This window comes from Georgenia thermotolerans, assembly GCF_009193185.1.
In the GTDB taxonomy this organism is placed as follows: Bacteria; Actinomycetota; Actinomycetes; order Actinomycetales; family Actinomycetaceae; genus Georgenia; species Georgenia thermotolerans.
In genome coordinates, this window is record NZ_VUKF01000003.1 from 1 (window position 1) to 169674 (window position 169674).

Below are 169674 nucleotides of genomic sequence, written 5' to 3' on the forward strand. Positions count from 1 at the left end.
CCGATCTCGGGATCCGGCCCACCCGGACCCGGCCCGCCGGAGCCAGGCCCACCGGGGCCGGGGCCGCCGTCGCCGCGCGGGCCGGGCACGGCCCCGCCCGCCACCGCCGTGCCGAGACGCACGAGGAGCCGGCCGACCGGGCCAGGCACGCGCCGGCCCGCCGCCGCGCCCAGCCGGCCCACGGGGCGGGTGATCGTGGCGAGCTCGTCCACCCGCAGCAGCCGCAGCAGCGCCACGTACACCGCGAGCATCACCACCCCGACGACGACCGTGCGCCAGAGCGCCCCGGCCACGCCCAGGTCCGCCGAGCTCGTGCCCAGCAGGTGCAGCAGCCCCCAGCCGAGCAGCGTCGCCGGGAGCACGGCCAGGAGGAGGCGCAGGTGCGTGCGCAGCACGTGGGCGCCGTCGAGGCTGGGCAGGTGGCGGCGCAGCCCGAGGTAGGTCAGGGCCGCCCCGACGATGTTGGACAGCGACATCGCCGCCCCGATGCCGACCACCGTCCACTGCGCCGGCAGCAGCATCGACGCGGCGGCGCCCACGGTGACGATGGCGACGATGGGCAGCTGCAGCCAGAACAGCAGGCGCGCGTCCTCGAAGGCGTAGTAGACGCGCTGCACGACCGTGAAGACGCCCACCGCCACGAGCCCGGCCAGCATCGCGACGAGCACCCGGGCCACCGACTGGGCCTCGGTGTAGGAGACCGTGCCGGTGATGACCCGCACGATCGGCAGCGCGAGGACCATGAGCCCGCCGGTGGCGAAGACGGTGAACACCCCGACCGTGCGCAGCCCGACGGACAGGTCCGCGCGCACCGCGCCCAGCTCGCGACCGGCCGCGTTGCCCGCCATGCGGGTGAACAGGGCGGTGACGAGGGAGACGACGACGAGGGAGGTGGGCAGCGAGTAGACGAGGTAGGCGGTGTCGTAGGCGGCGTTGCCGGCGACGGCGAGGGACCCGCCGCCCAGGTCGGAGGCCCGCGCCGCCGCCCGGGAGATCATCACGGTGCTGATCTGCCCCGCCGCCAGCGCGGCGAAGACCCACATGGCCATGCGGCTGGCCCGCCCCAGGCCCGACCCGCGCAGCGCGAAGTCGGGCCGGAAGCGGAAGCCCGCCCGCCGCAGCGGCAGCAGGAGCACCACGGCCTGGGAGGCCACGCCCAGCGTCGCCGTGCCGGCGAGCAGGAACACCCGCCCGGCGTCCCAGATGCTCGCGTCGGTCGGGTCGGTGACCGAGACCCCGCCGTAGACCAGGAGGTACAGCCCCAGCCCGACGATCGCGACGACGTTGTTGAGCACCGGCGCCCACATGTACGGCCCGAAGATGCCGCGGGCGTTGAGCACCTGGCCCAGCACCGTGTACATCCCGTAGAAGAACACCTGCGGGATGCACCAGTAGCCGAAGGCGACCGCCACGTCGTACCACTGCGGCGCCAGGGTGTTGGCGAAGATGCTCACCAGCACCGGCGCGCCGGCCGTGAGCAGGGCCGTCAGCCCGCCGAGCCCGACCACGGCCAGGGTGATGAGCCGGTTGACGTAGGCCTGCCCGCCGTCGTCGTGCTCGCGGATGGCCCGCACGATCTGCGGGACGAGGACGGCGTTGAGCACGCCGCCCGCGATGAGCATGTAGATGATGTTCGGCAGCTTGTTGGCCACGAAGAACGCGTTGGCCGCGCCGTAGTTGATGCCGATCGCCGCGCCGATGAGCAGCGGGCTGCGCACCACGCCGAGCAGGCGGGAGACCAGGGTGCCGGCGAACATCACCGCCGAGGAGCCGGCGACGCCGCGCGAGCGGGGCTGGGACACGTTCACACCCCCGGGTCGGGCACCGGGGTGCCGGGGTCCATGCGGGGGCCGCGGCGCACCGTGCGCACCAGCCCCGCGATCAGCAGGACGACGAGCAGGCCGGCGACCACGGCCGTGCCCACGTTCTCCCAGTCCGCGCGCACCCGCACGGCCAGCTCGGCGAGCTCGCCCACGGGGTGGCCCGCGGGGGTGGTCAGCTCGATCCGCACCGGCAGGTCGCCGCTGCCGACGGCGCGCACCGGCACCTGGGCGGTGGCCTGGGAGTGCGCCGGGACGGTCAGCGGGACGCCCTCGCGGGCCTGCAGCCGCGGGTCGTTGGGATTGAGCTCGACCCGCACGGTGACGTCGACGTCGAGGTCGTTGCGCACGTGCACGGGGACGTTCGCCGAGGAGTTGATGAGGTTGAGGGTGGAGGACGGCAGGGCGGTCACCGCGGTGCTCAGCCCGGCGACGTCGCGCCGCACTTGGCGGATCAGCCCCTCGCGGCCCGCCGGGTCCGCCCGCCAGGCCGCGGAGAGGACCGGGGCGAGGGCGTCGTCGACCGGGAGGAGGAACGCCGCCGGGTCAGTGGTGGCCGTGGCGAAGGCGGCCGCCTCGTTCCGGGCGGCCCGCATGCGGGCCAGGTCCGCGGCGTCGAGCTCGGCGGTGGAGACCTGCTCCTGGGGCAGCGGGCTGCGTCGCAGCGTCGAGGCGTCCAGGGCCAGGAGCTGGTCGAGGGTGGTCGGGCGCACCCACGGGGCGCTGGTGAGCGCGCCCAGCGTCTGCCCGAGGGCCGCGGCGTCGCCGGTGAAGTCCCGGCCCAGCGCCAGCACGAGGGCGCGCGGGTCGCTCGGGCGCTCGCGCGCCACGACCGCGGTCTCGGCGAGCAGGAGCTGGCGGACGGTGAGGTCGTCGAGCGGGGCGGGGGCGGCCGAGCCGGCGGTGCGCGGCAGCAGCCGGCCGGACAGGACGGCCGAGGCCCGCTCGTCCACGAGCACGGCGGGCAGGTCGCTGCCGTCGTCCAGCGGGATGTCGGTGCGCGCCGACGGGGTGTACGTGAGCTCCCCGGCCGGGGTCATGGCGCCGGCGGGCAGGACGACGGCGGTGGCGCCGGTGGCGGCGGCGAGCTCCGCCGTCCGCTCGTCCGGGACCCCGGCGGGCCAGGTGACGTCCGTGCGGGCCGTGACCCCGGCGTCGCGGACGGCGGCCGTGGAGCGGGCGAGCGCCTGGTCGAGGAGGTCCTGGCGGCCGGTGTGGGCGAGGGCGGCGACGTCGGCGTCGGCCCAGGGCAGGGCCGTGACCTCGTGGTCCGGGGTGTCCGCGGCCGCGGCGACCGCCGCGCGCAGGTCGCTGACCGCCTGGTCCGCCGGCTCCGCCTGCTCGGTCTCGGCGGCGGCCTCGGCCCCCTCCGCGCCCGGTGGGGTCTCGGCGGCGCCGATCCGCGGGGACGGGCCGGTCAGGAGCATGGGGTCGACGAAGGTCGTCACGCCGGGCCGGTCGAGCGCCTTGAGCAGGGGGCCGACGCGGGGCTCGGCGGCGGCGGCCAGGGAGCCCTCGCCCTCGGCGCGGGTGCGCTCGGCGGCGGTGGCCGTGACCGGGGCGAGGACGCCCACCGGGGTGGGCTGCACCTCCACGTTCGGGTACCAGAGCATGAAGGACCGGTCGGTGGCCTCGACGGGGTCGCCGGCGACGTCGTCGACCGCCACCTCGATGCCGCGCGGGCCCCAGGAGGTGTCGGTCAGCGGCAGGTCGGCGGCGGGGACCTCGAAGCTGAACGTGGTGCTCGCGCCGGCCGGCAGCCGCTCGGGCAGGTCCTCGCGGGCCACGACGACCGTGGAGAACACCGAGTCCGGCTCCAGCCAGCGCTGCAGGGTGGTGCGCGAGATGGGGGTGGAGCGCTGCATGCGCAGGCGCAGCGTCGGTGCGGTGAGGTCCTCGGTGGTCCCGTTGGTCACCGTCCCGCTGACCGTGAGGGTCTGGTCGGGGCGCAGGACCGCGGGGGCGATGTCGGTGATGTCGACGGCGAGCGCGCTGGGGCTCGCCGTGCGGGCGCCCGGGGCGGGGCCGTCCACCGCCGCCGCGTGGGAGGTCGCCGGGGGCGCCGCCGCGGCGTGCGCCGTGGCGGCCGGGCCGGCGAAGGCGGCCAGCGCCGCCGCCAGCGTGGCCACCGGGCGTGCCCACGCCCGTGCCCACCTCATGCGCGACCGGCCAGCACGTCCCGCGCGGTGGCGACCACGCGACGCTCGTTCGGGTAGGCCAGGCGCGAGGCCACCTCGTCCAGACCCACCCAGGCCACGTCCTCGGCCTCGTGGTCCGGGTCGTTCTCCGTGGTCAGCTCCCCGCCCGTCGCCTCGAGCAGGAAGTGGTGCACCACCTTGTGCACCCGCCGGTCGGTGCCGGCGAACCAGTAGTCGATGGTGGCCAGGTGGCGCAGGATGCGCCCGTTGATGCCCGTCTCCTCCGCGATCTCGCGGACCGCGGCCTCCTCGGGCGTCTCCTGCCCCTCGAGGTGGCCCTTGGGCAGGCACCACTCCAGCCGGCCGGCCCGGTTGCGCCGTGCGATGACGGCGGTCATGGCGCGACCGTCGACGACGTCGACCACCAGACCCCCCGCGGAGGTCTCGTCCACCACCGGCAGGGCGCTGCCGCGGGCATTCGCCGGCCGCACCCGGGGTGGCCGCGGCACCCGGGGGCGCGGCACAGGGAATACGGCAGGCATGTGGCCACTGTAATGATCCGCGCACGACACCGGCGTGTGGGCTGCGCCGGAGCGGCGTGGCACGCTTGGTCGGTGCCCAGCCCCGACCGCTCCGCGACCACCGACACCCTCGCCGACCTCCAGCGCCGGGCCCAGGCCTCCCTGGCCAGCCTGCCCCCCGAGGTGACCGAGCTGGGGCACGTCTTCGCCGAGGCGGGGCACGAGCTGGCGCTGGTCGGCGGGCCCGTGCGGGACGCCTTCCTCGGTGAGGTTTCCCACGACCTCGACTTCACCACCTCGGCCCGTCCGGACGAGACCGAGCGGCTGCTGCGCCGGTGGGCCGACGCCCACTGGGACATCGGCAAGGAGTACGGGACCATCGGCGCCCGCAAGGGGGACGTCGTCGTCGAGGTGACCACCTACCGGACCGAGGCGTACGAGGTGGGCTCGCGCAAGCCAGCCGTCAGCTACGGCGACACCCTCGAGGGGGACCTCACCCGCCGCGACTTCACCGTCAACGCCATGGCCGTGCGGCTGCCCTCGCTCGAGCTGGTCGACCCCACCGGCGGCCTGCGCGACCTCGCCGACCACCTGCTGCGCACCCCGGTCACGGCCACCCAGTCCTTCGACGACGACCCGCTGCGCATCATGCGTGCCGCGCGGTTCACGGCCCAGCTCGGCTTCGACGTCGACCCCGACGTCATGCGTGCGATGTCCGAGATGGCCCGGCGGCTGGAGATCGTCTCCGCCGAGCGGGTCCGCGCCGAGCTGGAGCGGCTGCTGCTCTCCAAGGCGCCGCGCCGCGGGCTCGAGCTCATGGTCTACACCGGCGTGGCCGACGTCGTCCTGCCCGAGCTGGCGCAGCTGCAGCAGACGGTCGACGAGCACAAGCGGCACAAGGACGTCTACGAGCACACCCTCACGGTCCTCGACCAGGCCATCGCCATGGAGACCGGCACGGACGGCCCGGTGCCGGGCCCGGACCTCGTGCTCCGGCTCGCGGCGGTCATGCACGACGTCGGCAAGCCCGCCACCCGCCGGTTCGAGCCGGGCGGCGGGGTGAGCTTCCACCACCACGAGCTCGTCGGCGCCAAGCTCACCGCCAAGCGGCTCAAGGCGCTGCGGTTCGACAAGCAGACGATCAAGGACGTCAGCCGCCTGGTCGAGCTGCACCTGCGCTTCCACGGCTACGGCGACGGCGTGTGGACCGACTCGGCGGTGCGCCGCTACGTCACCGACGCCGGCCCGCTGCTCGAGCGGCTGCACCGCCTCACCCGCGCCGACTGCACCACCCGCAACCAGCGCAAGGCGATGCGCCTGGCCGCCGCCTACGACGATCTCGAGGAGCGGATCGTCCGGCTCAAGGAGCACGAGCAGCTCAAGGCCATCCGGCCCGACCTCGACGGCCGCCAGATCATGACCATCCTCGGCATCCCCGCCGGGCCGGTGGTGGGCGAGGCCTACCGGTTCCTCCTCGACCTGCGCATGGAGCGCGGGCCGCTGGGCGAGGACGCCGCCCGTGAGGCGCTGCTGGCCTGGTGGGCGGCCCGGGACTGACGGAGCCCGGCGCGCGTCAGCGCTGAGCGCGACGATCCGCGAGCAGCGCCCGCAGGAGGAGGTCGGGGTCGCCCAGCGGCCCGGACTTCAGCAGCACCCACCGCGGCAGCGCCTCGCTCGCGTGCACCCAGGCGACCCCCGGGGCGACGGCCTGCTCGATCGACACCCGCGCGATCCCGAGGCGGGCGACCACCGCGCCGGACGTCTCCCCGCCGGCGACGACGAGCCGCCGCACGCCCGCGCCGACCAGCCCCTCGGCGACCGCGGCCAGGGTGGACTCCACCAGCTGCGCGGCCACTTCGACGCCCAGCGCCGCCTGCTCGCGCCGCACCACCTCCGGCGGCGCCGTCGCGGCGATCCCGACCGGACCGGTGGGCAGGTGCGTCCGGGCGAACGCCAGGGCCTCGCCGGCCACGTCCCGCCCCGCGGCGACCATGGTGGGCACGAAGCGGAAGACCGGGCGGACGGCCTCGAACCGTCGCAGCTGCTCCTGGGTCTGCACCGAGCAGCTGCCGGCCACCACCGCACCGGCCAGGTCCTCGTCGGGCGCGGCGGCCGGAGGTCCGGCGCCGGCCCGCCCGAGCAGCGCACCGGCGAGACCGGCGGCCCCGCTGACGAGCCGGTGGCCTCGAGCCGCCGCGCCGAGGGTGTCGAGATCGGCGTCGCACAGCACGTCGGCGACGGCATACCCGACGCCGTGCCCGGCCAGCTCGTCGAGCGCCGCCGCGGTCGCGGCCGCCCCCTCCACCACCACCTCCCACGGGACCAGTCCCACCCGCCGGTGCGTGGCGGCCGCGAGGAGGCGGGCGAGGCGGGGGTCGTCCTTGGGGGTGAGCGGGTGCCGGCCCTCCGGCGCCTCGGAGACGAGCCGATCGCCCACGAAGAGGTGCCCCTGGTAGACGGTCCGGCCGTAGCTCGGCACGGCGGGGCACACCAGCACCGGGTGCCGGCCGTCGGCGCCGGCGAGGTCGGACAGGGCGTCGAGCACCGGCCCGATGTTCGCCGGGTTCTCGAAGGTGGCGGCGTACTTGAGGTACAGCTGCACGGCGCCGCGGTCGAGCAGCCAGGTCGCGGCGCCGAGGGACTGCCCGACGGCGTCCTCCCGCGGCGCCGTGCGGGTCTTGAGGGCGACGACGACGACGTCCGCCGCCGGCCGCGCGTCCGGCGGCGGGGGGCCGAACCGGAGCTCGACCTGGTGGCCGCGCTCGCGCAGGACGCTGCCGACGTCGAGGGCGCCGGTGTAGTCGTCGGCCACCACGCCCAGCCGGGGCGGCGCGGCGCTCGTCCCGCCGCTCATGCGGCGGTCACTGGGACGGCGTGCCCGCCGCCGGGCCGTTCGGGCTGGGGGCGGTGCCGCCCGCGGCCGGGGCGCTGGAGCCGCCCGCCGGTGCGCTGGAGCCGCCCGCCGGGGCGGCGGCGCGCTCGGGCTGCCGGCCGAGCTTCTCCACAGCGGCGGTGATCGGGCCGCGGTCGATGAAGGCATTGAGGTCGGGGTTGGCCCCCTGGCTCAGCGTGCCCATCTCTTCCATCCGCTTGACCGTGTACTCCAGGCGGTTCTGCTCGAGCCCCTCGTTGACGGGGAAGGCCTGCACCTGCTTCATGTAGACGTCGTAGGCCGCCGCGATGGTCTTCTCGTCGAACTGCGTGGCCTTGGCGATGATCGGGACGACCTTGTCCTTGTCGTTGTACATCTCCCGGTGCGCCCGGGTGATCGCCTCGGTGAAGCCCTGGGCCGCCTTGGGGTTGTTCTTGAGCCAGTCCCCGGAGACGAAGTAGACGCCGTAGAAGTAGTTGGGCTCGACGTCGTAGAGGTTGACGATGCTGTGCAAGGACGCGTCCTTCTCCTGGGCCTGGATCGCCTGCTCCGGGTGCAGGATGGCGGACTTGATCTGCCCCTGGATGAGGGCCGACGTGTAGGCGTTGGCGTTGACGGACACGTACTGCACGTCCTTGGGGGTCATGCCGGCGCTCTCGAGCACCATGCGGGTCATCACCTCACGGAACGCACCGACCTCCTGGATGCCCAGCGGCTGGCCGCGGAGGTCCGCCGGGGACTTGATCTCCGCAGGGGTCACCATCTCGACCTCGAGGCGGTCGGTGTACCCGCCGATGACCTTGATGTTCCCGCCGCCCGCGAAGGCGTTGATGACCGGCTCGATGCTCGCCCCGCCCACCTCGAACTGCTTGCCGACGACGCCGGTGGCCACCGACGACCCGGACTTGAGGTTGGAGACCTTGACGCTCAGGCCGGCGTCCTTGAAGTAGCCGAGCTGGTCGGCGACGACGATGTCGGCGTTCGCGAAGCTCGTCACGCTGGTGGGCAGGGCGATCCTCACCGTGGTCGTCCCTCCGCCTCCGTTCCCGCCCCCGCCCCCGCCGGCGGAGTTCTGCCCGCCCCCGCACGCGGCGAGGGCGGCGGTCAGGCCGATCGCGGCGACGACGGCGCCGGCCCGCCTCTTCATGCGCTGGCTGAGGGAGGTCATGGCGACGACCTTTCTGAAGGGGCTCCGCGCCGGCCGACCCGGCGCGGAGGGTTTCGGGTCAGCGCTCGGGGCGCCAGGGCGCCATCCGCTTCTCGACGGCGACGAGGATGGCCGTGAGGACGACGCCGATGAGGGCCAGGATGACGATCGGGACGAACGTGCGCGCCGTCTGGAAGGTGTTCGAGTTGGTGACGATCAGGTTGCCCAGGCCGGAGATCGCGGTGAAGAACTCCGCGACGATCACACCGACGAGACCACGGCCGATCGCGAGGCGGATACCGGTGAAGATGTACGGCAGCGCCCCGGGCAGCAGCAGGTCCCGCCAGACCCGGCTCTCGCTGGAGCAGAAGGACCTGGTGACCTCGAGCAGCTCGGGGTCGACCTCCTCCACGCCGCGGGTCGTGTTGATGACCACGGGGAAGAACACGAAGAACGTGACGACGAAGATCTTCGCCGAGCTGCCGAACCCGAACCACAGGACGATGACCGGGATCAGCGCCACGGCGGGCAGGGCGTACAGCGCGTTGATCGGGATGTCGAGGACCTGCTTGACCACCTCGCTGCGGCCGGCGAGCAGCCCCACGGCGATGCCGATCACGGTGCCGATGACCAGCCCGATGAGCAGCACGCTGCCCGTCTGCACCAGCGCCGTCCCGAGGGTGCCGTCCTCGATCATGTCGAAGAAGGCCCGGACGATCGCCGTCGGGTAGGTGAAGAGGACCGGGTTGACGCTGCGGCCGTAGATCTCCCACACGACGAGGATCACGACCAGGGCCGTGTAGCGGATGAAGCGCTTCTGCCCCTTGGTCTTGGTCCCCAGGGTCAGCCGACGCCTGGCCTTGATCTCCTGCTCGGGCGGGACGCGCGTGAGCGGGTCGTGTGCGGCGCGGGGCTGGGATGCGGCGGTCATGAGGCATGTCCCATCTGAAGGGTGTCCCACAGCTCGGCGCGCAGCGGGAGGTAGGCCGGGTCGCTGCGCACGCTGGCCAGGTCCCGCGGGCGCGGGATGGGGGACCGGACGTCGAGGAGCACGTGGGCCGGCGGACCGCCGAGGACGACGATGCGGTCGGACATGATGATCGCCTCGTCCAGGTCGTGCGTGACGAGGAGGGCCGTGCGCGTCTCGCGCTCGATGATGCCGAGGACCTCCTTCTGCATCACCTCGCGGGTGATGGCGTCGACGGCGCTGAGCGGCTCGTCGAGGAGGAGCAGCTCCGGCTCGAGGCACAGCGCGCGGGCGATGCCCACGCGCTGCTTCATGCCGCCGGAGAGCTGGTAGGGGTACTTCTTGCGGGCCGCGGAGAGGTTCATGACCTCGAGGAGCTCGTCGACCCGGTCGTGCCGGTCGGTGCGTCCCTGCACGGCGAGCCCGTAGCGGATGTTGTCCTCGACGGTCTTCCAGGGGAACAGGCCGAAGTGCTGGAACACCATGGCTACCCGCGGCTCGGGCGTGCGCAACGGCGTGCCGTGGAGCTGCATGCCGCCGATCTCGGCCTGCGGGAGCAGACCGCCGATCGAGCGGAGCAGGGTGGTCTTGCCGCACCCCGAGGTGCCGACGATGCTGACGAACTCGTCGTCGTCGACGACCAGGGAGAGCCCGTCGATGATGGTGTTCTGCCGGAACTGGACTCGGACGTTGTCGACTTCCAGGCTGCGGGTCAAGGGTCACGCTCCCGGTGCTCTCGGCGGCAACGACGCCGTCCGCCATAGGAACCGTTTTCTGTATCCGTTTACAGAACGGTACTCACGGGTCATGCTGTGTCAAGAGGTTCGTCGACACCCGAAGGGGAGGGTCGCATGGGCTGCGGCGCGCGGGCTCGCGGGACGGCGGGCCGGTGATCGTCCACCTGGCCGGCACCAGGTCGGGCGCCGTCGCGGACCGGCTGGTGACGCTGCGGGAGGAGGGGGGCGTCACCGCCCTCGGCCGTGTCCTCACCCTCGTCGTGCTCGCCACCGGCGACGGCGAGGCGGAGACCGCCGTCGCCGCGGCCAACGCGGCCTCTCGTGAGCATCCGTGCCGGATCGTCGTGGTCGTCCCGTCGCCGGGGGAGGCGACCGGGCTGGCGGCGGAGGTGCGCGTCGGGGCGGACGCCGGCGCCAGCGAGGTCGTCATCCTGCGCCCGGGCGGCGACGCCGGCACCGCGACCGACAGTCTCGTCGTCCCCCTCCTCCTGCCAGACGTCCCGGTGGTGGTGTGGTGGCCCGGGGAGCCACCGGCCGCGCCCGCCGCCGACCCGGTCGGGGCGATGGCGCAGCGCCGCATCACCGACGCGCTCGCCTGTCCGGACCCGCCGGCCACCGTCCGGCGGCTGCGCGCGGGGTACGCCCCGGGCGACACAGACCTGTCGTGGGCGCGGAGCACGCCGTGGCGGGCCCGGCTGGCCGCGGCGCTCGACGAGCCACCGCACGATCCGGTGCTGGCGGCGACGGTGGTCGGCCCACGGTGGCGCACCCCGGTGGAGCTGCTCGCGGGCTGGCTCGCCGACCGGCTCGACTGTCCGGTGCGTCTGGTGCCGGCATCCTCGGGGGTCATCACGCAGGTGCGGCTGGAGCGCCCCGGCGGCGCGGTGACCCTCGCGCGTGAGCCGGACGCCCAGGAGGCGCGCCTGTCCCTGCCCGGCATGCCCGACCGGTTCGTCAGCCTCCCCGTCCGCACCCTCGAGGACTGCCTCCGGGAGGAGCTCCGCGGGCTGGCGCCCGACGAGACCTACGGGCAGGCCCTGACCCGCGGGCTCGCCCTGCTGCGTGACGGGCGGGCGGCGTGACGGGCGGGCGGCGTGACGGGCGGGCGGGGTCACGGGCGCCGTGGCGTGCGGGCGCCGTGCCGGCGGTGGCGGCGACCGCGCCCGCCTCCACTCTGCGACAGGTGTCTTGACACCGTCACCCCGCCCGTCTACGTTCTAGAAAACGGTTACAGAGAAGGGTTACACATGAGCGCCACCATCCGGGACGTCGCCGCGGCGGCGGGAGTGTCGGTCGCGACCGTCTCCCGCGTCACGACCGCCTCCGGCTACCCGGTGGGGGCCGAGACGCGAGCCCGGGTGCTGGCCGCGATCGAGGAGCTCAACTACCGGCCCAACGCGCTCGCCAGCGGTCTGAACCAGAAGAACAGCCGCCTGGTCGGGGTCGTCGCCCCCGACCTGGCCAACGCCTACTACCCGGAGGTCACCCGCGGGATCGAGGACGTCGCCAACGAGCACGGCTACCAGGTGCTCTTCTGCAGCACCGACCGGGACCGCGGCAAGGCGGCCGCCTACATCGACGCGCTGCTCCAGAAGCGCGTCGCCGGGCTGGCGGTCGTCGGCGGCGGCCCCGAGGTGAACCTGCAGCCGCGGGACGTCGCCGGGTACGGCGCATCGGTGGTCTACATCGGGCGGCCCTCGGAGAAGTTCTCGACCGTGCGCGCCGAGAACGGCCGGGCCGCCGCCGCCATGACGCAGCACCTGCTCGACCTGGGCCACACCGACATCGCGTTCGTCTCCGGGGCGGACAGCTCCGCCGCCACCGTCGAGCGGCTGCGCGGCTACCGGCGGGCGCTCAAGGACAACGGCCTGGCCGCTCGCCCCGAGCGCGTTCTGGCCGGGGACTACACCGAGGCGGGGGGATACGCCGCCGCCCGGGCGCTGATGGAGCGTGAGGACCGGCCGACGGCGCTCTTCGCCGCCAACGACCGGATGGCGATCGGGGCCATGGCGGCGATGGCGGACCTGGGCCTGCGGGTGCCGGAGGACGTCGCCGTCGTCGGCTTCGACGACGTGCCGATGGCCAGCTACGTCCGGCCGGCCCTCACGAGCGTGTCCATCTCCGCCCGCCAGCTCGGCGTCGAGGCGATGCGCCTCCTGCTCGCGGGCCCGGACGCCCGCCCGCGGCACGTGCGCGTCAAGACCCGGCTGGTGGTCCGGGCCAGCTGCGGCGCCCACGCCCCGCAGCGCGCCACCACCGCATCCCACCCCTGAGGAGAGGTCCCACCACGGCGCCACCGACGACACATCCCCACCGTCACCGACACAGACCCGTCGCGCCTCACCCGCACCGCCGCTGGCGGCACGGCCCAGCCGGCGCACCATCGACCGCTTGTCAGTCAACGAGGACAGTTCACAGGGAGAAAGTCATGGCCATCAAGGACTACGTCAAGAACGACGCCACCCGCGAGCGGAAGCACAACATCCTCGGCATGTCCTTCGCCGAGGTGCAGGAGCGGCTCCAGGAGCCGGGGCAGGACACCATCCTCGTGCCCATGGGCAGCACCGAGAAGCACGGCGCCCACATCCCGCTCGGGACGGACAGCTACGTCACGATGGAGGTCGTCGAGCGCGCCGCGCAGGCCATGGACGTGCTCTTCACCCCCCTCGAGCCGTTCGGCTACTCGCCCCACCACATGGGCCGCAACGAGGAGGGGGCCGGCACGGTCACCCTGCGCGCGGAGACGTACCGCCGCGTGCTGCACGACGTCGCCCGGAGCCTGATCTACCACGGCTTCACACGGATCATCTTCGTGAGCCACCACGGGTCGAACACCAAGCCGATCGACGAGGTGATGCGCGAGCTGCGGTACAAGACCGGCGCCTACATCTCCTTCTACAAGACGCCCACCGAGCGCGAGGCCACCGTGGTCGCGGACCTCTTCGAGAATCCGCCCGAGGAGACGCCGGGGTGGCACTCCAGCGAGCTCGAGACCGCCACCCTCATGGCCACCGGGGACGGCCTCGTGAACATGGACCGGGCCGTGGAGGACCGGGCGCACGCCCCGGCCTACATGGGTGCCGCGTTCTCCAAGATCGACGGTACGGCGACCGTGAAGTTCCAGAACTCGGAGAACATCTGGGTCCCCATGGACCACCACGAGTACTCCGACACCGCGGTCATCGGCAACCCGTTCCGGGCGACGAAGGAGAAAGGGCTCGCGATGCTCGACCGGATGGCCGAGCACCTCTCCGCCTACGTCGGCGAGGTGCGCAACTTCGACGTCAAGGTCCACTCCAGCGACTACCCCGAGCGCGCCTGGTGATGAGCGACCTCGCCACCGCTCAGCTGCAGGGCGTCGACCAGGCCGTGCTGCGCCTCCTGCGCGAGGAGCTCGTGACCGTCTCGCGACGGGGGTACGAGCGCGGCCTGGTGGCGGGGGTGAGCGGCAACAACAGCGTGCGGATCCCCGGCACGGACCTGGTGCTGATCAAGACCACCGGGCAGTGCCAGGGCGACATGGACACCGCCGACACGGTGGTCATGACCCTGGACGGCGAGGTGCTCGAGCCGGGCAGGAAGCCCTCGAAGGAGTGGCGGTGGCACACCGCCATCTACCGGGTGCGGCCCGACGTCGGTGCCGTGGTGCACCAGCACCCGCCCTACGCGGTCGCCTTCGCCGTCGCCAACCAGGTCCCGAAGATCGTCCACACGGCCGCCCGCGGTCACGTCCGCCGGGTGGAGATGGTCGAGCTCCTGCCGGCTGGCTCGCCCGAGCTGGCCGAGGTGATCACCCGGATGTTCTCCGACGCCGAGCTGCGGGTGGCGCTCATGCGCGAGCACGGCACCATCGCCGTCGGCCCGGACCTGCGCACCGCGTACTTCCGCACCGAGTACCTCGAGGACAACGCCAAGGTGGCGATCCTCGCCGCGCAGATCGCCGCGATGCCACTCGACGAGCACGTCCACCTCGCGGTGGACCGGGCCCCGCTGGCCGAGGACGGCGGATGACCGTGGAGCCGACGGTCGCCGTCCTCGCCACCCTCGACACCAAGGCCGAGGAGGCACGCTTCCTCGCCCGGCGGATCGCCGAGGAGGGCGGCCGGGCCCGCGTGATCGACATCGGCCTGGGAGAGGCGGCCGACGACGTCGCCGAGGTCACCGCGCCGGCCGTGGCCGCCACGGTCGGGCACGACGTCGCCGCCCTCCGCCGCGGCCTGCGCGACGTGGCCATGGCGGCCATGGGCGAGGGAGCCGGCATCCACCTGCGGCGCTGGTACGACGAGGGCCGGCTCGACGGCGTGATCGCGGTGGGCGGGAACCAGGGCACCGCGATCGCGGCCATCGCGATGCGGGCCCTGCCCTTCGGCCCGGCCAAGCTCATCGTCTCGACGGTGGCCTCGGGCAACGTGCGCAGCTACGTCAGGGACCACGACATCGCCATGCAGTTCTCGGTGGCCGACCTCCTGGGTGGGCCCAACCTCGTCACGACCTCCGTCCTGGACCGGTGCGCCGCGGGCATCGTCGCGATGGCCCGGGCCGCGCGCCGCCAGCCGCGGGCGGCACCCGCCCCGGCGGTGGCGGTCACGGCCTTCGGCAACACCGAGAAGGCGGTGGTCCGGGCGATCGAGGAGATCCGGGCGAGCGGGCTGGAGACCGTCCCGTTCCACGCCTCGGGGGCGTGCGGGTCGGCGATGGAGCGCCTGGTGGAGGAGGGGCGCATCCAGGCCGTCCTCGACCTCACGGTCCATGAGGTGCTCGGCGAGCTGCACCCGGACGACATCTACGCCCCGGTCCGTCCCGGGCGGCTGACCGCCGCCGGGCGGATGGGCATCCCGCAGGTCGTCGCCCCGGGCGGGCTGGAGTACCTCTGCTTCGGGGGCGTCGGGACCATCCCGGAGCGCTACCGGGGCCGGCCCACCCACATCCACAACCCGTACAACACCAACGTGCGGACGACGGCCGGGGAGCTCGAGGCCGTCGCCGCGCTCATCGCCGAGCGTCTCAACGCCGCCACCGGCCCGGCGGCCGTCCTCGTCCCGCTGCGCGGGTGGTCCCAGGTGGGCAGCCCGGGCGGGATCCTGCACGACCCGGTCGCGAACGAGGCCCTGGTCGCCACGCTGCGGGCCCGGCTCCGGCCGGACATCCCGCTGCGGTGCCTGGACCTGGCGATCAACGACGAGGAGTTCGCCGTCACGGCGGCGCGCACCCTGCTCGGCATGCTGGCCGGCGCGCCCGCGCTGGCCCACCGAACCGCGGGAGAAACCAGGGGGCAACGATGACCACGACGTCCACGAACACCGCCGCGCAGGGCGCGGCCGAGATCCCCGAGCGCATGCGCGCCGCCGTCCTCTTCGGGCCCCGCGACATCCGCGTGGTCGACAAGGAGGTGCCGGTCCCCGGACCGGACGAGGTGCTCGTCAAGGTCGCCATGTGCGGCATGTGTGGGACCGACCTGAAGATCTACGACGGCCACTTCCCCCAGACCCCGCCGTACGGCCAGTACACCCCGGGCCACGAGTGGACCGGCACCGTCGTCGCCTGCGGGGAGACGGTCGACGAGCTGGCCCCGGGGGACCGGGTGTGCATCGAGGCGCACCACGGCTGCGGCCGCTGCGACAACTGCCTCGTGGGCCTGTACACCGCCTGCCTCAACTACGGCGACTGGAAGAAGGGCCACCGCGCCAGCGGCATGACTGCAGACGGCGGCTTCGCCGAGTACGCGGTCCACAACGTCGCGTCGCTGTACAAGATGCCGGAGAACGTCTCGTTCAAGGACGCCGTGCTCATCACCACCGCCGGCACCGGCCTGTACGGCCTCGACGCGACCGGCGGGTACATCGCGGGCGACAACGTCGTGATCTTCGGTCCCGGCCCGGTCGGGCTCATGACGGTCCAGGCCTGCAAGCAGCTCGGCGCCCGGCGCGTCATCCTCGTGGGCACCCGCGCCAGCCGGCTGGAGATGGGGCGCCGGCTCGGCGCCGACCACGTCGTCAACGCCCGCGAGGCGGACGTCGTCGCCACCGTCCACGAGCTGACCGGCCGGGGCGCCGACCTCGTGATCGAGACGTCGGGCTCGACGAGCACGCCGCAGCAGTGCGTCGACGTCGTGCGGCGCGGCGGGAGGATCCTCTTCGTCGCGTTCTACCCCGAACCCGTCACGTTCGACCTCTCCGCCGTCGTGCGCAACGACGTGACGATGTACACCACCCGCGGCGAGGGCGGGAACAACGTCAAGCGGGCGGTCGCCCTGGCCGAGATGGGCCGGCTGCGGGGGGAGGAACTCGTCACCCACGAGTTCCCGCTCGAGGAGATCCAGGAGGCGCTGCGCGTCATGCGCGAGCGCGAGGGGGACCCCCTCAAGGTCGTCATCGCCTTCTAGGGCAGCTCCGTGCCCGGCACCGGCACGGGCCGGTCGTGCACCCGGCCGGTGCCGGCCCGGTAGGCCGCCGCCACCGCGACGTACACGAACGTCAGGACGGCGAACACCGCCGGGGACCAGCCGGTGTCCGGCAGCACCGCCGCGGCCAGCGCGGCGGCGCCCACGAAGGCGGCGTTGTAGAGGACGTCGTAGAGGGCGAAGGCGCGGCCGCGGTAGGCGTCGTCGGTGTCGCGCTGGACGATGGTGTCGACGGCGATCTTCGCGCCCTGCACCCCCAGGCCCATGAGCACCGCGGCGGCCATGATGGCCGCCCGCTGCGCGGAGAGGGCCAGCAGCGCCTGGCTCACCCCGGCGATCCCCAAGCACACCACGATCCAGGCCGAGGGCCGCATCCGCTCGTGCGCGATCGGCGTGAGCACGATGGCCAGCCCGTTGCCGGCGAAGGAGACGCCGGTCAGCAGCGCGAACGTCGCCAGCCCGGCCTGGGCGTCCGCCGGGTCCGAGAGGAGGTTGCGCGACATGAGCAGCAGCGCGATGAAGTTCACGCCGTAGAGGAACCGGTGGACCGCCATGACGCCGAGCGCCATGCCCGGGGTGCGGCGGGCGACGAGGTAGCGGGCGCCGTCGACCATGTCCCCGGCCGTGGCCCGCACGTCGCGCCACAGCCGGCCCGGGCCCGAGCGGTGCGCCGGCCCGAGCTGATCCCGCCCGAGGCGCAGCGCCAGCAGGGAGGCGGCGCCGAAGAGCAGCGCCGCGGTGGCGAGCACCACGCCGTCCTTGACCGGCCCGGCGGGGGCCAGGAGGTTGATGACGAACCCCAGCGCCCCGCCGACGACCGCCGAGACCGCGCCCAGGGTCGGGGTGAGGGTGTTGGCCATGAGCAGCAGGTCCGCGGGCACCACCCGGGGCAGGCCGGCCGAGAGCGCGGACAGCAGGAACCGGTTGACGCCGAGCGTGACCAGGGCGAGCACGTAGACCGGCAGGCCGACCCCCACGGTCGCCATGAGCGCCGCGAGCACGAGCCCGAGCACCACCCGCAGCGCGTTGCCGAGGAAGAGCACCTGCCGGCGGCGCCACCGGTCCAGCAGCGGCCCGGCGAAGGGGCCCACCACGGTGAAGGGCAGCAGCAGCACGGCGAACGCGGCGGCGACGCTGGCCGCCGTCGCCATGTTCTGGGGGTTGAAGAAGAACAAGGTGGCCAGACCCACCTGGAACATCCCGTCCCCGCACTGGGAGACCAGGCGGACCGTGAACAGCTTGCGGAAGTCGCGATGGACGGCGACCGTGCGCAGGTCGGACAGGACGCTCATCGGCGCGCGGCGGGGATCGGCACCGCTGCAGGCTATCCGACGGTGTGCCGCCCGCCGCCGCCGCGGCCCAGCGGCTCTTCGGGCGCACTCCGGGCACGCGTCATGCGCCCGTGGCGCGCGCCGCGGGCCACGCGCCCGCGCGTCTTGTGCCAGGGGGCGGCTGGGACCGACGGCCTGGCCACGCGTCACGCTCGGGGGCCACCATGGATAGATGGAGGCATCAAACTTTGATGGCGCCGTCGGTGGGGTCCGCGTCGCCACGGACTCCCTCGACCCCGCCCAGAGGGACGCCGCCGACGTCGCCCGCGAGCTGGGAGTCGACCCGGCGGTCGGGCTGAGCTCGACCGAGGCCGCCCGCCGGCTGGCCGCCGACGGACCCAACGAGCTGCGCGCGCGGCCCCCCGTGCCGCTGTGGCGCAAGGTCCTCGCCCAGTTCCAGGACCCGCTCGTGTACCTGCTGCTCGTGGCGGTGGCGATCTCGCTGGTCGCCTGGGCGGCGGAGGGCGCGACCGGGCCGCCGGTCGACGCGATCGTCATCGCGGCCGTCATCCTCCTCAACGCGCTCCTCGGCCTCGTCCAGGAGGCCAAGGCGGAGAACGCCGTCGCCGCCCTGCAGACGATGACCGCGGCGACCTCCACGGTCCTGCGCGACGGCGAGCTGCGCACCGTGCCCGCCGCCGAGCTGGTGCGCGGGGACGTCCTCGTCCTCGGCGAGGGCGACGCCGTCGGCGCCGACGCCCGCCTCCTCGGTGCCACCGCGCTGCGCGTGTCGGAGGCGTCCCTGACCGGGGAGAGCGAGGCGGTGACCAAGGACCCGGCCACCCTGCCCGGCCCGGCGCCGCTGGGCGACCGCCTCGACATGGTCTACAAGGGCACCGCCGTCGTCCAGGGCGTAGGCCGGGCGGTGGTGACCCGCACCGGCATGGGCACCGAGGTCGGGGCCATCGCCGAGATGCTCGACGCCACCGCCGAGGCGCCCTCGCCGCTGCAGCGGGAGATCGCCGGGGTGAGCAAGCTCCTCGGGGTCACCGTGATCGTCATCGCCGTGGTCGTCATGGTGGTCACGGCCGTGGTCAACCAGGTCTCCACGCTGAGCGAGTTCGTCACCGTGCTGCTGCTCGGCGTCTCCCTCGCCGTCGCCGCCGTGCCCGAGGGGCTGCCGGCCATCCTCTCGGTGGTGCTGGCCATCGGCGTGCAGCAGATGGCCCGGCACAACGCCGTCGTCAAGAAGCTGCACGCGGTGGAGACGCTCGGCTCGGCGTCCGTCGTCGCCTCGGACAAGACGGGCACGCTGACCAAGAACGAGATGACGATCCAGCGGATCGCCACCGCCTCCGGGCAGCTCGAGCTGACCGGGGTGGGCTACCGGCCCGAGGGCGCGGCGCTGCAGGACGGGCGCGAGCCCACCGACCCCGCCCTGGTCCACGAGGCCGGCCTGGTCATCGGCGGCGGGGCGCTGGCCAACGACGCCCAGCTCGCCCTCCGCGACGGCGAGTGGCAGATCCAGGGCGACCCGACCGAGGCGGCCTTCCTCGTCGCCGCCCACAAGCTCGAGGGCACGGTCGAGCGGGTCGAGCGTTTCGAGCGGCGCGGCGAGGTGCCCTTCACCTCCGAGCGCAAGATGATGTCCGCCCTCGTCGACCCGCCCGGCGAGGGGGACTGGGCGCTGGTCACCAAGGGCGCACCGGACGTGCTGCTGCGCCGCTGCACCGGGCTGCAGGTGGGCGAGGCGGTCGTCCCGCTCGACGACGCCCGCCGCGCCGCCGCGCTGGCCGACGTCGAGGCCCTCTCCGCGCAGGCGTTCCGCACCCTCGGGGTCGCCTACCGGCCCCTGCCCGCCGAGCCGCGGGGCGAGCTGGAGCGGGCCGAGCGCGACCTGGTCTACGTCGGGGTGGTGGGCATCATCGACCCGCCGCGCCCGGAGGCCGCCGCCGCCGTCGCCGAGGCCCGCCGCGCCGGCGTGCGGGTCATGATGATCACCGGCGACCACCCCACCACCGCGGCCCGCATCGCCGCGGACCTCGGCATCGTCGAGCCCGGGGCCCGCGCCGTCACCGGCCCCGAGCTGGACGCCCTCGACGAGGCCGGGCTGCGCGACGTCGTCAGCACCACGTCGGTCTACGCGCGGGTCGCGCCGCAGAACAAGCTCGAGATCGTCGACGCGCTGCAGGCCGGCGACCAGGTGGTCGCCATGACCGGCGACGGCGTCAACGACGCCCCGGCGCTGAAGTCCGCCGACATCGGGGTCGCCATGGGGATCACCGGGACGGAGGTGACCAAGGAGGCCGCCAAGATGATCCTCGGCGACGACAACTTCGCCACCATCGTCGCCGCCGTCCGGCAGGGCCGCGTCATCTTCGACAACATCAAGAAGTTCCTGCGCTACCTCCTGTCCTCGAACATGGGCGAGGTCTTCACCGTCTTCCTCGGCGTCGTCCTCGCCGGGGTCATCGGCCTGAGCGGGGCGTCCGAGGAGGCGGTGGTCGTGCCGCTGCTGGCCACCCAGATCCTGTGGATCAACCTCGTCACGGACTCCGGCCCCGCCCTCGCCATGGGCGTGGACCCCGAGGTCGACGACGTCATGGCGCGCCCGCCACGGCGACTGAGCGACCGGATCATCGACCGGCGGATGTGGCGGGGCATCCTCTCGATCGGGCTGGTCATGGGCGTGGTCACGCTGCTGACGATGGACATCTTCCTGCCCGGTGGCCTGGTCGCCGGCAGCGACTCCCTGGAGGTGGCTCGCACCGCCGGGTTCACGACGCTGGTCCTCGCCCAGCTGTTCAACACCTTCAACTCCCGCTCGGAGACGACGAGCGCCTTCCGCCACCTGTTCGCGAACCGGTGGCTGTGGGCGGCGGTGCTCCTCGCGGCCGCGCTGCAGGTGGCCATCGTCGAGGTGCCGTTCCTCCAGACGGCGTTCGGCACCGCGTCGCTGGACCTCGCCCACTGGGCGGTGGCCCTGGCCATGGCCTCGGTGGTGCTGTGGTTCGACGAGGCGCGCAAGCTCCTCTACCGGCTCAGGCACCGGGGACGCGGCGCCTGACCTCCCGGCACGCGGAGGGACCCGGACCGGCCGCAGGTTGGGGGGCGCTCACGGCCGGCCCGGGCGTTCACGGGGCGTGCGGCTACGAGCGGGTCTCGCCGCACCTCATGCACGCGGACAGCGTCAGGCTGCTGAACCCGATGCGCTCGTCGTGCCAGCGGTGGCCGAGCACGTAGCAGCGCGTGTTGTGCTGCCGGTCGATCAGCGGCACCGCGGTCGGGGACGTGCCGGTCTCCACCGCCTGCTCGGTCGCGCTCACGGCGCGCCTGCTCGGCGCCTGGTGGTGCGGGCGACGATGAGCCCGCCGGTCATGAGCGCCGTCTCCAGCGCTCGCCGAATGACGATGTGCATGGGTGATCTCCTGACATGGGTGCGGGCGCGCGGTGCGCGCAAGGGCCGTGCCGGCGCATGTGCCGGCGGTGCCCCACCTCAGTCAGGAGCGACAGCGACGTCGAGGACGACGTCCTGAGCAAGCCTGTGGAAGGTGTCCGCGTTGCGCGGGGCCGTGAGCGCGCGCCACGAGGACACATGAAGAATCGAGCCGGGGTCTTGCCCGGCGCCGCCGATGCCGCCGGCGGAACCTGCCCCCGCGGCGCCGCCTGGTGGCGCAGGGCCGTTCGGGGCCGAGGACGACGCCGGCCCCTCGGCCACCGGAGCGGGGGCGAACCAGGGATCGAAGCCGTCTGCCACCGGGGCCTCGGAGGTGCTTCCGAGGAGCGGCTCGGTCGCGTTGCGGTACGTCTCCGGCTCGCCCGGAACCGGACGTGCCGGTGCTTGAGCGAGCGCCGTGCCGGACGGGGCAGCCCCCCGGGGTGGCGACGCTCCGGCCGGCGCCGGTATCGCAGCGCGGTCGTCGTCGGGTGCGGTGTGCTCGTCAGCCCCCAGGACGGGGCCCAGAGGGGGCCCGACGATCGGGTCCACGGCGTCGAGCACCGGCGAGACAACATCGACGACGGGTCGGGCAACGTCCACCACCGGTTCGATCAGGTCCACGACGGGTCGGATCGTGCGAACAACCGGCGCGACGGCGTCGGCGACGGGCGGGGCCACCCCGACGACCGGCTCGAGCGCGCCGATCACCGGTTGGACGGTGCCGACGACCGGCTCGACGGCGTCGAGGACTGGTGCAACGGTCCCGACGGCCGGCCGCCCTGCATCGATCGCCGTCTCGACCACCGGCCGCAGCGCGGGCGCCAGCGGGGACGTGACTGGCTCGACAACCCTCCGGGCAACCGGGTCGAGCACGGGACGCGCAACGGGGGTGACCACCTCGTCCATCAGCGGCGGCACGAGGGCCTCGGGCGCCGGGGCCGCCACCGTCTCCGAAGCGGGAGCGAGCACCTTCTCGACGGCTGGGGCGACCACCGTCTCCGAAGCGGGAGCGAGCACCTTCTCCACCGCCGGGGCGGCCGCTGTCTCGGTGACCGGCCGCACGACGCCCTGGGCGACGGGCGTAGCGGCGGGTGCGACGACGTCGTCGACCACAGTGGCCGCGCGCGAGAGGGGATCGGCCACGGCAGCTGCTGACTCGCCGGTGCTCGTCGCGACCCGGTCCACCACCCGCGTCACCGGTGCGGCGGCACGGCCGAGGGGCTGGCCCGGCCGCTCGCCGTCGTCGGCCGGCGCCGCGGAGGCGAGCGCCGCCCCCGCGAGGCTCATCGCGACGCCGCCCGTGAGGGCGAGCAGCGCGCGCACGACCCAGCGGCCGAGGCGGTTCCTCCCGCGCTCGTCCTGCTGATCGTGCGGAGCCGTCATCGAACCCTCCCTGTGAGGCGCCTCACACGGTACGGAGATATGTTCCCCTCGCAACCGATACAGCCGTCCGTTCCGCAGGAGCGAACAGCTCGCGCCGAAGCCCCGGCGGCGGTGCCGTCGCCGTCCCTACGCTGCTCGCATGCCGACCACGGTCATCACCGGAGGCACCCGCGGGATCGGGCTTGCCACCGCCGCCGCCCTCGCGGCGAGCGGCCACGACCTCGTGCTGGCCTTCCACCGGGACGAGGACGCCGCCTCGCGGGCCGCCGACCTCCTCCGCCGGGCGGGGCGGGGCTGCCTCACGGTGCGGGCCGACGTCACGGTCGACGACGACGTCACGCACCTGTTCGCGGCCGCCCGTGAGGAGTTCGGACACATCACGGGACTGGTGAACAACGCCGGGACGACGGCGCACGTCGGCGACCTCGCCGACACGCCCCCCGACGTCGTGCGCCGCGTCATCGAGGTCAACCTCGTCGGCGCGGTGCTGTGCGCACGGGCCGCCGCTCGGGAGATGTCACGCCGGCGGGGTGGAGCGGGCGGGGCCATCGTCAACGTCTCGTCCGCCGCGGCGACGCTGGGCAGCCCGCACGAGTACGTCCACTACGCGGCCGCGAAGGCGGGCGTCGACGCGCTCACGGTGGGGCTCGCCAAGGAGCTCGCCGGCGAGGGCGTCCGGGTGAACGCCGTCGCGCCCGGCACCGTCCGCACCGGCATCCACGCCGCGGCCGGGGACCCCGGTCGGCCCGACCGGGTGGCCGCCCGCATCCCGCTGGGGCGGGCGGGGGAGCCGGAGGAGGTGAGCGGCGCCGTCCGGTGGTTGCTGAGCGAGGAGGCCAGCTACGTCAGCGGGGCCGTGCTGCGGGTCGCCGGCGCCCTCTGACCGCCGGCACGCCGAGGCCCCGCCACTCGCGCGGCGGGGCCTCGGACGGCGGTGGGATGGGCGTCAGCGCTCGATCTCACCGGCGATGAACGCCTCCACCGACTGGCGGGCGACGTCGTCGTTGCGCTGCTCCGGCGGGGACTTCATGAAGTAGCTCGACGGGGAGAGCAGGGGGCCGCCGATGCCGCGGTCGAGGGCGATCTTCGCCGCCCGGATGGCGTCGATGATGATGCCCGCGGAGTTCGGGGAGTCCCACACCTCGAGCTTGTACTCGAGGTTGAGGGGCGCCTCGCCGAAGGCGCGGCCCTCGAGGCGCACGTAGGCCCACTTGCGGTCGTCGAGCCACTGGACGTAGTCCGAGGGGCCGATGTGGACGTTCTTCTCGCCCAGATCGTGCTTGACGTTGGAGGTCACGGCCTGGGTCTTGGAGATCTTCTTGGACTCGAGCCGGTCGCGCTCGAGCATGTTCTTGAAGTCCATGTTGCCGCCGACGTTGAGCTGGTACGTCCGGTCGAGGACGACGCCGCGGTCCTCGAAGAGCTTGGCCAGCACGCGGTGCGTGATGGTGGCCCCGACCTGGGACTTGATGTCGTCGCCGACGATCGGCACGCCGGCGGCGGTGAACTTGTCCGCCCACTCCTTGGTGCCGGCGATGAAGACGGGCAGCGCGTTGACGAACGCCACGCCGGCCTCGATGGCGCACTGGGCGTAGAACTTCGCGGCGTCCTCGGAGCCCACGGGCAGGTAGCACACGAGCACGTCCGTGCGGGTCTCGCGCAGCGTCGCGACGACGTCGACCGGCTCGGCCGTGGACTCCTCGATGGTCTCGCGGTAGTACTTCCCGAGCCCGTCGAGGGTGTGCCCGCGCTGGACCTCCACGCCCAGGGGCGGGACGTCGCAGATCTTGATGGTGTTGTTCTCGCTGGCGACGATCGCCTCGGACAGGTCGCGGCCGACCTTCTTGCCGTCGACGTCGAACGCCGCCACGAACTCGATGTCGCGCACGTGATAGTTGCCGAACTGGACGTGCATCAGGCCCGGGACGGTGCCGTCGGGGTCGGCGTCGGCGTAGAAGTGCACGCCCTGCACCAACGACGACGCACAGTTGCCGACGCCGACGATCGCGACGCGGATGGCGCTCATGGTTGCTCCTTGCTCAGTGGGTTCTCATTGCTGGTGGCGGGTGCGCCGTCGGCGTCCGCGGACGGGGGCCTGCGTGTGCCCCGCGGGGGAGAGGCGCCGGGAGGTCCGGGCGGCCCCGTCGACGTCGGCGACGGCGCCGCCGGCGCGATGTCGTCGTAGTCGAGCGCGCCGCGGGTGCCCCGCTCGGTGTCGATGACCCGCTCGAGCCAGGCCACCTCCCGCTCGACCTGCTCGAGGCCGTGGCGGGCGAGCTCGGCCGTGTAGGAGTCCATCCGCCGGGAGGTCCGGGCGAAGGACTGGCGCAGGTTCTCCATCCGGTCGACCATGCGGGCCCGCCGCCCCTCGAGGATGCGCAGCCGCGTGGTGGCGTCCGTGCTCCCGAAGAGCGTGAACCGGACGTCGAAGGAGGCGTCGTCGTCCCAGGCCGCCGGCTCGGCGACGGCGAGGGAGTCCTCCAGGTGGGCCCGGCCCGCCTCCGTGATGCGGTAGACGATGCGTGCTCGCCGTCCCGACAGGGGCGCCGAGGAGGCGCCGGGGTCCTCGGTGACGATGAGGCCGCGCTCGGTGAGGGAGCGCAACGCCGGGTAGAGCGAGCCGTACGACAGCGTGCGGAACGCGCCGAGCGTGGCGTTGAGGTGCTTGCGCAGCTCGTAGCCGTGCGTCGGGGCGTCGCGCAGGCGGCCGAGGATGGCGAGCTCGAGCACCTGGGTGCGTGCGCCCATTCGCCGTCCTTCCTGCCGCTGCTGCCGGGGGTTGTGCCGTGCGCCGCGGGTCACACCGCGACTAGCGCAGCAATATATCGCACCGATATATCGGACACGCGATGCGACGTGGATGTCCGTCCTGGGAGCGTGCGAGAGTCGCCGCAACGGTGCGCGGGAAGGGCGGCGGCGGGGTCCGCCCGGACCCGTGGGGGCCGGCCTTCGACCGGCCGCGCGGCGCCGCCCGGTGTGACGGACGACATGGGCAGGGTCGGGGAGGCTGCCGCATACTGAAGGACGATCTGCCCGCGCACGGCCGATTCCCGGCGCCTGTCGGCGCCGCTCATCGGACGAGCCGGGCGCACCCGTCCTCCAGTCGCGCCCCTCGGTGTGGCATGGCGAAAGGCAGGCCCGCGTGGCACGAACCCCGAACTGGTCCCCGACCGGGCGGTCGGCGGACGGCCGGCGCGGCGGCGCCCCGAGCGGCGCCTCCGCCCGCGGATCCGCATCCGCTCGGGGCTCACGCCCCGGGGCGGCTTCCGCAGGCGGCGCGGCCCGGACGGCGTCGAGCCGCGGCACCGCCGCGGCGTCCCGCGCAGGCGGCGGTGGCAGCCGTGGCGCCGGTGGAGGCCGCGGCTCGGGCGGTGGCCGCGGGTCCGGCGGTGGCCGCGGGTCCGGCGGTGGCCGCGGGTCGGGCCGTGGCCCCGCGCCGCGGCGCAAGGGCTTCTTCGACTACCCCCGGTCGGGCAAGGGCCCGATCCAGCGCTGGCTGCCGAGCTGGCGGGTGGTGCTCGGCACCATCCTCGCCGGCATCGCCGCGGTGCTCGGCGTCTTCGTCGTCGCCTACGCCACCACCGAGGTGCCCGAGCCCGACGACTTCGCCCTTGCCCAGTCCACGACCGTCTACTACGCCGACGGCGAGACCCCGATGGGCTCCTTCTCGCAGGTCGACCGGCAGACGGTGCCGATGAACACGCTGCCCGAGTACGTCGGGCACGCCGTCATCTCCTCGGAGGACCGGAACTTCTACGAGAACAACGGCGTGGACCCCAAGGGCCTGACCCGGGCGCTGTGGAACAACGTGCGCGGGCTGCCCACCCAGGGCGGGTCCACCCTGACCCAGCAGTACGTCGAGCGGTACTACATGGGCACCACGACCAGCTACCTGGGGAAGTTCAAGGAGACGATCCTCGCGCTGAAGATCGACCAGTCCCAGTCCAAGGACGCGATCCTCGAGAACTACCTCAACACCATCTACTTCGGCCGCGGCGCCTACGGCATCGAGAAGGCCGCCCAGGCCTACTTCGGCAAGCCGGCCGCCGAGCTGACGCTCTCGGAGTCGGCCCTGCTCGCCGGCATCATCCCGGCGCCGAGCGCCTGGGACCCGGCGGTCAGCCCCGACCGGGCCGAGCAGCGGTGGAACCGCGTGCTCGACCTCATGGTCCGCGACGGCTGGATCAGCCAGGCCGACCGCGACGGCGCGCAGTACCCCCAGACCGTCCCGCCGAAGACGGAGAACACCTACGGCGGGCCGAAGGGCTACCTCCTGAAGATGGTGCGTGACGAGCTGGTCAAGAAGGCCAAAATGACCGAGGACGAGATCGACACCCGGGGCCTCAAGATCGTCACGACGATCGACCAGCGCAACCAGGACGCGGCGGTGCAGGCGGTGGACAACCTGCCCGACGACCGCCCGGAGAACAACCGCGTCTCGCTCGTCTCGATCGACCCGTCCAGCGGCGGCATCGTCGCCCTCTACGGCGGCGCCGACTTCGTCGCCCAGCCCCTCAACCTCGCCACCCAGGCGCGGGCCCAGGCCGGGTCCACCTTCAAGCCGTTCACGCTCGTCGCGGCGCTGGAGCAGGGCAAGAGCCTGTACGACACGTACCCGGCCCCCGCGAAGCTCAGCATCGGGAACTGGGACGTCAGGAACTTCGACGGGAAGAACCACGGGCAGGTGAACCTGGTCGAGGCGACGGCGGGGTCCATCAACACCGTCTACGCCAAGCTCAACGAGGACGTCGGACCGAAGAACACCATCGACGCCGCCATCCGCGCCGGCCTGCCGCAGGACACCCCCGGACTCGCCAACGAGGTGGGCAACGTCCTCGGCTCGGCCTCGCCGCGGGCGATCGACATGGCCACCGTGTTCGCCACCTACGCGGCCCAGGGCGTGCGCCACGACCCGTTCATCGTCGCCGAGGCGCGCGACAGCTCCGGCAACGTCGTCTACACGGGCGAGGGCCAGGGCCGGCGGGAGTTCGACTCCCAGGTCATGGCCGACGCCACCTACGCCATGCAGGCCGTCATCAACGACGGCGGCGCACCGGCCGCGGCGATCGGGCGCCCGGCCGCCGGCAAGACCGGCACGTCGACGGCCCTGAAGTCGGCGAACTTCGGCGGCTACGTGCCGCAGCTGGCGACGTTCGTCAACATGTTCCAGACCGGCGACGACGGCAGCGAGCAGTCCCTCACCGGGTTCGGCGGCGTCCGGTCCGAGTGGATGAGCGGCAGCCGCTTCCCCGCCCAGATCTGGCACGACTACATGTCGGTGGCCACTCAGGGCCTGCCCGTGGAGAACTTCCCCCAGCCCAGCGCCAAGCCGCGGCCTAAGTACACGCCGCCGCCGGAGCCCACGGCCGAGCCCACCACGGAGGAGCCCACCGAGGAGCCGACCACGGAGGAGCCCACCGAGGAGCCGACCACGGAGGCGCCCAGCGAGGAGCCGAGCCCGAAGCCGACCAAGACGGGGAAGCCCAGCCCGAGCCCCACGCAAACCGAACCGCCCGCCGACCAAGGCGGCGGCCAGGGTGGTGGGGGCACCGACAGCGGCGGTGGCTCGGGGACCGGTGGCGGGGGCCAAGGTGCGCAACCCCAAGGTGGCGTCAACCTTCTCCCGCAGAACTGAGTGAGACGCATTGGACGACGGCGGCACGCACGTGCCGCCGTCGTTCTGCTTCTCGGCCGTCCACAGGCGCTGTGACGCACGTCGCGGGCCGGAAAGGCGGCTGGCTACGGTAAGGTGGTCCGCTGGTCCCTTCTCGTACGCACCCGTGTGCGGGCCGGGGCCGCGAACGCATCACCCTCCTGTCACGGAAAGACCGTGACCGCCTGAGTCCAAAGGAGGTGGGTACCAAGCATGCGTCCTTACGAACTGATGATCATCCTCGACCCGGAGATCGATGAGCGCACGGTTGCCCCGTCGCTCGACAAGCTGCTCGCGGTCGTCAAGACCGGCGGCGGCACCGTCGAGAAGGTCGACATCTGGGGCAAGCGTCGTCTTGCCTACGACATCAAGAAGCGTTCCGAGGGCATCTACGCCGTCGTCGACATGACGACGACGCCGGAGCTGGCCCAGGAGCTCGACCGTCAGCTCGGTCTGAACGAGGCCGTCCTGCGCACCAAGCTCATCCGCCCGGACGCTCACTGAGCATCCGCGTAGCAACCACCTGACCCCAGGGAGCACAGCATGGCAGGAGAGACCGTCATCACCGTCGTCGGCAACCTGACGGCGGACCCCGAGCTGCGATTCACCCCGTCCGGGGCGGCCGTGGCCAGCTTCACCGTGGCGTCCACGCCGCGCACCTTCGACCGCCAGTCCAACGAGTGGAAGGACGGGGAGACCCTGTTCCTGCGCTGCTCGGTCTGGCGCGAGGCCGCGGAGAACGTCGCCGAGTCGCTGACCAAGGGCACCCGCGTGATCGTCCAGGGCCGCCTGGTCCAGCGCTCTTTCGAGACCCGCGAGGGCGAGAAGCGCACGGTCGTGGAGATGCAGGTCGACGAGGTCGGTCCCTCGCTGCGCTACGCCACGGCCAAGGTCACCCGCGCCTCGCGCGGCGGTGGCGGCGGCTTCGGCGGCGGTCAGGGTGGCTACGGCGGCGGTCAGCAGGGTGGCTACGCGGCCGCCGGCGCGCAGCAGGGCGGCGGGTACAACAACGCCCCCGGCGGCGGCCAGGCCGACGACCCCTGGGCCACCGGCGGCTCGAGCGCGTTCAACGACGAGCCCCCCTTCTAAGTCAGACCTTTTCGCGTGCGCCCCACGGCGCCGCACGGATCATCGAGGAGCACCACCATGGCGAAGCCTGTTCTTCGCAAGCCTAAGAAGAAGGCCAACCCGCTCAAGGCGGGGAAGATCGACAACATCGACTACAAGGACACCACGCTGCTTCGGAAGTTCATCTCCGACCGCGGCAAGATCCGCGCCCGCCGCGTGACCGGCGTGTCCGTCCAGGAGCAGCGCCTCATCGCGAAGGCCGTGAAGAACGCCCGCGAGATGGCTCTGCTGCCGTACACGAGCTCGGCTCGCTGAGACTAGGAGTCCACTCATGGTAAAGCTGATCCTGACCCACGAGGTCACCGGTCTCGGCGCCGCTGGCGACGTGGTCGAGGTCAAGGACGGGTACGCCCGCAACTACCTCGTTCCCCGTGGCCTGGCCACGCGCTGGACCAAGGGCGGCCAGAAGCAGGTCGACCAGATCCAGGCCGCGCGCCGCTCGCGGGCGATCGCCACGATCGAGGAGGCTCGCGACGTCCGCGACCGCCTGCAGGCCAACCCGGTCACCGTCGCCGTGCGCGCCGGTGAGAACGGCCGCCTGTTCGGCGCCGTGACCACCACGGACATCGCCGAGGCCGTCCAGGCCGCCGGCGGCCCGAAGCTCGACCGCCGCAAGATCGAGGTCCCCAGGCCGATCAAGGCGCTCGGCACGCACAAGGTCCACGTGCGCCTGCACGAGGACGTCCAGGCGACCCTCGACGTCACCGTCGTTCCCGCCAAGTGACCTTCTGAGTCGCAGCTGCGACGGCCCGGCCCCGGTGGGGCCGGGCCGTTCGTGCTTCCTGGCGCTCGTACGGGCTGCGATCTGGCGTGTCGCGGCCGGGCGCGCGTACGGTCCCCGGCCATGGGCAAGGTGCAGCACTTCGAGATCCCGGCGGACGACGTCGACCGCGCCCGCGCGTTCTACGCCGACGTCTTCGGCTGGTCCATCCAGGGACTCGAGGGCTACGGCGACGTCGCCCTCATCGAGCCCGCCGGGGACCAGGGCGAGGCGGGCGTGATCGGCGGGGACCTGTACCGGCGCGAGCGGCCCGAGCCGCCGACCGTCGTCGTCACCGTCGAGAACCTCGAGCGGGCGCTTGACGACGTCGAGCGCGCCGGCGGGCGCCGCGTCGGCGCGATCCGGCCCATGCCGGGGATGGGCCGGGCGGCCTACTTCGAGGACACCGAGGGCAACCGGCTGGGGCTGTGGGAGAACGAGGCCCCGGGCACCTAGCGCCCCGCGGAGGCTCAGGCCGGCTGCTCGACCCCCTCGAAGGCCGCCCGCAGCGCCGCGACGTCGAACTTGCCCTGAGTGGCGAGCATCGCCTGGGTGACCCGCTGGACCTTGACCGGGTCCTTGTCGGTGAACATCTCGTACCACTCCGTCGGCACGACCTGCCAGGACAGCCCGTAGCGGTCCTTGAGCCAGCCGCACGGGCCGGGCTGACCGCCCTCGACCAGCGCGTCCCAGTAGTGGTCGATCTCGGCCTGGTCCTTGCAGCGGATCTCGAACGAGACGGCCTCGGTGAACGGGAACAGCGGGCCGCCGTTGATGCCGACGAACTCCTGGCCGTGCAGCTCGAACGCGACCGTCATGACGCTGCCCTCCGGGCCGGGGGAGTCCGGGCCGTAGTGGGTGATCTCCGTGATCCGGCCGTCGCCGAAGACGGAGACGTAGAAGTTGGCGGCCTCCTCGGCCTGGGTGTCGAACCAGAGGTTCGGGACGATCTTCTGCATCGGTGGACCTTCCTCGTGTCGGGAGCGTCGGCTCCGGCTCGGTGCGCCGGAGGCTCCACCCCTGCGTCGAACGAGGCTCCGCCGGTTCGACACCGCGAACGGGGGAAGGCCCGAACGCATGCCAGCGGCCCCGGAGCCGGGGCTCCGGGGCCGCTGGGGCGGTGCGAGGTGTGGGGCGGACGCCCGCGGGGACGGGTCTTACACGCCCGCGGGGACGGGCCGGCTGGAGGCGGCGACCTCGGCGGCCTCGACCTTCTTGGCGTGGCGCAGGCCCAGGACGCCCAGGACCGCGAGGGCGGCGGCGCCGACGAAGGCGGCGACGGCGGCGTAGCTGGCGATCGTGCCCATCATGCCGAACGCGTAGGCCTCGAGGAGCAGGCCGCGGAGGGTGTTGCCCATGAACAGGGTCTGGCGCAGCTGGCCGAGGGCGGCGACGTCGTCGGGGTTGGCGCCCGGGTCCTTCGAGGCCGCCATGAACTCGCCGCTGACCTCCTCGTAGGTCCGGCCGTCGCTGGAGGCGTTCATGTGGGCGAGGATGTAGTGGTCGGCGAAGGCCTTGGCCTGGTCGCCGGTGGTCATCGGCTGGCCGGCGAAGGGCTCCAGGGCCGCCCGGTCGGCGTCCGACAGGGACGCGAGGGCGTCACCCTCGGGCATCGTGATCTCCTGGATCGCGAGCTGGTCCTTGACGTTCTGGGCGACGAAGCTGCTCGCCCAGGTCAGCAGGCCGCCGCCGATGAGCAGGACGGCCGCCAGGATGAGGCCCGTCCAGGAGATCAGCCGGTCGAGAGTCTTGCGCATGATTCCGCCTTCGTAGACGTTGCCTGGCGGCGAGGGCCGCTGGGCCAGGTTCTCGGCGAGTGCCTCGCCTACGAGAACTATGTCGGATTCGTCCGTCGGCAATGGGGGACCTTCGTCCGGCCCGCGAGCCGCGTGTCCCACGTCACATGTAGGACGTTGGTGCTGGTCAGCGCCGTGCGCCGAGGACCATCCAGGCCGTGCCCCGGGCGCGCAGCCCGGTGGTCACGGCGCGGGCGAGCATGAACGCACCGCCGAACGCCGCCCACAGCCAGGCCAGGCCAGCGGCGCCGTCGGGGGCGAACGCCCCGACCGCCCAGGCCAGCGGCAGGTAGACGACGAGCGTGGCCACCCCCGCCCACGCCAGGTAGCGCCCGTCGCCGGCGCCGATGAGCACCCCGTCGAGCATGTACACCCAGCCGGCGATCGGCAGGCACGCCCCGGCGACCGCGAGCCCGACGGCGGCGGCGAGGCGGACGCCGTCGTCGCTCGTGAACAGCGGCGCCAGCCACCACCCGGCCGCGGCGAAGACGACGCCGATCACGGCCCCCGCGCCGGTGCCCCAGCGCAGGCACCGGCCCATGATCGAGCGGACCTGGGTGACGTCGCCGGCGCCCAGGCCACGCCCGACGAGGGCCTGGGCGGCGATGGCGAGGGCGTCGAGGGCGAACGCCGCCAGGCCCCACATGGCGTTGACGACCTGGTGGGCGGCCAGGGTGACGGCGCCGAGGGAGGTGGCCACCGCGATGGTGGCGAGGATGGCCAGGCGCAGGGTCAGCGTGCGGACGAACAACGGAGCCCCGGCCAGCGCGGAGGACCAGATGCCCGCCGGGTGGGGGCGCAGGCTCACGCCGATGCCGCGTGCGCCGCGCAGCACCACGAGCACCAGGGCCAGGCCCATGCCGGTCTGGGCGACGGCGGTGCCCAGACCGGAGCCGGCCACGCCCAGGCCCAGGCCGTAGATGAACAGGGCGTTGAGGCCGACGTTGCTGATCGCGCCGGCGGTGGCGACGACGAACGGGGTGCGGGTGTCCAGCAGGCCGCGCAGGGTGCCAGTGGCGGCCAGGACGAGCAGCATCCCGGGTAGCCCGGGGGCGGAGGCGCGCAGGTAGGCGACGGCGTGCGGGGCCACCGAGGCGGGGGCGCCCATGGCGTCGACGATCCAGGGCGCGGCGGCGAAGGTGGCGGCGGCGGTGACGAGCCCGAGGACCAGGCCGAGCCACATGCCGTCGATGCCCGCGGCCACCCCGCCGGCGCGGTCGCCGGCGCCCACGCGGCGGGCGGTCGCGGCGGTGGTGGCGTAGGCCAGGAAGATGAAGACGCCGACGGCGGTGGTCAGCAGGGTGGAGCTGAGCGAGAGGCCGGCGAGCTCGGCGGTGCCGAGGTGGCCGACCATCACGGAGTCGACGAGGACGAAGAGCGGCTCGGCGACCAGGGCGCCCAGCGCCGGGATGGCGAGGGCGAGGATCTGCCGGTCCAGGGCCCGGCCGGTGAGCTCGGTCTCGGGGTGGTGTCGAGGGTTGGTGCGCGCCCCGGGAGTGTCGTCCACCGATGTGTCCACTTTCTTTCGTCCACAGTCTGTGCAGGGTGTGGAGAGCGGAAATCGGCCCCGGCGGGCGGCTTCGCGCCCAACCTCCACAGAGTTATCCACGGACTGTGCACAACCCTGGGGATGACGTCCACACGCGGTCCACAGGATAGGTCGCCTCTATGCACAGGGGCGGTTGGCCCGGGGGGCGGGGCGGGCCGTACCGTCACTCCGGCGCCCGTGTGGGCGGCCCCCGGGCGGTGTGGGTGGCGGCAGGTACATCTGATGTACCGAGGCCGCCGTCGCCCGGTGTGAGTTGGAGGAGGTCGTTTGTCTCTCGTCGACGAGCAGGTTGTGGATGGTCGCGAGGCGTTCGACCGGACCCCGCCGCAGGACGTGGCGGCGGAGCAGAGCGTGCTCGGCGGCATGCTGCTGTCCAAGGACGCCATCGCCGACGTCGTCGAGGAGCTGCGCGGCAACGACTTCTACCGACCCGCGCACGAGATGATCTACGAGGCGGTCCTCGACCTTTACGGCCGCGGCGAGCCCGCCGACGCCGTCACCGTCGCCGCCGAGCTGACCAAGCGCGGGGAGATCGCCCGGGTGGGCGGCGCGCCGTACCTGCACACCCTCATCTCCTCGGTGCCCACCGCCGCCAACGCCGGCTACTACGCCCGGATCGTGCGCGAGCGGGCCGTGCTGCGCCGCCTGGTCGAGGCGGGCACCCGCATCGTCCAGCTCGGCTACTCCACCGACGGCGGGGACGTCGACGACCTGGTCAACAGCGCCCAGGCCGAGGTCTACGCGGTCACCGAGCGGCGCACCAGCGAGGACTACGTGCCGCTGCGCGACACGATCAACCTCACGATGGAGGAGATCGAGCACGCCTCCGACCGCGGCGAGGGCATGACGGGGGTGCCCACCGGGTTCACCGACCTCGATACGCTCACCAACGGCCTGCACGGCGGGCAGATGATCATCATCGCGGCTCGTCCGGCCATCGGGAAGGCGCTCGCCCTCGACACCCCGCTGCCCACCCCCACCGGGTGGATCACCATGGGCGAGGTCCAGGTGGGGGACCAGCTCATCGCCGCCGACGGCACCCCGACAAAGGTCGTGGCGGCCACCGAGGTCATGGTCGACAGGCCCTGCTACGAGCTGACGTTCGACGACGGCACGACGATCGTCGCGGACGCCCAGCACCAGTGGGTAACCGAGACTCGGGCGTCGCGGAAGTCCGCGCAGGCAGCGGCAGCGCAGTACAACCGGACAAAAAACCAGCGGACGTTCGCCGAGATCCGCACTACCGAGGAAATCGCCGCGACACTCCGGTGCGCGACGGCGGACCGACGGCTCAACCACTGCGTGACCAACACCAAGCCCATCGAGCTGCCCGAGGCCGATCTCCTTATCGACCCATACGTGCTGGGCGTGTGGCTCGGCGACGGTGAGAGCGCGGGTGCGCGATTCACCTCGGACGACCCTGAGGTTGCGGCGTTCGTCGAAGCGGCCGGTTACGTCGTGCGGCCGGGCGCCTCGCGCACGTACTCGGTCACCCTGCCCCGGCCGTCGGGCGACAAGGAGGCTCACGTGTTTACTGCCCTCGTCCGGACCGGGGCAGCGCAAAGCCAGCAGAGCGGCACCATCGTCCGGCCCGCGCCCGAAGCGCGGGGGCCAGTCATGAGCGTTGTCGGGCGGCGATGCACCGACTGCGGTGCTCCGGCAATCGGCCGTCACCTCTGCCCGGCATGTTGGCAGGACCACGGCAGCGTCAGGGCGCTTCTGCGCAAGCTCGGCGTCCTCAAGAACAAGCACATCCCCGCCTCGTACCTCCGTGCCAGCGTGCGGCAGCGACGGGCCCTCCTGGCGGGACTACTCGACACCGACGGCACGGTGAATCCCACCGGCTCGGTGCAGTTCGCGGTCACCAGCAAGCGCCTCGCCGACGACTTCCGGGAGCTTGTCCACAGCCTTGGCTACCGCACGGGCTGGTCTGAAAAGGCGGTGCGCGGACGCACTCCCGAGACATCGACTGCCTACACCATCACCTTCACGACGGCGGATGAGGTCTTCGCCCTCCCGCGCAAGCAGCGGGCCCAGCGTGAGCGCCGCGTCAACCACCCGACGCCGCGGCGGACGGCGCGCTTCATCACCGCGGTGCGCAAGGTCGAGAGCGTGCCGGTGCGATGCGTGCAGATCGACCACCCGAGCCACCTGTATCTGGCGTCGAGGGCGATGATCCCGACCCACAACTCCACCCTCGCGCTCGATATCTGCCGTTCGGCCTCGATCAAGAACGGGATGACGTCGGTGATCTTCTCCCTGGAGATGGGGCGCACCGAGCTCACGATGCGTTTGCTCTCCGCCGAGGCGCAGGTGCCGCTGCAGAACATGCGTAAGGGCACCATGCGCGAGGAGGACTGGACTCGCATGGCCACCGCCATGAGCCGGGTCTCCGAGGCGCCTCTGTTCATCGACGACAGCCCCAACATGTCGCTGATGGAGATCCGCGCGAAGTGCCGGCGGCTGAAGCAAAAGCACGACCTCAAGCTCGTGGTGGTCGACTACCTCCAGCTCATGAGCTCGGGCAAGCGCGTCGAATCCCGTCAGCAGGAGGTCTCCGAGTTCTCCCGTGCGCTCAAGCTCCTGGCCAAGGAGATTGAGGTGCCGGTGATCGCCGTCGCCCAGCTGAACCGTGGTCCCGAGCAGCGCGGTGACAAGAAGCCGATGATGAGCGACCTTCGCGAGTCCGGCTCTTTGGAACAGGATGCGGACGTCGTCATGCTGTTACACCGCGAGGACGCCTACGAGAAGGAATCCCCCCGAGCGGGCGAGGCGGACATCATCGTGGCCAAGCACCGTAACGGCCCCACCGACACAGTCACCGTTGCATTCCAGGGGCACTACTCGCGATTCGTCGACATGGCGCACTAACACACACAACAAATTGCCAACGATGCTCTGAAACGGCACAAGCGCGTGGTGAAACTGCACACCCGAATGACAACGTGCGGCGAAGAACTCCACCGCCATCCTCGAGACGAGCACGTCGGTGAGCGCCCGCAACTCTGCTCGGAGCTTTGGATGCTCGAGGTGCCGACAGAGGTGGGGGTATGCCGCGCGCCGAGACCAGTCTGTCCGGAGCACTTGGCACACTGCGATGGCGTCGCCACGTCACAAAGGGAGCCACCGCACCGTTGACTGCCCACACGACCGATGTCCGCGAAACTGCGGACGGCGCCCGCCGGGCCCAAGGCCTGCTGTGGGTGGTCCTCACGGTGGCGTGGGTCTGTCTCGTGGTCGCACAGACATGGGTGATGCAGGATCTGAGCCGGGCCGCGCAGGCCTGCCTCCCACTCACCGCGGAGCCTGCGACGGGGGGCGCCGCGATCCGAGCCGCCGTGATCGTTCCGGTGACCATCGGCCTCGCCGGTGCGGCTGGCGCGATGGTGGCCCATGGCGATCCGGTCTGGTTTCATGCGCGGGCGACGTCGTGGCTGCTCATTGCCGTGGGCGTCGTGGCGGCCGTGGTTGCGCTCGGGGTCGTGCTCACCGGCGTGCTCTGGGGTGTGCGGACAGATCTTCTCGTGGTTGATGAGGTCGTCTACATTCCTGGGTCGCCCGGTTCTGGCGAGAAGGCTGCTATGGCGTTTCTCGCCGCCGCGGCGCTGGTACCGTCCGTTGCCGCACTGCTCGCCGTCACGAATATTCGTCGGCACCGGACCTCCCGCTGGACGGTCGGCTGTGTTCGAGGGGCGGCCGCTGCGCTGGCTGGCTACATCGTCACCGCGTTCCCGATCGCCCTCGCCGCCGCCAGCCGCTGCGGGGCGCTCTGACACCACCGGGCGGGTGCAGGTGGAGCGCACGAGCTAGAAGCAGCCCGGTGCGCCCTCAGCTACGACTCGGTGGGCAATGTGCCCGCGGACGGTCCTCGGCCGGGAGGATCCCACCGTGTAGGTGACCTCGCTGGCCTCCGCGCGTCCCTCGTCACCGGCCACTTGGAGCCCGAGCACGACGGTGGCCTCTTCACCCACCGGCAAGTCGGTGGTCGGCGCCGAGGGCGGTGTGTAACCGTGAGTGACGCCGGGTGTCGGACCGTCGCCGAGAACGGCGTACCAGCCCGCGACCTGAAGGTCGTGACCACCCACGAGGCTGACGCCGACGATCGTCACCGGGTGGCCGGCGACGTTCTTGAACCGGTCGAGGGAGATGGTCGCGATCCCACCGGCGTCGGCCGGCACGCACACCTCGGCCGGGCCCCCGGGGGAGCGCAGGCCGTCGCCCACCTCGGTGCAGCCGGCCACCAGGACAGCGGCCGCAGCGAGGCCGACGTACTGGACGGCAATGGCCACGGGGCTACCTCACCACCCGTCAGCTCTGCGCGGACCGAGAACGGTGCCGCGCGTTCTACTCGGAAGCGCCAGCGCCCACCGGGATCCCGCCGGCCTTGCTGCCCGAGCTGAGCACCGCCCGGTTGAACAGGCCCTGGTCGGCCACGATGGTCTGCCCGGTCACCAGCGTGTTGCGCCGCGACGCGAGGAAGGCGTACAGCCAGCCGTACTCCTCCGGCGTGGGCAGGTGCTGCAGCGGCATAAGCTGCCGGAACTGGCTGAGGAAGTCCTCCTTGGGGATGTCCGACTGCTTGGACGTCTCCAGCCCGAGCGCGGCCGGCCCCTGCAGCTGGCTGTTGGCGATGCCCGACGGCGCGACGCCGTTGACCCGCACGCGCGGGGCGAACTCGAACGCCAGCTGGTTGACCACGCTGCGCACCGCGCCCTTGCTCGCCGAGTAGAACAGCCCACCGCCGTCGGCGGCGTAGGCGGCGGTGGAGGACGTGAGGACGATGGCGCCGTCGTTCTCCTCGAGCAGGTCGACGAAGACCTTCGCCGAGAGGACGTAGCCCTTGACGTTGACGTGGAAGACCTCGTCGAAGAGTGCCGCGATGCGGTCGAGGGGGGTTTCCCGCAGCGGGATGTTGCCGTCGAAGATGCCCTGGCACCCGATCAGCGCGTTGAGCCGGCCGAAGCGCTCGACGACGGCGTCCCGGGTCGCCTCGAGGTCGGCGACCCGACGGACGTCGCCCTGCAGGACGAGCACGTCGTCGCCGAACTCGGCCCGGAGCTGGTCGACCTTGTCCTGGGCGATCTCGAGGATCGCGACCTGCGCGCCCTCCGCCAGGCACTGGCGGCCGACGCCGAGGCCGAGGCCCGATCCGCCGCCGGTGACGAGGACGACGTGGTCGTCGAGTAGCTGCATGCTTCTCCCTAGAGATGAGTGGGTGGTGAGGTGTGTCAGGCGGTGACGTCGGCGCCGCGTCCGGCGAGGGTCAGCGCCTCGTCCCAGGTGCCGCCGCGCTGAAGGAGCTTGCGGTAGGGGCGCAGGGACCGCTCCCGCCCGCACGAGAGCACGCAGTGGAAGGCGTCGCCGGCCCCGTAGAGCACGAGGTACTCGTCGGTGCCCAGCGCCCCCTCGGCGACGACGGCCTCGTCGCCGCGCCGGCGGCGCCCGTAGGAGTGCAGCCGGCGTCCGTACTGGTCGGTCCAGTAGTAGGGCACGCCTGTGTGCTCGGCGGCCTCGCCGCGAACGATGTTGTCGCCCACGAGCCGGCCCTGCTGGACGGCGTTGGTCCAGTGGTCCACGTGCACCCGCTCGCGCAGCAGCGGGTGGTCGAAGTGGGCGACGTCGCCCGCGGCCCACACGCCGGGGACGTTCGTGCGCCCCGCGGCGTCGCACACCACCCCGGCGTCGAGCTCGACGCCGGAGCCGACGAGCCACTCGTCGTTGGGCTGGACCCCGACGCCGGCGACGACGTACGGGGTACGGCGCGTGGCGCCGTCGGCCGTCTGGACGTCGAAGGCTCCCGGGGACCCCGACACCGAGACCACCTCGACGCCCATCCGCATCCGCACCCTGTGGGCCAGGTGCAGGTCGCGGAGGTCGGCGGCGACCTCGGGGCCGACGACGTCGCCCAGCGGTAGCGGCGTCGCGCCGAAGACCGTCACGGCCACCCCCAGCTCGCGCAGGCTGGCGGCGATCTCGAGGCCGATGAAGCTCGCACCCACCAGCGTCACCTCGCCGTACCGGGCGGCGGCGGCGCGCAGGGACCGCAGATCCTCGGCGGTCCGCAGCACGGGTAGGGCTCGCCCCTCGGCGGTGACCAGCGGCTTGGGACGGCTCCCGGTGGCGACGACGACGGCGTCCCACGGCAGGGCCTCGCCGTCGGAGGTGATGACGTAGCGCCGGTCGATGTCCAGGCCGACGGCCGCGTGACCGAGCCGCAGGTCCAGCCGTTGCGCGGCGTAGTGCTCCGTCGGGCGCAGCCAGGCGAGCTCGAGCTCGTCCTCCGTCGAGAGCAGCTCCTTCGACAGCGGCGGTCGGTCGTAGGGCGGGAGCCGCTCGTCGGAGAGCAGGGTGATGGACCCGTCGAACCCGCCGGCACGCAGGGCGTCGGCGGCGCTCAGGCCCGCCACCGAGGCCCCGGCGATGACGACGTGGCGCACCGTCATCGCGTCTCCTCGGGCCGGGACAGCGAGATCGCCTGGGCCGGGCAGTTGAAGACCGCCTCCTCCAGGTCCTCGAGGTCCTCGCCGTCGGCGACGGCGAGGCGCAGCACGGCGACCGGGCTGCCCTTGGGCAGGTCGAAGACGTCGGGCAGGATCCCCACGCAGATGCCGTAGGCGCGGCACCTGGACGTGTCGAGATGGACGGCCACCTGCTCGGCGTGCTTGAGGTCGCTCACAGGAACACCGCCAGGTTCGGGGTCGCGAGGCTCGTCTCGGTCGTCAGCACGCGCCGCGAGAGCAGCCGGGGGCCGGCGGCGGTGAGCCGGATGGTGTCCTCCCGCCGCGCCGGGATGAGGTCGAAGTACGGGTCGATCCCGCGCTGGCGGTAGAGCAGCAGGGCGCTGGAGACGGCGACGACGTCGGGGGCCTCCATGCCGCGGATCTCGACGCTGCCGACCACCCGCAGGGTGCGCGAGGGCGGCACCTCGGAGTAGGCGAGGCCGGTGTTGAGGCGGTCGATGCGGGTGCGGATGTGCGCCTTGGTGTCCTTGACGCGGATGCCGCGCTGGGTGAACTCGTGGCTGCGGGGCTCGGTGGCCTGCCGGACGGGGATCTCGTAGACGAGCTCGTCGTCGAGCAGCTCGTACCACTCCTCCTCACGCCCGTCGTCGAGCAGCCGCGCCTCCTGGGCGAGGAACTGGGTGACCAGGGCACGCAGCTCCGCGTCGGACGCGGCGGCGGTGGTCGTGGTGGTCTCGGTGGTGGTCATGTCCGTCAGTTCCCCTCGGTCGGCGAGGTCGGTGCAGCCGCGCCGCGCATGACCTCGAGCCAGTGGCGGTAGAAGGCGAGCTGGACGTGCTCCCCGTAGCCGGTGTTGCGGCGCAGCCCCGGGCCGGTCCAGGTCGGGTCGGGCGACTGGTCGACCTCGCTGTTGCGGCCCTGCTGGAAGTTGAACTGCATACCCGCCTTGCGCAGCCAGGGGCTGGCGGCGGCGCGCGGGATGCCCTCCCACGCGACGGTGTCGTCCTGTTCGAAGATGCCCGCCGAGCCGAAGACGAACTCGCCGGTGACGTAGTGCTCCTCGACCTCCTCCTCGGTCATGAAGTCCCACACGAACTGCCAGCTCCACAGCTCTATCTCGCCCGGGCCGACCGGCTGCCACTGGCGGAAGCTCGTGACCACGGACATGGGCCCGCCGGGGACGGCGGGGGTGTTGAACCGGATGAAGCTCAGGTTGGGGAAGATCGTGCCGACGGTGGGCGGCTCGTGGTTGACCACGTGCAGCTGCGCCTCGTCGAGGCCCGAGAGGTCGAAGTGCTGGGTGATCTCGGGCGGGTAGCCCCAGAGCACGTAGCCCGGGTGGATCGCCTTGGTCCAGGCGTGGCCGGTGAAGTTGTGGCCGTTGCCGAACTCGTAGCGGCGGCCGATCTCGCAGGAGGCCTGCAGGCCCTGGGAGACGTGGATCTCCTCGGTGCCCCAGTGCAGCACGTCGAGGTGGTAGACGTCGCCGGAGAAGTTCTCCGCCGCCGTCTTCCAGTCGGCCTTGACCTTGTAGCGGTCCGGCGGCCCGGCCACGCGCATGCCCTTCGGGTGCAGGCCGGCGATGAGGTCGAGCATCCAGCCGGCGCCGCCGAGGTACTCGTCGAGGGTGGGCACGTCGGGGTTGAGCGAGGCGAAGACGAACCCCTGACGGGTGTCGACCCGCGGGGCGCGCATCAGGCTCCAGTCGTCGGGGTCCAGCCGCACGCCGTAGGCGTCCTGGAGGTGCGGGGTGCCGACGAGCTGGCCCTGGTTGTTGTAGGTCCAGCCGTGGTACGGGCACTTGAAGAACCGCGAGTTGCCGCTGTCGGTCTGGCACACCTGGGTGCCGCGGTGGCGGCAGTAGTTGGACAGGACGTTGATGCCGCCCTTGCCGTCGCGGGTGACGATGACCGGGTCGACGCCGATGCGCCGTTGGACGAAGTCGCCGGGGTTGGGGATCTCGCTCTCGTGAGCGACGAACACCCAGTTGTTCGTGAAGATCCGGTCGATCTCGGCGCGGAAGACGGCCTCGTCGTTGAAGATCTCCACGGGCACGAGGTCGTCGGCCAAGCCGGTCTCGACCCGGTCGAGGATCGCGTCGAGGCCCGCGTCGGACGTCGTCGGACGGAAGGGTTCTGTCTGGGTCATGTCCCGCTGTCTCCTTCGACTGGGTGGGAACGGTGGAGCTGGGTGAGGGGTGAGGCAGTGACGTGCGCGGAGGCCGGGAATCAGGTGGTGCACCGGTGCCCGCCCGGGGCCTGCCTGTGAGCGTAAGAGCCGCGCGACATCGCAAAACAGCAATGAATCTGGATAGAGAGCATTGACGCCATCAATCCGCGCCTGCCGAGGGGGGCGGTCGGGTCAGGGCGCCACGACGTCGGCCGACCGCTCGAGGCGGAACGGCTTGTTGAGCTCGGCCTCGATGAACGCGGCCTGGCCGGGCAGGTGCTCGCGCAGATTCATCGCAAATTCCTCGAGCCCGTCGGCGGTGATGGACATCTCCGTGACGAGGATGCCGTGGGAGACGTCCTGGACGAGCTTGGTCCGGCCGAAGCGGGCGGCCGAGACCGCCGCGAGCGAGTCCTCCACCGGGCGGTCGCGTGCCAGCTCGTCGGCGAGGACGACGGCGTCCTCCAGGGCCATCGCGGCACCCTGGGTGAGGTTCGGCGCCGAGGCGTGGGCGGCGTCGCCGAGGACGATCACCCGCCCGACGTGCCACGGCGCCGGCAGGTGCACCTCGCTCAGCGGGCTGTAGACGATGCCCTCGAGCGGGAGGTCCTCGCGCAGCTCGGCGACCAGCCCGCCGTAGCCGGCGAGGCGGCGGCGCAGGAGCTCCCGGAAGTCGGCGGGCTCGTAGCGGGCGTCCTCCGGCTCGGCGGTGACGTGCAGGAGGTACATCTCCTCCCGCGACAACGGGATCACCCCGGTGTTCGACCGGTCGCCGTGAAAGAGCATCGTGTGGGTGACCTCCGCCGGCCGGGGCAGAGTCACCCGCCACACGGCGAACCCGGTGTACTCGGGCTCGTACGCGTCGCCGAAGAGGCGGCGGCGCAGCGGCGAGCGGATGCCGTCGAAGCCGACGACGACGTCGAACCGTGCGGCCCGGCCGTCCGTGAACGTGACGGAGACGCCGTCGCCGTCGTCCACGAGCTCGGCCACGCTGACGCCGTGGACGATCCGGGCGCCGGCGCGACGCGCGGCGCCGAGGAGGATCCGGTGGAGGTCGGCCCGCGCCAGGGCGTTGTTGGGTGGCACCCGGTCGGTGCCGAGCGAGCACGGCGTGACGACGATCGGTCGGCCCTGCCAGTCGAGGTGCTCGTTGCGGTCGTACGGGTAGCCCACCGCCAGGCACTCCTCGAGCACGCCGAGCACGTCGAGGGCCCGCAGGGAGTTGCCTGGCTGGTTGATGCCCACGCCGACGACACGGCTGTCCGGCCGGACCTCGACCACCTCCACGTCGACACCGTGCCGGCCCAGGGCCGCCGCCGCGCCGAGGCCACCGATGCCGGCACCGACCACCAGAGCATTTCGAACGGGCATCATTGCCACCTCCACATCAGGGAATGCCCGGAAGATATGGCGGGACCGCATGGCCGCGGAAACCGATGGTGGTGATACCGGGCATCACCGGGATCGATGTGGGCAAACAAGTACCAGCAACGGCAGTGAATCTCCAGAGGAGTCAGGTGTGTCGCAGAAGCTCGCCAACGTCGACCTCAACGTGCTCGTCGCGCTCGACGCGCTGCTCGCCGAGCGCAGCGTCACGCGTGCCGCCGAGCGGCTGATGATCGGCCAGTCCGCCATGAGCTCGACGCTGGCCCGCCTGCGCCGGATCTTCGACGACCCCCTGCTGGTGCGCCAGGGCCGCGCCCTGCAGCCCACGCCGCTCGCCGAGTCCCTGGCCGCGCCGGTCCGCGAGGCGCTCGCGATCGTGGAGTCGGTCCTCACGGTGCGCACGGACTTCGACCCCACCACCGACCACCGGACGTTCACCATCAGCGCGAGCGACTACATCGCTCTCGTCCTGCTCCGGCCCCTCCTGGAACGGCTCAACGAGACCGCGCCCAACGTGCGGGTGAACATCGTGCCGATCAACCCCGACGGGTTCACCGACGCCCTGCGCCGCAACGAGACCGACCTGTTGATCCTGCCGCGCGAGCTGCTCGGGGCGAACGTGGGCTACCCGCACACCACGCTCTTCTCCGACCGGTACCTCGTCGCCGTCGACCGGGACCACCCCGAGGTCGCGGACGAGATCACCGTCGAGCAGTTCAGCGCGCTGCCGTACCTCGCCTACCGTGCCGGCACCCTGATCGGCCTGCCCGAGACCCAGCTCGACCAGCAGCAGATCCCGCGCAACCTCGAGGTCACCGCCCAGTCCTTCGTCGTGGCGCCCTTCCTGCTCCGCGGCACCGGCCTGATCATGCTCATCCACGAGCACCTGGGCCGCCTGCTCGCCGAGCAGGCCAACCTCCGGCTGCTGGAGCCGCCGATGCCGCTGGTGCCCCTGCAGGAGACGATGATCTGGACCTCGCGCCACACCGCCGACGTCGCCCACCAGTGGCTCCGCGCACGCCTGCTGGAGCTGGCCGGCGAGATCGCCGGGGGAGCGACCTATTGACGAAGTCGATGTTCCGCATCGCAGATATCGGTTTCCCCGATCCGGTCGGGCGCCTCTAGCGTGCGCGGGCAGGAGGGTGCCGGTCGACGTCGACCGCGACGCCCCGCTACCCGCAGAGAGGCGTCGCCGTGTTCGAGATCTTCCCCGACAGGTACGTGTGGAACCTGTCCGCCAACATCGCCCTGAGCAGCGGCGGCGAGATCGCGGAGATCCTCGAGGCGTGCCGCCCGCTCCTCGACGCCGCCGCGCGCGGGGACGCCCCCGGCACCGAGGACTTCTTCGCGTCCTGGTGCGCCGTCGCCGACCGGCAGGTGGAGCTCGCCGACGAGTACGAGGCCGCCGGCCGGCCCCTCAGCGCCGGCACCCGCCTGCGCCGGGCCGCCATCTACTACCAGGTGGCCGAGCGCATGCAGGCGCGTGACTTCGCCCCCCGCCGGCGGGCGTACACCGACGTGCTGGACGCCTTCGAGCGGTCCGTGCGCCTGGGCGGGGAGAACTGCGAGCTCGTCGAGGTGCCGTACGCGGGCACCACGCTCCCGGCGCTGTTCGTCCGCGCCGAGGGCGCCGACGGCCCCGCGCCGGTCATGGTGCACTTCAACGGCCTGGACAGCACCAAGGAGATGATCTACTGGTCCGGCATCGGCCAGGAGCTCGCCCGCCGCGGCGTCTCCACGCTCATGGTCGACCACCCCGGCACCGGCGGGGCGCTGCGCCTGCGTGGCCTGACCGCCTTCCCCGAGAGCGAGCGCTGGGGCGCGGCGTGCGTCGACTACCTCCAGGGACGCGACGACGTCGACCCCGAGCGGATCGGTGTCATGGGCTGGTCGCTCGGCGGCTACTACGCCCCGCGCGCGGCGGCGTTCGAGAAGCGGTTCGCCCTGTGCGTGGCGTGGGGGGCGAACTACAACTGGGGCGAGCTGCAGCGCCGCCGGCGCGAGCGTGAGGGCGAGAACCCCGTCCCGCACTACTGGGAGCACGTCCAGTGGGTCTGGGGCAAGCGCTCCCTCGAGGAGTTTCTGGAGTTCGCGCCGGCCGTCAGCCTGGTCGGCGTCGTCGAGAAGATCACCGTGCCCTTCCTCGTCACGCACGGGGAGAACGACCGCCAGATCCCGCTCGAGTACGCCCACGCCCAGTACGACAACGCCGTCAACAGCCCCAAGCGGGAGCTGAAGATCTTCACGCGCCGGGAGGGCGGCGTCGAGCACGTCAGCGCCGACAACCAGCCCGTCGCCACGAACTTCATCGCCGACTGGGTCTCCGAGACCCTCTGACCTCATCGGTGCGGTCTCCGGGGCTTCATGCCCCGCCGCCCTCCGGTCCCACCGGCCGGGTCGCCACCCCCCCGCGACCCGGCCGGTTGGCACTCGCACGACCCCGGGACGACGACGTCCTGGCGGACCCCCTGACAAGGAGCACTCATGTCGACCACGTCACGACCGACCACGGCCGGCCGGGCCGCCCTCCTCGGTCTCGCCGCGCTCGTCCTCGCCGCCTGCGGCTCTTCCGGCGCCGGCGACGAGACGACGACGCCCGCGGGCGCCGAAGCCACAGCCACGGAAGCGGCCGAGGTCATCCCGATCAAGGTCGGCACCCTGCCCATCGTCGCGACCTCGGCCCTGTGGTACGGCGTCGACAAGGGCATCTTCACGGAGCACGGACTCGACGTCACGGTCGACACCGGGGTCGGCAGCGAGACGATGGTCGCCGCCACCCTCGCCCACGAGGTCGACTTCGTGACCCTGAACTCCGTCTCCCTCATGGTCGCCCTCGACGCCGGCGTGCCGCTGCAGGTCGCCTCCGGCTTCAGCCAGGCGTGGGAGGACGGGGACGAGGACATCTCCGCCGTCCTCACCAGGCCCGACTCCGGCATCACGGACGCGGCCGGTCTCGCCGGGCACACCGTCGCGGTCAACACGCTGAACTCGGCGGGCACCCTCACCATCAGCGAGGCCGTCCGCGCGGCCGGCGGCGACCCGGAGAAGATCCAGTTCGTCGAGATCCGCTACCCCGACATGATCCGCGCCCTCGAGGCCGGCGACGTCGACGCGATCTGGGAGGTCGAGCCGTTCATCACGATCGCCCAGGGCAACGGCGCGCAGATCGCCTCCTGGAACTTCGCCGAGTCGGCGCCGGGCCTGTCCACCCAGGTCATGGTCACCGCCGCCAACCAGGATGCAGAGGTCGTCGAACGCTTCACCGCGGCCCTGTCCGACGCGCTCAAGGCCGCCGAGGCCGACCAGGACGGGCTGCGCCAGGTCCTCGTCGACAAGCTCGAGATGGACCCGGCCCTCGCCGAGCGGGTGCGGATGGACCGGTTCTCGACGGAGATCAACATGGACGCGCTGAAGACCCTCGCCGGCCTCGCGCAGGACGAGGGCCTGGTGTCCAAACCGGTCGACCTGGCGGCGTTCGACAAGGGGTGAGGCGGCGCGCCGTCCATGCCGCACGCCCGCCGCATTGACCGGATCGATCCGCCCCATCCGCCATTGGCTCTTTCCCGGCCGGCGGCGGCGGACCCACAGTTGACACGACCGCTCGAGGACGAGCGGACCTGACTCGTTGCCTGGAGGCACATCCATGGAAAAGCTGCTCTCCCACCTCGCCTACCTCGAGATCGAGAGCCCCGACGTCGAGGCGTCGGCGTCCTTCTACGCCGACAACTTCGGGATGAGGATCGTCGACCGCGTCGACGGCGCCGTCTACCTGCGCTGCTGGGGCGACCACTACCGCTACAGCCTCGTGGTCACCCACGGCCCCCAGCCCCGCCTGAGCCGCATGACCTGGCGGACCGAGAGCCCCGAGGCGCTGGCGGAGGCCGCCCGCCGCGTCGAGGCCGCGGGCGTGAGCGGGCAGTGGGCCGACGCCGGCCACGCGCACGGCCGCGCCTACGACTTCGTCGGCCCCTACGGCCACCCCATGCGGCTGCTGTGGGAGATCGAGCGGTTCGAGGCCGAGCCCGAGCAGGCGTCGATCTTCCCCGACCGTCCCGAGAAGCGCAGCAGCCACGCCGGCGCCCCGCGCTTTCTCGACCACGTGACCGTCGCCAGCACCGACGTCGACGGCTTCGCGGCCTGGTACCGCGACGTGCTCGGCTTCCGGCTCATGGCCCGCACCCAGCTCGACGACACCAACGTCAGCGTCTTCTCCGTGCTTACCACCAACGAGAAGTCCCACGACCTCGGCGTCGTCCTCGACCACTCCACCATGCCCGGCCGCGTCAACCACATCGCGTTCTGGGTGGACACCCACGAGGAGCTGCTCATCAGCGCCGACGTCCTCATGGAGAACGGCACCCCGATGGAGTACGGCCCGGGCGTGCACGGCATCGGGGAGCAGCAGTACCTCTACTTCCGTGAGCCGAGCGGTCTGCGGGTGGAGCTCAACTCCGGCGGCTATCGCAACTACGTCCCGGACTGGGAGCCCAACACCTGGACCCCGGGCAAGGGCGGCATGAACTTCTACCGCAACGCGCCCACCGCGATGTCGATCTACGAGTCCTTCCCGCCGGCGGACGGCCTGACCGCCACCGAGGACGGCGTGCACCCCGACATGGTCGAGGCGCTGACCAACTCCTGAGGGCCGCCTCGCGACGTCCGGCCCCCGCACGCCAGCGGCGTGCGGGGGCCGGGGTCTGGACACCGGCGAACGGGCTCTGCGGCGTGCGGGGGCCTGGGCACCGGCGCCCTATCCTGCGGACAGCACCCGCCGGCAAGGAAAGACGGATGGACCTGCACCGGATCGACCTCAACCTCCTGGTCGCCCTCGACGCCCTGCTCGACGAGCGCAGCGTCACCCGGGCGGCGGACCGGCTGTGCGTGGGCCAGTCGGCCATGAGCGCCACGCTCGCCCGCCTGCGCAGAGTCTTCGGCGACGAGATCCTCGTGCGCCGCGGCCGCAGCCTCGCGCCGACGCCCCTGGCCGAGTCCCTCGTCGTCCCGCTGCGCGACATCATGGCCCGCACCGAGGCCCTGCTCGCCGCCCGGGAGGAGTTCGACCCGGCGACCGCCCGGCGCACCTTCACCGTCACCGCGAACGACTACGTCTCCACGCTGTTCCTGCGCCCGCTGCTCGTGCGCCTCGCCCGGGAGGCCCCGCACGTCGCCTTCGAGGTCAACGCCACCCGGGACGACTACGCCGAGCAGTTCCGCCGGCACCAGACCGACCTCCTCATCATGCCCAAGGAGGTCTTCCCCGAGCACGCGGCCTACCCGCACGAGGTGCTCTTCACCGACCGCTACGTCTGTGCGGTCGACGCCGAGCACCCGGACGTCGGCGAGGAGCTGCCGCTCGCGCAGTTCAGCACCCTGCCCTACCTCGCCGTCAACATCGGCGCCCTGCCCTCCTCGGCCGAGCTGCGGCTGGAGGCCCGCGGCATCCTCCGCGACACCCACCTGACCATCCAGGCCCCGCTGGTCGCCCCGTTCCTCCTGCGCGGCACCCGGATGGTCATGCACATCCAGGAGCGGCTCGGGGAGATGATCCGCGACGAGGCCGGCATCCGCCTCGTGGAGCCGCCGGTGGAGCTCGGCCCCATCACCATGGTGATGATCTGGGGCCGGCACGTCGACGACGACCCCGGGCACCGCTGGCTGCGCCGACGCGCCGCCGAGGTCGCCCGCGACGTCATCCCGACTCATCGATCCAATTGATATCTGGCATCGCCAAGTATTGTTTGAATAGATCGATTCCCTGCTCCTAGAGTCGGCGCATCGGGAATGCACAGACGCATCTCCCCGGCCCTCGACGACGTCCCACCGCCCGTGACGTCGTCCTCACGCCCTCTCTGGGGAGCTTCATGACCACGATCCTTGACGAGCCCGCGCCGGCGACCGAGATCCGCACCGACGGCTGGACCATCGGTACCGACGTCGGCGGCACGTTCACCGACCTGTGGCTGCGTGGCCCGGACGGGCAGTCCATCGTCTGCAAGTCGCCCACCACCGGCGACGTGGTCACCGGCGTCATCGACGCCGTCCACCTCGCCGCCCGCACCATCGGCCTGGCCGCCGAGGAGCTGTGCCGCCAGGTCACCCGATTCGGCCACGGCACCACCGTCGGGCTCAACGCCCTCCTCACCGGCCGCACCGCCAAGGTCGGCCTGGTGACCACCCTCGGCTTCGGCGACGTGCTCGAGATCGGCCGGCTGCGCCGCGGCACCGCCGGCCTGCAGGGCCTGGACCTGGGCAACTACTTCCTGCGCGGGCGCACCGGCCCGCTCGTGTCGCGCGAGCTCGTCGTCGAGGTCACCGAGCGGGTCAACCCCGCGGGCGAGATCGTCACCCCGCTCGACCTCGTCTCTGCCCGTGCTGCCCTGACCGCCCTCGCCGACGAGGGCGTCGAGGCCGTGGCGATCTGCCTGCTGTGGGCCACCGAGAACCCCGCCCACGAGCAGGCCCTCGCCGAGCTGGCAGCGGAGATCCTCCCCGGCGCGTACGTCAGCGCCTCTCACGACGTCGCCCCCGCGGTCGGCGAGTACGCCCGCGCCTCGACCACGGTGGCCAACGCCGCCCTCGGCCCCATCGCCGGCGGCTATCTCGGCCGCCTCGAGGCCGAGCTGCGCGCGCTGGGGATGACCGCCCCCATCATGATGACCACCAGCGCCGGCGGCGTGGTCCCCGCCGCCACGCTCACCGCCACCCCGGTGCGCGGGCTGCTGAGCGGCCCGGCCTCCTGCGTGGTGGCCGGCCAGGCCCTCGGCGTCCGCCTGCGGCAGCGCAACGTCCTGACCCTCGACGTCGGCGGCACCAGCTTCGACGTCGGCGTCGTCGTCGACGGCGCACCGCTGCTGCGCGAGGAGGTCACCTTCGGCGGCGCCGACATGCGCGTGCCCAGCGTCGACATCGCCAGCATCGGCGCCGGCGGCGGCTCCATCGCCGCCGTGCGTGAGGGCGTCCTCACGGTCGGCCCGCGCAGCGCCGGTGCCACCCCCGGGCCCGTCTGCTACGGCAAGGGCGGCACCGAGCCGACCACCACCGACGCCGACCTCGTCCTCGGCGTGCTCGACCCCGACCGGTTCGGCAGCGGCGGCATCCGCCTCGACGTCGACGCCGCCCGCGCGGCCCTGGCCGAGCAGGTCGGCGCCCCGCTCGGCCTGACGGCCGTCGAGGCCGCCCGGGCCGTGCGCGAGGTGTTCGACGCTGCCATGGCCGACCTGCTGCGCGCGGTCACCATCGAGCGCGGTCACGACCCGCGGGAGTTCACCCTCGTCGCCGGCGGCGGGTCCGGGCCCTCCCACGCCTGGAAGCTGTGCCGCGAGCTGGGGCTGACCGGCTTCGTCGTCCCCGCCACCGCCACCGCTCAGTCCGCCTTCGGGGCCGGCACCTCCGACCTGCGCACCACGGCCTCCCGCACCAGCTACCTGCGCCTCTCGCCCGGCCACCAGCCCGAGGAGCACCACGCCGGCGCGCTCGCCGCCGCCCTGGCCGACACCGGCCGGCGCGCCCTCGACGCCATCCCCGACCCCGCCCACGCCGCGGTCACCCACACCGCCGCCGTGCGCTACCGCGGCCAGACCCACCACCTCGACGTCGCCGTCGGGCCCACCCCGGACGTCGCCGCCGTGACCGACCTGCTCGCCCGCTTCGAGGCCGAGTACGACAAGCTCTTCGGAGCGGGCGCCGGGTTCCGGGAGGCCGGCTTCGAGATCCTCTCCGTGCGCGCCGTCGCGGCCCTGCGCTCGGCCACCGTGACCGCGTCGTCCTCCGGTCAGCCCTTCGAGGTCCGGGACGTCCGGCCCGTCGTCTTCGACGACGCCCACGCACCGGCCGAGACAGTCGTCTACGGCTGCGACTGGCCGGCGCCGGACCAGCACCTCGCCGGCCCCGCCCTCATCCAGCTCCCCGGGTGCGTCGTCGTCGTCCCGCCCGGCGGCACCGCCACCACCGACGACGCCGGCACCATCCACGTGAAGGTAGGACAGGCATGAGCACCATCGACGTCCCGACGCAGGCGCCCACCACCGACCCGGTCGTCGCGCAGGTCGTCCGCAGCCGCCTGGTGGCCATCACCGACCAGATGCGCCTGGCGCTGCAGTCCGTCAGCGGCAGCCCCACGGTCACCGAGGCGAGCGACTTCTTCACCGGCCTTTACCTGCCGGACGGGTCCTTCGCCACCATGGGCCACCAGGTCACCTTCGAGGCCCCGCCGGTCGGCGCCCTCATCCGGCACCTGCTCGCTGGCGGCCGCAGGCTGCGCGACGGCGACCGGATCGTCGGGAACGACCCCTTCGTCGGCGCACTGCACCAGAACGACCTGCAGATGTGCGCCCCGCTGTTCGTCGACGGCGAGCTCGTGGCCTGGGCCGGCGTGATGGCCCACGAGACCGACATCGGCGGGATGGACTTCGCGTCCTGGTCCCCCAAGGCCAAGGAGATCTGGCAGGAGGGCCTGCGCATCCCCGCCGTCACCCTGGTCTCCGAGGGCGAGCTGCGCGAGGACGTCCTCGAGATGATCCTGTCCGCCTCCCGGCTGCCCGCCCAGCTCGGCCTCGACATCCGGGCCTTCATCGCCACCCTCAACGTCGCCGCCGAGCGGCTCGTGGAGCTGTGCCACCGGTACGGCACCGACGTGGTCCAGGGCGCCATGGCCGCCATGGTCGACGACGCCGAGACCCGGCTGCGCCGCCGGCTGCTGGAGATGCCCGACGGCGTGGTGCACACCCGCGACTTCCTCGAGCACGACGGCCACACCGACGCGCTCTATGCCGTCGACCTCGTGCTGACGAAGCAGGGGGACCGGCTCACCCTGGACTTCTCAGGCTCCTCGGGGCAGGCTCCCGGCTTCGTCAACTGCTCGCGGGCGGGCCTGGCCGGGGGCGTGGCCGGCGCGCTGATCCCCACGCTCGGCTTCGAGATCCCGTGGAACGACGGGCTGCTGCGCCCGGTGGAGATCGTCGCCCCCGACGGGCTCGTGTGCACCGCGGTCCCGCCGGCGCCGGTGGGCAGCGCCACGGTGGAGACCGTCTGGGTGGTCAGCAACGTCGTCTCCGGTGCGCTCAACCGGCTCCTCGCCGCCACGCCCGCCTACGCCCACCGCGCCCAGGCCGTCAGCAGCGGGACCATGGCCACCTTCAACCTCTCCGGCCGCAACCAGTTCGGCGAGGTGTTCGGGCTGCACCTCATGGACCCCCTCGCGGGCGGCTTCGGCGCCTTCGCCAGCCGCGACGGCCAGGACGCCGCCGGGCCCATCAACGCCCCGTGCCCCTCCATCGCCGACGTCGAGGTCAACGAGCTGGGCACCCCGCTCGTGTACCTCTACCGCCGCCTCGCCCAGGACACCGGCGGCGCGGGCCGGCACCGCGGCGGCATGGGCGCCGAGGTGGCCCTGACCATCTCCGTCCCCGAGGCCGAGGCCCTGGTGATGACGCACGGCGCCGAGGTCCCCAACTCCGCCGGGCTCTCCGGCGGCCTGCCCGGCGGGCTCATCCACCAGTCCTTCGCCCGCGCCATCATGCGCGACGCCACCGAGTCGGCCCGGACGGCCGCGCTGCTGCGCGGGCGCACCGACACCGACCCCCGCTTCACCAACCTCGGTCCCAAGCCCGGCGCCTTCCCCATCACCGGGCAGGACGTCTTCGCCGTGACCTGGCAGGGCGGCGGCGGGATCGGCGACCCGCTCGACCGCGACCCGGCCGCCGTCCTCGCCGACGTGCGCCGCGGCGTCGTCAGCACCCAGGCCGCCCGGGAGACCTACGGCGTCGCCCTCACCCCGTCGGGCAGCGCCCGGGCGACGGGCTGGGACGCGGCGGAGACCGCGCGGCTGCGGCGGCAGGCCCGCGCGCAGCGGCTCGGCGTCGCCACCGACCGGGTGCCGGAGACCTGCCGCAGCCTCGACCCGGCGCTGCCACCCGCGGGCCTGCGCGCGGGGGAGCGGTGGCTGCCGCTGTCGGACCGGCTGCGCGCCATCCGCGGCACCGACGGGACGTGGCGGGTGGGGACCGTCGACGGCGCGCTGCTGGTCACCGGCTCGACCCGGTGGCGCCGAGGCGCCCACCGTGTCGCCCTCGCCCTGCCCGAGCGGGCCGGCGCCACCCTCCACGAGGACCTCGCCGTCACCGGCTGGGCCTGCCCGGTCACCGGTCACCTCCTCGCCGTCGACGTCCACCCGGCCGGCACCGACCCGATCGACGACCTGGACCTGTCCCTGGACGACCGCGCCGCCCGGCTCACGCTCCCCGCCTGATCACTCAACGAAGAGAGGCACCCTCATGGCCAGCACGACCACCGCCGACATCAAGCCCCGCAAGGTCATCGTCACCATCGCCCCCACCGGCGGCATGGCGTCGAAGCAGCAGAACCCCCACCTGCCCACGCAGCCCGAGGAGATCGCCGACGACGTCGCCGCCTGCGTCGAGGCCGGCGCCTCCGTCGCGGCCATCCACGCCCGCCGGCCCGAGGACGACCTGGCCACCTGCAGCGCCGACGTCTACGCCGCGATCAACGAGGCCGTGCGCGCGCGCACCGACGTCGTCATCAACATCTCCACCGGCGGCGGCGTCTCGGGGGACATGATCAAGGAGAACTCCGAGGGCCAGCTGCGGATCGACTTCACCGAGCGGCTGCGCGGCCTCGAGGCCCCCCACGTGGAGATGGCCACCTTCGACGCCGAGTCCTTCGTCATCACCGCCGGCGGGCGCGAGATCGTCAACCTCACCACCCCGGCCCAGTGCGACGAGCTCGCGGCCCGGATGACCGAGCTGGGCATCAAGCCGGAGTGGGAGGTCATGAGCGTGGCTCACATCCTCCAGGACCCCACCCGCCTCATCAACGCCGGGTTCGACACCCAGCCGTACTGGGTCAACGTCGTCCTCGGCCTGGACCGGTCCTTCCAGGGGGCGCTGCCCTACACCCCGCGGATCCTCCAGCAGATGGTCGACGAGCTGCCGGCAGGCGCGGAGCTGTGCGTCTCCGCCGTCGCGGCCAACCAGCTGCCCGCCATCACCCACGCCGTCCTGCTCGGCGGCCACGTGCGCGTCGGCCTGGAGGACAACCTCTACTACCGGCGCGGCCAGCTGGCCACCAACGTCCAGCTCGTCGAGAGGGCGGTGCGCATCATCCGCGAGCTCGGCCACGAGGTCGCCACGCCCGAGGAGGCCCGGCAGATCCTCGGGCTCAAGAGCCTCGCGCCCGCGGCCTCCGCCAACTGACCCCTGGCCTCCGCCCACTGACCCACCGGCCTTCGCCCACCGACCCCTCTCTCCAGCGCGCCGGGCTTCGGCCCGGCACCTCCGCACCGCTGCGGACGAAAGGACTCCCATGCGCCTGTCCCCCGCCGCCCTCGCCGGCGCCGCCGCCCTCCTGCTCGCCGCCTGCGCGTCGTCGGGCACGAACGCCCCGGCCGCGACGTCCCCGGCCGAGACGGCCTCCGGCGTGGCCGGGCAGCTTGCGACGGTCACCGTCGGCGTCATCCCCATCGTCGACACCGCGCCCATCCGGCTGGGCATCGAGGAGGGCATCTTCGCCGAGCACGGCCTCGAGCTGGAGCTGACCGACTCCGGCCAGGGCGGCGCGGCGACCATCCCCGGCGTGGTCAGCGGCCAGTTCCAGTTCGGCTTCTCCAACACCCCGGCACTCATCAGCGCCCACTCCCAGGGGCTCGACCTGCCGATCGTCGCCCCCGGCGCGGCATCGACCGGGGTGGCGGGGGAGGACACGGCCGCCATCGTCGTGCCCGCGGACAGCGACATCACCGACCCGGCCGCCCTCGCCGGCCGGACCGTCGCCGTCAACACGATGAAGAGCGTCGGCGACAGCACCGTGCGCGAGACGGTGGCCAAGGCCGGCGGGGATCCCGACGCGGTGAAGTTCGTCGAGATCGCCTTCCCCGACATGCTCGCCGCGCTGGCGGAGGGCCAGGTGGACGCCGCGTGGGTCGTCGAGCCCTTCTCGACCCTCGCGCAGGGCCAGGGCAACAACGTCCTCGCCTCCAACTACGTCGAGACCAGCCCCACCCTGCTCATCGCCGCCTACTTCACCTCGGCCACGCTCATGAAGTCCGACCCCGACCTCGTCGAGCGGTTCTCCGCCGCGATGAGCGAGGCGCAGGCCTTCGCGCAGGAGCACCCGGACAGGGTCCGCGCCGTCCTCGGCAGCTACATGAAGATCGACCCGGCCGTCGCCGACAAGCTCGTGCTGCCGCGCTTCCCGGACACCGTCGACCGCAAGGACGTCGAGTTCCTCGTCGACTTCGCCCAGCGCCAGGGCATCACCGAGGACACGGTCGACCCCGCCGCCCTGCTGCCCTGACCGCCGCCCGCCCGCGACCCCGTCGCCGTCGGCGCACCCTGATCGGAGAGCCCACATGTCCGCACCCGCGACCACCGGGGCCGCCGTCGCCCCCACCGCCCTGGATGCCCTCTTCGCGCCCTCCGGCGTCATGGTCGTCGGCGCCTCCGCGACGCCGGGCAAGCTCGGCGCCGTCATGGCCGAGTCCCTCGCCGGGTACGACTCGCCGCTGCACCTGGTGAACAGCCGGGGCGAGGGCATGCACCCCAGCGTCGGCGAGGCGCTGGCGGCCGGCGGCGGCGTCGACCTCGCCGTGCTGTGCGTGCCGGCCCCCGCCACGGCGCGGGCGCTGCGCGAGTGCGCCGAGGGCGGCGTGCGTGCCGCGCTCGTCTGTGCTGGCGGGTTCGCCGAGGCCGGCGGGGCGGGGAAGGAGCACCAGCGGGCGGTGGAGCAGGTGGTCCGCGAGACCGGCGTCCGGCTGCTCGGCCCGAACACCTCGGGCTTCTTCGTCCCGGGCCGACGGCTCCTGGCCAGCTTCGTACCGGGGGTCGCCCAGCTCGCCGCCGGGCCGGTGGCCGTCGTCGCGGCCAGCGGCGGCGTCAACCACGCGCTGGCCTTCCGGCTCCAACAGGCCGGCGTCGGCCTCAGCCTCGGCGTGGGGCTGGGCGCCGCGGTCGACGTCGGCGCCGCGGACGTGCTCGAGCACCTCATCACCGACGAGCAGACCCGCGTCGTCGCGCTCCACCTCGAGACAGTCCAGGACGGGCCCGCGCTGCTGTCGGCGGTCCGGCGGCTCTCGGCCGTCAAGCCGGTCGTCGCCCTGGTCGTGGGCCGCAGCGACGTCGCGGAGTTCGCCCGGTCGCACACCGGGGCGCTGGCCACCTCCTGGCGGACCACCCGGGCGGTGCTGCGGCAGGCCGGCGCGGTGCTCGTCGACGACGAGGACGGCCTGGTCGACGCCGTGGCGGGGCTGGCCGGGCGGCGCCTGGCGCCGTCACCCGCGCCCGGCGTCGCCGTCATCACCGGCCAGGCCGGTCCCGGCCTCCTGGTGGCGGACGCCCTGCAGAGCGCCGGCGTCACGCTGCCGCGTCTCACCCTGGCCACCCAGGCCGACATCGCCGAGGTGCTGCCGCCGCTGACCTTCCAGGCCAACCCCGTCGACACCGGCCGCCCCGGGCCCGGCTTCGACCGGGTGGTGGCCGCCGTGGCGCACGACCCCGCGGTGGACGCCGTGGCGATCTACGCGCTGACCGAGCCGGTGGTAGACCTGCCCGCCGCCGTGGCGGCATCGGGCGCAGCCGACAAGGTGCCGGTGCTGCTCGGCGTGGACGGCCCGCCCGCCGACGTCGCCGCAAAGCGCGCCGCCGCAGATGAGGCCGGGATCCCGCTGATCTCCGGGCCGACGGCGCTGGCCCGCGGCGTGGCCGCCCTGGTCGAGGACGCCACGGCACGCCACGCGCGCGCCCAGGAGGCGACCCCGGCGCGGCCGTGGCCCGGCCTGACGGGGCCGTGGGACGAGGTGCGTGGCAAGGAGCTGCTCGAGGCGCTGGGGGTGCCCACCCCGCCACGGCGCCGGTGCCGCGATCGCGCCGAGGCGGTGGAAGCCCTCGACGCGCTCGGCGGGCCGGTGGCCGTCAAGCTGGTCGACGCGGCCGTGCTGCACAAGACCGAGGTCGGCGGCGTCCACCTAGGTGTCCGGAACACCGAGGAGATGGAGCGGGCACTCGACGCGCTCGAGGCGGCCGGTGCGCGCGAGGTCCTGGTCGAGGCCATGGCGGCCCCCGGGGTCGACCTCATCGTGGGGGCACGCCGCGACCCGGTGTTCGGCCCCGTGCTGCTGCTGGGCCTGGGCGGCACGGCGGCCGAGGTCCTCGCCGACGTCGCCATCCGCACCGTCCCGCTGAGCGACCGCGCGGCCGCGGGCATGGTCGACGACCTGCAGGCCCGGCGGCTGCTGTTCGGGCACCGAGGAGGCCCGACGGTCGACCCGGAAGAGCTCGCGAGGGTGCTCACCGCCGTCGGCAACGTGCTGCTGGTCAACCCGGACGTCGCCGAGATCGAGGTCAACCCCCTGCGGCTCACCGCCGACGGGCTGGTGGCCCTCGACGCCGTCGTCATCACCCAGGAGCAGCCCTGACCCCGTTCGCGGGCATGCATGCAGGAGGTCCCGACCCTGGCGCCGCAGAACCTGGCCTTCTAGCATCGAGCAGGTGAGGGCACCACCTGCCCGACGACCCGACCGGCTGTCATGAACAAGGCCCTGCTGGTCGCCGTCGACGACGACCCAGACCTGCTGCGCGACGTCGAGCGGGAGCTGGGCAACCGGTACGCGCGTGACTACGAGGTGCGCTGCCTGGGTTCGCCGGCCGAGGCGCTCGCCATCCTGGAGGCGCTCGCGGCCGCCGGTGAGGACGTCGCGCTCGTGCTCGCCCCCGAGACGCTGGCGGGCCAGCCCGGCACCCGGCTGCTGGCGGAGGTGCGCCGCCTGTTCCCCCAGGCCCAGCGGGTGCTGCTCATCGGGTGGGGCCGGCTCGGCCACCGGGTCACCGGCGAGCTGATCCTCGAGGCGATCAGCACCGGCCAGATGGACCACTACGTCGTGCGACCGGCGCTGCCGCCGGACGAGCAGTTCCACCAGGCCATCTCCAGCTTCCTGCTCAGCTGGGCCGAGGCGCGCCACCGGGTCCCGTACACGACGGACGTCATCGGCGAGACCTGGTCGGGCCGCGCCTACGAGCTGCGCGCGGTGCTGGAACGCTGCGCGATGCCCCACCGGTTCTTCCTGGCCAGCTCCCCGGAGGGGCGCGCCGTCCTGGGCAGCGTGGGCGCGCGGACCCGGCTGCCGGTCCTGGTGATGCCCGACGGGCGGGTGCTCGAGGACCCCAGCGACGTGGACATCGCGCGGACCTCCGGCACCGTCGTCGGCCCCGAGGGCGACGAGTACGACCTCGTGATCGTCGGCTGCGGACCGGCCGGCCTCTCCGCCGGCGTCTACGGCGCCTCGGAGGGGCTGCGCACGCTGATCATCGACTCGGGCAGCATCGGCGGGCAGGCCACCTTCAGCTCCTCCATCCGCAACTACCTCGGCTTCCCCCGGGGCGTCAGCGGCGCGGAGCTGGCCCGCCGGGCCTACGAGCAGGCGTGGGTCTTCGGGGCGCGCTTCGCCTTCATGCACTCGGTCACCTCGCTGCGCCACGACGACGGCACCACCGTCCTGGACCTCGACACCGGCGGGGTGGCGGTCGGACGCGCCGTCGTGCTCGCCACGGGCGCCAGCTACCGCCGCCTGGGCGTCGCACCCCTCGAGGCGCTCCAGGGCGCCGGCGTCTTCTACGGCGCCGCCGCCACGGAGGCGCCGCTGGTGGCGGGGGAGGACGTCTACGTCGTCGGGGGCGCGAACTCCGCGGGGCAGGCCGCCCTGCACCTGGCCCGCTACGCCCGGCGCGTCACCCTCGTCGTGCGCGCCGCCACGCTCGCCGCCGGCATGTCGCACTACCTGGTCCGGCAGGTCGAGGCGGCACCGAACATCGTGGTCCGCACCGGGACCGAGGTGGTCGACGGCGGCGGCGACGGCTGGCTGGAGCACCTCGTGCTGCGCGACCGCGCGGACGGCGCGGAGGAGCGCGTCGCCGCCCACGACCTCTTCCTCATGATCGGGGCCCGCCCGCACACCGCCTGGCTGCCCGACGTGGTCGAGCGCGACCCGCTCGGCTTCGTCATGACCGGGCCGGACGTGAGCGCCGAGGCGAGCCGCACGCTCGGGCGCCCGCCGCTGGCGCTGGAGACCAGCGTCCCCGGGGTCCTGGCCGCCGGGGACGTGCGGCACGGGTCGGCGAAACGCGTCGCCTCCGCCGTCGGCGAGGGCTCCATCGCGATCCGGCTGATCCACCGGCTGCTCGCAGCCGCCCCCTGAGGAGGGCGGCGCGGCCGCGGCGGCGCGAGAACCCGCCCCGCGCACTCAGCCCGTGTGCCGCCCGGTGAGCTTGTCGCGCAGCCGGTCGACCAGCCCGACGCCGGGGCCCAGGGTCTTGTGGAACAGCTCGGAGTGCGGCGCGCTCGGGTGCGGGCGGGTGGGGGCCAGCTTCTTGGCGGTCTCGACCTTCTCGCCGAGCTCGACGAGCTTCTCCCGGGGGATGTTCGCGCGCAGCTTGGGGAACTGCTCGGTCTCCTCGTCGCCGGCGTGGTGGCGCAGCTGCGCCTCGAGCTCGCGCACCAGCTCCATGAACCGCGAGTCCGAGGCGGACACGTCCTCCATCCGCTTCATGACCTGGACGATCTCGTCGTGCTCCTTCTTGTCGTGCTCGACCTCCTCCTTGCCGTTGGGCAGGTGCTCCTCCATGACGGGGTAGACGTACATCTCCTCGGCGACGGCGTGGCGCATCACCTCCGCGATCACGGTGTCGGCCAGGTCCCGACGCTGTGTCTCGTCGGCGGTGCCCTCGATCTGCCCGAGGAGCGCGAGCATGTCCTTGTGGTCGGCGGTGAGGATGTCGACGACGTCGGTGCTCTGCGCACCGCTGGCGGTCTCGGTCACGGTCCTGCCTCCTGTGCGTCGTTGCCGTGCGGGGTCTTCCGAGGGTAGGCAACGGCACCCGGCCCGGCACGTCCTGCCACGGCAACGGCACCCGGCCCGGCACGTCCTGCCACGGCAAGCCCTATCGGGCTGGATCAGGACGGGGCACCGGCGGCGGCGCCGTCGCGCAGCCACGCCAGCACCGCCAGGACCCGCCGGTGGTCGTCGTCCGACGGCGGCAGGTCGAGCTTGTCGAAGATCGAGGAGATGTGCTTCTCCACCGCCTTGGGCGTGACCACCAGGGCCCGGGCGATCGCGGCGTTCGTCCGGCCCTCCGCCACCAGGCCGAGCACCTCGCGCTCGCGGTCGGTCAGGCGCTCGACCGGCCGGGCCCGCCGGGCGGTGAGCAGCTGGGCCACCACCGTCGGGTCGAGCACCGTGCCGCCGGCGACGAGCCGCTCGAGCGCGTCGCTCAGCTCCTCCAGCGCGGCCACCCGGTCCTTGAGCAGGTACCCCACCCCGCCGCCGGTGGCCAGCAGGTCGCCCGCGTAGGACTCCTCGACGTACTGGGACAGCACCAGGATCGCAGTGCCCGGCGCCCGGTCGCGGATCTCCAGCGCCGCGCGCAGCCCCTCGTCGGTGAACGACGGCGGCATCCGGACGTCGACGACGGCCACCTCGGGCCGCTCCCGCACCACCGCCTCGACCAGCTGGACGCCGTCGCCCACCGCGGCGACGACGGCGCAGCCCGCCTCCTCGAGCAACCGCACGAGTCCCTCGCGGAGCAGGAGGGAGTCCTCGGCCAGGGCGACGCGCACGTCCCGGACTCTACGGGACCGGCGCCGTCCCGCCGGTGAGGCGGACGCGGCGTCGGCGGCGCAGGACGGCGCTGCCGGGCCGTCACAGGCCCGGCAGCAAACATGCGCGGCGACTACGGGATGACCGCGGTCAGGGTCGTGCCATCCCCCTCGGGGCTGTCGACCTCCAGCCGGCCGTCCACCCCGGCGAGCCGGTCGGCGAGGCCCTGGAGCCCGTGGCCCTTGCCCAGGCTGGCGCCCCCGCGGCCGTCGTCGCGCACGACCACCCGCAGGGCGCCGTCGGCCTCCTCCGCCACCCACACCCCGACGCGGGAGGCGCCGCTGTGCTTGGCGGCGTTGGTCAGCGCCTCGGTGACGACGAAGTACGCGGCGGACTCGCGCGCCGGGGCCAGGCGCCGCTCGGGCTCGAGGGCGACGTCGAGCCAGACCGGGATGGGGCTGTGCCCGGCGGCGGAGGCCACGGCCGCGGCCAGGCCCCGGTCGGTGAGGACCGGCGGGGCGATGCCGCGGGAGAGGGCGCGCAGCTCGGACAGGCTCTCCTGCACGTGGGTCACCGCCTCGTCCAGCAGGCGCCGGGCGGCCGGGGAGTCGTCCTCGGCGAGGCGGCGCTGGGCGGCCTGGAGGTCCATGGAGAGGCGGACCAGCCGCTGCTGCGGGCCGTCGTGGATGTCGCGCTCGATGCGCCGCAGGGTCTCCGCCTCGGCGTCGACGACGGCGGCGCGGCTGGCGGTGAGGGTCTCCACCCGCTCGCGCAGCTGCCGCTCGCTCGTCGCCCCCAGCGTGACCCGGGCCAGCCCCCGGTGCACCACGACCAGCGCGTGGGTCACGGCCGGCGCGGAGAGGAGGAAGACGACGCCCACCGCGGTGGTGACGACGACGTCGGCGACCGGGCCGTCGAACCCGAGCAGCCAGGCCAGGCCGTAGCGGTCCGCCGAGCGCAGGAACGGCTCGTACAGGACGTAGAGCGGGCCGCCGATGCCGATCGCCCACCAGGTGATCGTGAGGATGAAGGTGGTCAGGGCCACCGGGAAGTCGAGGAGCAGGTAGAGCAGGTCGAGCCAGCGCTGGCCGTCGCGGAGCTTGGCGAGCACGCGGCGCCAGAACCGGGGCTCGGGCGGCGTGTACGGGCGCGGCCGTGGGATCGGCTGGCCGACGGCGGCGAGGCGGCGGCCCTCCAGGTCGCCCAGGCCGCCCGCGGCGCTCAGCGTCAGCGCCATGACGGGTAGGCCGAGCAGGGTGACCAGGAGTCCGGCGCTGAGGCTGATGCCCGCGACGAAGACGACGAAGCCGACGATGGCCAGCGGCAGGCCGGCGAGGAGGTAGACGGCCTCGCGGCCGGCGCGGCGGAGGAGGCCCGAGAGCCCGATGCTGGAGGGCACGGGCGGGACGGTAGCAGTGGTTGCGCTCATGTCCTCGAGCCTTCCGGGCGCCGCCGTCCGCCACCAGGGAGCCTGCACGCCAGCTGGGGGTAGGGCTGACCCCACCTCACGCGTGCTCAGGCCTCGACCGCGGCGACGCCGTCGGCCCGCTCCTTTCCGACGCCATCGACCGACGGGGGCGTGCGGCCGTCGACCGACGGGTTCCCGACGCCGTCGAGCGACTCCCCGCCGTTGCCGGCGACACCGGCGAGCAGGCTGGCGAGGTTGAGGCCGGTCAGCGCGCCGATGACGTGCTGGCCCTCGCCGAGCACCTGGCCCGCGATCTTCGTGACGGCGCCGGCGCCGTCGGTGCCGACCACCGTGAGGTTGTCGATCTGGCCAACCGGCTCGGCGGCGGCCCGGGTGATCTCCGGGAGCAGGCCGACGAGCTGCTGCATGATGACGGCGCTGCCCTGCTGGGCCAGCGCCTCCGCCTGCGCCCGGGTGGCCTCGGCGGTCGCCAGGCCCTCCGCCCGGGCGGCGGCGGCGCGGGCCTCGCCGAGCGCGGTGATGGCCCTCGCCTCGTTCGCCTGGGCGGCGAGCTCGGCCTCGGCCATCGTCGTGCGCTTGAACGCCTCCGCCTCGGTCTCGGCCTTCCGGGCGTCGCGCGCGCCCTCGGCCTCCTTCGCTGCGGCGTACGCGGCGGCGTCGGCGGGCTTGCGCACGTCGATGTCGAGCTGCTGCTCGGTGACCTTGGCCTTCTCCTCCAGCGCGGCGCGCTCCTCGGTGGCGACGATCCGCTCCTGCTCGGCCCGGGCGCGCTGACCGGCGGCCTCGGCCTCGGCGTTGGCCTTGTCGGTCTCGGCCTTGATGGTCGCCTGCTTGAGGGCGAGGTCACGCTCGCGCTCGGCGATCCGCTCCTGCGCCTGGAGCTGGGCGGTCTCCGAGGCGAGCCGCGCCTCGGCCTCCTGCACCTCGGCGATCTGCCGCGCCCGGGCGGCCTGCGCCCGGCCGAGGTTGGCCAGGTAGTCCGACCCCGGGGTGGAGATGTCCGAGAGGTTGACCAGGTCGATGTGGAAGCCCTGCTGGTGCAGGTCCGGGCGGATCGAGTCGAACACCTGCTTCTGCAGGGCCTCGCGGTCGGAGATGATCTCCTCGACCGTCATCGAGCCCAGCACCGGGCGCAGCGCGCCCTCCAGCGCCTGCTGGAGGGGCTGCTCGAGGTTGGCCTGCTGGCTGGTGAACCGCTGCGCGGCCCGGCGCACGCCGTCGGCGTCGCCGCGGACCTTGAACAGCACGGACGCCTTCACCCCGACGGAGATGAAGTTCTTGTCCACCCCTTCGACGGTCAGCGAGAGCTGACGCTGCTCGAGGGAGATACGGGTGACGGACTCGAAGAAGGGCTTGACGAAGGCCCGGCCACCGATGACGACCCGCGGTCCCTTGCCGTCGACGACATCGCTGAGCGGCAGCGCGTCCAGGCTCCCGGTGGGGCCGCCCTTGGTGTCGTTGCGGCCGACGATCACGAGCGCCTCGTTGAGGTCCACGGTCCGGATGGACCGCCGCACCATCGCGAACACGACGATGGCGGCCACGAGGACGGCCCCGATGACCGGGATGCTTCCGATGATGAGTTCCACGGCTCGATTCCTTTGCTGGATGCGCGATTCGCGCGGCTCCGAGCGCCAGTGCGTCAAACCGCACGCGCGCTGTCCGTGCAGTTTCTCAATTTCGGGTGCCATGCGGGCGCATATTCCGTCAGGCAGTCCACAAATCTGCGCCCGCCAGGGAGCTTCCGGGTGGCTCCCGGATGGACGGTGGGCGAGGGAACGGCGGTCGCGAGCGACAATCGGGGGGAACGCGCTGTCGATCCGGCCCGGCGCGGGCGTCTCACCGCCCCGTCGCCACCGAGCCTTCGAGGACCAGCCGCGCATGAGGGGGAGCGGCGCCCCGGAAGCACCGAGGGAGAAGAGACGTGGATCGTCGGCGAGTGGTCGCCGGGTCGTCGCTGGTGGCGGCGACGCTGTTCTGGGCCGGGAACTACGTGCTCGGGGCGGTCGCCGTCGGGCAGATGGATCCGCTGAGCCTGGTGGTCCTGCGCTGGGCGCTCGCCCTCGTCCCCCTCGTGGTCATCGCCCAGCTCACCGAGAAGCCAGACTGGCGGGAGGTCGTCCGGCACTGGCCCTGGCTGGTGACGCTGAGCCTCACCGGCCTGGCCGGGTACAACCTGCTGCTCTACGCCGCGCTGGAGCACACCAGCCCGTTCAACGCCTCGCTCATCAACGCCTTCGCCCCCGCGCTGATCCTGCTCGCCGCCGCGGTGTTCCTGCGCCAGCGGCTGACGCTGTGGGGCGTGGCCGGAGTGCTCGTGGCGCTCGTCGGCGTCCTCGTCGTGCTCACCGACGGAGCCCTGGCCGACCTCGCGAGCCTCGACCTGGGGGCAGGGGACCTGCTCATGCTCGGCGCGATCGGGGTGTGGACGGCCTACACCATCATCGGCCGCCGCGCCCCGGCGCTGCCCCCGATCGCCTCCACCGCCGCCCAGGCGGCGGTGACGCTCGTGGCCACGACGCCCTTCGCCGTCGCCGGCGGCCTCGACCTGCCCCGGGACGCCGGCGGGGCGTGGTCGCTCGTCTTCATCGCGCTGTTCCCCTCGGTGCTGTCCTACCTGCTGTGGAACCGGGCGCTGACCGTGTTCGAGGCCGGGCGGGCCGGCGTCTACCTCAACCTCATCACCGTCTTCACGGCCCTCGCGACGGTCCTCATGGGCCAGCCGCTTCACCTCGCCCAGGTTCTCGGCGGCGTCCTCGTCCTCGCCGGCGTGGCGCTGACCGGCCGCCGCCCGCCCGCGCCGGCGCTCGCGGACACGGTCGGCGCCGGCGGGGCCCCGCAGGCCCGCGGCGCCTGAGACCGGCCTGGGACTACGGAAGGGGGGGGCGGCCGGGCCGCACCGCCCCGGCCGGCCCTCGCCGGTTCACCGTCAGGCCTGGGCGGCCTCGCGCTCGGCGACGACCTCGCGCACCGGCGCGGTGTCGGGGCGGAGGCGCCGGACGAACGGTGCGCACAGCACGCCGACCAGGCCGAGGCAGCCGCCGACGACGAACGCGACCTCGGTGCCGGCCACCGTCGCCTGGGCCTCGCCTGCCTGGCCGGCGGCGGCCGCGGCGGCACCAATGGTCAGCGCGGCGACCAGCACCGCGGTGCCCGCGGCACCGGCCAGCTGCTGGAGGGTGTTCATGATCGCGCTGCCGTGCGGGTACAGGTGCCGCGGCAGGGAGCCCAGCGACACGGTCATCAGCGGCGTCATGACCAGGGCCATGCCAGTGCAGAAGACCAGGTGCATGGCGACGACGAGCCCGAGGGGCGTGTCCGCGCCCACGGTGCTCAGCCAGAACTGGCCGCCGGCCATGAGGATCGTGCCGGGGATGACCAGCGGCCGCGGACCCGCGACGTCGTAGATCTTGCCGGCGACGGGGGAGAGGATGCCCTGGATCAGCCCGCCGGGCAGCAGCAGCAGGCCGGTGGTCGCGATGCCGACGCCCGCGCCGGCCTGCAGGTAGATGGGCAGCACCACGACCGTGCCGAGCATCGTGGCCATGGCAATGACGACGACCGCGACGGAGATCCGGAAGTTGTGGACGGTGAACGGGCGCAGGTCGAGCAGCGCGGCGTCGGTGCGCTGCAGGCGCAGCTGGCGCCGGACGAACAGCACGAGCGCGACCACGCCGACGGCGAGCGCGGCCAGCGGCGCCAGGTGGCCCTGCAGGACGGCGCCGAGCGAGGCGAGGGCGTAGACGAGCCCGCCGAAGCCGAGCGCCGCCAGCACCACGGAGCCGGCGTCCATCCGGGCCTGGATCGTCTCGTTCGTCGTCCGGATGAGGACGAGGCCGAGCGCGAGGACGACGAGGCCGAACGGCAGCATCATCCCGAACAGCGCGCGCCAGCCGAAGTGGTCGACGACGACGCCGGAGAGCGTGGGCCCGACGGCGGGGGCCATGGAGATGACGACGGAGTTGAGGCCCATCACCATGCCGCGCTTCTCCACGGGCACCGAGGTCAGCGTGGTGGTCATGAGCAGCGGCAGGATGATCGCGGTGCCGGCGGCCTGGATCACGCGGGCGAGCAGCACGACGGCGAAGCTCGGCGCCAGCACCGCCAGCGCGGTCCCGACGACGAATAGGACGAGCGCGGCCGTGAACAGCGCGCGGCTGGTGAAACGCTGGATGAGGAAACCGGTGGTCGGGATGACCACGGCCATGGTGAGCATGAAGCCGGTGGTCAGCCACTGACCCGCGGCCGGGGTGACGGCGAAGTCCGCCATGATCGGCGGCAGCGCGACGCTCAGCGCGGTCTCGTTGAGCATCATGACGAACGCGGACACCACCAGCACGGCGAGCACCGGGCCGACCCGGCCGACCACCTTCTCCGTCTCGATGGCCGCGGGCGCCTGCGGGCTGGGTGCGGGGCGCGAGCCGGGCGTGGGCGCGCGGTGCTGACGCGGGGCGTCTGTCATGGGACCTTCTTCCTGGGCGGAGCAAACCCCGACATGATGTCACTGTGTGACAACATGGCATAAGAGGACACCGACGGTGCTCCGTGTCACACCGGGCCGCGTGCTAGGAAGGACCGCATGGAGGACGACGCCGCACCCGACCTGCGCACGAGGCGCCGGCTGGACACCCGCATGGAGATCCAGGAGGCCGCCCTCGAGCTGTTCGAGGAGCAGGGGGTGCGGGAGACGACCGTCCAGCAGATCGCGGAGCGGGCCGGGGTCTCCGCCCGGACGTTCTTCCGCTACTTCGCCACCAAGGAGCAGGCGGCCCTGCCCGGCCAGCACCGCCTGGTCCGCGCGATCGACGCCATGGAGTTTCCCGACGCCGACCCCGCCGCCGTCCTGCGCGCCGTCGAGCAGGCGGCGGAGGCCGTCATGGCCGGTGAGAACGACCCGGAGCTGGCGGAGCACCGCCGCGTGGCGCGCCTCCTCGCCCGCGAGCGGGACCTGCGCTCCCTCGCCGCCTCCCAGGAGCAGCTCCTCATCGCCCGCCTGCGCGCCCGGCTCGCCGACCGGCTCGGCGGCGACGCGGCGTCCCTGCTGCTCGTGGCCGAGATCGCCGTCGCCGTCTGGCGCGCGGCGTGGGACCGGTGGGGCGAGCTCGCCCTCGAGGGCGAGGTGCGGGACCCGGTCGAGGTCTACCGCGCATGCCGGAGCGACCTGCGGCGCATCGTCGGCTGAGCCGGCGCCGGTCGCGGTAGCCGCGAGCGACGCGACGGGGCCGCTATCTCGAGCGAGGTGGTCGGGGTCGCTACCGGCGGGACGGCTCCGGCTCGGCCGGCCCGTGCAGGAAGTCCAGCGCGTTCTTCAGCACGGCATTGTCGCCGCGGCTCGTCCATGAGCGCCAGGGCCGGCTCGGCGAGGCCTGTGAACCGCACGTCGACGCCGCCGTGGGTCTCCGCCGCCTCCGGGATCCACTGGCCGACGTGGATGCCGCCGCGGCCGGCCTGAGCGCTGGCACGCACGATCCGGTCCCGAATCCGCCGCCGGACCCTTCTTGACTTCATGCTGACACCGTGTCAACTTAGTGGACGTGACGTAAGGAGGGTCACATCACGAGGCGGTGCGCTACGGCCGAAGGACCCACGTCCGGCTCCCCGGTGCACCGTCCGCCGTCGCCGGCTCCCCGCCCCCGGGGGGAGCTGACCCCTCGTGACGGTTCGTGACCCCCGACCCTGCGTGACGCCACAGCGGGCGCCGCGCTGACGAAAGGCAGTGCCGATGACGGACACGACAACCGCCGCGAGCAAGACCGTCAACACCGTTCTCGGGCCCGTGCCCGCGGAGGACCTGGGCGTCGTCGCGGTCCATGAGGCCCTGCTCTCGGTGGTCCCGGGGGCCGAGCACGCGTACGACATCACGATCGACCGCGCGGAGATCTTCGAGGTCCTCGCCACGAAGCTGACGGACTTCCGCGCGGCCGGCGGGAAGACGATCGTCGACAGCACCGGCATGTTTCACGGCCGCGACGTGCGGCTGTACGAGGCGCTCTCGCGGGCGACCGGCGTGCACATCGTCGCCTCGACCGGCATGGGCCCGGAGGAGATGCTCGGCGGGTACTTCCTCACCCCCCAGACCAACCCCCCGACGCCGTGGCCCGCGGAGAAGTTCGCCGACCTCTTCGCCCAGGAGGTCACCGACGGCATGGTCGTCCCGCGCGTGGAGCGCCGGGGCGCCGCCGGCCTGGTCGCGACCACGGCCACCCGGGCGGGCATGACCGCCACCGACGAGAGCCTGTTCCGCGGCGCCGCCCGCGCCGCGCAGGTCACCGGGGTACCGGTGTCGATCCGGTTCGGGGCCGACGCGGTGGCCGAGCTCGACGTCGTCCTGGACGAGGGCCTGCCGGCCGACCGCGTCGTCGTCGGCGGGCTCGACCGCCGGGACGCCGTCGCCGCCGGGGCGCCGCTGGAGGTCGCGCGCCGCGGGGCGTTCGTGGCCCTGGACCACGTCGGCCTGAACGACGACGGCGACCACCTCACCGACCGGGAGCGCGCCGCCCTGGTGGTCGAGCTCGTCGAGGCCGGCTTCGGCAACCGGGTGCTGGTCTCGAGCAACGCGATCGGCGTGGCCAAGGGCCGGCCCGCCTACGACCTGCCGTTCGGTTACGCCGCGACGACCTTCGTGCCCCTGGTCACCACGCTCGGCCTGGACGAGGCGGATGCCCGGCGGATCCTCGTGGACAACCCCCGGGACCTGCTCACCCTGGCCTGAGCCTCCGGCCTATTGCTTTGTGACGTATTGGAGCTTGAACATGTCGAGAGTCAACACGGTCCTCGGGCCGATCCCGGCCGAGGAGCTGGGCGTCGTCGCCATCCACGAGCACATCGGGTACGGGATGCCCGGCTCGGAGCTGGACACGCGGTGGTGGAAGAGCCCTGAGGAGCGCTACGAGGAGACCGTCCCCAAGCTGCGGCAGTTCCACGAGTACGGCGGCGGGACCTTCGTGGACGCCACCGGCATCTGCAACGGCCGCGACGTCGACTACTACAAGTCCCTGTCGGCCAAGACCGGCGTCCACATCGTCGCCTGCACCGGCTTCGTCGGCGGCGACACCGCCCTGCCGCACTTCGCCCGGGCGTCCGTGGACTACCTGACCCGCCAGTTCGTCCACGAGATCACCGTCGGCATCGGCACCACCGGCGCCCGCGCCGGGGTCATCAAGGTCGGCGTCAGCCGCGGCGGGCGCATGACGGACCTGGACAAGCGCATCTACCGCGCCGCCGCCCGCGCCGCTCTGGCCACCGGGGTGCCCATCCTGACCCACCTGGCCATCGACGCCGAGAACGCCATCGCCATCTTCGCCGAGGAGGGGCTGGCGCTGGACCGGGTGCTCTTCGGTCACGCCGACGACGGCGTCAACGCCGAGAAGACGCGGGACACCTGGATCGCCGAGCAGGGCGGCCGGGTCGGCTTCGACACCTTCGGCTACGAGACCGAGCTCGAGGACCCGCCGTTCTGGGCCCGCCCCCGCCAGGAGCGCCTGGACCACTTCCTGCGCTTCATCGGCAAGCACCTGGACAAGGCGCTCGCCTCGGCCGACGCCAACTGCTCCCCGCTGGGCTGGCCCGGCGTCAAGGGCCACACCGTCAACTACATCTTCGAGGACCTCATCCCCGACCTGCGCCGGGCGGGCGTCGACGAGGCCACGATCACCCGGCTGTTCGTCGAGAACCCCGCCACCTTCCTGTCCATCCAGAACTGACCCGCCCTGTCCATCCAGAACTGACCCGCAACCGGCCCCGCGGGCCATCAGCCGTCCCCCGACCGCTCACCACTCCTCCACCTATGGCGCACCGACGCGCCCGATCAGAAGGCGAAGAACAATGAAGACTTCGGAACTCGCGAACCTCAGGATCGCCATCGTCGGCGCCGGGTACGGCGGCGCGGCCGCGGCCAAGGCGCTGAGCCTCCTGGGCGCCGACGTCACCGTCTACGAGCAGGCCACCGAGATCAGGGAGGTCGGCGCCGGCATCGGCCTGCGCCCCTCGTCCATGGCCGCGTTCCGCCGGTGGGGGATCTTCGAGGCCATCGCCGCCGTGAGCTCGGCGAGCGACTACTTCGAGATCCTCACCGCCACCGGTGAGCCGATCATGAAGGACACCTGGCCGGAGTCGGGGGAGGAGAAGAACACCTACCTCATCCACCGCAACGACTTCATCCAGGCGCTCGTCGGCGTCCTGCCCGAGGGCATGCTCCGCGTGGGCCACAAGCTCGAGGCCGTCACCGACCGCGGCGACGGGGCGACCCTCACCTTCGCCAACGGCACGACCGTCGAGGCCGACCTCGTCGTCGGCGCCGACGGCATCAAGTCCACGGTGCGCCGCCAGCTGTTCAGCGACCAGCAGCCGGTGTTCGCCGGCGAGCACGCCTACCGCGCCGTCGTCGACGCCGACGCCGCCCACGGCCTGGTGATGGACGACAACCTGCGCATGTACATCGGCAGGGGCACGAAGGTCTACGCCCTGCCGCTGCGGCACCGCAACCAGCTCTCCTTCGACGTCACCGTCCTCAACCCCGACGGCACGTGGACGCCGAACGTCTCCCAGGACGACATGCTGGCGACGCTCGAGGGCTTCGACGAGCGCATCGTCAAGACCGCGCAGGACCTCGACTGGAGCAAGGTCTCCATCCGCGCCGTCTACGACATCGACCCGGTCGACACCTGGCACTCGGACGCCGTCGTCCTGCTCGGCGACGCCGCCCACTCCATGTGCCACCACCAGGGCCAGGGCGCCAACTCGGCCATCCTCGACGCCGACGCCCTCGCGGAGTCGCTCCGGGAGGCCGACTCGGTCCCGGAGGCCCTGGCCCGGTACCAGGCGACCCGCAAGCCGGTGACCGACGAGCTCCAGCGCATCTCGCGCCAGGGCTGGACCGAGGACGAGCTCAACGACGTCTTCCCCGGCCAGAAGACCGCCGCGAAGTGAACAGGACGAACTGAACGCCATGACCCTGCACCCCGAGATCGCCAAGATCGTCGCCACCCTGCCGCCCCCGCCCCCGGGGCCGATCGACCCCGCGGTCCTGCGGGCCGCCGAGGAGGCCCAGGTCCCGCCGCCGGCCGAGCGCCTGCCGCTGCACGCCGTCGAGGGCCGCGCGGCGGTGACGCCCGCGGGGGAGGTGCCGGTGCGGATCTACACCCCCACCGCGGCGGAGAGCTCCGGCCTGCTCGTGTACTTCCACGGTGGCGCCTTCTTCCTGGGCAGCCTCGACACCCACGACCACGTCGCGCGGGCGCTGGCCAAGGAGACCGGGCTGAGGGTGGTCTCGGTCGGCTACCGCCGGGCGCCCGAGGCGGCGTTCCCGGCCGGTCTCGAGGACTGCTACGGCGTGGTGCGCTGGGCCGCGGAGAACGACGACACGCTGGGCTGGGACGGGACGACCCTGGCGCTCGCGGGCGACAGCTCGGGCGGCACCTTCGTCGCCGCCGTCGCCGCCATGGCCCACGACGACGGCTTCGACCGCATCACCCACCAGGTGCTGTTCTACCCGTCCCTGGACCTCGACTTCGACGTCGACCGGTACGCGTCCCTCCGGGAGAACGCCGCGGGGTACGGCCTGGAGACGGCCGGGCTGAAGCCCTTCAACGCGTTCTACCTCGACAGCGGCGCCGACCCGGCCGACCCCCGCGTCTCGCCGATCAAGCGCGAGGACCTCGCCGGGCTGCCGCCCGCCCTCATCCTCACCGCCGAGCACGACCCGCTGCGCGACGAGGGCGAGCTCTACGGCCGGAGGCTGCAGGAGGCCGGCGTCGAGGCGACGGTGCACCGGTACGCCGGCGCCAACCACGGCTTCGTGCAGAACTTCTCCTGGATCCCCGAGTACTACGAGGCCTTCGCCGAGACGGGCCGGTTCCTGCGGCGGCGCTAGGAAGGGAAAACTCATGACGCACGACGTGGCGGTGCACCCCCTGGTGTCGCCGTGGGGCCGGTTCGGCCTGTACAGCTTCTTCATCGACGCGCCCGAGCCGGCGATCGTGGACACCGGGGTCGCCTCCTCGCCGGCCGCGGGCATGGTGCCGGCGCTGGAGGACCTGGGCCGCGGCATCGAGGAGGTGCGCTGGATCCTGCTGACCCACGGGCACATCGACCACCTCGGCGGGGCGCACGCGTTGTGGGAGCTGACCGGGCGCCGTGCCCAGGTGGTGATCCACGAGGCCGACGCCGCGCTGCTGCGCGCGCGCCGGGCCCACGTGGACCTGTACCTGGACGTGCGCCAGCGGTACCTGCGCAACCCCGCCGCCGTCGAGGAGCAGACGGCGATGGCGCAGGCCGCGATCTCGGGCGAGATGGAGCCCACCATGCTGGTCAGGGGCGGGGAGCGCCTGTCGCTCGGGGGTGACGTGACCGTCTCGGTCCACCACATCCCGGGCCACACCGCCGGGTCCGTCGCGTACGTGATCGACGGGCAGGACGACGTCTTCGTCGGCGACGCCGCGCAGGTCCACGGCGCGGCCAACGGCTTCCCCGGCTACGAGGACCCGGTCGCCTACCGGGCGAGCCTGGAGTACCTGCGCGACGAGGTCCGCCCCCGGCACCTGTACCTGGGCCACCCGTACCGGACGGCGGACGGGGAGCCCTTCGGCGTCGAGCTGGACGCCGAGCAGGCGCTCCGGGCGCTGCAGGAGAGTCTGGACATCGAGGCCCGGATCGACGCCGCCGCCCGCCGCCACCTCTCCGACGGCGTGGGGGAGTCCGACTCGGTGTACGCCCCGTTCGTGGCGGTCGCCGAGGAGCTGGGCTACACCGGCGACCCGCGGCTGGAGCCGTCGCCGTTCTTCACCACCCTGCACGGGTACGCCCGGAGGTACGGCGCGACGACGCCGGAGAAGGAGCTGCACCGATGACCGAGACCATCACCGAGATCCGCACCTGGGAGTCCGGCGCGCAGAGGATCCGCATCCGCAAGGACCTGCGCGTGCCCATGCGCGACGGCGTCGAGCTCGCCGCCGACGCCTACCACGGCGTGGAGGACAAGCCCCGCCCGGCGCTGGTGGCGCTGTCCCCGTACGGCAAGGAGCTGCAGGCGCTGGCCCTGACGATGCCGCCGCAGCGGCGCCCGTCCCCGATGTGGGACGGGTGCATCGAGGCCGGCGACATCGCCCGGGTGGTCGCCGAGGACTACGTCCACGTCATCGGCGACCTGCGCGGGTCCGGCGCCTCGGGCGGCGAGCACATCGGCAACTACAACGCCGGCGGCGTGCCGCTGGGCCAGGACGCCTACGACTTCATCGAGTGGGTCGCCGCCCAGCCGTGGTGCGACGGCAACGTCGGCATGATCGGCATCTCCTACTTCGGCTCCATGCAGGTCTACGCCGCGGCCGAGCGGCCCCCGCACCTCAAGGCCATCTTCGTCTCCGGCGGCCACTACGACTTCTACGAGACCACCTACCACGGCGGGATCATGTGGTTCATGCCCCGGGCCGCCCGCGAGGGCCGCGGCGGGGACTCCGGCTGGGCGTTCACCGACCGCATCACCTCCCGCATGCTCGAGACGTACTCGGAGGAGGAGATCAAGGAGCGCGTCGCCAGGCGCCTGGCCGACCCCGACATCGCCGCCTGGCCCAACCTCGTGCACCTGCTGCACTACCCCAAGCACCACGAGGCCTGGTTCGACATCGTCATGAACGAGCTCGACGGGGAGTGGTACGAGGAGCGCAACCCGATCAACCTCGCCAAGAACATCGACATCCCGGTCTACCTGCAGATCGACCAGGGCCGCGGGTGGACCCTGGACGGGACCATCGAGCTCTTCAACGAGCTCCAGGGGCCCAAGCGCCTCGACATCGGCTCCTACCCCCCGATGCAGTCCCGGCCCTGGGTCGAGGAGCACGACAAGATGTTCCGCTGGTACGAGTACTGGCTCAAGGGCATCGACAACGGCGTCATGGACGAACCCGCCGTGAACGTCTTCGTCGAGGGCTCCCGCGAGGTGGTCACCGCCGCGCAGTGGCCGCCCAAGGACGTCGAGTACCTCCCGCTGTACCTGCGCCCGCGCCGCAAGCTCTCGCCTCAGCCCGAGCTGATGGGCACCGAGCACGCCGCGCCGGACGGCTTCTACCAGGCGCCGCTGACGGTGACGGACAAGGTCGAGATCCTGTCCTGGTCCACCGAGCCGTTCGCCGAGCCCACCGAGCTCATCGGCACCGGCGCCGCGCACCTCTTCGCCGCAATCGACCAGGACGACACCAACTTCATCCTGCGGCTGTGGGACGTGGCCCCGGGCGGGAGCCGGCAGCTGATCACCACCGGCTACCTCAAGGCCTCCCACCGCGAGCTCGACGAGCGCACCACCGAGGGCAACCCCTACCACCCGCACACCCGCTCCGTGCCGGTCGAGCCCGGGGCGATCGAGGAGTACGTGCTGCGCCTGTACCCCTTCGCGGCGACCTTCCGGGCCGGGCACCGGCTGACCGTCGAGCTGTCCAACAACGAGCCGCTGGTCGACGAGCACAACTCCCTGCTCCCGCCCGACGCCTTCCACCTGCCCGTGGGCCGGCCCGTCACGCACAAGATCTACCGCGACGCCGCCCACCCCTCCCGGCTGGTGCTGCCGTTCACCACCCGACCGGCGGCGGAGCAGGAGAAGTAGCAGAGCCGACCATACCCGGGCGCCCTCGGCGGGGGCGCCCGGGCACGGCTCCCGCGGCCGAGGCCGTGGCGGCCCAGGCGTCGATGCCCGCGAGGGTCACGCCAGCTCCTGGATGCGGACCAGGTTGCCGGCGGGGTCGCGCACGGCGCAGTCGCGGATGCCGTAGGGCTGCATGGTCGGCTCCTGGACGACCTCGACGTCGTCGGCCTGGATCTTCTCGAAGGTGGCGTCGAGGTCCGGGGTGGCCAGCAGGATCCAGCCGTAGGTGCCCTTGGCCATCATCTCGGTGATCGTGCGGCGCTCGTCGTCGGTGATGCCCGGGTCGGTGGCGGGCGGGGCCAGGAGGATGGAGGTACCGGGCTGACCGGCCGGGCCGACCGTGATCCAGCGCATCCTGCCGCTGCCGACGTCCTGGCGGACCTCGAAGCCGAGAACGTCGCGGTAGAAGGCCACGGAGGCCTCCGGGTCGTCGTGGGGCAGGAAGCTGGTGTGAATTCTGATGTCCATGGCGCGAAACGCTAGCGGCGGCGCCACGGCCGGTACTTCTCGATTCCTGATCGATCCCGACCGCCGGCGTCGGCGTCAGGTCGACCGGCGGCTCAGCTGCCGGGGGCGCCGTCCACGAGCAGGTGGCACCAGGAGTCGGCAAGGACGCTCAGCGCGGTCTCGCGGTCGACGACGCTCCAGCCCCGCTGCATCCAGCGCAGCGAGAGGTACTCCAGCTCACCGAAGGCCAGCGAGCACCGGATGTAGCGGGTGGCCGGGTCGAAGCGGCCGGCGTCGTCGAGCCCGTGCTGCATCTCCGTGATCGTCGCCGCGAACCACTGCTCCTTGGTGGCGGCGATGTCCGGCTCGACGGCGGCCGCCTGGTTGGCCGCGATGACGTACGACCGCGTGGCCGGCCACTGGTCGGCCTTGGTCTCGATGAAGCCACGGATGAGCCGCCGGTCGCCGGACCGGACGACCTCGCGCAGCGGCGGGTCGTCGGCGCTGGTGAAGATCTCGTCGAGGTCGGCGACGAGCTCCTGCATGAGCTGTGCCTTGGACGCGAAGTGCATGTAGAAGGTCGTCCGCGTCGTGCCCGCGGCCGCGGCGATGTCGTCGATCGTCGTGGCGACGTAGCCCTTCCCCTCGAAGAGCTCCAGCGCCTTCTCCAGCAGCAGGCGGCGGGTCATCTGCTTCTGGGCTTCTCGGAGGCGGATCACAGCCACACCCTACTGTCGGCGTTTCCATACGGGCAGTTCGGCCAGCGGTCAGCAAGACCTTGGGACTGACAAGGTGTCGCCGGCGACACCACGGGACCAAGGTCGTACTCGGGATACAAGATGGCATGTTACTAGACACTCCGTAAACCGACTGGTACAACTGTCCTCACTTGTGAAGCAGGGCACACAACGACGCGTGTTTTTCCACCGGTTCCACCCCCTCGGCCCGCGACCTGTCCTCCCCACCGGGCCCGTCCTTCCTGGAGTTCCTGTGCACCCCTCCTCCCCGGACCTGCTGAGTGCGCGCCGACGGCGTCGTCCGAGCTCGGTGCCGCCCGGGGGCCGGCCGTGAGCACGCCGCGCCTGCAGGTCCGTGACCTGTCGAAGACCTTCGCCGGCGTGACGGTGCTGGACCGGGCCACCATGAGCATCGCGCCGGGGGAGATCCACGCCCTGGTGGGGCAGAACGGCTCGGGGAAGTCGACTCTCATCAAGCTCATCAGCGGCGTCTATCGGGCCGACCCGGGCGGCGAGATCCTCGTCGACGGCGCCCGGGTGGGCCCGCCCGTGCATCCGGGCCGGCTGCACCAGGAGGGCCTGTCCTTCGTCCACCAGGACCTGGGCCTGGTCGCCGACCTCAGCGTCCGCGAGAACGTCCGCGTCGGCCGGCACTCGACCCGCCGGTTCACCCGCTGGATCGACAAGGCCCGCGACCGTGAGGCGGTCCGGCAGACCTTCGAGTTCCTCGGTCTGGACATCGCCCCCGAGGCCCGCGTCGCCACCCTCCCGCCGAGCGAGCGGGTCGCCGTCGCCGTCGCGCGGGCGCTGCAGGACCGCGAGGCGGGCAGCGGCGTCATCGTCTTCGACGAGTCCTCCCGGGCGATCCCGCGCGAGGCGCTGCCGGCGTTCTACGAGATGCTCCGCTTCCTCGCCGACCAGGGCACCTCGGTCCTGCTCGTCAGCCACAACCTCAAGGAGGTCCTGGCGGTCACCGACCGGGTCACCGCCCTGCGCAACGGCAGGGTCGTCGACACCGGCGTGCCCACTGCCGACCTCGACGAGGCCGCGCTGACCCGGCTCGTGCTCGGCCGCGAGGGCACGCTGGACGACCTCGTCACGACCTTCCCCGCCAAGGTGCTGCCCGGCGAGATCGCGCTCCAGGGCGTCGCCGGCGGCCGGGTGCGGGACCTCACCGCCCGGCTCCGTCGCGGGGAGGTTGTCGGGGTGACCGGAGCCGTGGACTCCGGGCTCCTCGACGTCTCCGCGCTGCTCGGCGGGGCCCGCGCGGGGGAGGGCCGCATCGTCGTCGACGGCGCCTCACTGGACCTCGTCCGGGCACGGGTGGCGGACTTCCTGCGCGCCGGCGTCGCCCTCATCCCGCAGGACCGCGCCGGCCAGGGCCTGGCCCTGGGGCTGACCGTGGAGGAGAACGTCACCGCCCCGCACCTCACCACCCGCGGGAAGGCGTGGTGGACGGGGCGACGGTGGCGCCACGCCGAGACCGACGGCGTCCTGGACACCTTCGGCGTGCAGCCCCGCAGGCGCGACGCCGTCGTCGCCACCCTCAGTGGCGGCAACCAGCAGAAGGTCCTCATGGGCAAGTGGCTGCTCGGCGGGCCGAGGCTCCTCGTCCTGGACGACCCCACCCAGGCGGTGGACGTCGGGGCCCGCGCCGCGATCCTCGAGGCGACCCGCAAGGCGGCCCAGGAGGGCACCACGATCCTGCTGTGCTCGGCCGAGGTCGAGGACCTCGCCGCCGTGTGCGACCGGGTCCTCGTCCTCGCCGACGGCGTCGTCGCCCGCGAGCTCGCCGGACCGCTCACCCCCGAGGACATCCTCACCGCCATCTTCACCCCCGTCGCAGGAGGCGCGGCATGACCACCACATCGACTTCCTCCGGCCAGGCGCGGGCCGGCGTCACCCAGCCGGGCCCGAAGACCGCGCCGGGCCCGCTCGGGCGCGCGGGCCGGGTGGTGCTCCAGCGCTACGGCCTCGTCCTCCTCTGGCTGCTCATGATCGCCCTGTTCGGCGTGCTCGTGCCCGGCCAGGTGAGCGGGCCGGACGCGCTCAAGGCGGTGCTCGGCCAGCAGACCCCGCTGGTCTTCCTCGGGCTGGCGCTCGTGTGCACGATGGCCGTCGGGGAGTTCGACCTGTCGTTCGCCTCGATCTTCGGCCTGGCCGCGACGACCGTGCCCGCGCTGGTCGTGCTCTACGGCTGGTCCTTCCCCGCCGCCGCCGCGGCCGCCGTCGTCGTCGCCGCGGTGATCGGGGCGATCAACGCCGCCCTCGTGGTCCTGGTGGGCATCAACTCGGTCATCGTCACGCTCGGCATCGGCAGCGTGGCCGGCGGCGCGGCGTACTGGATCTCCAAGGAGACCTCGGTCAGCGGCATGGACTCGGCGCTGTCGGCCATCGCGCTGGACCGCTTCCTCGGCCTGCCGCTGCTCTTCTGGTACGGCGCGATCCTCGTGGCGGCATTCGCCTACATGATGGGTGCCACCCCGCTGGGCCGGCACATCCTCTTCGTCGGATCCAACCGGGAGGTGGCGCGGCTCGCCGGCATCCCGGTCACGAAGGTCCGCATGGGCGCCTACCTGACGTCGGCCCTCATCTGCGGGGTGGGCGGCGTGATCATCGCGGCCGGGCTGGGCGGCTTCGACCCGGCGACGGCGGAGACCAACCTCATGCCCACCTTCGCCAGCGTCTTCCTCGGCACCGTCGCCGTCGTGCCCGGCCGGTTCAACCCGGTCGGGATGTTCATCGCCGTGTACTTCCTCCTGACCGGTGTCTTCGGCCTCCAGCTCCTCAGCTTCTCCGGCTGGGTCACCAACGTCTTCTACGGCATCGCCCTGGTGCTCGCCGTCACCGTCTCCTTCCTCCTCCAGCGGCGCGTGCGCGGCTGACCGCCACGCGCCGGCTCGTCCAGCAATCCCTCCAAGAGAACGGAATTGGTCCCCATGAAGAGATCCGTCAGCGTCCTGTGGGGGAGCGTGGTGGCCGCCTCGGCGCTGCTGCTCGCCAGCTGCAGCAGCGGGACGACCGAGGCGACCGGCGCCTCCGAGAGTCCGAGTTCATCGGCGAGCGCGAGCGCGGCCGCCGACCCGGCCGCCGCGACGGCGCGGGAGCAGGTCGACCAGGCCTCGAAGGCGGTCGACGAGTTCACCGCGCCCGGCCCCGAGCTGGGGGACCTGTCCAGCCTCAAGGGGAAGACGGTCTACTACGTCCCCGCGAACTACAAGATCCCCCTGTTCCACATCGTCGGCGACGCGATGACGCAGGCGCTGTCCACCGCCGGCGTCGAGGTCAAGACCTGCGACGGGCAGGCCAGCCCCTCGTCGATGGCGAGCTGCCTGACCCAGGCCATCGACGCCAAGGCTGACGCCGTGGTCTCCGGGTCCATCCCCGACGACCTCGCCTCCGTGGCCTTCCAGCAGGTGCGCGACGCCGGCATCCCGCTGCTCTACCTGCTCACCGCCCCGGCCGGTCCCGGTGAGCCGGAGAAGGTCGGCTACCTCACCCCGGACAACGTCGCCCTGCAGGCGATCAACGCCGACTGGATCATCGCCGACTCCGGCGGCCAGGCCAACGTCCTCGTCGTCAAGGTGACCGACACCCCGGCCACCACGCTGTGGATGGACCAGGGCGCCCTGGCCGAGTACGAGAAGACCTGCCCCAGCTGCAAGGTCACCGTGCTCGAGACCAACACCGGGCAGCTGCAGAAGCTCCCGAGCCTGGTCAGCTCCGCGATGGTGCGCGACCCCGACATCAACTACGTCCAGGCGGAGTTCGACGTCACCGTCCAGCCCGTCGTGCAGGGCCTGCAGTCCGCGGGCAAGACCGACGGCGTGAAGGTCGTCAGCGGCGACGGCACCCTCGCGATCCTGCAGATGCTCGCCGAGGACCGGTCCATGGCCGCCACCATCGGCGTCAACCTCGACGCCCTCGGCTGGTACGGCGCCGACCAGCTGTTCCGCATGATGTCGGGTGAGCCGAGCGTGCAGAACCTCGAGTTCCCCTTCCGCCGGCTCTTCACCGCCGAGAACGTCAAGGAGCTCGACCTCACGCCGGAGGGCGAGATGTCCGGGTCGTGGTACGGCGACGCCGACTACAAGGAGGGCTTCAAGAAGCTCTGGGGCGTGGCCTGACTCGCTCTCCTATCGACCCCGACCCCGCGGCGACCGCTGCAGCCTCTGGCTGTCGCGCTCGCCGCGGGGTCTTGTGCTTGAAGATCGGGGATCGGATCGGTCTACGGCGGCACCTGTTAATGCCGCTCGGTAGGGCAAGTGCTCGACATGCGGGAAGACGGTGATCGTGCCGTTGCCTTCCTAGACGCAATGCCAATGGGGTTACGCCGTTTCACGTTGTTCTCCAGCACGGGCGAGTGGCTGAGACACCACTCAATCCAGGAAGGCCGACCTACCTGGACGAAATCGACATCCGCGACGAATTCACGCTAGTCTCCATGCGAAAAGCGAAGATGCTTCGAATAGCGAAATGTTGGAGGCAAGGGTGACTCTACGTGTGGCCGTGATTGGCGGTGGCATCGGCGGTCTATCCGCTGCGCTGGCGCTGCAGGCCAAAGGAATCGAGGTCGATGTTTACGAGCAGGCGGCCGCTATCGGGGAGGTAGGAGCCGGCGTTCAGATCGCGCCAAACGGGCTGCGTCAGCTCCGCCGGTTGGGGCTCGGGCCCGAGATGGATCGGATCCTCACTTCCTTCTCCGCCGGGTCGGTCTATCGGCGGGAAGATGGCACGCCCGTCGCTGACGTCGTCGTCAAGGACTCGACTGGAGAGGTGTCTGTCGGGGGCGTCCACCGTGCTGACCTGATCGACGCCCTTCGTGGGAAGGTGCGGGAGGGGGGCGTCCACGTCGGGAAGCAGGCGCTGGGAGTAAGCCAGTCTGACGGCGGCGCGACCGTGGCCTTCGCCGACGGGAGTGAGGCGAGCGCTGATGTCGTCGTGGGTGCTGACGGCATCCACTCGGTGGTCCGATCCGAAGTTACGGAACCTTCTCAACCAACGTTCTCGAACATGGTGGCCTATCGCGGGACTGTTCCCGCCGACGCGCTAACTGACTGGCCGGCTGGGCTGTTCGAGGTGTGGATGGGACCCGGCCGGCACTTCCTGACCTTCCCTGTCCGAGGCGGCGCCGTCATCAACTTCGTGGGTTTTGTCCCGGCCGACGACGAGATGCGCGAATCATGGACGGCACCGGGAAGCCCAGCACAGCTGCGCGCTGAGTTCGACAGTTGGGACGCACGCCTGCTCGCACTGCTGGACAACGTGCACGTCACCAACAGGTGGGGCCTGTACGACCGTGAGCCTCTCGAGACCTGGCACCGAGGCAGGGTGTGCCTGCTCGGCGATGCAGCCCACGCCATGCTTCCCCACGTCGGACAGGGGGCAAATCAGGCGATCGAGGACGCGGTCGTCCTCGCGGAACTGCTCGCACGGGCCGCCCCTTCCGACGTGACGAAGGCGCTCGCGGAGTACGAGCGAGTGCGCCTTCCCCGGACGGCGGCCGTGCAGCGCGGCTCACGCCAGAACGGCCTTCGGTACGACTCGATGTACGAGGACCTCCACCAGCGCGACGCGGAGATGACCTCGTTCCGCGCCTTCCGCTACTGGCTCTACGACCACGACGCGCTGGATGAACTGCGGGCGCCCGCAGCCAGCGCGGTTATCAACTGACTTCACCGAGGAGAATCCATGCGTCACTCACTTATGTCCGACCGCCAGCACTCGGCTGGAAGGCCCGCGCGATGGCGGACACGGGGGGCGTCGATGCTGGCCACCGGCGCACTCCTGTCGAGCGTTGCGGCGTGTGCTTCCAGCGAGCCGACCGATGCGGCGGCTGCGACCGGCGACGAGCCCCGGTCGATCACCGTCGGCACCATGCCCCTGGCGGACCTCGCGCCGTTCTATCTCGCGCTCGAGGAGGGGATGTTCGACGACGCCGGGCTCGATGTGGAGGTCGTTTCGTCGAACGGTGGCGCCGCCCAGATCGCCTCCGTGATTTCTGGTGACATCCAGATCACCTACAGCAACTTCGTCTCGGTCCTGCAGGCCGTGCAGCGAGGTCTGCCCCTCAAGGCGATCCGGGAGAACAACCGCTCGGGGCCCCAGGGCATCTATGTCCGGAAGGACTCCGACATCTCCGCACCCGAGGATCTCGCCGGCCGGACCATCGCGATCAACAGCCTCGGGAACATTCAAGAACTGACCGCGCGAGCCGTCCTCAGCTCCTACGGGATAGCGCCCGAAGACCTCACGTTCGTCGAAATGCCGCCGCCGGACATGCGCGCAGCCCTGCTTGACGGGCACATCGACGCCGCGTGGCTTGTGGAGCCGTTCCTGACGGTCGTCGAGTCGGGTGGCGAGGGGCGCCGCCTGGTTGGCGCCTTCGAGGGGCCGACCGAGGACATTCCCGTCGCAGGATGGGTCACCACGGAGCAGTACCTGGGCTCTGACCAGGAGACGGTCGACACGTTCATCAGCGTCCTCGACGAGGCGATGGCCCGGGCGCAGGAGGACCCGAGCGTTCTCGCCGAGGTCATCCCGACATACACGGAGATCTCGCCCGAGCTTGCTGGGCGGCTCGCCGAGCCAAGCCTCACGCCGTCGAGCGATCTGGCGACCCTGGCCGATCTCAAGGACCTCATGCTCACCCATGGAGTGCTCGAGAAGGACCTCGACCTCGACAGCATGACTTATCAGCCCTGAAGCCCGTCCGGGAGATAATCCGACGGTGGTGACCGAGACGAGCGCCCCGGCGGGGGTAGGGAAGACCTCCCCCCGCCGGGCCGAAGGCATGGCCGGTCTCGCGAAGGGGCTGGCGATCCTCGAGCTTTTTGGTGCCGGAACAGAGCGGCTGACGGTCGCAGATGCCGCCCGTGGGGCTGACCTCAGCCCGGCAAGTGCGAGACGCTGTCTGCTCACCCTCGAGGCGATCGGCTACCTGCATCACGACGGGAAGTACTTCCGGCCGACGCCCCGGCTCGTGCGACTCGGGGCATCTTACTTCGAGACGTCTGAGTTCAGCGCGCTGGCCGCCCCTAGGGTGGCGGCCGCGCGAGATGCCCTCGATGAATCGGTCTCCGTTGCTGTTCGAGACGACGACGTCGTGGTGTTCGTCGCTCGGGCTGAAGTCCGGCGGATCGTCTCCGCGGGCGTGCGGCTCGGTGCCCGCCTTCCGCTGGCCGCTTCGGCGACTGGACGTGTGCTTCTCGCAGCGCTCGATGACGATGCGGTGCGCACGCTCGTCGAGGAGACGACGCTCGTGCGAACGACGGATCGCACACTCGTGAAGCCGGAACAGATCCTCAGCCGGATCGCGCAGGCTCGGACGGACGGTTACAGCATCACCGACGAGGAGCTCGAGGTCGGGATGCGCACCATGGCCGTGCCGGTCGTCGATTCGATGGGCACCACACGAGCTGCCATGAGCGTCAGCGCCTTCACCTCACGGGTAACGCTCGAGGACCTCGTCGACCGGTTCTTACCTGTCTTGCGGGCCGAGGCGACGCTCCTTGGACGCGGGCTGTAGGAGTAAGCCAGGGGCCGTCATGGACTGCAGAGCCGAGTGCGCTAACCCTCGGCGAAGACGCAGAACTCGTTGCCCTCCGGGTCCGCGAGCACGTCCCAGTCGATCTCGTCGTCGCGTCGACGGAGCACACATGCCCTCAGCGCCACGAGCTCGTCGACGTCTCCGACGACGTCCAGGTGCATGCGGTTCTTCACCGCCTTCGGTTCGGGCACGGGGTTGACCCAGATCAGCGGCCCAGCACCGGCGGGGTCGACGATCGGCACCGGCCACTCCCGTGGCCGACTCTTTCCGGTGGTGCTGTCATGGCGGACATACCCGATCGCGCGGCACCACCAGTCGGCGAGAGTCTGGTGATCGACGACGTCAAGAGCGAGGTCCTCGAAGCGCGCGGGCATGGCGGCACGATGTCACCAGGCACCCCTTTTCTCCGCCCGAAAGCCGTGCCGGGCGGTCTCAGGCAGGCCGGGCCGCCCGGACGAATGCGGCGCTGAACGGCCGCAGCTCGCCGCGGGCGATGCCCGAGGCAATCGTCGGGTCCTCCGCCATGTACTGCCGGGCGGCGTCCTCGTCGGGTGCCTCGAAGACGCAGATGCCGGTGTTGACCGGGCCGAGGGTGGGGCCGGCGAGGATGAGGCTGCCGTCCTCGAGGCGGCGCTGCAGCAGGGCTGCGTGCTCGCCCCACACCCGGCGCTCCTCGTCCGTCATGGTGGCGGCGAAGTTCTCGCGCGGGGAGTGGACGAAGTAGATCCACTCGCTCATGACCGGAGCCTAACCGCGGGCGTCGTCCGCCGAGGCGTCCTCGGCGCGGGTCGCCGGCTCTGCATCCTGCGGCTCCGTCGTCGTCGGCGCGCGGTGCCGCGTGGCGGGCATGGCGAGGACCGCCACCGCCGTCAGGACCGCCGTGACGAGGACGGCGGTGAAGACGGCCGTGGAGGCCGCGCCGATCGCCGTCGCGCCGTGGTTGCCGACCGCGGAGTAGATGTGGTTGGCCACCGCGCCGTAGACGGCGACGCCGAGCGCACTGCCGATCGAGCGGGCGAACATGTTCGTCCCGGTGACCACGCCGCGCTCGCGCCACTCCACGCTCGACTGGGCGGCCACGAGGCTCGGCGTGGCCACGAAGCCGAGCCCGAGCCCGATGACGAAGCAGGCGGTGGCCACCAGGGGCACGTTGGCGCGGTACGCGACGACCGCGGCGAGCAGCGCCGTCCCGGCGATGACGACGACGACCCCGATGAGGACCGTCGCACGGAACCCGATGCGCAGGTACACCCGCCCGGACTGCGACGCCGCCAGCGGCCAGCCGAGGGTCAGCGTGGCCAGCGCCAGCCCGGCGACGATCGGCGTCGTCTCCAGCACCCCCTGGAGGAACGTGGGGACGTAGGAGGTCAGGCCGAGCAGGATCGCGCCCACGCCGAACGCGATGAGCGCCGTGGTGAGGACCAGGCGGCGCGAGAAGACCCACCCGGGCAGCACCGGCTCGGACGCGCGGTGCTCGACGACGGCGAACGCGACAAGCAGGAGGCCGCCGAGGGCGAAGGTGCCGATGCCGGGGACCGAGGCCCAGGCCCAGCCCTGCCCGCCCTCGAGCACGCCGAGCATGAGCAGGCTCAGCCCGACGGTGAGCAGCGTGGAGCCGAGGTAGTCGATGCGGTGGCGGACCCGGTCGAGCTTCTCGTGGAAGGACCGGCCCAGCATCCACATCGCCAGCAGGCACAGCGGCACGTTGATGAAGAAGATCCCGCGCCACAGCCCCAGGGAGGAGAACGCCCCGCCCAGCGTGGGGCCGACGACGGCGGAGATCGCCCACACGCTGGCCAGGTACCCCTGGGCCTTGGCGCGCTCGACGACGGTGTAGATGTCGCCCGCGATGGTCATCGCCATCGGCTGCACGGCGCCGGCCCCGAGCCCCTGCACGAGCCGGGACACGATGAGCGCCGGCATGCTCCACGCGGCCCCGCACAGGATCGACCCGAGGAGGAACAGCCCGATCCCGACGAACATGATCGGCTTGCGCCCGACCATGTCGGCCAGCTTGGCGTAGACGGGCACCGTGACGGCCTGCGCGAGCAGATAGCTGGTGAACAGCCACGGAAAGGACGTGAACCCCCCGATGTCCGCCACGATCGAGGGCACCGCCGTGGCCACCACCGTCGAGTCGATGGCGATGAGGCCGGTGGTGAGCATGAGCGCGATGAGGATCGGGCCCCGCTCGGAGCGGAAGCCGACGTCGTCGCCGGTCGCCGTCGGTGCAGTCATGGGTCAGTCCGGTGCTGGTAGCGGGTCGCGGCCGCCGGCACGGCGGCGGCCAGAGACTCGGACATTACGCCCGCGGCGGCCCGCCCCTCCACAGGGTGACGGGTCGATCCCGGTGGCGGTGCCGCCGGTGGTCAGCCGCGGGGGAACCGCGCCCACACGTGCTTGCCCACTCCCTCGGTGAACCAGCCGACGTCCATCGCCATGCGGGTCGCGATCTGCAGGCCCAGGCCGCCCTCGCCCAGGGGTCGTCCCTCGGCCAGCTCGGGGGTGTCGTCGGGGGCATGGTCGACGACGTCGAGGAGGAACTCCGCGTCCGTGGCCATGAGGTCGACGAGCGTCGGCGGCAGGCCGTGCACCAGCGCGTTGGTGGCCAGCTCGGAGGCGACCAGGACCATCTGGTCCGCGACACCGGTGAGCCCGCCCGAGTACGGCGCCCCCGCCTCGCGGAGGCGGTCGGTCAGGCCCGCGCGCAGGCCCGCCAGCTGCTTGGGGCCGTCGAGGACCCAGCGTGCCAGCCGCTCGAACTCCTCAGGCGGGTACGTGGACGGGGAACTCAGGCTTGCGGTCATCTGACTCCTTCGGTGGATCGCCATGTTCTCCGGCGTTCCGCGGCGCCGCAACCGCACGCCCGGGCGGTGGGGAATCAAGCCCCGCACCGGTGTTGTTGTCTCTGCTGTCCGGAAAACGTCTCCGCCTGGGTGCGGGAGAGGAGGGCCGGCGTGAGGGTCGGCGTGGAAGGGCACGAGGTGCGGCAGGAGCTGGGTGCGGGGGATCGCGTCGGCGTGCGCCCGGTCGGCGACGCGGAGGAGGACGACCGCCCGCGCCCCGTCAGCACCATCGGCATTCTCGGCGCCGGCCGGGTCGGCACCGCCCTCGCCCGGCAGGCCCTGCGCGCCGGATACCGGGTGCTCGTCGCCGCCTCCGGGGAGCCGGCCGCGATCGGGCTCATCGTCGAGGTCATGGCATCCGGCGCCGTGGCGGTCCACGCCGCCGACGCCGCCCGGCAGGCCGACGTCGTCGTCCTCTCCGTCCCGCTGCGCAAGTACGCCACCCTCGACCCGGCCGCCCTCGCCGGCAAGGTCGTCGTCGACGCCATGAACTACTGGCCCGAGACCGACGGGCCCCTCCCGGACCTGGAGGCCGCGCCGTCGTCCTCGGAGATGGTCCAGGCCTTCCTGCCCGGCGCACGCGTCGTCAAGACGCTCAACCACATCGGCTACCACGAGCTCGAGACCCACGGCGCCCCCGCCGGAGCTCCCGGCCGCCGCGCCCTCGCCGTGGCCGGAGATGACGAGGGGGCCCGCGCCGTCGTCGGCGACCTCGTCGAGAAGCTTGGCTACGACGCCGTCGACGCCGGGCCGCTCGCCGCCGGCGCCGCGCTCGAGCCGGGCACGGAGATCTTCGCAGGCCGGCACGACCGGCCAGCCCTCGAGCGGCTGCTCGCGCTGGCCGCGGCGCCCGCCACCGCCTGACCCGCGGCATCCCTGACCTCGGGCGCCGGCTGACCCGGCACCCCACCACCCCTGACAGCGAGGACCCCATGACGGACTACGGGCACGACCTGCTCTTCGGGTCGTTCATCACCCCGACCAACGCCGCGCCGCAGCGGGCAGTCGAGCTGGCCCAGCTCAGCGAGCGGGCGGGCCTGGACCTGGTCACCTTCCAGGACCACCCCTACCAGCCCGCGTTCCTCGACACCTGGACCCTGCTCGGCTACGTCGCGGCGCGCACCGAGCGCATCCGCCTGGCCGGCAACGTCCTCAACCTCCCGCTGCGCCCGCCGGCCGTACTCGCCCGCGCCGCCGCGAGCCTCGACCGGCTCAGCGGCGGGCGCCTGGAGCTCGGCCTCGGGGCCGGCGGCTTCTGGGACGCCATCGCCGCGATGGGCGGGCGGCGGCTCACGCCGGGGCAGAGCGTCGACGCCCTGAGCGAGGCCATCGACGTCATCCGCGGCATCTGGGACACCAGCACCCGCGACCGCCTCGTCCTCGACGGGACGTACTACCGGGTCGACGGCGCCAAGCGCGGCCCGGCCCCCGCCCACGACATCGGCATCTGGCTCGGCGCCTACAAGCCCCGCATGCTGCGCCTGACCGGCGCCAAGGCCGACGGGTGGCTCCCCTCGCTGCCCTACCTCGCCGGCCTGCAGGACCTCGCCCGCGGCAACGCCGTCATCGACGACGCCGCCGCGGCCGCCGGGCGCGACCCGCGCGCGGTGCGCCGGCTCCTCAACGTCGGCGGGACCACCAAGGACGGCCACCGGCTGTTGGCCGGCGCGCCGGCGCAGTGGGTCGAGCCGCTGGCCGCGCTCACCCTCGAGCACGGCGTCAGCGGGTTCATCCTCATGGGCGACGACCCCGGAGTGGTCGAGGTGTTCGGCCAGGAGGTCGCGCCCGCGGTGCGCGAGCTCGTCGCCGCCGAGCGCGCCGCCGCGGCCCGCTGAGGGCGGCGTCCATGGACTACGGCCACCCGCTGCACCTCGGCGTCACCCTCGCCCCGACCACCGACGCCGCGGGCGCCGTCGCCCTCGCCCGTCGGGCCGAGGCGCTCGGGCTCGACCTCGTGACCGTCCCCGACCACCCGGACCAGCCGCAGCACGACGCCTGGACCCTCCTGAGCTGGGTGGCCGCGGCGACCGAGCGCATCCACCTCGCGCCGACCGCCCTCGACGTGCCCGCGCGGCCCGCTGCGGTGGTCGGCCGCGCGGCGGCCAGCCTCGACCTGCTCTCGGGCGGCCGTCTCGACCTCGGCCTGGGCACCGGCACGCCCGAGTCGCGGGCGGCCGCCGGCGCGCCCGAGCTGGACCCGGGGGAGTCGGTCGACGCGCTGCGCGAGGCCATCGCCGTCGTGCGCGGCATCTGGGCCGCCGGGGATCCGCCGCTGACCCTGGGCGGCGAGCACTACCAGGTGGCCGGCGCCGAGCGCGGTCCGGCACCCGCGCACCACATCCCCGTCTGGGTCGGCGGCGACGCCCACCGGCTGCTCCGCCTGGTCGGGCGCACCGCCGACGGCTGGCTCGTGCCGCCCGGCGCCGACGCGGTGCGGACCCTGCGCCGCGGCAACCGGGTCGTCGACGAGACCGCCGCGGCGGCCGGGCGCGACCCGCGCGAGATCCGCCGGCTCCTCACGATCTCCGGCGAGGGGCTCGCGGGCCCGGCCGCCCGATGGGTGGAGGAGCTGCTGCCGCTGGTCCTCGACGACGGCGCCGGCACGATCCTGCTCGCCACGGACGACCCCGCCGCCCTGGAGCTCTTCGCCGCCGAGGTCGCCCCGGCCCTGCGCGAGGCGGTCGCCGCCGAGCGCGCCGCCCGCGGCGTGCGGGTGGGCACCGTGCCCAGCGCCCTCGTGCGCGCCCGGCGCCGCCCGGGCATCGCCTACGACGACCTGCCCGCGGCGCTGCGGGAGGCGGCCGTCGAGCCGGGTGATGCCCGCTACCCCACCGTCCGCTCGGGCTACATGCGCGCCGGCGCCCCGGGCCTGGTGCTCCAGGTCCGCACTCCGCAGGAGGTCGCGGCGGCGCTGGCGTTCGCCCGCACCCAGCCCGTGCCGCTGTCGGTGCGCAGCGGCGGGCACGGCATCAGCGGCCGCTCCACCAACGACGGCGGCATCGTCATCGACCTCTCCCGCATGGACGCGATCGACGTCGTCGACGCCGGCGCCCGGCTCGTGCGCGTGGAGGCCGGCGCCCGCTGGGGCGAGGTCGCGGCGGCGCTGCGCCCGCACGGCTGGGCCATCAGCTCCGGCGACTACGGCGGCGTGGGCGTCGGCGGCCTGGCCACCGCCGGCGGCATCGGGTTCCTCGGCCGCGAGCACGGGCTGACCATCGACCACGTGCGCGCCGCCGAGGTGGTCCTCGCCGACGGGTCCCTCGTGCGGGCCAGCGCGACCGAGCACCCGGACCTGTTCTGGGCCGTGCGCGGCGCCGGCTTCGCCGTCGGCGTCGTCACCGCCGTCGAGTTCGAGGCCGACGCGGTCGGCGACGTCGGCTTCGCCCAGCTGGTCTTCGACGCGACCGACACCGCGGGGTTCCTCGCGCGGTGGGGCGCCGCCGTCGAGGCCGCCCCGCGCGACGTCACGAGCTTCCTCATCATGGGCGCTCCGCGCGGCGGCCGGCTGCTCGCCCAGACCATGACGGTGGTCGACTCCGACGACCCCGACACCATCCTCGCCCGGCTCCAGCCCTTCGCCGCCCTCGCCCCGCTGGTCGGCCAGCAGGTCCAGCTGGTGCCCTACGCCGCGGTGGTCAGCCCGCCCGAGGCGCTGCACGCGGGCCAGGGGGAGCCGGTGACCCGCTCGGGCCTGCTCGAGCACGTCACCGCGGACTTCGCCGCCGATGCCGCGCGGCTCCTGCGCAGCGGGGAGTCCTACTTCTTCCAGATCCGGGCCATGGGCGGGGCCATCGGCGACGTCGATCCCGACGCGACGGCGTTCGCGCACCGGTCGGCCAACTTCTCCGTCGTCGCGTTCGGGGCCGACCGGGACCGGCTCGATGCGATCTGGGACGGCATGCAGCGCCACTTCTCCGGGATCTATGTCAGCTTCGAGACCGACCGGCGCCCCGAGCGGGTGCTCGAGGCGTACCCGCCCCGCACGCTGGAGCGGCTGCGGGAGGTCAAGCGGCGGTACGACCCGGGCAACGTGTTCCGGGACAACCTCGCCATCGCGGCCGAGGCGGCGCCGGTACCCTGACGCATGGCCCTCATCACGCACCTGCAGGTTGTCTCCGTCCCGGTCAGCGACCAGGACCGGGCCAAGGCGTTCTACGTCGACACCCTCGGCTTCGAGCTGCGCCGGGACAACCCCATGGGGCCCGGCCAGCGCTGGGTCGAGGTCGCCCCGCCCGGGGCCGCGACCTCGCTCACGCTCGTGACCTGGTTCCCCACCATGCCGCCCGGCAGCCTCAAGGGGCTAGTGCTGGCCACCGACGACGTCGACCGCGCCGTCGCCGAGCTGCACGAGCGGGGCGTGGAGTTCCTCGACCCGCTGACCGACGCGCCCTGGGGCCGGTGGGCCACCTTCGACGACCCGGACGGCAACGGCTGGGTGCTGCAGCAGAGCCGGTAGCACTGGGGGTTGTCGAGCGGGCAGCGTCCTGCCAGCCTGCAGGTGGCCGGCAGCGCAGCCCGCCGGGCTGCTGCTGACCCGTCGACGGCGAAGGGAAGGTGGCTCATGGCCGACATCACCCTGGAGCAGGCGCAGCGTGTCGTCGAGGCGGCGCTCGCGGACGCGCGCGAGCGGGGGACGGCCATGAACGTGGCCGTGGTCGACGCCGGCACGAACCTCAAGGCGTTCGGCCGGATGGACGGCGCCTGGCTCGGCAGCATCGACATCGCCATCAGGAAGGCCCGCACCGCCCGGTTCTTCGACATGCCGACCGGCGACCTCGGCCAGCTCTCGCAGCCGGGTGGCTCGCTGTTCAACATCGAGGTCTCCAACGGCGGGCTCATCACCTTCCCGGGCGGTCTGCCGCTGGAGGTCGACGGTGAGGTGGTCGGGGCGATCGGCGTCAGCGGAAGCACCGTGGAGAACGACCACGCCGTGGCGAGCGCCGGGGTCCGAGCGCTGTAGCCGCGCTCCCCACCAGCCCCGGACAGCGCTGCATGTATCAGCCCTGACCTGAGTGGTGGTCGCCCGATGCCGGCCGAGTGTGACGAACGGCTCGGGCCTCGACCGCCCGTTCGCCGCGTCCATGCCGTAACCTGGAGAAGCCGACGCGGGGTGGAGCAGCTCGGTAGCTCGCCGGGCTCATAACCCGGAGGTCGCAGGTTCAAATCCTGCCCCCGCTACAAAGCAGTGAACGAGAGCCCCGGACCCGATGGGTCCGGGGCTCTCGTGGTCTCCGGGGCCCGCTCGTCGGTGTCGCGTTGGATGCGACGTGGCCGCTCAGGCCCGCTTCGGCAGCCGCAGCGTGAAGGTGGTGTGCCTCTCCGGGCCGAGGGTGAGCCGCCCCCGAGGCTCTGGGCGAGGTCACGGGTGACGGCGAGCCCGATGCCCGCCCCCGGGCTGCCCTTGCGCGAGACGCCGCGGGCGAAGATGTCCTGCCCGGTGCGTCGTGGCCCGGCGTCGGCGTTCCGGCGCAGAGGGCCGTCTCACCCTGAGAGTCACCGGTCTGCCGTCATCATCCGTCGTGGCACCGTCTGGGCCGGAGCACGAGACGGTGCGAGGCCCGCGCCCTCCGCACCGCGGGCCGCACGAACGACGAGGAGGTCGCCCGCGATGACAAGGACCCTGGACACCGAGAGCACGGACGCCGCGACCGTCGTCTCCGCGCTGCTCGCCGGGCTGCCGGGGCGGGTGCAGACCGCGGCGGCGGTGCTGGAGCAGTACCGGCGTGACCGGTCCGGTCAGGTCAGCGAGGGCCTGCCGCTCGCCGTCGTCGAGGCGTCGTCGGTGGAGGACGTCCAGGAGACTTGCCGGATCGCCAGCGCCCACGGCGTACCGGTGGTGACGCGCGGCGCGGGGACCGGCCTGGCCGGCGGTGGCATCGCCGGCCCCGGCGAGATCGTGCTGTCCACCCGCGCCATGGACCGGCTCCTGCGCGTGTCCCCGCAGAACCGCCTGGCGGTGGTCGAGCCGGGCATCCTCAACGCCGAGCTCAACACCCGGCTGGCGGAGCACGGCCTGTGGTGGGCGCCCGACCCGGCCAGCCGGGAGATCTCCACCGTGGGCGGCAACATCGCCACGAACGCCGGCGGCCTGCTGTGCGCGAAGTACGGGGTCACCCGGGAGTCGGTCCTCTCGCTCAAGGTCGTCCTGGCCGACGGCCGCCTGATCAAGGTCGGCCACGACACCGTCAAGGGGGTCACCGGCCTGGACCTGTGCGCGCTGATGATCGGCTGGGAGGGCACGCTCGGGGTCATCGTCGAGTGCGCGCTCCGGCTGCGCCCGATCGTGCGCGGCCCGGTCGCGACGATCGGCGCGTTCTTCCCCTCCGTCGAGCAGGCCGCGGCGGCCGCCTCCGCCGTGGTCACCGCCGGCTGGACGCCGGCCGTGATGGAGCTGATGGACCGCCGCACGCTGGAGTGCGTGGGCCGCTACACCGGCCAGGACCTCCTCGCGCGCGGCGACGCCCTGCTGGTGGTGCAGGTCGACGGCGCGGGGGCGCTCACCGAGGCCGACGCCGTGCACGACCTCGTCATGGTCGCGGGCGGGGACGCGGAGCTGACCACCGATCCCGTGGAGAGCGCCCGCTGGATGGACCTGCGCCGGCAGGCCTTCCCGGCCATCGAGAGCCTGGGGACGCTGCTCGTGGAGGACGTCGCCGTCCCGCTGGACCGGATGAGCGACATGTTCGCCCACGTGCGGGGCCTGGAGGAGCGCTACGGCGTCATCATCCCCACCGCCTGTCACGCCGGCGACGGCAACCTGCACCCCACCTTCGCCTTCCGGGGCGAGACGGTCCCGGACGAGATCTGGCAGGCGGCCGGGGAGGTGTTCCGGTACGCGCTCGAGCTCGGCGGCACCCTCTCCGGCGAGCACGGCATCGGGCTGCTCAAGCGCCGCTGGCTCGGCGACGAGCTCGGCGAGGACCAGCTCGACCTGCAGCGCCAGATCAAGGCCGTCTTCGACCCCGCCGGGCTGCTCAACCCCGGCAAGGTCTTCCCCGACGGCGACGGGCGCCGCCGGCACGCCCCTTCCTGACGGCGAGGTGCTGACGGCGGAGCCCGCCCCTGGCCTCAGGGACGGGCCAGGCCGGGCCGCACGCGCAGCGACCGGAGCAGGTGCGCCGCGGCGTAGGCGACGCAGAGCTCCAGGGCGATGAGCAGCAGCATCGACATGGCACCGGATCCTGCCTCGGGGTGGAGGTCCGCGGCCACCGGAGCCGCGTGGCGGTGCCCGCCGTGGGCGTGGCCCGGCAGCCCCGTCACGAGCGCCAGGTGGACGAGCGCCATGGCGGCCGATGCGCCGATGAGCATCCGGAGCGCGCCCGCCTGGCCCCCGCGCCAGAGCGCCACGGTGCAGGGGAGGCACATCAGCGCCATGGCCACCATCGCCGGCGCCAGGAGCCCGTCGTGCCGCATCGTGACGGCCATCCCGATGTGGGCGACGACGGCGAGCGCGCTGCCCAGCGCCACCGCCCGGCACCCCAGCCTCCAGAGGACCATGACGGCCACCCAACACGCCCCGTCGCCCGCGGGTCTTGCCGATGGGTGCGCCGTCCTTGACGGTGGGCGCACGCCGACGCGAGGTGTGCCTGCGCTCACAGACAAGCACACGGCACTGGCGGACAAGACCGCCCGCCTCGGTCTCGGTCATGGTTGGCGCTACGACCCGGCAGTGTGGCTGCGACACGTGGCGACGTGAGCCACGGCCGAGCTGGCCCGGCACGACCAGCTCGCGACAGTTGCCAGCGCCTACCGGGCCGCGGGGACCCTCCTGATCCTTCGACCCCTACCGCGCCGGAAAGAGAACCCATGACCATCCAGAGTCAGACCACCGCGACGCTGTCGTACGCCGACCTGCTCGCCTCCGTCGTCCCGGCCGAGGGCGGCCGGGAGATCACCGACCCGGCCACCGGGGAGGTCGTGGGCCGGGCGCCGGAGCACACCGCCGCCGACCTCGACGCCGCGGTCGCGGCCGCCCGCGCCGCCCAGTCCGAGTGGGCCGCGCTCGGGCACGAGCGGCGCTCGGAGTACCTCAACCGCGCCGCGGACGCCGTCGAGGCATCCGCCGAGGCCCTCGCCGAGCTGCTCTCCCGCGAGCAGGGCAAGCCGCTCAACGGCCCCAACGCCCGCTTCGAGGTCGGCGCGTGCGCGGCCTGGCTGCGCGCCACCGCCGCCTTCGAGCTCGAGCCGGAGGTCCTCGTCGACGACGACGGCGGCCGCGCCGAGCTGCACTACCGGCCCCTCGGCGTCGTCGGCGCGATCGGGCCGTGGAACTGGCCGATGATGATCAGCGTCTGGCAGCTCGCCCCGGCCCTGCGCATGGGCAACACCGTGGTGATGAAGCCCTCGGAGTACACCCCGCTGAGCGTGCTCGCGCTCGCCCACGTGCTCAACGAGGTGCTGCCCGAGGGCGTCTTGCGCGTCGTCTCCGGCGGGCGCGAGGTGGGCGAGGGGCTCGCCGCCCACCCGGGCGTGGACAAGATCATGTTCACCGGCTCCACCGCCACCGGCAAGGCGATCATCCGCTCCTCCGCGGACACCGTGAAGCGGCTGACCCTCGAGCTCGGCGGCAACGACGCCGGCATCGTCCTGCCCGACGCCGACCCGGCGGCCATCGCCCAGGACCTGTTCTGGGGGGCGTTCATCAACACCGGGCAGACCTGCGCGGCCCTCAAGCGCCTGTACGTCCACGAGGACCTCTACGACGCCGTGTGCCAGGCGCTCACCGCGGTCGCCGCCCAGATGCCGATGGGTGTGGGCCTGGAGGAGACCAACGTGCTCGGCCCGCTGCAGAACAAGGCCCAGTTCGACATCGTCGCGAACCTCGTCCAGGCCGCGAAGGACGCCGGCGCCCGCATCCTGCTCGGCGGCGACCCCGACCCCGACCAGCCCGGCTACTTCTACCCCACCACCCTGGTGGCCGACATCGACAACGACAACCCGCTGGTGGCCACCGAGCAGTTCGGCCCGGCCCTGCCGATCGTGAAGTACTCCACCGTCGAGGAGGCGATCGCGATGGCCAACGCTCTCGACGTCGGCCTCGGCGCCTCCGTCTGGGGCACCGACCTCGACCAGGCCCGCGCCGTCGCCGCCCGCATCCAGGCCGGCACCGTGTGGATCAACAAGCACGGCGCCGTCGACCCGCGCGTGCCCTTCGGCGGCGCCAAGCAGTCCGGCTACGGCCTCGAGTTCGGCGTCGAGGGCCTCAAGCACCTCGGCGCCCCCCAGGTCATCAGCTACTAGGCCCCGTCACCCGCCTGCCGGGCGTCCCGCGGGACGCCCGGCAGGCAGCGCCCACGCGCCGTCGGCGCGGCGGCGCGCGTCCGCCGTCGTGCACGGCTGCGCCACCAGCCCCACCCCCGGTTCCCCTCCCTCGAGAACCGCCAGGCCGGACCTCACGCCCGGGCCGGCCACGCCACACCCCCTCGCATAGCAATGGAGAAGTCGTTGACTGCCCTCGACTCGCCGTCCGTCGTCAACCCGCCCTCGTCCTTCGGCGTGACCCACCCGCTGGACATGCTCACCACCGAGGAGATCAGCGCCGCGCGGCAGATCCTCGTCGACGCCGGCCTGGTCACCCCCAGCACCCGCTTCCCCCGCCTGCTGCCCGTCGAGCCGCCCAAGCAGGTCGTGCTCGACCACACCCCGGGCGACGACGACTTCGACCGCAGCCTGCTCATCACGCTGCTCGACATCGACACCGCCGACGCGCGGGAGGTCACCGTCTCGGTGACCGCGGGCAAGGTGACAGCCACCCGCGAGCTCCCCAACCGGGAGCACCCCCACGGCCAGCCGCAGTACCTCTTCGAGGAGTACGAGCGGGCCGCGGAGATCGTCAAGGCGGACCCGCGCTGGCAGGCCGCGATGCGGCGCCGCGGCATCACCGACTGGACCCACACCTTCGTCTCGCCGCTGGCCCCGGGCTACTTCCCGCGCGAGGAGGAGACAGGCCGCCGGATCATCCGCTCGCTGACCTTCCACCGCCGCTTCGCCGGCGACAACCCCTGGGCGCACCCGGTCGAGGGCCTCATCGCGCACGTCGACCTCACCGCCGGCACGGTGGTCCGGCTCGAGGACGAGGGCGACGTGCCCGTCCCGATGGACGACTGGCACTACACCCCCGAGCACGTCGGCGAGCCGCGCACGACCCTCAAGCCGATCGACATCGTCCAGCCCGAGGGCCCCTCCTTCCGCGTGGACGGCAACCTCGTGGAGTGGGAGAACTGGCGCCTGCGCATCGGGTTCACCATGCAGGAGGGCCTGGTCCTGCACGAGATCAGCTTCCGCGACGGCGACGAGCACCGCCCGGTCATCTACCGCGCCTCCGTGCCCGAGATGGTCGTGCCCTACGGCGAGACCACCAACACCCGGTTCTGGATCAGCTACTTCGACGCCGGCGAGTACCACCTCGGCAAGAACGCCAACTCCCTCACGCTCGGGTGCGACTGCCTCGGCGTCATCAAGTACTTCGACGCCGTCGTCGCCGACGACCACGGCAACCCGGCCACGATCCCGCACGCGGTGTGCATGCACGAGGAGGACTACGGGATCCTCTGGAAGCACACCGAGATGGGGGAGGCCCCGCAGGTGCGCCGCTCCCGCCGCCTGGTGATCTCCTACTTCGCCACCATCGGCAACTACGACTACGGGTTCTTCTGGTACTTCTACCTCGACGGCTCGATCGAGGTCGAGGCCAAGGCCACCGGCATCGTCTTCGTCGGCGCCTCCGAACCGGGCACCTCCAGCCCGCACGCCCCCGAGATCGCCCCGGGCATCATCGCCCCGGTCCACCAGCACATCTTCTGCGCCCGGCTGGACATGGCCGTCGACGGCCTGGCGAACTCGGTGGAGGAGGAGAACGTCGTCCAGATCCCCACGGGGCCGGAGAACCCCTACGGCAACGCGTTCACCTACGCCCGCACCCCCCTGCGGCGCGAGTCCGAGGCGGTTCGGGACGCCAACAGCGAGACCGGGCGGCGCTGGTTCATCCTCAACCGCGACCGGCTCAACCACGTCGGGCAGCCCACCGCCTACGTGCTCCAGGCCGAGCCCAGTCCCCGGCTGCTCGCCCAGCCCGGCTCCTCCGCCTGGGAGCGCGCCCAGTTCGCCACGCATCACACCTGGGTCACCGCCTACGACCCGGCCGAGCGCTTCCCCGCCGGGGACTACCCCAACCAGCACGCCGGCGACGGCATCGCCGGATGGGTCAAGGCGGACCGTCCCCTGGAGCAGACCGACCTCGTCCTGTGGCACACCTTCGGGCTCACCCACATCCCCCGGCCCGAGGACTGGCCCGTCATGCCGGTGGACTACACCGGGTTCTGGCTCAAGCCCTACGGCTTCCTCGACTCCAACCCGGCACTCGACCTGCCGGACTGGAGCAAGTACGGCGGCAGGTGCTGCGGCACCGACGTCGACCTCGCCGACGGCGGCCACCCCGCCGGGCACTCCCACCCCTCCTGCGCGTGCGGCGACGGCGCCCACGCCTGTTCTTGCGGAGCGTGACCATGGCAACGGAAACCCGGCTGAGTGCGCCGCCGACGGACCGGTCCGAGGACCTGTCGCGGCGGACGCTCACCGTCCCCACCCTCGTCTTCCTCATCATCGCCGCGTCGGCCCCGTTGACGGTGCTGGCCGGCGGCGTGCCCACGAGCTACGCCGTCACCGGCCTCCTCGGGGTCCCGGCCGGCTACATCGCGCTGGGCGTCATCCTCGTCCTCTTCGCTCTGGGCTACGGCGCGATGAGCACCCGTATCCAGAACGCCGGCGCCTTCTACGCCTACGTCGCGGCCGGGCTCGGCATCCGGCAGGGCATCGGCGCCTCGCTGCTGGCCCTGGTCAGCTACAACGCCATGCAGATCGGCCTGTACGGCATCTTCGGCTTCGCGGCGGCCTCGTTCGTCTCCGCCAAGACGGGCCTCGACGTGCCGTGGTGGGCGGCGGCGCTCGTCGGCTTCGTCATCGTCGGCCTCCTCGGGATCAACAAGATCGACCTGTCGGCCAAGGTCGTCGCGGTCGTGGTGGCCCTGGAGTTCGCCGTCGTCATCGCCGTGGACGTCATCTCCTTCGCCGTCGCCCCCGAGGGTCCGAGCGTCGCCGCGTTCGAGCCGACGAACTTCTTCGCCAACGGCGTCGGCGCGATCCTGGCCTTCGGTATCGCCGCGTTCATGGGGTTCGAGTCGGGGGCGATCTACAGCGAGGAGGTCAAGGACCCGCGCCGGACGGTCTCCCGCGCCACCTTCATCGCCGTCAGCCTCATCTCCGTGTTCTACGCCTTCTCGGCCTGGGCGCTGCAGGTGGGGGTGGGCCCCTCGAACACGATCGCCGCCTCCACCGAGCTCGGCCCCGACCTCGTGTTCGTGTTCCTCACCGAGCAGGGCGACGTGCTGGTCGCCGACATCGCCAACGTGCTGTTCATCACCAGCCTGCTGGCCGCCCTCATCGCGTTCCACAACGCCGCGGCCCGCTACTTCTACTCGCTCGGCCGCTCCGGGGTGCTCCCACGCATGTTCGGGATCGTGGGCCGGCGCAACAGCGCCCCCGTGGCCGGCTCGCTGTCCCAGTCGGCGCTGGCCATCGTGCTCATCGTCGTCTTCGCCGTCGTGGGGGCCGGCTCGGAGCTCGGCCCGCTGTTCCCGGTGGTCACCATGTTCACCTGGCTGTGCAACGCCGCGGCGTTCGGACTGGTGTTCCTCATGGCCGTCACCTCGGTCGCCGTCATCGGCTTCTTCCGCAAGGACCCGCTCGGCCACTCCGCGTTCGTCCGGGTCGTCGCGCCCGCGCTCGCCGCCGTCGGGCTCGGCACGGTGTTCGTGCTCATCCTCGTCAACTTCGACGTCATGATCGGCGTCGAGGGCATCACCCCCCTCGTCGTGATCATGCCCGCGATCATCCTCGGCGCGGGCCTCGCCGGCCTGGTGTGGGGCGAGTACCTGCGCCGCAACCGGCCCGCCGTCTACGACGCGATGACGTTCGAGTGATCGCCGCGGGCGCCGCCCCACCCACGGGGGCGGCGCCCGCTGACGTCCGAGCGGGCCGACGCGGCCCGGCCCTCGCGCGTCCCTCCACCGGCAGCGGCGCATCGGTCTCATCCGCCCCGGGAAGTGCTGGCGTGGTGCCCTCCCGGGAACCCGGTGGCGATACGCGCCCGGCGAGCACCGGCGTCGTATATGATCGCTGGCACAGTCGCAGGCCTCCGAGGAAGGGGGACGCGTGACCGCCACGTTGCCCGGCCCCGTGTTCACCGCCGCCGCCGCCGCGCCCCCGGCCGCCGCCCCCGCCGGCCATGACGGCTTCGTCGGCCTGGCGGAGTGGCGGGCGCTGATCGACCGCAGCTTCGTGCCTCTGCAGATCGACGAGCTCGGCGGCGTCGACTTCCGCGGTCATCTCTCCCACAGCACGGTCGAGGACGTCACCGTCTTCGAGATCACCGCCACCCCGCACGTCGTGCGCCGCACCCCGCGGCTCATCAACCAGGTGCCGGGCCGGTACTACAAGCTCAGCCTCCAGCTCGAGGGCCCCGCCGTCCTCGAGCAGGACGGCCGGCGGGCGGACCTGTCACCGGGCGACCTCGCGATCTACGACACCCACCGGCCGTACACCCTGCACCTGCCCACCAACAGCCGCGCCATGGTGCTGATGTTCCCGCACGAGCTGGTGGAGCTGACGCCGGAGGAGGTCGGTCGCGTCACGGCGCTGTGCTTCCCGCAGGACACCGGGCTGGGCCGGGTGATCAACCCCTTCTTCGCCCAGCTCGGCCGCAACCTCGACCAGCTGCGGGGCGTGGACGGCGTCCGGCTCATCCACTCCACCCTCGACCTGCTCGTCACGCTGCTGTCCACCGAGCTCCGCCGGGTCGACGGCGACGGGCAGGACCCCAACCAGGCGCTGCTGCGGCAGGTCCGCACCTACATCCGCGCCCACCTCGACGATCCGACGCTGTCCCCGGCGAGCATCGCCAGCGCCCACTACATCTCCACCCGGCGCCTGCACGCCCTGTTCTCCGGGGAGCGGGAGACGGTCGCCGCGTGGATCCGCTCCCGGCGGCTGGAGCACATCCGCCGCGACCTCGGCGACCCCCTCCAGGCGCAGCGGTCGGTCTCGGCCATCGCCGCCCGGTGGGGCCTGACGGACGCCGCGCACGTCAGCCGGGTCTTCAAGGCCGAGTTCGGTGAGTCGCCCAGCACCTACCGCGACCGCATCCTGCACCAGGAGGCCGGCGCACCTACCCGCTGAACCCCTGGGTCATCGCCCTGTCAGGCACCGGGACGCGTTCACCGGTCGTCCCTCGCGTGCTCCCGCCGCCCACGGAACCACGCCTCGGCGACGGTGCGGTGCACGTCGCGGACCGACCTCGGAAGAGAGTCTTGCCCGTCGTTGACCGGTGCCTCCGTGGGGGAATTCGGGACGGCAGAGGCCGTCGTCCTCGGGCGGGGCGCGTGCCTGGGAACTGGCTGGATGCCGAGGTTCCTCGCGCGGATGTGATTCCCCTCACGCTACCGGGTATGCAGAGCAATCCGTCCGGCCGTCGACCTTGGGCGATGCCTGGGAGCATTTACGGGCGCGATCCGCTACAAATCTACGTGTGTCGCGAGGGTGCGTCCCCGCTCGGTAGGTTGCTTCGTACGGGCTGAAGCGGCGGCACACCATCGCGCGCCGCGACGGCCCCGACAGGACACTCGCGCTACAGAAGGACCATCACCGTGACCACCATGACCGTGCCCGCGTGGGCCGATCCGCAGCAGATCACGGACCCGGCGGACCGCTCGCACATTCTCCGTTCGCCGATCCACACCGCCACCTTCGGGCCGTCCGAGCTGCGCACCGTCATCGTCGACGACGGCTGCGGGCCGCGCCTCCACCTCGAGGCCCGGACGATCGACGGCCTGGACGTCCAGCAGGCCGCCGCGCTCCTCGAGGCGCTGGCCGCCCAGGTGTGGCAGCTGCGCCAGGCGAGCGCCGAGCAGCAGTAGGACCAAGCCCAAGGGGCCGGCGGCGGGGACGACCCGCCGACGGCCCCTTTCTCGCCCCCATCCGCCTGTGCCGGGCGATCTGGTCCGCATGCTGAGAACCGGCGCGCCGTCCACCCGCCATCTGAGAAGCCGCGTGCCGGTGTCGGCGGCGGCTGCCAGGCTCGAAGCATGACGACGAACCCCACCCGCGCCCCCCGCGTGCGCGCCTCGGAGCTCACCGGCCGCGGCTGGCTCAACACCGGCGGCAAGGACGTCACGCTGGCGGACCTGCGCGGCAAGATCGTCATCCTCGACTTCTGGACGTTCTGCTGCATCAACTGCCTCCACGTCCTCGACGAGCTGCGTGAGCTCGAGGAGCGCCACCGCGACGAGGTCGTCATCGTCGGCGTCCACTCGCCCAAGTTCGTCCACGAGGCCGACCCCGACGCCCTCGCCGCGGCGGTCCAGCGCTACGGGGTGGCCCACCCCGTCCTCGACGACCCGCAGCTGGTCACTTGGTCCGCCTACACCGCCCGCGCCTGGCCCACCCTCGTCGTCATCGACCCCGAGGGCTACGTCGTCGCCACCATGGCGGGGGAGGGGCACGCCAAGAACCTCGAGATCCTCGTCGAGGAGCTCATCGCCCAGCACGACGCCGCCGGCACGCTGCACCGCGGCGACGGCCCCTACGTCCCGCCCGAGCGGGCCGCCACCACCTTGCGCTTCCCGGCCAAGGTCGTCGAGCTGCCCGACGGCAACCTGCTCGTGGCCGACGCCGGCCACCACCGCCTCACCGAGCTCGCCGCCGACGGCGAGACGCTCGTGCGCACCATCGGCACCGGCGAGCGCGGCCGGGCCGACGGCGCCCCCGACGTCGCCCGCTTCAGCGAGCCCAACGGCCTGGCGCTGGTCCCCGAGGAGCTGCGCGCCACCCTCGGCTACGACGTCGTCGTCGCCGACACCGTCAACCACCTCCTGCGCGGGGTGCGGCTGGCCGACGGGCACGTCACCACCGTGGCGGGCACCGGCGAGCAGCACATGGTCGGCGGCCCGGACAACGGCACCGGCACCGAGCCCCTCGCCCTGCGCCTGAGCTCACCCTGGGACATCGCCTGGTCGCCCAGCGCCGCCGCCTTCGTCGTGGCCATGGCCGGCAACCACACCCTCTGGTCCTTCGACCCGGTCGAGCGCGCGCTGCGGCACCTGGCCGGCACCATGCACGAGGGCCTGGTCGACGGCGAGCTGCGCCCGGCCTGGTTCGCCCAGCCCTCCGGCCTGAGCGCCGACGACGCCGGCCTGTGGCTGGCCGACGCGGAGACCTCCGCGCTGCGCCGGGTCGACCTCGTCGGCCGGTTCGACGGCACCGTGCGCACCGCCGTGGGTCAGGGCCTGTTCGAGTTCGGCCACCGCGACGGCCCTGGCTCCGAGGCGCTGCTGCAGCACCCGCTCGGCGTCTGCGCCCTGCCCGACGGCACGGTCGCCGTCGCCGACACCTACAACGGTGCCGTGCGGGTCTACGACCCCGCGACCGGCGAGGTCTCCACCCTGGCCACCGGGCTCGCCGAGCCGTCGGGGCTCCTCGTCGTCGACGAGGGCACCCACCTGCTCGTCGTCGAGTCCGCCGCCCACCGCCTCACCCGGCTGCCCCTCGGCCAGGCGGGCCGCCGGCACGACGGCGACGCGCACCGCACCCGCCGGCCCGTCACCGAGGTCGCACCCAGCTTCACGCTACGCGTCGTGTTCACCCCCGCCTCCGGGCAGAAGCTCGACGACCGGTTCGGCCCGTCCACCCAGCTCGACGTCGCCGCCTCCCGGCCGGGCGTGCTGCTCGACGGCGCCGGCTCGGGCACCGACCTCGAACGCGTCGTCACCCTGGCCGCCGACCCCGCCGAGGACGGCACGGAGACCGTCCTGTCCGTCACCGCCAAGGCGGCCTCCTGCGACGCCGACCCGGCCGTGGAGTTCCCCGCCTGCCACCTGGCCGCGCAGGACTGGGGCATCCCGGTGCGGGTGGTCGAGGGCGGGCCGACCGAGCTGGTGCTGCCGCTGCACGGCTGAGACCGGCACTGGCACCGCCGGACGGGCCCCGCCCCGAGGGGCCCCGCCGGACCGAGCGGGCCCGGGCGCGCGGAGAGATTCCCCACAGCCTTGTCCACAATCGGTGCATAACCGACGCACGGCCGCCCGGGTGAGGTCCACACCGCTCCCACGTGCGACGGCCCGGTCGCGTCAGGACGGCCCGGTCGCGTCAGACGGCCCGGGCGGGTTCAGGCAGGACTTGACGTCTCGCGCACTACTTGACGTCTCGCGGGACGGGAGGGGTCAGGCCACGAGCACCGCGCCCAGCGGCGCGGGGAAGTTGGCGAGCAGGGCATCGACCGAGCCGGCGATGTCGAGGGTCTCGTCCGCGATGACCGCCTCGATGAGGCCGTAGGAGCCGAACCCGAGGGCGAGCCCGAGGGTGCGCTCGTCCATCCCGGGCACGTGGCCGTCCGCCGTCGCGGCCGTGACCGCCTCCTGCGCGCGCACCGCGAGGAGGTCACACACCGTCCGCATGAGGGCTGGGTCGCCGCTCGCGGTGAGGAGGTACCGGTAGGTCTGCCGGTTCTCGGCGACCCGTCCCAGCATCGCCTTGAGCCAGGCGGCGTAGCCGAGGTCCGGCGGCGACGCCGGGTCGACCCGCTCGAGGAGGTCCGTCAGGAGGGACAGGGCCAGGCCGGAGACGGTGTCGAAGTGCTTGTAGAACGTCGTCCGGTGGACGCCGGCGGCGCGGCACAGCGACGTGACGTCGATGTGTGCGGGCGACGTCGTGCGTGCCAGGGAGGCCAGCGCGCGCTGGAGCGACGAGACCGTCCGCTGGGATCGCGGGTCGCGAGGGCGGGTATGGGTCTGCACGCAACCTAATAATGGGGTTCATTTTGTGAAAGGCAATGGGTTTGCCCGATTTTGGCAGGAGCCTGCCACGTGCGTGACCCGCTCGGGGACGCCTCGGAGGCGGTTCGGGAACCCGTCGACGGCGGTGCCAAGGAGACCCAATATGTCCGAAATCTATTTTCCGACCGTGCGGGGCCGTAGTCTACGTGCTATGTCAGCCCTCCCGCCGTCGTCCGCGCGCGCCGTGCGGCCCCGGCAGCTCGTGGCCCTCATGCTCGCCTTCGTGCTGGCCGCCGGGACGGGCGGCGTGCTCGTCGCCGGTCTCGTCATGCCGGCCGTCGGCGCTGCCGGCACCGTGGCCACCGCGTCGACCGACCTGTTCGAGGACCTCCCCGGCGAGCTCGCCATCCCGCAGCCGTCCCAGCAGAGCGTCATGCTCGCCGCCGACGGCTCGCCGATCGCGACGTTCTACCTGGAGAACCGCATCGTCGTCGGGCTGGACCAGATCTCCGAGCACGTGCAGCACGCGGTGGTGGCGGTCGAGGACCGCCGCTTTTACACGCACAAGGGCATCGACCCCGAAGGGATGCTCCGCGCGGCGGCGAACAACGTCGCCGGTGGCCAGCTCGAGGGGGCGTCCACGCTCACGCAGCAGTACGTCAAGAACGTGCTCATCGAGGCCGGCCGGGTCAGCGGCGACGAGGACGCGATCAAGACCGCGACCGAGACGTCCCTGGGCCGCAAGCTGCGCGAGGCGCGCCTCGCCGTCGGGCTCGAGGAGCAGGTCAGCAAGGACGACATCCTCGAGGGCTACCTCAACATCGCCCAGTTCGGCCCGTCGGTGTGGGGAGTCGAGGCCGCCTCGCGGCACTACTTCAACACCTCGGCGGCGGACCTGGGGATCGGCCAGGCCGCGCTGCTGGCGGGCATCACCCAGTCCCCGGCTCGCTGGGACCCCGTGGCCCACCCGGACAGCGCCGAGAAGCGCCGCAACGAGGTGCTCGGCGACATGCTCCGCGAGCGGTACATCACCGAGCAGGAGTACGAGGAGGCGGTGGCCGTCCCGGTCCCGGACATGCTCGACGTGCAGAACACGCCCAACGGGTGCAACGCCGCCGGCATCGCGGCGTACTTCTGCGAGTACGTCGTGAAGGACCTGATGAACAACGAGGGCTGGGGCAAGGACCGGGCCGAGCGGTCCCAGATGCTCATGCGTGGCGGCCTGACCATCCACACCACCCTGGACCTCGCCCGGCAGCAGGCCGCCTACGACTCCGTGGTGGCCTCCGTCCCGGTCAACGACCCGTCCGGCATCAAGATGGCGATGTCCTCGGTGGAGCCCGGCACCGGCAAGATCGTCGCGATGGTGCAGAACACCAACTACGGCGAGGCCAGCGAGACCGACCCGTCCGCCATGAAGCTCAACCTCAACGTCGGCACCTCGCACGGCGGCGGGCAGGGGTTCCAGTCCGGGTCGAGCTTCAAGGTGTTCACCCTCATCGAGTGGCTCGAGACCGGGCACTCCCTGGGCGACCTCGTCAACGCGAAGAACAAGATCTTCCCCCGCGCGTCGTGGAACATCTCCTGCGCCCCGGAGTACAAGGCCGACTACAACACCGCCAGCAACCTCGAGGGCATCCCGACCTCCTCGAAGATGACGGTGCTGGACGCGACGCGCCAGTCCATCAACCTCACGTTCCTCGACATGGCCAACCAGATGGACATGTGCGACATCGTGGGCAATGCCGCGAGCATGGGCCTCAAGCAGGGCAACGGCGAGCCGCTGACGCCCAACCCCGCGGCGGTGCTGGGCACCAACACCGTCACCCCGCTGGACCAGGCGAACGCCTTCGCCACGCTCGCCGCGGGCGGCACGTACTGCACCCCGGTGGCCGTCACGAAGGTCACCGACCGGGCCGGCAACGAGGTGCCCGTGCCGCCGTCGAGCTGCACCAAGGTGCTCGAGCCCGACGTCGTCAACGGCGTGAACTACGCGCTGCAGCAGGTGGTTACCCGCGGCGGCACGGGCAAGAACGCCGTGCTGCCCGGCCGCCCGGCCGCCGGCAAGACCGGCACGGCCAACGACGAGACCCACGCCTGGTTCGTCGGCTACACGCCGCAGCTGTCCGGGGCCGTGTGGATGGGCCACTCCCAGGGCGACAAGTCGATGATGTACACGACCATCAACGGCCGGTACAACAGGTGGGTCTTCGGCGGCTCCTACCCCGCCCAGGCCTGGCAGCGGTACATGACCCGGGCCCTGGAGGGGGTGCCGGTGCAGAGCTTCGCGCAGCCGGGCTCGCGCCAGCTCTACGGCGACCGGGTGGCGCTGCCCGGCGTCGTGGGCCGCTCGGTGGACGAGGCGCGGGCCATCCTGCGCGACCGCGGCTTCGACGTCACCGTCGCCGACCCGGTGACCTCCGGCTCGCCGGCCGGCACGGTGGCCCAGACGAACCCGGGCCCGGGGGTGCGGGTGCGCCCCGGCTCGAGCGTCACGCTGGTGCCGAGCTCGGGTCCGGCCCCCGAGCCGGAGCCCTCGCCGGAGCCGCCCGCGGAGGCGAAGCCGGCGAAGGACAAGCCGGCGAAGGACAAGCCGCCCGCGGAGGCAGCGCCGGCGGCGCAACCGAACTCCGCGTAACCGCGCGCGAGTCAGCGCGCCGCATACCCTCGACCACCGACCGGCGCGGTGGGACAGTGAGCCATGGCACGGCTCAACGATGCGGCCCGGGCGCTGATCGCCTCCGGCCCGCTGGGCCACCTCGTCACGCTCGACCCGGACGGCTCTCCGCAGGTCACCGCCGTGTGGGTGGGCCTGGACGGCGACGACCTCGTCACCGCCCACCTGCCCACCGGCCTGCGCAAGCTGGCCAACATCCGCCGCGACCCGCGGGTGGTCCTCTCGTTCGAGAGCACCGTCACCAACGCCATCGGGCTGCGTGAGTACCTCGTGGTCCACGGCCGAGCGCACATCACCGAGGGCGGCGCCCCGGAGCTGCTCCACCGCCTGGCCCAGACCTACATCGGCCCGGGCGCCCAGTTCCCGCCGATGCCGGACCCGCCGCCCGGCGTCGTCGTGCACGTGGAGGTCACCCGGGTCGGCGGCGTGGGCCCCTGGTAGCGCCCGGCCTGCGGGCGGCGCACGTCCGGCCGCCCTGCGGGCGGTGCGCCGCAGGAGGATGATGCGTGACGTCGAGGGGCCGCTGGCGAAGAAGGCGAGCCGATGGACGTGCACGGAGCGGTGGTCGTGCCCCAGGCGGTGCCGAGCCCGGTGCGTCCGGCGGCGCCCGCCGGACGGCTGACCCGCTGGCTGCTCGAGCACCGCGTCGAGCCCACCGGCCCCGAGGAGGACGAGGCGCACGCCGCCCCGCACGCGTGGTGGAAGGTCGTGTGCCTGACGGGCGTCGACTACTTCTCGACGCTCGCCTACCTCCCGGCCATCGCGGTGCTCGCCGCCGGCGCGCTGTCGCCGCTGGCGACCCTGCTCATCGTCGCGCTCACCCTGCTCGGGATGCTGCCGATGTACTCCCGGGTCGCCCAGGAGAGCCCGCACGGGCAGGGCTCGATCGCGATGCTCGAGCACCTCCTGCCGTTCTGGCGCGGGAAGCTCTTCGTCCTGGTGCTCCTGGGCTTCGTGGTGACGTCGTGGATCATCACCATCACCCTCTCCGCCGCCGACGCCTCGGTCCACGCCATCGAGAACCCGGCCTTCCCCGCGATGCTGCACGGCCACGCCGTCGCCCTGACCACCGTCCTCCTGCTCGTCCTGGGCGGGGTCTTCCTCCTGGGCTTCAGCGAGGCGGTGGCCGTGGCCGTCCCGCTGGTGGTGGTCTTCCTCGCGCTCAACGCCGTCGTGGTCGTCGACGGGCTCGTCGCGCTCTTCACCTCCGGGCACCTCTGGGCCGACTGGGTGGCGGCGCTGACGGCGCACGCCGGGGCCGGCGGCCTGATCGGTCCCGCCATCGCGGCCTTCCCGCTGCTCGTGCTCGGGCTGTCCGGCTTCGAGACCGGCGTGAGCATGATGCCGCTGGTGGCGGCCGACGGCACCACCGCCGAGGAGCGCCTGCGAGGCCGGATCCGCAACACCCGCAAGCTCCTCGCCACCGCGGCTCTGATCATGTCCGTGTACCTCATCAGCAGCAGCGTCGTGACGACATTGCTCATCCCGGCCGCGGAGTTCCAGCCCGGCGGCGCCGCCAACGGCCGCGCCCTGGCCTACCTCGCCCACGAGCGGCTGGGGGCGGGCTTCGGCACCGCCTACGACACAAGCACGATCCTCATCCTGTGGTTCGCCGGGGCCTCGGCCATGGCCGGGCTCATCAACATCGTCCCGCGCTACCTGCCCTCCTACGGCATGGCCCCCGAGTGGGGCCGCGCGGTGCGCCCGGTCGTGCTCGTCTACACGACGGTCGCGATCGTCCTGACCCTGCTGTTCCGCGCCGACGTCAACGCCCAGGCGGGCGCCTACGCCACCGGCATCCTCGCCATGATGGTCTCCGGCGCGGTCGCGGTGACCATCTCCGCCGCCCGGCGGCGCCGGCGCGCGGCGGCGACCGGCTTCGCCGTCCTCACGCTCATCCTGCTCTACGCCCTGGTGGACAACATCGTCGCCAAGCCGGACGGCATCACGATCTCCGCCTTCTTCATCCTCGGCATCGTCGTCGTGTCCCTGATCTCGCGGGTCTCGCGCACCACCGAGCTGCGGGTGGACCGCATCGAGTTCGACGACGCCGCCCGCCGGTTCATCACCGAGGCGCTCGCGCAGGATCACGCCCTCAACTTCATCGCCAACAAGCGCCAGGCCGGTGACGTGGCGGAGTACCAGGCCAAGGAGCTCGAGCAGCGCGGCATCAACCCCGTCCCCGGCGTCGCCCACGTGCTGTTCCTCGAGGTCGACATCGAGGACCCGTCGACGTTCAGCAACGTGCTGGAGGTGCGCGGCCTGGAGGTGGGGGGCTTCCGGATCCTGCGGCTGGCCAGTCCGGCCGTCCCGAACGCGATCGCCGCCGTCCTGCTCGCCCTGCGCGACGCCACCGGGGTGCGGCCCCACTGCTACTTCGAGTGGTCGGAGGGCTCGCCCCTGCGTCACCTGCTGCGCTACCTCATCCTCGGCCAGGGCGACACCCCGCCGGTGGTCCGGGAGATCATCCGCGAGGTCGAGCCGGTCCGGGCCCGGCGGCCGGCCATCCACGTCGGGGGCTGACGACGGGGTTCCCCGCCGCCCGGCCCGGTACTAGCGTCTGAACCGCTTCAACGACGAAGGGACACGCGATGACCGACATCGCCGTCGCCGCGTGGGAGACCGCCGCCGCGACCCTGGAGCACCTGGCGATCGAGCTGCCCTCGTGGGCCTTCGGCAACTCCGGCACCCGCTTCCGGGTGTTCGGCACCCCCGGCACCCCGCGCACCCCGGAGGAGAAGATCGCCGACGCGGCCACCGTCCACCGCTTCACCGGGCTGGCGCCCACCGTCGCCCTGCACATCCCCTGGGACACGGTCGAGGACTTCGCGGCGCTGCGCGCCTTCGCGGAGGACCACGGGGTCCGGCTCGGGACGGTCAACTCGAACACCTTCCAGGACGAGGCGTACAAGTTCGGCTCCCTGGCGTCCTCGGACCCGGCGGTGCGCCGCCAGGCCATCGATCACCACTTCCAGTGCCTGGACATCATGGCCGTCACCGGCTCGCGGGACCTGAAGATCTGGCTGGCCGACGGCACCAACTACCCGGGCCAGGACGACATCCGCCGCCGCCAGGACACCCTCGCGGACTCCCTGGCCACCATCTACGAGCGCATCGGCCCGGACCAGCGTCTGGTCCTGGAGTACAAGCTCTTCGAGCCGGCGTTCTATCACACCGACGTGCCGGACTGGGGCACCGCCTACGTCCACGTCGCCGCCCTGGGCGAGCGTGCCGTCGTCTGCCTGGACACCGGTCACCACGCCCCGGGCACGAACATCGAGTTCATCGTCGCCCAGCTGCTGCGCCTGGGAAAGCTCGGCTCCTTCGACTTCAACTCCCGCTTCTACGCCGACGACGACCTCATCGTCGGCGCCGCCGACCCCTTCCAGCTCTTCCGCATCCTCGCGGAGGTCATCCGCGGCGGCGGCCTGGGCCCGGGCTCGCCCGTGGCCTTCATGCTCGACCAGTGCCACAACATCGAGGAGAAGATCCCCGGGCAGATCCGCTCGGTCCTCAACGTCCAGGAGATGACCGCCCGGGCGCTGCTGCTCGACCGCGACGCCCTCGAGCTCGCCCAGCGCGAGCACGACGTGCTCACCGCCAACGGCATCGTCATGGACGCCTTCGCCACCGACGTCCGGCCCGTGCTCGCCGCCTGGCGCGAGGAGCGCGGCCTGCCCGCCGACCCCATGGCGGCCTACCGTGCCAGCGGCTACCGCGAGCGGATCATCGCCGAGCGCGTCGGCGGCGCCCAGGCCGGCTGGGGCGCCTGATGGCCACCGCCGCGGCCGCGGAGCTCGTCGCCCGGTCCAACCGGCTCGGCGCCGACCCGCGCACCACCAACTACGCCGGCGGCAACACCTCCGCCAAGGGCGCCGCCACCGACCCGGTCACCGGCCGCGACGTCGAGCTGCTCTGGGTCAAGGGCTCCGGCGGGGACCTGGGCACCCTCACCGAACGCGGCCTGGCGGTGCTGCGGCTGGACCGGGTGCGGGCCCTGGTCGACGTCTACCCCGGCGTCGCGCGCGAGGACGAGATGGTCGCCGCCTTCGACTACTGCCTGCACGGCAGGGGCGGGGCCGCGCCGAGCATCGACACCGCCATGCACGCCCTGGTCGACGCCGCCCACGTGGACCACCTCCACCCCGACGCCGGCATCGCCGTCGCCACCGCCGCCGACGGCGAGGCCCTCACCCGCGAGATCTTCGGTGACCGCGTGGTCTGGGTGCCCTGGCGCCGCCCGGGCTTTCAGCTCGGCCTCGACATCGCCGCCATCCAGCGCGCCCACCCGGAGGCGATCGGCTGCGTGCTCGGCGGGCACGGCATCACCGCCTGGGGCGCCAGCAGCGACGAGTGCGAGGCGCGCTCGCTGGAGATCATCCGCACCGCCGAGGACGCCATCGCCGCGCGCACCGAGCGCCTCGCCGCCGCGGGCCGTCACCCCTTCGGCGCCGTGCGCCCCGGCTTCGAGGCCCTGCCCGAGGCGGAGCGCCGCGCCACCGCCGCCCGGCTCGCCCCGGTCATCCGCGGGCTGGCCTCCACCGACGCCCCCCAGGTGGGGCACTACACCGACACGGGCGTGGTCCTCGACTTCCTTGCCCGCGAGAAGCTCGCCCCGCTGGCCGCGCTGGGCACCTCCTGCCCGGACCACTTCCTGCGCACCAAGGTCCGCCCGCTGGTCCTCGACCTGCCCGCCACCGCCCCGCTGCCCGAGGTGGTCGAGCGGCTGCGGGCGCTGCACGCCGCCTACCGGGAGGACTACCGCGCCTACTACGCGCGCCACGCCACCGCCGACTCCCCGCCCATGCGCGGGGCCGACCCGGCGATCGTGCTCGTCCCCGGCGTGGGGATGTTCTCCTTCGGCAAGGACAAGCAGACCGCCCGGGTGGCGGGGGAGTTCTACGTCAACGCCATCAACGTCATGCGCGGTGCCGAGGCCCTGTCCCGTTACGCCCCCATCGACGAGGCGGAGAAGTTCCGCATCGAGTACTGGGCGCTGGAGGAGGCCAAGCTGCAGCGCATGCCCAAGCCGAAGGCGCTGGCCACCCGGGTCGCCCTGGTCACCGGCGCCGGCTCGGGCATCGGGCGGGCGACGGCGCAGCGCCTGGCGGCCGAGGGCGCCTGCGTCGTCGTCGCCGACCTCAACGCCGAGGGCGCCGAGGAGGTCGCGGCCGGGCTCGGCGGGCCGGACCACGCCGTCGCCGTGCGCGCCGACGTCACCAGCGAGGACGACGTCGCCGCCCTCGTCGACGCCTCCGCGCTCGCCTTCGGCGGGGTGGACCTCGTGGTCAACAACGCCGGGCTGTCCGTCTCCAAGCCGCTGCTGGAGACCACCACCCGGGACTGGGACCTGCAGCACGACGTCATGGCCCGCGGCTCCTTCCTCGTCTCCCGGGAGGCGGCGCGGGCGATGATCGCCCAGGGCCTCGGCGGCGACATCGTCTACATCGCCTCGAAGAACGCCGTCTTCGCCGGGCCCAACAACATCGCCTACTCCGCCGCCAAGGCCGACCAGGCCCACCAGGTCCGCCTGCTCGCCGCCGAGCTGGGCGAGCACGGCATCCGCGTCAACGGCATCAACCCCGACGCCGTCGTCCGCGGCTCCGGGATCTTCGCCGGCGGGTGGGGCGCCCAGCGCGCCGCCGTCTACGGCGTGGAGGAGGCCGAGCTGGGGAAGTACTACGCCGGGCGGACCCTCCTCAAGCGCGAGGTGCTGCCCGAGCACGTCGCCGCCGCGGTGGTCGCGCTCACCGCGGGGGACCTCGCGCAGACCACCGGCCTGCTCGTCCCCGTGGACTCCGGCGTGGCGGCCGCGTTCCTGCGATGAGCACCTTCGCCGCCGTCGACCTCGGCGCCTCCAGCGGCCGGGTCATCCTCGGCCGCCTCGACGACGGCGCGCTCGTCACCGAGGAGGTCGCCCGGTTCCCCAACGCCCCCGTCGCGGTGCCCGCCGGGAGGCGGACCACCCTGCACTGGGACGTGCTGCGCCTCTACGACGCCGCCCTCGCCGGCCTGCGCCGGGCCGCCCGCACGCACGGGCCCCCGGCCACCGTCGGCATCGACTCCTGGGCGGTGGACTACGGCCTGCTCGACGCCGACGACGCCCTGCTCGGCAACCCGGTCCACTACCGCGACCGGCGCACCGCCGGAACGCCCGAGCGGGTCTTCGCCCACGTCCCGGCCCCGGAGCTGTACGCGCGCACCGGGGTGCAGGTCCAGCCGTTCAACACGATCTTCCAGCTCGCCGCCGCGGCCGGCACCGCCCAGCTCGCCGCGGCCCGCCGGCTGCTGCTCGTCCCGGACCTGCTGGGCTACTGGCTCACCGGCGTCCAGGTCGCCGAGGTCACCAACGCCTCCACCACCGGGCTGCTCGACCCCACCGCCCGCGCCTGGGCCCCCGACGTCGCCGCGGCGCTGCGCGCGGCGTTCGGCGTGCCGGTGGCCGACCTGCTGCCGCCGCTGGTCGAGCCGGGTACCGTCGTCGGCCCGGTCCGGCCGGCCGGCCTGGAGGGGGCGGGCGCCGGGCTGGACGGGGCCGCGCTCGTCGCCGTCGCCTCCCACGACACCGCCTCCGCCGTCGCCGCCGTGCCGGCCGAGCGCCCCGACTTCGCCTACGTCTCCTGCGGCACCTGGTCCCTGGTGGGCCTCGAGCTCGACGCCCCGGTGCTCACCGAGGCGAGCCGGGCCGCGAACTTCACCAACGAGCTGGGCCTGGACGGCACCGTGCGCTACCTGCGCAACGTCATGGGGCTCTGGCTGCTCCAGGAGTCCGCGCGCACCTGGGCCGAGGAGCAGGGCGAAGACGTGGACCTGCCCGCCCTCGTCGCGGCCGCCGCCCGGGTGCCGGCGCTGACGTGCGTCGTCGACGTCGACGACCCGGTGTTCCTGCCGCCGGGCGACATGCCGGGCCGCATCGCCGCCGCGGCGGCCGCCGGCGGGCAGCGCCCGCCCGCCGGGCCGGCGGAGACCACCCGCTGCATCCTCGACTCCCTCGCCCTGGCCTACCGCCGCGCCGTGCGACAGGCCGCCGAGCTCGCCGACCGGGAGGTCGGGGTCGTCCACCTCGTCGGCGGCGGGGTGCGCAACACCCTGCTGTGCCAGCTCACCGCCGACGCCACCGGCCTGCCGGTGGTCGCCGGGCCCGTCGAGGGCGCCGCGCTGGGCAACCTGCTGGTCCAGGCCCGGGCCGCCGGGGCGCTGGCCGGCGGGCTGCCCGAGCTGCGCGCCGTCGTCGCCGCCTCCACCGTCACCCGCCGCTACGTCCCGGCCGGCGACGCCGCCGCCTGGGCCGCCGCCGAGCGGCGCCTGTTCGCCGTGCCCGCCTGAAGGGAGCCGCGATGCGCGCGGTGGCGGCCCCCGGTCCGCTCGATACCCTCGTGAGACGACCGCTGGAGGTGTGACGTGCGCATCGCCCTGTTCGCCACCTGCCTGAACGAGGCGCTGTTCCCGCAGGCCCCGGCCGCCACCGTCCGGCTGCTCGAGCGGCTGGGCCACGAGGTGGACTTCCCGGCCGGGCAGGCCTGCTGCGGGCAGATGCACGTCAACACCGGCTACTTCCGCCAGGCGGTGCCGGTCATCCGCAACCACGTGGCGGCCTTCGCGCCGGTGCTCGACGGCGCGTGGGACGCGATCGTCGCGCCGTCGGGCTCGTGCGTGGGCTCGGTGCGCCACCAGCAGGCCATGGTCGCCGACCGGGAGGGTGAGCGGACGCTGGCCCGGGACGCGGCGCTGGTGGCCGAGCGCACCTACGAGCTGTCCGAGCTGCTCGTCGACGTCCTGGGCGTGACCGACGTCGGCGCGTGGTTCCCGCACCGGGTCACCTACCACCCCACCTGCCACTCGCTGCGCCTGCTCAAGGTCGGCGACCGGCCGCTGCGGCTGCTGCGCGCCGTGGCGGGCATCGACCTCGCCGAGCTGCCCGAGGCGGCCTCGTGCTGCGGGTTCGGCGGCACCTTCTCCCTCAAGAACGCCGAGACCTCCACGGCGATGGTCACCGAGAAGGTCCGCAACGTCGTGGCCACCGGCGCCGAGGTCCTCGCCGCCGGGGACTACTCGTGCCTGATGAACATCGCCGGCGCCCTCTCGCGCGAGGGCACCGGCGTGCACGTGGCCCACCTCGCCGAGATCCTGGCCGCCACCCGCGAGGAGCCGTGGGCCCCCACCGTGCTGCCCGTGGACCGGCCCGGCGCCGCCCGGCCGCCGGGCCCGGCCGGCCCGCCGCAGGGCGGGCCCGGGCCGGGGGAGCGGGCCGGCACCACGGCGGCGACCGCCGCCCCCGCGCCGCAGAACCGCCCGGAGGGATCCCGATGAGCGCCACCTTCCTCGGCATGCCCGAGGTCCGGCCCCTGCCGCCCCACCACCCCGAGGACCCGCTGCGGTGGGGCCCGACCTTCCCCGAGGCCGCGCACGAGACCCTGGGCAACGCCCAGATGCGGGCCAACCTCGGCCACGCCACCCGCACCATCCGCGACAAGCGGCTGCGGGTGACCGCCGAGCTGCCCGACTGGGAGGAGCTGCGCGCGGCCGGCGCCGCCATCAAGGCCGAGGCGCTGGCCCGCCTGCCCGAGCTGCTCACCGAGCTGGAGGCCCAGGTCACCGCCCGCGGCGGGGTGGTGCACTGGGCCCGCGACGCCGCCGAGGCCAACCGCATCGTCGCCGACCTCATCGCGGCCACCGGGCAGGACGAGGTCGTCAAGGTCAAGTCCATGGCCACCCAGGAGATCGGCCTGAACGAGCACCTCGAGGCCGCCGGCATCACCGCCACCGAGACCGACCTGGCCGAGCTCATCGTCCAGCTCGCCGGCGACATGCCCTCCCACGTGCTCGTGCCCGCCATCCACCGCAACCGCGAGGAGATCCGGGAGATCTTCCTCGAGCGCATGGGCGACGCCCCCGCCGAGCTGACCGCGCAGCCGCGCGAGCTGGCCATGGCGGCCCGGGCGCACCTGCGCGCGAAGTTCCTCGCCGCCGAGGTGGCCATCTCCGGGGCCAACTTCGCCGTCGCCGAGACCGGCACCGTGGCGGTGTTCGAGTCCGAGGGCAACGGGCGCATGTGCCTGACGCTGCCGCACACCCTCATCACGGTCATGGGCATCGAGAAGGTGCTCCCGCGCTTCGCGGACCTGGAGGTCTTCACCCAGCTGCTGCCGCGCTCGTCCACCGGCGAGCGGATGAACCCCTACACGTCCATGTGGACCGGCGTCACCCCCGGCGACGGCCCCCAGGAGTTCCACCTGGTGCTGCTCGACAACGGGCGCACCAAGGCGCTCGCGGACGAGGTGGGCCGCCAGGCGCTGCGCTGCATCCGCTGCTCGGCGTGCATGAACGTCTGCCCCGTCTACGAGCACACCGGCGGGCACGCCTACGGGTCGGTCTACCCCGGCCCGATCGGCGCGATCCTCACCCCGCTGCTGCGCGGGACCGGCACCGGGCCGGGCCCGCTGGACCCGCACGACCCCACCGCCACCCTGCCCTACGCCTCCTCCCTGTGCGGGGCCTGCTTCGAGGCCTGCCCGGTCAAGATCGACATCCCCGCCGTGCTCGTGCACCTGCGCAACCGGGTGACCGAGGCCCAGCAGCGCCGCCCGTTGCCCACCGGGTGGGAGGCCGCCCTGGGCGCCGCCTCGGCGGTGATGTCCTCCGGCCGGCGCTTCGGCGCCGCGGCCGCCACCGCCCGCGCCGGCCGGGTGGTGGCCCGGGACGAGCGGATCGGGCGCCTGCCCTTCCCCGGGTCGCTGTGGACCGGCAGCCGCGACCTGCCCGCCCCGCCGCCCGAGAGCTTCCGGGCCTGGTGGGCCCGCCACCAGGGCGCGAAGGAGGCGGGGTCGTGAGCGAGGCCCGCGAGGCCGTCCTCGCCCGCATCCGCGACGCCCTGGGCCGCACCCCGGACGCGACGCCGCCGGCCGTGCCGCACGCGTACCGCACCCGCTCGGACGTCGCCCCCGGCTCCCCGGAGGCGCTGGACCTGCTCGTCGACCGCCTCGAGGACTACAAGGCCCGGGTGCACCGGTGCGCCGCCGCCGACCTGCCCGCCACCCTGGCCGCCCTGCTCGCCGACGCCGGGTCCGTCGTCGTCCCGCCCGGCCTGCCCGGGGACTGGCTCGCGGGCCTGCTCGCCGGCCCGGACGTGCACACCGACGCCCCCGGCGCCCGGCTGTCCAACGCCGACCTCGACGGCGCCGGGGCGGTCCTCACCGGCGCGCGGGTCGCGATCGCGGAGACCGGCACCATCGTGCTGGACGGCGAGCCCGACCAGGGCCGGCGCGCCATCACCCTGGTCCCGGACCGGCACGTGTGCGTCGTGACCGCCGCGCAGGTGGTGGCCACCGTGCCCGAGGCGATCGCCGTGCTCGGCGCGCACCCCACCCGCCCGCTGACCTGGATCGCCGGCCCCTCCGCGACCAGCGACATCGAGCTCCAGCGCGTCGAGGGCGTGCACGGCCCCCGGACCCTCGACGTCGTCCTGGTGCGATGACCCGGTCGCGATGACCGCGGGCAACGCGACCGTGCGGGACGTGGCGGCCCGGGCCAAGGTCTCGCTCGGCACCGTGTCCAACGTCCTCAACCGGCCCGAGGCGGTCAGCCCGGGCACGCTCCAGCGGGTCCACGAGGCCATCGACGCCCTCGGGTTCGTGCCCAACGACGCCGCCCGGCGGCTGCGGACCGGCCGGAGCCGGTCCGTCGGCCTGGTCGTGCTGGACGTGGGCAACCCCTTCTTCACCGACCTCGCGCGCGGCGCGGAGGCGGCCGTCGAGGCCGCAGGCGGGACGATCCTGCTCGGCGACAGCGACCATCGGCCGGAGCGGGAGGCGCGCTACCTCGACCTGTTCGAGGAGCAGCGCGTCCGCGGTGTGCTCGTCTCCCCGGTCGACGGCGTGAGCCATCTCGACGAGCTCAGCGCCCGGGGAACGCCCACGGTCCTGGTCGACCGGGCGGCGGACCCCGCGCGCTTCTGCTCCACCTCGGTCGACGACGTCGCGGGCGGCCGCCTGGCGGCCGGGCACCTGCTCGAGCAGGGGTACCGGCGCCTCGCCTTCGTCGGCGGCCCGCTGCGCCTGCGCCAGATGGCCGACCGCCTCCGCGGGGCCCGGGAGGCCGTCGCGGCCGCCGGCGGCGCCCTCGAGGTGGTCGAGCTGGCGGAGCCGACGGCGCCCCATGGGCGCGTCGCCGGCGCGGACCTCGCCGCGCGGCCGGTGGCGCACCGCCCGGAGGCGGTGCTCGCCGGCAACGACCTCATCGCCGCGGGCGTGCTCCAGGCGCTCATGCTCGACGGCGTGCGGGTGCCCGAGGATGTCGGCGTCGTCGGTTACGACGACACGGCCCCCGCGCAGACGGCGGTGGTGCCGCTGTCCTCCGTGCGCCGGCCGAGCGAGCTGCTGGGCCGCACGGCGGTCGAGCTGCTGCTCGAGGAGGCGGCGGGGGGCGAGCACCGGCACCGGCGCGTCGTCTTCGAGCCCGAGCTCGTCGTCCGCGGCAGCTCCGTGCGCGGCTGAGGTCCGGAGCCGTCGGGCCGCATCGGCCGGCGGTCGACGCCGCGCCCTACGGCGCGCCGGTCGCGCCCGGCCGGTCCCAGGCGGCCCCCACGGACAGGCCGGTGGTGATGAGGTGGCGCACGGCGACCACCAGCGCCGTGCTGAGCAGGCTCGACCAGCCCGGCTCGGCCGCGAGCCGCAGCAGGCCCGCGGCGAGGAGGAAGTCGAGCAGCACCCCGATCGCGGCGCGCACCCCGACGACGAGCACCGCCCCGACGCCGACGACCAGGCCCGCCGCCACCGCCGCCAGGGCGAGGGTGCTCAGGACCGTGCTCACGGCGGGGCCGGCGGGGGCGCGTTGGGGGTGGTGGCGGAGGAGGGGGCGCCGGACGGCGTGGCCGGCTCGCCCTCGAGCTGGCGCCGCTCCTCGGCGATCTCCTTGGCCAGGAAGTAGTTCAGCCCGGTGCGGATGGCGGCGATCGCGGCCAGCTGCCCGATCTCGGCGAAGCTCGGCGCCACGGCGGTGCGCAGCACGTCGCTGGCGAGCTGGAACTCCAGGCCCAGGGCGAGGAAGCGCCCGAGCAGCAGGCGCACCCGGACGAACCCGCGGGTGTCGCGCTGGGCCAGCGCCTTGACGAAGAGCACGAAGGCGATGGCCGCGCCGATCGAGATGACGGCCGCGCCCGCCGCCTCCACGAGGCGCACCAGCACGGCCACGACCCGCCCCAGCAGCTCCTCGGTCATGGATCGCCACCTCCCCCGGCCAGGGGACCGCCCGGGCCAGGGGCCCAACGTCGCGGCTGGCGGCGGGCGCCGCAACTCGGGCCGCGCGCGAGGATGGTGCCGTGACCTACGACATCGACGACGACCCGACCCGGCTCGACCTCGACACCATCTGGGCGTTCCTGTCCACCGAGGCGTACTGGAACCGCTGGCGCACCCGGGGCGACGTCGAGGAGCAGGTCCGCACGGCCTGGCGGGTGGTCGGCGCGTACGCGCCGGGCGGGGAGCAGGTGGGCTTCGCCCGGGCGGTGTCCGACGGCGTGTCCTTCGCCTTCCTCGCCGACGTCTTCGTCATGCCCGCGCACCGCGGGCACGGCCTCGGCAAGCGCCTCGTCAGGGCGATGATCGACGACGGGCCCGGGGCGGGCTTCCGGTGGACGCTGTTCACCGGCGACGCCCACGGCCTGTACGAGCAGTTCGGCTTCGCGGCGCCCGACGCCACCGCGATGGTCCGCCCGGCGAGGCCGCGCGGCTAGGTGTACCCAGCCAAGACGTTGGTCACACCGGCGGGGCGTCGCGCCGTCGAGGCCGGGGCGGCTTGCCGCCTGGCCGTCGGAGCGGCCACGGTCGCCCGCGGCCCTGCGCTCAGGCGGTGATGCCGCGCTCGCGCATCAGGGCGCGGTGCCGGACGGCGCGGGCGTGCTCGCCGCGCCGCTCGCACAGCTCGTCGTACGGGACGCCGCCGCGCAGCAGCCGCGCGAGCTGGCCCCAGCGCCGCTCATCGTCGGCCTCGGCCGCGGCGTAACCCGCGCACCAGCCCTCGCACCGGCCGATCTCGAAGTAGGCCTCGGCGATCGTGCGGGTCTCCGGGGCCAGCTCGACGAGCGTGGGGACGTCATCGTGATGCACGGTGGCTCCTGACGACCGCGGGCGTGGCCTCGCACGTCTGTTCGAACCATCGTGGCCTTTCCCGGCTCTGCCGTCAAGACCGTCGGGTACGGACGGCCGAGAAGGGCGGTGCACTCACAACCCAGGAGTTGGGAGACACGCTTTAGGCGGTCTTCAGGTCGGCAGCGAGCTGGTCGGCGGCCATGTCGGTGGCCCTCGAGACGACCCGGTTGGCGGCCTTGATGTTCGCCGCGATCTGGTCGGCCATGTTCGTCGCGTAGACGGCGATCAGCCCGGCGGTGCCGGCGTCCAGCGTCTCGCCCAGGTCCTTGAGGTCGTCGCGGGACATGCCCTTCGTGGCGTGCCCGGTCACCGCGCCGATGGCCGCGCCCCCGCGCCCCCGGCGGTGGCGAGTCCGATGCCGACGGGCGGGAACAGCGCCGCGGCCACGCCGACGGCCAGGCCCCAGCCAAGGCCCACCGCCGCCCCGTGCCGGGTGGGCTGCTCGTGCTTCTTGACGATGTGCACCTTGCCGTCGGCGTCCTTCGAGACGACGGCGGCGTCGAAGTCGTTGGAGCTCTTCACGGCCCTGTACAGCTCCTTGACCGCCTCGTAGTCGGCGACCGCCGCGTCGACGTCGTCGTACGCGGCCGCGACCACGTACAGGGTGTCCTCATCCTGCTTGGCCATGACGGCCTCCTTCCGGTCGGCTACCAGGCTCGCTCGCCCAGGCTCCGGCGCCCTCCTCCGCTGCTGACGAAGTCAGGGCCGAGGGTCCGCCGGGTCGTCGACGCGCCGGACGAGCGCCGCCGACGTCGCCATGACGACGGCGAGCACCAGGCCGAGGGCGGGGTAGCCGGCCCCGCTGATCACCGCCCCGCCCAGGACGGCGCCGACGAGATAGCCCAGCTGGGTGGCGCCGGTGCGCGCCGCCATCATCGCCGCCGGCTGGCCGGGCAGCTGGTCGAGCCCGAGGGAGGCCGACACCGGCGTCCGCGTCCCCGCCGCCAGGCCCAGGACGCAGAAGAGCGCCACGGCCACCGGCGTCGTCCGGGCGGCGCCGAGCATCAGCGGCAGGAGGACCGCCATGACGAGCGCGGCCGTGGCGATCAGGCGGCGCCGCGGCCAGCGGCGCGACAGCCGCCCGGAGCGGACCGAGGCCAGGAGGTAGGCGCCGGCGGCGCCGGCGAGCAGCCACCCCGCCACGGACTCACGCACCCCGAGGCGCTGGATGAAGAAGGCCCCGGCGAAGGTCAGCAGCGAGGTCCACGCGGCGTACCCGGCCACCTCCGAGACGATCCAGCGGCGCGCGGCGCCCGCCCGGAGCGGGGCGAGGGCGGCGCCGGCCCGCACCGAGGGGGCCGGCAGCGCCGCGGGCGCGGCCACCAGCGCGGCGACCGCCAGCGCCGCCGGCAGCGCCTCGGCCGCCCGCCAGGACCACCCCTCGGTCAGCACCCCGGCCACCGGCGTGACCAGGATCCAGGCCAGCGCGTTGGCGCCGGCGACGTAGCCCGTCGCCCACGGGCGCCGGTCGGCGCCGAACGCCGCGAGGCCGGCGAAGCCGCCGGACAGCAGCAGGGCGAAGGCGAGGCCGACGAGGACGTGGGCGGCGAGGAACGCCGCCGTGGAGCGGGCCGCGGCCACCGCGCCGCAGGCCAGCAGGGCCAGCGCGGACCCGGCGACGAGCAGCCGGCGCACCGAGAGCAGGCGCGGCCGGGCGCTGAGGAGCAGCGAGACGGCGACGGCGACCGCGGCGGTGACCGACCGGGCCTGGCCGGCGGCGCCGACGGTCGTGCCCAGCTCGGCCGCGACGGCGACCACGGTCGGGGCCAGGACCACGAGCAGCGCCTGGGAGGTCATGGTCGCCAGCACCAGCGGGAGAACCTTCGGTCCCGAGGCTGCCATGGCACGCTCCCCGTCCCCGTCAGGAGCGCCGCCCCGGCGGAGCCGCCCCCGCCGGTCGCCGCGCCACCCTCGCCCCGGCCGGGCGAGCGGTCAGGGCCGCTGGCCCAGGCCCGGCCCGGTCGTCACTGCGGAGAGGCCCCGTTCACCCGCAGCCGCTCCGGCACCCGGTCGCGCTCGTAGGTGATGTCCGTGTACCCGTGGGGCGCCGGGCGACCGTCCGGGCCCAGGTTGACGAACACCATCTTCTCGATGGTGAGGATGCTCTGCCGGGTGAACAGGTTGCGCACCTCGGCGCGCATCGTCATGGAGGTGCGGCCGAACGCCGTCGCCCGCAGACCCATCTCGACGATGTCCCCCTGCTGGGCGGAGCTGACGAAGTTGATCTCGGAGATGAACTTCGTGACCACCCGCTCGTTGCCCAGCTGGATCATCACGTAGATGGCCGCCTCCTCGTCGATCCACCGCAGGAGGCTGCCCCCGAACAGCGTCCCGTTGGCGTTGAGGTCCTCGGGCTTGATCCACTTGCGGGTGCGGAAGTTGATCTCGTCGTCGTCGGGGGTCATGCCCCCAGGTTATTGCGGCCGGTCGACCGCGGCCCGTGCCCGCCGTGGGCACCGGCGGGAGTCGCTTCTCACAGGGTCCCGGTCAGGGCCTGCAGGGCCAGGCTGGTGAGCGCGACCGCGACCCACAGTGCGCCGCCGAGCGCGAGGGGGCGCCACCCCGCCTCCCGCACCGACGCGACGGGGGTGAGCATCCCGATCGCGGTCATGGCCATGGTCGTCAGCAGCACGGTCAGCCACTTCACGGGGGCGTGCGCCGCCTCGGGCACCAGGCCGACGCTGTTGGCGGCGGCCGCGAGCAGGAAGAGCACCAGGAAGCCCGGGATCAGCTTGCGCCAGGGCAGCCCCCGCCTCCCCGCGGCGGGCGCTTCCGCGGTGCTCGTGGCCGCGGCGTCGGCCGCCGCCTGCTGTCGTGCGCGTTCCTGGGTGCGGTGCGTGCGCACCGAGAGCCAGACGGAGATGGGGATGAGCATCAGGGTGCGGGAGAGCTTGACGACGACGGCGTAGGAGGTCGCCGCGGCGCCGAAGACGGTGGCGGCGGCCACCACCGAGGAGGTGTCGTTGATCGCCGTGCCCGCCCACAGGCCGAAGGCGTCCTGGCTCATGCCCATGAGGTGCCCGAGGGCGGGAAAGAGGATCGCGGCGAGGACGTTGAAGACGAAGATCGTCGTCACGGCGAGGGAGATGGCGGTGCCGGAGGCGCCGATGACGGCGCTGGTCGTGGCGATGGCCGACGCCCCGCAGATGGCCGTGCCGACGCCGATGAGGGTGCGGGTCTCCTGGTCCACGCCGAGCCGGCGGCCGAGGAGCGCAGTGCCGCCCAGGGCGACGGCGATCGTGCCGACCATGACCGGCAGCGAGTGCGCCCCGACCGTGAGGACCTGACCGAGGGAGAGCCCGAGGCCGAGGAGGACCACGGCCGCCTGCAGCACCTTCTTCGACGTGAAGGCCAGCCCCGGCCGCAGCGTGTCCACCCGCGCGCCGAGCAGCCGGCCCAGGCCGAGGCCCAGGAGGATGCCGACGACCGGTCCGCCCATCACCGGCACCCAGGCGCCGATGGCCATCGCCGCCAGCGCGACCGCGGCGCACACCCCCACCCCCGCCCAGAACCCCCCGCGCCGGAGAGCCGGGGCGGGGGACGCCGGCGCGGTGGTGACCCGGGCGGTTTCTGGAATGCCGCTGTCTCTTATCACCCACCCAGCATCCGCCCGACGGGGCCGTCGCCACTAGTCGGCATTCGCCGATCGGGCCATAGGGTGTTCCTATGTCACGCCGCCTGCCGGATCTCGCGAGTCTCGAGCTGCTGGTCGCGGTCGCCGACGAGGGCGGCATCGGCGCGGCCGCCCGGGCGGTCGGCATCAGCCAGCCCTCGGCGACCGAGCGGCTGCGCACGCTCGAGCGTCGGCTCGGCCTGCTGCTGATCCGGCGCACCCCCGCCGGCTCCACCCTCACCGGCGAGGGCACCGCCGTCGTCGGCTGGGCACGTGGCGTGCTCCAGGCGGCACAGGAGCTGGTGGACGGTGCCGCGGTCCTGTCCGGCCAGCGGCGGCGTCATCTCGACGTCGGCGCCAGTCTGACCGTCGCCGAGCACCTCGTGCCCGGCTGGCTCGTCGCGCTGGCGGAGAGCGCCCCGGACATCTCCGTGACCCTGCAGATGGGGAACTCCACCGTCGTCGCCGACCAGGTGCGCACGGGGAAGGTGCAGCTCGGCTTCGTCGAAGGCCCGGCGGCGCCGGCCGGCGTGCGCTCGCGCACGGTCGGCGTGGACGAGCTGGTCCTGGTCGTGGCGCCCGGGCACGACTGGACCGACGGCAGGGCCGTGGGCGCCCCGCAGGTGGCGGCGACCCCGCTCGTCATGCGCGAGGCGGGCAGCGGCACCCGCGACGTGCTCGAGGAGTGGCTCGCCACGATCGGCTTGCGCGCGGTGCCGGCGGTGGAGCTGGCGTCGACGACGGCGCTGGTCCAGGCGGTCATGGCAGGCGTCGGCCCCGGTGTCGTCTCGCGCCTCGCCGTCGCCGCCGAGCTCGCCGAGGGCCGGCTCGTCGGCGTGCCGCTCGAGGTCCTTGAGGGCGGGGCCGCCCGTCCCGTCCGCCTGACCCGCAAGATCCGTGCCATCTGGCGCGGGAACGCTCCCACGGCCGCGGCGGCCGCACTCGTCGCCGTCGCGTTGACGCCGTAGACCGTCGTCCGGCACTGGGCGCCCTCGGTGGCTGGGCAGGACGACCCGGGATTCGAGCTGGTCGACGAGGGCACGCGGCTATCACCGAGCGGCTCAGCCGGCCCGACCAGCGACACCCACAGCATGGTGCTCCTTCCTCCTCACCGACCGGGACCGTCGCGTGCAGCGCACGCGAGTCCGGTCAGGCTGCGCCATGGGGTTCCCGGGCGGCGACCGCAGGAGGGGCTGGCGTGGACCCGGCCCCGGCCCCGGCCGAACGGCGTTCGGAACGCGCGTAGAGGCGCCGGCCAGGGGAGGACGTCACCCCGAAGGTCAGGACGCTGGCGGCGATCACCAACGTCGCGGCGCCGAAGAAGCGAGGGTCGGTCACGCCGGTGTCGACGGCATGGGCGACGTAGAAGATCGAGCTTGCACCCATGGGGCCGAACCAGCCGAGGAAGACGGCGTCGCGGCCGCGGAAGCCGAGAGGACGGGCGAGCACGAGCACGGCCGGGAGCCGACGCAGGAGCAGGATCAGGACCACAACGAGCGGGGCGGCCGCCCCGAACGCCGCCCACTGATCCCAGGGCAGGAACACGCCGAGAATGAAGAACAGCGGCAGACACAGGTAGCGGTTGGCGGCCTCGTTGAGCCTCTGCTGGCGCCCGCGTTCCTCGTCGCCGACCAGCGCGTTGTACGCGGTGCCGGCGACGAAGACCCCGAGGATGCCGTCGGTGCCCGCGGCTCGCCCGAGGCCCAGCACGGCCACGGCCAGGAGCACCGTGAGCACGAGGGTCGGGCCCGGCTCGGGGTCGCCGTATCGCCCGGCCACACGCGCGCCCAGGGCGGCGAGTGCGCCCATCGCGGCGCCGATGAGGAGACTGCCGGTGACCTCCCACACGAGTCGGCCGGCTTCGGCGCCCGGGGTGGTCGCGGGCAGCACGACGGCGAGGGCCACGCCCACGATGGGAAGCGCGAGACCGTCGTTGATGCCGCTCTCCGCGGTGATCGCGTGGCGGAGCCGCTGCGGCAGGCTCTCCTCGGCCGGCTTGCCCGAGACGATGGAGCCCGCGAGAACCGGGTCCGTCGGGCACAGGCACGCCCCCACGAGCGCGGCGAGGGCGAGAGGGATCCCGAGGACGAGCGCGGAGGCACCCGCGATGACCGCCGCCAGCGGCATGACGACCAGCAGGAGGATGGGCACCGGACGGACGACGCCGCGCAGCTGCCGGGCGGGAAAGCGCAGCGCCGCCTCCATCACCGAGACGGCGACGACGAGCCGGCTCCCCTCGAGGAGGGCCAGGTCCCGGGCGCGCTCGGAGAGCTCCAAGGCACCCAGGACGTGCGGCCCGACGATCACCCCGGCAGCGAGTGCGACGAGCGGCCCGGACACGGCGAGGTCGCGTATGCGGCGGCTCATCAGAGCCAGGACGAGCGCGAGCGTGCCGACCAGTCCGTACATCAGGTGGAGCTGCGTCACCAAGAGTCCCCCTGCTCGGTTCGACGGATGAGTGAGGGCCATCTTGTGACGCGAGCGCCGCGACCGCACACGGGGCGCGGGCCGCGCCGCCCGCTAATCGCGGGCTTGGCGCAGCGACGCCGGGAGCAGCCACCGGCCCAGCCGCGCCGCGGCCGCCTCGCGCCACGCCGCCGCGCTGGCAAGGACCCCGCCGCCTCGGGGTGGACGCTGGGGGGTGCTGGGCGCGTGGCGGGCCAACAACGCACCGGCCAGGGCGAAGCTGAGTGCGGCGGCCGCGTCGGTCCGCGCCGTTCGCGCCCGTGTCCGGTCCCAGGCGGCCAGCAGGAGCATCGACGCGCCGTGCACCAGGTCCGCCTCGGCGCCCAGGGCGAGCACCGCGCGCCCCGGGGTGCCGGCCGTGCCGGCGGCCTGGACCAGGTGTCGGGCGCCGAGCACCCGGGCCACCGCCGTGGTCCGCGGGTCGGGCCGGTGCCCGGTGCCCAGCGTGACGATGAGGTCGGGGGCGAAGAGCAGTCCCGCCCCGTAGCCGGCCCGGACGGCCGCGAACCAGCTCACCGTCGGCGCAGCCAGGTCATCGTGGCGAGGGCGCCGGTCCCGGCGACGGCCGCCACGGCGCCGACCGCTCGGAGGTGGTGGGAGAGGAACAGCTGCGGGTCGTGGGCGTGGGACTTGTCGTCGAAGGCGCCGTGGGCGCCGTGGTCGTGCCCGCCCTCGCCGTCGACGGGCTCCCACAGGTTGTTCGGCCGGTCCGGGCCGACCTTCTCCCCGGTCTGCTGGGCCTTGTAGCCGGTGCGGCCCAGGTAGCGGTCCAGCAGCGCGGGCGCGACCTTCTGGCCGAGGATGGTGTAGGCGGTGGTCGTGCCCACCCAGTAGTGCTTGCGCCGGGGGTGGTCGGCGGCGAAGACGACGCCGCGGGCGGCGAGCTCGGGCTGGTAGATCGGTGGCACCGGCTGGGGATGGCGGGGCAGCCGGGAGAGGACCCAGGAGAACTGTGGGGTGTTGACCGCCGGCATCTGCGCGATGGTGATGTGGACGTTGCTCTTGTCGTGGATCAGCTCGGTGCGGATCGATTCGGTGAACCCGTTGATCGCGTGCTTGGCGCCGCAGTAGGCCGACTGCAGCGGGATGCTGCGAAAGCCCAGCGCGGAGCCGACCTGGACGATCGTCCCCTGGTCGCGGGGGAGCATGCGGGACAGGGCGACGCGGGTGCCGTGGACGTAGCCGAGGTAGGTCACCTCGGTGATCCGCTTGTACTCCTCGGGCTCGATCTGGGTGAACGGGGCGAACACGGCCGTGAACGTCACGTTGATCCACACGTCGATGGGCCCGAAGGCGTCCTCGACCTGCTGGGCGGCGGCCTCCACCTGGTCGTAGTCGGCGACGTCGGTGGGGATCGCCAGCGCCCGGCCACCGGCCCGTTCGACGTCGCGGACGGCGCCGTCCAGCCCGGCCCTCCCGCGCGCCAGGAGCCCCACGTTCGCCCCGCGCGCCCCGAACTGCCACGCGGTGGCGCGTCCGATCCCCGCGCTCGCCCCGGTGATCACCACGGTCTGGCTCATCTCGCCACTCACTTCCGGACGGGTCCGCCGGCACACCGACGGACGGTGTTCACTCCAACTTTCGGAACCGGGCGTCAGCTGGGGGGCTGGACCGGTTCGGCGCCGCGCTCGATCTGCACCCCGGTGAACTCCGCGTCCACCGGCTCGGTGAAGCGCCGGCCGTTGATCTCGTCATGGCGCATGAACGTCGGCGGGTCCACGTGCACGCGCAGCGTGTACTCGCCGTCCTCGGGCAGGGTCCAGTTGCGCGCGTAGTGGTACAGCATGGGGTGCCAGACCAGCTCCTGGACGTGGGGGCCGAGCTCCTGGCCGCCGGGCGTGACGAGGGTGGCGGTGACGTGCAGGCCGGGCACGAACCGCCCGTCGGCGGCGTCGCGCACGGCGATCTCCACGTGGGCGTTCTCGCCCTCGGGGTTGCGCCAGACCAGGTCGCCGTCGTGGAAGTGGTACATGCCCTCGGCGTCCTCGATGGCGTAGCCGATCCGGTACTGCCCGGCCTCCTGCTCACCGCCGTCGTGGGCCACCTCCTGGGTCATGTACTGCAGCGCCCGCCCGTACGCCTCGCCCTGCTCGACGGCGCGCCGGAGCTGAGGCGTGGTGGCCTCCGAGCTGTCGGGGTTCATCGGGGCCGGGGTCGTCTCGTCCGCCATGGCTCTCCTCTGGGATCGGTCACGGTCACATCTGTCCACCCAGGATTTCCTGATCGGGCGCGCACCGCGCGCCGAAGGGCCTCGGCGCGCGACCGATCCGCCTCGGCGGCATGATGGGCCGCGCCGGGCGGGTGCCCGATGGCCCCGGCCCGGTCGAGGGCGCCCGTACAGGGGAAGCGCCGCACCGTCCGAAGCGGGGATGCCTGCCTCCTGGCCCGGGAACAGCGGCCTGGCGGCCTGCCCCAGAGCCCTGTGCCGAAAGGAGAGTCGTGTTCTCAGGCGTGATGGTGATGGCGATCGGCGTGGTCGCCCTGATCGGCGGGCTCTACGTCGTGCACCGGATCGCCACGGTGGCGGCCGACCCGCTCATGGTGCTGCCCTTCGACTCCGGCTGGCGCCCCGAGCAGCACGCCCTCTCCCGCTACCACGTGCGGTGGTACCTGGCGACGCTGGTCTTCCTCGCCTTCGACGTGGAGATGCTCTTCATGTACCCCTGGGCGGTCGTGGTCGCCAAGGAGGGGATGACGGCGGTCGTGGAGATGTTCCTCTTCCTCGGGGCGCTCTTCGTGGCGGTGGCCTGGGCGTGGCGGGAGGGTGCCTTCCGGTGGGTGTGAGGCAGGCGGTCACGCGCGCGGCCGCGGAGGGCGCTCACGTCCTCCTCGTCGAGGTGCCGGGATGGTGGCGGACCCGGGCCGCGGTGGAGCGCGCCGTGCTGGCCCGCGGCTGGCGGCTCGCCCTCACGCCGGCCGACGCGGATGCGCTCGTGGTCTGCGGTGCCCCCGGGGCCGGGCTGCGGGAGCGGGTCGAGTCCGTCTGGCACCAGCTGCCCGGGCCCCGCGTGCGGGTGGGCATCGTGGACGACGACGCGGCCGCCTGCCTGGACCGGGTCCACGCCGGCCTGCTCCACACCGCCGCTCACCGCGACGACGCTCGCCGACGTCCCGGCGCGTCGGACCTGCTCGCCGAGCCCGGCGACGACGGGAGCGGGCACGGGGACATGGAAGGCCATGAGGGGCACGGGGATCACGGGGACATGGAAGGCCATGAGGGGCACGGGGACATGGACATGGGCATGGACATGTCCCCGGGCGGCATCCCGCTCGCCGGCGGCGGCGAGGACCGTGACGGCCTGGAGATGGACGTGTTGACGGTCCGGCTGGGCCCGGTCCTGCCGTACTGGCCCGCCGGGCTCGTGCTGCACTGCTCGCTGCAGGGCGACGTCATCACTGAGGCGCACGGGGACGTCGTCGATGAGGCCGAGCACGTCGGCACGGAGCCCGACAGGCGCGCCCGCAGCCTCGACAACCTCGTCGCGCTCCTCGCCCTGGCCGGGTGGGACGACGCCGCGGCCCAGGCCCGCAGGGCCCGGGACGCCGCGCTGGGCGCGGAGGCGCGCGGGGAGGTGCCGCTCGATCGCCTGTCCCGCCGACTGCGCCGCTCCCGGCTCCTGCGCTGGTCGCTGCGCGGCGTCGCGCCGTTGAAAGCCGAGGCCGGCCGGCACGGCCTTCCCGCCGCCGTCGTCGGAGACACCTACGACCGGCTGCTCCGTCTTCTCGACCGGGCCACCGCCGACGACGCGCGGGGCGACGGCGAGGCCGCCGGCGACCGGGTCCGCGCGCCTGGTCCGGCCTGCTCGCCGCGCCGGCTGGCCCACCTCGTCACCGGCTTGGACCTGGCCACGGCGCGCCTGGCCATCGCCAGCCTCGACATCCACGAGCTTGCCGTCGACCGCGCGGGCCACGAGGTCTCCCATGGCTGAGGCGATGCCGACGGCCGCAGCGGCCGAAGCCACCGGGGCCGCCGCCGTCACCGTGGCCCCCGCCGGCGCGCTGGCCGCGCTGGGGATCCTCGTCGCGCTCGCGGTGCTCGCCGCGATGCTGGACGGGGCGCTGACCGCGCGCGCGGACGGCGCCTCCGGCGGCGTGGTCCGCCCGTTCACCGAGACCGCCCGGCTCATGCGCCAGCGCCGCCGCTCCACGGTCCGGCCGGACGCCCCGCTGTGGCGCATCGGCGGCGCGGGGCTCCTGGTCGCCGCCGCGTTGATGGTCGCCGTGGTCCCCCTGGGCGGGTGGGCCGTCGCCGACCTCGACGTCGGCGTCGTGTGGTTCAACGCCATGGACGTCGTCGTCTGGGCGTCGGTGTGGCTGGTCGGCTGGGGGGCGAACTCGGTGCCCGGGCTCGTGGGCGGCTACCGGTTCCTGGCACAGGCGCTGGGGTACGAGCTGCCCCTGATGTTCGCGCTCGTGGCGCCGGCGATCGCGGCGGGAAGCCTGAATCTCGGTCGGGTCGCGGCCGCCCAGGAGGGGCTCTGGTTCGCGGTGTGGATGCCCGTGGCCTTCGTGGTCTACCTCCTCGGCGTCGCCGGGTTCTCGGTCTGGGGCCCCCTGGCCCCGGCGATCGGCACCGACATCGCCGGCGGCGCCCGGGCGGAGCTGTCGGGCGTGGACCGGCTGGTCTTCGAGGCGGGCCGGTACGCCCTGCTGGCGGCCGGCGCCGCGTTCGCGGTGCCGATGTTCCTCGGCGGCGGTGCGGGCCCGGGGCTGCCCGGCTGGGCCTGGGGGCTGGTGAAGACGGTGGCCCTGCTGGCGGTGCTGGTCTGGCTGCGGCGGCGGCTGCCGGCCCTCCGCCCGGACACGTTCCTCGAGGCCGGCTGGATGGTGCTGTTGCCGGCGGTGCTCGTGCAGGACCTGGTCGTCGCCGTCGTCACCGTGTGGAGGTCGTGATCGTGGTGCTCACCATCGCCTTCTGGGGGCTCGGGGCCGTGGCGGTCCTCGCCGGCGTCGCCGTCTTCGTCGTCGACTCGATGGCCCGCGCGACGTACGCGCTCGCGCTGTCCTTCGTCGCCGTCGGCCTGCAGGTGCTCGTCCTGCAGCAGAACTACGTCGGCGTGGTCACCGTCCTGATGATGGTCATGGAGATGGCGATCATGGCCGTCTACATGGTCATGTTCATGGGGATGAACCCCGCCCTGATGCCCATGAGCATGGTGCACGGCAACAGGACCGCGGTCGTCTCGGCCGCCGCCACCTTCCTGCTCCTGGCGGCGGGCATCCTCCTGGTGGACTGGCCGTCCCGTGAAGGTGGCCCCCCGGCGGACGTCACGGTGGCCCTCGGGCAGGAGCTGATGGGCCCGAAGATGCTCGTCATGGCCGTCGTCGGGGCGGTGATGGTCGCGACCATCGTGACCGGGGTGGTCCTCGCGGCCCACCGCACGCGCTACGACAGGTTCGGCGACGACCTGCGCCGCCGGCCGGCCGACGACCCCCAGCCCGGAGGTGTCGGACGATGACGCTGGAGGTGACCCTGCTCATCGCCGCGGCGATCTTCGCCGTGGGGCTGTACGGCGCGCTCTCCCAGCAGGTCGTGGTCATGGTCATGATGGGCCTCGAGCTGATGATCAACGCCGTCATCCTCGCCGCCGCCGCGTTCTGGTGGTTCCTCGCGCCGGCGCCCACCGGGCAGGTCCTCCTCCTGGTGATCATCGCCGCGATGACCCTGGAGATGGCGGCGGGCTTCGCCATCGCCACGGCGCTGCACCGCCGGCGCCAGGCGGACATGACCGACATGGCCACGGACCTGTCGGGGTGAGCGTGCCCGCGGCCCAGGCCGCCCTGTGGCTCCTCGTGCTGCTGCCCGCCGTCGCGGGCGGCGCACTCGCGATGTCCCGCCTCGAGCGGGCGGCACCGGCCGTGGCGCTGACCACCATGGCGATCACCGCGGCGCTCGCGGTCGGCGTCGCCGTCGCCCGGCCCCGGGTGGCGGTCCCCTTCATGGCCGGCAGCACCTTCGCGGTCGGGGTCGACGCCCTGTCGGCGCTGATCGTGCCGACCGTGGCGGTGGTGAGCCTGCTCGTGCTCATCTTCTCCACCGCCGAGATCCGTACGTCCCAGGGGCGGTTCCACGGGCTCATGCTGATCTTCGCCTCCGCGGCCCTCGTGACCGCCACGGCCGAGACGCTCCCCGCCCTGCTCCTCGCGTGGGAGGTCATGGGGGCGATGTCCTACGCCCTCGTCGGCTTCTGGTGGCGTGACACCGACCGGGTCTCGGCGGGCTTCACGGCCTTCGTCACGACGCGCACCGCCGACCTCGGCCTGTACCTCGCGGCCGGGGCGGCCCTGGCCGGGGGAGCCGGCCTGGCGCTCGCGGACCTGCCGGAGGGCAACGACAGGTGGCGGGACGTCGTCGCGGCCGGGGTGCTGGTCGCGGCGCTCGGCAAGTCGGCCCAGCTGCCCTTCTCCTTCTGGCTGTCCCGGGCGATGGAGGGCCCCAGCCCGGTCAGCGCCCTGCTGCACTCGGCGGCGATGGTCGCGATGGGCGGGTACCTGCTGCTGCGGACGGCCCCGCTGCTGGACGCCACCGGATGGGCGGCGCCAGCCGCCGCCTGGGTCGGGGCGCTGACCGCGCTGCTGCTCGGGGCCGTCGCGGTGGCGCAGGAGGACCTCAAGCAGCTCCTCGCGGCCTCCACCGCGGCCCAGCTCGGCTTCGTGGTCATGGGAGCGGGCGTGGGGGCGGTGAGCGGGGGCGCGGCGCAGCTCGTCGCCCACGCGGCCACCAAGGCGCTGCTCTTCCTCGCCGCCGGCGCGTGGCTCGCCGCCCTGGGGACGAAGCGCCTCGCCGGCCTGCGCGGCGTCGCCCACCGCTGGCGCCTGGTCGGCTGGGCGGCCACCGTGGGGCTGCTGTCCCTGGCGGGCGTCGCCCCGCTGGCGCTGTGGGGCACCAAGGACGCGGTGCTGGCCGCGGCCCTGGAGGAGTCGCCGTGGCTCTACGCCGTCGGGCTGTCCGCCGCGGGGCTGTCCGCCGCCTACGCCGGCAAGGTCCTCGTGGTCCTGTGGCGGCGTGTGCCCGAGGGGCAGCGACCGGCCGTTGCCGCCCACCGCGACGAGGAGCGGCGGGGCACCCGCCGCGTCACCGCGGCCGAGCAGGCGCCCCTGCCCGTGCTCGCCCTCGGCGCCGCGTTCCTCGGCGTGCTCGTGCTGCCGCCCCTCGGGGATGCGGTGGCGGCTGCACTCGGTGAGGAGGCGCCGGGGCCGTCCCCGCTGGAGATGGCCGGGTCGGCCGTGCTCGCGCTGGTGGTCCTCGCGCTCGTCCGGTGGCGTCCGGTGCCGGAGCCAACCTGGGCCCGCCGGTGGCTGGGCCTCCAGCATGCGACGCGGGTCCTCGCGGTGCGCCCGACGCTCGTGGTCGCCGAGGCGCTGGCCCGCTTCGACGACGACGTGCTCGACCGCGCCGTCACGGCGTGCTCCGGCGCGGTGCTGCGCGCGGCGCGCCGGGCGGCGCGCTTCGACGACGGCGTGCTCGACGGTGCTGTGGAGGCCACCTCCCGCGCGTCGGTCCGCGTCGCCCAGCGGGCGGGCCGGGACGACGACCGGTGGTTCGACGGCGCCGTCGAGGGCATCGCCACCCGGGTGCGCCGGCTCGGCCGGCTCGCCCGCCGCCCCCAGACGGGCCAGCTGTACCAGTACTACCTCCAGGCCGTCGCCGTCGTCGCGATCGGCATCCTGATTCTTGCCACGGTGAGGTGAACGTGCTCAGTGTGATCGTCTTCCTGCCCCTGGCTGCCGCGCTGGCCCTCGCCGCCCTGCCTCGGCTCGGCGACGCCGCCGCACGCTGGGCCTGGGTGGCGGTCGCGGCCGCGGACCTCGTCCTCGTCGTCGTGGTGTGGTCGCGCTACGAGCCCCCACGGGTCGGAGCGCTGGCGTTCGAGGAGCGGGCCCGGTGGATACCGGGCGTGAACAGCAGCTACCACGTCGGCGTCGACGGGCTGTCGCTGCCGCTGCTGGCGATGACCGCGGTGGTCTTCCTCGCCTGTGCCGTCTACGCGCTGCGCAGCCCCGAGCGCCCGCGCACCCGCGCCGCTCTGTTCCTCTTCCTGCAGAGCGTGAGCATGGGGCTGTTCGTCGCCGCGGACCTGATCCTGTTCTTCCTGTTCTTCGACCTGTCGATCGTGGGCATGTACTTCGTCATCGCCGGGTGGGGGCACAACAACGCCGGCCGCTCGGCGCTGAAGTTCTTCCTCTACACCTTCCTGGGCTCCCTGGCCCTGCTCGTCGGCTTCATCGGTCTGTACCTCGCGGCCGACCCGCACACCTTCGACATGGTCGCCCTGACCGCGCAGACACCCCTGACCGGCTCACCGGCCGCCGGGCTGGTGCTGGCCGCGATCGTCGTCGGGCTGGCCGTGAAGACCCCGGCCTTCCCGTTCCACACCTGGCTGCCCCCGGCCCACACCGACGCTCCCGCGGTCGGTTCGGCCGTGCTGGCGGCGGTGCTGCTGAAGATGGGCACCTACGGGTTCGTCCGGATCGCGATGCCGATGCTGCCCGAGGCATGGCGGGCCTGGGCGTGGGTGATCCTCGCCGTCGGCATCGTCTCGGCGGTGTACGGGGCCCTGGTGGCCCTGGCCCAGACGAACCTCAAGCGGATGGTCGCCTACACCTCGGTGAACCACATGGGCTACATCGTCATGGCGGTCGGCGCGGCGGGAATCGTCGCGGGCGACACCGCCCAGGCGCGCGCGATCGCGGTCACCGGCGCGGTCACCCAGATGGTCAGCCACGGGCTCGTCACCGGCGCCCTGTTCCTGCTCGCCGGGGTGCTGCAGGACCGGGCGGGAACCTACGACATGGGGTCCTACGGCGGACTGGCGCGACCCGCCCCGCGCTTCGCGGCGTTCTTCGCGGTCGGCGCCTTCGCCTCCCTGGGATTGCCGGGCCTGTCGGGGTTCATCGCGGAGTTCCAGATCTTCACAGGCAGCATCGCCGCCGCGCCGGTCACCGCCGTGGCGCTGCTGGGCATCCTCATCACGGCGGCGCTGTTCCTCCGCGCCCTGCAGCAGGTCTTCACCGGCACGACCCGCGCCCGGTCCGTCGGCTTCACCGACCTGCGGCCCGCCGAGCTGTGGGCGGTGGGCCCGCTGCTGCTGCTCTCGCTGGTCATCGGGGTGCTGCCCCGCACCCTGCTCGCCGTGATCGAGCCGGCGGCCCGGGCCGTCGTCGAGCTCGTCGGACGATGACGGCGGGGAGGTGACGATGCGCCCGCTGGTGCTCCTGCCGGAGATCGTGCTGTTCGTGGGCGGGCTCGTGGTCCTGGCCGGGGGGTCCTATCTCGCCCGGGACCGCCAGTGGGTCACGCGCGTGGTCGCCGCGACCGCCCTGGTCACCGCGATCGTCCTGTCTGCGGCCGGCGTCGTCCGGCCGGCGCAGGCGGCGATGGAGGGCACCTTCACCGTCGACGTCGCCACCGCCACGGCGCGGATCGTCGCCGCGGCGGGCACGCTCGTAGTGCTGGCGCTGGCCTCGGACGAGCTCGCCGGCTCACCGCGGGAGAGCGAGACGTACGCGCTGCTGCTGTTCTCCACCACGGGCACGCTGGTCCTCGCCGGCGCCGGCGACCTGCTCGTGGTGGCGGTCGGGTTCCTGCTCGCGAGCATCCCGCTCTACGGCCTGATCGGCATGGCGGCCACCCCGCGCGGCGCCGAGGCGGCGATGAAGACCTACCTGCTCGGCGCGCTGTTCGGCATCCTGCTGCTGGTCGGCGTCACCGTGCTCTACGGGGTCACCGCGACGACGTCGTACGCCGCGCTCGCCGGCCGGCTCGCGGGCGCCCCGGTGGGGGCGGTGGCCGTGGGAGCCGGGGCGGTGCTGTGCGGGCTGATGTTCAAGGCCGGCGGCGTCCCGGCGCACTTCTGGGTGCCCGACGCGGCGCAGGGAGCGGGGGGCGCCGTGGCGGCCTTTCTCACCACGGTGCCGAAGGTCGGCGCGCTGATCGCGGCCTACCGGCTCGTCGCGACGTTGCCCGGCACCGTGAGCTGGCCGTTGGCGGTGGCCGTCCTCGCGGTCGCCAGCATGACGCTCGGCAACCTCGCCGCCTACTGGCAGACCGACCCCAGGCGCCTGCTGGGCTGGTCCACCGTCAGCCAGGTCGGGTATGTCCTGGTGCCCGTCGCCGTGGCCGGCCGCACCGACCTCGCCCTCCCGTCGCTGCTGCTCTACCTCGCCGGCTACACCGTCACCAACCTCTCGGCGTTCGCGGTGACCAGCGCCTTCCCCCAGCGGCGCGACCTGCGGTCCTACCGCGGTCTGGCCCGGGCGCGGCCGTGGCTGGCGGCGTCGCTCGTCGTGGCGCTGCTCGGGCTCGTGGGGACCCCGCCCACCGTGGTCTTCGTCGGCAAGCTCACCACCACCACCGCCGTCTGGGACGGTGGCCACCCCTGGCTCGCCGTGGTCGTCTTCGTCAACACCGTCGCGAGCCTCTTCTACTACCTGCGGTGGATCGCGCCGGTCTACAGCCGGCGGGAGCCGGTCGAGCGGACGGTCGCCGGGTCGTTCACACCGGCCGCCTGGTCGGCCGCGGCGGCCGTCGTGACCGCCACGCTCAGCCTCGCCGCCGGGATCGGGTCGGGCCTGCTCTGGACCGCCTTCGCGGCCTGACCCTGCTGACCGCATCGACGACGACGGCGCCTAACTCCTCGGGGCGGCGCGGGTGACGAGCACGGGGCAGGGGGCGTGCTGGACGCAGTGCTGGCTGACCGAGCCCAGGAGCATCCCGGCGAAGGCCCCGCGTCCGTGGCTGCCGAGCACGAGGAGGTCGGCCTGCTGGGCGGCCTGGGTCAGCACCGCCGCGGGGTGCCCCTCCACGACCTGCGGGGAGACCGGCACGTCGGGCCGCTCGCCCAGCGCCGCGACGATGGTGCCCCGCAGGCTCTCGCCGACCTGCGCCTCGAAATCGGCGTTGGAGTAGTCCACGGGCATCCCGTAGGTGCTGGGTGGTTGCCACGCCTGCACGGCCCACAGCTCTGCGCCCGTGAGCTCGGCCTGGCGGGCGGCCCACCGGAGCGCGGCCTTGCTCGACTCCGAGCCGTCCACCCCCACGACGATCAGGGGCGGGGTGCCTGCGCTCGTCATGCCTCACCTCCGTGATGCCCGTCCCAGGTTCCCTCACCGCGGCGAAGTGCGTGGGACTCTCGGCGCGGAGCCCGGGGGACTTGCGGCCATCGAGCCGTCGGGACGGTCTCCGCCTCGTCGCCGATCCCAGCGGGTGCTGAGCGCGAGGTGGGCTGGGACTCTTGCCCGATGGAGGCGGTCGAGCGCTTGCGCGAACGTTTCTGGTTCCTGCCCGCGCTGATGTGCGTGGTGGCGGCGGTGGTGGCCGAGGTGCTGGTCGCCGTCGACCAGCGGGGGTTCCTGCCGCTGCCCTCATGGGCGGGAAGCTTCGTCTACCGGGTGGGGGAGAGCGGCAGCCGGGACATCCTCGCCGCCATCGCGACGTCCTCGTTGGCCGTGGCGGGCACCACGTTCTCCATCACCGTCGCGGTCCTGGCTCTGACCTCGTCGACCTATGGCCCCCGGCTGGTGCGCAACTTCATGGCGGACCGGGCCAACCAGGCCGTGCTGGGAGCGTTCGTCGCGACGTTCCTCTACAGCCTGCTGGTGCTCCGGTCGGTGCGTACTCTGGGCGACCCACGCAGCTCGAACGCCGAGGTGTTCGTCCCGCACCTGGCCGTGAACTTCGCGGTGGTGCTCGCCCTGGTCAACGTCGCGCTGCTGGTCTTCTTCATCCACCACATCGCCGACTCGATCCAGGTGACCACGATCGCCCGGCGGGTCAGGGAGGACCTGCGGGCGGCGGTGGACCGGCTCTATCCGGAGGAGCTGGGGAGCGGCGCGGCCGACGTTCCGGTCGATGACGAGGAGACGGGTGAGCGAAAGTGGGGGGCATCCGGGAAGGAGGGGGTCCGGGTCGAGGCGGGCAGGGCGGGGTACGTCCGGTTCATCCGTGACGACGCGCTGATGTCCGCTGCCCGGGGCAACGACCTGCTGGTCGAGATACAGGTCTACCCCGGCAGCTACGTCCTGCAGGACAGCGCCGTGTGCATCGTCCACCCGTCGGAGCACATGTCGGACGACGTGGCGAGACGGGTGCGGTCCGCGGTCGTCGTGGGTGACGCCCGGAGCCCCTATCAGGACGTCGGCTTCGCCGTCCAGCAGCTCACCGAGCTGGTGGTCCGTGCGCTGTCGCCGGGAACCAACGACCCGTTCACGGCGGTCAACGCCGTCGACGACCTCTCGGACGGTCTCTCGCTGCTCGCGACGCGCAAGATGCCCTCCCCATCACGGTTCGACCGAGATCACGTGCTGCGGGTCTACGCGCCGTATCCGGATGTCGTCGCACTCACGGCCTCTGTCCTGGACAACCTGCGCTGGTACGGGGCCGGCTCGCCGGCGGTCATGCACGCGGCGCTCACGCTGATCGAGCGGGTCGCCGTGCACGCCCGGCAGGAATCCGTCCGGGTCGCGTTGGGCCGGCAGGTCCCGGCGCTGGCCGAGGCGTTTCTCGCCGCCGGCCACCAGCCCCGGGATCTCGAGGCCTTCCTCGGCCGCGCCGAGCAGGTGTCCGCCGCCCTCGCCTGAGTCCGGGCGGAGGACGGGGCGAGCCGGTGCCGGGGCGTCGTGATCCAGGGAGCGGCCGTGGAAAAGAACGTCTTCGTCATCGCGCTCGCGGTGCTGGCTGTCGGGCTCCTGGCGGGCAGGTTGAGCGGCACGCCGGTGACGGCCGATGATCTTCACCGTGGCGGGGCTGCTGCTCGGCCCCGGCCGCCTCGGAGTGCTGCAGCTCAAGGTGGTCTCCTGCTGCTGCCGGCAGTGCCCGGCAGTGGCGACGGCGTTGCTTGCCGCCACGCTGGCGCCCACGGACGTCGCGCTGGGGCAGGCCTTCGTGAGCGACGACACGGTGCCGTCCCGCATCCGCCAGACGCTGACTGTGGAGGGCGGTCTCCTGCCTCGCGGTCCCGTTCATACCTGCACGGGCTCACGGCGGCCCCGCTCAGCGCCCGTTACGGCGCCGTCATGAAGCGAACGGGAAGGCAGCAGGATCCCGAGCAACAGCACGTCACCGAGCTGCCCGTCCGGCTCCCTCCCCACGGGGGTGCCTCTCACACCCGGCCGTGACACACGGGCCGTGGCGAGGAGGGAGGTGGCCCCTTCCGGGAAGCTCGCAGCGACGGTGCAGTCAGTCGTCTTCGGCGTCGCGCGTCGCGCGCTCCGCGTGCATGAGCCGTGCGAGCTGATCTGCCGGGAGGTGCGCCGTCGACCGGAGCGCAGTTCCCTCGAGCCACCAGACCTCGTCGCTGTCCTGGTGGCGGGCGAAGCCGATGCGGGCCCAGAAGCGTTCCGCGTCCGCCTGGGCGATACGGCGGGCGGTCGGGAGCATCTCGGCCCAGCCGGGGGGCTTGGGGACCAGGAGGATGGGAAGGCCGTCCTGGCCGATCAAGAACGCGTCGATGAGCTTGGTCGCGAAGTGCGGTCCCAGCTCGTGTCGGCGGCACCAGGGCTCGAGCGTCACGTGCTGGATGAGCAGGGCGACATGGGCGCGAGTGTGCGGGGACAGGACGCCGTCGGTTCGTCGTAGCAGCGCGCTCATGGCCTCGGTGTCGCTCACGAGGGACCGCAGCTGGTCCGTGCCGGCGTGCCGGGACAGTGCGCGGTTGGTCCGCCGCAGCAGCGCGGTCATGGCGTCGGTGTCACCGACGAGGAGGTCGAGCTGGTCCGCGACGGCGTCCCCGCCCGAGCGCAGGTCGGCGAGAAATCCGACGGAGCTCCCGAGCAGGAGGGTTGGGGCGCCGTGGCTCTCCAGGTAGAGGGAGGCCGCCCAGGGCCGCAGCAGGGGGGTCTGGTAGGGGCCGAGCTCAGCCCCGTGGGCAACGGTCAGGCTGATGACGCTGGTTCTGGCGGGTGGCGGTTCCCGCGGCGGAGCGTTCCGCACGGTTGGGGTCCTCGAGGGTCAGACCCCGCGGGCTTGCGGGCCCTCGGGATGGCGGGTGATGTCCACTGCGACCGTCTGGTTCTCTGCCAACTCGTGTCCCCGGGTTGAACCAGTTCACCGTTCCTCCGCTTCATTGTGCAACGCTCCCTGCCGGGCAGGCAGGTGCTTCGCGGTGCCATGCTGAGCACGAGACCGCGGCGCTCCTGCCGTGGTCTTCGACGGCACGGAGCACGCTGCGCCGCGGCTTCCCGCCGCGCCGGCGTCGGTCAGGGAGGCACGCGGTCATGGCGGTGGTGGACAACGTCATCTACGTCGACGGCGCCCGCGCGGCGAGCCCGGCCACCCTCGAGGAGACCTTCAACCTGCGCGACGAGTCCGGTGGTATGGCGTGGGTGGGGCTGTACCGCCCGGCCCCGGAGGAGGTCCACGCCGTCGCCCAGGAGTTCCACCTCCACCCGCTGGCCGAGGAGGACACCTACAAGGCGCACCAGCGCCCCAAGCTCGAGCGGTACGGCCACACCCTCTTCGTCGTGCTGCACCCCGCCCGCTACGTCGACGCAGCCGAGAAGGTGGAGTTCGGCGAGCTGCACGTGTTCATAGGCCCGGGCTTCGTCGTCACCGTCCGCCACGCCGAGTCGCCGAACCTGGCCCAGGTGCGCCGCCGGATGGAGGGCGCCCCGGACACGCTCCGCCTCGGCCCGGAGGCCGTGCTCTACGCCATCCTCGACCAGGTGGTCGACGAGTACGCCCCGGTGGTGGCGGGCCTGGAGAACGACATCGACGAGATCGAGGACCAGCTCTTCGAGAGCGACCAGTCCGTCTCGCGCCGCATCTACGAGCTCACCCGCGAGGTCATCGCCTTCCAGCGGGCGACCCACCCGCTCGTGCAGGTGCTCAAGAACCTCGAGCAGGGGTTCGACGTCTTCCGGGTCGATGTCGAGCTGCGGCACAAGCTCCGCGACGTCTACGACCACACGCTGCGCATCGTCGAACGGGCCGACTCCTTCCGGGCGCTGCTCCAGAACGCCCTCACGGTGAACTCCACGCTGGTGGCCCAGCGGCAGAACGACGAGATGCGCCGGCTCACCGAGGCGAGCTACCGGCAGAGCGAGGAGGTCAAGCGCATCTCGTCCTGGGCGGCGATCCTCTTCGCCCCGACGCTGGTGGGCACGATCTACGGGATGAACTTCCACAACATGCCGGAGCTGGGCTGGTACTACGGCTATCCGGCCGCGCTGGTGGCGATGGTGGTCATGGGCGTCGTGCTGTGGTTCGTGTTCAAGCGGCACCACTGGTTGTAGCCGCCCGGCAGCAGCGCTCGTCGGTGCTCAAGGTGCTGGCCAGGCAGGGCCGCGGAGCGAGCCCGCGCCCGGGCACTCCGGTTGCGGGCGTGACCCGCCTCCCCTAGACCTGGGACGACGGCCGCCACTGCGGCCTTGGCGGACGGCGGGAGGTCCGGTGAGCCAGCGCATCGAGGACTACGGCCCGATCGGGGACCTCCACACCATGGCCCTCGTGGGCCGGGACGGCTCCATCGACTGGCTCTGCCTGCCCCGGTTCGACTCCGGGGCCTGCTTCGCCCGCCTGCTCGGCGGCGACGACGCCGGCTTCTGGCAGATCGGGCCGGCCGCGGGGGGCGGGTGCACCCGGCGGCACTACCACGGCAACAGCCTGGTGCTCGAGACCGAGTGGGAGACCTCCGACGGCACCGTCCGGCTCATCGACTTCATGCCTCCGCGCGACGGCGCCGCCGACGTCGTCCGCATCGTCGAGGGCGTGTCGGGCCGGGTGCCGATGCGGATGGAGCTGCGGCTGCGCTTCGACTACGGCCACGTCGTCCCGTGGGTCCGGCGCCAGGGTCGTCAGCAGCTCTCGGCGATCGCGGGCCCCGACGCGGTCTGGCTGGACACCCCGGCACCGCTCGAGGGCCGGGACATGCGGACCGTCTCCGAGTTCGAGGTCGGTGAGGGGGAACGGGTGCCGTTCGTGCTCACCCACCACCCCTCGCACGAGCCGGCACCGGGGCGGCGGGACGCCGGGAAGGTCCTCGACCGGACCCTGGACTTCTGGCGGCGGTGGATGTCCGGCATCAAGTACGACGGCTCCTGGGAGGAGCCCGTGCACCGCTCCCTGATCACCCTCAAGGCGCTCAGCTACGAGCCCACGGGCGGGATCGTCGCCGCCGCCACCACGTCCCTGCCCGAGCAGCTGGGCGGCCCGCGCAACTGGGACTACCGCTTCTGCTGGCTCCGCGACGCCACCTTCACCCTCCAGGCACTGCTCGGCACGGGGTTCCTCAAGGAGGCCGGCGCCTGGAGGGACTGGTTGCTGCGCGCCGTCGCCGGGGACCCGGCGGACCTGCAGATCATGTACGGCATCGACGGCACCCGCCGGCTGACGGAGTACGAGGTGGACTGGCTCGCCGGCTACGAGGGGTCGCGCCCGGTGCGCATCGGCAACGCCGCGGTCGGCCAGTTCCAGCTCGACGTGTGGGGCGAGGTTCTCGACGGCCTGCATGTCGCCCGGATGGCCGGGATGACCCGGGAGGTCCCGGCGTGGGACCTCCAGCGCGCCTTGCTCGACTACCTCGAGGGCCACTGGCAGGACCCGGACAACAGCCTGTGGGAGGTGCGCGGCCCGCGGCGTGACTTCGTCCACTCCAAGGTCATGGCCTGGGCCGGCATCGACCGGGCGGTGCAGGGTGTGGAGCGGTTCGGTCTCGACGGCCCGGTGGACCGGTGGAGGGCCCTGCGCGAGCAGATCCACAGCGAGGTGTGCGCCAAGGGCTACGACGCCGACCGCAACACCTTCACCCAGTTCTACGGCTCTGAGGGCCTCGACGCCGCACTCCTGCTCCTGCCGCAGGTCGGCTTCCTGCCCTGGGACGACGAGCGGATCGTCGGCACGGTCGACGCCGTGCGGCGCGAGCTCGTCGAGGAGGGGTTCGTCATGCGCTACCGCCCCGACGCCGACGGCGGCGTGGACGGCCTGCCCGGCCACGAGGGCGCCTTCCTCGCGTGCAGCTTCTGGATGGCCAACGCCCTGCACGGCATCGGGCGGCGGGACGAGGCGACCGAGCTGTTCCAGCGCCTGCTAGGCCTGCGCAACGACCTCGGCATCCTCAGCGAGGAGTACGACGTCCACGCCCAGCGCCAGGTCGGCAACACCCCCCAGGCCTTCAGCCACGTCGGCCTGGTCAACACCGCCCGCCACCTCAGCGGCGCCCCTGCCGCGAAGGAAGCGGGGAAGAAGACCCCGAAGCAGTCCTAGGAGGCCGCATGCGCGCGCTCACCGTCGTCCCGCTCCAGGACGGCTCGCTCGAGGTCACCGACGTGCCCGAGCCCGACCCCGGAACCGGCGACCTCGTGGTCGACGGCGTCGCCCTGGGAGTGTGCGGCACCGACAGGGAGATCGCCCGCGGCGAGTACGGCTGGGCGCCCGAGGGGCACGACCGCCTCGTGCTCGGGCACGAGTCCCTCGGCCGGGTCCGGGAGGCGCCGGAGGGGTCCGGCTTCAGCGCCGGGGACCTTGTCGTCGGCGTGGTGCGCCGCCCCGACCCGGTGCCCTGCGGCGCGTGCGCCCGCGGGCAGTTCGACATGTGCCGCAACGGCAGGTACACCGAGCGCGGGATCAAGGAGCGCGACGGGTACGGCAGCGAGCGCTGGCGGGTGGAGCAGGACTACGCCGTGCGCCTGGACCCGCGGCTCGCGGAGGTCGGGATGCTCCTCGAGCCCACCACGGTCGTGGCTAAGGCGTGGGACCAGGTGGAACGCATCGGGCAGCGGTCCTGGTTCGACCCGCGCACCGTGCTCGTCACCGGCGCCGGCCCCATCGGCCTGCTCGCCGCCCTGCTGGGGGCGCAGCGGGGGCTGGAGGTGCACGTGCTCGACCGGGTCACCGAGGGACCCAAGCCCCAGCTCGTGGCCGACCTCGGCGCGACCTACCACAGCGACCCCGCCGACGACGTCGCCCGCAAGCTCCTGCCCGACGTCACGATCGAGGCGACCGGGGCGGCGCCCGTCGTCGTCGCGACCCTGGCGAACACCGGCGCCTACGGCATCGTGTGCCTCACCGGGGTGTCCTCCCGCGGGCGGCGGATCACCATCGACGCCGGGGCCCTCAACCGGGAGATCGTCCTGGACAACGACGTCGTCGTCGGCTCGGTCAACGCCAACCTGGATCACTACGCCGCGGGGGCCGACGCCCTCGCGAAGGCCGACCTGGACTGGCTGCGCCGGCTCGTCACCCGGCGGGTGCCGCTCGAACGCGCGGCGGAGGCGTTCCAGCCGCAGGAGGGCGACATCAAGGTCGTGATCGACCTGTCGGCGGCCTGAGACCCGCGCTACGGCTCCACTGGCTCGACGAGCTCCGGGCCGTCGTTGCGGACGTCGCCGACCGCCTTGGACACCGGCCGGGGGCGCAGCACCGGCTCGGGCATCGCCGCGACCATCTCACGGACCGTCTCGAGGTCCTCGATGCTCGGGTCCAGCCAGGCGTCCATGAGGTCCGCCGGCACCAGGAGCGGGGTGCGGTCGTGGATGTGGCCGATGGCGTCGGCGGCCTGGGTGGTGAGGATGGTGTTGGTCCACAGCCACTTGTCCGGGTGGTCGTCGGGCAGGGCCGGGTCGGGCCAGAGCTCGTAGAGCCCGGCGAAGGCCAGCACGCCCTCACCGTGGAGGAAGTAGGGCTGCTTGCCCTCGGGGGTCTTCTCCCACTCGTAGTAGCCGTCGGCGGCCAGCAGGCACCGCCGCCGCGCGGCGGCCTTGCGGAAGGCCGGCTTCTCGGTGACTGTCTCCGAGCGGGCGTTGATGAGGCGCGCGCCGCCGCGCGGGTCCTTGGCCCAGGAGGGCACGAGCCCCCAGCGCACCGTGCGCAGCTGGCGCACCGGCGAGGCGTCGGGTTCCTGGCGCGGCGCGCGTTCGAGCACCGCGCGCACCCGGTCGGTGGGGGCGACGTTCCACGACGGCGGCAGCTCCTCGCCGACGACCTCGTCGATGGCGAAGGCGGTGACCAGGTCGGCGTCACGGCGGGCGTTGGCGTAGCGACCACACATGGGGCCAGTGTGCGACACCGGGCCTGCACGCGCCGGGGCAACCGGGACGTCCCGCTGCGGTTGCCATGGTGGTGCTCGACTCCGGCACGCGGCGGGAGAGCGTGCCGCGGCCGGTGCGCCACACTGGGGGCATGGCGAGGTCGGGGCGCGGATCGATGATGCAGATCGGGAAGTTCGCCGAACGGACCGGGGTGTCGATCCACACGCTGCGCCACTACGACGACGTGGACCTGCTGCGCCCGTCGGGGCGCAGCGACGGCGGTTTCCGCCTCTACACCGAGGACGACCTGGAGCGGTTCCTCGTCATCCGACGGATGAAGCCGCTGGGGTTCTCGCTGGAGGAGATGCGCCAGGTGCTCGAGGTCGTCGACGCCCTCCCAGACGCGACGGGGCCGGACCGGGAGGCGCTGCGCCGGCGGCTGGACGCCTTCATCGCGGCCGCGCAGGAGCGGCGGGCGAAGGTGCTCGCGCAGGTCGCGATGGCGGACGAGTTCATCGGCCTGCTCGAGCAGCGGCGCTCCTCCTGACCCGACCCGTCAGGAGGTGCCGGCGAGGTGTCCGGCGAGACGCCCGTGCCGCTCCGCGCTGTCCTCGTTGAGGCCGACGATGGTGGCCGTCTTGCCCTTGGCGGCGTACTTGGTCGTGATCGCGTCCAGGGTGGCCACGGTGGAGGCGTCCCAGATGTGGGACCGGGACATGTCGATGACGACGTTCTCCGGGTCGCCGGCGTAGTCGAACTGCGTGACGAGGTCGTTGCTCGAGGCCCAGAACAGCTCCCCGACCACCGCGTACACACGGGTGTTCGCGTCCGGGTGGGCGACCTCGACGACCTCGGTGAGGTGGGCGACGCGGCGGACGAACATCACCGCGGCGACGAGCACGCCGGTGACGACGCCGTAGGCGAGGTTGTGGGTGGCGACCGTGACGGCCACGGTGGCGAGCATCACGAGGGTCTCGGATCGGGGCATGCGCCGCAGCGTCGCCGGGCGGACCGAGTGCCAGTCGAACGTGGCGACGGAGACCATGATCATCACCGCCACGAGCGCGGCCATCGGGATCGTGGCGACGACGTCGCCCAGCCCCACCACCAGGACGAGCAGGAAGACGCCGGCGAGGAAGGTCGAGATCCGGGTGCGGGCGCCGGAGGCCTTCACGTTGATCATCGTCTGCCCGATCATCGCGCACCCGCCCATGCCCCCGAAGAAGCCGGTGACGACGTTGGCCACCCCCTGGCCCCAGGCCTCCCGGGACTTGTTCGAGCGGGTGTCGGTGACGTCGTCGACCAGCTTGGCCGTCATGAGCGACTCCATGAGCCCCACCAGCGCCATGGCGAGGGCGTAGGGGCCGATGATCCGCAGCGTGTCCAGGCTGAGCGGCACGTCCGGGAGGACCAGGGACGGCAGGGACCTGGGCAGGTCGCCCTGGTCGCCGACGTCGGGCACGTCGAGCGCGAACGCCAGGGTGACGGCCGTGAGCGCGACGATCGCGACCAGCGGGGCCGGCACCACGACGGTGATCCTCGGCAGCAGGACGATGACCGCGATCCCGGCGGCGACCATCGCGTACACGACCCACGAGACCCCGATCAGGTGCGGCAGCTGGGCGAGGAAGATGAGGATCGCCAGGGCGTTGACGAAGCCGACCATGACGCTGCGCGGGATGAACCGCATGAGCCTCGCCACGCCGAGGAGCCCGAAGGCGACCTGGATGAGCCCGGCGAGGATCACCGTCGCGATGAGGTAGTCCGTGCCGTGCTCGCGCACCACCGGCGCGATCACCAGGGCGACGGCCCCGGTGGCGGCGGAGATCATGGCCGGCCGCCCGCCGAGGAAGGCGATCGAGACCGCCATCGTGAACGAGGCGAACAGGCCGACGCGCGGGTCGACCCCGGCGATGATCGAGAAGGAGATCGCCTCGGGGATCAGCGCCAGGGCGACGACCAGGCCACCGAGGACCTCGGTGCGCAGCCGGCGCGGGTCACGCAGCGCGCCGCGGACGGAGGTGACGTCCTCGGTGCGCGCGCGCCGGCGCTCCTCGGGTCCGCACGGGTGCTGGACGGCGGCGGAGGGCGAGGTCACACAGACTCCCAGGGTGCGTGGCGCACGCGGCGCCCGATGGTCAGGTCGTGGGCGGCGCGCCGTCGCACCAGGGAAGGCCGGCACCGCGCGGGAGTCCGCGCCGCGGCCGGACCAACTCTAGCCCGACCCGAGGGTTCGGTGCGTGTGAGATGCGCCGGGCTCAGCCCTCGAGCTGCCGGATGACCTTCGCGGGGTTGCCGACGGCGACGACGTTGGCGGGCAGGTCCTTGGTGACGACGGCGCCTGCGCCGACCACGGTGTTCTCCCCGATCTTCACCCCGGGGCACACGATGACCCCGCCGCCGAGCCAGACGTTGTCCCCGATGGTGATGGGCTCGGCCGCCTCCCACGTCGCCCGGCGCGGCTCCGGCTCGACCGGGTGGGTGGGGGTCAGCAGCTGCACGTTGGGGCCGATCTGCACGTCGTCGCCGAGCAGCTCCTCCAGCAGCCGGCGGCGCAGCGGCCCCTGCCGGACCGTCGTGGCGTTGTAGGCGTCCATGAGGTCGAGCGCGGCCTGGTTCTGCGCGGCCAGCTCGGGGTCGTCGGCGATGTAGAGGTCACCGGCGAGCATCCGCTCGCGCATGGTGCGGGTGTCGGCGGTGGCGGTCATGCCCTCCAACGTATGCCGTCAGGCCGCCGGCGGGCGGTGCGGGGTGACGGGATCGTCGGGCAGCGTGGGGTCCTCCTCGACGATGTCGACGATCTCCCCGAGTTGGGTGACGTCGAGCAGGAACCGCACGAGGTCCGGGGGCTGCAGCATCCGCAGCCGGTGGGGGAGGCGGTAGGCCAGCCGGGCGAGCATGGCGACGACGGCGGAGTCAATGAAGGTCACGCCGGCGGTGTCCACGTCGACCGGCCGGCCGGCCTGGACGGCGAGCTCGACCGCGTCGTTGAGCGTGCCGTTGAGGCTGATGTCGACGTCGCCGCCGAGCACGAGCCGGGTGCGGGTCGCCGTCTGGAGGACCGACACGGAGCCGGGTCCCCTCGTCTGGGATGTGCGCGCGGAGGGTGTCCCGGTGTTGCTCACGATGTCCTGCTGGTCCTTTCGGTGGTGCGGCCCGTTCACCGTCGCACGTGCGGGGCGCCGCTGTCGCGCGGACGGTCACGTGTGAGGCCTCACGGGCCCCCGGGGGTGCGGTGTCACGGGCCGTCCGGGTGCGGCGTCAGGTACCAGGACGCCGGCGGCGCGGGGATCGTGCGGGTGATGCGCCGGGCCCGCCAGCGCGCCAGCACGTGAACGACCAGGGCGAGGACCATCACGAGCAGCCCGGCCAGCCCGATCGCCCACGCTACGTGCCCGCTGAGCACGCCGCCGACCAGGGCCCAGCCGAACGTGTCGGGCGGGCGGGCGACGACGTCGAGCAGCGCCGGGGGCCAGCCGAGGAAGGCGAGCACCCCCACGGCGAAGGCCACGCAGCCCAGCGCGAACAGCGCCGCGCCGGTCCAGAACAGCCGGCGGGCCCGGCGCAGCCACACGCCCGCCCGCTCCAGGAGCAGGCCGCGGTGGTGCACCACGAGCTCGGCGTAGACCTCCGGCTCCATGGTGGTGGGCGTCGCGCCGGTGTCGAAGACGGCGAGCGGGTCGCCGGAGGCCGGCGCGGCGGGCACCTCCGCCGGGGCCTCCCCGTACCGCAGCCGGACGTCGCCGAGCGTGAGGACGTCGCCGGCGTGCAGCTCGCTCGGGGCGCTCACGGCCACCCCGTCGAGGAAGGTGCCCATCCGGGACCCCAGGTCCTCGACGACTACCCTGCCACCCACCCGCCGGACGGCGGCGTGCTGCGGGCTGAGGTCCGGATCCTCGAGGCACACGTCGCACGTGGGCGCGTTACCCAGCACGAGGGCCTCGCGCACCAGGGGGATGCGGCGGCCGTGGACGCCCGGGCCGAGCACCTCGAGGAAGGGCATCCCGGCGGGGGGCAGGAGCGGGGTCCCCAGGGGCTGCGTCATCGCGACCTCCGCGGCGCCGAACAGGGCGACAGATGTTGACGAGAAGTCTCTCACCGGCGCCCGGCCGGCGACGCGCCGGAGGGCCCCCTCTCCGGTCCCCCTCCCGGTCTCCCCGGGCCAGGGGGGTCAGCCGGCGAAGGCCCCCTGCCAGACGGTGTCGAAGGGGGTGCGGGCCGCGACCCGGCCCTCGATCCCCGCCGTGACGAAGCGCTTGGCCAGGTCGACGGCGTCGTGCACGTCGGCGCCCTTGGCCAGCTCGGCCGTCACCGCCGCGGCCAGGGTGCACCCGGCGCCGGAGACGCGTTCCTGGCCCACCTTGGGCGCCGCGAACACGGTGACATCCTCGCCGTCGAAGAGGACGTCGACGGCGTCCTCGCCGGGCAGCTCGACGCCGCCCTTGGCCAGGACGTACCGGGGGCCGAGGTCGTGGATGCGGCGGGCCGCCTCGGCCAGGTCGTCGACCGTCTCGATGGTCTCCATGCCGGACAGCGTCTTCGTCTCGAACAGGTTCGGGGTGACCACGGTGGCCAGCGGGAGGACCGCCTCGCGCAGGGCGTTGTCGGTGTCCAGGGCGGCGCCCGGCTCCTGGCCCTTGCAGATGAGCACCGGGTCGAGCACGACGTGCCGCCACGGCTGGCTGCGCAGGCCCTGGGCGACGACGTCGATGGTCGCCGGGGTGCCGAGCATGCCGATCTTGACGACGTCGAGCGCGTGCGCCGACGTGGCCGCCTCGATCTGGTCGGCGATGACCTCCGGCGGGACCGGGACGAAGCGGTGGCCCCAGGCGTTCTTGGGGTCGAAGGAGACGATGCAGGTGATGGTTCCGACCCCGTAGACGCCGAGCTCCTGGAAGGTCTTGAGATCCACCTGGAGGCCGGCGCCACCGGTGGCCTCCGAGCCGGCGATGACATAGGCGAGGTTGACCACGGACAGCTCCGATCCTGTGCGGGACGTGCGGGACGTGACGTGCGGGTTTCTGGGGCGAGGGTACGCCCGGCGCCGGGCCGGGTCGTGTGCATCCCGCCACACGGCGCCGCGGCGTGAGACGGTGGGCCCGCGAAGGAGGCCAGACGTGAGCGAGCCCGGTCCCGGCGCGCGCCCCGGTGAGGCGCCCGCGCCCGCGTTCGCCGGCGTGCGGCTGGTGGACGCCGCCGCGGTGGCCGCGAGCGTCCCGGTGGGGGCCGCCGTCGACGCCCTCGAGACGGCGCTGCGCGGCGGGCTCGACCCCGAGGCCGACGCCCCGCGCTCGCGGGCGGCCACCGATCACGGCGAGCTGCTGCTCATGCCCTCCGCCCGCGGCGCCTGGTCGGGCGTCAAGGTGCTGTCCTCGACCCCGGGGAACCCCGACCGCGGCCTGCCCCTGCTGCAGGGGATGTACCTGCTCTTCGCCGGCGACGACCAGCGGCCGGCCGCCCTCCTGGACGGCACGGCGCTCACCGTGCTGCGCACCCCGGCGGTCTCGGCGCTGGCGGTGCGCCACCTGGTCCCCGGCCCGGCGGACGAGCCCGTGCTGCTGACCGTCTTCGGCACCGGGCCCCAGGCCCGCGGCCACGTGGCCGCCGTCGCGGCGGTGCGCGAGGTCGCCGAGGTGACGCTGGTGGGCCGCGACCGAGGACGGCTGGAGGCGCTGGCCGCCGAGGTGGCGGCCACCGGGACCGCCGTGCGGACCCTCGGCGCCGGGGACGGCGACGCCGCCGTCGCCGAGGCGGACGTCGTCTGCTGCTGCACCAGCGCCCGTGAGCCGCTGTTCGACGGGGCGATGGTGCGCGACGACGCCGTCGTCGTCGCCATGGGCTCGCACCACCCCGACGCCCGCGAGACCGACGACGCCCTTGTTGTCCGCTCCGCGGTGGTGGTGGAGTCCCGCGCCAGCACCCTGCGCGAGGGCGGGGACGTCGTCCTCCCGCTGGCAGAGGGCGTGCTGGGCGCGGAGGAGATCGTCACCCTGGCCGAGGTGGTCACCGGGCGCGCCGAGCTGCCGGTGACGGGACCGCGGCTGTTCAAGGGCACCGGCATGCCGTGGGAGGACCTCGTCGTCGCCGTCGAGGTCTACCGCGCCGCCGGCCCGCGATGAGGGGTCCCGTCCCGGCCGGCCCGGGACCGTCGTCCGGACCGGGAGACCGCCGCACCCGTACACTCACGCGGTGAAACACGGCCACGCGAGCGAGCCCTTCCCCGCCGACGAGGGCGGGGAGGCCCGACCGCGCCGCGACGCCGCGCTTGCCGGCCTGGTCGCCGAGTCCCCGGGCGAGGTGCTGCTCGCGGCCGCCCGCATGCTCGAGGAGGTGCCGACGGCCTTCTTCGCGCTCAGCACGGACTGGCGGTTCACCTACGTCAACGCCCACGCCGAGCGGGTGCTGCACGCCAGCCGGGAGGAGCTGCTCGGCGGGAACGTCTGGGCGCTCTTTCCCGCCGCCGTCGGCACGGACTTCGAGACGAGCTACCGCCATGCCATGACCACCGGCGAGCCGGTCCGCTTCGACGCCCACTACCCCGACCCGCTCAACGCCTGGTACGAGGTCCGGGCGTGGCCCACCCCCGTCGGCCTGGCGGTGTACTTCTTCGACATCACCGAGCGGGTGGAGCTGCAGCAGCGGACGGAGCGCAGCGCCCGCCACGCCGCGCTGACCGCCGCGGTCACCGCCGAGCTCACCCGGAGCCTCGACCCGGAGGAGACTGCCGGCGCGGTCGCCCGGGCGCTCGTGCCCGAGCTCGCCGACTGGTGCATCGTCAGCCTCGCCCACGTCGACGAGTCCGGCGCCGCACGCGGGCTGCGGGACATCGGATGGTGGCACGCCGACCCGGAGGCGCGGCCCGTCGTCGAGCGGTACGTGCGCTACCGGATGCCCGCCCTGCTGGACCAGTCCTTCCTCTACCGGGCGCTGCGCGCCGGCCCGGTCACGGTGCCGTCCGACGCCACCGAGGCGGTCCAGGCGGTCCTCGCCCCCGGGCAGGCCCGGGAGGACCTGGGCCGCCTCGCCCCGGCGTCCGCGGCGGCGCTGCCGCTGCGGGCCCGGGGCCGCACCCTCGGGGCCATCAGCCTCTTCAACGGGTCCGGACGCCCGTCGCTGGGCCCGGAGGAGCTGGCCCTGGCCTGCGAGGTCTCCGACCGTGCGGGCCTGGCCCTGGACAACCTCTACCTCTACGGACGCCAGCGCCGCGTCGCCGAGGAGCTGCAGCGCTCCTTGCTCACCGACCCTCCGCCCCTGTCCCACCTCGACGTCGCGGTCCGCTACGTCCCGGCCGGGCAGGCCGCGAAGGTCGGCGGGGACTGGTACGACGTCTTCGACCGGCCCGACGGCTCGACCATGCTGATGATCGGCGACGTCGCCGGGCACGACGTCCGGGCCGCCGCCGCCATGGGGCAGGTCCGCTCGATGCTGCGGGGCATCGCGGTGACGTCCGCCGCTGCCGCCGGCCCGGCGGAGGTGCTGCACGAGGTGGACCGGGCGCTGCGCGCGCTGCGCCACGACACCGTCGCCACGGCGGCCGTGGTGTGCGTCGACGAGGCGCCCGTGGACGGTGCGGTCGCGGTGCGCTGGTCGAGCGCGGGGCACCCGCCACCCATGGTCGTGGGCCCCGACGGCGCGGTCACCGTGCTCCGTGGGACCCACCTCCTGCTCGGCATCGATCCGGAGACTCCACGAGCCGACGCGCACCTGACGCTCCGGTCCGGTGACACCCTGCTGCTGTACACCGACGGGCTGGTCGAGCGACGCGACGGTGGCGGCCTGCGCACCGGGATCGGACGCCTCGCCGCCGCGCTGGCCGACCTGGCCGGGCTGGGTCCGGAGGACCTGTGCGACCGGCTGCTGGAGGGGCTGCTGCCCGGCGCGCCGGAGGACGACGTCGCCGTCATGGCGGTGCGGCTGCGCCCGTAGCGTCCTCAGCCCGTTCTGTACTGCTCGGCGGCGGGCGCGAGGGTGATCCCGTGCCCGGGCACGGTCAGGTCGGGCACCATCGCCCCGCCGGTGGCGTCGGGGGCGCCGTCGAGGAGCAGGTGCTCGATGCGCACGTGGTCGTGGAACCACTCGACGTGGCGCAGGTTCGCCGCGGCGGCGGCGACGGGGGCGTGCAGCGCCGGCGCGCAGTGCGCGGAGACCTCCAGGTGGTGCGCGGCCGCGACGGCGGCGATGCGCAGCCACTCGGTGTAGCCGCCGCAGCGGGTGGCGTCGGCCTGCAGGCAGTCCACCGCCTGCGCGGCGCACAGCCGCTGGGCCTCGACCAGCGACCAGGCGTACTCCCCGGCGGCGACGTCCGCCGTGGTCCGCCCGCGCACGTGCCGCAGCCCGGCCAGGTCGTCGGAGCTGACCGGCTCCTCGAACCAGGTCACCCCCTGGTCCTCGAGCGGGCGGGCCAGGCGCACCGCCTGCCCGACGGAGTAGGCGCCGTTGGCGTCGACGAACAGCTCGGCGCCGTCCCCGATCGTGGCCCGGGCCAGCCGCGCCCGGGCCAGGTCGCGGTCGGTGCGGGTGCCCCAGGACTCCCCGATCTTGATCTTGACCCGGGGGATGCCGTCCTCGTGCACCCACCCGCCCAGCTGGGAGCGCAGCGTGGCGTCGTCGTAGGTCGTGAACCCGCCGCTGCCGTAGACGGGGACGGTGTCGCGGGCGCGCCCGAGCAGCCGCACGAGCGGGACGTCGAGCAGCCGGGCGGCCAGGTCCCACAGCGCGACGTCGACGGCGGAGAGCGCGCACGAGGCGATGCCCGGCCGGCCGACGTTGCGCAGCTGCTTCTGCATCGCGGCCCAGGCGGCCGGGACGTCCCGGGCGTCGCGCCCGCGCACGACGTCGGCGAGGACGTCGCGGACCACCTGCGCCGCCGCGGCCGCGGCGTAGGTCCAGCCGAGGCCGACGGCGCCGCCGGCCCGCGCACGCACGGCGACCATCGTCGTCGCCGACCACGCGATGGTCCCGTCCGCCTCGGGCTGGTCCGTGGGGACCGTGTAGACCGAGACGTCCAGGCCCTCGACCGGCGCATCGGGTCTCATCGGGGCCCCTCAGGAGACGCGGTGGGGGAGGAACTCCTGCAGCTTGGTCTTCGCGCCCTCCCGCAGCACCGACCAGCGGTCCTCGTCGCCCGAGGCCATCGAGGACACCAGCGCCTTGATCTGCTCGAACGTGGCGTGCGGCGGGATCGGCGGGACGTTGGGGCTGGTGCGCACGTCGAGCACGGTGGGGCGGTCCGCCGCGAGCGCGGCGTCCCAGGCGGGGCCGATGGCGTCGGGCTGGTCGACGGCGATGCCCTGCAGGCCCAGGCTGCGGGCGAAGCCGGCGTAGTCGACGCTCGGCAGGGACTGGGAGTCGACGAACTTCGGCGCCCCCTGCATCGCGCGCATCTCCCAGGTGACCTGGTTGAGGTCGTCGTTGTGCAGGACGGCGACGACGAGGCGGGGGTCGCTCCAGCGCTCGTGGTACTTGGCGATGGTGACGAGCTCGGCCATGCCGTTCATCTGCATGGCCCCGTCGCCGACGAACGCGATCGCGGGGCGCTCGGGATGGGCGAACTTCGCGCCGATGACGTAGGGCACGCCCGGGCCCATGGTGGCCAGGGTGCCCGAGAGCGAGCCACGCACGCCGTCGGGGAAGCGCAGGTCGCGGGCGTACCAGTTCGCCGACGAGCCGGAGTCGGCCGCCAGCATGGCGTTGGCGGGCATCCGCTCGTTGAGCTCCCAGAACAGCCGCATGGGGTTGATGGGGTCGGCGGTGACCATGGCCTGGTCGTGCATGGTCTCCCACCAGCGGGCGACGTCGTCCTCGATGCCCTCGCGCCAGCCGCGGTCGCTCTTGCGCTCCAGGTGCGGGATGAGCGCGCGCAGGGTGCGGGCGGCGTCGCCGACGAGGTTGACCTCGTAGGGGTAGCGCATGCCGATGAACCGGGCGTCGATGTCGATCTGGACGGCGCGGGCCTGGCCGAGCGGCGGCATGAACTGGGTGTAGGGGAAGTTCGACCCGACGGTGAGCAGGGTGTCGCAGCCCATCATCATCTCGTAGCTCGGGCGGGTGCCGAGCAGGCCGATGGAGCCGGTGACCCAGGGCAGGTGGTCGGGCAGGACGTCCTTGCCCAGCAGCGCCTTGGCGGCGCCGGCGCCGAGCAGGTCGGCCACCTGCTCGATCTCGGCGCGCGCCCCGCGGGCGCCCTGGCCCACGAGCAGGGCGACCCGGGAGCCGGCGTTGAGGACTTCCGCCGCGCGGCGGACGGCCTCGTCGTCCGGGTCGACGTCGGGCCAGGCGGTGCCCAGGCTCGAGGGCACCTCCTTGAACGCGTGCCCGGGGGCGGTGTACTCCAGCTCCTGGACGTCGGAGGGGATGATGATCGCCGTGGGCGCCCGCTGCGCGAGCGCGACCCGGATGGCCCGGTCGAGCACGTTCGGCAGCTGCTCGGGCACGGTGACCATCTGGACGTAGTCGCTGGCGACGTCCTTGTACAGGGTCAGGAGGTCGACCTCCTGCTGGTAGGACCCGCCCATCGCGCTGCGCGCCGTCTGCCCCACGATCGCCACGACCGGCACGTGGTCGAGCTTGGCGTCGTAGAGCCCGTTGAGCAGGTGGATCGCCCCCGGCCCGGACGTGGCCATGCACACCGCGAGGCGCGGGCCGCCCGGCCCGGCGTACTTCGCGTACCCGACCGCCTCGAAGGCGGCCATCTCCTCGTGGCGCGCCTGCACGAACGTGGGCGCGTGCAAGGACTCGTCGGTCCAGGCCGCCAGGATGCCGTTGATGCCGTCGCCGGGGAACCCGAAGACGTGCTCGACCCCCCACTCCCGCAGCCGGGACAGCAGGTAGCCGGCCACCGTCATCGCCATGTCAGCGTCCTCTCGTTGTCTGCTCGTCGGGGCGGACCTGGTGCCGCAGCGCCGTCGCCAGCAGCTGCGCGACGTGGACAGGGCGCCGCCCGTCACCCTGTCCCGGGAGCTCGCCGCTCTGCTCGATCTGGGTGCGGCAGCTGAACCCGTCGGCCACCACCGCCGTGTCGGCGCCCGCCTCCCGCAGGGCCGGCAGCAGCCCGTCCTCGGCGCACCGCATCGACACGTCGTAGTGGCCGGCCTCGAAGCCGAAGTTGCCCGCCAGGCCGCAGCAGCCGGAGTCGAGCACCTGCGCGGCGACGCCCGCGCGGCGCAGCAGCTCGACGTCGGCGTGCTCGTCGAGGACGGCGTGCTGGTGGCAGTGCATCTGGACGATCGCGTCGCGGTCGAGCTGGGGCGGGTCCCAGTCCCCGGCCCGCTCCAGGATCAGCTCGCCGAGGGTCTTCGTCTGCGCGCGCAGCCGCTCGACGTCCCGGTCCCGGGGGAACAGGTCGCCGGCGTCGGCCCGGAAGACGGCGGTGCAGCTCGGCTCGAGGCCCACCACCGGGGTGCCCGCGGAGGTCCACGGCGCCAGGGCGGTGGCGGTGCGGTGCAGCACCTTCTTGGCGATGCCCAGCTGGCCGGTGGAGATCCACGTCAGCCCGCAGCACAGCTCGCGGTCGGGGATGCGCACGGTGAAACCGGCGGCCTCGAGCACCTCCACCGCGGCCGCCCCGATCCACGGGCCGAGGTGGTTGGTGAAGGTGTCGGGCCAGAGCAGCACCTCCCCGCGCGAGCCGTCCCCGCGGGGCAGGCGCCCGCGGCGGTCGAGGCGGCGGAACCAGGTGGTGAAGCGCGTGCCCGCGAAGCGGGGGATCGTGCGGTGCTGATCGACGCCGCCGGCGGCCTTGAGCACCCGGTCGAGCCCGGGGGTGTGCGCGAGCGCGTTGACCGTCCCCGGCGCCAGGGCCGCCAGCCGGGCCCACACCGGCAGCCAGCCCATGGAGTAGTGCGCGGCCGGGCGCACCCGCCCGGCGTAGTGATGGGCGAGGAACTCGGCCTTGTAGGTGGCCATGTCCACGTGCATGGGGCAGTCGCTGCGGCATCCCTTGCAGGCCAGGCACAGGTCGAGCGCCTCGAGCACGTCCTTGGACCGCCAGCCGTCGGTGATGGTGGAGTCGGCGTGCCCGTCGAGCATCTCGAACAGCAGGCGCGAGCGGCCGCGGGTGGCGTGCTCCTCCTCCCGGGTGGCCCGGTAGCTCGGGCACATCACCCGCCCCTGGCTGTCCGGGGCGTGGCACTTGCCCACTCCGACGCAGCGCAGCACCGCCCGCTGGAAGCTGCCGTCGTCGTCGGGGTAGCGGAAGTACAGGTCCTGCGGGTCGGCCGGCGCCCACTCGGTGCCCAGGCGCAGGTCGGCGGTGAGCGGACCGGCGTCGACGACCTTGCCGGGGTTCATCAGCCCGTCGGGGTCCCAGATGCCGCGGAAGCGGCGCATCGCCTCGACGAGGTCGGGCCCGAACATGGTCTCCAGGAGCGGGCCGCGGGCCTGGCCGTCGCCGTGCTCGCCCGACAGCGACCCGCCGTAGCCGACCACGAGCTCGGCGGCGTCGTGCATGAAGGCCCGGAAGGTCTCCAGCCCGGCGGACGTGACCAGGTCGAAGGGGATCCGGCAGTGCAGGCAGCCCTGGCCGAAGTGGCCGTAGAGGGAGACGTTCTCGTAGCCGTGGCGCCCGAGCAGCCGGTGCAGGTCGCGGATGTAGTCCCCGAGCCGGTCGGGGGCGACGGCGGAGTCCTCCCACCCCGGCCAGGTGTCCGGCCTGGTCTCGCCGGGCCCCCCGGGGCGGGCCGTCGCACCCAGGCCGCCCTCGCGCACCTGCCACAGGGCCGCCGCGTGGTCGGCGTCGTCGACCAGGTGGATGGAGGGGCTGCCCAACCCTGCCCGACCGTCGGCCCCCTCGGCGCCGCGCCGGATGTCCGCCGCCATCGCGTGCGCCTTGGCCCGCGCGTCGTCGTCGTCCTCCCCGGCGAGGCTGACGAAGAGCCAGGCGCCGCCGTCGGGCAGCTGGCCCATGGCCTGCTTGTGCATGCCACGGGTCTTCTCGAGGTCGACGAGCACCTTGTCGACGCCCTCGAGCTTGAACGGCTGGTAGGGCAGGATCGCCGGGACCGCGTCGGCGGCCGCCGCCGAGTCGGGGTAGCCCAGGAGCACGAGGGAGGTCGCCTTCGGCGCCGGGGCGAGCTCGAGCTCGGCGCGCAGGATGGTCAGGCACGTGCCCTCGCTGCCCACCACGGCCTTGGCCAGGTGGAAGCCGTGCTCGGGCAGGAGCGAGTCGAGGTTGTAGCCCGAGACCCGGCGCGGGATGTTCGGGTAGCCGCCGCGGATGCGGTCGGCATAGTCGTCGGCCAGCTCCTTGAGCTCGCGGTAGATCTCCGCCCGCCGCCCGCCCGCGGCCATGACGGCGTCCCAGCGCAGGTCCGGGTACTCGTCGCTGTCGGTGGGGCCGAGCCAGAAGCGGTCACCGCGATAGGTGAGGACCTCGACCCGGCGGATGTTGTCCACGGCCTTGCCGTAGGTCTGGGCCGTCGCCCCGCAGGAGTTGTTCCCCAGCATCCCGCCGATCGTGCAGTTGGGGTGCGTGGACGGCTCCGGGCCGAAGCGCAGGCCCGTGGGGGCGAGGTGGTCGTTGAGGACGTCGAGCACGACGCCCGGCTGCACCACGCAGGTGCGCCGCTCGACGTCGACGTGCTCGATCTCGTGGCAGTACTTCGTCCAGTCCAGGACCACCGCGGTGTTCGTGCACTCGCCCGCCAGGCTCGTGCCGCCCCCGCGTGAGAGCACCGGGGCGCGGTGCCGGGCGCACACCCGCACCGCCTCGGCCGCCGCGTCCGGGGTGCGGGGGACGACGACGCCGAGGGGCACCTGCCGATAGTTCGACCCGTCGGTGGAGTAGGCGCCCAGGGAGCCGGCGTCGAAGCGGACCTCCCCGTCGACCGTGTCTCGCAGGTCGCGCTCGAGGTCCTCCACGTTCACGCCGACGCGGAACGTCATGGCGCCCTCCTCCGACCAGCGGGTGCGTGCGGCCAACTCGTCCAACGTAGAGCGCGTCCACGGCGCCGCAACCCGAGGCGGTCGGCTGGTGAGACCCTGCTCACCGCCCGATGAGCTTTCGCGGCCCCGGTGAGAGGATCGGAGGTAGACCGCGCCAACCTGGAGGACCACCACATGGCTCTGCCCTACGACGACGACCCGAAGTTCGCCGGCTACGCCCACCCCGAGCGCCTCGTCAGCACGCAGTGGCTGGCCGACCACCTCGGCGCGGACCGCCTCGTCGTCGTGGAGAGCGACGAGGACGTGCTGCTCTACGAGACCGGGCACATCCCCGGCGCGGTGAAGGTGGACTGGCACCTGGACCTCAACGACCCCGTCGCCCGCGACTACGTCGACGGCGAGGCCTTTGCCCGGCTCATGTCCGCCAAGGGCATCGGCCGGGACACCACCGTGGTGATCTACGGCGACAAGTCGAACTGGTGGGCGGCCTACGCCCTGTGGGTCTTCACGCTCTTCGGCCACCCGGACGTGCGCCTGCTCGACGGCGGCCGGGCCAAGTGGCAGGCCGAGGGTCGGGAGATGACCACGGAGGCCCGCACCCCGGAGCCGACCGACTACCCGGTGGTCGAGCGCGACGATGCGAAGATCCGCGCCTACAAGGACGACGTCCTCGCCTTCCTCGGCGGCCAGCTCATCGACGTGCGCTCCCCGCAGGAGTTCACCGGCGAGCGCACCCACATGGCCGACTACCCCCAGGAGGGCACGCTGCGCGGCGGGCACATCCCCGGCGCCCGCTCGGTGCCCTGGGCCCGGGCCGCCAACGAGGACGGCACGTTCAAGGCGCGCGAGGAGCTCGCGGCGATCTACGAGGGGGAGAAGGGCCTGGACCCGGCGGAGCCGGTCATCGCCTACTGCCGCATCGGCGAGCGCTCGAGCCACACCTGGTTCGTGCTCCAGCACCTGCTCGGGTTCCCCGACGTGCGCAACTACGACGGCTCGTGGACCGAGTGGGGCAACGCCGTGCGCGTCCCTATTGCCACCGGCCCGGAGGAGGCCCCCGCCCGATGAACGAGACCACCGCGCTGCCCGCCGCCTTCGCGGCGGTCGTCGAAGACTTCACCGCCCTGGCGCCCAACGACCGGCTGCAGCTGCTGCTGGAGTTCAGCCGCGAGCTGCCGGCACTGCCCGAGCGCTACGCCGACCATCCCGAGCTGCTCGAGCCGGTGCCCGAGTGCCAGTCGCCGATCTTCCTCCTCACCGAGGTGGAGGGCGCCGGCGACGACGCCGCGGTGCACCTGTACTTCTCCGCCCCGGCGGAGTCGCCCACCACGCGCGGCTTCGCGGGGATCCTGCACGAGGGCCTCGACGGGCTCACCGCCCGGACGGTCCTCGACGTCCCCTCCGACGTGTACAACCGCCTCGGGCTCGCCGAGGTGGTCAGCCCCCTGCGGCTGCGCGGCATGGCGGGCATGCTTGGGCGGATCAAGCGGCAGGTGCGCGAGAAGGCCGGCCTCTGAGCCCTGAGAACCTTCAGGCCGCGGCGCTCTGCTGCCGCAGCGTCGTCGGGAGCCCGCCGACGAAGGCGTCCACCGACGCCGCGACGTCGAGGTCCTCGTTGGCGATGACGGCCTCGATCAGGCCGTAGGACGCGAACGCCAGGGTGTGCACCAGCACGTCGGCGCTGCCCGGGTCCTCCGACGGCGGGACGACCTCGGCCGTGCGCCGCACCAGGCGGTCGCAGACGTTGCGGACCACCGCCGGGTCGCCGTCGGAGCCGAGGAAGTGCGAGTAGGTGCCCCGCCGGCGGGCCACCTGGGCGAGGAGCTCGTCCAGCCAGGCTCGGTAGCCATGCTCGGGGTCCAGCGGGGTGGAGTCGATGCGCTCGAGCAGGTCCGCGACGATGGTCTCGGCCACCTCGGAGACAGCGGTGAAGTGCTTGTAGAACGTGGTGCGGTGCACCCCCGCCGCCCGGCACAGCTTCGAGACGTCGATCTCGCTGGGTGAGGTGGTGGCGCAGAGCGTCAGGAGCGCCTGCTGCAGCGCGGCGACGGTGCGGCGGGCGCGAGGGTCGGACGCCCGGCCCGCTGTGCTGGTTCCCCCTGTAGTGCTCATGCCCCCATTTTGGGTCGGCTACACCCGAATTGGAACGTCCGAAATAGTCCGGAACCGGTCGTGGCATCTTCATGCCACGGGACCACGTCCACGAGGCCGGGGTCCGCGAGCCGCTGTGACGGCGCACGGGCGGGGGTGGGCCGCAGCGGTCCGGATCGTCACCGCGGCCCGACCCGTCAGCCCGCGACGACGCCGAGTGGTCGGGTCAGCGTGCCGCTGGGGCGGGGGAGCCCTGACAGCGGTTGCCCGGGGATCGGTCGTGTAGTTCCCTGAACGGGTTCGCCGGGGCCGGCGAGGCGCCGGACGCTGGACGAGGGCCGGAGGTTTGAGCCGATGGTGGATCGCATCGCCGAACCGTGGGGCACCAGGACGCCCTACGCGGCCGGGGAGACGTGGCCGGTCCGGATCGACACGCACCTGGCCGAGGGGGTCCGCGCGCAGGACGTCGAGCGATGGGTGCCCTCGGCCTCGATCCTGCACTCCAACGGCGACGGCCTGGACATCGCCGTCAAGGACGGGCGGATCGTCGGTGTCCGGGGGCGGGGCCACGACCGGGTGAACCATGGCCGGGTCGACCCCAAGGACCTCTTCGGCTGGCAGGCGAACAACTCTCCCGATCGCCTCACGCGCCCGCTCGTGCGCGAGAACGGCGTGCTGGTGGAGACCGACTGGGACACCGCCATGGAGCGCATCGTCTCCCGGAGCAAGGCGCAGCTGGCCGAGAAGGGGCCCGGATCCATCGGGTTCTACACCACCGGGCAGCTCTTCGCCGAGGAGTACTACACCCTCGCCCTGATCGCCCGCGGCGGCATCGGCACCCACCACCTCGACGGCAACACCCGGCTGTGCACCGCCACCGCGGCGGCGGCGCTCAAGGAGTCCTTCGCCAGCGACGGCCAGCCGGGCAGCTACAGCGACGTCGACCACGCCGACGTGATCGCCCTGTACGGCCACAACGTGGCCGAGACGCAGACGGTGCTGTGGATGCGCATGCTCGACCGGCTCGCCGGGCCCAACCCGCCCCAGGTGGTGTGCGTGGACCCGCGCCCCACCCCGGTGGCCCGCGCGGCCACGGTCCACCTGGCGCCGCGCCCGGGGACGAACGTGGCGCTGATGAACGGGCTCCTGCACGAGATCGTCGCCAACGGCTGGGTGGACGAGGAGTACGTCGCGCGGCACGCGGTGGGGCTCGAGGAGCTGCAGATGCGGGTCCGCGACTACCCGCCGGAGCGCGTGGCGACCATCTGCGACGTGCCCGCCGAGCAGATCCGCGAGGCCGCCCGCATCATCGGCACCGCCGAGCGACTGCTCTCGACGGTGCTGCAGGGCTTCTACCAGTCGCACCAGGCCACGGCGGCCGCCGTGCAGGTCAACAACATCCACATCCTGCGCGGCATGCTGGGCAGGCCCGGGTGCGGGATCCTCCAGATGAACGGCCAGCCCACGGCACAGAACACGCGCGAGTGCGGCGCGGACGGTGACATGCCCGCGTTCCGCAACTGGGCGAACGACGCCCACATCGCCGAGCTCGCCAAGCTCTGGAACGTGGACCCCATCCAGATTCCCCACTACGCCGCGCCCACCCACGCCATGCAGATCGTGCGGTACGTGGAGGAGGGATCCATCGGCATGCTGTGGGTGACGGCCACCAACCCTGCCGTGTCCCTGCCCGAGCTGGCGCGGATCCGGGCTGTCCTGTCCCAGGAACGGCTCTTCCTCGTGGTGCAGGACATCTTCCTCACCGAGACGGCGCAGCTGGCCGACGTCGTGCTGCCGGCGGCCACGTGGGGCGAGAAGACCGGGACGTTCACGAACGTCGACCGCACCGTGCACCTGTCGGAGAAGGCCGTCGATCCACCCGGGGATGCCAGGGCGGACCTGGACATCCTGCTGGACTACGCGCGCCGCATGGGCTTCACCGACAAGGACGGCCAGCCGTTGGTGAAGTGGAGCACCCCGGAAGAGGCGTTCGAAGGCTGGAAGGAGTGCACCCGCGGGCGGCCCTGCGACTACACGGGCCTCACCTACGACAAGCTGCGTCAGCGGGGCATCCAGTGGCCGTGCAACGACGAGAACCCCGAGGGCACCGAGCGCATCTACGAGAACGGCCAGTTCTGGTCTGCCCCGGACTACTGCGAGAGCTACGGCAAGGACCTGGTCACCGGAGGGGCGGTCTCGCCCACGGAGTACCGCGCCCTCAACCCGTTGGGGAAGGCGGTGCTCAAGGCGGCGGCGTACGTGCCGCCGCACGAGCTGCCCAGCGACGACTACCCGCTGCAGCTGATCACCGGCCGTACGGTCTACCAGTTCCACACCCGCACGAAGACCGCCCGAGCCCCGCAGCTGCAGCAGGCCGCGCCCGAGGTGTGGGTCGAGGTCTCGGAGGCCGACGCGGCCACGTGGGACGTCGGTGAGGGGGACCTCGTGGAGATCACCACCCCCCGGGGCGAGGTTCGTGCTCGTGCCCGCATCACCGGCATCCGCGACGGGGTGGTCTTCGTGCCGTTCCACTACGGCTACTGGGACGCCGAGGCCGGGGACGAGGCGGACCGGCACGGCCGCGCCGCCAACGAGCTCACCCTCACCGACTGGGACCCGGTGTCGAAGCAGCCCATCTTCAAGACGGCGGCGGCCGCCCTGCGTCTCGTCGAGCGCGCCGACGGCCTCCCCTCTCCGGCGCCCACCACCGCAGCCTCGGCACCCGTGGCGCCGGTACCCGCGACGCGCGGCGGGGCACCGGCCGAGGCCGAGGAGCAGCTTCTTCCGCTCGGAGGGACACGATGAGCAAGATCGACACCGTGCTGGAGGAGACGCACGAGCACGAGAACGAGCTGCACCTGACGCTGCTCCGCGTCTCCGAGCGGCACAAGACCGACCACGAGATCTACCACGTCGCTCGGGACCTGGCCGCGTGGTCGGCGGAGCACGTGCGCCGGCTCGCCGAGGCCGGAAAGGCCTACGGGCTCGACCTCGACGCCGAGCCCAAGGAGGAGACGACGCTCGGCCGGTCGGTACGTGAGAAGGCCGGCGAGGCCCTCGGGCGCCACAGCCAGCCCGGGATGCGGCTCCTGCGCGATCTTCGCGAGCTCCACCTCCAGGCGACCGAGGTCTCCTTGGACTGGGAGCTGCTGGGCCAGGCGGCCCAGGCCACCAAGGACCGGGAGCTGCTTGCGCTCACCAAGGAGTGCCACCCCGACACGTTGCGGCAGTCACGCTGGGCGAACACCATGCTCAAGAGCGTCTCGCCCCAGGTGCTCGCGTCCTGACGAGCAGCGCCGCCGCACGGACGACGAGAGGGGCGACCGCCGGTCGCCCCTCTCGTCGTTGCTGGATCTGGGTCAGCCTACCCGGATGAAGGTCGGGCTGGAGTGGGGGATCTTCCCCTCGTGCAGGGCGGTGCCCGGCTGGCGGGCGGCGATGTGGTTGCCGCCGCCGGTGTAGATCCCCACGTGACCGGGCCACCACACGAGGTCCCCGGGCCGGGCCTCCGCGGCGGAGACCACGGTGCCGGCGTAGCGCTGGTCGCTGGAGGAGCGAGGCAGGCTGATGCCGACGTGGGCGAAGACGTACTGGGTGAAGCCGGAGCAGTCGAACCCGGCCGGCGTCACGCCGCCGTAGACGTAGGGCGTGCCGACGAACTGGCGGGCGTAGTTGACGACGGCGCTGGCCGAGGCCAGGGGCGCCGGGGCCGCCTGACGGGCGGGCGCCTCGGTCGCCAGCGCGGCGGCGAGGGCCGGCCGCTCGCCGGAGCGGGAGGCGGCCGCCGCGGGCCGCTCGACGGCGACCACGCGCGGGGCGCGGACGGCCACCTCGAGCTCGTCGACGCTCCACGTCACGTCCGCCGGGGCGACGACGCTCGGGGTGGTGATCATCGCCGTCACGGCCTCGGCCGCGGCCGCGGAGACGTCGACGCGCGGCAGTGCGCTGGTCTCGGCGGCGGAGGCGGAGGTGGCGGCGAGGGAGAGCACGAGGCCGGAGGTGGCCACGGTGGCGAGGCCGCGGCGGGCGCCGGTGCCCGAGAGGCGCTCACCGAAGTCGGTCAGCGGGGTGGAGGGACGGCATGCACGGCGGTGGCGAGCGGTGACGGACGCGGACGTACTCACTTCACTGACTACCTCTCCTGCATCCTGCGGGGTGAGCTGTCGGGTTCGGGCGGGAGCCGCCCGGTGCGCCGTCCTGGCCGCACTTCACCCCTAGGCCCTGGTGGGCCACGATCACTGGTTCCCCCGTCCCTGCCGCGGGTTTCGGTCGGCTCCGTGCGGCGGCAGGGTTCGGACTCCGCACGAAGGCTGCGGGACGGGGGAGTCCCGAAGCAGGGGAGACATTACCGGAAAGTTCGAGTGGAAAGTTACGGCCGAATAACGTGTGTCACCGATCGGTCTCGGTGGCGTCTCTCACGGCCGCCCAGGAGCGGCGTTTCCAGGGACGAACGTCCCGGTGCGGGGCGTGCCGGCGGCGCCGCCGGGACCTACGTCCCCGGCGTGTCCGGGGCGTCGTCCTAGGTTCGCCGTGTCCCCATCGGCCGCGGCGGCAGGAGCACCATGGCGCGCAGCACCACGTCTCAGTCGTGGCTGGCGGGCTCCTCGGCGTCCCCCGCGGCGCGCCGGGCCAGCACGAACAGCAGGTCCGAGAGCCGGTTGAGGTACTCCAGCGCCGCGGTACTCACCGTGCGGCCGCCCGCCCGGGCGCCCACCGTGTGCCGCTCCGCCCGGCGCGCCACCGTGCGGGCGTGGTCGACGGCCGCGCTCACCGGCGTCGACCCCGGCACCACGAACACCGGCCGCAGCGGCCGCTCGGCCACCAGCCGGTCGATGAGCGCCTCGACGTCGGCGACCATCTGCGGCGTCACCCGGGAGACCCGGTCGGTGAGGCGGTCGCGCCGGTCCGGGTGCGTGGCCAGGTCCGCGCCGACGACGAACAGGTCGCGCTGGAGGCGCAGCAGCAGGTCGGCGAGCTCGGGGTCGGCGCAGCCGGCGCGGGCCACGCCGAGCAGGGCGACGGTCTCGTCGACGTCGCCGCAGGCGTCCACCAGCGGGTCGGCCTTGGACACGCGCCCGCCGAGGAACTGGCCGGTGGTCCCGTCGTCGCCGGTGCGGGTGTAGATCCTGCTGCTCATCGCCGAAGCATGACACCCCGTCCGGCGGGACGCGGCGACCATGACGCCGCCCCGCGGGGGCAGAGCGCACGACCCGCCCGTGGGCGGAACGCACGACACTCCGTCCGCGGGCGGAACGCATGACACCCCCGCCCCGGCGGGGGACAGTAGAGAACAGCACGACGTCTCGTACCAGGGGAAGCCGGTCGAATTCCGGCGCTGACCCGCAACCGTAGGCCTGGCGGCCCGTCCGCCCGGCGAGCCGGAATGCCTGCACGGGACGGCACGGCTCCATCCGTCGAGGTCTGCGGACGAGCCCGGAGCCCGACCCGCGGCTCCCCCCAGGGGCCGCGGTCAGGTGCCGGACACGTCCCGGCCGCACCTGAGAGGCACCGAAGCATGAGACCCCTGCCCCGTCCCGCCCGGGCCGTCGCCCTCGCCCTGGGCCTGGCCGTCGCGGTGCTGGCCCCCGCGCCCGCCGACGCCGCCGGTGGCGGGCCGGCCGCCGGGGCCCCGGCCGCCTCCGCGCCCGCCCCGACCGGGGCCTGCGCGGACGGCAGCGGCGTCACCGTCGTCGTCGACCTGACCGACCTCGGCGGGGACGTGCGTGCCGGCTGCGCGCCCGGCGACCCCGCCACCGGGCGCGAGGCGCTGCAGGCGGCCGGCTTCGCCGCCACCGACTCCCAGCCGGGCCTGATCTGCGCGATCGACCACCTGCCGGACCCGTGCCCCACCCAGTTCGACGGGCGTTACTGGGCGTACTGGTCCGCCGGCCCCGGCGGGCAGTGGACCGCCCGCACCGAGGGCGCCGACACCGCCGACCCCGCCCCCGGCTCCGTCGAGGGCTGGCGGTACAACGACGGCGCCACCCCGCCCGGCGTCACCCCCGCCGCCCTGGCCGCGGCGGCGAGCCCGACCGCCGCCGCCAGCGAGGAGCCCGCGGCCAGCGCCACGCCCACCCCCGCGCCGGAGGGGCACACCGCCAGCCGGCCGGGACGCAACGCGTACCTGGCCCTGGGGGCCGCGGTCATCCTGCTCGTCGCGGCCGGCGTGGTGGCCCGCCGCCGTGGCCGCGGCTGAGCCATGACGACGACGAGCAGCGCCCCGACCCGGCGCACGGGTCAGCCCGGCCCTCGCGCCGGGGCGCACCGCGGCGGCGTGCACCCGCTGGCCTGGTGGGCCTGGGCGCTCGGGCTCGCCGTCGCCGTCTCCCGCACCACGCACCCGCTGGTGCTCGCGCTGCTGCTGGCGGCCGTCGTCCTCGTGGTGGCCGCCTGCCGGGACGACTCGCCCTGGGCCCGCGCCTTCCCCGGCTACCTCGTGCTCGGCGCCGTCATCATCGCGGTGCGGGTCGTCTTCTACGTGCTGGTCGGGGTCGACGGCGCCGGCCCCGTGGTGCTCGAGCTGCCCACGATCGCCCTGCCCGGATGGGTGCGCGGCATCGAGCTGCTGGGCCCGGTCCACGCCTGGGGCCTGCTCGAAGCGGCGGTCGGCGGGCTGCGCCTCGCCGCCCTGGTCGTCTGCTTCGGCGCCGCCAACGCCCTGGCCAACCCCAAGCGGGCGCTGCGCTGCCTGCCCGCCTCCCTCCACCACCTCGGCACCGCCGTGGTCGTCGCGGTGACCGTCACCCCCCAGCTCGTCGCCGCGGTGGCGCGGGTGCGGCGCGCCCAGCGGCTGCGCGGGCTGACCGGCCGGGGTCCGCGCGCCGCCGCGGCCCGCCTCGTGCCCGTGCTCCAGGACGCCCTGGACCACGCGCTCGCGCTCGCGGCCTCGATGGACTCGCGCGGCTACGCCCGCGCCGCCACCCCCGGCGGGCAGCGCGGGGTCGGCGCGGCCCTGCTCGTCGCGCTCGGCGCCGCGGCCCTGGGCACCTACGGCCTGCTCGACGCCGCCGCTCCCCGGCCGCTGACCCTCGCCCTGCTGGCCCTCGCGGCCGCCGTGGCGGTCGCGGCCTCGGTGGTCGCCGGGCGGCGGGTCCGCCGCACCCGGTACCGGCCGGACCCCTGGCAGGCCCGGGAGAGCGTCATCGCCGCCGGGGGGGCCGCGGCCGGGCTCGCCGTCGCCCTCGCGGCGGCGGCTGACCCTGCCGCTCTCGCCCCGGCCGCCGGCAGCCCGCTGTGGTGGCAGCTGCCGCCGGTGGCCGTCCTGGCCGCGGCGCTGGCGCTGGTACCGCTGCCGGCCGGGGCGGGGGTGGGGCGGTGATCCGGTTCGAGGACGTCTCGGTGACCTACCCGACGGCGGCCGCGCCCATCCTGCGCGGGGTCGACCTGGAGGTCGTCGAGGGGGAGCTGTGCCTGGTCGTCGGCCCGACCGGGGCCGGCAAGTCCACGCTGCTGGGTGCCGCGTGCGGGCGCGTGCCGCACTTCACCGGCGGGCTGCTCACCGGGCGGGTGCTGGTCGACGGCCGCGACACCGCCGCGCACCTGCCGCGCGACCTGGCCGACGTCGTCGGCGTCGTCGGCCAGGACCCGCGCGCCGGGTTCGTCACCGACACCGTGGAGGAGGAGCTCGCCTACGGCATGGAGCAGCTCGGCGTCGCCCCCGGGCTGATGCGCACCCGGGTGGAGGACGCCCTCGACCTGCTCGGCCTGGCCGCGCTGCGGGACCGGCCGCTGGCCACGCTGTCCGGCGGCGAGCAGCAGCGGGTGGCCATCGGCGCCGTCCTGACCGCCCAGCCCCGGGCGCTCGTGCTCGACGAGCCCACCTCCGCGCTCGACCCCGCCGCCGCGGAGGAGGTCCTCGCCGCCCTCGCCCGGCTGGTGCACGACCTGGGCGTGACCGTGCTGCTCGCCGAGCACCGGCTCGAGCGGGTGGTCCAGTTCGCCGACCAGGTGGTCGCGCTCGACGCCGACGGCGGAGCCATGGCGGGCGACCCGGCCACCGTGCTCGCTACCGCGCCGGTCGCCCCGCCGGTCGTCGAGCTCGGCCGCCTCGCCGGCTGGACGCCCCTGCCGGTGTCCGTGCGGGACGCGCGGCGGGCGGCCGGGCCGCTGCGCGAGCGGCTGGCGGCGGTCCCGGGGGCGGGCCAGGCCGCCGCGCACGACCGCACCCCGGCAGCGGCCCCC

150 protein-coding genes, 1 tRNA gene and 1 riboswitch are annotated in these 169674 nt (G+C 73.3%); of the genes, 90 read left to right on the forward strand and 61 right to left on the reverse strand.

Annotation, left to right across the window (positions count from 1 at the left end; all coding sequences use genetic code 11):
- The 3 genes from murJ to GD970_RS01895 form a co-directional block, all read right to left on the reverse strand.
- A partial coding sequence (gene murJ / locus GD970_RS01885) for a murein biosynthesis integral membrane protein MurJ (protein WP_226925084.1) occupies positions 1-1802 on the reverse strand: 1802 nt, incomplete at its 3' end.
- A gap of 2 nt (positions 1803-1804) precedes the next feature.
- On the reverse strand, positions 1805-3979 hold the full coding sequence (locus tag GD970_RS01890) for a DUF6049 family protein (protein WP_152200116.1): 2175 nt from the start codon (positions 3977-3979) through the stop codon (positions 1805-1807).
- A complete protein-coding gene (locus GD970_RS01895) occupies positions 3976-4500 on the reverse strand; it encodes an NUDIX hydrolase (RefSeq protein ID WP_152200118.1) in 525 nt (174 codons plus the stop codon). Before GD970_RS01895 ends, GD970_RS01890 begins: the two co-directional genes overlap by 4 nt.
- 72 nt (positions 4501-4572) lie before the next feature.
- On the opposite strand from GD970_RS01895, the gene GD970_RS01900 reads away from it, so the two are divergent.
- Positions 4573-6036, forward strand: a complete 1464-nt coding sequence (locus GD970_RS01900; RefSeq protein WP_226925085.1) for a CCA tRNA nucleotidyltransferase — start codon at positions 4573-4575, stop codon at positions 6034-6036.
- Positions 6037-6052: 16 nt separating this feature from the next.
- Here GD970_RS01900 and otnK read toward each other — a convergent pair whose 3' ends face one another.
- The 4 genes from otnK to GD970_RS01920 are packed head-to-tail and all read right to left on the reverse strand — an operon-like array spanning position 6053 to position 10181.
- Positions 6053-7333 (reverse strand): 3-oxo-tetronate kinase, encoded by a 1281-nt coding sequence (gene otnK, locus GD970_RS01905; protein WP_152200121.1) that lies wholly within the window; start codon positions 7331-7333, stop codon positions 6053-6055.
- Between the two features lie 7 nt (positions 7334-7340).
- Positions 7341-8519 (reverse strand): ABC transporter substrate-binding protein, encoded by a 1179-nt coding sequence (locus GD970_RS01910; RefSeq protein ID WP_152200122.1) that lies wholly within the window; start codon positions 8517-8519, stop codon positions 7341-7343.
- A gap of 58 nt (positions 8520-8577) precedes the next feature.
- Positions 8578-9429: an ABC transporter permease gene (locus tag GD970_RS01915; protein WP_152200123.1), complete on the reverse strand. Its 852-nt coding sequence runs from the start codon at positions 9427-9429 to the stop codon at positions 8578-8580.
- Positions 9426-10181, reverse strand: a complete 756-nt coding sequence (locus GD970_RS01920; protein WP_152200124.1) for an ABC transporter ATP-binding protein — start codon at positions 10179-10181, stop codon at positions 9426-9428. Before GD970_RS01920 ends, GD970_RS01915 begins: the two co-directional genes overlap by 4 nt.
- 173 nt (positions 10182-10354) lie before the next feature.
- On the opposite strand from GD970_RS01920, the gene GD970_RS01925 reads away from it, so the two are divergent.
- The 6 genes from GD970_RS01925 to GD970_RS01950 all read left to right on the forward strand — a co-directional run bounded on the left by GD970_RS01925 (position 10355) and on the right by GD970_RS01950 (position 16584).
- Positions 10355-11284, forward strand: coding sequence for a glucose-6-phosphate dehydrogenase assembly protein OpcA (locus tag GD970_RS01925; protein WP_152200125.1), 930 nt, complete (start codon positions 10355-10357; stop codon positions 11282-11284).
- Between the two features lie 165 nt (positions 11285-11449).
- Complete coding sequence (locus tag GD970_RS01930; protein ID WP_152200126.1) at positions 11450-12475, forward strand: LacI family DNA-binding transcriptional regulator; 1026 nt, start codon at positions 11450-11452, stop codon at positions 12473-12475.
- 155 nt (positions 12476-12630) lie between these two features.
- Positions 12631-13527 carry a creatininase family protein gene (locus GD970_RS01935; protein ID WP_152200128.1) on the forward strand — a complete coding sequence of 299 codons (897 nt, stop codon included), beginning with the start codon at positions 12631-12633 and terminating at the stop codon, positions 13525-13527.
- Positions 13527-14213, forward strand: a complete 687-nt coding sequence (locus GD970_RS01940) for a class II aldolase/adducin family protein (protein WP_152200131.1) — start codon at positions 13527-13529, stop codon at positions 14211-14213. Before GD970_RS01935 ends, GD970_RS01940 begins: the two co-directional genes overlap by 1 nt.
- Positions 14210-15484: a Tm-1-like ATP-binding domain-containing protein gene (locus GD970_RS01945; protein WP_152200133.1), complete on the forward strand. Its 1275-nt coding sequence runs from the start codon at positions 14210-14212 to the stop codon at positions 15482-15484. Before GD970_RS01940 ends, GD970_RS01945 begins: the two co-directional genes overlap by 4 nt.
- Complete coding sequence (locus GD970_RS01950; RefSeq protein WP_152200135.1) at positions 15481-16584, forward strand: zinc-dependent alcohol dehydrogenase; 1104 nt, start codon at positions 15481-15483, stop codon at positions 16582-16584. Before GD970_RS01945 ends, GD970_RS01950 begins: the two co-directional genes overlap by 4 nt.
- On the opposite strand, the gene GD970_RS01955 is transcribed toward GD970_RS01950, so the two are convergent.
- Positions 16581-17894 (reverse strand): MFS transporter, encoded by a 1314-nt coding sequence (locus GD970_RS01955; RefSeq protein WP_152200138.1) that lies wholly within the window; start codon positions 17892-17894, stop codon positions 16581-16583. The genes GD970_RS01950 and GD970_RS01955 overlap by 4 nt on opposite strands.
- Before the next feature lie 211 nt (positions 17895-18105).
- Here GD970_RS01955 and GD970_RS01960 point away from each other — a divergent pair, with 211 nt between their 5' ends.
- Complete coding sequence (locus GD970_RS01960) at positions 18106-20940, forward strand: cation-translocating P-type ATPase (RefSeq protein ID WP_152200140.1); 2835 nt, start codon at positions 18106-18108, stop codon at positions 20938-20940.
- A gap of 82 nt (positions 20941-21022) precedes the next feature.
- Here the strand turns inward: GD970_RS01960 and GD970_RS21450 are convergent, their stop codons facing one another.
- Both GD970_RS21450 and GD970_RS01965 read right to left on the reverse strand, forming a co-directional pair.
- The gene (locus GD970_RS21450; protein ID WP_155524130.1) at positions 21023-21199 is read right to left on the reverse strand and encodes a hypothetical protein; all 177 of its coding nucleotides are present in this window, start codon (positions 21197-21199) and stop codon (positions 21023-21025) included.
- 170 nt (positions 21200-21369) lie between these two features.
- Entirely contained in the window at positions 21370-22695 is a 1326-nt protein-coding gene (locus tag GD970_RS01965; RefSeq protein WP_152200143.1) for a hypothetical protein, read from the reverse strand.
- Between the two features lie 139 nt (positions 22696-22834).
- On the opposite strand from GD970_RS01965, the gene GD970_RS01970 reads away from it, so the two are divergent.
- A complete protein-coding gene (locus GD970_RS01970; protein WP_152200145.1) occupies positions 22835-23578 on the forward strand; it encodes an SDR family oxidoreductase in 744 nt (247 codons plus the stop codon).
- 63 nt (positions 23579-23641) lie between these two features.
- On the opposite strand, the gene GD970_RS01975 is transcribed toward GD970_RS01970, so the two are convergent.
- Both GD970_RS01975 and GD970_RS01980 read right to left on the reverse strand, forming a co-directional pair.
- On the reverse strand, positions 23642-24721 hold the full coding sequence (locus GD970_RS01975; RefSeq protein WP_152200148.1) for an inositol-3-phosphate synthase: 1080 nt from the start codon (positions 24719-24721) through the stop codon (positions 23642-23644).
- Positions 24718-25443 (reverse strand): PadR family transcriptional regulator, encoded by a 726-nt coding sequence (locus GD970_RS01980; RefSeq protein ID WP_152200150.1) that lies wholly within the window; start codon positions 25441-25443, stop codon positions 24718-24720. The genes GD970_RS01975 and GD970_RS01980 overlap by 4 nt, the downstream gene beginning before the upstream one ends.
- Positions 25444-26209: 766 nt before the next feature.
- Here GD970_RS01980 and GD970_RS01985 point away from each other — a divergent pair.
- The 6 genes from GD970_RS01985 (at position 26210) to GD970_RS02010 (ending at position 30692) form a co-directional block, all read left to right on the forward strand.
- On the forward strand, positions 26210-28330 hold the full coding sequence (locus GD970_RS01985) for a transglycosylase domain-containing protein (protein ID WP_152200153.1): 2121 nt from the start codon (positions 26210-26212) through the stop codon (positions 28328-28330).
- 231 nt (positions 28331-28561) lie between these two features.
- Positions 28562-28852 carry a 30S ribosomal protein S6 gene (gene rpsF / locus GD970_RS01990; RefSeq protein ID WP_152200156.1) on the forward strand — a complete coding sequence of 97 codons (291 nt, stop codon included), beginning with the start codon at positions 28562-28564 and terminating at the stop codon, positions 28850-28852.
- Positions 28853-28891: 39 nt separating this feature from the next.
- Positions 28892-29437, forward strand: a complete 546-nt coding sequence (locus GD970_RS01995) for a single-stranded DNA-binding protein (RefSeq protein WP_152200158.1) — start codon at positions 28892-28894, stop codon at positions 29435-29437.
- A 57-nt stretch (positions 29438-29494) separates the two neighbouring features.
- Positions 29495-29731: a 30S ribosomal protein S18 gene (rpsR, locus tag GD970_RS02000; protein ID WP_152200161.1), complete on the forward strand. Its 237-nt coding sequence runs from the start codon at positions 29495-29497 to the stop codon at positions 29729-29731.
- 16 nt (positions 29732-29747) lie between these two features.
- Complete coding sequence (rplI, locus tag GD970_RS02005; protein ID WP_152200163.1) at positions 29748-30200, forward strand: 50S ribosomal protein L9; 453 nt, start codon at positions 29748-29750, stop codon at positions 30198-30200.
- Positions 30201-30320: 120 nt separating this feature from the next.
- Positions 30321-30692, forward strand: a complete 372-nt coding sequence (locus GD970_RS02010) for a VOC family protein (protein ID WP_152200166.1) — start codon at positions 30321-30323, stop codon at positions 30690-30692.
- 14 nt (positions 30693-30706) lie between these two features.
- On the opposite strand, the gene GD970_RS02015 is transcribed toward GD970_RS02010, so the two are convergent.
- The 3 genes from GD970_RS02015 to GD970_RS02025 form a co-directional block, all read right to left on the reverse strand.
- Positions 30707-31195: a VOC family protein gene (locus tag GD970_RS02015; RefSeq protein ID WP_152200168.1), complete on the reverse strand. Its 489-nt coding sequence runs from the start codon at positions 31193-31195 to the stop codon at positions 30707-30709.
- A gap of 198 nt (positions 31196-31393) precedes the next feature.
- Positions 31394-31993: a hypothetical protein gene (locus tag GD970_RS02020; RefSeq protein ID WP_152200170.1), complete on the reverse strand. Its 600-nt coding sequence runs from the start codon at positions 31991-31993 to the stop codon at positions 31394-31396.
- Positions 31994-32159: 166 nt separating this feature from the next.
- A complete protein-coding gene (locus GD970_RS02025) occupies positions 32160-33470 on the reverse strand; it encodes an MATE family efflux transporter (protein WP_226925099.1) in 1311 nt (436 codons plus the stop codon).
- Positions 33471-33848: 378 nt separating this feature from the next.
- On the opposite strand from GD970_RS02025, the gene dnaB reads away from it, so the two are divergent.
- Together dnaB and GD970_RS02035 are read left to right on the forward strand one after the other, a co-directional pair.
- Positions 33849-36452, forward strand: coding sequence for a replicative DNA helicase (dnaB, locus tag GD970_RS02030; RefSeq protein ID WP_152200174.1), 2604 nt, complete (start codon positions 33849-33851; stop codon positions 36450-36452).
- A gap of 179 nt (positions 36453-36631) precedes the next feature.
- The gene (locus tag GD970_RS02035; RefSeq protein ID WP_152200177.1) at positions 36632-37354 is read left to right on the forward strand and encodes a hypothetical protein; all 723 of its coding nucleotides are present in this window, start codon (positions 36632-36634) and stop codon (positions 37352-37354) included.
- Positions 37355-37387: 33 nt separating this feature from the next.
- On the opposite strand, the gene GD970_RS02040 is transcribed toward GD970_RS02035, so the two are convergent.
- The 7 genes from GD970_RS02040 to GD970_RS02070 form a co-directional block, all read right to left on the reverse strand.
- The gene (locus GD970_RS02040; protein WP_152200180.1) at positions 37388-37870 is read right to left on the reverse strand and encodes a hypothetical protein; all 483 of its coding nucleotides are present in this window, start codon (positions 37868-37870) and stop codon (positions 37388-37390) included.
- A gap of 55 nt (positions 37871-37925) precedes the next feature.
- The gene (locus tag GD970_RS02045) at positions 37926-38774 is read right to left on the reverse strand and encodes an SDR family oxidoreductase (protein WP_152200182.1); all 849 of its coding nucleotides are present in this window, start codon (positions 38772-38774) and stop codon (positions 37926-37928) included.
- Between the two features lie 35 nt (positions 38775-38809).
- The gene (locus GD970_RS02050; RefSeq protein WP_152200184.1) at positions 38810-40024 is read right to left on the reverse strand and encodes an NAD(P)/FAD-dependent oxidoreductase; all 1215 of its coding nucleotides are present in this window, start codon (positions 40022-40024) and stop codon (positions 38810-38812) included.
- The gene (locus tag GD970_RS02055; RefSeq protein WP_152200186.1) at positions 40021-40257 is read right to left on the reverse strand and encodes a ferredoxin; all 237 of its coding nucleotides are present in this window, start codon (positions 40255-40257) and stop codon (positions 40021-40023) included. Before GD970_RS02055 ends, GD970_RS02050 begins: the two co-directional genes overlap by 4 nt.
- On the reverse strand, positions 40254-40790 hold the full coding sequence (locus tag GD970_RS02060; protein WP_152200189.1) for an aromatic-ring-hydroxylating dioxygenase subunit beta: 537 nt from the start codon (positions 40788-40790) through the stop codon (positions 40254-40256). Before GD970_RS02060 ends, GD970_RS02055 begins: the two co-directional genes overlap by 4 nt.
- Before the next feature lie 5 nt (positions 40791-40795).
- Positions 40796-42190, reverse strand: coding sequence for an aromatic ring-hydroxylating oxygenase subunit alpha (locus GD970_RS02065; protein ID WP_152200191.1), 1395 nt, complete (start codon positions 42188-42190; stop codon positions 40796-40798).
- A 213-nt stretch (positions 42191-42403) separates the two neighbouring features.
- Positions 42404-43585, reverse strand: a complete 1182-nt coding sequence (locus GD970_RS02070; protein ID WP_170297171.1) for an FAD-dependent monooxygenase — start codon at positions 43583-43585, stop codon at positions 42404-42406.
- 145 nt (positions 43586-43730) lie between these two features.
- Between GD970_RS02070 and GD970_RS02075 the strand changes: the two genes are divergently transcribed.
- From GD970_RS02075 to GD970_RS02125, 11 genes are all read left to right on the forward strand, one after another.
- Complete coding sequence (locus tag GD970_RS02075; RefSeq protein ID WP_211489673.1) at positions 43731-44663, forward strand: LysR family transcriptional regulator; 933 nt, start codon at positions 43731-43733, stop codon at positions 44661-44663.
- A gap of 128 nt (positions 44664-44791) precedes the next feature.
- Positions 44792-45934, forward strand: a complete 1143-nt coding sequence (locus GD970_RS02080) for an alpha/beta hydrolase family protein (RefSeq protein WP_152200198.1) — start codon at positions 44792-44794, stop codon at positions 45932-45934.
- A 147-nt stretch (positions 45935-46081) separates the two neighbouring features.
- On the forward strand, positions 46082-47086 hold the full coding sequence (locus GD970_RS02085; RefSeq protein ID WP_152200200.1) for an ABC transporter substrate-binding protein: 1005 nt from the start codon (positions 46082-46084) through the stop codon (positions 47084-47086).
- Positions 47087-47240: 154 nt separating this feature from the next.
- Positions 47241-48239, forward strand: coding sequence for a VOC family protein (locus GD970_RS02090; RefSeq protein ID WP_152200202.1), 999 nt, complete (start codon positions 47241-47243; stop codon positions 48237-48239).
- 146 nt (positions 48240-48385) lie between these two features.
- On the forward strand, positions 48386-49312 hold the full coding sequence (locus GD970_RS02095) for a LysR family transcriptional regulator (protein ID WP_152200204.1): 927 nt from the start codon (positions 48386-48388) through the stop codon (positions 49310-49312).
- Between the two features lie 146 nt (positions 49313-49458).
- Positions 49459-51588 (forward strand): hydantoinase/oxoprolinase family protein, encoded by a 2130-nt coding sequence (locus GD970_RS02100; RefSeq protein ID WP_152200206.1) that lies wholly within the window; start codon positions 49459-49461, stop codon positions 51586-51588.
- Positions 51585-53843 (forward strand): hydantoinase B/oxoprolinase family protein, encoded by a 2259-nt coding sequence (locus tag GD970_RS02105; protein WP_152200208.1) that lies wholly within the window; start codon positions 51585-51587, stop codon positions 53841-53843. Before GD970_RS02100 ends, GD970_RS02105 begins: the two co-directional genes overlap by 4 nt.
- Positions 53844-53868: 25 nt before the next feature.
- Entirely contained in the window at positions 53869-54807 is a 939-nt protein-coding gene (locus GD970_RS02110) for a BKACE family enzyme (protein ID WP_211489674.1), read from the forward strand.
- A gap of 109 nt (positions 54808-54916) precedes the next feature.
- Positions 54917-55906 (forward strand): ABC transporter substrate-binding protein, encoded by a 990-nt coding sequence (locus tag GD970_RS02115; protein WP_152200211.1) that lies wholly within the window; start codon positions 54917-54919, stop codon positions 55904-55906.
- 55 nt (positions 55907-55961) lie between these two features.
- Complete coding sequence (locus GD970_RS02120) at positions 55962-58022, forward strand: acetate--CoA ligase family protein (protein WP_152200213.1); 2061 nt, start codon at positions 55962-55964, stop codon at positions 58020-58022.
- 111 nt (positions 58023-58133) lie between these two features.
- Positions 58134-59798 carry an FAD-dependent oxidoreductase gene (locus tag GD970_RS02125; protein ID WP_152200215.1) on the forward strand — a complete coding sequence of 555 codons (1665 nt, stop codon included), beginning with the start codon at positions 58134-58136 and terminating at the stop codon, positions 59796-59798.
- 45 nt (positions 59799-59843) lie between these two features.
- Here GD970_RS02125 and GD970_RS02130 read toward each other — a convergent pair whose 3' ends face one another.
- From GD970_RS02130 to GD970_RS02145, 4 genes are all read right to left on the reverse strand, one after another.
- Positions 59844-60419, reverse strand: coding sequence for a hemerythrin domain-containing protein (locus tag GD970_RS02130; RefSeq protein WP_152200218.1), 576 nt, complete (start codon positions 60417-60419; stop codon positions 59844-59846).
- Between the two features lie 134 nt (positions 60420-60553).
- Positions 60554-61216, reverse strand: a complete 663-nt coding sequence (locus GD970_RS02135; RefSeq protein ID WP_152200220.1) for a response regulator — start codon at positions 61214-61216, stop codon at positions 60554-60556.
- Between the two features lie 113 nt (positions 61217-61329).
- Positions 61330-62625 carry a sensor histidine kinase gene (locus GD970_RS02140; RefSeq protein ID WP_152200222.1) on the reverse strand — a complete coding sequence of 432 codons (1296 nt, stop codon included), beginning with the start codon at positions 62623-62625 and terminating at the stop codon, positions 61330-61332.
- Positions 62626-62711: 86 nt separating this feature from the next.
- The gene (locus tag GD970_RS02145; RefSeq protein WP_226925086.1) at positions 62712-64214 is read right to left on the reverse strand and encodes a flotillin family protein; all 1503 of its coding nucleotides are present in this window, start codon (positions 64212-64214) and stop codon (positions 62712-62714) included.
- 335 nt (positions 64215-64549) lie between these two features.
- On the opposite strand from GD970_RS02145, the gene GD970_RS02150 reads away from it, so the two are divergent.
- Positions 64550-65482 carry a DMT family transporter gene (locus GD970_RS02150; RefSeq protein WP_226925087.1) on the forward strand — a complete coding sequence of 311 codons (933 nt, stop codon included), beginning with the start codon at positions 64550-64552 and terminating at the stop codon, positions 65480-65482.
- 72 nt (positions 65483-65554) lie between these two features.
- Here the strand turns inward: GD970_RS02150 and GD970_RS02155 are convergent, their stop codons facing one another.
- Positions 65555-67087 carry an MDR family MFS transporter gene (locus tag GD970_RS02155; protein WP_152200227.1) on the reverse strand — a complete coding sequence of 511 codons (1533 nt, stop codon included), beginning with the start codon at positions 67085-67087 and terminating at the stop codon, positions 65555-65557.
- Between the two features lie 117 nt (positions 67088-67204).
- On the opposite strand from GD970_RS02155, the gene GD970_RS02160 reads away from it, so the two are divergent.
- The 7 genes from GD970_RS02160 (at position 67205) to GD970_RS02190 (ending at position 75217) form a co-directional block, all read left to right on the forward strand.
- On the forward strand, positions 67205-67807 hold the full coding sequence (locus GD970_RS02160) for a TetR family transcriptional regulator (protein WP_152200229.1): 603 nt from the start codon (positions 67205-67207) through the stop codon (positions 67805-67807).
- A 540-nt stretch (positions 67808-68347) separates the two neighbouring features.
- Positions 68348-69337, forward strand: coding sequence for a phosphotriesterase family protein (locus GD970_RS02165; RefSeq protein WP_152200231.1), 990 nt, complete (start codon positions 68348-68350; stop codon positions 69335-69337).
- Positions 69338-69377: 40 nt separating this feature from the next.
- Positions 69378-70328: a phosphotriesterase family protein gene (locus GD970_RS02170; protein WP_152200233.1), complete on the forward strand. Its 951-nt coding sequence runs from the start codon at positions 69378-69380 to the stop codon at positions 70326-70328.
- Positions 70329-70449: 121 nt separating this feature from the next.
- A complete protein-coding gene (locus tag GD970_RS02175; protein ID WP_152200235.1) occupies positions 70450-71553 on the forward strand; it encodes an FAD-dependent oxidoreductase in 1104 nt (367 codons plus the stop codon).
- 19 nt (positions 71554-71572) lie between these two features.
- Positions 71573-72496 (forward strand): alpha/beta hydrolase, encoded by a 924-nt coding sequence (locus GD970_RS02180; RefSeq protein WP_152200238.1) that lies wholly within the window; start codon positions 71573-71575, stop codon positions 72494-72496.
- A gap of 13 nt (positions 72497-72509) precedes the next feature.
- Positions 72510-73472, forward strand: coding sequence for an MBL fold metallo-hydrolase (locus GD970_RS02185; RefSeq protein ID WP_152200240.1), 963 nt, complete (start codon positions 72510-72512; stop codon positions 73470-73472).
- Entirely contained in the window at positions 73469-75217 is a 1749-nt protein-coding gene (locus GD970_RS02190; RefSeq protein WP_226925088.1) for a CocE/NonD family hydrolase, read from the forward strand. Before GD970_RS02185 ends, GD970_RS02190 begins: the two co-directional genes overlap by 4 nt.
- Positions 75218-75313: 96 nt before the next feature.
- Here GD970_RS02190 and GD970_RS02195 read toward each other — a convergent pair whose 3' ends face one another.
- Together GD970_RS02195 and GD970_RS02200 are read right to left on the reverse strand one after the other, a co-directional pair.
- Positions 75314-75724 (reverse strand): VOC family protein, encoded by a 411-nt coding sequence (locus GD970_RS02195; RefSeq protein ID WP_152200242.1) that lies wholly within the window; start codon positions 75722-75724, stop codon positions 75314-75316.
- 92 nt (positions 75725-75816) lie between these two features.
- Entirely contained in the window at positions 75817-76422 is a 606-nt protein-coding gene (locus GD970_RS02200) for a TetR/AcrR family transcriptional regulator (protein ID WP_152200244.1), read from the reverse strand.
- A 348-nt stretch (positions 76423-76770) separates the two neighbouring features.
- Here GD970_RS02200 and GD970_RS02205 point away from each other — a divergent pair, with 348 nt between their 5' ends.
- The 6 genes from GD970_RS02205 to GD970_RS02230 all read left to right on the forward strand — a co-directional run bounded on the left by GD970_RS02205 (position 76771) and on the right by GD970_RS02230 (position 83968).
- Positions 76771-78300 carry a sugar ABC transporter ATP-binding protein gene (locus GD970_RS02205; RefSeq protein ID WP_152200247.1) on the forward strand — a complete coding sequence of 510 codons (1530 nt, stop codon included), beginning with the start codon at positions 76771-76773 and terminating at the stop codon, positions 78298-78300.
- Complete coding sequence (locus GD970_RS02210) at positions 78297-79325, forward strand: ABC transporter permease (RefSeq protein ID WP_152200250.1); 1029 nt, start codon at positions 78297-78299, stop codon at positions 79323-79325. The genes GD970_RS02205 and GD970_RS02210 overlap by 4 nt, the downstream gene beginning before the upstream one ends.
- A 54-nt stretch (positions 79326-79379) precedes the next feature.
- Positions 79380-80567, forward strand: coding sequence for a sugar ABC transporter substrate-binding protein (locus tag GD970_RS02215; protein WP_152200252.1), 1188 nt, complete (start codon positions 79380-79382; stop codon positions 80565-80567).
- A gap of 349 nt (positions 80568-80916) precedes the next feature.
- Positions 80917-82113 carry an FAD-dependent monooxygenase gene (locus GD970_RS02220; RefSeq protein ID WP_152200254.1) on the forward strand — a complete coding sequence of 399 codons (1197 nt, stop codon included), beginning with the start codon at positions 80917-80919 and terminating at the stop codon, positions 82111-82113.
- Between the two features lie 93 nt (positions 82114-82206).
- Positions 82207-83145 (forward strand): ABC transporter substrate-binding protein, encoded by a 939-nt coding sequence (locus GD970_RS02225; RefSeq protein ID WP_170297172.1) that lies wholly within the window; start codon positions 82207-82209, stop codon positions 83143-83145.
- A gap of 25 nt (positions 83146-83170) precedes the next feature.
- The gene (locus GD970_RS02230; protein WP_211489676.1) at positions 83171-83968 is read left to right on the forward strand and encodes an IclR family transcriptional regulator domain-containing protein; all 798 of its coding nucleotides are present in this window, start codon (positions 83171-83173) and stop codon (positions 83966-83968) included.
- A gap of 41 nt (positions 83969-84009) precedes the next feature.
- On the opposite strand, the gene GD970_RS02235 is transcribed toward GD970_RS02230, so the two are convergent.
- From GD970_RS02235 to GD970_RS02250, 4 genes are all read right to left on the reverse strand, one after another.
- Positions 84010-84363: a VOC family protein gene (locus tag GD970_RS02235; RefSeq protein WP_152200259.1), complete on the reverse strand. Its 354-nt coding sequence runs from the start codon at positions 84361-84363 to the stop codon at positions 84010-84012.
- 58 nt (positions 84364-84421) lie between these two features.
- A complete protein-coding gene (locus GD970_RS02240; protein WP_152200261.1) occupies positions 84422-84727 on the reverse strand; it encodes a YciI family protein in 306 nt (101 codons plus the stop codon).
- A gap of 9 nt (positions 84728-84736) precedes the next feature.
- The gene (locus GD970_RS02245; protein ID WP_152200263.1) at positions 84737-86227 is read right to left on the reverse strand and encodes an MFS transporter; all 1491 of its coding nucleotides are present in this window, start codon (positions 86225-86227) and stop codon (positions 84737-84739) included.
- A gap of 131 nt (positions 86228-86358) precedes the next feature.
- Positions 86359-86796, reverse strand: a complete 438-nt coding sequence (locus tag GD970_RS02250; protein ID WP_152200266.1) for an ATP-binding protein — start codon at positions 86794-86796, stop codon at positions 86359-86361.
- A gap of 150 nt (positions 86797-86946) precedes the next feature.
- On the opposite strand from GD970_RS02250, the gene GD970_RS02255 reads away from it, so the two are divergent.
- From GD970_RS02255 to GD970_RS02285, 7 genes are all read left to right on the forward strand, one after another.
- A complete protein-coding gene (locus GD970_RS02255) occupies positions 86947-87699 on the forward strand; it encodes an NADPH-dependent F420 reductase (RefSeq protein ID WP_226925089.1) in 753 nt (250 codons plus the stop codon).
- Between the two features lie 68 nt (positions 87700-87767).
- On the forward strand, positions 87768-88670 hold the full coding sequence (locus GD970_RS02260) for an LLM class flavin-dependent oxidoreductase (protein WP_152200268.1): 903 nt from the start codon (positions 87768-87770) through the stop codon (positions 88668-88670).
- A gap of 11 nt (positions 88671-88681) precedes the next feature.
- On the forward strand, positions 88682-90916 hold the full coding sequence (locus tag GD970_RS02265; protein ID WP_152200270.1) for an LLM class flavin-dependent oxidoreductase: 2235 nt from the start codon (positions 88682-88684) through the stop codon (positions 90914-90916).
- Positions 90917-90919: 3 nt separating this feature from the next.
- A complete protein-coding gene (locus tag GD970_RS02270; protein ID WP_152200272.1) occupies positions 90920-91291 on the forward strand; it encodes a VOC family protein in 372 nt (123 codons plus the stop codon).
- 105 nt (positions 91292-91396) lie between these two features.
- Entirely contained in the window at positions 91397-91795 is a 399-nt protein-coding gene (locus GD970_RS02275; RefSeq protein ID WP_152200275.1) for a GlcG/HbpS family heme-binding protein, read from the forward strand.
- A 144-nt stretch (positions 91796-91939) separates the two neighbouring features.
- A tRNA-Met gene (locus tag GD970_RS02280) sits at positions 91940-92013 on the forward strand.
- A gap of 430 nt (positions 92014-92443) precedes the next feature.
- Positions 92444-93868 carry an FAD-binding oxidoreductase gene (locus GD970_RS02285; RefSeq protein ID WP_152200277.1) on the forward strand — a complete coding sequence of 475 codons (1425 nt, stop codon included), beginning with the start codon at positions 92444-92446 and terminating at the stop codon, positions 93866-93868.
- Positions 93869-93903: 35 nt separating this feature from the next.
- Here the strand turns inward: GD970_RS02285 and GD970_RS02290 are convergent, their stop codons facing one another.
- Positions 93904-94332: a hypothetical protein gene (locus GD970_RS02290; RefSeq protein WP_152200279.1), complete on the reverse strand. Its 429-nt coding sequence runs from the start codon at positions 94330-94332 to the stop codon at positions 93904-93906.
- Between the two features lie 309 nt (positions 94333-94641).
- Here GD970_RS02290 and GD970_RS02295 point away from each other — a divergent pair, with 309 nt between their 5' ends.
- The 6 genes from GD970_RS02295 to GD970_RS02320 all read left to right on the forward strand — a co-directional run bounded on the left by GD970_RS02295 (position 94642) and on the right by GD970_RS02320 (position 103841).
- Positions 94642-96075, forward strand: a complete 1434-nt coding sequence (locus tag GD970_RS02295) for an aldehyde dehydrogenase family protein (RefSeq protein WP_152200281.1) — start codon at positions 94642-94644, stop codon at positions 96073-96075.
- A gap of 192 nt (positions 96076-96267) precedes the next feature.
- On the forward strand, positions 96268-98337 hold the full coding sequence (locus GD970_RS02300; protein WP_152200283.1) for a primary-amine oxidase: 2070 nt from the start codon (positions 96268-96270) through the stop codon (positions 98335-98337).
- A gap of 2 nt (positions 98338-98339) precedes the next feature.
- Entirely contained in the window at positions 98340-99812 is a 1473-nt protein-coding gene (locus GD970_RS02305; RefSeq protein WP_152200285.1) for an APC family permease, read from the forward strand.
- Between the two features lie 322 nt (positions 99813-100134).
- Positions 100135-101067 carry an AraC-like ligand-binding domain-containing protein gene (locus tag GD970_RS02310; RefSeq protein WP_152200429.1) on the forward strand — a complete coding sequence of 311 codons (933 nt, stop codon included), beginning with the start codon at positions 100135-100137 and terminating at the stop codon, positions 101065-101067.
- 467 nt (positions 101068-101534) lie between these two features.
- Positions 101535-101804, forward strand: coding sequence for a hypothetical protein (locus GD970_RS02315; protein WP_152200287.1), 270 nt, complete (start codon positions 101535-101537; stop codon positions 101802-101804).
- 168 nt (positions 101805-101972) lie between these two features.
- Complete coding sequence (locus tag GD970_RS02320) at positions 101973-103841, forward strand: NHL domain-containing thioredoxin family protein (protein ID WP_152200290.1); 1869 nt, start codon at positions 101973-101975, stop codon at positions 103839-103841.
- A 264-nt stretch (positions 103842-104105) separates the two neighbouring features.
- Here the strand turns inward: GD970_RS02320 and GD970_RS02325 are convergent, their stop codons facing one another.
- Positions 104106-104678, reverse strand: coding sequence for a TetR/AcrR family transcriptional regulator (locus GD970_RS02325; protein ID WP_152200292.1), 573 nt, complete (start codon positions 104676-104678; stop codon positions 104106-104108).
- A 190-nt stretch (positions 104679-104868) separates the two neighbouring features.
- Between GD970_RS02325 and GD970_RS02330 the strand changes: the two genes are divergently transcribed.
- The 10 genes from GD970_RS02330 to GD970_RS02375 all read left to right on the forward strand — a co-directional run bounded on the left by GD970_RS02330 (position 104869) and on the right by GD970_RS02375 (position 118826).
- Complete coding sequence (locus GD970_RS02330; RefSeq protein ID WP_170297173.1) at positions 104869-107295, forward strand: transglycosylase domain-containing protein; 2427 nt, start codon at positions 104869-104871, stop codon at positions 107293-107295.
- 63 nt (positions 107296-107358) lie between these two features.
- Positions 107359-107775, forward strand: coding sequence for a TIGR03618 family F420-dependent PPOX class oxidoreductase (locus GD970_RS02335; protein ID WP_152200296.1), 417 nt, complete (start codon positions 107359-107361; stop codon positions 107773-107775).
- Between the two features lie 102 nt (positions 107776-107877).
- The gene (locus GD970_RS02340) at positions 107878-109857 is read left to right on the forward strand and encodes an APC family permease (protein WP_152200298.1); all 1980 of its coding nucleotides are present in this window, start codon (positions 107878-107880) and stop codon (positions 109855-109857) included.
- 68 nt (positions 109858-109925) lie between these two features.
- Positions 109926-111107, forward strand: coding sequence for an L-rhamnose isomerase (gene rhaI / locus GD970_RS02345; protein ID WP_152200300.1), 1182 nt, complete (start codon positions 109926-109928; stop codon positions 111105-111107).
- Positions 111107-113161 (forward strand): bifunctional aldolase/short-chain dehydrogenase, encoded by a 2055-nt coding sequence (locus GD970_RS02350; protein WP_152200304.1) that lies wholly within the window; start codon positions 111107-111109, stop codon positions 113159-113161. Before rhaI ends, GD970_RS02350 begins: the two co-directional genes overlap by 1 nt.
- Positions 113158-114660, forward strand: coding sequence for a rhamnulokinase (locus GD970_RS02355; protein ID WP_152200307.1), 1503 nt, complete (start codon positions 113158-113160; stop codon positions 114658-114660). The genes GD970_RS02350 and GD970_RS02355 overlap by 4 nt, the downstream gene beginning before the upstream one ends.
- Before the next feature lie 75 nt (positions 114661-114735).
- Positions 114736-115644 (forward strand): (Fe-S)-binding protein, encoded by a 909-nt coding sequence (locus tag GD970_RS02360; protein ID WP_152200309.1) that lies wholly within the window; start codon positions 114736-114738, stop codon positions 115642-115644.
- The gene (locus tag GD970_RS02365) at positions 115641-117164 is read left to right on the forward strand and encodes a lactate utilization protein B (RefSeq protein WP_152200311.1); all 1524 of its coding nucleotides are present in this window, start codon (positions 115641-115643) and stop codon (positions 117162-117164) included. The genes GD970_RS02360 and GD970_RS02365 overlap by 4 nt, the downstream gene beginning before the upstream one ends.
- Positions 117161-117808 carry a LutC/YkgG family protein gene (locus tag GD970_RS02370; RefSeq protein ID WP_152200313.1) on the forward strand — a complete coding sequence of 216 codons (648 nt, stop codon included), beginning with the start codon at positions 117161-117163 and terminating at the stop codon, positions 117806-117808. Before GD970_RS02365 ends, GD970_RS02370 begins: the two co-directional genes overlap by 4 nt.
- A gap of 10 nt (positions 117809-117818) precedes the next feature.
- A complete protein-coding gene (locus GD970_RS02375) occupies positions 117819-118826 on the forward strand; it encodes a LacI family DNA-binding transcriptional regulator (protein WP_152200315.1) in 1008 nt (335 codons plus the stop codon).
- 46 nt (positions 118827-118872) lie between these two features.
- On the opposite strand, the gene GD970_RS02380 is transcribed toward GD970_RS02375, so the two are convergent.
- Together GD970_RS02380 and GD970_RS02385 are read right to left on the reverse strand one after the other, a co-directional pair.
- Positions 118873-119142: a DUF1622 domain-containing protein gene (locus GD970_RS02380; protein WP_152200317.1), complete on the reverse strand. Its 270-nt coding sequence runs from the start codon at positions 119140-119142 to the stop codon at positions 118873-118875.
- Positions 119139-119549, reverse strand: a complete 411-nt coding sequence (locus tag GD970_RS02385; RefSeq protein WP_152200319.1) for a DUF1622 domain-containing protein — start codon at positions 119547-119549, stop codon at positions 119139-119141. Before GD970_RS02385 ends, GD970_RS02380 begins: the two co-directional genes overlap by 4 nt.
- 101 nt (positions 119550-119650) lie before the next feature.
- Between GD970_RS02385 and GD970_RS02390 the strand changes: the two genes are divergently transcribed.
- A complete protein-coding gene (locus GD970_RS02390) occupies positions 119651-120064 on the forward strand; it encodes a GNAT family N-acetyltransferase (RefSeq protein WP_152200322.1) in 414 nt (137 codons plus the stop codon).
- A gap of 109 nt (positions 120065-120173) precedes the next feature.
- On the opposite strand, the gene GD970_RS02395 is transcribed toward GD970_RS02390, so the two are convergent.
- From GD970_RS02395 to GD970_RS02415, 6 genes are all read right to left on the reverse strand, one after another.
- A complete protein-coding gene (locus GD970_RS02395; RefSeq protein WP_152200324.1) occupies positions 120174-120437 on the reverse strand; it encodes a hypothetical protein in 264 nt (87 codons plus the stop codon).
- A gap of 142 nt (positions 120438-120579) precedes the next feature.
- Positions 120580-120789 carry a hypothetical protein gene (locus GD970_RS21985; RefSeq protein WP_211489957.1) on the reverse strand — a complete coding sequence of 70 codons (210 nt, stop codon included), beginning with the start codon at positions 120787-120789 and terminating at the stop codon, positions 120580-120582.
- Entirely contained in the window at positions 120786-121106 is a 321-nt protein-coding gene (locus GD970_RS21990; RefSeq protein ID WP_211489958.1) for a hypothetical protein, read from the reverse strand. The genes GD970_RS21985 and GD970_RS21990 overlap by 4 nt, the downstream gene beginning before the upstream one ends.
- A 72-nt stretch (positions 121107-121178) precedes the next feature.
- Positions 121179-122321, reverse strand: a complete 1143-nt coding sequence (locus GD970_RS02405; protein ID WP_152200326.1) for an MFS transporter — start codon at positions 122319-122321, stop codon at positions 121179-121181.
- Between the two features lie 122 nt (positions 122322-122443).
- The gene (locus tag GD970_RS02410; RefSeq protein WP_152200329.1) at positions 122444-122884 is read right to left on the reverse strand and encodes an acyl-CoA thioesterase; all 441 of its coding nucleotides are present in this window, start codon (positions 122882-122884) and stop codon (positions 122444-122446) included.
- 68 nt (positions 122885-122952) lie between these two features.
- Positions 122953-124074, reverse strand: coding sequence for a YeiH family protein (locus GD970_RS02415; RefSeq protein ID WP_226925092.1), 1122 nt, complete (start codon positions 124072-124074; stop codon positions 122953-122955).
- Positions 124075-124145: 71 nt separating this feature from the next.
- On the opposite strand from GD970_RS02415, the gene GD970_RS02420 reads away from it, so the two are divergent.
- Positions 124146-125060 carry a LysR family transcriptional regulator gene (locus GD970_RS02420; protein WP_152200332.1) on the forward strand — a complete coding sequence of 305 codons (915 nt, stop codon included), beginning with the start codon at positions 124146-124148 and terminating at the stop codon, positions 125058-125060.
- A 181-nt stretch (positions 125061-125241) separates the two neighbouring features.
- Here GD970_RS02420 and GD970_RS02425 read toward each other — a convergent pair whose 3' ends face one another.
- The 4 genes from GD970_RS02425 to GD970_RS02440 form a co-directional block, all read right to left on the reverse strand.
- Positions 125242-126519: a cation:proton antiporter domain-containing protein gene (locus tag GD970_RS02425; protein ID WP_152200335.1), complete on the reverse strand. Its 1278-nt coding sequence runs from the start codon at positions 126517-126519 to the stop codon at positions 125242-125244.
- Between the two features lie 93 nt (positions 126520-126612).
- Positions 126613-127074, reverse strand: coding sequence for a hypothetical protein (locus GD970_RS02430; RefSeq protein ID WP_152200337.1), 462 nt, complete (start codon positions 127072-127074; stop codon positions 126613-126615).
- The gene (locus tag GD970_RS02435) at positions 127071-128078 is read right to left on the reverse strand and encodes an SDR family oxidoreductase (RefSeq protein ID WP_152200340.1); all 1008 of its coding nucleotides are present in this window, start codon (positions 128076-128078) and stop codon (positions 127071-127073) included. Before GD970_RS02435 ends, GD970_RS02430 begins: the two co-directional genes overlap by 4 nt.
- Positions 128079-128152: 74 nt before the next feature.
- Entirely contained in the window at positions 128153-128728 is a 576-nt protein-coding gene (locus GD970_RS02440; protein WP_152200343.1) for an iron transporter, read from the reverse strand.
- Between the two features lie 284 nt (positions 128729-129012).
- On the opposite strand from GD970_RS02440, the gene GD970_RS02445 reads away from it, so the two are divergent.
- The 8 genes from GD970_RS02445 to GD970_RS02480 are packed head-to-tail and all read left to right on the forward strand — an operon-like array spanning position 129013 to position 137157.
- Entirely contained in the window at positions 129013-129342 is a 330-nt protein-coding gene (locus GD970_RS02445) for an NADH-quinone oxidoreductase subunit A (protein ID WP_452178971.1), read from the forward strand.
- Positions 129333-130487, forward strand: a complete 1155-nt coding sequence (locus GD970_RS02450; protein ID WP_152200347.1) for a hypothetical protein — start codon at positions 129333-129335, stop codon at positions 130485-130487. The genes GD970_RS02445 and GD970_RS02450 overlap by 10 nt, the downstream gene beginning before the upstream one ends.
- Positions 130480-131451 carry an NADH-quinone oxidoreductase subunit H gene (locus tag GD970_RS02455; protein WP_226925093.1) on the forward strand — a complete coding sequence of 324 codons (972 nt, stop codon included), beginning with the start codon at positions 130480-130482 and terminating at the stop codon, positions 131449-131451. Before GD970_RS02450 ends, GD970_RS02455 begins: the two co-directional genes overlap by 8 nt.
- A 2-nt stretch (positions 131452-131453) precedes the next feature.
- Complete coding sequence (locus tag GD970_RS02460) at positions 131454-132017, forward strand: NADH:ubiquinone oxidoreductase subunit J (protein ID WP_152200437.1); 564 nt, start codon at positions 131454-131456, stop codon at positions 132015-132017.
- Positions 132014-132316 carry an NADH-quinone oxidoreductase subunit NuoK gene (locus GD970_RS02465; protein ID WP_152200350.1) on the forward strand — a complete coding sequence of 101 codons (303 nt, stop codon included), beginning with the start codon at positions 132014-132016 and terminating at the stop codon, positions 132314-132316. Before GD970_RS02460 ends, GD970_RS02465 begins: the two co-directional genes overlap by 4 nt.
- A 2-nt stretch (positions 132317-132318) precedes the next feature.
- Positions 132319-134250, forward strand: coding sequence for a proton-conducting transporter transmembrane domain-containing protein (locus tag GD970_RS02470; protein ID WP_211489751.1), 1932 nt, complete (start codon positions 132319-132321; stop codon positions 134248-134250).
- 2 nt (positions 134251-134252) lie between these two features.
- Complete coding sequence (locus tag GD970_RS02475; RefSeq protein ID WP_152200441.1) at positions 134253-135740, forward strand: complex I subunit 4 family protein; 1488 nt, start codon at positions 134253-134255, stop codon at positions 135738-135740.
- A gap of 16 nt (positions 135741-135756) precedes the next feature.
- Entirely contained in the window at positions 135757-137157 is a 1401-nt protein-coding gene (locus tag GD970_RS02480; RefSeq protein ID WP_152200352.1) for an NADH-quinone oxidoreductase subunit N, read from the forward strand.
- A 30-nt stretch (positions 137158-137187) separates the two neighbouring features.
- Here the strand turns inward: GD970_RS02480 and GD970_RS02485 are convergent, their stop codons facing one another.
- Complete coding sequence (locus tag GD970_RS02485; RefSeq protein WP_152200354.1) at positions 137188-137631, reverse strand: universal stress protein; 444 nt, start codon at positions 137629-137631, stop codon at positions 137188-137190.
- Positions 137632-137799: 168 nt separating this feature from the next.
- Between GD970_RS02485 and GD970_RS02490 the strand changes: the two genes are divergently transcribed.
- Positions 137800-139137 carry a DUF2254 domain-containing protein gene (locus GD970_RS02490; protein ID WP_152200357.1) on the forward strand — a complete coding sequence of 446 codons (1338 nt, stop codon included), beginning with the start codon at positions 137800-137802 and terminating at the stop codon, positions 139135-139137.
- A 145-nt stretch (positions 139138-139282) separates the two neighbouring features.
- Positions 139283-139576: a hypothetical protein gene (locus GD970_RS02495; protein WP_152200359.1), complete on the forward strand. Its 294-nt coding sequence runs from the start codon at positions 139283-139285 to the stop codon at positions 139574-139576.
- A gap of 159 nt (positions 139577-139735) precedes the next feature.
- On the opposite strand, the gene GD970_RS02500 is transcribed toward GD970_RS02495, so the two are convergent.
- Entirely contained in the window at positions 139736-140488 is a 753-nt protein-coding gene (locus GD970_RS02500; protein WP_152200361.1) for a hypothetical protein, read from the reverse strand.
- Positions 140489-140772: 284 nt separating this feature from the next.
- Between GD970_RS02500 and GD970_RS02505 the strand changes: the two genes are divergently transcribed.
- From GD970_RS02505 to GD970_RS02515, 3 genes are all read left to right on the forward strand, one after another.
- Positions 140773-141789, forward strand: coding sequence for a magnesium and cobalt transport protein CorA (locus tag GD970_RS02505; RefSeq protein WP_152200363.1), 1017 nt, complete (start codon positions 140773-140775; stop codon positions 141787-141789).
- 157 nt (positions 141790-141946) lie between these two features.
- The gene (locus GD970_RS02510; protein ID WP_226925097.1) at positions 141947-143758 is read left to right on the forward strand and encodes a glycoside hydrolase family 15 protein; all 1812 of its coding nucleotides are present in this window, start codon (positions 141947-141949) and stop codon (positions 143756-143758) included.
- Between the two features lie 8 nt (positions 143759-143766).
- Entirely contained in the window at positions 143767-144822 is a 1056-nt protein-coding gene (locus tag GD970_RS02515) for a glucose 1-dehydrogenase (RefSeq protein WP_152200365.1), read from the forward strand.
- Between the two features lie 8 nt (positions 144823-144830).
- On the opposite strand, the gene GD970_RS02520 is transcribed toward GD970_RS02515, so the two are convergent.
- Positions 144831-145541, reverse strand: a complete 711-nt coding sequence (locus GD970_RS02520) for an SOS response-associated peptidase (RefSeq protein WP_152200367.1) — start codon at positions 145539-145541, stop codon at positions 144831-144833.
- 131 nt (positions 145542-145672) lie between these two features.
- Between GD970_RS02520 and GD970_RS02525 the strand changes: the two genes are divergently transcribed.
- On the forward strand, positions 145673-146068 hold the full coding sequence (locus GD970_RS02525; RefSeq protein WP_152200370.1) for a MerR family transcriptional regulator: 396 nt from the start codon (positions 145673-145675) through the stop codon (positions 146066-146068).
- Positions 146069-146077: 9 nt separating this feature from the next.
- Here GD970_RS02525 and GD970_RS02530 read toward each other — a convergent pair whose 3' ends face one another.
- The 5 genes from GD970_RS02530 to thiD form a co-directional block, all read right to left on the reverse strand.
- Positions 146078-147526: a SulP family inorganic anion transporter gene (locus GD970_RS02530; RefSeq protein ID WP_226925101.1), complete on the reverse strand. Its 1449-nt coding sequence runs from the start codon at positions 147524-147526 to the stop codon at positions 146078-146080.
- Positions 147527-147779: 253 nt separating this feature from the next.
- Complete coding sequence (locus GD970_RS02535) at positions 147780-148229, reverse strand: maltose acetyltransferase domain-containing protein (protein ID WP_152200376.1); 450 nt, start codon at positions 148227-148229, stop codon at positions 147780-147782.
- An 18-nt stretch (positions 148230-148247) separates the two neighbouring features.
- Positions 148248-148589, reverse strand: coding sequence for an STAS domain-containing protein (locus GD970_RS02540; RefSeq protein WP_226925098.1), 342 nt, complete (start codon positions 148587-148589; stop codon positions 148248-148250).
- A gap of 170 nt (positions 148590-148759) precedes the next feature.
- Positions 148760-149566: an FHA domain-containing protein gene (locus tag GD970_RS02545; protein ID WP_152200380.1), complete on the reverse strand. Its 807-nt coding sequence runs from the start codon at positions 149564-149566 to the stop codon at positions 148760-148762.
- Between the two features lie 126 nt (positions 149567-149692).
- Complete coding sequence (gene thiD / locus GD970_RS02550) at positions 149693-150493, reverse strand: bifunctional hydroxymethylpyrimidine kinase/phosphomethylpyrimidine kinase (RefSeq protein ID WP_152200382.1); 801 nt, start codon at positions 150491-150493, stop codon at positions 149693-149695.
- A gap of 145 nt (positions 150494-150638) precedes the next feature.
- Between thiD and GD970_RS02555 the strand changes: the two genes are divergently transcribed.
- Positions 150639-151640, forward strand: a complete 1002-nt coding sequence (locus GD970_RS02555; RefSeq protein ID WP_211489749.1) for an ornithine cyclodeaminase family protein — start codon at positions 150639-150641, stop codon at positions 151638-151640.
- Between the two features lie 70 nt (positions 151641-151710).
- Positions 151711-153447, forward strand: a complete 1737-nt coding sequence (locus tag GD970_RS02560) for a SpoIIE family protein phosphatase (protein ID WP_152200385.1) — start codon at positions 151711-151713, stop codon at positions 153445-153447.
- A gap of 5 nt (positions 153448-153452) precedes the next feature.
- On the opposite strand, the gene GD970_RS02565 is transcribed toward GD970_RS02560, so the two are convergent.
- Genes GD970_RS02565 through GD970_RS02575 form a run of 3 tightly spaced genes read right to left on the reverse strand, consistent with a single transcriptional unit; the run spans position 153453 to position 159402 of the window.
- Complete coding sequence (locus tag GD970_RS02565; protein WP_152200387.1) at positions 153453-154556, reverse strand: enolase C-terminal domain-like protein; 1104 nt, start codon at positions 154554-154556, stop codon at positions 153453-153455.
- A 9-nt stretch (positions 154557-154565) separates the two neighbouring features.
- Entirely contained in the window at positions 154566-156371 is a 1806-nt protein-coding gene (locus GD970_RS02570; protein ID WP_152200389.1) for a thiamine pyrophosphate-requiring protein, read from the reverse strand.
- 1 nt (position 156372) lies between these two features.
- Positions 156373-159402: an FAD-binding and (Fe-S)-binding domain-containing protein gene (locus GD970_RS02575; protein WP_152200392.1), complete on the reverse strand. Its 3030-nt coding sequence runs from the start codon at positions 159400-159402 to the stop codon at positions 156373-156375.
- A 174-nt stretch (positions 159403-159576) separates the two neighbouring features.
- On the opposite strand from GD970_RS02575, the gene GD970_RS02580 reads away from it, so the two are divergent.
- Together GD970_RS02580 and GD970_RS02585 are read left to right on the forward strand one after the other, a co-directional pair.
- On the forward strand, positions 159577-160470 hold the full coding sequence (locus GD970_RS02580) for a sulfurtransferase (protein WP_152200395.1): 894 nt from the start codon (positions 159577-159579) through the stop codon (positions 160468-160470).
- The gene (locus tag GD970_RS02585) at positions 160467-160919 is read left to right on the forward strand and encodes a SufE family protein (protein ID WP_152200397.1); all 453 of its coding nucleotides are present in this window, start codon (positions 160467-160469) and stop codon (positions 160917-160919) included. The genes GD970_RS02580 and GD970_RS02585 overlap by 4 nt, the downstream gene beginning before the upstream one ends.
- Positions 160920-160932: 13 nt before the next feature.
- Here the strand turns inward: GD970_RS02585 and GD970_RS02590 are convergent, their stop codons facing one another.
- The gene (locus GD970_RS02590) at positions 160933-161514 is read right to left on the reverse strand and encodes a TetR/AcrR family transcriptional regulator (RefSeq protein ID WP_152200399.1); all 582 of its coding nucleotides are present in this window, start codon (positions 161512-161514) and stop codon (positions 160933-160935) included.
- Positions 161515-161847: 333 nt separating this feature from the next.
- Here GD970_RS02590 and GD970_RS02595 point away from each other — a divergent pair, with 333 nt between their 5' ends.
- Positions 161848-164298 carry a molybdopterin oxidoreductase family protein gene (locus GD970_RS02595; RefSeq protein ID WP_152200401.1) on the forward strand — a complete coding sequence of 817 codons (2451 nt, stop codon included), beginning with the start codon at positions 161848-161850 and terminating at the stop codon, positions 164296-164298.
- Positions 164295-164780: a hypothetical protein gene (locus tag GD970_RS02600; protein ID WP_152200403.1), complete on the forward strand. Its 486-nt coding sequence runs from the start codon at positions 164295-164297 to the stop codon at positions 164778-164780. The genes GD970_RS02595 and GD970_RS02600 overlap by 4 nt, the downstream gene beginning before the upstream one ends.
- Positions 164781-164852: 72 nt before the next feature.
- Here GD970_RS02600 and GD970_RS02605 read toward each other — a convergent pair whose 3' ends face one another.
- Positions 164853-165617, reverse strand: coding sequence for a C40 family peptidase (locus tag GD970_RS02605; RefSeq protein ID WP_152200406.1), 765 nt, complete (start codon positions 165615-165617; stop codon positions 164853-164855).
- Positions 165618-165624: 7 nt separating this feature from the next.
- Positions 165625-165772, reverse strand: a riboswitch (cyclic di-AMP (ydaO/yuaA leader).
- 303 nt (positions 165773-166075) lie between these two features.
- The gene (locus tag GD970_RS02610) at positions 166076-166630 is read right to left on the reverse strand and encodes a cob(I)yrinic acid a,c-diamide adenosyltransferase (protein WP_152200409.1); all 555 of its coding nucleotides are present in this window, start codon (positions 166628-166630) and stop codon (positions 166076-166078) included.
- A 378-nt stretch (positions 166631-167008) separates the two neighbouring features.
- Here GD970_RS02610 and GD970_RS02615 point away from each other — a divergent pair, with 378 nt between their 5' ends.
- The 3 genes from GD970_RS02615 to GD970_RS02625 all read left to right on the forward strand — a co-directional run.
- Positions 167009-167689 carry a hypothetical protein gene (locus tag GD970_RS02615; protein WP_193314866.1) on the forward strand — a complete coding sequence of 227 codons (681 nt, stop codon included), beginning with the start codon at positions 167009-167011 and terminating at the stop codon, positions 167687-167689.
- Positions 167690-167692: 3 nt separating this feature from the next.
- Positions 167693-168811, forward strand: coding sequence for a CbiQ family ECF transporter T component (locus tag GD970_RS02620; protein ID WP_152200411.1), 1119 nt, complete (start codon positions 167693-167695; stop codon positions 168809-168811).
- Positions 168808-169674: ABC transporter ATP-binding protein (locus GD970_RS02625; RefSeq protein ID WP_152200413.1), on the forward strand; the 867-nt coding region annotated here is incomplete at its 3' end. The genes GD970_RS02620 and GD970_RS02625, both read left to right, overlap by 4 nt.

What these genes read in the sequence shown, in the direction of transcription:
- GD970_RS01915 (WP_152200123.1), bottom strand. Translation starts at nt 9,429, where the DNA reads ATGACCGCCGCATCCCAGCCCCGCGCCGCACACGACCCGCTCACGCGC.
- GD970_RS02085 (WP_152200200.1), top strand. Translation starts at nt 46,082, where the DNA reads ATGTCGACCACGTCACGACCGACCACGGCCGGCCGGGCCGCCCTCCTC.
- GD970_RS02410 (WP_152200329.1), bottom strand. Translation starts at nt 122,884, where the DNA reads ATGACCCCCGACGACGACGAGATCAACTTCCGCACCCGCAAGTGGATC.
- GD970_RS02220 (WP_152200254.1), top strand. Translation starts at nt 80,917, where the DNA reads ATGTTGGAGGCAAGGGTGACTCTACGTGTGGCCGTGATTGGCGGTGGC.
- GD970_RS02520 (WP_152200367.1), bottom strand. Translation starts at nt 145,541, where the DNA reads ATGTGTGGTCGCTACGCCAACGCCCGCCGTGACGCCGACCTGGTCACC.
- GD970_RS02505 (WP_152200363.1), top strand. Translation starts at nt 140,773, where the DNA reads ATGGCGGTGGTGGACAACGTCATCTACGTCGACGGCGCCCGCGCGGCG.
- GD970_RS02330 (WP_170297173.1), top strand. Translation starts at nt 104,869, where the DNA reads ATGTCAGCCCTCCCGCCGTCGTCCGCGCGCGCCGTGCGGCCCCGGCAG.
- GD970_RS02015 (WP_152200168.1), bottom strand. Translation starts at nt 31,195, where the DNA reads ATGCAGAAGATCGTCCCGAACCTCTGGTTCGACACCCAGGCCGAGGAG.
- GD970_RS02245 (WP_152200263.1), bottom strand. Translation starts at nt 86,227, where the DNA reads ATGACTGCACCGACGGCGACCGGCGACGACGTCGGCTTCCGCTCCGAG.
- GD970_RS02445 (WP_452178971.1), top strand. Translation starts at nt 129,013, where the DNA reads ATGGTGATGGCGATCGGCGTGGTCGCCCTGATCGGCGGGCTCTACGTC.
- GD970_RS02565 (WP_152200387.1), bottom strand. Translation starts at nt 154,556, where the DNA reads ATGAGACCCGATGCGCCGGTCGAGGGCCTGGACGTCTCGGTCTACACG.
- GD970_RS01950 (WP_152200135.1), top strand. Translation starts at nt 15,481, where the DNA reads ATGACCACGACGTCCACGAACACCGCCGCGCAGGGCGCGGCCGAGATC.
- GD970_RS02600 (WP_152200403.1), top strand. Translation starts at nt 164,295, where the DNA reads ATGAGCAAGATCGACACCGTGCTGGAGGAGACGCACGAGCACGAGAAC.
- GD970_RS21990 (WP_211489958.1), bottom strand. Translation starts at nt 121,106, where the DNA reads ATGGCCAAGCAGGATGAGGACACCCTGTACGTGGTCGCGGCCGCGTAC.
- GD970_RS01930 (WP_152200126.1), top strand. Translation starts at nt 11,450, where the DNA reads ATGAGCGCCACCATCCGGGACGTCGCCGCGGCGGCGGGAGTGTCGGTC.
- GD970_RS02290 (WP_152200279.1), bottom strand. Translation starts at nt 94,332, where the DNA reads ATGGTCCTCTGGAGGCTGGGGTGCCGGGCGGTGGCGCTGGGCAGCGCG.
- GD970_RS02485 (WP_152200354.1), bottom strand. Translation starts at nt 137,631, where the DNA reads ATGACGAGCGCAGGCACCCCGCCCCTGATCGTCGTGGGGGTGGACGGC.
- GD970_RS02590 (WP_152200399.1), bottom strand. Translation starts at nt 161,514, where the DNA reads ATGAGCACTACAGGGGGAACCAGCACAGCGGGCCGGGCGTCCGACCCT.
- GD970_RS01995 (WP_152200158.1), top strand. Translation starts at nt 28,892, where the DNA reads ATGGCAGGAGAGACCGTCATCACCGTCGTCGGCAACCTGACGGCGGAC.
- GD970_RS02525 (WP_152200370.1), top strand. Translation starts at nt 145,673, where the DNA reads ATGGCGAGGTCGGGGCGCGGATCGATGATGCAGATCGGGAAGTTCGCC.
- GD970_RS02095 (WP_152200204.1), top strand. Translation starts at nt 48,386, where the DNA reads ATGGACCTGCACCGGATCGACCTCAACCTCCTGGTCGCCCTCGACGCC.
- GD970_RS02285 (WP_152200277.1), top strand. Translation starts at nt 92,444, where the DNA reads ATGACAAGGACCCTGGACACCGAGAGCACGGACGCCGCGACCGTCGTC.
- GD970_RS02090 (WP_152200202.1), top strand. Translation starts at nt 47,241, where the DNA reads ATGGAAAAGCTGCTCTCCCACCTCGCCTACCTCGAGATCGAGAGCCCC.
- GD970_RS02160 (WP_152200229.1), top strand. Translation starts at nt 67,205, where the DNA reads ATGGAGGACGACGCCGCACCCGACCTGCGCACGAGGCGCCGGCTGGAC.
- GD970_RS01945 (WP_152200133.1), top strand. Translation starts at nt 14,210, where the DNA reads ATGACCGTGGAGCCGACGGTCGCCGTCCTCGCCACCCTCGACACCAAG.
- rplI (WP_152200163.1), top strand. Translation starts at nt 29,748, where the DNA reads ATGGTAAAGCTGATCCTGACCCACGAGGTCACCGGTCTCGGCGCCGCT.
- GD970_RS02595 (WP_152200401.1), top strand. Translation starts at nt 161,848, where the DNA reads ATGGTGGATCGCATCGCCGAACCGTGGGGCACCAGGACGCCCTACGCG.
- GD970_RS02340 (WP_152200298.1), top strand. Translation starts at nt 107,878, where the DNA reads ATGGACGTGCACGGAGCGGTGGTCGTGCCCCAGGCGGTGCCGAGCCCG.
- GD970_RS02170 (WP_152200233.1), top strand. Translation starts at nt 69,378, where the DNA reads ATGTCGAGAGTCAACACGGTCCTCGGGCCGATCCCGGCCGAGGAGCTG.
- GD970_RS02435 (WP_152200340.1), bottom strand. Translation starts at nt 128,078, where the DNA reads ATGAGCCAGACCGTGGTGATCACCGGGGCGAGCGCGGGGATCGGACGC.
- GD970_RS02110 (WP_211489674.1), top strand. Translation starts at nt 53,869, where the DNA reads ATGGCCAGCACGACCACCGCCGACATCAAGCCCCGCAAGGTCATCGTC.
- GD970_RS01960 (WP_152200140.1), top strand. Translation starts at nt 18,106, where the DNA reads ATGGAGGCATCAAACTTTGATGGCGCCGTCGGTGGGGTCCGCGTCGCC.
- GD970_RS02215 (WP_152200252.1), top strand. Translation starts at nt 79,380, where the DNA reads ATGAAGAGATCCGTCAGCGTCCTGTGGGGGAGCGTGGTGGCCGCCTCG.
- GD970_RS02195 (WP_152200242.1), bottom strand. Translation starts at nt 75,724, where the DNA reads ATGGACATCAGAATTCACACCAGCTTCCTGCCCCACGACGACCCGGAG.
- GD970_RS02480 (WP_152200352.1), top strand. Translation starts at nt 135,757, where the DNA reads ATGCGCCCGCTGGTGCTCCTGCCGGAGATCGTGCTGTTCGTGGGCGGG.
- GD970_RS02045 (WP_152200182.1), bottom strand. Translation starts at nt 38,774, where the DNA reads ATGCAGCTACTCGACGACCACGTCGTCCTCGTCACCGGCGGCGGATCG.
- GD970_RS02615 (WP_193314866.1), top strand. Translation starts at nt 167,009, where the DNA reads ATGAGACCCCTGCCCCGTCCCGCCCGGGCCGTCGCCCTCGCCCTGGGC.
- GD970_RS02610 (WP_152200409.1), bottom strand. Translation starts at nt 166,630, where the DNA reads ATGAGCAGCAGGATCTACACCCGCACCGGCGACGACGGGACCACCGGC.
- GD970_RS02420 (WP_152200332.1), top strand. Translation starts at nt 124,146, where the DNA reads ATGTCACGCCGCCTGCCGGATCTCGCGAGTCTCGAGCTGCTGGTCGCG.
- GD970_RS02305 (WP_152200285.1), top strand. Translation starts at nt 98,340, where the DNA reads ATGGCAACGGAAACCCGGCTGAGTGCGCCGCCGACGGACCGGTCCGAG.
- GD970_RS02155 (WP_152200227.1), bottom strand. Translation starts at nt 67,087, where the DNA reads ATGACAGACGCCCCGCGTCAGCACCGCGCGCCCACGCCCGGCTCGCGC.
- GD970_RS02515 (WP_152200365.1), top strand. Translation starts at nt 143,767, where the DNA reads ATGCGCGCGCTCACCGTCGTCCCGCTCCAGGACGGCTCGCTCGAGGTC.
- GD970_RS02140 (WP_152200222.1), bottom strand. Translation starts at nt 62,625, where the DNA reads ATGAGCGCAACCACTGCTACCGTCCCGCCCGTGCCCTCCAGCATCGGG.
- GD970_RS01910 (WP_152200122.1), bottom strand. Translation starts at nt 8,519, where the DNA reads ATGACCTCCCTCAGCCAGCGCATGAAGAGGCGGGCCGGCGCCGTCGTC.
- GD970_RS02050 (WP_152200184.1), bottom strand. Translation starts at nt 40,024, where the DNA reads ATGACGGTGCGCCACGTCGTCATCGCCGGGGCCTCGGTGGCGGGCCTG.
- GD970_RS01940 (WP_152200131.1), top strand. Translation starts at nt 13,527, where the DNA reads ATGAGCGACCTCGCCACCGCTCAGCTGCAGGGCGTCGACCAGGCCGTG.
- GD970_RS02580 (WP_152200395.1), top strand. Translation starts at nt 159,577, where the DNA reads ATGGCTCTGCCCTACGACGACGACCCGAAGTTCGCCGGCTACGCCCAC.
- GD970_RS02065 (WP_152200191.1), bottom strand. Translation starts at nt 42,190, where the DNA reads ATGACCCAGACAGAACCCTTCCGTCCGACGACGTCCGACGCGGGCCTC.
- GD970_RS02010 (WP_152200166.1), top strand. Translation starts at nt 30,321, where the DNA reads ATGGGCAAGGTGCAGCACTTCGAGATCCCGGCGGACGACGTCGACCGC.
- GD970_RS02260 (WP_152200268.1), top strand. Translation starts at nt 87,768, where the DNA reads ATGACGGACTACGGGCACGACCTGCTCTTCGGGTCGTTCATCACCCCG.
- GD970_RS02035 (WP_152200177.1), top strand. Translation starts at nt 36,632, where the DNA reads ATGCCGCGCGCCGAGACCAGTCTGTCCGGAGCACTTGGCACACTGCGA.
- GD970_RS02575 (WP_152200392.1), bottom strand. Translation starts at nt 159,402, where the DNA reads ATGACGTTCCGCGTCGGCGTGAACGTGGAGGACCTCGAGCGCGACCTG.
- GD970_RS02250 (WP_152200266.1), bottom strand. Translation starts at nt 86,796, where the DNA reads ATGACCGCAAGCCTGAGTTCCCCGTCCACGTACCCGCCTGAGGAGTTC.
- GD970_RS01895 (WP_152200118.1), bottom strand. Translation starts at nt 4,500, where the DNA reads ATGCCTGCCGTATTCCCTGTGCCGCGCCCCCGGGTGCCGCGGCCACCC.
- GD970_RS01935 (WP_152200128.1), top strand. Translation starts at nt 12,631, where the DNA reads ATGGCCATCAAGGACTACGTCAAGAACGACGCCACCCGCGAGCGGAAG.
- GD970_RS02300 (WP_152200283.1), top strand. Translation starts at nt 96,268, where the DNA reads ATGGAGAAGTCGTTGACTGCCCTCGACTCGCCGTCCGTCGTCAACCCG.
- rpsF (WP_152200156.1), top strand. Translation starts at nt 28,562, where the DNA reads ATGCGTCCTTACGAACTGATGATCATCCTCGACCCGGAGATCGATGAG.
- otnK (WP_152200121.1), bottom strand. Translation starts at nt 7,333, where the DNA reads ATGAGCGGCGGGACGAGCGCCGCGCCGCCCCGGCTGGGCGTGGTGGCC.
- rpsR (WP_152200161.1), top strand. Translation starts at nt 29,495, where the DNA reads ATGGCGAAGCCTGTTCTTCGCAAGCCTAAGAAGAAGGCCAACCCGCTC.
- GD970_RS02240 (WP_152200261.1), bottom strand. Translation starts at nt 84,727, where the DNA reads ATGAGCGAGTGGATCTACTTCGTCCACTCCCCGCGCGAGAACTTCGCC.
- GD970_RS02545 (WP_152200380.1), bottom strand. Translation starts at nt 149,566, where the DNA reads ATGACGCAGCCCCTGGGGACCCCGCTCCTGCCCCCCGCCGGGATGCCC.
- GD970_RS02120 (WP_152200213.1), top strand. Translation starts at nt 55,962, where the DNA reads ATGTCCGCACCCGCGACCACCGGGGCCGCCGTCGCCCCCACCGCCCTG.
- GD970_RS02355 (WP_152200307.1), top strand. Translation starts at nt 113,158, where the DNA reads ATGAGCACCTTCGCCGCCGTCGACCTCGGCGCCTCCAGCGGCCGGGTC.
- GD970_RS02320 (WP_152200290.1), top strand. Translation starts at nt 101,973, where the DNA reads ATGACGACGAACCCCACCCGCGCCCCCCGCGTGCGCGCCTCGGAGCTC.
- GD970_RS02210 (WP_152200250.1), top strand. Translation starts at nt 78,297, where the DNA reads ATGACCACCACATCGACTTCCTCCGGCCAGGCGCGGGCCGGCGTCACC.
- GD970_RS01955 (WP_152200138.1), bottom strand. Translation starts at nt 17,894, where the DNA reads ATGAGCGTCCTGTCCGACCTGCGCACGGTCGCCGTCCATCGCGACTTC.
- GD970_RS02490 (WP_152200357.1), top strand. Translation starts at nt 137,800, where the DNA reads ATGGAGGCGGTCGAGCGCTTGCGCGAACGTTTCTGGTTCCTGCCCGCG.
- GD970_RS02100 (WP_152200206.1), top strand. Translation starts at nt 49,459, where the DNA reads ATGACCACGATCCTTGACGAGCCCGCGCCGGCGACCGAGATCCGCACC.
- GD970_RS02365 (WP_152200311.1), top strand. Translation starts at nt 115,641, where the DNA reads ATGAGCGCCACCTTCCTCGGCATGCCCGAGGTCCGGCCCCTGCCGCCC.
- GD970_RS02185 (WP_152200240.1), top strand. Translation starts at nt 72,510, where the DNA reads ATGACGCACGACGTGGCGGTGCACCCCCTGGTGTCGCCGTGGGGCCGG.
- GD970_RS02375 (WP_152200315.1), top strand. Translation starts at nt 117,819, where the DNA reads ATGACCGCGGGCAACGCGACCGTGCGGGACGTGGCGGCCCGGGCCAAG.
- GD970_RS02620 (WP_152200411.1), top strand. Translation starts at nt 167,693, where the DNA reads ATGACGACGACGAGCAGCGCCCCGACCCGGCGCACGGGTCAGCCCGGC.
- GD970_RS02115 (WP_152200211.1), top strand. Translation starts at nt 54,917, where the DNA reads ATGCGCCTGTCCCCCGCCGCCCTCGCCGGCGCCGCCGCCCTCCTGCTC.
- GD970_RS02190 (WP_226925088.1), top strand. Translation starts at nt 73,469, where the DNA reads ATGACCGAGACCATCACCGAGATCCGCACCTGGGAGTCCGGCGCGCAG.
- GD970_RS02060 (WP_152200189.1), bottom strand. Translation starts at nt 40,790, where the DNA reads ATGACCACCACCGAGACCACCACGACCACCGCCGCCGCGTCCGACGCG.
- GD970_RS02405 (WP_152200326.1), bottom strand. Translation starts at nt 122,321, where the DNA reads ATGGCAGCCTCGGGACCGAAGGTTCTCCCGCTGGTGCTGGCGACCATG.
- GD970_RS02180 (WP_152200238.1), top strand. Translation starts at nt 71,573, where the DNA reads ATGACCCTGCACCCCGAGATCGCCAAGATCGTCGCCACCCTGCCGCCC.
- GD970_RS02585 (WP_152200397.1), top strand. Translation starts at nt 160,467, where the DNA reads ATGAACGAGACCACCGCGCTGCCCGCCGCCTTCGCGGCGGTCGTCGAA.
- GD970_RS02125 (WP_152200215.1), top strand. Translation starts at nt 58,134, where the DNA reads ATGAACAAGGCCCTGCTGGTCGCCGTCGACGACGACCCAGACCTGCTG.
- GD970_RS02105 (WP_152200208.1), top strand. Translation starts at nt 51,585, where the DNA reads ATGAGCACCATCGACGTCCCGACGCAGGCGCCCACCACCGACCCGGTC.
- GD970_RS02385 (WP_152200319.1), bottom strand. Translation starts at nt 119,549, where the DNA reads ATGACCGAGGAGCTGCTGGGGCGGGTCGTGGCCGTGCTGGTGCGCCTC.
- GD970_RS02350 (WP_152200304.1), top strand. Translation starts at nt 111,107, where the DNA reads ATGGCCACCGCCGCGGCCGCGGAGCTCGTCGCCCGGTCCAACCGGCTC.
- GD970_RS02295 (WP_152200281.1), top strand. Translation starts at nt 94,642, where the DNA reads ATGACCATCCAGAGTCAGACCACCGCGACGCTGTCGTACGCCGACCTG.
- GD970_RS02175 (WP_152200235.1), top strand. Translation starts at nt 70,450, where the DNA reads ATGAAGACTTCGGAACTCGCGAACCTCAGGATCGCCATCGTCGGCGCC.
- GD970_RS02225 (WP_170297172.1), top strand. Translation starts at nt 82,207, where the DNA reads ATGCTGGCCACCGGCGCACTCCTGTCGAGCGTTGCGGCGTGTGCTTCC.
- GD970_RS02270 (WP_152200272.1), top strand. Translation starts at nt 90,920, where the DNA reads ATGGCCCTCATCACGCACCTGCAGGTTGTCTCCGTCCCGGTCAGCGAC.
- GD970_RS02275 (WP_152200275.1), top strand. Translation starts at nt 91,397, where the DNA reads ATGGCCGACATCACCCTGGAGCAGGCGCAGCGTGTCGTCGAGGCGGCG.
- GD970_RS02495 (WP_152200359.1), top strand. Translation starts at nt 139,283, where the DNA reads ATGATCTTCACCGTGGCGGGGCTGCTGCTCGGCCCCGGCCGCCTCGGA.
- GD970_RS02235 (WP_152200259.1), bottom strand. Translation starts at nt 84,363, where the DNA reads ATGCCCGCGCGCTTCGAGGACCTCGCTCTTGACGTCGTCGATCACCAG.
- GD970_RS02455 (WP_226925093.1), top strand. Translation starts at nt 130,480, where the DNA reads ATGGCTGAGGCGATGCCGACGGCCGCAGCGGCCGAAGCCACCGGGGCC.
- GD970_RS02335 (WP_152200296.1), top strand. Translation starts at nt 107,359, where the DNA reads ATGGCACGGCTCAACGATGCGGCCCGGGCGCTGATCGCCTCCGGCCCG.
- GD970_RS02440 (WP_152200343.1), bottom strand. Translation starts at nt 128,728, where the DNA reads ATGGCGGACGAGACGACCCCGGCCCCGATGAACCCCGACAGCTCGGAG.
- GD970_RS02265 (WP_152200270.1), top strand. Translation starts at nt 88,682, where the DNA reads ATGGACTACGGCCACCCGCTGCACCTCGGCGTCACCCTCGCCCCGACC.
- rhaI (WP_152200300.1), top strand. Translation starts at nt 109,926, where the DNA reads ATGACCGACATCGCCGTCGCCGCGTGGGAGACCGCCGCCGCGACCCTG.
- GD970_RS01965 (WP_152200143.1), bottom strand. Translation starts at nt 22,695, where the DNA reads ATGACGGCTCCGCACGATCAGCAGGACGAGCGCGGGAGGAACCGCCTC.
- GD970_RS02165 (WP_152200231.1), top strand. Translation starts at nt 68,348, where the DNA reads ATGACGGACACGACAACCGCCGCGAGCAAGACCGTCAACACCGTTCTC.
- GD970_RS02465 (WP_152200350.1), top strand. Translation starts at nt 132,014, where the DNA reads ATGACGCTGGAGGTGACCCTGCTCATCGCCGCGGCGATCTTCGCCGTG.
- GD970_RS02570 (WP_152200389.1), bottom strand. Translation starts at nt 156,371, where the DNA reads ATGGCGATGACGGTGGCCGGCTACCTGCTGTCCCGGCTGCGGGAGTGG.
- GD970_RS01970 (WP_152200145.1), top strand. Translation starts at nt 22,835, where the DNA reads ATGCCGACCACGGTCATCACCGGAGGCACCCGCGGGATCGGGCTTGCC.
- GD970_RS01980 (WP_152200150.1), bottom strand. Translation starts at nt 25,443, where the DNA reads ATGGGCGCACGCACCCAGGTGCTCGAGCTCGCCATCCTCGGCCGCCTG.
- GD970_RS01890 (WP_152200116.1), bottom strand. Translation starts at nt 3,979, where the DNA reads ATGAGGTGGGCACGGGCGTGGGCACGCCCGGTGGCCACGCTGGCGGCG.
- GD970_RS02535 (WP_152200376.1), bottom strand. Translation starts at nt 148,229, where the DNA reads ATGACCGCCACCGCCGACACCCGCACCATGCGCGAGCGGATGCTCGCC.
- GD970_RS02020 (WP_152200170.1), bottom strand. Translation starts at nt 31,993, where the DNA reads ATGCGCAAGACTCTCGACCGGCTGATCTCCTGGACGGGCCTCATCCTG.
- GD970_RS01975 (WP_152200148.1), bottom strand. Translation starts at nt 24,721, where the DNA reads ATGAGCGCCATCCGCGTCGCGATCGTCGGCGTCGGCAACTGTGCGTCG.
- GD970_RS02070 (WP_170297171.1), bottom strand. Translation starts at nt 43,585, where the DNA reads ATGATGCCCGTTCGAAATGCTCTGGTGGTCGGTGCCGGCATCGGTGGC.